Below are 221,245 nucleotides of genomic sequence, written 5' to 3'. Positions count from 1 at the left end.
GGCGTCGGTGACGGAGCTGCCGGCCGGGGCCGGCAGCGGTGACCTGAAGGGGCTTCCCGCGGGGGCCGTGCACGCCCGCAACGACTACGGGACGCGGGACTTCGGTGGCGCCGCGCCGCCGCCCGGGGACGGGCCGCACCGCTATGTGTTCACCGTGTACGCCGTCGACCAGGAGAAGTTGGGGCCGGACGCGGACGCCTCGCCCGCGGTGGTCGGCTTCAACCTACGGTTCCACACGCTCGGGCGGGCCCAGTTGATCGGCGAGTACGAGGTGCCGGCCGCCGGCTGACCCGCGGGCCGGCTCTCCGGCCCGCGGGAAATGCGTTGCGCCCCGGCGCTTCCGCCGCGCACAGTGGTACGCGTACCGCCGCCTCCACGAGGTGGCGGGCGGCTGGTACCGCAGTGGCGGAGCGCCGGGGCGCCGGTGTGTGTGCGCCCCTCCCCCCGTGGCCCCTGGGCCACGGGAGGCGTCCCGTCCGGACGTCCGTACGCTCAGGGGCGTCCGTGCGGCTGCCGTTCGCTCCGGGTTCCTTTACGGGGGTCGGAACCCGGAGCGCACTCTTCTTCCCGGTGTGCCGCGTGCGGCGGCGCGCCGGCTCCGCCCCCGTCGCGGAACACCTCTTCTTCATGCTCCCGCAACCCCCCATTTCCCTTGTGGCACACGGAAATTGCGTTGTCCGGGGAATACCTGCCCTTGCAGAGTGGAGCCACTTCGCCAGGGCGGCGATCAGGGTCCGGGAGGTGGACGGGATGCGCGAGACGCTGGTGCTGAATGCGAGCTTCGAGCCGCTGGCGACGGTGTCGCTGCGGCGTGCGGTGGTGCTGGTGATGCAGGACAAGGCGGTCGTCGAGCACGCCCACCCGGGGTTGCGGGTCCGGGCGGCCTCGGTGGACGTGCCGGTGCCGCAGGTGATCAGGCTCAGCAGATACGTACGGGTGCCGTTCCGAAGACGGGCGCCCTGGTCCCGGCGGGGTGTGCTGGCGCGTGACCAGCATCGTTGCGCGTACTGCGGGCGGCGGGCGACGACCGTGGACCACGTGGTGCCGCGGTCGCACGGCGGCGGGGACACCTGGCTGAATACCGTCGCCTCGTGCAGGGAGGACAACCACCGCAAGGCGGACCGGACGCCGGAGCAGGCGGGGATGCGGCTGCTGCGGAAGCCCTTCGAGCCGACGCCGGCGGATGCGCTGGTGGCGGCCCTGGGGGTGTCCGTACGGGACGAACTGCCGGACTGGCTGCGGGCGCTGCCGGCGTAGTGGCGCGGGCGGGCGGTGACCTTCGCTCGACTCACCGGTGCGGAACTCCCGCTATTTCGTGAGGAGTTGGACGATGGCCACCAGCCCCACCGTGACGATCACGGCGCGCAGCGCGGTGGGCGGCAGTCGGCGGCCGATCCTGGCGCCGAGCTGGCCGCCGAGCGCGGAGCCGACGGCGATGAGGAGCACCGCGGTCCAGTCGAAGCGGGCGACGAAGAGGAAGAAGACCGCGGCGACTGCGTTGACGAGAGCGGTGAGGACGTTCTTGAGGGCGTTGCTGCGCTGGAGGTCGTCGCTGAGTAGGACGCCCATCAGGGAGAGGTAGATGATGCCCTGGGCGGCGCCGAAGTAGCCGCCGTAGACGCTGGCCAGCAGCAGGCCGGTGAACAGGGCGGGGCCGCCGTCCCGGTGGGCGGTGGTGCCGTTGCGGGCGTGGCGGGCGCGGACCGCGGCGGCCAGTCGGGGCTGGGCGACGACGAGCACCAGCGCGAGCGCGATCAGGGCGGGGACCACCGCGTCGAAGGCGCTGGAGGGCAGGGCGAGCAGCAGGAGCGCGCCGCCCAGGCCCCCGATGACGGCGCCGGTCCCGAGGCGCAGCACCCGGCTGCGCTGACCTCGTAGTTCGCGCCGGTACCCGAGGGCGCCGCTGACCGAACCGGGCACCAGGCCAAGGGAGTTGGAGACGTTGGCGGTCACCGGCGGGAGGCCGACGGCGAGCAGGACGGGGAAAGTGATCAGGGTGCCGGAGCCGACGACGGTGTTGATGGTGCCGGCGCCCAGTCCGGCGGCGAAGACTGCGACTGCTTCCCAGGGGGACACGCACGGCTCCTCACGCGATCAGGGTTGCCTCCCCGCCACAGAAGGTCGGGGGGCAACCCTGATCATGCACGAGGGATGCGGCCGCGTCAGTCGATCGGGGGTGCCTGCCGCTCGGGGCTGGCGGGCCGGGGGATCGAGGCGCCGCCGCCAGCGGGGTTGAAGTTGCCGAGGGCGCCGCCGAGGCCCTTGAGCGCGTCGCCGATCTCGCTGGGGACGATCCAGAGCTTGTTGGCGTCGCCCTCGGCGATCTTCGGGAGCATCTGGAGGTACTGGTACGACAGCAGCTTCTGGTCCGGGTCGCCGGCGTGGATGGACTCGAAGACCACCCGGATCGCCTGGGCCTCGCCCTCGGCGCGCAGGGCCGCGGCCTTGGCCTCACCCTCGGCGCGGAGGATCGCGGACTGCTTCTGGCCCTCGGCGGTGAGGATCTCGGACTGCCGGACGCCCTCGGCCTGGAGGATCGCGGCGCGCTTGTCACGGTCGGCGCGCATCTGCTTCTCCATCGAGTCCTGGATGGAGGTGGGCGGCTCGATCGCCTTGAGCTCGACGCGGTTGACGCGGATGCCCCACTTGCCGGTGGCCTCGTCGAGGACACCGCGGAGCGCCGCGTTGATCTCCTCGCGGGAGGTCAGGGTCCGTTCGAGGTCCATGCCGCCGATGATGTTGCGGAGGGTGGTGACGGTGAGCTGCTCGATCGCCTGGATGTAGCTGGCGACTTCGTAGGTGGCGGCGCGGGCGTCGGTCACCTGGTAGTAGATGACGGTGTCGATGTTGACGACGAGGTTGTCCTGGGTGATCACCGGCTGCGGCGGGAACGGCACGACCTGCTCGCGGAGGTCGACGCGGTTGCGGACCGTGTCGATGAACGGGACGACGATGTTCAGGCCGGCGTTGAGCGTGCGGGTGTAGCGGCCGAAACGTTCGACGATGGCCGCACTGGCCTGGGGGATGACCTGGATCGTCTTGAGGAGTGCGATGAAGACGAGCACCACCAGGATGATCAGGACGATGATGATATCCAAAGCGGCTCCCGTTGCCCTTCGTTGCTGTCCCATCCGGCCGCGGCCGGCTTGTTGTTGATCAGTCTTCCAGAGGTGCGGGGCGTCGCGCACCGGGTTCGGTTCAGATGACGAGGGCGGTGGCGCCCTCGATGTCCACCACGTCCACCTGTTGTCCCGGTTCGTAGACCCGGTCGCCGTCGAGGGCGCGGGCCGACCAGATCTCGCCGGCGAGTTTGATGCGGCCGCCGGCCCCGCCGTCGACCCGCTCCAGGACCGTGGCGGTCCGGCCCTTCAGGGCCTCGATGCCGGAGGCGAGGTGCGGGCCCTGGCCCCGGTGGCGGTTGGCGATCGGTCGCACGACGGCGACCAGCGCGACGGACACCACGATGAACACCAGGAATTGCACGACGGTGCCGCCACCGAGCGCTGCGGTGACGGCACCGGCGACGGCACCGACCGCGAACATCCCGAATTCGGGCAGCGCGGTCACGACGAGCGGTATGCCCAGTCCCACGGCGGCGAACAGCCACCACACCCATGGATCCACGGGGTCATGGTAGATCGGTCGGGCGGCTCCCGGACAGGGCGCGATCGGTCAGCGGCCGGTCACCGTCGACCGTGCAACGGTCAATGGTGGCCGGCCACTTGGGATCGTGGGGTTACTTCAGGGGCAGGCCCTGGGCGGTCCAGCGGTCGGCGCCGTTGCGCTCGACGACGAGCGGGAGGCCGAAGCAGTGGGAGAGGTTGCTGGAGGTGAGCTCCAGGTCGAGCGGGCCGGCAGCCAGCACCTTGCCCTGATTGATCATCAGGACGTGGGTGAAGCCCGGCGGGATCTCCTCGACGTGGTGGGTGACCATGATCATCGAGGGCGCGTAGGGGTCGCGGGCGAGCCGGCCGAGGCGGCGCACCAGGTCCTCGCGGCCACCGAGGTCGAGGCCGGCGGCGGGCTCGTCCAGGAGGAGCAGCTCGGGGTCGGTCATCATCGCGCGGGCGATCAGGGTGCGCTTGCGCTCGCCCTCGGAGAGGGTGCCGAACTTCCGGTCGAGGTGGGCGTTCATCCCCAGTCGGTCGAGGAAGGCGCGGGCGCGCTGCTCGTCGATCTCGTCGTAGTCCTCGCGCCAGGTGGCGGTCATGCCGTAGGCGGCGGTGAGGACGGTCTGCAGGACCGTCTGACGGCGCGGCAGCTTGTCGGCGAGCGCGATGCCGGCGACGCCGATGCGCGGGCGCAGGTCGAAGACGTCGACGCGGCCCAACTGCTCGCCGAGGATCCGGGCGGTGCCGGTGCTCGGGAAGAGGTAACTGGAGGCGACGTTCAGCAGGGTGGTCTTGCCGGCTCCGTTGGGGCCGAGGATCACCCAGCGCTCCCCCTCCTTCACCGACCAGGAGACCTGGTCCACCAGAGCCCGTCCTTCGCGGACCACGGATACGTCCACCAGCTCCAGTACATCGCTCATGAGCGCACTGTCTCCCATTGCCATCTCGCGTCGTCGTGTGCGCCGGTAGGCGCAGCCCCCCTGCAAACCTACGCCACTCGTTGTCAGTGCCGTTCCCTAGGCTGGGGACCATGCTCGATGAACCTCGCTCGGGACGACTGGCGTCGTGGGGAAATGCCCTTTTGGCCGGACTAGTCTCACCTGATGACGCCGCGCACCAGATCGCGGACGACGACGCGGTGCACCGCGTCCTGGGCCTGCCCGGGGAGGACGCCCCGGTCGGCCTGACGCTGGCGCTGGGGCGGCTGCGGGCGCTGGGGGCGGTCGGTCTGCGGGTGGCGCTGCCGGTGCCGGGGCATCCACTGGGGCTGAGCGGCCCGCCGGAGTTCAACGCGCGGGCGCTGGAGGCCGGCGAGGCGGTGCTGGCGCACGGCGTCGCGCTGGGGCTCGTCCCGGAGGTGTACGAGGCGGGCCCGGAGGGCGCGGCCGGCCCCGATGTGCACGTCGAGGTGGTCTGGCACTGCCTGCCGGCCCGCGAGGCGCCGCCGGCCGACGTGCCGTCGCTGGGCGAGGCCGAGCGGGAGCTGGCGGAGGCGCTGCGGGAGGCGACGGAGGTGCTCGCGCGGCTCGACGTGGCCGGCTCCGGCCCGGTGGCGGACGCGGCGCTGGCGGCCTACCGGGCGCGGGCGGAGGCCGGCCGGCAGGTGCTGGCGCCGGGCTATCCGCCGCGCGCCGTACGGGTGTTGGAGCTGGCGCAGCGGGTCGGCGCGCTGATCGACATCGCCCGGGGAGCGGGCGGGGACGGGCGGGAGCACGGCGCGGCGGTCAGCTCGTCCCAGATCGCGGCCCGTGCCGAGGCGTTGCGCCCGGTGGAGCGCACGGCCCGGCGGGCGCAGGTGGCGGCGTACAACTCCGCGGTGGAGGAGCGGGAGCGGGGCCGGGGGTGAGCGGGAAGGTCCCGCCGGCCATGGCGCGGCCGGCGGGACCTTCGAGGAGAGTTCGAGGACCAACGTCCTCCGTCGGCCCGGGCGTTGGGGGCCGGGCCGGTGGCGTCAGCCGTTGGCGCCCAGGTTTCCGAAGGCGGGGTTCAGCACGCCGCCGACGTTCACGCTGTTGCCGGTGATGTTGACCGGCACGTGCACCGGGGCCTGAACGAGGTTGCCGGAGAGGACACCCGGGGAGTTCAGGGCCTTGCCGTCGGCCTGCGCGCCGTCCTGGGCGAACGCCGAACCGGCGGCGGCGCCGACGGCGAGACCGGTGGTGGCAAGGACAAGGGCGGCCTTTTTGACGGTGTTCATGGTGGCGTGTTCCTCACGTGGTGGCACAGGGCCGAAAACGACGGTGGATATGGAGGGCGGACCGGCCACACGGCCAGGGCTGGGCGGGGCCGGCCCGAAGTGACCTACGCGGGGCCGGAGTTCGGCCCGGCACGCGGGTCAGGTGGTCGGAGCGGCTGCTCCCACGGTCAGTTGTTGTGGCAGACGTTGCCGAAGGCCGGGTTGAGCAGGCCGACCACGGAGACGGTGTTGCCGCAGATGTTCGCGGGGACGTGGATCGGCGCCTGGACGGCGTTGCCCGCGGCGACGCCGGGCGACTGCACCGCGGCACCCTGGGCCTGCGGACCCTCGTGGGCCGAGGCGACACCCGCGCCCGCCAGCGCGAGACCGACCCCCGCGATCGTGACGGCCGCAACTCGCTTGATGTTCTTCACTTCTCTTGCTCCTCGTTGCCGATGCCGTGGCCAGCCGCCACGACTGCACTGGGAAACGGCCCGGCACGGAGCTGGGATACGCCAAACAGGCTACGTCTACACGACAGTATGAATCTCCGACTCATGGGGCGACGTTCGGCTAATAACTTTGATAGGGCCGCAACCCGCCCCGCCCACCTGGTGTTTCAGGCCCCGATGCCGTGCCGCACGGCCCACAGCGCGGCCTGGGTGCGGTCGGCGAGGTCCAACTTCATCAGGATGTTGGAGACATGGGTCTTGACGGTCTTCTCCGAGAGCACCAGCGTCCGGGCGATCTCGCGGTTGGAACGGCCGTCCGCGATCAGCCCCAGCACCTCCCGCTCCCGCTCGGTGAGCGAACCGCCGCGCCCCTGACCGCCGTTGTTGTCCTCCTGCGACAGCAGCGCGCCGGCCACCTCGGGCTGGAGCAGCACATGACCGGCGTGCACCGAGCGGATGGCTCCGGCCAGCGCGTCCGGGTCGATGTCCTTGTAGACGTAGCCGGACGCGCCCGCGCGCAGCGCCGGGACGACGGTGCGCTGCTCGGTGAAGCTGGTGACGACCAGCACCTTGGCCGGGTTGTCGAGCGCGCGGAGCTGGCGGAGCGCCTCGACGCCGTCCATGCCGGGCATCTTGATGTCCATGAGGACGACGTCCGGGCGCAGTTGCTCGGTGGCGGCGACGCCCTCGGCTCCGTCGGACGCCTCCCCCACCACCTCGATGTCGTCCTGGACCTCCAGGAACGTGCGCAGGCCGCGGCGGACGACCTGGTGGTCGTCGACGAGCAGCACGCGGATCGCGTGGCCCTCGCCGGTGGCCCGTTCGGTACCGCCCTGCGGGTGTTCAGCCACCGGGCACCTCCATCTCGACAGTGGTGCCCTTGCCGGGCTCCGATTCCACGGTGAGCGTGCCGCCGACGCCGCCGGCGCGGTCGTGCATCGACACCAGGCCCAGGTGCCGTCCGGCCCGGCGGACGACGCCGGTGTCGAAGCCCCGCCCGTCGTCGGCGACCCGCAGCAGGGCGCCCTGGCCGGACCGGGTGAGGCTCACCTCGACGTGCGCGGCGCCGGAGTGGCGCAGCGCGTTGTGCAGCGCCTCCTGGGCGACCCGGAGCAGCGCCTCCTCCTGGGCGGAGGGCAGCGCCCGCACGCCCTGGGCGGCGAAGCTGACCCGGGCGGTGTGCGCCCGGTCCAGGACCTGGACCTGGGAGCGGAGGGTGGCGACCAGCCCGTCCTCGTCCAGGGCCGCCGGGCGCAGCTCGACGACGGCGGCGCGGAGCTCGTCGGCGGCCTCCGCGGCCAGGGCGGCGACCTGGTGGAGCTCGTCCTTGGCGCGGGCCGGGTCACGGTCGACCAGGGCGGTCGCGGCCTGGGCGGTGAGCCGGAGCGAGAACAGCTTCTGGGAGACCGCGTCGTGCAGCTCGTGGGCGAGCCGGGCGCGCTCGCCGGCGATGGTCAGCTCGCGGCTGCGCTCGTAGAGGCGGGCGTTGGTGAGGGCGATGGCGGCGTGCTGGGCGAGTATCCCGAGCAGCCGCTCGTCCTCCTCGGTGAAGCCGCACCCGCCGGCGGGCTTGGGGCAGCGCTTGTTGGCCAGGAAGAGCGCGCCGAGGATCTCGTCGCCGTCGGCGACCGGGAGGCCGAGGAAGTCGGACATGTCCGGGTGGGCGGCGGGCCAGCCGCCGAAGCGGGGGTCCTCGCGGACGTCGGCGAGCCGCTCGGGGGTGGCGTTGTGCAGCATCGCGGCGAGGATGCCGTGTTGGCGGGGCAGCGGGCCGATGGCCTTCCACTGCTCGGCGCTGACGCCGTCCACGACGAACTGGGCGAAGCCTCCGTGGTCGTCCGGCACGCCGAGCGCGGCGTACTCGGCGTCCAGGAGTTCGCGGGCCGAGGCGACGATCGTCTTGAGGACGTCGCGCACCTCCAAATGCCTGCTCATGGCCAGGATCGCGGTGCTCACCGCGGGGATCCCGGCACCCGGTCCGGTGCTCATGGCTTCACCGTACCGGCGCGTCGATCACCCCGTATCGGTCCGCCGACGCTCCGCGCCTACGCCCGCTGACCTAGGCCGAACGCCCCCTGGAGCGCGGAGCCGATCGGCCTTGGCCAGGAACGTGACCGGAGCGCTCCGGTTTAGCTGGATATGCGCTATACGCGGCTCCTTATATAGAGGGCCCCATAAGAAGGGGTCTGGTGGCGAGGTGCTGAGAAGGGCTGTGTTCGCCTGTAAATCAGCCCTTGTCTCCTTATATAGGGACAGAGAGTGCGATGGGTGCGGGCCGGGAGCGCGGTGGCGCGGCGATCGAGCCGCGCACGCGGAGGGAATCGGCACGAATTCGGTGATCCGCGGCGCGAGCCGGCGGCCCGGACCCAGACTCGTGGGCATGTCCTCTTCATCACAGGCGCACAGCGCGCCGACACCCCCGACGAAGCGTTGGACGCCCACTCACGGCGAGCCCTACCGGTCGGTGCCGTACCGGCCGGAGCGGATGCCCGCGGACGAATCGCTGGCCCGCGCCGCCGAGCTGCGGGAGCGGATGGACCGGCGGCGGACGGTGCGGCAGTTCGCCGCCGACCCGGTGCCGGAGCAGGTGGTCCGGGACGCGATCGCCTGCGCCGCCACCGCGCCGTCCGGCGCGCACCAGCAGCCGTGGACGTTCGTCCTGGTCAAGGACGCCGAGGTGCGCCGCCGGATCCGGGCGGCGGCGGAGGCCGAGGAACAGCGCTCCTACGCGGGGCGGCTGGGCGAGGAGTGGCTGGCGGCGCTGCGGCCGCTGGGCACGGACGAGGTCAAGCCGCATCTGACCGACGCCCCGCAACTGATCGTGATCTTCCAGCAGCGGCACTGGCTGGGCCCGGACGGCACCAAGCACAAGCACTACTACGTGGACGAGTCGGTGGGCATCGCGGTCGGGATGCTGCTGTCGGCGCTGCACCTGTCCGGGCTGGCGGCGCTGGTGCACACCCCGAGCCCGATGCGGTTCCTCCAGGAGGTACTGGGCCGGCCGGCCAACGAGAAGGCGTTCGCGGTGATTCCCGTCGGCTACCCGGCCCCGGACTGCCGGGTGCCGGATTTGGTACGAAAGTCCCTTGACCAGGTCTTGGTCGAGGTCTGACCCGGGCCACCCCGCCCGCATCCCGCACACGACCTGTGCGATCGCAACTACTAAACGCGAGATAAACCTCTGCCCGCTGTGACCCCGCGCATAGGGCGCAGGTCACTTACGAACCTGGTTAGTGGATCGGGAAATCCGCCGTGAGCTGGGAATATTCCCGCTCGGACGCGATCTGGACCGGCCCGTTCCCACTAACCGGGATCGTACGTCACATCGTTGCTCGGCGAATTTTCGGCCGCTAAGAATGGCTCCCGTCGCTCGGCGCCGGATCGGAACTCGGCGTTCTGCCGCCGCTCTTGGCCCGTGCGATGTCCCCCATCGGAAGAGGTCGTCCGCCATGCCGAAGCACGCCAGTCTGAACCTGACCCGGGCCCACAAGCTCACCGCCGCCGGTGTCGCCGCGGCCGGTGCCGCCGCACTGGTCTTCACCGTCGTCCCGGGGGCCGACGCCAGCCAGGGCAAGGCCGAGGCGCCCTCCGCCAACCTGAACATCAAGCCGGTGGCCTTCAGCGCCGTCGACACCGCCGCCCGCGCCCAGCAGGCCACCATCGCCCAGCAGGCCGACGCCTCCGCCGCCCAGGGCAAGGCCGAGGCCGCGCTCGCCAAGCAGAAGGCCGAGCAAGCCGCCAAGGCCAAGGTCGAGCAGGAGCGCCAGGGCAAGGAGGCCGCGAGCCGCTCCGCCGTCCGCGAGGCCGTCCCGGCCGCCGCCCCGAAGCCGGCGAAGATATACCCGAACACCCTGGACGGCTGGATCCGCGAGTCGCTGGACATCATGGCGAGGCACAACATCCCGGGCAGCTACGACGGGATCTTCCGCAACCTGATGCGCGAGTCCTCCGGCAACCCCAACGCGATCAACCTCTGGGACTCCAACGCCCAGATGGGCATCCCGTCCAAGGGGCTGCTCCAGGTCATCGACCCGACGTTCCGCGAGTTCCACGTCCCCGGCACGTCCTGGAACATCTACGACCCGGTCGCCAACATCACCGCCGCCTGCAAGTACGCGGCCAACCGCTACGGCTCGATGGACAACGTCAACTCGGCCTACTGAGCCGGGCGTTCACCACGCACCGCACCGGCGCGCAACGGCACGTCAAGGGGCGGCACCCGAACTCGGGTGCCGCCCCTTGACGTTGGCGCGTGCCGGCGCTACTTGCGCATGACCTCCGGCTCGTGGCGGCGCAGCAGCCGCGCGACGACGAAGGCGAGCCCGACGCCCAGGGCGAGCAGGATGACCACGTCCATCACGTAGACGCCGGTCTGGTGCTTCCACAGCGGGTCGGGGTGGCCGACCTCCCAGGGCAGCAGCGTGTTCATGTCGGCGGTCGCGCCCATCGCGGAGACGCCCCAGCGTGAGGGCATCAGCCAGGAGAGCTGGGAGACGCCGACGGTGTTGAAGAGTTGGAAGAGCACGCCGGTGAAGACGACCTGGACGATGGCGAACATGACCAGCAGCGGCATGGTCTTCTCGGCGGTCTTGACCAGCGCGGAGATGATCAGGCCGACCATCATCGAGGTGAAGCCGAGGGCGATGATCGCGACGGTCATCTCGATCGCCGGCATCTTCGGCACGATCAGGCCCTGGGACGGCATGGTCCGCACGGAGAAGCCGATGGCCGCGAGGATCACGCCCTGGATGGCGGTGACCACACCGAGCACGATGACCTTGGACATCAGGTACGCCGACCGCGACAGGCCGGTGGCCCGTTCGCGCTCGTAGATGACCCGCTCCTTGATCAGTTCGCGGACCGAGTTGGCGGCGCCGGAGAAGCACATGCCGACCGCGAGGATCAGCATGATGGTGCTGGCATCGCGGTTGGGGCGCATGCCGAGCTGCTTCTCGGGGCCGTAGCCGAGGCCGTAGTCGCTGGGGATCAGCAGCGAGACCACGCCGAGGACGGCCGGCAGCAGCACCATCAGGGCGAGGAAGCCCCGGTCGGAGGCGAGCACGGAGACGTAGCGCCGCATCAGGGTCCACAGTTGGGAGCCCCAGCTCTGGGACTTCTGTATGCGGGCCGGCGGGGCCTGGACGCTGACCGCCTGCGGCGGGGCGGCGTCGAGGTCGGCGGCGTACATCTGGTAGTGCGGGGAGCCGCGCCAGCGGCCGGCCCAGTCGTAGTCGCGGTAGTTCTCGAACGCCGAGAAGACGTCGGCCCAGGATCCGTACTGGAAGAAGTTCAGCGCCTCCTGGGGCGGGCCGAAGTAGGCCACCGAACCGCCCGGAGCCATCACCAACAGCCGGTCGCACAGCGCGAGTTCGGCCACCGAGTGGGTGACGACCAGGACGGTGCGGCCGTCGTCGGCCAGGCCGCGCAGCAACTGCATGACGTCGCGGTCCATGCCCGGGTCGAGGCCGGAGGTCGGCTCGTCGAGGAAGATCAGCGACGGCTTGGTCAGCAGCTCCAGGGCGACCGAGACGCGCTTGCGCTGGCCGCCGGAGAGCGAGGTGACCTTCTTGTCCTTGTGGATGTCCAGCTTGAGCTCGCGCAGCACCTCGTCGATCCGGGCCTCGCGCTCGGACTCCGCGGTGTCGCCGGGGAAGCGCAGCTTGGCGGCGTAGCGCAGGGCCTTCTGGACGGTCAACTCCTTGTGGAGGATGTCGTCCTGCGGGACCAGGCCGATGCGCTGGCGCAGCTCGGCGAAGTGCGTGTAGAGGTTGCGGTGGTCGTAGAGGACCTCGCCCTCGTTGGCGGGGCGGTAGCCGGTCAGCGCCTTGAGCAGCGTCGACTTGCCGGAGCCGGACGGGCCGATGACGGCGACCAGGGACTTCTCGGGGACGCCGAAGGAGACGTCCTTGAGGATCTGCTTGCCGCCGTCGACGGTGACGGTGAGGTGGCGGGCCGAGAAGGAGACCTCACCGGTGTCGACGAACTCCTCCAGCCGGTCCCCGACCAGCCGGAAGGTGGAGTGGCCGACGCCGACGGTGTCGTTCGGGCCGATCAGCGCGGTGCCGGACTTGGGGACCGGCTGGCCGTTGACGTAGGTGCCGTTGTGGCTGCCGAGGTCGCGGATCTCGAACCGGCCCTCGGGCGTGGCCCGGAACTCCGCGTGGTGGCGGGAGACCTGGAGGTCGGAGACGACCAACTCGTTGTCGAGCGCACGACCGATCCGCATCACCCGGCCGGTGTCCAGGCGGTGGAAGGTGGTCGGGCTGCGGTCGCCGCCCTGGGCCTGCGGGGCCTGCTGCTGCGGCGCGGACGCCCCGGCGGACGCGGCCTGTTGGGGCGCGCCCTGCTGCGGCTGCTGGGCCTGCTGCGGCGGGACGTACGGCTGCTGGTGGCCCTGCGGCGGCGCCTGCCAGCCCTGTTGGGCGGGCGGCTGCTGCGCGGGCGGGACCGGCCAGCCCTGGTGCGGCGTGGTCGTCATGGCCTGCGTCTGGAGGGCGTCGTTCGACACCCCGGCGGCGGACAGGGTCAACCGGGGGCCGTCGGTGGCGTTGCCCAGGTGGACGGCGGCGCCCGGGCCGATCTCCAGTTGCTGGATGCGCTGGCCCCGAACGTAGGTGCCGTTGGTGCTGTCGTGGTCTTCGATCAGCCAGCTACGGCCGGACCATCGGAGGCTGGCGTGCCGCCAGGAGACCCTGGCGTCGTCGAGCACCATGTCGCCCTGCGGATCACGGCCCACGCTGTAGGACCTGGACGGGTCGAGCGTCCAGGTCCTTCCGTTCAATTCCAGTACGAGTTCAGGCACTCCATGCCCCATTACATAGTCCCCCGAGTGACGCCCTGTGCGGGAAGTCTAGGGATGGCGAAACATCGTGAGGAACTATTTCAGGCTCGGCCGGCGGACGGGAAACCGGGACGGGAGCGGGGGCGGAGCACTTCTGCCGGCATCCGGCGAACCCTCCCGGAGAGCCGGAATAGCCCGCTGGAGCCCACAATGCCGGGAATTCGGGGCATTCGATGCACCGGGGCGGCCCCGGACGGCTCCCCTGGCCGCGAAAACGCCATACCAAAAGGGGAGTTGGAGTGCCAGCGCGGTCCCTCGGACCGGTGCAACCGGGCGGGCGCGGACACGAGTCCATAACGATCGCCCCGGCCCCCGCGGACCGGGCGCCCGACCGCTTCGGTGGCGGGTCGGTGACCCTGTGACGCCGCGGGTCCGAACCCCGGACACCCGTACGGCCCCGGCCGGCCGCCGGATACCGTAAGGGCACCATGAGCGCATCGCAGACCCCGCCTGCCGCCGCCGGACCAGGCGAAGACGTACCGACACTCCTCGTCAAGATCTTCGGGAAGGACCGGCCCGGTATCACCGCGGGCCTCTTCGACACCCTGGCCGCCTACTCCGTCGACGTCGTGGACATCGAACAGGTGGTGACCCGAGGGCGCATCACCCTGTGCGTGCTGGTCACCGCCCCCTCCCCCGACCGGGGCGGCAGCGGCGCCTCCGAGGGCGACCTCCGGGCCACCGTCCACAGCTGGGCCGAGTCCCTGAACCTCCAGGCCGAGATCATCTCCGGCCGCGGCGACAACCGCCCGCGCGGCCTGGGCCGCTCCCACGTCACCGTGCTGGGCCACCCGCTCACCGCGGAGTCGACGGCCGCCATCGCCTCCGCCATAACGGCCACCGGGGGCAACATCGACCGCATCTTCCGACTCGCCAAGTACCCGGTGACGGCCGTCGAGTTCGCGGTCTCGGGCGCGGAGACCGAGGCGCTGCGCAGCGTGCTGGCGCCGGAGGCGGCGCAGTTGGGGGTGGACGTCGCGGTGGTCGCGGCCGGGCTCCAGCGGCGGGCGCAGCGGCTGGTGGTCATGGACGTCGACTCCACCCTCATCCAGGACGAGGTGATCGAGCTCTTCGCGGCGCACGCCGGGTGCGAGGCCGAGGTCGCCGAGGTGACCGCCGCCGCGATGCGCGGGGAGCTGGACTTCGAGCGGTCGCTGCACGCCCGGGTCGAGCTGCTGGGCGGGCTGGACGCGTCCGTGGTGGACCTCGTCCGCAAGGAGGTGCGGCTGACGCCGGGCGCGCGCACCCTGGTCCGCACGCTGAAGCGGCTCGGCTACCAAGTCGGCGTGGTCTCGGGCGGTTTCACCCAGGTCACCGACGCGCTCCAGGAGGAGCTGGGGCTGGACTTCGCCGCCGCCAACACCCTGGAGATCGTCGACGGCAAGCTGACCGGGCGGGTCGTCGGGGACATCGTGGACCGGGCCGGCAAGGCGCGGCTGCTGCGGCGGTTCGCGCACGAGGCCGGGGTGCCGCTGATGCAGACCGTCGCGATCGGCGACGGCGCCAACGACCTGGACATGCTCAACACGGCGGGGCTGGGCGTCGCCTTCAACGCCAAGCCGGTGGTCCGCGAGGCCGCGCACACCGCGGTGAACGTGCCGTTCCTGGACACCGTGCTCTATCTGTTGGGGATCACCCGCGAAGAGGTGGAGGCGGCGAACACCCACGCGGAGTGAGGGATCGGGCCCGGACCCGGCCCGGACGCGGAAGAGGCCCCGAGGCGCATCGTGCGCTTCGGGGCCGTTACGTCTCGACGCTCAACTGGGCCGCCGTGGGCCGCTGGTCGTGCGGGAACGGGGCCGTCGCGCCGGGCGGTGGGGGTCGGGCGGGACGTCGTCCCGGGGGCGCGGGGCGGCCTCAGGCGTGCGGCGACCAGAACGCGACCAGCCGGCCGATGCCGTGCTCGACCGCCTTCCAACTGCCGTTGAAGGTCAGTACCGCCATCGCCGACGTCGGGAAGCCGCTGCGGTTCATCCGGGCCAGCAGATCCCCCTCGGCCTCGCCGGCCAGCGCGTCGGCGAGGGCGTGCACCCCGGGGTTGTGCCCGACGACCAGCAGGTCGTCCACCTCGTCGGAGGTCTCGTTCAGGATCGCGATGAGCTCGCCGAGGGACGCCTCGTACAGCCGCTCGTCGTAGACGGTCTTGGGGCGGTGCGGAAGCTCGGAGACGACCAGCTTCCAGGTCTCTCGGGTGCGGGCGGCCGTCGAGCAGAGAGTCAGGGCGGGGGCGACTCCGGCGCCGGCCAGCCAGCGGCCGGCGACCGGGGCGTCCTTGCGGCCGCGTTCGGCGAGCGGACGCTCGTGGTCACTGTCGTTCGACCATTCGGCCTTGGCGTGTCGGAGCAGGACAATCCGGCGGGGTGTATCGACGCTCATGCGTCCCAGCTTCGCATGAAACCCGCCACCCGGCGCGGGGTGTTGGGGCGCTCCGCTCGGGCGGGTGATGTGCCCCGGGCGTCGTCGTCGGCACCCCGGAGGGAGCCCCGCTCACCCCCCGAGCCGCAGCACCCTGGCGACGAATTCCAGCAGCGGCCCGAGGGTCTGCGAGGCCCGCTCCGCGCCGGCCGCGCTCGCCGCACCGGGATTGGCGACGAGCAGCAGCAGGGCTATGAACGAGAGCACCGGCAGCGCCACTCCCCACCACGGCAGCGCCTTCCGCAGGCGGGTGCCCTGCGCTGCGGACGGACGGCTGAACGCGGTGGACATGGCAGGCTCCGGAAGGTCACTCAAGGGCTCGTGCGCCCGCGGGGCCGCGGGGCACCCACCGCCGTTCCGCGGTGTGACGGTGACGCTACGGACTCCCGGCGGCCGTTCCTATCCGGGAAGCCACCCATTCACCCCTGACACCGGCCCCCTAGGGGATGGGGGGACAACCCCACCCCGGGGACCGGGTCACCCCTCATCGCGCGGCGATGCTGGCGATGATGGCGACGACGGCGGTCACCCCGAGCATCAGGCCCAGGACTTGCAGCAGCTTCTTCTGGCTGCCCTGCGGATTCGGTTCGAGGACTGGCATGCGCCCAGTGTCGCACCCGCCCCCGGCACCGCTCCGCCCAGGGCTCGCGTCGGGGTGCGCGGGGCGCCGGAACGACGCCGCGGGCGGCGGCCGATGGCCATCCGCCCGCCCCCGTCAGCGGTCCTCAGCGCTCGTCCTCGATGCGGCGGTTGCGGCCCGCCAGCACGCCCACCGCGATCTGCGGCACCATCAGCCCGATCATCAGCGCGATCGGCAACCCCCAACCACCGCTGTGCTGGTAGAGCGTGCCGACCAGCAACGGCCCGGGGATGGAGATCAGATACCCCACGCTCTGCGCGAAGGCGGACAGCTTGACCACCCCGGCCGGGCTGGCGGAGCGCATCCCGATCATCGTCAGGGCCAGCGGGAAGGCGCAGTTGGAGATGCCCATCAGCAGGGCCCAGCCCCAGGCACCGGCGGCCGGCGCCAGCCACAGCCCCGTGTACCCGGCCAGTCCGCAGACGCCGAGGACGACCACCAGCGGCCCCTGGTGCCGCATCCGGGACGCCAGCCGCGGCAGGACGAAGGAGAGCGGGACGCCGACCGCCATGGTGACGGCCAGCAACACCCCCGCGGTGCCCGCCGAGACCCCGGCGTCGCGGAAGATCTGCGGCATCCACCCCATGGTGATGTAGGCGGCCGTCGCCTGGAGGCCGAAGAAGACGGCCAGCGCCCAGGCGGTCGGCGACGCGGTGATGCGTATGGGGGTTTCCGCAGCCGCCGGCGCGCCGCTTCCCGGTGTGGGCGCGGCGGCGGCCGGACGCCACCGGAGCACCACCAGCCACGGCAGCACCGCGAGCACGGCGAGCAGCGCCCACACCGTCAGGCCGGAGCGCCAACTACCGCCCAGCGCGGCCGTCATGGGGACGGTGAGCGCAGCGGCGAGCGAGGTCCCCAGGGCCAGTGCCATGGAGTAGACCCCGGTCATCGGGCCGACCCGGTCGGGGAACCAGGTCTTGATGATCACCGGCAGCAGGACGTTGCTGACCGCGATGCCGGCCAGGGCCAGCGCGCTGCCGGCCAGGAACCCGGGCGTACCGCCGGCATACGGGCGCGCCACGACGCCCACCGTGATCGCGACCATGCCGGCGCAGACCACCGCGCCCGGCCCCCACCGCCGGGCCAACCGGGGCGCGGCGAAGCCGAAGACGGCGAAGCACAGCGCCGGTACGGACGTCAGCAGGCCGGCGACCGTACCGCTCATGCCGAGCCCCTCGCGGACCTCCTTCAGCAGCGCACCGAGGCTGGTGATGGCCGGGCGGAGGTTGAGCGCGGCGAGCACCAGTCCGGCGACCACGATCCGCGGCAGCCAACGGGCGGCCGGCCCCGGCTCCGGCACGGGCTCGGGGGCGGCGCCCGTGGTGGGCCCTGCCCCGGACGGGGCGGGGGAGGTCGTGGGTCCGGCGGCCGGGCCGAGGATCGCGAGGTCGTCGTCTGACATAGCGGCCATCATAGAATCATGGGATGAATAGTTGTCCAGTCATTGTCGGTAGCCTCGGCTCACCTCCACGGCGCCGCGGACCCCGCCGGCCGGCCCGTGTCCGCGCCGCCGCCGTCCGCCCGGCCGACCGGCCCCAGCCCCCCGGAGCCCAGCCATGCCCCTGACCTCGCCCCGCCGGTCCGCGCTGGCGGACCAGGTGATCGCGCAACTGCGCGCCCAGATCACGTCCGGCGACTGGCCCGTGGGGTCCCGCATCCCGACCGAGCCGGAACTGGTCGAGCAGCTCGGGGTGGCCCGCAACACCGTCCGCGAGGCCGTCCGGGCACTGGCGCACAACGGCCTGCTCGACATCCGGCAGGGTTCGGGCACCTACGTCGTCGCGACCAGTGAGCTGGCCGGGGTGATGCACCGCAGGTTCGCCGACGCCGACCCCCGGCACGTCGCCGAACTGCGCTCCGCCCTGGAGACCGAGGCCGCCCGGCTCGCCGCGCACCGCCGCACCGAGCAGGACCTGCGCCAGCTCGACGCGCTGCTGGAACGCCGCGAGCGGGCCTGGGAGTCGGGCGCCGCCGCGGCGTTCGTGGAGGCCGACGCGACGCTGCACATGGCGGTGGTGGCGGCCTCCCACAACGACGTGCTGGCCGAGATCTACGCCGATCTCGGCGGTGTGCTGCGGGAGTTCCTGCGCGCCGACGTCGGCGAGGAGCTGCGCCCCGAGGCGCGGATGGACCACGCGCGACTGGTGGCGGCGATCCGCGCGGGCGACGGCGAGCGGGCCGCGGCCGAGGCGGGCGCCCACTCCTACGGGTGCCGACCCGGGGCGGGGCCCGTAGGGGCGGTCGAACACGTCCCGTAGGGGACATGAACGCCCCCTGCGGGGCCACAACGGGCCGCGGGTGAGCGGATGTTCCCGGTGCGGCGGAGCGACGTGCGTTCTCGGCCGGCAACGCGGGCGGGTGCTCCCGGCCGGGCGGAGCAGGCGGGCACGCCCGCCCGGGAAACGCAGACCGGCACCCGCCCGGAACCACGCCACCGCGGTGCCGAGCCACCACGCAGAGCCGCAACGCGCAGCCGCAACAGATGGCCGGAACGCACCACCGCAACGCGCAACTGCCCGCCCCGGGCGTACCGGGACGGGCAGTTGGGGAAGTGCGACGGGTGTCGCGGCGGGCGTCAGGCGCCCATCATGTGCACGCCGCCGTCGACGTGGATGATCTCGCCGGTGGTCTTCGGGAAGAAGTCCGACAGCAGGGCGACGATGCCGCGGCCCGCGGGCTCCGGGTCGGCCATGTCCCACTCCAGCGGGGAGCGGGTGTTCCACACGTCGGCCAGGTCCGAGAAGCCCGGGATGGACTTGGCGGCCATCGAGCCGATCGGGCCGGCCGAGATGAGGTTGCAGCGGATGTTCCGCTTGCCGAGGTCCCGCGCCATGTAGCGGTTGGTGGCCTCCAGGGCGGCCTTGGCCGGGCCCATCCAGTCGTACTGCGGCCAGGCGAACTGGGCGTCGAAGGTCAGGCCGACCACCGAGCCGCCCTCGTCCGGCATCAGCGGCAGGCAGGCCATGGTCAGCGACTTCAGGGAGAACGCCGAGACGTGCATGGCCGTGGCGACCGACTCGAAGGGCGTGTTGAGGAAGTTGCCGCCGAGCGCGTCCTGCGGGGCGAAGCCGATGGAGTGGACGATGCCGTCCAGGCCACCGAGCTCCTCGCGGACCACGCCCTCCAGGCGGTCCAGGTGCTCCTGGTTGGTCACGTCGAGCTCGACGACCTTGGCCGGCTTCGGCAGCTTCTTGGCGATGCGCTCGGTGAGCGTCGGCCGCGGGAAGGCGGTCAGGATGACCTCGGCGCCCTGCTCCTGCGCGACCTTGGCCGCGTGGAAGGCGATCGAGGACTCCATCAGCACGCCCGTGATCAGGATGCGCTTGCCGGCAAGGATTCCGCTGGTGTTCGTCATCGTGCTCAGTGCCCCATGCCCAATCCGCCGTCGACGGGAATGACGGCTCCGGTGATGTACGCGGCCTCGTCGGAGGCCAGGAAGCGGACGGAGGCGGCGACCTCCTCGGGCTGCGCGTAACGCGCCAGCGGCACCTGCTTCACGATGCTCTCCCGCTGCTCGTCGCTGAGCACCCGGGTCATGTCGGTGTCGACGAAACCGGGCGCGACGACGTTGACCGTGATGTTGCGGCTGCCCAGCTCACGCGCGAGCGAACGGGAGAAGCCGACCAGCGCGGCCTTGGAGGCGGCGTAGTTGGCCTGCCCCGCCGCGCCCATCAGGCCGACCACCGACGAGATCAGGACGATCCGCCCCTTGCGGGCCCGCAGCATCGCGCGGTTGGCGCGCTTGACCACCCGGAACGTGCCGGTCAGGTTGGTGTCGAGGACGGCGCTGAAGTCCTCCTCGGACATCCGCATCAGCAACTGGTCGCGGGTGATGCCGGCGTTGGCCACCAGCACCTCGACCGGACCCTGCTTCTCCTCGATCTCCTTGTACGCCTGCTCGACCTGCTCGGCGTCCGTGATGTCGCACTTCACGGCCAAAAAACCCGCCGGGGGCTCGCCCGAGCGGTAGGTGATGGCGACCTTGTCGCCTGCCTCGGCGAAGGCGCGGGCGATGGCCAAGCCGATGCCGCGATTGCCTCCGGTGACCAGAACCGAGCGGCTCAAGAGATCACCCTTTCCGTGTCCCGTTCGTCTTGCGTTCGGTACGAAACTATCGGTCAGGGGCCCCTTCCGGAGAATCGAGCCCGGACAGGGGCGCGCCCCGGTCACTGTCGGGTCTCCACAGAAGCAGGGGATGATGCTCCCGCCGAACTACGGGAGGATGCCGTGCCCGCCGCACCCCATGAACTCGATGAGACCTTCCGCGCGCTGCCGTTGCACGCGCTGGCCGATGCCGCCCTGGCGCGGGCCCGCGCGCTCGGCGCGGAGCACGCCGACTTTCGCCTGGAACGGGTCCGCAGCGCGCTGTGGCAGTTGCGCGACGCCCGAACGTCGGCCACCGCCGACACCACCGACCTCGGCTACGCGGTGCGGGTGGTGCACAACGGCGCCTGGGGCTTCGCCTCCGGCGTGGACCTGACCATGGACGCCGCGGCCCGGGTCGCCGGCCAGGCGGTGGCGATGGCGCGGCTGTCCGCCAAGGTGGCGCGGGCCGCGGGCGCCGGGGAGCGGGTGGAGCTGGCCGACGAGCCCGTCTACCGGGACCGCACCTGGGTGTCCTCGTACGAGGTCAGCCCCTTCGACGTCCCGGATGCCGAGAAGACCGGGCTGCTGGCCGAGTGGAGCGCCCGATTGCTGGCCGCCCCCGGGGTGGCGCACGTCGACGCGCACCTCCTGGCCGCCCAGGAGAACAAGTTCTACGCCGACACCGCCGGCACCAGCACCACCCAGCAGCGGATCCGGCTCCACCCGGAGCTGACCGCGGTCGCGGTGGACCCGGCCACCGGCGACTTCGAGTCGATGCGGACCCTCGCGCCACCGGTCGGCCGGGGCTGGGAGTACCTGACCGAAGGCCACGACTGGGACGGCGAACTCGCCGCGCTCCCGGAGCACTTGGCCGGCAAGCTGCGCGCGCCGAGCGTCGAGCCCGGCGCCTACGACCTGGTCATCGACCCGTCCAACCTCTGGTTGACGATCCACGAGTCGGTCGGGCACGCCACCGAACTGGACCGCGCGCTGGGCTACGAGGCGGCCTACGCCGGCACCTCGTTCGCCACCTTCGACCGGCTCGGCTCGCTGGTCTACGGCTCGCCGCTGATGAACGTGGCCGGCGACCGGATCACGGAGCACGGCCTGGCCACCGTCGGCTACGACGACGAGGGGGTGGCCGCCCAGTCCTGGGACCTGGTCACGGACGGGATCCTGACCGGCTACCAACTCGACCGCAGGACGGCGAAGTTGGCCGGGCTCGCGCGCTCCAACGGCTGTGCGTTCGCGGACTCCCCCGGCCATGTGCCGGTCCAGCGGATGGCCAACGTCTCGCTCCGTCCTGCGCTGGACGGCCCGTCGACGGAGGGGTTGATCTCCGGGGTGGAGCGCGGCATCTACCTCGTAGGCGACCGCTCGTGGTCCATCGACATGCAGCGCTACAACTTCCAGTTCACCCAGCAGCGGGCGTTCCTGATCCGCAACGGGCGCCTGGCCGGTCAACTGCGCGACGTCGCCTATCAGGCCACCACCACCGACTTCTGGGGGTCGTTGACCGCGCTCGGCGGCCCACAGACCTATGTCCTGGGCGGCGCCTTCAACTGCGGCAAGGCCCAGCCGGGCCAGATCGCGGCGGTCTCCCACGGCTGCCCGGCGGCGGTCTTCGAAGGCGTGCAGGTCCTCAACACCACGCAGGAGGCAGGGCGATGAGTCAGCGGGCCAGGCGCGGCAACCGGCCGCACGAGATCGTCGAACGGGCCCTGGCGCTGTCCCGCGCCGACGGCCTCGTGGTCCTCGTCGAGGAGCGCTCCGACGCCCATCTGCGCTGGGCGGGCAGCGCGCTCACCACCAACGGCACCACCCGCGGCCGGACGGTCACGGTGGTGGCGACGGTGGACGGCGCCCAGGGGACCGCGTCCGGGGTGGTCTCGCGGTCGGCGGTGACCGCGGGGGAGCTGGAGCCGCTGGTGCGGGCGGCGGAGGCGGCGGCCGCGGACGCCGGTCCGGCCGAGGACGCGGGGCCGCTGGTCACCGAGGGCCCGGCGGGCGCCGGCGCGGGCTTCGCCGACGCCCCCGCCGAGACCTCCCCGGGCGTCTTCGACGCGTTCGCCCCGGCCCTCGGGGAGTCCTTCCGGCAGGCCCGGGCGGGCGGCCGCGCCCTGTACGGCTTCGCCCAACACACCGTCGTCTCCTCGTACTTGGGCACCTCCACCGGGCTGCGGCTGCGGCACGACCAGCCCACCGGGACGCTGGAGCTCAACGCCCGGTCCGCGGACGGCACCCGCTCGGCCTGGGCCGGCCGGTCCACCCGGGACTTCACCGACACCGATCCGCGGCACCTGGACGCCGAGCTGGCCCGCCGGCTGGGCTGGGCGGAGCGCCGGATCGACCTGCCGGCCGGCCGCTACGACACCCTGCTGCCGCCCGCCGCCGTCGCGGACCTGCTGATCTACCAGCAGTGGTCGGCCACCGCCCGGGACACCGCCGAGGGCCGCACGGTCTTCTCCAGGGCGGGCGGCCCGGCGCGGACCCGGGTCGGTGAGCGGCTCAGCGACCTGTCGCTGACGCTGCGCAGCGACCCCGCGGCCCCCGGGCTTCAGTGCGCGCCGTTCGTGCTGACCCACGCCTCCGGCACCGACGCCTCGGTCTTCGACAACGGGCTGCCGCTGACCGCCACCGACTGGGTGCGCGGGGGCGTGCTGGACCGCCTGGTGGCCACCCGGCACGGCGCCGCGCTCACCGGCCTGCCGGTGGCGCCGGCGGTCGACAACCTCCTGTTGGAGGGCGGGAGTTCGGACTCCCTCGACGCGATGGTGGCCGCCGCCGGCCATGACGGGCCGACGCTGCTGCTCACCTGCCTGTGGTACATCCGCGAGGTCGATCCGGCGACGCTGCTGCTGACCGGGCTGACCCGGGACGGGGTCTATCTCGTCGAGGGCGGCGAGGTGGTCGGCGCGGTCAACAACTTCCGGTTCAACGAGTCGCCGGTGGACCTGCTGGGCCGGGCGGTGGCGGCGGGCCGGACCGAGCGGACGCTGTCGCGCGAGTGGGGGGACTCCTTCCCGCGGACCGCGATGCCACCGCTGCGGGTGCCGGACTTCAACATGAGCTCGGTCAGCCGGGGCGTGTGAGCGGGGCGCCGCACCGGCCCCCGGCTTGCGGGGGCGGGGCGGCGGCCCGGGCGGTCGGGCCGGCGGATATCCCGACGACCTCCGGGGACCGGCCTAATAGACTGTCGCCCTGTCCTCCCGTTTGGGAACCACGATTGATCAGGGACGCCATGACACGCCTCGGCGAATCCGTCGCCCGCGCCAGCACACTGCTCTCCACCGACCTCTCCTCGGACGACACCGTCCGGGAGCTGCTCCAGGAGACCGGTGAGCGGCGCTATCTGGACCTGACGGACCTGTCGCCGAAGGAGCAGGCCGAGCTGATCGCCTCCCGCACGGTCGAGGTGCTGCCGGGCGTCGCGAAGCTGGCCGAGCGGATCGAGGAGCGCCGGGCGGCGGGCAAGGGGCTGCACGTCAAGCTGGGCATCGACCCGACGGCCACCGATGTGCACCTCGGGCACGCGGTGCCGCTGATCATCCTCAGCCGCTTCCAGCGGCTAGGCCACGAGGTCACCCTGATCATCGGCGACTTCACTGCCAAGATCGGCGACCCGTCGGGCCGGACGGCCGAGCGGCCGCCGCTGACCGACGAGGACATCGCGCACAACCTCGCCACCTACCGCCAGCAGGTCCGCCCGTTCTTCGACTTCGAGAAGGTCAGCTTCCGGCAGAACAGCGAGTGGCTGGCGCCGTACACCTTCCCGGAGCTGCTGGGGCTGCTCGCGCAGGTGCCGGCCGCGCAGTTGCTCCAGCGCGAGGACTTCCGCAACCGGCTCGCGGCCGGTTCCGGGCTGACCATGACCGAGCTGCTCTACCCGGTCGCGCAGGGCCTGGACTCGGTGGCGCTCGCCTGTGACGTGGAGCTGGGCGGCTCCGACCAGCTCCTCAACCTCCAGATGGGGCGCAAGCTGATGGAGCTGCGCGGGCAGCGGCCGCAGCTCGTGGTGACCATGCCGCTGATCGAGGGCACGGACGGCACAGGCGCCAAGATGTCCAAGTCCAAGGGGAATTACGTCGGGTTGAGCGCGCCCGCCGACGACGTGTTCGGCAAGATCATGTCGGTGCCGGACCGGCTGATGGAGCCGTACCTCAAGGCGTGGACCGAGTGGACCGACGACGAGATCGCGCTCGTGCTGGGCCGGGTCGCGAAGCGGTCGGTGCACCCGATGGACCTCAAGAAGATCCTGGCGGGCGAGGTCGTGACGGCGCTGTACGGGCTGGACGCGGCGATGACCGCCCGGGCCGGCTTCGTGGCGCAGTTCTCCAAGAAGTCGTTCGCGGACGTGGAGTCGCTGCCGTCGGTGGACGCCGGTGAGCACGGTGCGCAGACCGTCGCGGCGGTGCTGACGACGGTGCTGGAGTTCACCCCGAGCGCCTCGGCGGCGCGGCGGCTGGCGAAGCAGAACGCGCTGCGGCTGGTGGTCGAGGGCGCGGACGGCCAGTCGACGGTGGTGCTGGCGGAGGCCGACGCGGTGCGGCCGCTGGCCGAGGTGCTGGCGGAGAAGGTGACCGACCCGGCGGGCGTCGCCTACCTCAAGGCCGGCCGCAAACTGGCCCAGATCACCGGCCGTTAGTCACCGGCCGCGCACGGCCGCCGGCGCGGGGTGTCCGCCCTACCGCATCTGTCGGACACCCCGTACGCCATCGGCACGACCCGGCCTCGTAGGGCGGAATGGGCCGGCGTACCGTGGGAACTGACCGGAATGCGGGGAGAATCCGGCAGGACCGAGCAGGTGGTGGAACGTGATGCGGAAGCAGAACGGCGGCGTCGAAACCTTCCGGATCACGGGGGCCCGGCAGGGGCTCACCGAGGACGTGCGGGGCCGTCAGCGACGGTATGTGATCTCGATGGCGGTGCGGACCGTGGCGGTGGTGCTCACCGCCGTGCTGTGGAACATCGAACGTCCGATTGCCATCGCAACGTTGGTGATCGGCATGGGGCTGCCGTACATCGCCGTCGTCATCGCCAACGCCGGCCGGGAGAACGTCCCTTCGCTGCCCTCCACGTTCGTCAAACCCGTGCGGAAGATGCTGGATTCGGGCGACACGGAATCCGTTGCGGAACGGCCGACGGCGGAGTCGACGCAGTCGCGCGGCGAGCGCGACTGAGGCTTTGCAGCGGACGGTCGCTCCGCAAAGCTCAAGAAAAGCTCAGATCAATCACGCGGTTCCGGTGCACCGGGCGCCATCCCCCGTGACATACTGCGTACGCGCTCCGCATCCCCCGTCGGAGCGACCGATCGACGCCGGGCGGCTCCCCCCGTGGCTGCCCGGCGTCGTCATGTCTGCACCAGGCGCCGGCGCGTGAGGGCCGCGCGGTGCGGGACGTAGGGTTGAGGCGTGAACTCCCCGAACGCTTCCGAGAATGTCACCATCTGTTCGGCCAAGGGCTGCCGCGCCGATGCGGTGTGGGTGGTGGCCTGGAACAACCCCAAGCTGCACACGCCGGACCGGCGCAAGACGTGGTTGGCGTGCGACGCGCACCGGGAGCATCTGTCGCAGTTCCTCGCCGTGCGCGGGTTCCTCAAGGACGTGGTGGCGCTGGCGGATTGGGAGCGGGAGCGGTCAGCCTCCGATGGCTGACATGGGGCGCTCGGGCTGAAGGAAGGTGGGGTCGTCGAGGCCGGAGCCGGCCTTCTTGCCCCACATGGCCAGCTTCCAGATCCGGGCTATCTCGGCGTCGGGGGCGCCGGAGCGCAGCGCGGCCCTCAGGTCCGTCTCCTCGGTGGCGAACAGACAGGTGCGGATCTGGCCGTCGGCGGTGAGCCGGGTGCGGTCGCAGGCGCGGCAGAACGGGCGGGTGACCGAGGCGATGACGCCGACGCGGTGCGGGCCGCCGTCGACGACCCAGCGCTCGGCGGGGGCGGAGCCGCGCTCGTCCTGGCCCTCGGCGGTGAGGGTGAAGCGGGTGCGCAGCGAGGCGAGGATGTCGCCGGCGGTGATCATGCCGTCACGCTTCCAGCCGTGCTGGGCGTCCAGCGGCATCTGCTCGATGAAGCGCAGCTCGTAGCCCTCCTCGATGGCCCAGGCCAGGAGGTCGGGGGCCTCGTCGTCGTTGAGGCCGGGCATCAGGACGGTGTTGACCTTGACGGGGGTGAGGCCGGCGGCGCGGGCGGCTTCCAGGCCCGCGAGGACGTCGGCGTGCCGCTTGCGGCGGGTGAGGGCGGTGAAGACGTCGGACCGGAGGGTGTCGAGGGAGACGTTGACGCGGTCCAGGCCGGCGGCGCGCAGGGCGGGGGCGGTGCGGGCCAGGCCGATGCCGTTGGTGGTCAGCGAGAGCTGGGGGCGGGGGGTGAGCGCGGCGGCGCGCTCGACGATGCCGACCAGGCCGGGGCGGAGCAGCGGCTCGCCGCCGGTGAAGCGGACCTCGGTGATGCCGAGGTCGCGGACGGCGATCTCGATCAGGCGGACGATCTCGTCGTCGGTCAGCAGATCGGGCTTGGCCAGCCAGGCAAGGCCCTCTTCGGGCATGCAGTAGGTGCAGCGCAGATTGCACCGGTCCGTGAGCGAAACCCGCAGGTCGGTGGCCACGCGGCCGTACGTGTCGATGAGCACTGGGCCCCCTCCCCGAGAGTGTGGATCGGTGCGTCGATCGATTGCGTCTTCGAGCCTACGCGATGGGTCCGACAGTGAGGAGGCGTGAGAAGCACGAGGTGGGCGGGGTGCGGTCGTAGAGAACTACGACGGCACCCCGCCCGGGGGCTGTAGAGACGACTCAGGCGGCCCGGGGGTGGCTCAATGGGCGCCGCTGCCGGTCAGGGAACGGACCTCCAGTTCGGCGTACTTGGCGGCGTCCGGCGCCTCCTTGGAGAGCAGGGAGCCGAGCCAGCCCAGGAGGAAGCCGAGCGGGATGGAGATCAGGCCCGGGTTCTCCAGGGGGAAGAGCGCGAAGTCGGCGCCGGGGAACATCGAGGTCTCCTTGCCGGAGACGACGGGCGAGAACAGCACGAGGAGGACGGAGGAGAGCAGGCCGCCGTAGACGGACCACAGGGCGCCCTGGGTGGTGAAGCGCTTCCAGAAGAGGCTGTAGAGGAGGGTGGGGAGGTTGGCGGAGGCGGCGACGGCGAAGGCGAGCGCCACCAGGCCGGCGACGTTCAGGCTGCGGGCGAAGACGCCGAGGACGATGGCGACCGCGCCGATGCCGACGGTGGCCCAACGGGCCGCGCGGACCTCCTCCTTCTCGGTGGCGGCCCCCTTGCGCAGGACGTTGACGTAGAGGTCGTGGGCGAAGGAGGAGGACGAGGCGAGGGTGAGGCCGGCGACCACCGCGAGGATGGTGGCGAAGGCGACCGCGGAGATCACGGCGAGCAGCACGGCGCCGCCGGTGGAGCCCGCGCCGCCGCCGATCTCCTGGGCGAGCAGCGGGGCCGCGGTGTTGCCCGCCTTGTTGGAGGCGATGAGGGTGCCGGGCTTGATCAGGGCCGCGGCGCCGAAGCCGAGCGCCAGCGTCATCAGGTAGAAGACGCCGATGATGCCGATCGCCCAATTCACCGATGTCCGGGCGGCCTTGGCGGTGGGCACGGTGTAGAAGCGGATGAGGATGTGCGGCAGGCCCGCGGTGCCCAGGACGAGGGCGAGGCCGAGGGAGATGAAGTCGATCTTCGAGGTGGCGGTGGCCCCGTATTTCAGGCCGGGCTCCAGGAAGGCGGCGCCCTTGCCGCTGTTCTCGGCGGCGGCGCCGAGCAGCGCGGAGGGGTTGAAGTGGAACTTCCAGGCCACCAGGAAGGTGATCAGCAGGGTGCCGGCGATCAGCAGGACGGCCTTGACCATCTGGACCCAGGTGGTGCCCTTCATGCCGCCGATGGTGACGTAGAGGATCATCACGATGCCGACCAGGACGACGACGAGGATCTTGCCGGCCTCGCTGGTGATGCCCAGGAGCAGGGTCACCAGGGCGCCGGCGCCGGCCATTTGGGCCAGCAGGTAGAAGATCGAGACGACGATGGTGGAGGTGCCGGCGGCGGTCCGTACCGGGCGTTGGCGCATCCGGTAGGCGAGCACGTCGCCCATGGTGAACCGGCCGGAGTTGCGCAGCGGTTCGGCGACCAGGAGGAGCGCGACGAGCCAGGCGACGAGGAAGCCGATGGAGTACAGGAAGCCGTCGTAGCCGAAGAGGGCGATGGCGCCGGCGATGCCCAGGAAGGACGCCGCGGACATGTAGTCGCCCGAGATGGCCAGGCCGTTCTGGAAGCCGCTGAACTGCCGCCCGCCGGCGTAGAAGTCCTCCGCCCCCTTGGTCTGCCGGCCGGCCCAGACGGTGATGCCGAGGGTGGCGGCGACGAAGACCGCGAAGAGGGTGACGATCAGGGTGCGGTGCTCGCCGGCGCCACCGGCGGCCAGGTGAGAGGTGAGGGTCATGCGCCGGCCTCCTGTACGCCGGTCGGGCCGGGGCCGTCCTCCGGAGCGGCGTCCTGCGGGGCGGCGGCCGGCGTGGTGGGGCCTTCCAGGTGGGCCTTGAGGGCCGCGGCCCGGGGGTCCAGGCGGGCGGCGGCGTGCCGGGAGTACCACCAGGCGATCAGGAAGGTGGTGGCGAACTGGGCGAGGCCGAGCACGAGGGCGACGTTGAGGTGGCCCGCGACCTTGGTGGCCATGAAGCCGCCGGCGTAGCTCGACAGCAGCACGTAGGCGAGGTACCAGAGGACGAAGGCGGCGGTGAGCGGGAAGGCGAACGAGCGGTGTGCGCGGCGGAGTTCGGCGAACTCCGGGCTCGACTGCACCTGTGGGTAGTCGGGCGGGTCGTGCGGCCCCCGGTCGGCGTGGGGTGCGGTGATCACTCAAGTCTCCTGACGCTCGATGAGCTGGTACGGGGCCGACAATAAGGCCCGAATAAGTGATGTAGATCACGCATCGTAGGGCCGGTGGGCGCGGCGCGACAGACGGTGGATGGTTGAATTCCCGAAGAAATCGGGGGAATGGGCGCACCGGCCGCCACCGCGCCGACGGCGCTTCGTTGGGCCGGTCATGACGCCCCCGCCGCCGCAGGACCCGCCGCCGTACGCCCCCCGCCGGCGCCCGTACGGCAGCGTCCGGCTGGCCGCGCCGATCGCCGCCGCCTCCTCGCGGCCGCGTCCGGGGGCGGACGCCCGGCGCTGGTACGGCCCGCGGATCCCGCTGCCGCCGCTGAGCATGGGCACGCTGCGCACCCGCGACGGCGCGGCCGGCGGCCCCCGCCCCCGTTCCCTGCCGCGGCCGCCGACAACTGACTAGGCGTCAATTCGCCGCCTCCGCGGGTTTGTTCCGCGTTCCATTGCCGCGCACCGGCGCGCGCCGCTAGCTTCGCCTGTCATGTATCCGCCCGTACGCGCCCCGCGTGCGGGCGGTCCGACGGATGAGGTGGAGTACCCATGGCACGACCCCTTGCACGTCCCCGGAACAGACGCCTGCGGGCCCTGGCCGTACCGCTCGGGCTGGCGCTGACCGCCTCCCTCGGCTTCCTGCCGAGCGCGGCCGGCGCGACGCCCCGGGCCAGCGGCCCGCTGCTGTCGTACGTGGTCAACACCGTCCCCGGCCACGCCACCGTCGCCAAGGTCGAGCGGGCGATAGGCCGGGCCGGCGGCACGGTGGTCACCGCCCACGAGCGGATCGGCGTGATCGTCGCGCATGCGGCCGATCCCCGGTTCGCCGCCGGCATCCGCGCGGTGCCGGGGGTGCAGTCGGCCGGCGCGACCCGCACCGCGCCGCTCAAGCAGTCCGGCACCGACGACGTCGGTAGGCCGCAGCGGATCACCAAGGCCCAACTCGCGGCGGCCGAGCGCACCGCGCGGGCCACCGGCGAGGAGCCGCTGGAGCCGCTCCAGTGGGACATCCGCGCGATCCGGGCCGACCGGGCGGCGAAGGTGAACCCCGGCAGCCGCAAGGTGACCGTCGCGGTCATCGACACCGGCGTGGACGACACCCACCCCGATCTCAGGCCGAACTTCTCGGCCCGGCAGTCCGCCAACTGCGTCGGCGGGGTGCCGGACACCTCCCCGGGCGCCTGGCGGCCCTACGACCCGGTCACCGGCGCCCACGGCACGCACGTGGCGGGCACCATCGCCGCGGCCCGGAACGGCGTGGGGGTGACCGGCGTCGCGCCCGGCGTGAAGGTCTCCGCCATCAAGGTCAGCGAGCCGGGGACCGGTCTGTTCTACGCGGAGAACGTGGTGTGCGCCTTCGTCTTCGCCGCCGACCACCACGTCCAGGTCACCAACAACAGCTATTACGTGGACCCGTGGATGTTCAACTGCAAGGACGACGCCGATCAGGCCGCCATCGTTGACGCGGTCGGCCGGGCCGCGAAGTACGCGCAGGACCGGGGCGTGGTCAACGTCGCGGCGGCGGGCAACGCCAACGCCGACCTCGCGGCCGACAAGCTCGCCGACACCGGCAGCCCCAACGACTCCACACCGGTCAACCGCACCGTCAACCCCACGCGGTGCTGGGACGTGCCGGCCCAACTCCCGGGGACGGTGACCGTCGCGGCGACCGGTTCGCACCGGCTCAAGTCCGGCTACTCCAACTACGGCCTCGGGCGGATCGACGTGGCGGCACCGGGCGGCGACACCCAGCAGGTGCCCGAACTGCCCGCCAAGAACGGCAATGTGCTGTCCACCATCCCCGGCGGCGACTGGGCCTTCTACGCCGGCACCTCGATGGCCTCCCCGCACGTCGCCGGCGTCGCGGCGCTCCTGAAGAGCACCCACCCGAAGGCGAGCCCGCAGGAGATCCAGTGGCTGCTCAAGCAGCAGGCCGACAACCCCGGGTGCCCGACGGGCGACACCACCTGCACCGGCACCCGGTACGTCAACAGCCACTTCGGCTACGGGATCGTCGATGCGCTGAACGCGGTGACGGAGTGAGCCCGTTGGACGCGGTGAACGCGGCGCGGTAGACGCGCGTCCTGGGTGGTGGCGGGCCCGGCCCGCCACCACCCGTTACCCCGCGCGCCCCAGGGCGGCGGCGAGCCGGTCCACCGGGGCGCGCGACTCCGCGGGCGCCGGGTCGGCCGGTCCGGCCGCCGCCGCCAACACCCCGACGGCCAGGGCGCATTGGGCGGCCGCGTAGGTGAGCATGACCCAGAACTGCGGGACGGGAAGCTGGGGCCAGTGGGCGAGGCCGCCGGCGAGCAGGGAATCGGAGAGCAGGAAGAGCAGCCCGCCGGCGGCGGCCCGGCGGCCCGCCCGGAGCGCGCCGAACGCCATCGCGGTCAGCAGCAGGCTGTAGCCGGCCACCGGGACCCGCAGATCGGCCGGCAGGTCCGGCCACAGCAGCACCGTGGTGGCGACCAGCGCGGCCGCGTACAGCCCGGCGACCGTGGCGCTGCGCGACCGGCGGGTGCTGACCGGCCCGCCGTGCCGGGCGAACAGCACCAGATAGCAGACGTGGCCGAGCGCGAACGAGCCCATGCCGACCAGGAACGCGGTGCCGCCGTCGAGTTGGAGCAGGGTGTCACCGCCGCAGCCGAACAGCAGCGCCCCGGCCAGCAGCGGCGGCCCGCCGCGGGTGAGGACGTGCGCGGCCAGCAGCGGCATCAGGGCCGGCTTGGTGAGGTGGACGAGGGTGTCCGCAAGTCCCGCGGGGCCGGCGCCACTTGGGGCGGCGGCGCGCACCACCAGGGCGACGAGGTGGCAGACGGCCAGGACGGCGAAGACGGCCAGCAGGACCCGGGCGGCGCGCGGCCGGGGCGCGAGAGGTCTCATGCGGCGGGCTCCCCCACCGCGGGCTGCGCCGCGCGCCCTGCCGCGCTCTCGGCCTCGGCCGCCGCCGCGGCGCGGACCCGGGCCGGCTGCCAGCCCGGCCCGCGGAACACCCGCCCGGCGCGCTCGCCCCAGCCGTCCGCGGCCCGGACGTCGCGGGCGATGGCGGCGTACTCGTGGGTGGCGACCCGCAGCGGGTTGAAGGTGTTGATGTCCTTGGTGAGCCCGTACACCGGCCGCTCGGTCTCGGGGACGAACGAGCCGAACATCCGGTCCCAGATGATCAGGATCCCGCCGAAGTTGCGGTCCAGATAGCCGCCTTGGGAGGCGTGGTGGACGCGGTGGTGCGAGGGCGTGTTGAAGACGAACTCGACCGGCCGGGGCAGGGTGCCGATCCGCTCGGTGTGCACCCAGAACTGGTAGACGAGGTTGGCGCCGGAGGTGAAGGCGATCACGGCGGGGTGCACGCCGCACGCGACCATCGGCACGTAGAACGGCCAGACCGTCCAGGTCGTCCACGGCTGCCGCAGCGCGGTGGTGAAGTTGAACCGCCGGCTGGAGTGGTGGACCACGTGGCAGGCCCACAGCACGCGGATGACGTGGTGGCCGCGGTGCGACCAGTAGTAGAAGAAGTCCTGCACCAGCAGCATCAGGAGCAGCGTCCACCACGTGACGGGGATGCGCAGCGGGGTCAACTCGTAGACGGCCGCGTAGATCGCCACGATCGGTATCTTCCACAGCGCGTCGAAGACCAGGCTGCCCAGCCCCATGGTGACGCTGGTGGCCGCGTCCTTCGCCTCGTACCCCTCGGCGTCGTCGTCGGGGTGCAGGCGGTAGCTCACCATCTCCACGACGGTGAGCACGACGAAGGCCGGTACGGACCACAACACGACATCGGGCAGGTGCGGCATGCCCCGCACCATAAGTGCGCCACCGGGCGTACCGCTAGAGGTAGTTACTCAGAAGTATGTAAGACCTGGCGTCAGCTTCCCGCCTGGGCGTACCGTCGGTAGCCCCAGAGGCGTCGGTCGTCCGCGGTCCCTCACTCCGCCTCGGTGCGCGCGCCCGGCGGCACCATCCAGAAACGGCCGCCCCGGATGCCGTCCACGACCCGCCCGGCAACCTCCGCGACCGCGGCGGGCGGCACCGGTGGCCCGGCCCCGTCACGCGCGTACGGTCCGGGGACGAGCACCGAGGCCCCTACGGGGGCGCCCGCGGCCGCCAGTTGGGCGCGCAGGGTCTCGGTCAGGGCCACCACCGCCACCCCGGTGGCGGCGGGCACGGAGGCGGCACCCGGGGGCACGCACCCGCCGTCCGCGGCGGCCGAGTTGACGACGTGGCCGGGCTCCCCGGACGCCACCATCCGGGGCAGGAAGCACCGGACGCCGTGCAGCACGCCCAGGACGTTCGCCTCGAACGACCGCCGCCAGTCGGCGGGATCGTGCGCGCACAGCGGCCCCGCGGCCCCGCACCCCGTCCCGGCGTTGTTGCACAGCACATGGACGGCGCCGAAGGTGTCGTAGGCGGCGCCGGCCAGCGCCTCGACCTCCGCCCGCTCGCCGACGTCCACGGTGCGCGCCAGCAGTTCGGCGCCGCCCGCGATCAGTTCGTCGGCGAGGGCGCGCAGCGGCTCCTCCTCGGTGTCGGCGAGGACGACCCGCAGGCCCTCCACCGCGAGCCGCCGGGCCAGGGCCCGGCCGAGGTCGCCCGTCGCACCGGTGACCACCGCGACCTGCCCGGCCCGCAGCTCCATCACGCGCCCCCGCCCCGTCGCCGGTCGCGGGCCGGTGGCGGGGCGCCGCCGCGCCGCCACCCGGCGGGACGCGGGCCCAACGGGGCGCCGGGGCAGTCCCGTTGGGCCCCCGCGGCGGCCCGGGCCGGGGCCGCCGGTGCGTCCGCGGCGGCCCCGGCCGCGGTGCGGGCTCCGCAGTGTGCGCCTGCCATGGCGTACCGCCCTTCGTCGTCCGTGTCATCGTGTGGTCGGAGTGGTCCGTGCGGCGCGGGTCGTGCGAGGCGTCCGTCACACCGTCGCACCGTGGCCGACGGGGGGTAAAGACCGTGCTCCCGGCCGGAGCTGGGCGCGCGGGGCGACGACGGCGGCCCCGCGCCGCCCCGTTGAGCCGCGCGCCGGCCCCGGCGGGCGCCACGTCCCGGCCCGCTGCGTCCCCCGGCGATGCGGTGGCTGTCGGTGGTGGCCCGTATCCTCAGTGACCATGCTCGAAGACCACAGCGCAGCCGCCCCCTCGATCGCGCCGAAGATCGGCCGGCAGCCGGGCCCGCAGACGCCGCCGGCCGACTGGCCGGCCGGGTATCCGCAGGGATACGCGGTGGTCGACGTGGAGACCACCGGTCTGGCCCGCGACGACCGGATCATCTCCGCCGCCGTGTACCAACTCGACGCCCAGGGCGAGTTCCAGGACTCCTGGTACACCCTCGTCAACCCGCAGCGCGACCCCGGGCCGGTCTGGATCCACGGCCTGACGAGCGCGGTGCTGGAGGGCGCTCCGCTCTTCCCGGAGATCGTGCCGGAGCTGTCGGCCCGGCTGGCGGACCGGGTGCTGGTCGCACACAACGCCATGTTCGACTGGTCGATGCTGGCCCGGGAGTACGCCCGGGCCGCGGCCGTCGCCCCGGTGCGCCAGCGGCTGTGCACCATCGCGCTCTCCAAGGAGCTGGGCCTGCCGCTGCCCAACCACAAGCTGGAATCCCTCGCCGCGCACTACGGCGTCATACAGGAACAGGCCCACCACGCCCTGGACGACGCCCGGGTGCTGGCCGAGACCTTCCGCCCCAGCCTGTGCCGGGCCGCGCGGGCGAACGTCCGGCTGCCGCTGCTGAGCTGCCAGCCGCTGACGGAGTGGTCCGACGCCCCCGCGCCCCGCGCGCACCCCACCGGCTCGTCCTACCGCCCCACCTCCTGGCGGCCGGCCCGCAAGCGCCCGGCCTGCCCGTATCCGAACCCGGGGCGCTACGAGCCCGGCGGCCGGCTGGTCCAGGGGATGCGGGTCGCCTTCTCCGGGGACACCTCCGTGGACCGCGAGCTGCTGGAGGACCGGGCGGTCGAGGCCGGGCTGCACGTGGCCACCAGCGTCTCCCGGCTGACCAGCCTGCTGGTGACCAACGACCCCGACGCCCGCACTTCCAAGGCGGTCAAGGCCGCGTCGTTCGGCACGCCCGTCCTCGACGAGGCGGCGTTCATGCAGCTCCTGCGGGACGTGCGGCCGGCGGCGCCCGCGTCCGGGTGAAGCCCGGTCAACACACCCGCCGGCGCCGCGCCCGCTCGTGCCCCCGCCCCCAGTCTGTGGCGCATGACACGTTGTGAGGTCTGCGGAAACGACTACGGAATGACGTTCGAGGTGCACGCCCAGGGTGCGGTGCACGTCTTCGACTGCTTCGCCTGCGCGATCCACCGCATGGCGCCGATCTGCGAGCACTGCCGGGTCCAGATCATCGGGCAGGGCGTGGAGGCGAACGGGCAGTGGTACTGCGGTGCGCACTGCGCCCGCTCGGCCGGGCAGGTGGGCATCGTCGACCGGGTCTGACGCCCGGCGCGAGCGCGGCGCACGGCGGTCCCCCGTCGGCCCCCGCCCGGCCCGCCGAGGGACCCCGCGGGCCGGGCGCCCAGGGTCGGGGGGTACCGTCGCAGCCGTGTACCGCTTCCTGTTGACCCGGCAGTGGGTGATCCTCACCCTCCTAGGGCTCGTCCTGATCCCCATCATGATCAAGCTGGGGTTCTGGCAGTTCCACCGCCATCAGCACAAGGTGGCGCAGAACGCGCAGATCGCGCACAACCTGGCCGCCACCCCGGTCCCGGTGACCGAGCTGGCCGCCGTCGGCCGCGACCTGCCGCACGGCGACATGTGGCGCCGGGTCACCGCCACCGGAACGTACGACACCGCGCACGAGGTCGTGGTCCGCCAGCGCACCGCCGCCGACGAACAGACCATCGGCTACTACGTGCTGACCCCGCTCGTCCTGCCCAACGGCGACGCCGTGGTCGTCAACCGCGGCTGGATCGCGCCCGGCAACGACCTCACCAAGTTCCCGGACGTGCCGGCCGCCCCCAAGGGCACGGTCACCCTCACCGGCCGGATGATGGTCGACGAGACCACCGCGGTCAGCGGGATCAAGGACACCAAGGGCCTGCCGCCCCGCCAGGTCATGCTGATCAACAGCAAGCAGCAGGCGAAGCGGGTGGGCCGCCCGATGCTCGGCGGCTACATCGAGCAGACCGCGCCCGAGACCAAGCACAACTCCCCCGAGTTGGTGCCCGAGCCGGACCACGACTCCATCGGCCCGCACATGGCGTACGCGGTCCAGTGGTGGCTGTTCGCGGCGGCGGTGCCGGTCGGCTGGGTCGTCCTGGTGCGCCGGGAGCGCCGGGACCGGGCGGCGGCCGCGGCCAAGGAGGCCGAGGAGTCCGGGGAGGCCGCGGCGGCGCCGGAGAAGGCCGACGACGCCGAACAGGCCGCTGCCGGCGAGCCGGTAGCCCGGACGGCCGCCACCTCCGAGTAACGCCCGCGCCCCGCGGGAAGGGCCGCGGAGTGCACCCACGCATCGAGGACTACGCACTCATCGGCGATCTCCACACCGCCGCGCTGGTCGGCCGGGACGGCTCCATCGACTGGCTGTGCCTGCCCCGCTTCGACTCCGCCGCCTGCTTCGCCGCCCTGATCGGCGGCAGGGACAACGGCCACTGGACGCTGGCCCCGCGGTCTTCGAAGGCCCGTGCCACCCGCAGTTACCGCGGGGACTCGCTGATCCTGGACACCGTCTGGGAGACGCCCGAGGGCAGCGTCAAGGTCACCGACTTCATGCCGCAGCGCGAGCGGATGCCCGACGTCGTCCGGGTCGTCACGGGACTGCGCGGCCGGGTCGAGATGCACGGGGTGCTGCGGCTGCGGTTCGACTACGGGCGGGTGGTGCCCTGGGTGCGCGCCTCCGAGGGCAGCCGGGTCGCGATCGCCGGCCCGGACTCGGTGTGGCTGCGCACGCCCACTGGTGGCGTCACCTACGGCAAGGACTTCAGCACCCGCTCGGAGTTCACCGTCGCGGCCGGCGAGCGCACCGCGTTCGTGCTGAGCTGGCACCCCTCGCACGAGCCCCGGCCCGACCAGATCGACCCGTTCGCGGCCCTCGCGGACACCACCGAGGACTGGCACACCTGGTCCGCGCGGTGCCGCTACCACGGCCGGTACCGCGCCGCGGTGATCCGCTCCCTGATCACCCTCAAGGCGCTCACCTACGCGCCCACCGGCGGGATCGTCGCGGCCCCCACCACCTCGCTGCCCGAGGAGCCGGGCGGGGTGCGCAACTGGGACTACCGCTACTGCTGGCTGCGCGACGCCACCCTGACCCTGAACTCCCTGCTCACCGCCGGCTATCTGGAGGAGGCCGACGCCTGGCGGGAGTGGCTGCTGCGCGCGGTGGCCGGCTCCCCCGACGACCTCCAGATCATGTACGGGCTGGCCGGCGAGCGGCGGCTGCCGGAGACCGAACTGCCCTGGCTCTCCGGGTACGAGGGTTCGCTGCCGGTGCGGATCGGCAACGCCGCCGTCGGGCAGCGCCAACTCGACGTCTACGGCGAGGTGATCGACTCGTTCCACGCCGCGCTCACGGCGGGGCTGCCGGTCAAGCCGCACGCCTGGAGCATCCAACGGGCGCTGGTGGAGTACCTGGAGTCCACCTGGCGCGATCCGGACGAGGGCATCTGGGAAATCCGCGGCCCCCGCCAGCACTTCGTGCACTCCAAGGTCATGGCCTGGGTCGCGGCCGACCGCGCGGTCAAGGTGCTGGCGGCGCACCCGAGACCGGGCGGGGACGTGAACCGCTGGCGGGCGATGCGCGACGAGGTGCACCGGGAGGTCTGCGCGCGCGGCTACGACACCGAGCGCGGCACCTTCACCCAGTCCTACGGCTCGACGGAACTGGACGCCGCGACGCTGCTGATCCCACGGGTCGGCTTCCTCCCCGGTAACGACCCCCGGGTGATCTCGACCGTCGACACCCTGCGCCGCGAGCTGACGCACGACGGCCTGATGCGCCGCTACAGCACCGGGGGCACCCCCGTGGACGGGCTCCCCGGCGACGAGGGCACGTTCCTGGTCTGCTCGTTCTGGCTGGCGGACGCGCTGCTGCTGACCGGGCGCCGGCAAGAGGCCCGGGCGCTGTTCGAGCGGCTGCTGACGCTGCGGAACGACGTGGGGCTGCTGGCCGAGGAGTACGACCCGGCCAGCGGGCGCCAACTGGGCAACTTCCCGCAGGCGTTCAGCCACATCGGCCTGGTGGGGACCGCCTTCGCGCTGCACGACGGGGCGGGGGCAGACTAGGGCCATGGATCTTGGACTCACCGACCGGACGTATCTCCTCACCGGCGCCACCCGGGGCCTGGGCCTCGCCACCGCCCGCGAACTGGTCGCCGACGGCGCCAACGTCGTGCTCACCGGACGCACCGAGGAAGCCGCCACCGAGGCCGCCGCCTCTCTGGGCGAGCGGGCCCTGGGGGTCGCCGCCGACAACGCCGACCCGGACGCGCCGGCCCGCCTGGTGGCGGCCGCCCGGGAGCGCTTCGGGCGGCTCGACGGCGTCCTCATCAGCGTGGGCGGCCCGCCGCCCGGCACCACCGACGACACCACCGACGAGCAGTGGCGGACGGCCTTCGAGACGGTCTTCCTCGGCGCGGTCCGGCTCGCCCGCACCGTCGCCGCGGAGCTGGGCGAGGGCGGCGTCATCGGCTTCGTGCTCTCCAGCTCGGTGCACGAGCCGATCGCCGGGCTCACCATCTCCAACGGCCTGCGCCCGGGCCTCGCCGGCTTCGCCAAGTCCCTCGCCGACGAGTTGGGTCCGCGCGGCATCCGCGTCGTCGGCGTCCTGCCCGGCCGGATCGCCACCGACCGGATGGCCCAGATCGACGCGGCCTCCGGCGACCCCGAGGGCTCCCGCACCCGCAACTGCGCCGCCATCCCGCTGCGCCGCTACGGCGACCCGGCGGAGTTCGGCCGCACCGCCGCCTTCCTGCTCTCCCCCGCCGCGTCCTACGTGACGGGCGTGATGGTCCCGGTGAACGGCGGGGCCCGCCGCGGCTTCTGAGACCCACCCGGTGGCGTTCGCGTCACCACGCCGCCGCCCCGGCCGACGCAACTGACGCCCGGCCGGGGCGAGTTCGCTCCACTTCCGCGGCAGACCCTCTCCGCTCGGCTCCCGCGAGAGTCCCTGCACCCGGCCCGTGCGACCCGCCGCCGCTGCCCAACTCCCGTGAGGCTGCCGGCCGTCGGCGCCTCCCGGCGGTCACCGGACGGCGCTACGCCCCGGGAGACCACGGCCGGTCCGCGAGGAGGCCCGCAGACCGACGAGGGCCGCACAGGCGGGCAGACGGGCAGACGGGCAGGAAACCGCACGCCCCGTGCACCCCACCCGCCCTAGCTGACCCGTTCCGCCCGGTGGCGGACCGCCCGCAGCCGGACCTCCGTCGGTAGCCGTTCCAGGCCGGCCGAGTCACGGGCGTGGGCCACCGCCCCTTCGGACAGCCGGAGCACCACGATCCCGGGGTCGGCGTGCGGGGCGAGGACCACCAGGGCGTGCGCCCGCGGCGCCATGCGACGGCCGGTCAGCACGACGGCCGCCCGGTCGACGCCGTCCACCGCCGCCGCCTCGGCCGCCAGCGCCGCCTCCAGGGCCCGCCCCCGCACCACCGCGCCCTCCCCGTCCCCGGTGTCGACCAGCAGCGAACCGAGCCGACGCCGCCGGAGTTGGGCCAACAGCCACCACAGCAGCAACAGCACCAACGCGACCAGCGCGGCGATGACCGACGGCCACCACCAGCCGCGGTCGGTGAACCGGGTGCGGTCACCCGCCGGGAGCGGGACCGCGTCCGGGCGGGCCCAGGGCCAGCCGGCGGGCAGCGCGAGGTGCCAACGCGCCGGCAGGTCCAGGCCGCCCAGCAGCGCCAGGGCGCCGCCGCCGAGCAGCAGCAGCCCGACCAGCCCGAGCAACACCCGGTTGACCGTGGCGTGAACGGTGCGCATCGCGCCCTCACCTCCTCCGGGGGCGCCGGACGTCGACGGACAGCCGTAGCCGGTGCGGCAGGCCGAGTTGCCGCAGTCCGTCGCCGAGCGCCGTGGTGAGGTCGCCGCGGACCTCGTCCAACTCCCTGAAGTGCACCACGGCCTGGGCCCGCGCCCGGTGGCGGCTGACGGTCATCCGCACGGACTGCACGCCGGAGACCTCCATGGCCCGGTCGCGCAGCACCAGCGCGGCGGCCGGCCGGTCGAGCCCGGCCCGGATGCCGGGGGTGGCCCGCCGCATCGGCAGCACCGCCCGCAGCCCCGGCGTGCCGGCCAGCGCGAGCAGCCAGATCCCGAGGACCACCGCGGCCGCCGCGCCCCCCAACACCCAGGGGTCGTCCAGGTGCCGGGTGGCCAGTTCGTGCGCCAGCCGCCGGCGCCAGGCCATCGCGGTGCGGCCGGCCCGCACCGCGGCCACGTCGTAGAGGAGCAAACCGGTGGCGCCCAGCAGGACCAGCGCGACCAGCGCCGCCGGCACCCGCCGGGCCGACCAGAAGCGCCCCGCGCGCCGATCGGCGTGGACCAGGCCGGGATCCACGACGCCCGGCCCGACCGCCAACCCGCCCTCGGGACGGCCCGGTTGACGGGCCCCGACCCCGCCCCGCCCCGCGCTCATCGCACCCGCTCCCGCCCCCGGTCCACCAACAGCGGCGAGTTCAACCGCTCCACCTGTACCGCCACCTCGGTGACGACCATCCCCGCCAACGCGCTTACCCGCTCGGTCACTTGACGACGCACCTGGCCGCACCGCGCGCCGATCGGGGTGGGATAGGCCAGCTCCACGGCGATCCGCAACCGGGCCTCGCCGAACGGCGGATGGACCTCGCGGCGGGCCACCGTCACCGTGGCGTGGGCGTCGGTGGGCGCACCGGGGGACGCCGCGCGCAGCGCCTCCCGGGCCGCCCGCGCCGCGATCTTGGCGACCACCCGGTCCGCGACCCTGGTCTCACCGCGCTCGCCGGCCGGCACGTCGGTGGCAGCGGCGGGCCCGGTCACCGTCGCCATCCGCCGCTCACCGCCGCCGGTCGTCGCGGTCGCCGGTCCGGGTGCGGAAGAACTCCCCGGCCTCCAGGTCCCCGTCGAGGAACCTGCCGGCCACGAACCCCACCACGCCCAGCGCCGCGACCAGGATGAACGCCCCGAACCCGCCGAAGTACCCGGCGAAGCCCAGCGCCATCCCGGCCACCAGGCCGATCACGGCCATGCTCATCGTGCGCTCCTTCGCTTGCCGCTCCGGCCGGCCCGGTCACTGGAGCCGCGGCTCCGCTTCCTCGTCCTCGTCGTCCTCGTCGGGCAACTTCACATCGCTCACCGCGATGTTGACCTCGACGACCTCCAGGCCGGTCATCCGCTCCACCGCGGAGATCACGTTCTCCCGGACGGCCAGGGCCACCTCCGCGATGGCGACCCCGTAGTCGACCACGATCTCCAGATCCAGCGCGGTCTGCACCTCGCCGACCTCGGCCTTCACCCCGCGCGTCGCGGTGGCCGCCCGTCCGCCGCCGGGCACCCGGTCGCGCACCGCGCCGAGCGTCCGGGCGAACCCGCTGCCCATCGCGTGGACGCCCACCACGTCGCGGGCCGCGAGCCCGGCGATCTTCTCCACGACGCCGTCGGCGATGGTGGTCCGCCCGCGGGTCGCGGGGGCGCCCCCGCCCCGCTTCACCGGCGGCTTCACCGCCTCCGCGCCCGACTCGTCCTCAGCCATCGCCCCCACCCCCTCTCCCCCTCACGCCAACCACCCCACCCATCCCACTCACCCGATCCACACCACTCACCCCATTCGCCCCATTTATCCCGCTCTTGGCGCTCCCCACAGTAGGGGCGGAGGACGGGGCGCGCCCCGGGGACGGGGCAGCGGAGTGCCCGGCCTGCCAGGGCGGACGGGCTGCGGCAGGCTGGGGAGGTGGCCCGGAACGGGCCCGGGAAAAGAGGTGAAGCGGTGGCCGCGAACGACCTGGCACGCGCGGTGCGGGCACAGCTCGGCCTCGGCCGGGTCCTCCCGCTCGGCGGCCCGGCGGACGGTGCCTGGATCTCCGAACGCGCCGCCCGCACCGCCCTGTTGCGCTCCCCCGGCACCCCGCCCGACATCCGCCTGGGCGCGCTACGGCTCACCCTGGACGCCCCGGACGACGCCCCCGCGCCGACCGTCCCGCCACCGCCCAGCGCCCTGCCACCGGGCCCGCTGCGCCTCACGGCGGACGTCACCGCGCCGCCGGACCGCCCTCTGCCCCCGCTCGCCGCCCGCCTGCGGACGGCGCTGCTGACCGCGGCGGAGCACGACCTCGGGCTCCGCCTGACCGCCGTGGACCTCCGGATCACCGACCTACTGGACGAGCCGGCCGCGGACGCACCACGGGACGAAGCCTCACCGGGCGCCACGGAAGCGGCAGTTCCGTGCGCCGGAGCAGAAACCGGGGCCCCGGACCGAGGCACGCCCCCCGGCCCGCAGGCCCCGACCGACCCGGACGACCTCGCCGCCCGGATCCTCGCCGTCCCCGGGGTGGCCCGGCTCGCCCCCGCCCTGGCCGGCCGCTCCCGCCCGGTGGCGCGCACCGACGACGGGACGCACGTACTCATCCAACTGGCGACCGCCGCCGGTCACCGCCCCCTGGACGTCGCGCGCGCCGTCCGCCGGGCGGTGACCGGCCCACCACCGGCACCGGAGACCGCGGCCGTGCTGATCACCGCGGTCCGGTACCGCTGACGTCGGCGGTCAGTCCCCCGCGCCGGCCAGGTCCCGCAGCCGGCGCGCCTGGGCGGCCCGCTCGGCGCGGCGCTGCTCCTCGTAGCTGCGGCCCGCGGCGCCGGCCAACAGGGCCTTGGTCTCGATGACGGCGTCCCGGGGCGCGGCGAGCAGCGCGGCGGCCAAGTCGGCCACCGCGCCGTCGAGTTCATCGCCGGGCACCACGACGTTGGCCAGGCCGATCCGGCCGGCCTCGTCGGCGTGCACGAAGCGCCCGGTGGCGCAGATCTCCAGCGCCCGGGCGTAGCCGACCAGCCCCACCAGGGGGTGGGTGCCGGTCAGGTCGGGAACCAGGCCGAGGCTGGTCTCGCGCATGGCGAACTGCGCGTCCTGGGCGGCGACCCGCAGGTCGCAGGCGAGGGCGAGTTGGAAGCCCGCGCCGATGGCGTGCCCCTGGACGGCGGCGATGGACACCAGGTCGGTCCGCCGCCACCAGGTGAACGCTTCCTGGTACTCGGCGATCGTGGCGTCCAACGCCTCGTCCGTATCGCGTGCCAGGTCCAGGAACGACGGCTCGCCGTCGAACCCTTCGGGCGTGAACGCCTGCCGGTCCAGCCCCGCGGAGAAGGACTTGCCCTCCCCGCGCAGGACCACGATCCGGACGCTCCCCGGCAGCAGCGAGCCCGCCTCGGCCAGCGCCCGCCACATGGCGGGGCTCTGTGCGTTGCGCTTTGCCGCGTTGGCGAGGGTCACCGTGGCGATCGCGTCGTCCACGGTGAGCCGCACACCGTGCTTGTCGAGCAGAGTCATGAGGGCGCCTCCGAGTCAGCCACCGCACCTGCGTGCGTAAGTGACTGAACGGTAACCTCCCGGCCGACTACTCGGACGGCCGGGGGCACCGCATGCACCCGGAGCCGCGGCCCTCAGACCGAGGCGGCCTTCTTGCCCCTCGTGGCTCCGCCGCGACCGCGCAGGACCACACCGGATTCGCTGAGCATCCGGTGCACGAATCCGTAGGAGCGGCCGGTTTCCTCGGCCAGCGCCCGGATGCTCGCTCCGGCGTCGTATTTCTTCTTCAGGTCTGCCGCGAGCTTTTCGCGCGCAGCGCCGGTTACCCGGCTGCCCTTCTTCAGAGTCTCGGCCACCCGTGCCTCCTCGTGGGAAGTGCGCTCTGGACTCTCATGATCACCCCTCCCCGGCTTCCTGGCCACCCATTCCGCAAGGTATGTGAGACATCCTTTGCCGTGCCGCGGGCGGCCGGCGCGGTCCGCGTTGCCGCCGCCGCGCACCCCGGAACTCGCGCGCACCCCAGGGTGCCCGAAAAGTGCCAGGTCAGGTGGTGTGCCGTAGAAAAGATGCCGGCCGGGCCCGCGGGGCCCGGCCGGATGTCGCAGGCTCGCCGGTGTACGAGCCGTTCTCACTCAGATGATGGATCACCCGTGGGCCGAATGATCCAGCGGGCGTGATCCAACCGGCGGCACCGGCACCTCGGAGATCAGGCCAGGGCGACCAGGTCCGCGTAGTCCTGGCCCCACAGGTCCTCGACGCCGTCCGGGAGCAGGATGATCCGCTCCGGGGTCAGCGCGTCCACGGCGCCCTCGTCGTGGGTCACCAGCACCACGGCGCCGGTGAAGGTGCGCAGCGCGCCGAGGATCTCCTCGCGGCTGGCCGGGTCGAGGTTGTTGGTGGGCTCGTCGAGGAGGAGGACGTTGGCGGAGGAGACGACCAGGGTGGCCAGGGCGAGGCGGGTCTTCTCGCCGCCGGAGAGCACCCCGGCGGGCTTGTCGACGTCGTCGCCGGAGAACAGGAAGGAGCCCAGCACCTTGCGGACCTCGACGAGGTCCATGTCGGGGGCGGCGGAGCGCATGTTCTCCAGGACCGTGCGGTCCGGGTCCAGGGTCTCGTGCTCCTGGGCGTAGTAGCCCAGCTTGAGGCCGTGGCCGGGGCGGACCTCGCCGGTGTCGGGCGTCTCGACGCCCGCCAGCAGCCGCAGCAGGGTGGTCTTGCCGGCGCCGTTGAGGCCCAGGATGACGACCCGGGAACCCTTGTCGATGGCGAGGTCGACGTCGGTGAAGATCTCCAGGGAACCGTAGGACTTGGAGAGGCCCTCGGCGGTCAGCGGGGTCTTGCCGCACGGCGCCGGGTCCGGGAAGCGCAGCTTGGCGACCTTGTCGGAGACCCGCACCGCCTCCAGGCCGGCCAGCAGCTTGTCGGCGCGCCGGGCCATGTTCTGCGCGGCGACGGTCTTGGTGGCCTTGGCCCGCATCTTGTCGGCCTGGGAGTTGAGCGCCGCGGCCTTCTTCTCGGCGTTGGCCCGCTCGCGCTTGCGGCGCTTCTCGTCGGCCTCGCGCTGCTGCTGGTAGAGCTTCCAGCCCATGTTGTAGACGTCGATCTGCGAGCGGTTGGCGTCCAGGTAGAAGACCTTGTTGACGACCGTCTCGACCAGGTCGACGTCGTGGGAGATGACGATGAAGCCGCCGCGGTAGCTCTTGAGGTAGTCGCGCAGCCACGCGATGGAGTCGGCGTCGAGGTGGTTGGTGGGCTCGTCGAGCAGCAGGACGTCGGAGTCCGAGAAGAGGATCCGGGCCAGCTCGACGCGGCGCCGCTGGCCGCCGGAGAGGGTGTGCAGGGGCTGGGCGAGGATCCGGTCGGGCAGGCCCAGGCTGGCGGCGATGGTGGCGGCCTCGGACTCGGCCGCGTAACCGCCCTTGGTGAGGAACTCGGTCTCCAGCCGCTCGTACTTCTTCATGGCCTTCTCGCGGGTGGCGCCCTTGCCGTTCGCCATCCGGTCCTCGTTCTCCCGCATCCGGCGCAGCACGGTGTCCAGGCCGCGGGCGGAGAGGATGCGGTCGCGGGCGAGGACGTCGAGGTCGCCGGTGCGCGGGTCCTGCGGGAGGTAGCCGACCTCGCCGGAGCGGGTGACCGAGCCGCTGGTCGGCATGCCCTCGCCGGCCAAGACCTTGGTGAGGGTGGTCTTGCCGGCTCCGTTGCGGCCGACCAGGCCGATGCGGTCGCCCTTGGCGATGCGGAAGGAGGCGGACTCGATGAGGATTCGGGCGCCGGCGCGCAGCTCAAGGCCGGAAGCGGTGATCACGGGAAAAACTCCAGGGCAGGAAGACGGCGGGTTGGACGGACGGTCCGAGAGCGGTCTACGCCGTCTAATGAACCCAGAGGAGAACTGCCATGCAGGCAGTCTAACGGGCCGGTGCAAGTCGATTCCCTGCGTTGTCAGACCCCGCCGTCAGACTGTGAGGCAGGACACAGGAGTTGGGGCGGCGCGGGGCCGTCCGACGACGCGAGAGGTGCGGTGATCGACATGGCGGGCACTTCGGGGATGTTCCCCACGCTGCTCTACCGGGACGCCCCGGGCGCCATCCGGCAGTTGACGGAGGCGTTCGGCTTCACCGTCGCCGCGCGGTACGACGGCGCGGACGGCACCGTGCTGCACGCCGAACTCGCCCACGGCGACGGGGTGGTGATGCTCGGTTCGAAGGGGCACGGCGGCCCGTTCGACGAGGCGATGGGCGACGCCGGACCGAGCGGCGTGTACGTCGTCGTCGACGATCCCGACGCGCACTGCGAGCGGGCCCGGCGGGCCGGGGTGGAGATCCTGGTGCCGCCGACGGACCAGGAGTACGGCTCCCGGGACTATCTGGCGCGCGACGCCGAGGGCACCGTCTGGAGCTTCGGCACCTACCGGCCGGGCGGGGCGGGGTCATGACCCGCCGGCGCCCGGCCGGGGTGCCCGGTCGGTTACGCGCCGCCGGTGTGGACCTGGAAGGCCGCCCGGCGCACGGCCTTGGCGAGCGCCGGGTCCGGGTGGGCGGCGGCCAGCGCCACCAGCACCTGGACGGTCCGGGGATGGCCGACCGCGCGGACCTCCTCCAGCAGCCGCGGCACCGAGCCCTGGACCGCCGAGTCCAGGTGCCGGACGAGGAGTTGGGTCTCGCCGTGGTCGGCGACGGCCGCCGCGGTGTCCACCCAGAGCCAGGTCGACTCCTCGCGGGTGAGGACGTCCGGCGCGGTCTCCGGGTCGCCGCCCTCGTGCTCGACGAGCCAGAGCAGGGCGTAGGGCCGCAGCGCCGGCTCCCCGGCGGCGGCGCGCACGGCCGGTTCGGCGGGCGCCCCGACGGCGCGCAGCGCCTCGAAGGCCAGCCCGCGCAGCAGCGCGTCCTCGCCGCGGGCGACGGCCAGCAGCTCCTCGACGGCGGCGCCGACGGAGCGGGCGGCGAGCCAGGCGCGGTACTCGGCGCGGGCCGGGCCCGGGGTCAGCCGGGCGCAGCCGCGCAGCATCGCCTCCGCGGACTGCTCGATGTGGCCGGCCGGGCTCTGCGCGGCGACGCAGATCTGCTCCAGCTTGACCCACACCGACCAGTTGCCCAGCGGCGTCAACTGCGCCTCCTGGCCGTGGTGTCGGCCCTCGCCGGCGCGCTCCCCGGCGCCCTCGGGTGCGCCCTCCGGCGGCACCAGCGCGCCGACCGCGAGCAGCGCGTCCAGCGCCCAGCGCAGCAGCTCGACGAGCGGCGCCCCCGCGGCGTCGCTCGTCGGTCCGCCGGCGTCGGCGCCTTCGGGGGCCGGGTCGGGCCCGTAGGGGACCTCGCAGCGTTCGGTGCGCAGTTCCTCGACGCGCTGGGTGAGCATGTCGAGCAGCACCGGCAGCCGCACCGGGCCGGCGGACAGGTGCAGCAGGGACAGCAGTTGCGGGACGGCCTCGACGACCTCGGCGACGGCCGTGAGGCCGGCGCCGGCCGGGGCGGGCAGCGCCAGCGACCAGGCGTCGAAGAGCGCCACCCAGCCGCGCAGGGCCGCGGTGTCGTCGCGGTCCCAGGCCCGCAGCCGCCAGCCGGGGCGGGCCAGTCCGTCGTGGAGCTCGATCAGCCCGGCGAGCCGGGCCCGGTCCCAGTCGGCGCGGACCTGGTGGGACGTCAGCGCCAGCGCCTCGGCGGCGGCGTCGACGGCGGCCTGTGGGAGCGCTCCGTCGGTGCCCGCGCGCAGGCTGCCCGCGCGGTCGGCCCAGTGCGCGAGGCGGGCCGCGCCGGCGAGCACGGCGCGGGCCTGGCGGGCCAGTTCCGCGGGCGGCGGGGTGCCCTCGGGGGGCCGGGGCGCCGGGCGGGTGACCCGGGTGCTCACCGCCCGGCGGGCGGCCGCAATCGGTTGTCGGGGGACGAGTCGGAGCCGGGAGTCGCGCGGTGTACGGGACGTCACAGGAGCAGTCTTGCCGCTGACGGCCCGAAAGCCCAATCGGAAGCCGACTTGCGGTCTTCCGGGCGGGCGCCACCCCGGCTTCCCCTCCCCGAGAGCGGCAGTTGTCCGCCCGTACACCTTCAGGCCCGGCGGAGCGTTCGGCGGGGCCCGCGGGGGCCCGTGCGCCGCGTCGGCCCGGCGTCGGCCGCGGTGCGCCGGTGTCTCACCGCAGCGGGTTCGTCACATCAGCGGGGTGAGGAAGCGGCGCAGGGTCTCCTCGTAGCGGTCCGGGGCGACGTTCCACATCGCGGCGTGCGGGGCGAGCGGCACGGGAGCGAGCGTGATCAGCTCCGGGCGGCGGGCGGCGAAGCTCCGGGAGGCGCCCCAGGGGGCGAGGGTGTCCTCGGGGCCGTGGAACAGCAGGACGGGCACGCCGAGTTCGTCGGGGTCGACGGCGTCGGCGGGGCGGTCGACGGGCAGCCCGGTGTGGCCCTCGGCGGCGCGCACGGCGAGCGGGAGCAGGATCCGCGGGATGCGCCGGGCGGCGGCCAGCGCGCGGACGGTGGCGTGCCGGTCGAGGATCGGGGAGTCCAGGACGAGGCCGGAGATCCGGTCCCGCAGCGCGGAGTTGACGGCGGCGCGCAGCGCCATGGTGGCGCCGGCGGACCAGCCGTACAGGACGACCGCGCGGGCGCCGTGTTGGACGGCGTAGCGGATCGCGGCGTCCAGGTCGCGCCATTCGGTGTCGCCGAGGTGGTGCAGTCCGTCGGCGGTGTGCGGGGCGCCCGGGTCGTTGCGGTAGGCGAGGTCGAGGACGGGGAAGTGGTGGCGGTGCAGGAACGGCAGTACCACCATGGGGTGTTCGCGGGTGGTGCCGAGGCCGTGGACGGTGAGGACCCAGGTGTCGCGGGCGCCGGGCACCAACCACGCGGGCAGTGTGCCCAGTTCGCCCGGGACGTCGACCTCCTCGTAGGTCAGGCCGAGGGCGTCGTGGGGGTTGCCGGCGTGCACCTGCGGGGTGAGCCGCATCCGGGCGCCGGGGCGCAACGTGCCGTGGGTGACGCGTACCAGGCGGCGGACGACGGCGTCGGCGGGGTGCGGGGTGCCGTGGACAACGGGGCCGACCACCGCGTGGCAGCCGGCGCCGGTCAGCCCGTAGGTGCCGGGTCTGAGGGAGGCCAGGCTGCGGGTGAGGACGAGGTGATCGCCGGCGGCGGAGTGGACGGTGAGCCGGGGGTCGCCGGGGAACGGGCGGCCGGGCGACGGTTTCAGGGCAACATCGCCGGCGTACCGCCCGGCGGCCACAGCGGCCGCCCCGGCACCGATCACGGTGGTGGCGGTCACCGCCACCACGGTTCCCAGTCGCACCACTCCAGTGTGCGCAGCGCCGCCGGAGCCGGCCACCGGGCGGTCGGGATCGGCGGCCGACCAGCGGCGTCGTGCCGTTGCGGGGCCTCGCGCGGGGTGTCGTGGCGGGTCAGGCGGGGGCGTCGCCGCGCTGGCCGTAGCCGCGCAGCCGCTCCCCCGCGGCGTCGAGCTGGTCGGCCGACAGCAGGCTGGGGGTGTGCCCGGGCACGGAGACCGCGGTGAGCCAGACCCGGCACATCCACTCCAGTTGGGCGGTGCGGTCCAGCGCCTCGGCGAGGGTGGCACCGTGGGCGAGGGTGCCGTGGTTCTGGAGGAGGGCGGCGCTGCGGTCGCGGAGCGCGGCGGCCATGTGGGCGGCGAGCTCGTCGCTGCCGTAGAGGGCGTAGGGGGCGACCCGGACGGGTCCGCCGAGGGCGGCCGTCATGTAGTGGATGGGCGGGAGTTCGGTGACGAGGGTGGAGACGGCGGTGGCGTGCGGGGCGTGGGTGTGCACGACCGCGGTGGCGGTGGTGTCGCGGTAGACGGCCAGGTGGAGCGGGAGTTCGCTGGTCGGGCGGAGCCTGCCGACGATCTGGCGGCCTTCGAGGTCGACCCCGGTGACGTCGCCGGGGCCGAGCCGGTCGTAGGGGACGCCGCTGGGCGTGACGAGGATCAGGTCCTTGACGCGGACCGAGACGTTGCCTGAGGTGCCGACGACGAGGCCGTCGGCGGCGGTCCGGCGGGCGGTGGCGACGAGCTCGCTCCAGGCGGCGGCGAGGTGGTCCGGGCGGTCCTTCATGGTGTCCTCCGGGGCGGCACTGCGGGACGTGCGGAAACGCGCGGAGGCAGTGCATCACACCGTACGAGCAGGCCGGGGCACGATAAGCCACCGCGTCAGGCGCTCGGTACCCGCCATATGGGGATACCCGCTCTCCTGGGAGGGATTGGCCGGGGATTGACCACCTTGCGTTGATCATCCCTTAGCGTCGAGTGAACTGCACCCCTCACATGTCATCACCCAGGGGGACCCATGACTTGTGACCGCTCCACCCCCCGGACCACGCTGGCGACCGCGATAGCCGTGGCGTCACTGGCCGGCACCGCACTCGCCGACCACCCCGCGTGGGCCGCCGCGGACGGCCGGCCGCTGGGGCACGACGTCTCCTCGTACCAGAAGCGCATCGACTGGCGGGCGGCCCGCGCGAAGGGCGCGCGGTTCGTCTACGTCAAGGCCACCGAGTCGGACGGCTACCGCAACCCCTCGTTCTCCGCGCAGTACAGCGGCTCCCGGGCGGCCGGACTCCTGCACGGCGCCTACCACTTCGCGGTGCCCAGCGCCTCGTCGGGCACCCGGCAGGCCCGCTTCTTCCTGCGCCACGGCGGCCACGGGAAACGGGACGGCTGGACGCTGCCGCCGGCCCTCGACATCGAGCACAACCCCTACGACGGCAAGCAGCCGTGCTTCGGGCTGAGCAGCGCGGCATTGGTGCGCTGGATACGGGCGTTCAGCGACGAGGTGCGGCGCGGCACCGGGCGACGGCCGGTGATCTACACCACCGCCCGCTGGTGGGACCGCTGCACGGGCCGCAGCCGGGCCTTCGGCGGTGACCATCCGCTGTGGCTGGCGGACTATTCGGGCGCGGCGCGGACGCCCGCCGGCTGGTCGTCCCCGAGCATCCTGCAGTACGCCGCACGCGGGCCGCTGCCGGGCGATCAGGACCGCTGGAACGGCACCCTGGCCCAACTCAAGAAATTTGCCGACAGGTGAGACGGAAGTGACGGCAGGGGCGCCTCCGCGTGAACACTGCGGGGGTGTCACCGCGGCGCCCGGCCGAGTTCACTTTCCGTTCACTCACCGTCCGTACGGTCCCGAGGACACTGACCATCGAACGGATTGCCTGGGTGAATGGAACACATCACGCTTCTCATCGGGATCGTGATCGTCACGGCCTTGGTGTTCGACTTTACGAACGGCTTCCACGACACGGCCAACGCAATGGCCACCACCATCTCCACCGGGGCCCTGCGACCCAAGATCGCGGTGGGGATGTCGGCGGTACTCAACCTCGTCGGCGCGTTCCTGTCGGTTGAGGTCGCCAAGACCATCTCCGGCGGCATCATCGACGAGAGCGCCGGCATCAGACCGGAAGTGATCTTCGCCGGCCTGGTCGGCGCCATCGTCTGGAACCTCGTCACCTGGCTCGCCGGCCTCCCCTCCAGCTCCTCGCACGCCCTCTTCGGTGGTCTGATCGGCGCGACCCTGGTGTCCGTCGGCACCGGCGGGGTGCACGGCGGGGCCGTCGTGATGAAGGTCCTGATCCCGGCGGTGGCCGCGCCGTTCGTCGCCGGGCTCGCCTCGATGGCGGCGACCCGGCTCACCTACCGGCTGGCCCGCGGCCGCGACGAGGCCGACACCGCCAAGGGCTACCGTGCCGGGCAGATCGCCTCGGCGGCCCTGGTCTCGCTGGCCCACGGCACCAACGACGCGCAGAAGACGATGGGCGTGATCACCCTCGCGCTGATCACCGGCGGGGTCGTCGCCCCGCACTCCGACCCGCCGATGTGGGTGATCGCCTCCGCCGGCCTGGCCATCGCGCTCGGCACCTACCTGGGCGGCTGGCGGATCATCCGCACCATGGGCAAGGGCATCACCGACATCCAGCCGCCGCAGGGCTTCGCCGCCCAGACCGGCGCCGCGGCCACCATCCTGGCCTCCTCCCACCTCGGCTTCGCGCTCTCCACCACCCAGGTCTGCTCCGGCGCCGTGATGGGCTCCGGGCTCGGTCGCAAGGGCGGCGTGGTGCGCTGGTCCACGGCCGGCCGGATGGTCGTGGCCTGGGGCCTGACCCTGCCGGCCGCCGGCCTGGTCTCCGCGGGGGCCGCGGTCCTCGCCGACCAGGGCACCTGGGGCATCACGACGGTGGCCGTCCTGGCGCTGGCGATCTGCGGCGGCATCTGGGCCGCCTCCCGACGCAAGCCGATCGACCACACCAACGTCAACGAGGGCCCGGCGGTGGAGCCGGCGGGCGTCGTCACCACCGCGCTCCAGACCGTCTCGCCGCCCCCGGCGGGCACGGTCGTCCCGGCGGCCGTCGAGGCGGACGCGGTCGCCGTGCCCGCCCAGCGGGACGCCGCCGCCCCCACCCAGCCCGCGACGGCCTCCTCCTGACGGCCGGCCGCTGCGACCGAACTGACCCAAGGAACCTAAGGACTTCGCAATGCACATCGACTGGGCAGCTCTCGGCCAGGTCTTCGGCGTCACGCTCGTGGTGACGGTGGGAATCGTGGGCCTGTTCACCGTCGGCATCGTGGGCACCTCCCGCAAGCCGGCCGCGCCCGGCGACGCGGCGGCCGCCACGGCACCGGGCGCGGGGGCGCGCGCCGGGGCGCTGGCGGCGTTCGCGCTCTGCGCGCTGGCGGTGGCGTACGGGATCTATCTGATCGTCGCCGCCTGACGGTTGGCCGGCCGCGGGCCGGCAGCAGTGGACGGGGCGCCCGGAGGGCGCGGCACCAGCCGCGGCCGCCGGGCGCCCCGTTGGCGTGCGATGCGGGCGACCACCGGGCTGTCGCGCCGCCGGTCGTCGCGAAGGCCCGTTCCGCAGGCCGGAGTTCGGGGCGGGCGGCGCGCGGGTGCGCGGGACGGGCGCGGTGGGATGGCGGGCGGGCGCCGGCGGCGGCCCTGTGGTCTTGGACACAGGGCGGGCGGTGGGGCTGCGTCGCAGGTCAAGGGCGAGTTGACGGGCGTGGCGGGGCGTGGTGGACTGCCGGGGCCAATCGGCGACAGCAGAGGAAGTCCGGTGCGAATCCGGCGCGGTCCCGCCACTGTCACCGGGGAGCGCTCCTCCAACGAGGGCCACGGCCCGTACGCCACGTACGGGCGGGAAGGCCGGGGGACGCGCCGATCCGGGAGCCAGGAGACTCTGGTCGCCGTCGCGTCGAGCCAGGGCGAGGACCCTGAGTGAGGACATACCACCATGCCCGGCTGCCCATCGAGAGCCTCATCGCCCGCTGCCGCAGGGCCCGTTCGGTGTCTGACGGCGGCCTGATCCGGTGCGCGGCGAACACGCGGCATACGCGTGCGGCGCGGCCCTCGGCTTCCTCGGTGATCTGATCGCGGCGGATCCGCGGCGCGGTCATCCGGTGGCCGCGTTCGGCCGGGCCGCGGGCGCCCTCGAACGTCGGCTGTGGCGCGACCACCGTGGTCACGGCGCGGCCCACGCCGTGGTGTGCGCGGGCGGCGCGGCCGCCGGCGCCGCGCTGTTGGAACGCGCCGTGCGCCACCACCCGGGCGCCCGGGCCGCGTTGACCGCGGCCGCGGTGTGGGCGGTGCTGGGCGGCACCTCGTTGGGCCGGGAGGCGCGCGCCGTGGGCGGCGCGCTGGACGTCGGCGATCTGGACGTGGCGCGGGAGCGGTTGCCGCATCTGTGCGGGCGCGACCCGCAGGCGTTGGACGGGCCGCAGCTGGCCCGTGCGGTGGTGGAGTCGGTCGCCGAGAACACCTCCGACGCGGTGGTGGGCGCCCTGGTGTGGGGCGCGCTGGGCGGGGTGCCCGGACTGGTGGCGTTCCGGGCGGTGAACACCCTGGACGCGATGGTGGGTCACAAGTCGCCGCGCTATTGGCGGTTCGGCTGGGCCGCGGCCCGGCTCGACGACGTCGCCGGCTGGCCCGGCTCCCGGCTGACCGCGGCGCTGACGGTCCTCGCCGGGCCGGACCGGCGCGGTGCGCTGCGGGCCTGGCGGGCGGACGGCGGGGCCCATCCGAGCCCCAACGCGGGCCCGGTGGAAGCCTCGTTCGCCGGTGCGCTGGGCATCCGGCTGGGCGGCACGCTGGCGTACGGCGGGCGGGTGGAGCACCGGCCGGTGCTCAACGGCGGGGCGCGGCCCCCGGAGGTCTCCGACGTGGAGCGGGCGGTGCGGCTCTCCCGGCGGGTGAGCGCGCTGGCGCTGGGCGTGACGGTGGCGGGACGGTTGGCGGCGGGTGCCGTGCGGCGCCGCCGGGTGAACGGGAACGGGAGGCTGTCCCGGTGAACGGGCGCGAGAAGACGGCCGGTGGGCTGCTGGTGGCCGGGACGACGTCCGACGCCGGCAAGAGCGTGGTGACGGCCGGCATCTGCCGCTGGTTGGCGCGGCGGGGCGTCAAGGTGGCGCCGTTCAAGGCGCAGAACATGTCGCTGAACTCGTTCGTGACCCGGGAGGGCGCGGAGATCGGCCGGGCGCAGGCGATGCAGGCGGCCGCGGCCCGGGTGGAGCCGACCGCGCTGATGAACCCGGTGCTGCTCAAGCCGGGCAGCGACCGCAGCAGCCAGGTGGTGCTGTTGGGGAAGCCGGTGGGCGAGTTGAGCGCGCGTGGCTACCACGACGGGCGGCAGGAGCAGTTGCTCGGGACCGTGACCGACTGCCTGGCAGAGCTGCGGCGCACCCATGACGCGGTGATCTGCGAGGGCGCTGGCAGCCCCGCCGAGATCAATCTGCGCCGCACCGACCTGGTCAACATGGGCCTGGCCCGGGCGGCGCGCATCCCGGTCGTGGTGGTCGGCGACATCGACCGCGGCGGGGTCTTCGCGTCGTTCTTCGGGACCACCGCGCTGCTGTCGGAGGAGGACCAGTCGCTGGTCGCCGGCTATCTCGTCAACAAGTTCCGCGGCGATGTGACGCTGTTGGAGCCGGGGTTGGAGATGCTGCGCGGCCTCACCGGGCGGGAGACCTACGGCGTGCTGCCGTTCGCCCACGGGCTCGGCATCGACGAGGAGGACGGCCTGCGCGTCTCGCTGCGCGGGGCCGTGCGGGAGTCGGTGGTGGCGCCGCCGGCGGGCGAGGACATCCTGCGGGTCGCGGTCTGCGCGGTGCCGCTGATGTCCAACTTCACCGACGTGGACGCGCTGGCCGCCGAACCGGGCGTGGTGGTGCGGTTCGTGGACCGGCCGGAGGAGCTCGTCGACGCGGACCTGGTGGTGCTGCCGGGGACCCGCGGCACGGTCCGGGCGCTGGCGTGGCTGCGCGAGCGCGGGCTGGCCGACGCGGTGGCCCGGCGGGCCGCCGAGGGCCGGCCGGTGCTGGGCGTCTGCGGCGGCTACCAGATGCTCGGCGAGCGCATCGAGGACGACGTCGAGTCGCGGGCCGGGGCGGTCGAGGGGCTGGGGCTGCTGCCGGTCCGGGTCCGCTTCGCGGTGGAGAAGACCCTCGCGCGGCCGTCCGGCGTGGCGCTGGGCGAGCCGGTGGAGGGCTACGAGATCCACCACGGCGTGGCCCAGGTCTCCGGCGGGGACGCGGCGTTCCTCTCCGACGGCCGGGGAAACGACCTGGACGGCTGCCGGGTGGGCGCCGTGTGGGGCACGCACTGGCACGGCTCCCTGGAGAGCGACGGTTTCCGGCGGGCGTTCCTGCGGGAGGTGGCGCGGGCGGCCGGCCGGCGCTTCGTGCCGGCGCCGGACACCCGCTTCGGCGCGCTGCGCGAGGAGCAGTTGGACCGGCTGGGCGACCTGATCGAGGAGCACGCGGACACCAAGGCGCTGCTGCGGCTGATCGAGGAAGGGGTGCCGGAGGGGCTGCCGTTCGTGCCTCCGGGGGCGCCATGAGCACGGGGCACGCGGGGCGGGAACGGCGGGGAACACTTCAGGAGCGCAGCCGGCGAGGCGGAGGACTTAAGGCATGACAACGACGCAGAACCCGACCCGGCAGTACCCGTTCACCGCCGTCGTCGGCATGGCCGACATGCGGCTGGGGCTCCTGCTGAACGCGATCTCGCCGGCCATCGGCGGGGTGTTGGTGCGGGGCGAGAAGGGCACCGCGAAGTCGACGATGGTGCGCGGACTGGCGGAGCTGATGCCGGCCGTGGACGTGGTCGCCGGCTGCCGGTTCTCCTGTGCGCCGGCCGCACCGGACCCGGGCTGTCCCGACGGGCCGCACGCCGCGGCCGTCGCCGACGCGCGGCCGACGCGGATGGTCGAGCTGCCGGTCGGCGCCTCCGAGGACCGCCTGGTCGGCGCGCTGGACATCGAGCGGGCGCTGTCGGAGGGCGTGAAGGCGTTCGAGCCGGGCCTGTTGGCGGACGCGCACCGCGGCGTGCTCTATGTCGACGAAGTCAACCTCTTGCATGACCACTTGGTGGACCTCCTCTTGGACGCCGCCGCCATGGGCGCCTCCTACGTGGAGCGGGAGGGCGTCTCCGTGCGGCACGCCGCGCGGTTCCTGCTCGTCGGGACGATGAACCCCGAAGAGGGCGAGCTGCGGCCGCAGTTGCTGGACCGGTTCGGGCTGACCGTGGAGGTCGCCGCGTCCCGGGACCCGGAGCAGCGGGTGGCGGTGGTCCGCCGCCGGCTGGCGTACGACGACGACCCGGAGGGCTTCGCGGCGCGCTGGGCGACCGAGGAGCGGGAGCTGCGCGAACGGATCGCGCGGGCCCGGGAGTTGCTGCCGTCGGTGGCGCTCGGCGACAAGGCGCTGCGGCAGATCGCGGCGACCTGCGCGGCGTTCGAGGTGGACGGGATGCGGGCGGACATCGTGATGGCCCGCACCGCGAGTGCGTTGGCGGCCTGGGCGGGGCGGACCGAGGTGCTGCCGGAGGACGTCCGGCAGGCGGCGCTGCTGGCGCTGCCGCACCGCCGGCGGCGCAATCCGTTCGACGCGCCCGGGCTCGACGAGGACAAGCTGGACGAGGTGTTGGAGGAGTCCGGCGGGACGGACGACGAGCCGGAGCCGGAGGGTCCGGACGACGGTCCGGAAGGCCCGGGCGGCGGACCCGAGGGCGGTCCCGACGGTGGTCCCGGTGGAGTGCCGCCGCAGGAGTCCCGGGAGCGGCCGGGCGACGCGCCGCAGCCCGACGTGCCGCGGCAGCAGGAGCCCGAGCGCCCGGCGCGGCCCGAGGAGTCCGAGCGGGAGCCGGCGGGCGAGCCCGCGGCCGGGCCGGGCCGGGAGCAGGCCGCGGTGGGCGCCGCCGAGCCGTTCCGCACCCGGCGGCTGGACGTGCCGGGGCTGGGCGAGGGCGCGGACGGCCGGCGGTCCCGGGCGCGGACCGCGCACGGCCGGACGGCCGGCGCCCGGCGTCCCCAAGGGACCCTGGGAAAACTGCACTTGGCGGCGACGGTGCAGGCCGCGGCGCCGCACCAGTGGGCGCGCGGCCGGCGCGGGCCCGGCCTGGTGGTGCGCCGGGACGACCTGCGGGAGGCGGTGCGCGAGGGGCGCGAGGGCAATCTCGTGCTGTTCGTGGTGGACGCGTCCGGGTCGATGGCGGCGCGGAAGCGGATGGGCGCGGTCAAGGGGGCGGTGCTGTCGCTGCTGCTCGACGCGTACCAGCGGCGGGACAAGATCGGGATGATCACCTTCCGGGGGTCCGGCGCCGAGTTGGCGCTGCCGCCGACGTCGTCGGTGGAGGCGGGCGCGGCCCGGCTGGAGCAGTTGCCGACGGGCGGTCGGACGCCGCTGTCGGAGGGGCTGTTGCGGGCCCATGAGGTGTTGCGGGTGGAGCGGATGCGGGATCCGTCCCGGCGGCCGCTGCTCGTGGTGGTGACCGACGGGCGGGCCACCGGTGCGTCAGGAGGGCCGGCGCGAGGGGGGTCCCCCCGGACGGAGTCCGGGGGAAGCCCGGCCAGGGGTGGCGGTCGGGCGACGGGCGGGCCCTTGGCTCGGGCCCACCGGGCAGCGGGGCTGTTGGCCGCCGAGGGGATCGCGTCGGTGGTGGTGGACTGCGAGGCGGGACCGGTACGGCTGGGGCTGGCCGGGGAGTTGGCCCGGGAGCTGGGCGGGACCGCCGTCACCCTCGACGAACTGCGCGCGGACAGCGTCTCCGCGCTCGTACGGACCGTGCAGGGCAGGCCCGTCCGCGGCGGCAGCGCCGGCGCGGACCGGGCACGACCGGATCGTCACAACAGGAAGGCCGCGTAATGCCGCAGGGACAGCCGTCCGTCGTACCGGAGGACGGGCTCACCACCCGCCAGCGCCGCAACCGCCCGCTGGTGCTGGTGCACACCGGTGAGGGCAAGGGCAAGTCGACCGCCGCGTTCGGGCTGGCGCTGCGCGCCTGGACCCAGGGCTGGCCGGTCGGGGTGTTCCAGTTCGTGAAGTCGGCGAAGTGGAAGGTCGGCGAGGAGCGGGCGCTGAAGGTGCTCGGCGACTCCGGGGAGGGCGGCACCGTCGCCTGGCACAAGATGGGTGAGGGCTGGTCCTGGGTGCAGCGCGACTCCCAGTTCAGCAACGAGGAGGCGGCCCGGGAGGGTTGGGAGCAGGTCAAGCGGGACCTGGCGGCCGAGACGTACCGGCTGCTGGTGCTGGACGAGTTCGCCTACCCGCTGAAGTGGGGCTGGGTGGACGTCGACGAGGTGGTGTCGGTGCTGCGCGACCGGCCCGGGACCCAGCACGTGGTGATCACCGGGCGGGGCGCGCCGCAGGCGCTGCTGGACGTCGCGGACCTGGTGACGGAGATGACGAAGGTGAAGCACCCGATGGACGCGGGCCAGAAGGGCCAGCGGGGCATCGAATGGTGAACGCGCGATGAGTGGTGGCATCCCCCGGTTGGTGATCGCGGCGCCGTCGTCCGGCGCCGGGAAGACCACGGTGGCGACCGGTCTGATGGCGGCGTTCGCCGAGGCCGGTCTCGCGGTGTCCCCGCACAAGGTGGGGCCCGACTACATCGATCCGGGCTATCACGCGCTGGCCACGGGTCGGCCCGGTCGCAATCTGGACGCCTACCTGTGCGGTCCGGAACGGATCGCGCCGCTGTTCCTGCACGGGGCGGCGGGCGCCGATCTGGCCCTGGTCGAGGGCGTGATGGGGCTCTTCGACGGGGCGTCCGGGAAGGGCGAGCTGTCCTCCACGGCGCAGGTGGCGAAGCTGCTGCGGGCGCCGGTGGTGCTGGTGGTGGACGCCTCCTCGCAGTCCCGGTCGGTGGCGGCGCTGGTGCACGGCTTCGCGTCGTGGGACCCGGAGGTCCGGCTGGCCGGGGTGATCCTCAACAAGGTCGGTTCGGACCGCCACGAGGAGCTGCTGCGGGACGCCATGGAGTCCTCCGGGGTGCCGGTGCTCGGGGCGCTGCGCCGCACCGAGCGGGCCGGTACGCCCTCCCGCCACCTGGGGTTGGTGCCGGTCGCGGAGCGGCGGGCCGAAGCGGTCGAGTCGGTGCGGGAGTTGGCCGCTCAGGTGCGCGCGGGCTGCGATCTCCAGGCGCTGCTGGCGCTGGCCCGGAGCGTGCCGGAGCTGCCGGACCGGCCGTGGGATCCGGCGGCGGCGCTGGCGGCGGCCGGCGGGGCCACCGGGTCCGGGCGTCCGGTGGTGGCGGTGGCGGGCGGTCCCGCGTTCACCTTCTCGTACGCCGAGCACGCGGAGCTGCTGACCGCGGCGGGGGCCGAGGTGGCGCCGTTCGACCCGCTGCGGGACGAGCAACTGCCGCCGGGCACCCGGGGTTTGGTGATCGGCGGCGGCTTCCCCGAGGTGTACGCGCCGGAGCTGTCGGCGAACGCGCCGCTGCGGGCGGCGGTGGCGGGGCTGGCGGCGTCGGGGGCACCGGTCTCGGCCGAGTGCGCCGGACTGCTGTACCTCTCCCGCACGTTGGACGGGCGGCCGATGTGCGGGGTGCTGCCGGCCGACGGCCGGATGACCGGGCGGCTCACGCTCGGCTACCGGGAGGCGGTGGCGCTGACCGACAACGCGCTGGCGGCGGCCGGGACCCGGTTGCGCGGCCACGAGTTCCACCGGACGGCGCTGGAGCCGGGCGCGGGCGCGTCCCCGGCGTGGGGGGTGACGCACCCCCGGCGCGGCGTGGAGGGCTACGCGACGGGCGGGGTGCACGCCTCGTACCTGCATGTGCACTGGGCGGCGGAACCGGCGCTGGCGGCAAGGCTGGTGGCGGGCGCGGCGCGGGCGGCGGTGCCGGCCGCGGGCGGTGCCCGGTGAGCGGCGCGGACACCCCCGGCCCGGAGGCCGGCGCGCCGGTCCTCGACCACCTCGTCTACGCCACCCCGGACCTGGACCGCACGGTGGCGGAGGTCGCCGAACTGACCGGCGTTCGCCCCGTGTTGGGCGGTGGCCACCCGGGACGGGGCACCCGTAACCACCTGCTGGGGCTGGGTTCCGGCGGGTATCTGGAGATCATCGGCCCGGACCCGGCGCAGCCGGAGCCCGCGCGGCCGCGGTGGTTCGGCATCGACGCGCTGGACGGACCGCGGCTGGTGACGTGGGCGGTGCGGGTCACCGGGATCGCCGGGCGGGTGGCGCGGGCCCGGGCGGCCGGCTACGACCCGGGCGACCCGGTGGCGATGTCCCGTCGGACGCCGGACGGCACCGAGCTGGCCTGGCGGTTGACCCCACCGGGGGCGGGCGGCGACCTCGCGCCGTTCCTGTTGGACTGGGGCGACACCCCGCACCCGGCCGGGGCCGGACTGCCGGCGGTGCCGCTGCTGTCACTGTCGGCAACGCATCCCGATCCGGTGGCGGTGCGGGCCGCGTGGGCGGCGCTGGGCGTCCGTTGGCCGGGCGCGCCGATCGTCGAGGGGCCGGTGCGGCTCACCGCCGTGGTGGCCGGGCGGCACGGACCGGTGGCGTTCGGCCGCGGGACCGCCGCGCGGTGACCGGTGCGCGCGGGGCCGGCCCCGTCGTCGTCGCGGGGGTGGGGGCGCGGCGCGGCGTGGCGGCGGCCGAGGTGGTGGAGCTGATCGGCGCGGCGCTGGCGGTGGCCGGGCGGCGGCCGGCGGCGCTGGCCGGGCTGGCGACGGTGACCGGCAAGGCGGCCGAGCCCGGACTGCTGGGCGCCGCGCGGCACTTCGGGGTGCCGTTGCGGTCGTTCCCGGCCGAGGCGCTGGCGGCGGTCGGGGTGCCGGCGCCGTCGGGCGTGGTGCGGGCCGCGGTCGGCACGCCGAGCGTCGCGGAGGCGGCGGCGCTGCTGGCGGCGGGGCCGGGGGCCGCGCTGGTGGTCGGCAAGCGGGTCTCGGCCGCGGCGACCTGTGCGCTGGCCGCGCCCGCGGACCCGGACAGTTGGGGCGCGGCGTCGGTTACCCCCGGTACGGCGGGCGCGGCCGACGCCCCCGCGGCGGCGGTCGATATCGTCGTCCCCTCCTCCGATCCGATCAGCGAACCCCTCGGCACCTAGGAGACGTTGTGACCTCCCGACCCGCACTGCTCATCGCCGGTCACGGCACCCGGCACGAGGGCGCGGCCGACGCGCTGCGTGCGCTGGTGCGACGGCTCGCCGAGCGCCATCCCGAACTGCCGGTCGCCGGCGGCTTCTTCGGCGCCCCGGCGTCGCCGCTGCCGCTGTCCGGCGCGGTCGACGAACTGGCCGCGCGGGGCGCCACCCGCCTGGTGGTGGTGCCGCTGCTGATGGCGCCCACCGGGGCGATGGCGGAGGGCCTGCCGGCCGCGGTGGCGCGGGCGGCCGCCGCCCACCCCGGGCTGCGCTACGCCTGCGGCCCGGAACTGGGTCCCGACCCGCGGCTGTTGGCGGCGCTGGAGCGGCGGCTGGACGAGGCGTTGGGCGACGGCGCGCGGCGGCCGCAGGACCGGTCCGGCACCACGGTGCTGCTGGTCGGGCGCGGCGCCGCCGATCCGTACGCCAACGCCGAAGTGGCCCGGGCCGCCCGGCTGTTGTGGGAGGGCCGGGGCTTCGCGGGTGTGGAGAGCGCGTTCGTCACGCTGGCGGCGCCGGACGTGCCGGCCGGGCTGGAGCGGTGCCGGGTGCTGGCCGCCTCGGGGCCGGGCGGGGGCGGGCCGGCCCGGACCGTCGTCCTGCCGTACTTCTTCTTCGCCGGCGACCTGCTGGAGCGGCTGCGGATGCAGACCGAGGGCTGGGCGGCGGCGCACCCGGGGGCCGAGGTGGTGTCCGCCGAACCGATCGGTGCGGCGCCGGAGTTGGCCGAGGTGGTCCTGGCGCGCTATCGGGCGACGGCGGCCGACGAGGCGGCGTTCGAGGACCGGGCGGCCCAGGACGTCCGGCCGTCGGCCGGGGCCACCGTGACGGCCGCGGTCGCCGGGGGTCGGGGATGACCGGCCCCGCGCTGTCCGCGCCCGAGGCCATCGCCGGACCCGGGGAGGTGGACCTGCGGCACCACGGCGACGCCGAGGTGCGCGGCGCGGACCTCACGGACCTGGCGGTCAACGTCCGCGCGGGCACTCCCCCGGCCTGGCTCAAGGCGCGGATCACCGCGTCGCTGGACGGGCTGGCCGCGTATCCGGACGGCCGGGCGGCGCGCCGGGCGGTCGCGGCCCGGCACGGGCTGCCGGTCGAGCGGGTGCTGCTGACGTCCGGGGCCGCGGAGGCGTTCGTGCTGCTGGCGCGGGCGGTCCGGGCGCGCCGACCGGTGGTGGTGCACCCGCAGTTCACCGAGCCGGAGGCGGCGCTGCGGGACGCCGGGCACGACGTCGGGCGGGTGCTGCTGACCGGGCGGGACGGCTTCCGGCTGGACCCGGCGGCGGTCCCGGACGACGCGGACCTGGTCGTGGTCGGCAACCCCACCAACCCCACGTCGGTGCTGCACCCGGCGGGCGGGCTGGCCTCGTTGGCGCGGCCCGGGCGGACGCTGGTGGTGGACGAGGCGTTCATGGACGCGGTGCCCGGGGAGCGGGAGTCGCTGGCCGGGCGGGTGGGCGAGCTGCCCGGGCTGGTGGTGCTGCGCAGCCTCACCAAGACCTGGGGGCTGGCGGGGCTGCGGGTCGGCTATGTGCTGGCGGACGCGGCCACCGTCGGGGAGTTGGCGCGGGCGCAGCCGCTGTGGCCGGTCTCCTCGCCGGCGCTGGCCGCCGCCGAGGCGTGCTGCGAGCCGGGCGCGCTGGCCGAGGCGGCCGCGGCGGCCGAGCGGATCGGCGCGGACCGGGCCCATCTGCTGGCCCGGCTGGGCCGGTTGCCGGGGGTGGAGGTGGCCGGGCCGGCGGCGGGGCCGTTCGTGCTGGTGCGGCTGCCCGGCGCGGCGGCGGTGCGGGCCGGGCTGCGGGCCCGCGGTTTCGCGGTCCGCCGCGGCGACACCTTCCCCGGACTGGGCCCGGACTGGCTCCGGTTGGCGGTCCGGGACCGGGCGACCACCGACCGGTTCGTGGACGTCCTGGCGGAGGTGCTCGGGGCGGCGCCGGTATAACGCGATCCCCTCGCCGGGGCGGTCGGCCGGGCCACGCCCCGGCGGCCCCGGCGAGGGGCGGGGTGCGCCGCGCGGGCCCACGCGGCACACCGGCCGTACTCGCGCAAGGCGCCCCCACGGCACCGTCGGCGGGTACGGGATCTGGCGGGGTTCCTCAGCCGCGCCCGCCCTGCCTGGCGTTCCGGCGGTGACGGGCGTAGCCGAGCGCCCCGGCGCCGCCGGCGACCAGCAGGGCGGCGCCGCCGGCGAGGTACGGGGTGGCGGAGCTGCTGCCGGTCTCGGCGAGGTGCTGCTCGCCGGCCGAACGAGCGCCGCCGGTACCGGAGTTCACCTGGGTGCCGCCGGTGCCGGGCTGGTGCGGGTGCGCGGGCTCCCCCGGTTTGCCGGGGGTGCCGTGCGGGGTGGTGCAGGTGGCTTGGGCGAGGGTGACCCGGCCGTGGACCTCCGCGACGTTGAGCTTCAACGGGTTGACGGAGACCTTCAGTTGCAGCGCGGTCGCGGCGGCGCTCGTCGAGGCGGTGCTCTTCTGCGAGAGGTCGAGCCGGACCTCGCCGACCCCCGGCACCCTGACCTCGGTGCCGCCGCCCGCGCGCAGCGTGACGTGCTTGCCCAACACCACGACGTCGCCCAACAGTTGGGCCTCGGCGCGCGGGCGCTGCCCGGCGGCACAGACGGCCCGGGCGGTGACCTGCTCGACCTCGACCAGCGGGGCGGCCGGGAGGCCGGGCAGGTGGACCCTGGCCCGGACGAGGTGGGCGTAGCCCTCGGCGGTCCGCCCGTCGGCGGTGGCGCGGGCGGTGGCGGCGTCGGCCCGCAGCAGGCTGACCGGGCGACCGCCGTCGATGCCGTCCAGGCGGACGGTGAGCGCGGTCTTGTCGGCCGAGGCCGGGGCGTGGACCTCGTTGAGCTCGGCCCGGACGGGGACGTCCAGGGTCTTGTCGAGCAGCCCGACGTCCAGGGCGGTGCGCAGCACCACGGCGCCCGAAGTGCCGTGGGTGCGGCCGTCGTTGTCGGCGGCGGACGCGGCCGGCGCGGCGGCGAGGGCGACGGCGGGACCGGCCGTCAGGACGGCGGCGACCAGGGTGGCGCCGATCCGTCTGGTAGCGCTGGCGGAACTGGTGGACACGTGTGTGGAACCCCCACAGGAGAGATGGCGCCGCCGGCCGCGCCAATGGGGGACATCGCGCGGGCCGACGGCCTCGTCCCGCACATCGTGTACGCACTGAGGGTGAACGGTCAGCCACGCGAGGTCAGTTCACCCCAAAGGGCGATTTCCGCTTCCCCATTCGATTCCCTTCCCTCCGCCGCCCCCGCCCCGGCGCCTCCTCCGGCACGGCAGGCAGCACGCGCCCCGGCCGCAACGGGCCACCGGCTGACGGCCGTTGGCTCAGCGCATCAGCACGCCACCGTTGACGTCATAGGTGGCCCCGGTGACGAAGGTCTGCTGCGAGGCCAGGAAGACGGCGACCCGGGCGACCTCCTCCGGGGTGGCGATCCGACCCATCGGCACCTGGGCGGTGAGGTCGGCGAGCGCCTCCGGGCCGATCGAGCGGACCATCGGGGTGTCGATCATGGCCGGGGCGACCGCGTTCACCGTGACGCCGTGCGGGGCGAGTTCGGCGGCGAAGACCCGGGTGAGCGCGATCAGCCCGGCCTTGCTGGTGCCGTAGGCGGCGCCCGTGGGCCGGGGCGTCTGGCCGGCGACCGAGGCCATGTTGACGATCCGTCCGTAGCCGCGGTCGCGCATGTCGGCGGCGACCGCGCGGGTCAGCAGGAAGACCGCGCGGAGGTTGACCGCGAAGACCTCGTCCCACTCCTCGGGGGTGATCTCCCACAGCGTCCGGGCGAGCGGTCGGGCGGCGTTGTTGATCAACACGTCGACGGGTCGCCAGGCGCGGACCCCGTCGTAGGCGGCGGCGATCGCGTCCGGGTCGCGCAGATCGACGCGGAAGGTGCGGATCCGCTCCCCGTCGGGGTCGATCTCCGCGGCGAGGGCGCGGTTCGCCTCGTCGTCGATGTCCAGGGCGGCGACCTGGGCGCCCTCGGCGTGGCAGGCGCGGACCAGGGCGGCGCCGAGGCCCTGGGCGCTGCCGGTGATCAGGGCGGTGCGGCCGGCAAGTCCGGTGTCGAGCACGGCGGTTCCCCTCAGACCGTTCCGAAGAACAGCGGACGGCCGACCCGGGCCTCGATGCGCAGGTAGCGGAAGAGCCGCCCGTCGCCGACCGGGGTGTCGCGGACGACGCCGCAGACCCGGGAGGCGGTGGCCAGGTCGGGGACGTCGGCCAGGATGTAGGAGGTCCAGGGCGCGGCGGTGGCGGCGCCGACCATCAACTGGTCGTCGTCCAGGGTGCCGAGGACCCGGACGCCGAAGCGCTCGCCGAGCCGGTCGAAGGCGGGCCCGAGGGCGGCGGCGACGGTGGCGCGCACGGCGTCGTCGGCGGCGAAGAAGTCCTGCGTCACGCCGATGCAGAAGAGCGTGCGCAGCGGGCCGTCGGCGGACGGGTCCGGGGCGGGAACGGGTGCCGGGTGGGCGGTGGTCATCGGCGGGCCTCGCGGGTGCGTCGGCACGGCGGTGCGCGGGCACCGGTGAGCGCCGACGCGGCACCGTCCGTGAATAATTAGAGGGTCGTCAACGCATTGACGATCACCGACCGTATCACTCGTTTAGAGAGTTCTCGAACAATGTCACGTACGGACCCGGCCGCCCCCGGCGCCGTGGACCCCAGCACCCTCTCCGCGCCGGCCGACCCCGATCAGCCGGAGACCGCGCGGATCCGCCTCGGGGACCTGCTCCAGGCGTTCAGCGACCCGCTGCGGCGGGGGATCGTGCACCGGCTGGCCACCCGGGGCGAGGCGGGCTGCGGGGACATCGAGCTGCCGGTCAGCCGGGCCACCGGCTCCTACCACTTCCGGATCCTGCGGACCGCGGGCTGGACCCACACCCGTCGGGTCGGCCGCGAGCGCTACATCTCGCTGCGCCGCGCCGACCTCGAAGCGCGCTTCCCCGGCCTGGTGGAGGCCCTGCTGCGGGCCGACGCGACGGAACGGGCCACGGCGGGCGCGCCGCCGGCGGACGCCTGACCGGCGCCCGTCAGCCGACGACCCGGCCGCGCAGCACCACCAGGCGCGGCGCCGTCAGCACCCGCACGTCGGCCCGCGGGTCGGCCTCGTAGACGACCAGGTCCGCGGGGGCACCCTCGGTGAGCCCCGGGCGGCCGAGCCACTCCCGGGCGCCCCAGGTCGTCGCGGAGAGCGCGGCCTCGACCGGCAGGCCGGCCTTCATCAGCTCCGCGACCTCGTCGGCGACCAGGCCGTGCGGCAGCGAGCCGCCGGCGTCGGTGCCGGCGTAGATCGGGACGCCGGCGTCGTAGGCGGCCCGCACGGTGTCGTAGCGGCGGGCGTGCAGTCGACGCATGTGGTCGGCCCAGCGGGGGAACTTCGCCGCGCCGCCGGCCGCGAGGTCCGGGAAGGTCGCGATGTTGACCAGCGTGGGGACGATGGCGACCTGGCGCTCGGCGAAGAGCGGGATGGTCTCCTCGGTCAGCCCGGTGGCGTGCTCGATGCAGTCGATGCCGGCCTCGACCAGCGGGGCGAGGGACTCCTCGGCGAAGCAGTGCGCGGTGACCCGGGCGCCGAGCCGGTGCGCCTCGGCGATGGCGGCGGTCACCTCGCCGGGCGGCCAGCAGGCGGCCAGGTCGCCCACCGAGCGGTCGATCCAGTCGCCGACCAGCTTGACCCAGCCGTCGCCGCGCCGGGCCTCCTGGGCGACGTAGGCGACCAGGTCGTCCGGCTCGATCTCGTGCGCGTAGTTGCGGATGTAGCGCCGGGTGCGGGCGATGTGCCGGCCGGCGCGGATGATCCGCGGCAGGTCCGCGCGGTCGTCGACCCAGCGGGTGTCCGAGGGCGAGCCGGCGTCCCGAATGAGGAGGGTGCCCGCGTCACGGTCGGTGAGCGCCTGCTTCTCGCTGGTCGCGTCGTCCACCGGCCCGTGCGCGTCCAGCCCGACGTGGCAGTGGGCGTCGACCAGGCCCGGCAGCACCCAGCCGGTCACCGTCCTGGCATCGCGTGCCAGGACGGGCCGCTCGAAAGTGACGCGGCCGTCCACCACCCACAGCTCGTCGCGGACGTCGTGCGGGCCGACGAGGACCCTCCCCTTGAGGTGCAGCACCGCACCCTCGTTCATGGACGTCATGCCCGCACTGTATGCGGGCGGCACAGGCGACGGCCACGGTGCGCCGAAGTCCCCGTGCGCAGGCCCCCGCGAACGCTTTTCGAAAACCCTCGCGGTATCCGACCGATCGCGTTAACGACGCTTGTGTCGCGCCCGGACACGGGCCCTGCGGCGCCTTCCCGAGCAGCTTTTCATGAACTGCCAGCGGAACCTTCCACCGGCAAATTCCCAATTCTCAAGAAGCACAGCTTCCCGTATTCGTATGCCCGCTTTCCCGCACCTCAAACGCCAAGATTTCGCTAGCGTCAAGTCTCATTATTCAGGCACTTCAGACGAGCGTTATTGAGCTGTGACCGACTACACACTGTGCCCGTTTCGCACCAAACGTCCATGACGAATCGTGACATCTTGCGGTCGAGTCGCGCGCTCGCGCGCTCCCGCGTGATAACACAGAATCGCTTCTCGCGTAACCCGGACCCGCGATGCAATTTGCTTTTCGCCTGGGTAAATTCAATTACATGACCGCCGCACAAGCAGCCCATGCAGGTGCCCGAAGCGAAATCAGAGAAATACCGGAGGGCTTCAAGCTCGACTCCCCCCGGGTGGAGGACGGATCCGCGATCTGGCGGATCGCCCGCGACTCGAAGGCGCTGGACCTGAACTCCTCCTACAGCTACCTCCTGTGGTGTCGCGACTTCGCCGCCACCTCCGTCGTCGCCCGCGACGCGGAGGGTGAGCCGGCCGCGTTCATCACCGGCTACCTGCGCCCTGACCGCCCCGACACCCTCGTCGTCTGGCAAGTAGCCGTCGACGCGGCGCATCGTGGACGCGGCCTGGCCGCCGCCCTGTTGGACGGGCTGACCGCCCGTGCCATCGATGACATGGGCGTTCGGCGCGTGGAGACGACCATCACGCCCGACAACGCGGCCTCCAACCGGCTGTTCGCGTCCTTCGCCGAACGGCACGCAGTGCCGGTCAGACGCGAGGCGCTCTTCGACGCGGCGCTCTTCCCCGACCAGGGTCATGAGCCGGAGGTCCTGCACCGCATCGGCCCGTTCGAGGTGCCGCCCGGCACCGGCCACTGAGCCAAGCCGCGCGCGGCGCCCCACCCCCCAGACTTCCCTCCTCCCGCACTCATCTCCCTGGAGCATGTTGTGACCATCACCCAGCCCGATCTGAGCGTCTTCGAGACCGTCGAGTCGGAGGTGCGCAGCTACTGCCGTGGCTGGCCCACCATCTTCGACCGCGCGCAGGGCAGCCACCTGACCGACGAGGACGGCCACACGTACCTGGACTTCTTCGCCGGCGCCGGCTCGCTCAACTACGGGCACAACAACCCGGTACTCAAACGCGCCCTGATCGACTACATCGAACGGGACGGCATCACCCACGGCCTGGACATGTCCACCACGGCCAAGCGGGCCTTCCTGGAGTCGTTCCAGAACATCATCCTGCGCCCGCGCGACCTGCCCTACAAGGTCATGTTCCCGGGCCCGACGGGCGCCAACTCCGTTGAGGCCGCGCTGAAGTTGGCCCGTAAGGTCAAGGGCCGGGAGTCGATCGTCTCCTTCACCAACGCCTTCCACGGCATGTCGCTGGGCGCGCTCGCGGTGACCGGCAACTCGATGAAGCGGGCCGGCGCCGGCATCCCGCTGGTGCACGGCACCCCGATGCCGTTCGACAACTACCTCGACGGTCAGGTCCCGGACTTCCTGTGGTTCGAGCGGCTGTTGGAGGACCAGGGCTCCGGCCTGAACAAGCCGGCGGCGGTCATCGTCGAGACCGTCCAGGGCGAGGGCGGCATCAACGTCGCCCGCGCCGACTGGCTGCGGGAGCTGGCCGCGCTGTGCGAGCGCCAGGACATGCTGCTGATCGTCGACGACATCCAGATGGGCTGCGGCCGCACCGGCGCCTTCTTCTCCTTCGAGGAGGCGGGCATCGTGCCGGACATCGTCACCGTGTCGAAGTCCATCAGCGGCTACGGGCTGCCGATGGCGCTGACCCTGTTCAAGCCGGAGCTGGACATCTGGGAGCCGGGCGAGCACAACGGCACCTTCCGCGGCAACAACCCGGCCTTCGTCACCGCCGCCGCCACCCTGGACACGTACTGGGCCGACGGCCAGATGGAGAAGCAGACCCTGGCCCGCGGCGAGCTCGTCGAGACGCACCTCAAAGCCCTCGTCGACGAGCACCCGGACGTCTTCGTCGAGTACCGCGGCCGTGGTCTGGTGTGGGGTCTGGAGACCGTCGACAAGGACCTCGCCAACAAGATCGCCCAGCGCGCCTTCGCGTTGGGTCTGCTGATCGAGACCTCCGGCCCGCAGAGCGAGGTCGTCAAACTGCTGCCGGCGCTGACGACCACCCCCGAGGAGCTGGACGAGGGGCTGCGGACCCTCGCCCGCGCGGTCCGCGACTGCGCCTGACGCCCCCGCGTCCGACGTCCTCACCGTTCCACAGAAAGGCACTCAAGACACCATGATCGTCCGCTCGTTCAAGGACATCGAAGGCACCGACCGCCACGTCAAGGCGAAGACCGGCACGTGGGAGAGCAAGCGCATCGTGCTGGCCAAGGAGCGGGTCGGCTTCTCGCTCCACGAGACGATCCTCTACGCCGGCACCGAGACCTCCATGTGGTACGCCAACCACATCGAGGCCGTGGTCTGCGTCGAGGGCGTAGCCGAGCTGACCAACGACGAGACCGGCGAGAAGCACCTCATCACGCCCGGCGTGATGTACCTGCTGAACGGGCACGAGAAGCACACCATGCGGATCAAGGAGGACTTCCGCTGCCTGTGCGTCTTCAACCCGCCGGTCACCGGCCGCGAGGACCACGACGAGAACGGCGTCTACCCGCTGCTCACCGAGCCCGAGCCCGAGGCCGGTTGAGGTAGGGGGTTCGAACCGCCGCGCGTCACCGCGAGCCGCCAGACATTTCCGTACGAGAGGAGAGGAAGGCACCACCATGACCACCGCACCCGAGCGCACCGCCGACCTGTACCCGACCCGTGGGACCTTGGAGGTCATCACCCCGCGGAAGGACCCGGTGGTGTGGTCGCAGCCCGGCGCGGAGGGACCCTTCGCCGCGTCCGAACTGAGCGACTTCGACCGGGACGGGTTCTTCGCCATCCCGGAGCTGCTCACCCCGGACGAGGTGGCGGTCTACCGGGCCGAGTTGGACCGGCTGGTGCACGACCCGGTGACCCGGGCCGATCCGCGCTCGATCGTCGAACCGACGTCGCAGGACGTCCGCTCGGTCTTCGAAGTGCACCGGATCAGCGAGGTGTTCGCGAAGCTGGTCGCCGATCCGCGCGTGGTCGGCCGGGCCCGGCAGATCCTCGGCTCGGACGTCTACGTCCACCAGTCGCGGATCAACGTCAAGCCCGGTTTCGGTGCCTCCGGCTTCTACTGGCACTCGGACTTCGAGACCTGGCACGCGGAGGACGGGCTGCCCAACATGCGCACGGTGTCGGTCTCGATCGCGCTGACCGAGAACCACGACACCAACGGCGGCCTGATGATCATGCCCGGGTCGCACCGCTCCTTCATCGGGTGTGAGGGTGCCACCCCGAAGGACAACTACAAGAAGTCGCTGCAGATGCAGGACGCCGGCACGCCGTCCGACGAGGCGCTGACGAAGCTGGCGGACGAGTACGGCATCCGCCTGTTCACCGGCAAGGCCGGCTCGGCGACCTGGTTCGACTGCAACGCCATGCACGGCTCCGGCGACAACATCACGCCGTACCCGCGCAGCAATGTCTTCCTCGTCTTCAACAGCGTGGAGAACGCCGCGGTGGAGCCGTTCGCGGCCCCGGTCCGGCGCCCGGAGTTCATCGGGGCGCGGGACTTCACGCCGGTGCGCTAGCGCCGGCGTGAAGTCGGCGCGTGCCGTCCTGCGGCCGCCGGGCCGCGCCCCTGGTGGTGTGGCCCGGCGGCCGCCGCGCGTTTTCCGTGCCGGACGGGCCGTGGCGGCGACCGCGGATCAGCCCCGCGGTTCCGTCCCGCGCTCCGCATGGCCGGCGGAAACACCGCGGCATCACCCGGAGTTCGCGCCCGCCCCTCCCCCGCACGCCGTCGCGCCTCACTCCGTCAGCAGCTCCAGCGCCCGCGCCACGTCGTCGGTCGAGTTGTAGAGGTGGAACGCGGCCCGCAGCAGCCCGCCGCGGACCGCGACCCGCACCCCGGCCCGGGCCAGCCGTGGTTCGGCGTCGGCCAGCCCCGGGGTAGAGACGATCGCCGACCCGGGCGCGGACTCGGGGACGTACCCGGCCGCCCTCAGGCCGGCGCGGTACTGCTCGGCCAGCGCGAGGTTGTGGGCGTGCACGGTCGGCACGCCGATCTCGGCGAGCAGCCCGAGGGAGTGCTCGGCGGCGACGTAGGAGTAGTGGGCGTGCGGCTCGTCGTAGCGGCGGGCGGTGGCCGCGAGCCGGTCGACCACCCCGTAGTTGGACTCCCCCGGGTCCTCCCCGGCGGCCCACCCCGCGTGCACCGGCACCGGCCAGCCCGGGCCGCCGATCTCCCCGCGCTCCCCGCCGAAGACCATGAACGTCGTCCCGCGCGGGCACAGCAGCCACTTGAACGCCCCGCACACCACGTAGTCGAAGTCGGCGAGCGGCAGCGGCAGCCAGCCCGCGGCCTGGGTGATGTCGAGGTAGGTCCGCGCCCCGTGCGCCCGGGCGGCCTGCCGCACCGCGGCCAGGTCGGCCAGCTTGCCGTCGAGGGCGTGCACCGCGCTCACCGCGACCAGCGCCGTCCCCGGCCGCACCGCGTCGGCCAGCGCCTCCCGCGGCACCCTCCGCACCATGCAGCCGGACCGCGCCGCCAACGGGTTCACCAGCGAGCTGAAGTCCCCCTCGGCGACCAGCACTTCGGCGCCCTCGGGCAGCGAGGCGGCGACGAACGCGGACTGCACCGCGACCGAACTCCCCAGCGCCACCCGCTCCTCGGGCACCCCCATCAGCCGCGCGAAGGCCGCGCGCGCCCGGGCCGCCGGCCCGAAGTAGTCGCGCCCCATCGTCCCGTGCGAGGCCGACTCGGTCAGCGCGGCGCGGATCGCGGCGGCGCTCCGAGCGGGCAGCAGCCCGCTGGACGCCGAGTTCAGATAGACCGTCCCGGGCGCGAACTCGCCCTCGCCCAGTGCCACATGTCGCTGCATGGGCCCCACTCTGCTCGGTGATCGGCCCGGCGTCCACGGGACATCCGGTTGCCGGGCCGCCCCTGGCCGGTTCGGGCTGGTTCAGTCCCGCGGGACCGCGCAGCCGCCGTCGCCGCAGGTGTCCGCGTCGTCAGCGGCCAGGACCTGGACGGCGCCGTCGGCGTGGGCGCGCTCCAGGGCCTGCCGGAAGACGTCGACGGGCTGGGCGCCGGAGACGCCGTAGCGTCGGTCGATCACGAAGAAGGGGACGCCGGTGGCACCGAGCTCGGCGGCGGCCCGCTCGTCGGCGCGGACGTCCTCGGCGTACGCCTCCGGGTCGGCCAGCACCCGCGCGACCTCCTCGGCCGGGAGCCCGGCCGCCTGGGCGAGGTCGGTCAGGACGGCCGGGTCGGCGAGGTGTCGGGCCTCGGCGAAGTTGGCGCGGTAGAGCGCGGTGAGCAGCGCGTCCTGGACGCCGTGCGCCTTGGCCAGGTGGAGCAGCCGGTGCAGGTCGAAGGTGTTGCCGTGGATCCGGTCGGACCGGTACCCGAGCCCCTCGCCGGCGGCCGCCTCGGCGACCCGGGCCTCCATCGCCTCCGCCTGCGCGCGGCTGACGCCATACTTCGTGGCGAGCATGTCGAGCACCGGGACGTCGGTGGCGGGCGGCGCGGCCGGGTCCAGCTCGAAGGAGCGGTGCACCACCTCGACGTCCGCCCGGTGGGCGAACGCCGCCAGGCCGGCCTGGAAGCGGGCCTTGCCGATGTAGCACCAGGGGCAGGCGATGTCCGACCAGATTTCGACGCGCATGGGTCTTGCTTGCTTTCCTCGGGAACGTCCCGACCGGGGCCGGCCGGGGATACGGACGGGTGCAACAGCGGGGCGGGCGGCGTTATTCCGGCCGGCCCGGGCGGCCGGCCCGGGGCGCGCCCGGTTCCGGCGGTACCGTCCCGATATGGGCATGCCATCACCCCACCACACCGACGGTTTCTGGGAGACGACCGGGGCCGCCAAGACCTTCACGCACCCGCTGGACGCGGGGCTGCTGGCCGAGTTCGTGCCGCACAGCGCGCGGGTGCTGGACTTCGGCTGCGGCTACGGGCGGCTGACCGCGGAGCTGGCCGGGCTGGGGTACCGGGCGGTGCGCGGGGTGGACCGGTCCGCGGCGCTGGTGGCGCGGGGGCGGCGGGAGCATCCGGAGCTGGCGCTGCTGCGCTGGGCCGGGTTGCCGCTGCCGTTCGGCGACCGCAGCTTCGACGCGGCGCTGCTGTTCGCGGTGCTGACCTGCGTGCCGGACGACGCCGGGCAGCGGGCCATCGTCGGGGAGCTGGCGCGGCTGGTGCGCCCGGGCGGGGTGCTGTACCTCAGCGACGTGCCGGTGCAGGACGACCCGTTCCACCGCGCGCAGTACCGGCGGTGCGCGCGGCGGTACGGGACCTACGGGGTCTTCGACACCGACGACGGCGGGGTGTTCCGGCACCACCCGCCGCGGTGGCTGCGGGAGTTGCTGCGGGCGGCGGGCTTCGCGGTGCTGCGGGAGCTGTGGGGCACCGCGCCGACGATGGACGGCCGGACCGCCGAGCGGGTGCAGATCATGGCCCGGCGGGAGCCCGGCGGGGCGGCGGGACCAGCGGCAGGGTGAGCGAGAGGTGGCTGGCGTCGGGGGCGGGGCGGCGGTCGGGGTCGGGGCGCCAGCCGAGGCGGGTGTAGAAGGCGCGGGCGCGGTGGTTGTGCCAGAGCACGTCGAGGGCGGCCCGGGAGAAGCCGGCGGCGCGCCAGGCGTGCAGGCAGGCGGCGTGCAGGGCGCGGCCCACGCCGGTGCCCCAGTGGGCCGGATCGACGTGCAGTTGGTGGAGGGTGACGGTGGCGGGGCCGGTGCGCCGGGGGTCCCGGCGCACCGCCGCGGTGTCGGGGACGTAGGAGGCGGCGCCGACCACGCGGTCGCGGCGGACCGCGCAGAGGGTCGGACTGTCCTCGCGGTGCAGCACGCGGGACCAGACCTCGCGCCAACGGGCGTGTTCGGCGGGGGCGTCGAACGGCGCGTCCGGCACCCGGCCGCGGACGTAGGCGGCGCGGGCGGCGGTGTGCAGGGCGGCGATCGGCTCCAGGTCGGCGGCGGTGGCGGGGCGGACCTGCGGGGTGACGGGGGTCATCGGTCGGTCCACGCCCCTGCCGCGCGGCCGCCGGGCCGGTCGGCGCCCGGATGCTCGGGCCGGTCGTCGACGCGGCGCGGCAGCCCCAGCGGGTTCTCCTCCAGCAGTTCGGGCGGGAGCAGGGCGGGCGGGGTGTCCTGGTAGGCGACCGGGCGCAGCCAGCGCTCGACGGCGGTGGCGCCGACGGAGGTGGCGGTGGAGGTGGTGGCCGGGTAGGGGCCACCGTGGTGCTGGGCGGGGGCGACCGCGACGCCGGTGGGCCAGCCGTTGACCACGACCCGGCCGGCGAGCGGGGTGACCGCGGCGAGCAGCCGGGCGCCGCGGCCCTCGGGGTCGGTGCCGGCGCTCTCCGCGTCGGCGAGTTGGAGGGTGGCGGAGAGGCTGCCGGGTATCCGGGCGAGCACCGCGCCGACTTGGTCCTCGCCGGCCGCGTCGGCGCAGCGGGCCACGACGGTGACCGGGCCGAAGCACTCCTCCAGGAGCAGGTCGTGCGGCCCGGCGGCGGTGAGCCGGTCGGCGGGGACGGTGAGCACGGCCGCGTCGACGGCGGGTCCGTCCCCCTCCGGGGCGGGCGCCAACGCCATCTGCACGCCGGGGAGTTGGGCGCGCTCGCGGACGCCGGCGAGGAAGGCGTCGCGCATCCGGCGGTCGAGCATCACGCCCGGCCCGGTGGCGCCGGCGGCGGCGGTGAGGGCCGCCAGCAGTCGGTCGCCGGCCGGGCCCGCGGGCAGCAGGACCAGCCCCGGCTTGACGCAGAACTGGCCGGTACCGAGCGTCATCGAGCCGGCCAGTCCGGTGCCGATCTCCTCGGCCCGCTCGGCGGCCGCGGCCCCGGTGACCACCACGGGGTTGAGACTGCCCAGTTCGCCGTGGAACGGGATGGGGCGCGGGCGGGCCGCGGCCGCGTCGTACAGGGCCCGGCCGCCGCGGACCGAGCCGGTGAAGCCGGCCGCGGCGAGAAGCGGATGGCGGACCAGGTCCAGGCCGGCCTGGAAGCCGTGCACCAGGCGCACGGTGTCCGCCGGCAGACCGGTGTCGGTGGCGGCCCGGCGCAGCAGCGCGGCGCACCGCTCGGAGGTGGCCGGGTGGTCCGGGTGCGCCTTGACCACGACCGGGCAGCCGGCCGCGAGGGCGCTGGCGGTGTCGCCGCCGGGGACGGAGAAGGCGAGCGGGAAGTTGCTGGCGGCGTAGACCGCGACCACGCCCAGCGGGATCTTGTAGCGGCGCAGGTCGGGGCGGGGCGGGGCGAGGTCCGGGGCCGGGTGGTCGATCCGGACGTCGAGGAAGGCGCCCTCGTCGACGAGGGCCGCGAAGCTGCGTAACTGGTAGGCGGTGCGGGCGAGTTCGCCGGTGAGGCGGGGCGTGCCGAGCGCGGTCTCGGCGTCGGCGGTGGCCACGACGCCGTCGGCGTCGGCCTCCAGGAGGGCGGCGGCGCGGCGCAGCAGGGCGGCCCGTCGGCCGCGGTCGGCGAGCGGGCCGCGGGCGGCGTGCGCGGCGCGGACCGCGACGTCCACCGCGTCGGCGGTGGCCTCCGCCCCAACCCGCTCCCGACGCTTCCCGGTTCGGGGGTCGACGCTCCAGACTGGTGCTGCCACCGGTGCTGCCTCAGCTGTCACCGTGCGTTCCTCCCGGGCGAGTTCGGGCCGCGCGAAACCTTGCCGCACACGGGACGGCGTTCTATATGCTGAACGATGTCCCAGATGATGAATCTCTGGGACTCTATGGCCGTCCGAACTGAGGGGTCAAGGGCGATGACAGTTGCCGAGAACGGAGGAGCACAGGTCAAGTCCGCGGTGCGCACGGTGGAGTTGCTGGAGTTCTTCGCGGGCCGCCCCGGCATGCACAGCCTCGCCTCCGTCCAAGAGGCCGTCGGCTACCCCAAGTCCAGCCTCTACATGCTGCTGCGCACCCTGGTCGACCTCGGCTGGGTGGAGACCGACGCCACCGGCACCCGCTACGGCATCGGCGTCCGCGCCCTGCTGGTCGGCACCTCGTACATCGACGGCGACGAGGTGGTGGCCGCCGCCCGCCCCACCCTGGACCGGCTCTCCGACGACACCACCGAGACCATCCACCTCGCCCGGCTCGACGGGGTCAACGTGGTCTACCTCGCCACCCGCCAGTCCCAGCACTACCTGCGCCCGTTCACCCGGGTCGGCCGCCGGCTGCCCGCGCACTCCACGTCGCTGGGCAAGGCGCTGCTGGCCACCCACACCGACGACCAGGTGCGGGCGATGCTGCCGCCCACCCTGCCCGCGCTGACCGAGCACACCCGCACCGACCGCGAACGACTCATCGAGGAGCTGCACGCCATCCGCGCACAGGGCTTCGCGGTGGACCGCGAGGAGAACACCCTCGGCCTGCGCTGCTTCGGCGTGGCGATCCCCTACCGCACCCCGGCCCGGGACGCGATCAGCTGCTCGGTGCCGGTGGCCCGGCTGACCCCCGCCCACGAACAGACCATCAAGGACGCGCTGTTCGACGCCCGGGACCGGCTGACGCTGGCCACCCGTCGGCTGTGAGCCGTCCCGGCGCCGCCGACGGCCACCAGGTGGACCCGCTCACCCGTTCACCGTAGGCCAGCAGGACCGACCGGCCCCCAAGGGCTTATCTCGTGGGAGGAGGCGCGGAACTCACCGACTTCCCCAGTGGCGCACCATGTGTCACGTCCGCGCTTCGCGGAGGTCGTTCCCATGCGTTCCACCCGACTGTTCACCGGCGCCGCGCTGTCCGCCGCCACGCTCGGCCTGGCCGCCACCGCCGCGTACGCCGGCGACTTCGGCACCATCGAGGTCTCCCCGGGCACGGCCGCGGCCGGCTCGGTGGTCTCCCTCTCCACCACGGGATGCGGGGCCAGCCGCTCGGCGAGCGTGGACGCCGCCGCCCTGGGGGGCGGCACGGTCACCTTCGCCCCGGGCACCGCCAAGAACTCCCTGGAAGGGAAGGTAACGGTCAAACCCGGTACCAAGCCCGGCACTTACGGGCTCGGCGGGAAGTGTGCCGACGGTATGCAGCTCACCGGCACCGTCAAGATCGGCGACGCGTCCGCCGACCCCAGCACGAACCCCAGCGGCCAGAGCAGCGGGATGGCGCACCCCAGCGGCAGCCCGAGCAAGCCCGCCAAGGAGAAGTCCGGCCCGAAGACGCCCGGCAAGGAGCACCCGCCGGCCGGGCATGCCACCATGCCGCCCAAGGGCAAGATGAAGACCGGTGAGGGCTCCACCAGCGAGGACGGCGTCAGCGCCACCGAGGTCGCGGCGGGCGCCGGCGTGGCGCTGGCGGCGGCCGCCGGCGCCGTCTGGCTGGTCCGCCGCCGGACCGGCGGCCGGTACTGACGCGAGGCCCCGCCCCCGGCCGGCCGTGCCCCCCAAGCGCCCCGCAGCGCCCGGTCCCCCGCCGCCGTCCCCCGGCGGCGGGCGGCCGGGTCGGCGCGGCCGGGCGGGCGCGGCCCACCCGCGCCGGGCGGCGCCGGCCGGCGGGCTGGCGGCCGTCGTCCTCGCACTCGCCTGCGGCGCCGGGCCTGGCTGATCGCCGACGGCAGCCGGGACACCGCGCCGCCCCAGCCGCCCGCCGCCCAGGGGTTCACCGGCCGGACGCCGGACGCCGCCCCGACCGCGCGCGCGGCCGCGCCGCCCCTCCCGGCGGCCGAGCCGCTGCGGGTGGCGGTCCCCTCGCTGCGCATCGACGCCCCGCTGACCCGCCTGGGGCTGGCCGCGGACGGCAGCCTCGCCCCGCCGCCGGAGGGCGAGAGCAACCTGGCGGGCTGGTACGCCGAGGGCACCCCGCCGGGCACCACCGGGACCGCGCTGATCGCCGGCCACGTCGACAACCGCGCCGGCCCCGCGGTCTTCTACCGCCTGGGCGCCCTGACGAAGGGCCACACCGTGCGGATCCTGCGCGCGGACGGCCGCACCGCCGTCTTCACCGTCGACGCGGTGGCGGTCTACGACGGCCGGCACTTCCCCGACGAGCGGGTCTACGGCGAGGCCCGCCGGCCCGAACTCCGGCTGATCACCTGCGGCGGCGGCTTCAGCCGGCGGCGGCAGGAGTACCTGGGGAACGTCGTGGTCTTCGCCCACCTGACGGGAAGTCAGGAGGCCGGGACGGAGTCCGCACCGCTGCCCTGGGCCCGGCCGCCGGCCGACCGGTTCAGCGCCCGCAGCGCACCGCGCACCGCCGCCAGGTCCGCCGCGCCGGCCAACCCCGCGTGGTAGAGCCGCAGTTCGTCGGCGCCGAGCGCGGCGGCGTGCGCGGCGTCGGCGGCGAGCGTGCCGGGGCTGCCGCCCATCCCGGCGACCACGCCGAGGTTGGCGGCCACCGTCGCGCCCGCGGGGCGCCGGGCGAACGGGCCCAGCGCCGCGGCCCGTTCGGCGGCGCCGCCGGTGCACGGCACCACCACCCCGTCCGCGGACGCCCAGACCACCGCCGGGTCCACCCCGGGGTTGGGCCCGCACCGGTGCGGGGCGGGGTCGGCGTGCAGCAGCACCCGGAAGCCGTCCGGCGCGGCGGCCCGCACGGCGCCCACCACCGCGCCCCGCAGCTCCGCCGCCGCCCGGTCCCGCCAGGACCGCACGGCACCCGCGAGGTCCCGGCCGAGCAACTCCTCGACGGCGGCCCACTCCCCCGCCCGGCCCTCGCCGTCCGGCGCCGCCGCGCCGTCCCACACCGGCGCCAGCGCCCGTCGCACCGCGGCCGCCACCTCGCCCCGTGCCAGGCCGAGTTCGGCGTATCCGCCCTCGCAGACCGGGCAGCAGCAGACCGACATCAGGTACTCAGCGGCGCCGCCCAGGCGGACGCCGGCCAGCTTGTCGTGGCCGTGCAGATGCGCCAGCCCGTACCACCCGCAGGACTCCAGCTCCGCACCGCGGGCGCCGGGCCGGGCGGCCGCCTCGGCGGCGAGGCGGACGAGGTAGTCGCGCACCTCGGGGCGGGCGATGCAGGGCGCCCACGGGTACCGGTCGCCGTGGGCGTTGCGGACGACGACGGCCGGATGGTCCGCTCCCACGCGGGAGTTGTGGGCCAGCACCACCCAACTGTGCACCTCCAGGCCGGCCGCGGCCAGGGCCCGCGCGGCGGTGCCGAAGGGGTCCGGGTCGGCGACCCAGTCCTGGGCGTAGGGGCGCAGGGCGCGGCCGGCCCAGCGGTCCGGGTCGGGCGGGTAGAGGACCGCGGAGTGCCGGGCGGTGACGATGCGGTGGCGGGGGTGGCGGGGGGTGAGGGCGCGGGTGGAGTGGTAGGCGGCGGCCAACGTGACCTGCTGGACGCCCAGTTCGGCGAGCCGGTCGGGGGCGTCGGGGTCGCCGACCACGTCCCAGGGGTAGAGGAAGGCGGCGGCCCGCATCAGGCGCCGCTCCCGGGCGCGGCCGCGACCAGCGCCAGCCCCCGGTCGAGGAGGCGGGCCAACTGCTCGACGTGCGCGGGCCCGGGGTCGGACAGCGGTGGCCGCACCCCGCCGACGGGCGGCCCGCCGCGCAGCCGCACGCCCGCCTTGACCAGCGAGACGGCGTATCCGCTGCCCTGGTTGCGGAGCTCCACCAGCGGCCGGTAGAAGCCGTCCAACAGCCGGGCGACGGTGGCGTCGTCGCCGTCGTCCAGCGCCCGGTGGAAGGCGAGCGCGATCTCGGGGGCGAAGGCGAAGACGGCGGAGGAGTAGAGGCGGACGCCCAGGCCGCGGTAGGCGGGGCCGGTGAGTTCGGCGGTGGGCAGGCCGTTGAAGTAGCGGAACGGCCGGTCCGGGGCGGCGGTGCGGACCGCGCTGATGATGCGCTGGAGCAGGTCCAGGTCGCCCAGGCCGTCCTTGAGGCCGATGATGCCGGGGGTTTGGGCCAGGGCGGCGACGGTGTCCGGGGCGAAGACGGCGTTGTCGCGCTGGTAGACGACGACCGGGAGCGGGGTGGCGGCGGCGAGCGCGGCGTAGTGGCGGAGCAGGCCGGCCTGGTCGGCCCGGACGAGGTAGGGCGGCATGGCCAGCAGCCCGTCGGCGCCGGCGGCGTGCGCCAGGCCCGCGAACTGGGCGGCGAGCGCGGTGCCGTAGCCGGTGCCGGCGAGCACCGGGACCCGGCCGGCGGCCTCGTCCACCGCGGCGGCGACGCAGGCGGCGTACTCGTCGGGGGCGAGCGCGTGGAACTCGCCGGTGCCGCAGCAGGCGAAGACGGCGCCCGCGCCGGCCGCGACGCCGGCGCGCACATGGGTCCGGAAGGCGTCCAGATCCAGCGCGCCGTCGGGGCCGAAGGCGGTCACGGGGAAGAACAGCAGCCCGCCGAGGCGGTCGGTGAGCGGGCGGCGACTGCCGGCGGCTGGGGGAGGGTGTGCGGTCACGGGGTCTCCCTGGCGTACGCGGGGGCGTGCTCATATACGTTCATGACCGATGTCCATATTTCTGAACGGCGTCACGGTATTGCAGCCGTCCCGGACGGGTCAAGGGTGCCCGCACCGCGCCAACACCCCGCCGCGCAAGCCGATTTGGGCGCGGCGTCAAGCGGCTTGACCGGCCAGGATCGACATCCCTAGCGTGTCCATCCATCTGAACCGCATCGTGCCCACGGCCCGCCGCCCAGCCGGAGGAGTACCGCCCATGACCGCACCCCGCACCGTCCTGCTCACCGGCGCCGCCGGCGGCGTCGGCACCCTGATGCGCGCGCTGCTGCCGCCCTACGGCCACCGGCTGCGGCTCTTCGACCAGCGTCCGATCGAGGGCGAACCGGACGCCGTCACCGCGGAGTTGGCGGACGCCGAGGCGCTGCGCGCGGCGGTCCGCGGGGTCGACGCGATCGTCCATCTCGCCGGCATCTCCCTGGAGTCGTCCTTCGAACGGATCCTGAGCGCCAACATCGAGGGCACCTACCGGCTCTACGAGGCGGCCCGCGAGGCGGGCGTGCGCCGGGTGGTCTTCGCCTCCTCCAACCACGCCGTCGGCTTCGCCCCGCGCCCGCCGGACGGCTCCGCCGCCCTCCCCGTCGACACCCCGCACCGCCCCGACACCTTCTACGGCCTGTCCAAGTGCTTCGGCGAGGACCTCGCCGCCCTCTACTGGGAACGGCACGGCATCGAGACCGTCTCGCTGCGCATCGGCTCCTGCTTCCCGAGGCCGACCACGGTGCGGATGCTCTCCATCTGGCTGAGCCCGGCGGACTGCGCCCGGTTGCTGCACGCCGCGCTCACCGCCGAGGGCGTCGGCCACACCGTCGCCTACGCCTCCTCCGCCAACACCCGCCTGTGGTGGGACCTGTCCACGGCCCGCGCCCTGGGCTACGACCCGCAGGACGACTCCGAGCCCTACGCCGCGGAGCTGCTCGCCGCCCAAGGGCCGCTCGACCCGGACAACCCCGAACACACCCATCTTGGCGGGGCGTTCTGCACCAATCCTCCCATCTGGCCGCATTAGCGGTCAGATCCGGGTGATTCACCGGGGCACGGAACCTCGCGCCCGTCCCGTCGCGTCCTTGGGGGCACACCGCCTGTCCGGCACCGGTTCGCCGCGTTCCGGCAGGCCAGCACGGAAACGCGGCAACGCGGGAACGAGGTAACACACCATGGGCATCGTCAGCTGGCTCGTACTGGGCCTGATCACCGGCCTGATCGCCAAGGTGCTGCTGCCGGGGCGGGACCCGGGCGGCCTGGTCGGCACCACCCTGATAGGCATCGCCGGCTCCTTCATCGGAGGCTGGCTCTCCACCCGCTTCCTGGACCGCCCGATCCCGCGGGACTTCTACGACCCGTCGATGTGGATCGCCGCGGTGGCCGGCTCCCTGGTCCTGCTGATCGCCTACCGTCTGCTCTTCGGCAGCTCCCGGCGCTGACCCGCCCGGCCACCCGCCGCCGGACGCGGACGGCGCCCCGCCGGAACTCGCGCACGCCCCCTGACCGTTAGGGCTGTCATGACCGCAATGACTCCTGGCTCGAACCTCCCGCTCAGCGCCGCGCGGGTGGCGGTGACCGTCACCGCCCCCGTGCGGCTGGACGTGTCGGGCCTGCTGCTCACCGCCGGCGGCACGGTGCGCTCCGACGACGACTTCGTCTTCTACAACCAGCCCACCGCGCCCGGGGTGAGCCACCGCGCGGCGGCCGACGGCGACACCATCACGGTGGACACCGCCGCGGTGCCACCGGACGTCGACAAGGTCGTGGTGACCGCGAGCCTGGACGCGCCCGGCACCACCTTCGCCGGCACCGAGCCGACCGGCACGCTCACCGAGGTGGACGGCGGCGCGGTGCTGGCCACCTTCACGCCGCCGCGGCTGGGCCCGGAGACCGCGCTGGTGGTCATGGAGCTCTACCGCCGCGGCGGCGGCTGGAAGGTCCGCGCGGTCGGCCAGGGCTACGCCGACGGACTCGCCGGCATCGCCACCGACTTCGGCGTGGACGTCTCCGAACCGGCCGCCCCGCCGGCCCCCGCGCCCCAGGCACCCGCCGCGCCCGCCGCACCGCCGGCTCCCCCCGCTCCCCCGGCCCCCGTCCCGCCGGGCCAGTGGGCCCCGCCCACCGGTCCCCCGGCGCCGCTCGCCCCGCCGCCGGCCGCCGGCCATCCCGCCGCGCCCGCGCCGCCCGCCACCGGCAAGATCAACCTCGACAAGGGCCGGGTCAGCCTGCGGAAGAACCAGACCGTCTCGCTGGTCAAGGGCGGCCGCCCGCTGCTCGGCTCGGTCCTGATGGGGCTGGGCTGGGAGCCGGCCCGGCGCGCCCGGAGCATCGACCTGGACGCCTCGGTCATCGCCTACGGCCCGGACCGCGGCAAGGTCGACAACTGCTACTTCGGCAAGCTGATGATCCTCGACGGCGCCGTCCAGCACTCCGGCGACAACCTCACCGGAGACGGCGCCGGCGACGACGAGGCGATCACCGTGCACCTCGGCGGCATCCCCCCGGAGGTCACCGGCCTGGTCTTCACCGTCAACTCCTTCTCCGGCCAGAAGTTCTCCGAGGTCGCCCAGGCGTACTGCCGGCTGACCGACGCCCAGACCGGCGAGGAGCTGGTCCGCTTCGACCTGACCGGCTCCGAACCGCACACCGGCGTGCTGATGGCCAAGCTGGTCCGGCAGTACTCCGGCGAGTGGGAGATGACCGCGCTCGGCTCGTTCGTCGACGCCCGCACCGTCCGCGGCATGGTCAAGCCCGGGGCCGCCGCGCTGTAGCCGCCGGCGGGTGCCGGGGCGGACCCGGCACCCGCCCGCTCAGCCCCGCCCCGCGAGGCCGACCACCCGCGCCAACCGCTCGTAGGACTCGCGCAGCGCCGCCCGGTCGTGGGTGCTGGTGGTCACCAACACCTCGTCCGCCGCGGTGCGCTCGACCAACGCCGCGAGCTCCCGGGCGACCTGCTCCTCCGTGCCGTGGACGTGCCCGAGCAGCGCGTCCTCGTAGAAGCCGCGCTCGCGCGCCGACATCCCGTCCCCGGACACCGCGCCCCCCACCGGCGCGAGCGGCGGGAACACCCCGTGCGTCCGGGAGTGCGCCAGCGCCCGCGCCTCCGGTATCAGCAGCCGCCGCGCCGCGTCCGGCGTCCCGGCCACCGCCACCGTCCCGGAGATCACCACGTACGGCCGCGGCCACAGCGTCGACGGGCGGAACGCCGCGCGGTACTCCTCGACCGCCGCCGACAGCTTCTCCCGGTCGCGGAAGTCGCCGATGACCAGGGCCAGCCCGGCCCGGGCCGCCACCCGCGCGCCGGCGCCGGTCGCCAACACGAACGCCGGCACCGTCAGCCCCTCGGCGGGCCGGGCGTGCACCTGCGGATGGGCGGTCTGGGTGCCGGTGAAGTACCCCAGCAGCTCGGCCAGCTGCCCCTCGAAGCCCTCGGCGGCGTCCTTCTGCGTGCCCAGCGCCCGCCGGATCCCGCCGGTGAAGCCGACCGACCGCCCCAGCCCCATGTCGATCCGCCCCGGGAAGAGCGACTCCAGCACCCCGAACTGCTCGGCGACCACCAGCGGGCGGTGGTTGGGCAGCATCACCCCGCCGGTGCCGACCCGGATCGTCGAGGTCGCCGAGGCCACCGCGGCGGCCAGCACGGTGGGTGCCGAGCCGGCGACCCCGGGGACGCCGTGGTGCTCGGCCACCCAGAACCGGTGGTACCCCAGCCGCTCGGCGTACCGGGCCAGCTCCACGGTGTCCCGCAACGCCGCGGCGGGTGGGTGTCCCTCCCTGGTGCGGGAGCGGTCCAGGATCGAGAATTGTGTCATCCGCATCGTCGAGCTCACCTCTCCTTCAACGCCCGCCCGCGCCCAAGATTCCGCCCGCACGCCCCCTCGGACCCTCCCCCCGCGGCTTCACGACGAGGAGCGTCAGATGACCCAGCAGCCGCCCCCGGCCGGCGGTACCGGCCGGCCCGCGCAACCGGACCACCCGGACGGCCCACCCGGACCGGAGCTCCCCGACCGGGTCGCCGCCACCTACGGCGAGAAGGACCTCAGCACCGTCCCCGCGTTCGCCGGCGGCTTCATCAACTTCGGCTACTGGGCCTGGTTGCCGGAGCCCACCGACCGGCCGCTGACCGAGGACGACCGGATCCGCAGCGAGCAGGACCTCTACCGACTGGTGCTGGACACCTGCGACCGGCCGCGCGGCCGCACCGCGCTGGAGGTCGGCTGCGGGCGCGGCCTGGGCTGCGCGCTGGCCCTGCGGGAGTTCGACTTCGGGTCGGTGATCGGCCTGGACGCCCACCCCGACCAGATCGCCCGCGCCCTGGAGGCCAACGCCGAGCTGCTCACCGAGAAGGCCGGCCCCCGCCGGCTGGAGTTCGTGCTCGGCCCGGCCCAGCGGATGCCGCTGCCGGACGCCTGCACCGACGTCGTCTACTCCGTCGAGGCCGCCCAGCACTTCCGTGACCTGGCCGGCTTCGCCCGGGAGGCGGTGCGGGTGCTGCGCCCGGCGGGGCACTTCGCGCTGGCCACGTTCCTCGCCCGGGTCCCGGACGCGGTGCGGGTGCTGCCCCAACTGCTGCCCCCGTACGCCAACGGGCTGGACATGACGCACCTGGTGGACGACGTGGCCGGGACGTTCACCGCGGCCGGGCTGCGGGACGTCGCGGTGACGCCGATCGGCGACGGGGTCTGGGAGTCCTACGACCGCTATATGGCCGAGCGGCCGGAGCTGCGCGACAAGTGGCCCCGGCAATACCTGACGGCCTATCAAACAGGCTTGCTGGACTACTACTTGATCACCGCGGCGGCCCCGGCCGACTGACCCCTGCCCGGCGCCCCGTCAGTCGGAGCGCCGCGACCGCGCCTTGAACGCGGCCTTGCGCGCCTCCTTGGCGGCCTTCTTGTCCGGGTGGAGCTGACCCATCGCCTCCAGCACCTCGGCGGTGGCCGGGTGGTCCACCCGCCAGACCTCCTCGAAGAACCCGCTGTGCTGTTCGGTCAACCCCCCTACGAGCTCCGTGAGTTCGGCGGCGGCCTCCTCGTCGGTGGCGCCCAGTTGGGCCGCGATGGTGTCCACCGTCAGCCAGAAGACCATGTCCTGGGACGGCTCGGGGATGCCGGGCAGCCCGCGCTCGGCGAGCCAGACCCTGGCCAGCCCGCCCAGGTGCCGGTCGTCGAGCACCTCGCGCAGCGCCGGCTCGGCCTCCGGGGAGACCAGGGAGAGGGCCTGCTGGGCGGCGAGCCGGCGCAGCGGGCCGCGCTCGTCGTCGCCGCGGGCGGCCACGAGCAGTTCGCGGGCCGCGTCCAGCGGGGTGCGGGCGGCGAGCCACTGCTCGGCCTCCACCTGGGCCAGCACCTCGGGGTAGTCCGGCAACGCCTCCAGCAGGACGTCGGCGCCCTTGTCGGCGAGGTCCCCGACGGCCGGGGCGTCCACGCCGGCGTCCAGCATCCGGGCGCGGACCGCCCAGACGCCGAGCGGGGTGAGCCGCACCAGGCCGTAGCGGGCGACGTCCTCGTCCTGGAGCGGCTCGGCCGCGGAGACCGTCTCGCCGTCCTCGTCCAGCTCCTCGATGAGCGCCTCGTCGACCGGCCGGTAGGCGACCAGCCCGATCGGCTCCAGCACCCGGAACTGGTCGTCCAGCCGCATCATCGCCGCGGAGACCTCTTCGAGGATCTCGTCGGTGGGCTCGTCCATGTCGTCCGGGACGATCATGGAGGCGGCCAGCGCGGGCAGCGGGACGTCCTGGTCGGGGGCCTCGCCCAGGGCGTTGAGGAGGTAGAGGTTGCCGAGGATGCCGTCCAGCAGCTCGGCCTCCTCCTCCGGGTTCCAGTCGATCGAGTCCAGGTCCAGGTCGCCGCCCTCGGCGAGCTGGTCGGCGAGGTCGGAGAGGTCCGGGGCGACGGCGTCGGCGAGCACGGTCTCCATGCCGCCGAGCCAGATGTCCAGGACGTCCTGGGGGCTGCCGGAGGTGAGCAGGGCCAGCTCCTCGCCGGGGGTGGCGGTGCCGACCGCGGCGTCGTCGGGGAGGTCGTCGGCGCCCGCCTCGTCCTCGTCCTCGTCGATCTCGACCAGTCCGGTGTCCACCGCCAACTGCCACGCCTCGGCGGTGTAGGCGGGCCCGTCCTCGTCGCCAGCCAGGCCCAGGTGCTCGGTGGCGGCCGCGAGCGACTTCTCCAGGAGCTCGCCGCCGACGCCGACCGGGACGCCGGATGCGGACCAGCGGGCCAGCTTGGCGGCCCGGACCAGCAGCGGGGAGCTCAGCGCGTCGCGGGCCAGCTCCGCTTCGGAAGTCAGCCGCACCGGCGGCATGGTGGGGCGGTCTGCGGACATCTGGCTCAGCTCCTCGGACGGACGTGTCGCTCGTGCGCCGCCCAAGCGTAGACGGAATTCTCCCCATCTCGGGCGGTTCACTTCTCCGTACGCTCCCGTCCACCGGGAGAACCTTGACAACTCCCTTGCGTACACAAGAGGTTGACGCGCGTAGCGAGCGCTGGTCCCGCTCCGCAGCACCTCTCCCGCCCCCTTCTCAGGGAGGCACGGATGCCATCTGGTCGCACGCTCCGCAGCCCCGCCGCCCTCGGCACGGCGGTCGTCGCGGCCCTCGCCGGCGGGCTGCCCGCCGCCGAGCGCTACAGCTACGTCTACCAGGGCAACTCCCAGGCGCTGGACCACCTGCCCACCAGCCGGGCGCTGCCCCGCACCGGCTACGACATCGTGCGCCGCAACGCCGAGTGCGCGGACCAGACCAACGACCACGACCCGCAGGTGCTGCGGATCAGGCCCTGAGCCGGCCCCCGAGCCGAGCCCTTCGCCTCACCCGGGGTGATCGCCCGGTCACTCCACTGGCCCACTCCCGAGCGCCGATCGCGCCCGGGGGTGCGGTACTGGGCTGGTAAGCACCCATTTTCGGCGAGACAAAGGGAGTCATGATGCCGAAGTCGCAGAACCGTAAGTCGGGCAAGCAGGACCGGGCCGCTGAGCGGCGCTCCGAGCAGCACCGGCCGCAGTCGGAGGAGTCCGCCGCCGAGCGCACCCAGGACCTGAAGCCGCGGTCGCGCAAGGCTGACTGACGCGGGTAGGGCAGGTCATGCCCAAGCGGCCGTCGCACCGTCCGGGTGCGGCGGCCGCTTCGTCGTGACGGGCGTCCGCGGAAAGCGCGGAACCACGCTCACCAGGAGGCCGGCACCGCCCGGCCCTCGGGCTCCGCCCCGTCCGCCACCGCCGGCCCGGCGTCCGCCCCGGTCGGCATCAGCTCCCGCACCAGCAGGGTGGCCCCGGCCACCGCCCCCGGCGTGAGCACCACCGCCGCGAGCGGGATCAGGAACAGCAGCACCAGCGGCGCCCCGAAGCCGACCGCCAGCCCCCACCGCCCGCGCAGCAGCGCAAGCCGGGCCCGGACCGGGACGTCCCGGCGCTGCATCGCCACCGTGGTCAGCTCGACGGTGAGGAAGAAGCCGGTGACGCAGGTGCCGACGACCGGGACCACGGTCTGCCCGACGACCGGCAGGAAGCCCAGCGCGAAGAACAGCACCCCGAAGGCGGCGGCCCGCAGCAGTACATGGGCCATGTCCCGCAGCGCGATGCCGAGTTCGCGCCACAGCGGGCGGTCCGGGCCGGGTGGGCAGCCGCCGGCGCTCTCCTCGACCCGCTCGGAGAGCGACTCGTAGAAGGGGTCGCCGATCAGCAGGGTGACGGCGGTGAACGTCAGCACCGACAGCGTCAGCCCGCCGGCCAGCAGCAGCGCCACGAACAGCCCGCGCAACAGCCCCTGCCAGGGGGAGCCCCAGCCGTCGGCGAACGGCGTCGCCCAGGCGGCGAGGTCGCCGGACTCCAGGGTCAGCGCGAACAGCGCCCCGGCGTAGAGCACCAGCGCGATCAGGGCCGGGATCAGCCCGAATCCCCACCACCGGCCGTGCCGGGCGGCCCAGCACACGCCCCGGCCCAGATACCGCACCCCCGCCACAAGATCACGCATATCGGCCACCCTACCGGCGCGGGGCGGGAGTTGACCGGTCCGCGAGGTAACGCCCGCGGCCGGCCCCGGACGCGCCGGCGCCCCGGGCCGGCGGGGTCGGTTCGCCGGCCCGGGGCGCCGAACGCGGGCGCGCCACCGGTCAGTTGTGGCTGTGCAGGATCTCGTTGAGACCGCCCCAGACCGCCTTGTTCGGGCGGGCCTCGACCGTGCCGGTGGTGGAGTTACGACGGAAGAGGATGTTGTCGGCGCCGGACAGCTCCAGTGCCTTGACGATCTGGCCGTCGGGCAGGGTGACCCGGGTGCCGGCGGTCACGTACAGGCCGGCCTCGACCACGCACTCGTCGCCGAGCGCGATGCCGATGCCGGACTCGGCGCCGAGCAGGCAGCGCTCGCCGATGGAGATGATCTGCTTGCCGCCGCCGGAGAGGGTGCCCATGGTGGAGGCGCCGCCGCCGATGTCGGAGCCGTCGCCGATCACCACGCCGGCGCTGATCCGGCCCTCGATCATGGAGGTGCCCAGGGTGCCGGCGTTGAAGTTGACGAAGCCCTCGTGCATGACGGTGGTGCCGGCGGCGAGGTGGGCGCCCAGTCGCACCCGGTCGGCGTCGGCGATCCGGACGCCGGCGGGCGCCACGTAGTCGGTCATCCGCGGGAACTTGTCGACGCTGGTGACCTGGAGGTGCAGGCCCTCGGCGCGGGCGTTGAGCCGGGCCGTCTCCAGTTGGTCGACCGGCACCGGGCCGAGCGAGGTCCAGGCGACGTTGGCCAGCAGGCCGAAGACGCCCTCCAGGCTCTGGCCGTGCGGCTTGACCAGGCGGTGGCTGAGCAGGTGCAGGCGCAGGTAGGCGTCGTGCGCGTCCAGCGGCTTGTCGTCGAGGGAGGCGATGACCGTGCGGACGGCCACGACCTCCACGTCGCGGACCGGGTCCGGGCCGATCGCCTTGAGGACGGCGGCACCCAGCAGCTCCGTGGCGCGGTCGTCGGCCAGCCGCTCGGTGCCGGCCGGGCCGGGCTCGGCGACGAGCGAGGGCGCGGGGAACCAGGTGTCGAGGACGGTGCCGTCGGCGGCGACGGTGGCGAGGCCGGCGGCGACGGCGCCGGTGGTGCGAGAGGAAGTTGCAGCATCGGTCATGTGGGAAACCTAACCGGAGCCCGCCCGCCGAGGCGAACCGGTCCCATGCGTCGGTCCCGGGGCGCCCGACCGCCCGCCCCCGGACGCCGGCCCGGCAGCCGCCACCGGCCCGCTCGCGGCGCCCATCACGCCCGCCAACCCCTCGCGCACGGTGGCGACTTGGAAGGGCTGGCCGGTGAGCAGGTGTTGGAGCAGCAGCCCGTCGGTGAAGGCCACCACCGCCCGGGCGGTGGCCGTGTCGCCGAGCCGCCGGCCGAGCAGCGCCACCATCTCGTCCAGGCACTCGGCGGCCATCGGCCGGACCGCCTCGTGGCGCAGCGCGGCCAGATACAGCTCGTACTCCAGCTCCACCCGCGCCCGGTCCCCGGCGAGGGTGTCGGCGACCAGCCGGGCCACCTCGTCGGCGAGCGGGACGGTCAGGTCGAGCCCCTCCACCCAGCGGGCGAAGTCCGCCAGCCACCAGCCGTTGGCCTGTCGCAACGCGGCGACCAGCAGGTCGTCGAGGGAGGCGAAGTGGTACGTGGTCGAGCCCAGCGGGACGTCCGCGGCGGCGGCCACCGCGCGGTGGCTGAGCCCCGCGATGCCGCGCTCGCCGACCACCTCGATGGCCGCGTCGATGATCCGCTGCCGCCGGTCCGGGTCATAGCGCCGGGCCATCAGTGCGCCCCTCCGAGGTTGAGCACCACGACCCCGGCGATGACCAGCAGCACCCCAAGGACCTTCACCGGGCTGGTGCTCTCGCCCAGGAGCACCATGCCGATCGCGGCGATGATCGCGGTGCCCACCCCGGCCCAGATCGCATAGGCGGTCCCCATGCTCATCGTCTTGAGCGTCTGGGCGAGCAGGGCGAAGGCGAGTACGTATCCGAGCGCGGTGCCGAGGGAGGGCCACAGCTTGCTGAAGCCCTCGCTGTACTTCATCGATGTGGTCGCGAGGATCTCGGAGAGGATCGCGCCGGCGAGCGTCACATAGGCCATGCGTACGAGCGTACACAACGTTGCGTACGGGCGTACACAATGACGAGGAGAGCGGCGCCCGCGATATGCGGAAACGGCCGTGCCCGCCGGGAGAACCGGCGGGCACGGCCGTGGCACCGAGAGCGGCGCGGGGCCGCTCGGGGTGTGTCAGACGTTGAAGCCGAGCGCGCGAAGCTGCTCGCGCCCGTCGTCGGTGATCTTGTCCGGGCCCCACGGCGGCATCCAGACCCAGTTGATCTTCAGCTCGTTGACGATCCCGTCCGTGGCGGACTTCGCCTGGTCCTCGATGACGTCGGTCAGCGGGCAGGCCGCCGAGGTCAGCGTCATGTCGATGGTGGCGATGTTGGCATCGTCGACGTGGATGCCGTAGATCAGCCCGAGGTTGACGACGTCGATGCCCAGCTCGGGGTCGACGACGTCGTACAGCGCCTCGCGGACCTCCTCCTCGGAGGCCGGCTTGGTGGTGGTCGGGGTGTCGGTCATGCGGTCTTCGCCTCCTGGGAAAGGGCCTTGGCCGTGGCGTCCTTCCAGGCCATCCAGCTCAGCAGGGCGCACTTCACGCGCGCCGGGTACTTCGAGACGCCGGCGAACGCGACCGCGTCCTCCAGCACCTCCTCCATGGCGTCGTCCGGCTCCACCTGGCCCTTGGACTGCATCAGCTCCAAGAAGGTCTCCTGGATCCGCTGCGCCTCGCCGAGCTCCTTGCCGACCAGGAGGTCGTTGAGCACCGACGCACTGGCCTGGCTGATCGAGCAGCCCTGCCCCTCGTAGGACACGTCCGCGATCGTGGTGCCGTCGTACTTGACGCGCAGCGTGATCTCGTCGCCGCACGTGGGGTTGACGTGGTGCACCTCGGCGTCGCCGTCCCGGAGCCCGCGCCCGTGGGGGTGCTTGTAGTGGTCCAGGATGACGTCCTGGTACATGGAATCCAGCTTCACGACTTAAGTCAGTCCTCGTCCTCGTCCGCTGTGTCTGGTCACCGCGGTACTCATCAACCGAAGAAGTTGCGGACGTGTTCCAGGCCCTCGACCAGGGCGTCGACCTCGGCCGGGGTGGAGTACAGGTAGAACGACGCCCGCGTGGTCGCGGGAATCCCGTAGCGCAGGCAGACCGGGCGCGCGCAGTGGTGGCCCACCCGGACGGCGATGCCCTGCTCGTCCAGCACCTGGCCGACGTCGTGCGGGTGGATGTCGCCGAGCGTGAAGGAGATCGTCGCCCCGCGGTCCTCGGCCGTGCTCGGGCCGATGATCCTCAGGTCGGGGACCTCCAGCAGCCGCTGGACGGCGTACTCGGTGATCACGTGCTCGTGGCGCGCGATGTTCTCCATGCCGATCGAGGAGAGGTAGTCCACCGCGGCGCCGAGGCCGACGGCCTGGGCGATCGGGGGCGTACCGGCCTCGAACTTGTGCGGCGCCGGGGCGTAGGTGGAGGAGTGCATCGAGACGGTCTCGATCATCTCGCCGCCACCGAGGAACGGCGGGAGGTCCTCCAGCAGTTCCTGGCGGCCCCACAGCACGCCGATGCCGGTCGGGCCGCACATCTTGTGGCCGGTGAAGGCCACGAAGTCGGCCTGCAGCGCCTGGACGTCCAGGACCATGTGCGGCGCGGCCTGCGAGGCGTCGACGACCACCAGCGCGCCGACTTCCTGGGCGCGCCGGACGATCGCCTCGACCGGGTTGACTGTGCCCAGGAGGTTGGACACCAGGGTGAAGGAGACGACCTTGGTGCGGTCGGTGATGACCTCGTTGATGTTGGTGAGGTCCAGCCGGCCGTCGTCGGTGAGGCCGAACCACTTCAGCTTCGCGCCGGTGCGCTGCGAGAGCAGCTGCCACGGGACGATGTTGGAGTGGTGCTCCATCTCCGTGATGACGATCTCGGTGTCGCGGTCCACGCGGTAGGGCTCGTCGGCCCAACCCAGCATGTTGGCAACGAGGTTGAGCGACTCCGAGGCGTTCTTGGTGAAGATCACCTCGTCGCGGCTCGGCGCGTTGACGAAGGCGGCGACCTTGTCGCGGGCGCCTTCGTACAGCGCCGTGGCCTCCTCGGCGAGCACATGCACGCCGCGGTGGACGTTGGCGTTGTGGCGTTCGTAGTAGGCGCTCAAGGCGTCGAGGACCTGGCGCGGCTTCTGGGACGTCGCCGCGTTGTCCAGGTACACGATCTTCTTGCCGTCGTGGACCAGGCGGTCCAGGAGGGGGAAGTCCTTGCGGATCGCCTCGGTGTCGAGGAGGCCCGGCAGCAGTGTCACGCGGTCGTACCACCCTTCACGTAAGCCTCGTAGCCCTCGGCCTCCAGCTTGTCCGCCAGCTCCGGGCCGCCGGACTCGGCGATCCGACCGTTGGCGAAGACGTGGACGTGGTCGGGCTTGATGTAGCGCAGGATGCGCGTGTAGTGGGTGATGAGCAGGGTGCCCACCTGGCCGGTCTCGCGGACGCGGTTGACGCCCTCGGAGACGACCCGCAGCGCGTCGACGTCGAGGCCGGAGTCGGTCTCGTCGAGGATCGCGATGGCCGGCTTCAGCAGCTCAAGCTGGAGGATCTCGTGGCGCTTCTTCTCACCGCCGGAGAAGCCCTCGTTGACGTTGCGCTCGGCGAACGCCGGGTCCATCTGGAGGCGCTCCATGGCCTCCTTGACCTCCTTGACCCAGGTGCGGAGCTTGGGGGCCTCGCCGCGGATCGCGGTGGCGGAGGTGCGCAGGAAGTTGGAGACCGAGACGCCGGGGACCTCGACCGGGTACTGCATGGCGAGGAAGACGCCGGCCCGGGCGCGCTCGTCGACGGACATCTCAAGGACGTCCTCGCCGTCGAGGGTGACGGTGCCGCCGGTGATCGTGTACTTGGGGTGACCCGCGAGGGAGTAGGCGAGCGTCGACTTGCCGGAGCCGTTGGGGCCCATGATGGCGTGCGTCTCGCCCTGCTTCACGGTCAGGTCGACGCCCTTCAGGATCTCGCGCGGGCCGTTCTCGGCCTCGACGGAGACGTGCAGGTCGTGGATCTCAAGCGTTGCCATGGGTGACTCAGGACTCCTGGGTGACGGAGACGAGCACGTCGTCCCCTTCGATCTTTACGGGGTATACGGGGACGGGGCGCGTCGCGGGAAGACCGGACGGCTTGCCGGTGCGCAGGTCGAAGCTGGAGCCGTGCAGCCAGCACTCGATCGAGCAGTCCTCGACCTCGCCCTCGGAGAGCGAGACGTTGGCGTGCGAGCAGATGTCGTTGATCGCGAACACCTCGCCCTCGGTGCGCACGAGCGAGACCGGCGTGCCGTCGATCTCCACCCGCTTCGGGGTGTCCTCGGCCAGCTCGCTCAGTGCGGCCACACGTACGTAACTCATGCCGCTGCCGCTTCCAACTCGGCCTCGACCTTGCTCATCAGGCGCTCCTCGACGTCCGGGAGGCCGATCTGCTGGACCAGCTCGGCGAAGAAGCCGCGCACGACCAGGCGACGGGCCTCGTCGGCCGGGATGCCGCGGGCCATCAGGTAGAAGAGCTGCTCGTCGTCGAACCGGCCGGTCGCCGAGGCGTGGCCGGCGCCGACGATCTCGCCGGTCTCGATCTCCAGGTTGGGCACCGAGTCCACCCGCGCGCCGTCGGTGAGGACGAGGTTGCGGTTGAGCTCGTAGGTGTCGGTGCCGGTGGCGGCCGCCTGGATCAGGACGTCGCCGATCCAGACCGCGTGCGCGTCCTGGCCCTGCAGCGCGCCCTTGTAGGTCACGTGGGAGCGGCAGTTGGGGGTGTCGTGGTCGACGAAGAGGCGGTGCTCCTGGTGCTGGCCGGCCTCGGTGAAGTACAGGCCGTAGAGCTCGGCCTCGCCGCCGGGGCCGGCGTAGTCGATCCGCGGGTGCAGGCGGACCAGGTCGCCGCCGAAGGTGACGACCACGGACTTGAAGCTGGCGTCCCGGCCGACCAGGGCGTTGTGCTGGCCGCAGTGGACGGCGTCGTCGTCCCAGTCCTGGACGGAGACCACGGTCAGCTTGGCGCCGTCGCCGAGGAGGTAGTCGACGTTGGCGGCGAGCACGCCGGAGCCGGTGTGGTCGATGACCACGACGGCCTCGGCGAACGCGCCCAGCTCGATGACCTGGTGGCCGAAGGCGGTGCCGCCCTCGCCGTGCACCTTGATCCGGATCGGCTCGCCGAGCACCGTCTCCTTGGCGACGGAGATCACCGACGCCTTCTCGAAGGAGCTGTACGCCTGGGCGGCGACCCGGTCCACCGGCTTGCCGGCCTTGCCGACCCGCGGGTCGGCGCGGTCGACGAGCTCGTGGGTGACGCCCTCGGGCGCGGTGATGTCCACCTTCAGGTCGGGGCCGCCGGCCTCGGCCGTGCCGTCGTGCAGGCCCTTGAGGCGGGCCAGCGGCGTGAACCGCCACTCCTCCTCGCGACCGTGCGGCACCGGGAAGTCCGCCACGTCGTAGGACGGCGGGGCACTCATCCGGGTGGCGACGGTGGACTCCGCGGCCACCGCGACGGAACCGGCGGTCGTGGACCCCAGCGGGATGTTCTGAGCCTCAGCCATGGCTGTCGTCTAGCTCGCTTTCTGCGTTCTTGAGAGTCAGTCGCTGCGTGCGGCCGCCGGTCAGCCGACCGCGCCTTCCATCTGCAGCTCGATCAGCCGGTTGAGCTCCAGCGCGTACTCCATCGGCAACTCGCGGGCGATCGGCTCGACGAAGCCGCGCACGATCATCGCCATCGCCTCGTCCTCGGACAGGCCGCGCGCCATCAGGTAGAAGAGCTGGTCCTCGCTGACCTTGGAGACCGTCGCCTCGTGGCCCATGGACACGTCGTCCTCGCGGACGTCCACGTAGGGGTAGGTGTCGGAGCGGGAGATGGTGTCCACCAGCAGTGCGTCGCACAGCACGTTGGACTTGGAGCCCGCGGCGCCCTCGCCGATCTCGACCAGACCGCGGTAGGAGGTCCGACCGCCGCCCCGCGCCACCGACTTGGAGACGATGTTGGAGGAGGTGTTCGGCGCCATGTGGACCATCTTGGAGCCGGCGTCCTGGTGCTGGCCCTCGCCGGCGAAGGCGATGGAGAGGGTCTCGCCCTTGGCGTGCTCGCCCATGAGGTAGACCGCGGGGTACTTCATGGTGACCTTGGAGCCGAGGTTGCCGTCGACCCACTCCATGGTCGCGCCCTCGTAGGCCACGGCCCGCTTGGTGACCAGGTTGTAGACGTTGTTCGACCAGTTCTGGATGGTCGTGTAGCGGCAGCGGCCGCCCTTCTTGACGATGATCTCGACGACCGCGGAGTGCAGCGAGTCCGACTTGTAGATCGGCGCGGTGCAACCCTCGACGTAGTGGACGTAGGCGTCCTCGTCGACGATGATCAGCGTCCGCTCGAACTGGCCCATGTTCTCGGTGTTGATCCGGAAGTAGGCCTGGAGCGGGATGTCCACCTGGACGCCCTTGGGCACGTAGATGAACGAACCGCCGGACCAGACCGCGGTGTTCAACGACGCGAACTTGTTGTCACCGACGGGGATGACCGTGCCGAAGTACTCCTGGAAGAGCTCCGGGTGCTCCTTGAGCGCGGTGTCGGTGTCCAGGAAGATGACGCCCTGCTTCTCCAGGTCCTCGCGGATCTGGTGGTACACCACCTCGGACTCGTACTGCGCGGCGACACCGGCGACCAGGCGCTGCTTCTCCGCCTCGGGGATGCCCAGCTTGTCGTAGGTGTTCTTGATGTCCTCGGGCAGGTCCTCCCAGGAGGCGGCCTGCTGCTCGGTGGAGCGGACGAAGTACTTGATGTTGTCGAAGTCGATGCCCGACAGGTCGGAGCCCCAGGTCGGCATGGGCTTCTTGTCGAACAGCTTCAGCCCCTTGAGCCGCAGCTTGAGCATCCACTCCGGCTCGTTCTTCTTCCCCGAGATGTCGCGGACGACGTCCTCGGAAAGACCGCGCTTCGCCGAAGCGCCGGCCGCGTCGGAGTCGGCCCAGCCGTATTCGTACTTGCCCAGTCCCTCAAGCTCAGGGTGAGCAGTCTCCGTGGGGAGCGTCATGCGGGGTTCCTCCCGGCCGTGCTTGCAGATGCTGTGGTGGTCTGTGTGGTGCGCTCACCGCTGCGGTGAGCCGCCTTGCCGGCGCCGGCCTTCGGGACGAAGGTCGTGCACACCCCGTCGCCGTGGGCGATGGTGGCGAGGCGCTGTACGTGGGTCCCGAGCAAACGGGAGAAGACCTCGGTCTCCGCCTCGCAGAACTGCGGGTACTGCTCGGCGACGTGGACGACCGGGCAGTGGTGCTGGCAGAGCTGTTCACCGAACTGGGGATTGGGCGCACTGCGCGCCGTAGCAGCGTACCCGTCGGCGGTCAATGCCTTCGCGAGGGCCCGGGTGCGGGCCTCGGGCTCGGCGCTCTCGACCGCCTCGCGGTACCCCTCGGCCTGGGCGGCCAGCCGCGCGCGGGCGAACGCGGCGACCGCCGCCTCGCCCTTGGCGCCGCCGCCCGCGCTCTGCGCGATCCAGCGCAGCGCATCGGCGGCGAGGTCGTCGTAGGACTGGTCGAAGGCGTCCCGGCCGCAGTCGGTCAGGGCGAACGCCCTGGCCGGGCGGCCACGGCCGCGAGCACCGTAGACCCGCTTCTCGCGGGGCTCCACGACACCCTCGGCGGCCAGTGCGTCCAGATGACGGCGGACGGCGGCCTGGGTCAGCTCCAGGCGGAGGGCCAGCTCGGCCGCGGTGGACGGACCGTGGTCGAGGATGGAGCGGGCGACGCGGTTGCGCGTGCCGCGCTGCTCGTCGTGCGCGGGCGCGGACGGAACCGGGCCGGCGCCCTGCCGGGCGGCTGGCCTCTTCCGGTCCTCGCTCGCGTTTTTCACAACGCCATTGTTGCGTAATTCGTCAAACCGATTCAAGCCTGTACGGCGTCACCGACCGGTGGCCTCCATCACTAAGGGTTACCTAATTCCGGGGGTGCCCGTCACGCTCCGGAACCAACGCCCGTCCCGCCTGCGGAAAGCCGTCGAACCGGGCCTCGGCCCCCGCTCCCGGTGCCCCGCCCCGCTCCGTAGACTGCCCGGCATGCCCAGCACCTCCCCCGGGGGCGACGCCCGCCCCTCCGGCCGCGAACCCGCCGTCGAGGTCGTCGGCCTGGTCAAGCGGTACGGGACGAAGACCGCCGTGAACGGGCTCGACCTCACCGTCGCGCGCGGCACCGTGACCGCCGTCCTCGGCCCCAACGGCGCCGGCAAGACCACCACGATCGAGACCTGCGAAGGCTACCGCCGGCCGGACGCCGGCACGGTCCGCGTCCTCGGGCTGGATCCGGTCGCCGACGCCGCCGCGCTGCGCCCCAGGATCGGCGTGATGCTCCAGTCCGGCGGCGTCTACGCCAGCGCCCGCGCCGAGGAGATGCTGCGGCACACCGCCACCCTGCACGCCCACCCGCTCGATGTGCGGCTGCTCATCGACCGGCTGGGGCTGGGCAGTTGCGGGCGCACGCCCTACCGACGGCTCTCCGGCGGTCAGCAGCAGCGCCTGGCGCTGGCCATGGCCGTGGTCGGCCGCCCCGAGCTGGTCTTCCTCGACGAGCCGACCGCCGGCCTCGACCCGCAGGCCCGCCGCGCCACCTGGGACCTCGTCCGGGAACTGCGCGCGGACGGCGTCGGCGTGGTGCTGACCACCCACTTCATGGACGAGGCCGAGCAGCTCGCCGACGACGTCGCGATCGTCGACGGCGGCCGGGTCGTCACCCAGGGCAGCCCGGAGGAGCTGTGCAAGGGCGGCGCGGAGAACAGCCTGCGCTTCAGCGGCCGTCCCGGTCTGGACGTCGCCTCGCTCCTCAAGGCGCTGCCCGCCGAGTGCGTCGCCGCCGAACTGACCGCCGGCACCTACCGCGTCCAGGGCCGGATCGATCCACAGTTGCTGGCCACCGTGGCCTCGTGGTGTGCCCAGAACGGGGTGATGCCCGACGCGATAGCCGTCGAGCGGCACACCCTGGAGGACGTCTTCTTGGAACTGACCGGCAAGGAGCTGCGCGCATGACCGCCGTCGAGACCGGTGCCGGCGCCGCGACCGGCACGTTCGCCCCGCGCCCGGGGGCGGCCCCGCTGCCCCGGATGATCCGCGCGCAGGCCACGCTGGAGACCACGATGCTGCTGCGCAACGGCGAGCAGCTCCTGCTGACGGTCATCATCCCGACGCTGCTGCTGGTGCTGTTCTCCGCCGTCCGCATCATCGACACCGGCGCCGGGAAGTCGGTGGACTTCCTCGCCCCGGGCGTCCTCGGACTCGCCGTGCTCTCCACGGCGTTCACCGGACAGGCCATCGCCACCGGCTTCGAGCGGCGCTACGGCGTGCTCAAGCGGCTGGCCGCCTCGCCGCTGCCGCGCTGGGGGCTGATGACCGCGAAGACCTGCGCGGTGCTGGTCACCGAGGTCCTCCAGGTCGCGCTGCTGACCGGGGTCGCCCTCGCGCTGGGCTGGTCCCCACAGGGCAACCCGCTCTCCGTGGCCCTGCTGCTCCTGCTGGGCACCGCCGCCTTCTCCGGCCTGGGGCTGCTGATGGCCGGCACCCTCAAGGCCGAGGCCACGCTCGCCGCCGCCAACCTCGTCTTCCTACTGCTGCTCGTCGGCGGCGGGGTGATCGTCCCGCTCACGAAGTTCCCCGAAGCGGCCCAGCAGGTGCTCCAGTTCCTGCCGATCTCCGCGCTCTCGGACGGCCTGCGGGAGGTCCTCCAGCACGGCGCCGGGCTGCCCTGGGGCGACGTCGGAATCCTGGCGGTCTGGGCGGTCGTCGGCCTGGGCGCCGCGGCGAAGTTCTTCCGCTGGGAGTGACCGCGGGTCAACGCCGGACATCGGCCGCGGACCGGACCTCGTGCGGCTTCCCTCGGGGCCAGCCCCGAACCCCCAGCCGGAAACACGAACCGGGACCCTCGTGAAAACGCGCACAAGCCGCCGCCTACGATGACTCCCGTGCCGAACACGCTGAATCCCTTTGAGCTGATCGCCCGCCGCTGGCAGCCCTCCGCGCGCTTCGTCGAGCGGGCGGCGCTCGCCACCGTCGTGATGGCGGTGGTCATCGTCGTCACCGGCGGCGCGGTCCGGCTGACCGAGTCCGGCCTGGGCTGCTCGACGTGGCCCCAGTGCACCCCGGACAGCCTCACCCCGACCGCCGAGATGGGCATCCACGGCCTCATCGAGTTCGGCAACCGTCTGCTGACCTACGTGCTGTGCGCGTTCATCGGGCTGTTCATCGTGGCGGCCCGGGCCCGCGCGCCGCGCCGCCGCTCGCTCACCCGCCTCGGCTGGGCGCAGTTCTGGATCGTGATGGGCAACGCGGTCTGGGGCGGCATCGTCGTGCTGACCGGCCTCAACCCGTACCTGGTCGCCGCGCACTTCCTGCTCACCACCGCCCTGCTGACGGTCGCCGTGCTGAGCTGGCGGCGCGCCAAGGAGGGCGACGAGGAGCCGCGCGACACGGTCGCCCGACCGGTCCGGCAGTTGGCCTGGCTGCTGACGGCGGCCACCGCCGCGCTCACCCTCATCGGCACGGTCGTCACCGGCTCGGGACCGCACGCGGGCGATGCGCACAAGGTCCACCGCATCCCGCTGGACTGGCAGGAGATCACCCAACTCCACGTCGACTTCGTCTACATCGTGGTCGGGCTGAGCGTGGCCCTGTGGTTCGCGCTGCGCGCGGTCAAGGCCCCGGTCGCCCCGCGCCGGGCGGTGCTGGCGCTCTTCGGCTGCCTCGCCTCCCAGGGCGTCATCGGCTACGTCCAGTACTTCATGGGCCTGCCGGAGATCGTCGTCGGCCTCCACATGATGGGCTCGACCCTGGTGTGGATCGCCGTGCTGTGCATCGCCCTGTCGCTGCGCGACCGCGGCCCGCTCCAGGTGGGGAACCCCGCCGTGCCGGCCGCCGACGAGACCCCCGAGGCGCCCGACGCTCAGGTGGTCGCCGCCAGCCGGTAGACCCGGCGCGCCGTCCCGGAACCGACCAGTTCGGTGATCCGCCGCCCGTCCGCGGCGCCGCACAGCCCCTCGGCGGTCCACTCCCCCACGACGCGTTCCATGGCCCGGGCGAAGAGCCGGGCGGCGATGACGTAGAGCTCGGGCAGCCCGCGGGCGCCCGAGGAGAACAGCAGCTTGCCGAACGGCGCCCGGCCCAGGGCCTCTTCGGGGTGCGGGCCGGTGTCCGCGTAGACGTGGGCGTGCACGGCGGCGAGTTGCGCGGCCCGCCCGTGGTGCGGGGGCCCGGGCAGCAGGACGAGGTCGGAGCCGAGGCCGGCGGTGGCCCGCAGGAAGCCGGCGAGCGGCCGCGGATCGGGGCAGTGGAGCTGCACCGGCAGCCCGGTCGCCACCGCGCTCCACAGTAAGTGCCGGACGAGCGCGGGCTCGGCGAGCGGCTCCCCGGGGCGCCGGCCGCGCAGCCAACGGTCCGCGGCGCGTCGCACCTCGGCGGCTTCCGGGGCCCGCCCCTCGCAGTAGGTGGCGCCGGAGGCGAAGGCGGTGGCGTGCTGGCCGGCCGCGTACAGCGCCTCGGCGGTGTAGCCGAGGAACGCGTCGACGCTGCCGGAGGTGTCGGCGACCTGCTCGGCGAGCGGTTCGAGCCGGACGACCTCGTGGGCGTGGGCCTCGGCGGCGGCCGCGAGTTCGGTGGCCGAGGTCAGTCCGCCGGGACTGCCGGCCGCCACCAGGAACGTGCCGATGCCGGCGCCGCGCAACAGCATCCGCCCCGCGCGGAAGGCGCCCAGCTCACGCCGGCGGGCCAGATAGCGCACCGGCGGGCAGTGCGGCTCCAGGCCGAGCAGCGGGGGACACCAGCGGCGTATCGCGAGGCCGGCGCGGGTGTCGAAGAACGTGGTGCCCGCAGGCGCCGCCGGGCCCTGCGCGCCGACCGCGTCGGCCAGATGTGCCTCGAAGGAGCCGAGTCCCAGTTCGCCGTGGACGGCACCGTGGCTGAACTGGTCGATGAGCGGGGGGAGTCTGTCCATCCGCCGCTCCTCGCCGTCAGCCCGCCGTGCGTCGCCGGTGCACCGCGCCCGGTGAGCTTAACGGGCGAGCGGGTGGTGAGGTAGCGGGCCGGGCGCCCCGGCGCACGGCCAACGGGGCGCCCGGCCCGGGGAGTTTCAGGGGTTGGACGGCCCGCCGAGCTGGATGCCGGCCATCCGGGACCACTCGTAGCGCCCGGTGCGGACCTTCGCGGCCAACTCGCCGTCGAAGTCGTCCTGGAGGGAGAGACCGGCCTGCTCGGCGGCCTTCTGGGCCGCGGGGTAGCTGTCGGCGACCAGATTGCCCCACCCACCGTTGGCGCCGACCAGAGCGATCCGGGTGCGGCCGCGGCCGATGTGGGCGAGCTGGCCCTCGGCGCTGCCGCCGTGCGCGCTCGCGAAGGCACGGATCTGCTTGGCGAGTCGGGCCGCCTGCTTCTCGGCCCGCCTCTCCGCCGGGGTCGCGGTGGCCGGGCCGCCCGCCGCCTGCTCGTCCGCCTGCTGGGTGTCTGCCATGGTCAGCATGCTACCGACCGGTACGGCCTTTGGGGAGGTGATCCCCCACACCCCTCAGGCCGGCCGGCCCGGCGGGGGAATCAGCGCAGGAACGGGTCCACCGCGACGGCCACGAACAGCAGCGACACATAGGTGATGGACCAGTGGAAGAGCCGCATCTCCTTGAGCTTGGGCCCGGTGATGCCGGCCTTGGCGCGGGATTGGAGGGCGTGCGCCTCGCGCAGCCAGAAGGCGCCGCAGGCGACCGCGACCGCGGTGTAGAACCAGCCGGTGTAGCCCAGCGGCTGGAGCAGCAGCGAGACCGCGACCATCACCCAGCTGTAGGCGACGATCTGCCGGGCCACGACCTTGTTGCCCGCGACGGCCGGCAGCATCGGCACGCCGACCCGCTTGTAGTCGTCGGTGACCTTCATCGACAGCGGCCAGTAATGCGGCGGCGTCCAGAAGAAGATGACGAGGAAGAGGACCAGCGAGGCCCAGGAGACGGAGTTGGTCACCGAGGACCAGCCGATGAAGACGGGCATGCAGCCCGCGATGCCGCCCCAGACGATGTTCTGCGACGTGCGCCGCTTGAGGATCATCGTGTAGACGACGACGTAGAAGAAGATCGCCCCGAGCGACAGCATCGCCGACAGCGGGTTGACGAGGTACCAGAACAGGGCGGTGGAGCCGACCGTGAGGACGGACGCGAAGACCAGGCACTCGCGCGGCGAGACCATGCCCGTCACCAGCGGACGCTGGGAGGTGCGGTCCATCAACGCGTCGATGTCGCGGTCGAGGTACATGTTGTACGCCGCGGCGCCGCCGGCGGAGAGGTAACCGCCGACGCAGGTGGCCAGCACCAGCCACAGGTCCGGCACCCCGCCGGCCGCCAGGAACATCACCGGCACCGTCGTCATCAACAGCAGTTCGATGACTCGTGGCTTGGTCAGCGCGATGAACGCCTTGACCCGGGCCCCGAACGGCCGGTTACCGGGACTCCCGGGGACCTGAGAGAGCCCCCCCGCAGGACGGGTTTCGACGGCCGTCACGCACACCCCTGGAAGTAACATCAGCGGCCGCAGCCGCGGAAGATGAGGCCAGCAAGCTCCGCCGGCGGTGAACACCCGGTAAAGGCTTGCGCTTACCACGCCACTTTAGACGTTGGCCATACGGCGGCTCTCGCGGGGGTGGGGTCGTGTTGGGCGCCCGGTCGCGGACGCGCGTCCGGGACGCCCCGGACGCACCCCGCGCCGGATCGCCCGGGACTCTCCCGCCGTTGACCCGGCGTTCGGGAGGCGGACGCGCCGGGCGCCCGGCAGTCTGGTCGTATGGCGCAGCCCGACGCCGGGAATGCCCGGAGCGCCGAACTGGTTGCCCCAAGCGACAAAAAACCCCGTGAGCGACACCGCCCGCCGACTGAGCGCCCAACGCCCCGACTGAGCACCGCCTGAGCGCCGAAATCTCCGACTGAGCGTCGAAAAGGCGGGCGCATTCACGGGGGTAGGCTCGACACCGCCTGGGCGGATATGCCGTCCGCGTTCGACATGTGGAGAGGAGCCCTGACTCAGGGTGAGCACCAAGCCGACCACCACAGATTTCGAGTGGACCGAACTGGACCAGCGGGCTGTGGATACCGTCCGAGTCCTGGCCATGGATTCCGTGCAGAAGGTCGGTAACGGCCATCCGGGTACGGCCATGAGCCTGGCGCCCGCCGCCTACGTCCTGTTCCAGAAGCTGATGCGGCACGACCCCGCCGACGCGGACTGGACCGGTCGCGACCGGTTCGTGCTCTCCGCCGGCCACTCCAGCCTGACGCTCTACATCCAGCTCTTCCTCGCCGGCTACGGCCTGGAGTTGGACGACCTCAAGAGCTTCCGCACGTGGGGCTCGAAGACCCCGGGTCACCCGGAGTACGGCCACACCACCGGCGTGGAGACCACCACCGGCCCGCTGGGCCAGGGCGTCGCCAACGCCGTGGGCATGGCGATGGCCGCCCGTTACGAGCGCGGTCTGTTCGACCCCGAGGCGGCCCCGGGCACCTCCCCGTTCGACCACACCATCTACGTCATCGCCGGCGACGGTTGCCTCCAGGAGGGCATCGCGGCCGAGGCGTCCTCGATGGCGGGGCACCAGAAGCTGGGCAACCTCGTCCTGCTGTGGGACGACAACCACATCTCCATCGAGGGCGACACCGAGACCGCGGTCTCCGAGGACACCCTCAAGCGCTACGAGGCGTACGGCTGGCACGTCCAGCGCGTCGAGCAGCTCCCAGGCGGCGACCTGGACCCGGCCGGTCTGGCGAAGGCGTTGGAGGCCGCCAAGGCGGAGACCGAGCGGCCGTCGTTCATCGCGGCCCGCTCGATCATCGCCTGGCCGGCCCCCAACGCCCAGAACACCGAGGCCGCGCACGGCTCGGCGCTGGGCGACGAGGAGGTCGCGGCCACCAAGCGCGTGCTGGGCTTCGACCCGGAGCAGTCCTTCGAGGTCGCCGCCGAGGTCCTGTCCCACACCCGCGGGGCGCTGGACCGCGGCCGTGAGGCCAAGGCCGAGTGGGAGAAGGCGTTCGCCGCCTGGCGCACCGCCAGCCCCGAGCGCGCCGCGGAGTTCGACCGGATCGCCGCGGGCGAGCTGCCGGCGGGCTGGGAGGACCACCTCCCGGCGTTCGAGACCGGCAAGGCGGTGGCCACCCGTGCCGCCTCCGGCAAGGTGCTCCAGGCACTGGGCGCGGTCGTCCCCGAGCTGTGGGGCGGCTCCGCCGACCTCGCCGGGTCGAACAACACCACCATCGACAAGACCTCGTCGTTCCTGCCGAAGGGCAACCCGCTGCCGGGCGCCGACCCGTACGGCCGGACCGTCCACTTCGGCATCCGCGAGCACTCCATGGCCGCGGAGATGAACGGCATCGCGCTGCACGGCAACACCCGCATCTACGGCGGCACCTTCCTGGTGTTCTCCGACTACATGCGCAACGCCGTCCGGCTGTCCGCCCTGATGCACCTGCCGGTGACGTACGTGTGGACGCACGACTCCGTCGGCCTGGGCGAGGACGGCCCGACCCACCAGCCGGTCGAGCACCTGGCCTCGCTGCGCGCCATCCCGGGCCTGAACGTCGTGCGCCCGGCCGACGCCAACGAGACCGCGCTCGCCTGGCGCGAGATCATGCGCCGCTGGACGAAGGAGTTCGGCGTGGGTGCCCCGCACGGTCTGGCGCTGACCCGTCAGGGCGTGCCGACCTACGAGGCCAACGAGGCCACCGCCAAGGGCGGTTACGTCCGCTTCGAGGCCGAGGGCGGCGAGCCGCAGGTGGTGCTGATCGCCACCGGTTCCGAGTTGCAGCTCGCCGTTGCGGCCCGCGAGCAGCTCCAGGCCGAGGGCGTTCCGACCCGCGTGGTCTCGATGCCGTCCGTGGAGTGGTTCGAGGAGCAGGACCAGGCGTACAAGGACAGCGTGCTGCCGCCGTCGGTCAAGGCCCGGGTCGCCGTGGAGGCCGGCATCGGGCTGACCTGGCACCGCTACGTCGGGGACGCCGGCCGGATCATCTCGCTGGAGCACTTCGGCGCCTCGGCCGACGGCAAGTTCCTCTTCCGCGAGTACGGCTTCACCCCCGAAGCGGTGGCCGCCGCCGCCCGGGAATCGCTGACCGCCGCCGCGCGCTGACGCCCGCCATACGACACGTAGGAGATGCAAAACCCATGACAGACGCACTCAAGCGCCTTTCCGACGAAGGCGTGGCGATCTGGCTGGACGACCTGTCGCGCAAGCGCATCACGTCCGGCAACCTGGCCGAGCTGATCGACCAGCAGCACGTCGTCGGCGTCACCACCAACCCGTCGATCTTCCAGAAGGCGATCTCCTCGGGCGACGGCTACCAGCAGCAGGTCGCCGACCTCGCCGCCCGCAAGGTCACCGTCGGCGAAGCCATCCGCATGATCACCACGGCGGACGTCCGGGACGCCGCCGACGTGCTGCGCCCGGTCTTCGACGCCACCGGTGGCCAGGACGGCCGGGTCTCCATCGAGGTGGACCCGCGGCTGGCGCACCACACCGTGGCGACCATCGCCGAGGCCAAGCAGCTCGCGTGGCTGGTGGACCGCCCGAACACGCTGATCAAGATCCCGGCCACCAAGGCGGGCCTGCCGGCCATCACCGAGGTGATCGGCCTGGGCATCAGCGTCAACGTCACGCTGATCTTCTCGCTGGAGCGCTACCGCGAGGTGATGGACGCCTACCTCGCCGGTCTGGAGAAGGCCAAGGCCGCGGGCCTGGACCTGTCCGAGATCCGCTCGGTGGCCTCGTTCTTCGTGTCCCGCGTGGACACCGAGATCGACAAGCGCCTGGAGAAGCTGGGCACCGACGAGGCCAAGGCCCTCAAGGGCAAGGCCGCGCTCGCCAACGCCCGCCTCGCGTACCAGGCGTACGAGGAGGTCTTCTCCTCCGACCGCTGGACGGCCCTCGACAAGGCGGGCGCCAACAAGCAGCGTCCGCTGTGGGCCTCGACCGGCGTCAAGGACCCCGCGTTCAAGGACACCCTGTACGTGGACGAACTGGTCGCCCCGGGCACGGTCAACACCATGCCGGAGGCCACCCTGGAGGCCACCGCCGACCACGGCGAGATCACCGGCGACACGGTGCGCGGCACCTACGCCGCCGCCCAGGCCGACCTCGACGCGATCGCCGCGCTCGGCATCTCGTACGACGACGTCGTCCAGCTCCTGGAGGACGAGGGCGTCGAGAAGTTCGAGGCGGCCTGGAACGACCTGCTCAAGTCGACCGAGGCGGAGCTCAAGCGCCTCGCTCCCTCGGAGGGCTGATCCCCTTGACCGTTCATGGAGCGAATCCGCTCCGTGACGCCGCGGACCGACGGCTCCCGCGCATCGCGGGGCCGTCGGGCCTGGTCATTTTCGGCGTCACGGGCGATTTGTCGCGCAAAAAGCTGATGCCCGCGGTCTACGACCTGGCCAACCGCGGCCTGCTCCCCCCGGGCTTCTCGCTGATCGGGTTCGCCCGTCGCGAGTGGCAGAACGAGGACTTCGCGCAGGAGGTGTACGAGGCCGTCAAGGAGCACGCCCGTACGCCGTTCCGCGAGGAGGTCTGGCAGCAGCTCGTCCAGGGCTGCCGCTTCGTCCACGGCGACTTCGACGACGACGAGGCGTTCGAGACCCTCAAGGACACCATCGAGGAGCTCGACAAGGCCCAGGGCACCGGCGGCAACTTCGCGTTCTACCTCTCCGTGCCGCCGAAGTTCTTCCCCAAGGTCGTCCAGCAGCTCAAGAAGCACGGCCTGGCCGAGCAGAGTGAGGGCTCCTGGCGCCGCGCGGTCATCGAGAAGCCGTTCGGCCACGACCTGGCCAGCGCCCAGGAGCTCAACCGGATCGTCCACGAGGTCTTCCCGCCCAACGAGGTCTTCCGGATCGACCACTACCTGGGCAAGGAGACGGTCCAGAACATCCTGGCGCTGCGGTTCGCCAACACCATGTTCGAGCCGCTGTGGAACCGTTCCTTCGTCGACCACGTGCAGATCACGATGGCCGAGGACATCGGCATCGGCGGCCGGGCCGGCTACTACGACGGCATCGGCGCGGCCCGCGACGTCATCCAGAACCACCTCCTCCAACTGCTCGCGCTGACCGCCATGGAGGAGCCCGCCTCCTTCGACGCGGACGCGCTGGTGGCGGAGAAGTCCAAGGTGCTGGGCGCCGTCCGACTCCCCAAGGACCTGGCCAAGGAGACCGTGCGCGGCCAGTACGCGGAGGGTTGGCAGGGCGGCGAGAAGGTCGTCGGCTACCTCCAGGAAGACGGCATCGACCCCAAGTCGAAGACCGACACCTATGCCGCGATCAAGCTGGGGATCGACAACCGCCGTTGGGCGGGCGTCCCGTTCTACCTGCGGACCGGCAAGCGCCTGGGCCGCCGGGTGACCGAGATCGCGGTGGTCTTCCAGCGCGCCCCGCACTCCCCCTTCGACCACACCGCCACCGAGGAGCTCGGGCAGAACGCCCTGGTCATCCGCGTCCAGCCGGACGAGGGCGTGACCGTGCGGTTCGGCTCCAAGGTCCCGGGCACCTCCATGGAGGTGCGGGACGTGTCGATGGACTTCGCCTACGGCGAGTCCTTCACGGAGTCCAGCCCGGAGGCGTACGAGCGGCTGATCCTCGACGTGCTGCTCGGCGACGCCAACCTCTTCCCGCGGGTGGAGGAGGTCGAGCTGTCCTGGAAGATCCTCGACCCGATCGAGGAGTTCTGGGACAAGCACGGCAAGCCCGCGCAGTACCCGGCGGGCACCTGGGGCCCCGTGGAGGCGGACGAAATGCTCGCACGAGACGGACGGAGCTGGCGTCGGCCATGAAGATCGATCTGACGGAAACCACGGCCAGCGAGATCAACAAGGCGCTGGTCCAGGGGCGCCGCGCGGTCGGCACCCCGGCCATCGGCATGGTGCTCACCCTCGTCATCGTCACCGACGAGGAGAACGCCTACGACGCCCTGAAGGCGGCCAACGACGCCTCCCGCGAGCACCCCTCGCGGACCCTGGTCGTCATCAAGCGGGTCAGCCGGTCGCCGCGCGACCGCGCCAAGGCCCGCCTGGACGCCGAGGTGCGGGTGGGCACCGACGCCGGCACCGGCGAGACGGTGCTCCTGCGGCTGTACGGCGAGGCGATCGACCACGCCCAGTCCGTGGTGCTGCCGCTGCTGCTGCCGGACGCCCCGGTCGTGGTCTGGTGGGCCGTCAACGCCCCGATGGACCCGGCCAAGGACCCGCTCGGCGCGCTGGCTCAGCGCCGCGTCACCGACGCCTACGCCGCCGAGCAGCCCATCGCGGAGCTGACCGGCCGCGCCGACTCCTACACCCCCGGCGACACCGACCTGTCCTGGACCCGGATCACGCCCTGGCGCTCGATGCTGGCGGCGGCGCTCGACCAGGCACCGTGCACGGTCACCTCGGCCGTGGTCGAGGGCGAGGGGTTCAACCCCAGTTGCGAGCTGCTCGGCATGTGGCTCGCCAGCCGGTTGGACGTGCCGGTCACCCGCGCCGACTCCGAGGGGCCCGGGCTCACCGAGGTGCGCCTGGAGACCACCGCCGGAACGATCGCCCTGGGCCGCCCGGACGCCTCGTTGGCCACCCTCTCCATGCCCGGCCAGCCGGACCGCGCGGTGGCGCTCAAGCGGCGGGAGACCTCCGAGCTGCTCGCCGAGGAGCTGCGCCGGCTCGACCCGGACGACATCTACGCCGCCGCGCTGAAGTACGGCGTGGCGCGGCTCCAGATGCCGGGCAGCGGGTCGGCCGCGGACGCCAAGCCCGCGCCGGCGACCGGCGAGGACAAGGCTCCGGCGCAGGACGCCCCCGCCAAGCCCGCGGCGAAGAAGGCCGCAGCGAAGAAGGCGGGCGCCAAGTGAGCGCACCCCAGGTCGTCGTCCACCGCGACAAGGAGCTGATGGCGAAGGCCGCCGCGGCCCGACTGATCACCAAGATCGTCGACGCCCAGGCGGCCCGCGGCTCGGCCTCCGTGGTGCTGACCGGCGGGCGCAACGGCAACGGGCTGCTCGCGGCCCTGGCCGAGGCGCCCGCCCGGGACGCGGTCGACTGGTCGCGGCTGGACCTGTGGTGGGGCGACGAGCGGTTCCTGCCGGACGGCGACCCGGAGCGCAACTACACCCAGGCCCGCGAGGTGCTGCTGGACAGCGTCCCGCTCGACCCGGCCCGGGTGCACCCGATGGCGCCCTCGGACGGCCCGTACGGCCGGGACGCGGACGCCGCGGCCGAGGCGTACGCGGCCGAACTGGCCGCCGCCGCGGGCCCGGAGCACTATCAGTCGGCGGCTGGCGCCGCGGGCGCCCCGGTGCCGTCCTTCGACGTGCTGCTGCTGGGCGTCGGTCCGGACACCCATGTCGCCTCGCTCTTCCCGGAGCTGCCGGCCGTCCACGAGCGGGAGCGGACGGTGGTCGGGGTGCACGGCGCCCCCAAGCCGCCGCCCACCCGGATCTCGCTGACCCTGCCCGCGATCCGCGCGGCCCGACAGGTCTGGCTGCTGGCGGCCGGTGAGGACAAGGCCAACGCCGCGGCCATCGCGCTGTCCGGCGCCGGCGAGGTGCAGGCCCCGGCGGCCGGTGCGCGCGGTCGCAGCCGGACGCTGTGGCTGCTGGACGAGGCGGCCGCGGCCCAACTGCCGCGTGGCCTCTACCCCCCGGCGTCCTCCTAGGACCCGCGCACACGTTGATGGCCCCACCCCCGCTGCGGGGGTGGGGCCATCAACGTTCCGGATCAACGCCCGCGCAGCTCGCGGTACTTGGCGACCAGGCCGGCCGTGGAGGCGTCCAGGCCCGGCACCTCGGCGCCGTCGGTGAGCGCCGGCTCGACGCGCTTGGCCAGCACCTTGCCCAGCTCCACGCCCCACTGGTCGAAGGAGTTGATGTTCCACACCGCGCCCTGGACGAACACCTTGTGCTCGTAGAGCGCGATCAACTGGCCCAGCACCGACGGGCTGAGCTCCGACGCCAGGATCGTGGTGGTGGGGTGGTTGCCGCGGAACGTCCGGTGCGGTACCAGCTCCTCGGCGACGCCCTCGGCCCGCACCTCGTCCGCCGTCTTGCCGAACGCCAGCGCCTGGCCCTGGGCGAAGAGGTTGGCCATCAACAGGTCGTGCTGGGGGACCAGACGGGGCTGGAGGTCCTCGACCGGCCGGGCGAAGCCGAGCAGATCGGCCGGGATCATCTTGGTGCCCTGGTGGAGCAACTGGTAGTAGGCGTGCTGGCCGTTGGTACCCGGGGTGCCCCAGACGACCGGGCCGGTCTGCCAGTTGACGGGGTGGCCCTGGCGGTCGACGGACTTGCCGTTGGACTCCATGTCCAACTGCTGGAGGTAGGCCGTGAACTTGGAGAGGTAGTGGCTGTAGGGCAGCACGGCGTGCGACTGGGCGTCCCAGAAGTTGCCGTACCAGATGCCCAACAGGCCCAGCAGGAGCGGGGCGTTCTCCTCCGGCGGGGCGGTGCGGAAGTGCTCGTCGACGAGGTGGAAGCCGGCCAGCATCTCGCGGAACCGCTCCGGGCCGATCGCGACCATCAGCGACAGCCCGATCGCCGAGTCGTAGGAGTAGCGGCCGCCGACCCAGTCCCAGAACTCGAACATGTTGTCCGTGTCGATGCCGAACTCGGCGACCTTCTCGGCGTTGGTCGACAGTGCCACGAAGTGCTTGGCGACCGCTCCCCCGCTCTCGGCGCCGAGGCCGGCCAGCAGCCAGTCGCGGGCGGAGGTGGCGTTGGTGATCGTCTCGATGGTGGTGAAGGTCTTCGAGGCGATGATGAACAGCGTCTCGGCCGGGTCCAGATCGCGGACCGCCTCGTGCAGGTCGGCGCCGTCCACGTTGGAGACGAAGCGGAACTGCATGTCCCGGTGGGTGTAGGCGCGCAGCGCCTCGTACGCCATCGCGGGGCCCAGGTCGGAGCCGCCGATGCCGATGTTGACGACCGTCTTGATGCGGCGGCCGGTGTGACCCTTCCAGTCGCCGGAGCGGACCCGCTCGGCGAAGGTGGCCATCTTCGTCAGGACGTGGTGCACCGCGGGGACGACGTTCTCCCCGTCGGAGGTGATGACGGCCGAACCGGGCGCGCGCAGCGCGGTGTGCAGCACCGAGCGGTGCTCGGTGAGGTTGATCTTCTCGCCGCGGAACATCGCGTCCCGCAGCTCGGTCACGCCGCACGCCGCGGCCAGTTCACGGAGCAGGCGCAGCGTCTCGTCGGTGACCAGGTGCTTGGAGTAGTCCAGGTGCAGATCGCCGACCTGGAGCGTGAGGCGCCCGGCGCGACCGGGATCCTTGGCGAACAGCTCGCGCAGGTGCACCTCCTGGAGCTGCTCGCGGTGCTTGCTCAACGCGGTCCACTCAGGCAACTGGTCGAGCCTGCCGCGGCCTTCTGCGTTCATTCGGACATCAGCCTTCTTCGTCTCGTAGCGGCCCCGCCGTCCTCCAACTTAATTGATCAGGGCACGGTATGAGGTATCTGTCCGCTGTGGGACGAAGCGCTGTCGCCACCCCGAACAACCGGTATCAACACCACCGCGCCGAGCCCCAGCAACGCGGCAGCCAGCAGCGCCGGGGAGTTGGGCCCGGCGGCCACCGCGACCGCACCGCCCAGCAGCGCGCCCAGCGGGACACCGGCGATCGAGACCGTGCGGAACGCGGAACTGATCCGGCCCAGCATCGCCATCGGGGCGCGCTGCTGCACCACCGTGGCCTCGACGACGTTCCACACCGTGCCGGCGAAGCCGAACAGGCCGAGCGCCAGGGCCGCGGGCCACAGCGCGCGCACCGTGCCGAACGCCACCAACGCCGCGGCCTGCGCGACGCCCGCCCACAGCAGGGTGCCCAACTGCCCGCCCACCGCGGCGATGACCCGGCCGGCCAGCAGCCCGCCGAGCACCGTCCCGGCGCCGTACCCCGTCGTCACCCCGACATAGCCGACGTCCCCGGCGCCGAGCCAGTCCTTGACCAGCACGACCAGCTCTGCGATCAGCGCGCCGATGCCGACGTTGCCCAGTGCCACCGAGCCACAGACCACCCGCAGCACCCGGTCCCGCCACAACGCCCGTATGCCCGCGGCGACTTCCCGGCGCAGGGTCCGCCCGGAGGCGGCCGGCGGCCGGGGCGGCGCGCCGATGCGGAGCGAGGCCACCAGCGCCGCGGCGACCAGATACGTCGCCGCGTCGGCCGCGAACGGCAGCGCGGCGCCCGCCGCGAGGAGCACCGGCGCCACCGGCCCGCCGACGAACCGGCCGATGACCTCCTGGCCGGTCATCAGGCGGGCGTTGGCCGTCGGCAGCGCCCTGCGGGGCACCACCGCCGGCAGCAGGGCGGTGGCGGCGTTGTCGAAAAGCGTCTGGAGGGTGGTGAGCGCGAAGGCCAGCGCCAGCACCAGCGCGATGCTCGCGGCGCCGGCCGCCACGGCCACCGCGAAGCCGGCCATCAGCAGCCCGCGCGCCAGATCGACCGCCCACATCGCCCGCCGCGCCTCGACCCGGTCGGCGATCGCGCCGCCGAGCAGCCCGAACAGCAGCCACGGCGCGAAGCCGCAGGCCGTGACCAGCGCGATCAGCAGCGGATCGGGCGTGAGCGCACGGGCGAGCAGCGGCAGCGCCATGCCGCGCAGCGCGTCCCCGAAGCGGGAGACCACCGCGGCGCTCCACAGCCGCCCGAACCCGCCGCGCCAGTCCGGCGCCCCAACTCCCCCCGCACCGCCGTCCGTCCGCGCCATGACCGCCCCCGTACCGCGCGTCCCCCGGGACCCCCGAGCGGGATCCGTCCCTGCTCGCAACCGTACGGTCGACCACTGACAACGGGCCTACGGCAACCTCCCCATCCCTCCCCTCAGATCCCGTCCTCCCGTTCGCCCCCCCGGAGCGCGAACGGCCGGGAACGCGAACGGCCCGGCGGGAGGGGCGATTCCCTCCGGCCGGGCCGGTCGTGGTGCGCTGCGTGCGGTGCGGTGTGCTGCGGTTCCGTCAGATCTCGCCGCGGAGCTTGGCGAGCGCCTCGGCCAGGATCGCCTCGCCGTCGGCGTCGCTGCGGCGCTCCCGGACGTAGGCGAGGTGCGTCTTGTACGGCTCGGTGCGCGGCGGGTCCGGCGGGCTGTCCCGATCCTTGCCGGCCGGGAAACCACAGCGGGGGCAGTCCCAGGTGTCCGGCACCTGGGCGTCGCCGGCGAAGCTGGGCTGCGTCTCGTGCCCATTGGAGCACCAGAAGGAGATGCGGATGCGCGGCGCGGACTCGCCGCGCTCGGCCTCCCCCATCGGCCCCGCCCCGACCCGACTTCCTCGGATCGCGTTGCCACTTGCCACGGTCGTAACTCCCTGCGTCATGGTGCCGCGTGCCTCTCGCAGCAGCTGCGCTGCGGGCGCCCCAGTCTACGTAAGGCCCAACGCGCGTCCAGTGACACGAGTTACCCGTCCCAGGACGCTGCCTTTCATGATAGGCCGCGTCTCCGACGGGATGTCAGCTACCGAGCTTCATCAGGATGCCGAGCACGACGATGCACGCGAACCAGAGCAGACCGATCACGATGGTGATGCGGTCGAGGTTGCGCTCGGCGACGGAGGAGCCGCCGACCGTGGACTGCATGCCGCCACCGAACATGTCGGACAGGCCGCCGCCCTTCCCCTTGTGCATGAGCACCAGCATCATCAGCAGCAAGCTGAAGATGATGAGGGCGATCGAGAACCCGATGACCACGGCTGGACCAACTCTCTGAGGACTGTCGGACGGAACAAGCCGGCCGGACGGGGCCGGACGGCACGGGGCCGGGCGGTGCGCACGACACCGGGCCCGGCCCCGACAGGGTACGACGGGCCGGGCCCGTCGTCATAGCTGCTACTGATCGCGGAAGCGGACGATCTTGACGAATTCGTCCGCGTCCAGGGCCGCGCCGCCCACCAGGGCGCCGTCGACGTCCGGCTGCGCCATGATCGCGGCGACGTTGCCGGACTTGACCGAGCCGCCGTACTGGATGCGGACCTTGTCGGCCAGCTCCTGGCTGTAGAGCTCGGCGAGGCGGCCGCGGATGGCCGCGCAGACCTCCTGCGCGTCCTCGGGGGTCGCGACCTCGCCGGTGCCGATGGCCCACACCGGCTCGTAGGCGATCACGATCGTCTCGGCCTGCTCGGCCGGGACGTCCTTGAGGCCGCCGTCGACCTGGGCGAGGGTGTGCGCGACCTGGTTGCCGGCCTTGCGGACGTCCAGGCCCTCGCCGACGCAGAGGATCGGGGTCAGGCCGTGCTGGAACGCGGCCTTGACCTTGGCGTTGCAGACCTCCTCGTCCTCACCGTGGTACTGGCGGCGCTCGCTGTGGCCGACGGCCACGTAGGCGCACTTCAGCTTGGAGAGCATGGCGCCGGAGATCTCGCCGGTGTAGGCGCCGGAGCCGTGCGCCGAGAGGTCCTGGGCACCGTACTTGATCTTGAGCTTGTCGCCGTCGACGAGGGTCTGCACCGAGCGCAGGTCGGTGAAGGGCGGCAGGACCGCGACCTCCACCTGGTCGAAGTCCTTGTCGTTCAGGGCGAAGGCGAGCTTCTGGACGTGGGCGATGGCCTCAAGGTGGTTGAGGTTCATCTTCCAGTTGCCCGCCATCAGCGGGGTGCGGTCACTCACGGTTGTTCAGTCCTCCAGAGCGGCGAGGCCGGGGAGCGTCTTGCCTTCGAGGTATTCGAGGCTGGCGCCGCCGCCGGTCGAGATGTGGCCGAACTTCGACTCGTCGAAGCCCAGGTTGCGGACGGCCGCGGCGGAGTCGCCGCCGCCGACGACGGTGAAGCCCGTGCTGTCGAGCAGGGCCTGCGCGATGGCGGTGGTGCCACCGGCGTAGTCGGGGTGCTCGGCGACGCCGACCGGTCCGTTCCAGAAGACGGTCTCGGCGTCGACGATCTTGGAGGCGAACAGCTCACGGGACTTGGGGCCGATGTCCAGCCCCTCCTTGTCGGAGGGGATCTTGTCGGCGTCGACCGTCTCGAAGTTGGCCGGGGCCTTCGTCTTGAGGTCGGGGAAGTCCGCGGAGACCAGCACGTCCACGGGCAGCACGAGCTCGACGCCGTTCTTCGCGGCGCGCTCCATGTACTCGGTGACGGTCGAGATCTGATCCTCCTGGAGGAGGGAGATGCCGACCTCGTAGCCCTTGGCCTTGAGGAAGGTGTACGCCATACCGCCGCCGATCAGCAGCCGGTCGGCCTTGCCGAGCAGCTCGTCGATGACGGCGAGCTTGTCCGAAACCTTCGCACCGCCGAGGACGACCGTGTAGGGGCGCTTGACGTCCTCGGTGAGCTTCTTCAGCACGCCGACCTCGGTGGCGATCAGGTCGCCGGCGGCGTGCGGCAGCCGCTTGGGCAGGTCGTAGACCGAGGCGTGCTTGCGGTGCACGGCGCCGAAGCCGTCGCCGACGTAGAGGTCGGCGAGCTCGGCGAGCTGGTCGGCGAAGGCGCCGCGCTCGGCGTCGTCCTTGCTGGTCTCGCCGGCGTTGAAGCGGAGGTTCTCCAGGACGGCCACCTGACCGTCGGCCAGTTGCGCGGTCACGGAACGGGCGGACTCGCCGACCGTGTCGGTGGCGAACGCCACGTCCTGGCCGAGGAGTTCACCGAGCCGCCGGGCCGCGGGGGCCAGCGAGAAGGCGGGGTCCGGGGCGCCCTTGGGACGGCCCAGGTGGGAGGCGACGATCACCTTGGCGCCGGCCGCGGCGAGCTTGGCGATGGTCGGCTGGACGGCGCGGATCCGGCCGTCGTCGGTGATGGTGGTGCCGTCCAGCGGGACGTTGAGATCGGCGCGGACGAAGACCCGCTTGCCGGCGACGCCGTCCTGGATCAGGTCGTCGATCGTCTTCATGTGAAGTGACTCCGTTGTAGTCCGTCATGGGACGGGGCCCGTAGGTCGCGTTGCCGCGCCCTACGAGCCCCGTCCGCACATTCCGGTGCCTTAGGTGACGTCAGGCGGAGATCAGAGCTGGCCGCCGACGAAGACGGTGAGGTCCACCAGACGGTTGGAGTAGCCCCACTCGTTGTCGTACCAGCCGACGATCTTGACCTGCTTGCCCTGGGTCATCGTAAGGGAGGAGTCAAAGGTGCAGGAGGCCGGCCAGTTGACGATGTCCGAGGAGACGATCGGGTCCTCGGTGTACTCCAGGATGCCCTTGAGCTGCCCCTCGGCGGCCTTCTGGAAGGCGGCGTTGATCTCGTCCTTGCTGACCTCGCGGTCGAGCTCCAGCACCAGGTCGGTGACCGAACCGGTGGGGACCGGCACGCGCATGGCGATGCCGTCCAGCTTGCCCTTGAGCTGCGGGAGGACCAGGGCGGTGGCCTTGGCGGCACCGGTGGAGGTCGGGATGATGTTCTCCGCGGCGGCGCGGGCGCGGCGCAGGTCCTTGTGCGGGAAGTCCAGGATGCGCTGGTCGTTGGTGTACGCGTGGACCGTGGTCATCATGCCCTTGACGATGCCGAAGTTCTCGTCGAGAACCTTGGCCATCGGCGCCACACAGTTGGTGGTGCAGGAGGCGTTGGAGATGACGTGGTGGTTGGCCGCGTCGTACTTGTCCTGGTTGACGCCCATCACGATCGTGATGTCCTCGTCCTTGGCGGGCGCGGAAATCAGGACCTTCTTGGCGCCGGCGGCGAGGTGCTTGGCGGCGTCCTCGCGCTTGGTGAAGATGCCGGTCGACTCGATGACGACGTCGGCACCGAGCTCGCCCCAGGGGAGCTTCGCCGGGTCGCGCTCGGCCATCGTCTTGAAGGTCTGGTCGCCGACCGTGATGGTGTCGTCGGTGTGGCTGACGTCCTGCTTCAGGCGACCCAGGATGGTGTCGTACTTCAGCAGGTGAACCAGGGTGGCGTTGTCGGTCAGGTCGTTGACACCGACGATCTCGATGTCCGCGCCCTGCTCCAGGAGCGCGCGGAAGTAGTTGCGACCAATGCGGCCGAATCCGTTGATGCCTACGCGGATCGTCACGAACCGATCTCCTCGTTGGTACGCCGGTTTTGATAACCGGCGAGCTGTATGGGCTGTCCCCGACCGCCTACGACCCTACCCCCTGGAAGAGACGTACGTGACATTGACATCGGCCGCGAAAGATGCTCAAGTGAGCGCCTTCGAGCCCCTCTGACGCCTACGGGTTCGGCACCCCCATGAGCTGCGAACGCACGGCGCCCCCGGCACCCGATACGGGTGCCGGGGGCGCGCGTGGTTCGGGCCCGGCGGAGGTCAGCTCACCATGCCGTCGGCGAGCTCCTCGGTGAGGTTGGACTCGGTGCCCGGGATGCCCAGGTCCTGGGCGCGCTTGTCGGCCATCGCCAGCAGCCGGCGGATCCGGCCGGCGACCGCGTCCTTCGTCAGCGGCGGATCGGCCAGCGCGCCGAGCTCCTCCAGGGACGCCTGCTTGTGCTCCATGCGCAGCCGGCCGGCCGCCGCGAGGTGCTCGGGGACCTCCTCGCCGAGGATCTCCAGGGCGCGCTGGACCCGGGCGCCGGCGGCGACCGCGGCCCGCGCCGAGCGGCGGAGGTTGGCGTCGTCGAAGTTGGCGAGGCGGTTGGCGGTGGCCCGCACCTCGCGCCGCATCCGTCGCTCCTCCCACGCCAGCACCGACTCGTGGGCACCCAGCCGCGTCAGCAGCGCGCCGATCGCATCACCGTCACGGACGACGACGCGGTCGACGCTGCGCACCTCGCGGGCCTTGGCGCCGATGCCGAGCCGGCGGGCCGCGCCGACCAGGGCGAGCGCGGCCTCGGGGCCGGGGCAGGTGACCTCCAGGGAGGACGAGCGGCCGGGCTCGGTCAGCGAGCCGTGGGCGAGGAAGGCGCCGCGCCAGGCGGCCTCGGCGTCGCAGGTCGCGCCGGAGACCACCTGCGGGGGCAGGCCGCGGATGGGCCGGCCGCGGCCGTCCACCAGGCCGGTCTGCCGGGCCAGTTGGTCGCCGCCGGCCACCACGCGGACCACGTAGCGACTGCCGCGCCGCAGCCCGCCGGGGGCCATCACCACCAGGTCCGAGGAGTGCCCGAAGATCTCCAGGATGTCCTTGCGGAGCCGGCGGGCGGCGATGCCCGTGTCGAGCTCCGCCTCGATCACGATGCGGCCGCTGACCAGGTGCAGACCACCCGCGAACCGCAGGATCGACGAGACCTCGGACTTCCGGCAGCAGGTCCGGGTGACGGGGAGCCGGGAGATCTCATCCTTCACCGCAGCCGTCATCGCCATGGGCCGATCCTTCCATGCATCCGAAAAATACGGTCGTACGCGGCTGCCAGCAGTTCCGGATCGTGCCGGTCGGGGGCTCCGCCGGCACCGGACCGGGCGTCGTCTCCGCGTGCAGCGACCGCGGCCAGCTCGACCTCGCTTCCCACCAGTTGCTTGGCGGCAACCGTCAGGCCGTCGATATCGGGCACCGCGGCCTCATCTGCCAGCACCACGTCGAAGGCGAGTTTAGGGGCGTGTCGGGCCAAAACCTCCAAATGACGCTGCGGGGAGAAGCCCTCGGTTTCGCCCGGCTGGGGCGCGAGGTTGAGCGAGAGGACCTTGCGGGCCTGGGTCTCCTCCAGGGCCACGCGCAGCTCGGGCACGAGCAGATGCGGGATGACCGAGGAGAACCACGAACCGGGGCCCAACACCACCCAGTCGGCGTCCCGGACCGCGGCGACCGCCTCCGGGACGGCCGGCGGCTCCTCCGGAACGACGTGCACGGACTGCACCTCGCCGCGGGTGAGCGCGACCGTGGCCTGGCCGCGGACCGTGCTGATCTCGTCCGGGTGATCCTGGTCCAGACCCTTGACCTGAGCCTGGAGTTCGAGCGGCACCGCCGACATCGGCAGCACCCGGCCGTGCGCGCCGAGCAGCCTGCCGACCAGGTCCAGCGCCTGGACGTGGTCGCCGAGTTGCTCCCACAGGGCGACGATCAGCAGATTGCCGACAGCGTGGTCGTGCAGCTCGCCCTCACTGGTGAAGCGGTGCTGGATCACCCGGGCCCAGGTCTGGCCCCAGTCGTCGTCACCGCACAGCGCGGCCAGCGCCTTGCGCAGGTCTCCGGGGGGCAGCACGCCGAGCTCGTCGCGCAGCCGGCCGCTGGAGCCGCCGTCGTCGGCGACGGTGACCACGGCCGTCACGTCCCGGGTGATCCGGCGCAGGGCGGCGAGCGAGGCGGACAGGCCCATGCCGCCGCCGAGGGCCACCACCTTGGGGGTGGCGCCCTTGGTCGCGCGGCCGCTGGGGACGAAGCGGCGGACCCGGCGCAGCCGCGGCGTACGGGAGGTCACTCGCGCCCCATGTCCCGGTGCACGACGACCGTTTCGACGCCCTCGGAGCTCAGCCGGCGGGCCAGCTTCTCGGACATCGCGACGCTGCGGTGCTTACCGCCGGTGCAGCCGACGGCGATGGTCACATAGCGCTTGCCCTCGCGGCGGTAGCCGGCCGCGACCAGGCGGAGCAGCTCGGTGTAGCCGTCCAGGAATTCCTTGGAACCGGGCTGGTTGAAGACGTAGTTGGAGACCTCGTCGTTCAGGCCGGTGAAGGGGCGCAGCTCGGGGACCCAGTGCGGGTTGGGGATGAAGCGGCAGTCGATGACCATGTCGGCGTCGACCGGGAGGCCGTACTTGAAGCCGAAGGACATGACCGTGGCGCGCAGCTCGGGGACCTCCTCGCCGGCGAACTGGGCGTCCAACTTGGCGCGCAGCTCATGGACGTTGAGGCTGGAGGTGTCGATGACCAGGTCGGCGTCGCCGCGCAGTTCGCGCAGCAGGTCGCGCTCGGCGGCGATGCCGTCGACGATCCGGCCGTCGCCCTGGAGGGGGTGCGGGCGGCGGACCGACTCGAAGCGGCGCACCAGGGCCTCGTCGGAGGACTCCAGGAAGACGATGCGGCGCTTGACGTTCTGCGCGTCGAGGGTGGCCAGGGACTCCTTGAGGTTGGCGAAGAAGCGGCGGCCTCGGACGTCGACGACCACGGCGATCTTGGCGACATTGCCCTGGGAGCGGGCGCCGAGCTCCACCATGGGCGGGATCAGCTCGGGCGGGATGTTGTCGACGACGAACCAGCCGAGGTCCTCCAGGCACTTCGCCGCCGTGCTGCGGCCGGCGCCGGACATGCCGGAGATGATCACCAGCTCGGGGATCGCGGCGCTCTCGCCCTGGTCGGCTTCGCGCATCGTGCCCGTACTCACCTGTGCACCGTCTCTCTCGGATTCCTGCGTCTCGTGCGGTCTGCTGCTCATCGGTCCTGCCCCCGTTCTGCTGACAACGCGGCCGGCGGGGCCCCGTCATCCTCAATGATCTCTCCTGTGGCGGTGTTCACCGCGGGGGCCGACGGGGCCGCGCCGGCCAGCGCCGCGGCGAGGGTCTCGGCGGTCTTCCGGCCCACGCCCGGGACCTGGCAGATCTCCTCCACCGTGGCGGCCCGCAGCTTCTTCAGCGAGCCGAAGTGCTTGAGGAGCGCCTGGCGGCGGGTCTCGCCGAGCCCGGGGACGGCGTCCAGCGGGGATGCCTTCAGCCGCTTGCCGCGCTTGCTGCGCTGATAGGTGATGGCGAAACGATGCGCCTCGTCGCGGACCCGCTGGAGGAGGTAGAGCCCCTCGCTGCTGCGCGGCAGCACCACCGGGTCGTCCTCGCCGGGCAGCCAGACCTCCTCCAGCCGCTTGGCCAGCCCGCAGACCGCCACGTCGTCGATGCCCAGCTCGTCCATGGCCCGGCGGGCGGCGGCCACCTGGGGGGCGCCGCCGTCGACGACCACCAGTTGGGGCGGATAGGCGAACCGCTTGGGGCGGCCGTCCTCGTCGGTGAGGCGGTCGGGAGAGCCGTCGGCCGAGTCGTCGGTCGGGGTGTCGCTGGGGGCCTCGGTCGGCTCCAGGGAGGAGAGCCCGCTCGGCTCGCCCTCGGGCTGGCGCTCCTCGGCGGTCGGCTCCTCGCCCCACTCCCCCGACTTCTGCTTCTCCTGGAGGTAGCGCCGGAAGCGGCGGCCGATGACCTCGTGCATGGAGCGGACGTCGTCCTGCCCCGCGAAGCCCTTGATCTGGAAGCGCCGGTACTCGCTCTTGCGGGCGAGGCCGTCCTCGAAGACCACCATCGAGGCGACGACGTCCTCGCCCTGGAGGTGCGAGATGTCGAAGCACTCGATGCGCAGCGGGACCGTGTCCAGGTCGAGGGCCTGGGCGATCTCCTCCAGGGCGCGGGAGCGGGTGGTCAGGTCGGAGGCGCGCTTGGTCTTGTGCAGGGCGAGGGCCTGTTGGGCGTTGCGCGCGACGGTGGCCATCAGGTCCCTCTTGTCGCCGCGCTGCGGGATGCGCAACGAGACCTGGGAGCCGCGGCGGTGGGTGAGCCACTGGGCCACCGGCTCGACGGGGTCGGGCAGCGCCGGGACCAACACCTCCTTGGGGACCGCGTCGCCCCGCTCCTCGCCGTAGAGCTGCTGGAGGGCGTGCTCGATCAGATCGCCGGTGGTGACCGCCTCGACCTTGTCGGTGACCCAGCCGCGTTGGCCGCGCACCCGGCCGCCGCGGACGTGGAAGATCTGGACGGCGGCCTCCAGTTCGTCCTCGGCGACGGCGATGAGGTCGGCGTCGGTGGCGTCGGCGAGGACCACCGCGCTCTTCTCCATCGCCCGCTTGAGCGCGCCTATGTCGTCCCGCAGCCGGGCGGCGCGCTCGTACTCCATCTCCTCGGCGGCCTCCTGCATCTGACGCTCCAACCGACGGAGGTGGGCGCCGGTGCGGCCGGCCATGAAGTCGCAGAATTCCTCGGCGAGTTCGCGGTGGTCCTCGGGGGAGATCCGGCCGACGCAGGGGGCCGAGCACTTGCCGATGTAGCCGAGCAGGCAGGGGCGGCCGATCTGGGCGGAGCGCTTGAAGACGCCGGCCGAGCAGGTGCGCACGGGGAAGACGCGGAGCAGCAGGTCGACGGTCTCGCGGATGGCCCAGGCGTGGGCGTACGGGCCGAAGTAGCGCACGCCCTTCTTCTTGGCGCCGCGCATCACCTGGACGCGGGGGAACTCCTCGCCCAGGGTCACCGCGAGGTACGGATAGCTCTTGTCGTCGCGGTACTTGACGTTGAACCGCGGGTCGAACTCCTTGATCCAACTGTATTCGAGCTGGAGCGCCTCGACCTCGGTGGAGACGACCGTCCACTCCACGGAGGCGGCGGTGGTGACCATCGTGCGCGTGCGCGGGTGGAGACCGGCCAGGTCCTGGAAGTAGTTGGCCAGGCGCTGGCGCAGGCTCTTGGCCTTGCCGACGTAGATGACCCGGCCGTGCTCGTCGCGGAATTTATAGACCCCCGGCGAGTCGGGGATCTGTCCCGGCTTGGGTCGGTAGCTGCTGGGGTCTGCCATGCCCACCACCCTACTGACCGCCGCTGACAATCAGGGGCGAGGCGGTGGAGCCCGCCCCGGCCGCGCCCGGTGACGGGACGGCGGGACGGGCTCCGGTGGTGCGGTGGGACGGGGTCGGTCAGCGACTGCGGCGCCGGCGCACCGCCACCGTGGCCGACAGGCCGAGCGCCAACAGCGCGGCGCCGCCGGCCACCGACGAGGCGGCGGTCACCGGGAAGGCGTCGGAGGTCGCGGCGTCCGCGGCGACCGGGTGCGGTGCGCGGCCGGGGTCGGCGGCGGGCGGTGCGCCGGCCGGGCCGAAGCCGCCGGCCTCACCGCGCTTGTCGTACGCGGAGCCGGGGAGCTTGTCGCCGTACGCCTTGGCCACCCGCTTCTGGTAGGCGGCGACGGTGGTGCCGTGCGGGCCCACGGCCTTGCGGGCCGCGTCGTCCAGGGGCTCGACGCGGTCGCCCCGCTGGACGTACCAGGCGTCGATCTGCGGCTCGTGGAAAACCGTTCCGCCGCCCTGTGCGGCGCCGGCCGCGACGTAGCGGGTCTCGTCGTCGCCGGTGGCGATGTTGACGACCTTCCAGGAGGCGCCCCGGTGGGCGGTCCACACGGACGCCGTGCGGCCGTCCGCGGCGACCGCCTTGGTGGCCATGAACTCCAGCCGGGCGACTGGGGTGTCGGCCTTCCCGCGGACGAAGTCGGGCGAGAGCTCGTAGACCGGGACGGTGGCGCCCTCGACGTGCGGGGCGGTGTTGGCGGCCGCGACGGCGGCCGCCCCCTTCTTGCCCGGGGCGGCGGCGAAGAAGCGGGCCAGGGTGTCCAGGGTCGCCGGGGCGGCGGCCGCGCCGCGGGCGGCGGACACGCTGGCCCCGGCGGGCGCCGGCGGCGCGGGGGCGGCGGCCAGCGCGACGTGCGGGGCCAGGCCGAGCAGGGCGGCGGCGAGGGTGCCCGTGGCGGCGGCGCGGGCGACGGTGCGCTTCGTCATGGCCTCAGGCTCCTATCCGGTAGAGGGAGTGGGTCCAGGAGAAGGAGCTGCCGTTCACGTAGTTGTCGAAGTCGCCCCAGTTGTAGCGGTTGTTGGTGGCCCAGGGGTCGCCCCAGTACACCCAGTTGCGAGAGGTGTCGTAGCCGTAGAGGACGTGCATGTGGCCGCCGCCGGACGCCCATTGGATGCGGGTCTCGATGGGACGCTTGGCGTTGATCTCGTTCTGCACGGTGGAGTAGCGGAGCCAACCCGTCACATACGAGCCAGGATTGATCCCCATCCAGTCAAACGCGTTCTGCACATTTCCCAGCGTGGCCTGGTTGTTGGGGCAGGTGGAGTTCTGCTGGCGGTTGAACGCGGCGTTGCAGAACTGGTTCTGGCTGTACTTGCGGCCGTAGAAGGCGGCGATGGTGTTGCCGGAGCCGGCCCAGCACCAATTGGTCTTCTCCTGGGCCTGCATGGTGATGTTCAGGCGGTTGGCGCCCAGTGGGGCGGCGGTGGCGGCGCTCGGCAGGCCGGTGAGGGCCACGGCGGCCAGCGCCGCGGCCGACAGCCATCTGCGGCGCCGGTGCCGGGTGAACAGAGAGTGAAGCATGGCGTTCCTCCCGTGAGGGGTGAGAGATGAGAGGAGCGCATCCGGATGCTGCTGTGGAGCATCGGGTGTTGTCGCAGGCAGGTCAACACGCTTCAATGCGAGGTGACATGGGGGTGTGGACGGGCGGGCCCGAATGTGAACGACTGGTGCCCGGCGTCCTGCAGTGAACGAGCAGGGAGAGCGCGCGCCGTGCATCCCGGTTGTGAACATTCACCGCGCGCGCCGGAGGATTGAGGCAATGGCACAGAACACTCCCCAAACCGCACAGCACCCTCCCGTACCGGCCGAGTTGGCCCAATTGCTGCGGACCGGACCGTTCCATCTCGCCCTGCGCAGCGCGCTCACCGCGCGCGGCCTGGCGCTCACCCGCGTCCAGCACAAGCTGGCCCAGCGCGGCATCACCATCGGTGTCACCAGCCTGAGTTACTGGCAGCAGGGCGCCCGACGGCCGCAGCGCCCCGAGTCGCTGCGCGCGGTCCGCGCCCTGGAGGACGTCCTCGGGCTGCCCGACCGGTCGCTGCACCGGCTCCTGGTGCCCGACGGCGGCACCCGCCCGGAGAGCGAGCGACCGCCGGCCCGCTCGTACCGCTCCCTGGTGGCGCCGGCCGACTGCCTCCAGCAGCTCTTCGCCGAGTTGGAGACGCCGGCGGACGGCGGGGTGCACACCGTCGGCCACCACGAGCGGGTGCGGATCGGGCCCCGGCGCGAGCTGAGCGAACGGGAGTCCCTCCAGGTGGTGCGCGCCCACCGGGACGGCGTGGACCGCTATGTCGCCATCCACCGGGGCGACCCCGGCTGCGATCCCTCCCGGGTACGGGTGCGGACCGCGGAGAACTGCCGATTGGGACGGGTGCGCGGGGACGCCGAGAACGGCGTGGTCGTCGCCGAGCTGCTCTTCGACACCCGGCTGCGGGCCGGCGACACCCACGTCTTCGGCTACGCCTTCGAGGACAGCAGCGGCGGCCCGAGCTCCGAGTACGTGCGCGGCTTCAGCTTCGCCGGCGGCCAGTACGTGCTCCAGGTGCGGTTCGACGAGGCGGCGCTGCCGGTGCGTTGCCGGCGCTTCACCCAGGTCTCGGCCGGCGCCCCGCGCAGCGGCCGCCAGGAGCTGACGCTGAGCGGCCGGCACCACGCGGTGCACATGGTGGAGCAAGGGGTGCGACCGGGAATCCTGGGGATCACCTGGGACTGGGGGTGAACGGGACGGCGACGCGGTCGGCGCACCGACGGGCGGGCGCCGGGCCCGTCAACCCGCGATCAGCTTGCCGCCCTTGACCTTGATCGGGACCGTCTCCAAGGGGACGCTCGCCGGGCCCTTGACGACCTTGCCGGTGGCCACCTGGAAGTGGCTGCCGTGCAGCGGGCAGACGGCCTGCCCGTTCTCGATCTTGTTCAGGACCCCGCCCATGTGCGTGCAGACGCTGCTGAAGCACGTGAACTCGCCCTGGGTGGGCTGGGAGACCAGCAGCCGCTGCGCGGCGTAGAGCTTGGCGCCGCCGACCGGTACGTCCGTGGCCGGGCCGAGCTCGACCGGCGCGTCCGAGGACGGCTTGGCTACCGAGCCCTGCGCCCCCGAGGCGCAGGCGGCGGCGCCGAAGCAGGTGAGGCCCGCGAGCGCGGCCCCGCGCAACATGGTCCGGCGGTCCGGGGACGCGCTCATGAGGCAACTCCTGATCAGTGGACGGCGTCGACCTCCGACGATACCGGGGCGGTCCGGGCCGCCGAGCGGCGGTCCGCACCACCCCGCAGCAGCTCCGCCTCGATCTCCTCCAGGCTGCGGCCCTTGGTCTCCGGCAACAGCCGCTGGACGAAGAGGTACGCCAGCAGCGTCGTCCCGGCGAAGAACAGGAAGTTGATCCCGGCGCCCCAGGCGTGCAGCAGGGACGGGAAGAGCAGCGCCACGACCATGTTGAAGAGCCAATTGAACAGCACGCACAGGCTGACCGCGGCGGCCCGGATCCGCATCGGGAACAGCTCCGGCAGCATCACCCACTGCACCGGCCCCCAGGAGACGGCGAACGAGGCGATGTAGAGCGCGATCCCGAGCAGGGTGAGGGTGGACAGCAGCGCGCCGTAGCCGAGCCCGGAGAGGTTGGTGACGGCCAGCACCACCATCGCCGCGCACATCCCCAGCGCCCCGGCCCGCAGCAGCGGCTTGCGGCCCCTGCGGTCGATCAACCGCATCGCCGGCAGCGTCATCACCATGTTGAGCAGGCCGATCCCGACGTTGGCGAGGATCGCCCCGTTGGCGCCGAAGCCGATGTCGGTGAGCAGGGTCGGCGCGTAGTAGATGATCGTGTTGATGCCGACGAAGTTCTGGAAGAACACCAGCAGCATCCCGACCACGAACACCGGCCGAAGCCGCGGCGACAGCAGCCCTCGCAGGGTCAGCGCCTCGCCGGTCGCCCGCTCTGCGCGCTCGGTCCGCTCGATCTCGGCCAGCTCCTCGCCCGCCGCCGCGGCGTCCCCGCGCAGCCGGGTCAGCACCGTACGGGCCTGCGCGGTGCGCCCCTTGCCCACCAGCCAACGCGGGCTCTCCGGCTGGGTGATGATGCCCAGCGCCAGCACCGCGGCGGGCACCACGCCCAGGCCGATCATCCAGCGCCAGGCCCCGGAGTCGGCGAACGCGTAGTCGGTGAGGTAGGCGACGAAGATGCCGACGGTCACCAGGAGTTGCATCAGGGACGTCAGCCCGCCGCGCAGGTGCTTGGGCGCGAGCTCGGTGAGGTAGAGCGGGACGACGACGGAGGCGATGCCGACGCCCACACCGATGACGAAGCGGAACGCGATCAGCGCGCCGGCCCCCGTGGCGAAGGCCGCGCCGAGGGTGCCGAGGATGAAGACCCCGGAGGCGGCCAGGATCAGCCGGCGGCGCCCCCAGGAGTCGGAGAGCCGCCCGGACAGGCCGGCGCCGACCATCGCTCCTACGAGGAGGCCGGAGACGACCAGCCCCTCCAGGAGCGGGGTGAGCGCGATGTCGCGCTTGATGAAGAGCATGGCGCCGGAGATGACCCCGGTGTCGTAGCCCCACAGGATGCCGCCGAGGGCGCCGAAGACCCAGATCGCTGCGTTCTTGAGGGATGCGGGCACGGGGCTCAGCCCTTCTGCGGGGCGAGGTGGATCTTGCGGCCGGTGCCGGCCCGGAAGCGGGCCACCGCCACGTCGAAGTCGCCCAGGCCGAAGACGTCGGAGACCAGCGGGTCCAGGTCCAGCCCGGCGGCCAGCAGGTCGATGGCGGGCTGGAAGCTGTTGTGCACCGCCATCGAGCCGATGATGTCGATCTCCTGGCTGTAGACGCGGTACGGCGAGAACGACGCCGCGCGGGCCGGGTCCGCGACCCCGAACTGGAGGAAGGTGCCGCCGCGGCGCACCCGGCCCAAACCGTCCTCGATGGCCGCGACCGCTCCGGTCGCGTCGACCACCACCTCGAATCCGGGCACTCGGTCGAGGGCGTCGGCGCCCGTCACCGCCGCGTCCACGCCGAAGGAGCGGGCGAACGCCAGCCGTTCCTCGTTGAGGTCCACGACCGAGACCGAGGCGGCCCCCGCGGTCCGCACCAGCGCGGCCATCATCAGGCCCATGGTGCCCGCCCCGTAGATCAGGTAGTGCTCGCCGGGGCGGCGGGGCAGCCGGTTGAGGCCGTGCACCGCACAGGACAGCGGCTCGACGAGCCCGGCGGCGGCCTCCGAGAGGTGCGCCGGCACCACGTAGGCGCAGCGGGCCGGGACGGCGACGAGTTCGGCGAAGCCGCCGGCCCGGGTGACGCCGATCGCGGTGTAGTCCTCGCAGAGGTTGCCGCGGCCTATTCGGCAGTAATGGCAGGCGCCGCACGGCATGTTGGGGTCGACCGCGACCCGCTCGCCGACCTTCCGGTCCCGCACCGCGGTGCCCACCGCAACGATCTCGCCGGTCAACTCGTGCCCGGGGACGAGGGGGTAGCGGGCCACCGGCAGCTCGCCGTCGAGGAGGTGCAGGTCGGTGCCGCACAGCCCGCAGGAGGTCACGCGCACGACCACCTCGTCGGACTCCGGGCGGGGGTCGGGCAGTTCGGTGACAGCGGTGGTGCCCCTGGGGCCCGGTGCGGTGACCACGAGAGCGCGCATCGGCGCCTCCTCACGACGTCGTGCGGGTTCGATGGCCGGGACACTACAGAAAAACCGCCAGGACGTAAACGCTTACGCAAGCGTTTACGTTTGGTCTTCAACGGACGTACTGTGATGGACTGCGGCGGACGGTCGGGTGCCGGGACCGCCCGCCCGGGAAGCCGGGGCACGGTGCGCCGGGGCGTCGGGAGGAAAGAGCCGGATGACGACGATGGTGGATGTGGCACGGCGCGCGGGCGTCTCGGTCGCCACGGTCTCGCACGTGGTGAACGGCACCCGCCCCGTGCGCCCGGACACCCGGGCCGCGGTGCTGGCCGCCATCGAGGAGCTCGGCTACACCCACAACACCCTCGCCCGCTCGCTGGTCACCTCCCGCACCCGCTCCATCGGCCTGGCGGTCTCGGCGATCAGCAACCCGTACTTCACCGAGATCCTCCAGGGCGTCGAGGCCGGTGCCCTGGAGGCCGGGTACAGCCTGCTGATCGCCGATCCGCACGACGATCCGCGCCACGAGCGCAAGGTGGTCCAACTGCTGCACGAGCGGCGGGTGGACGGCATGATCGTCGCCCCGTCCGCCGAACCCGCCGAGATGGTCGACTACGTGACCAAGCGTCGGGTGCCGACGGTCTTCCTCGACCGGCTGGTCGGCGACGACTTCGACCAGGTGTGCGCGGAGAGCACCGACCCGGTGCGCCAACTCGTCGGCCATCTGGCCGACTTGGGGCACACCCGGATCGGCCTGGTGGCGGGGCTGCCCGGGCTCAGCACCACCACCGAGCGGGTCCAGGGCTACCGCGCGGGGCTGCGCGAGCGCGGGCTGCCGTTCGCGCCCGAGCTCCTGGCCGGCGGCAACTCCGAGGCGGAGGGCGCCCAGGACGCCACTCGGCACCTGCTCGCCGCGCCGGAGCCGCCCACCGCGATCATCACCGCCAACAACGCGATGACCATCGGCGCGCTGCAGGCACTGCGCGCCCTGGGCCGCGAGGTCCCCCGGGACATCGCGCTGGCCTGCTTCGACGACTTCTCCTGGGCGGACCTGTTCACCCCGCGGCTGACCGCGATCGCCCAGCCCAGCCGGGAGTTGGGCGCGGCGGCGGTGCGCCTGTTGCTGGAGCGGCTTCAGGCGCCGGACCGGCCGCCCCGCACCGTCCGGCTGCCCTGCACCTTCGTGCACCGCACCTCGTGCGGCTGCCCCGCCTCCGGCTGACGGCCCGAACCGGCCCCGCCCCGGGGCCCGTACGCCCTCCCCCGCCACGTCCCGGCCGGCCCCGGCCGCCCGTAGGAAAGGATCCGCATCCGTGATCGTCGTCGCCGGCGAGGCGCTGATCGACCTCGTCCCCAGTCAACAGCCCTCCCCCGACGGCCCGTTGCCGGCGCTGCTGCCGCGGCGCGGCGGCGGGCCGTACAACACCGCGGTGGCACTGGGGCGGTTGGGCTCGCCGGCCGCGTTCTGCTCCCGGGTCTCGACCGACGCCTTCGGCGCGGCGCTGCTGCGCGGGCTGCGGGACGGCGGGGTGGACACCTCGCTGGTGCAGCGCGGCCCGGAGCCGACCACGCTGGCGATGGCGGACATCAGCCCGGACGGCTCGGCCGGTTACGGCTTCTACGTGGAGGGCACCGCCGACCGGCTGTTCACCCTGCCCCCGGCGCTGCCGGACGCGGTGCGCGCGCTCTCCCTGGGCACCTGCTCGCTGGTGCTTCAGCCGGGCGCCGGCGCCTACGAGGCGCTGCTGCGGCGGGAGGCCCGGCGCGGGGTGTTCACCGCGCTCGACCCCAACATCCGCCCGGGGCTGATCCTCGATCCGGACGCCTACCGGGCGCGGTTCCGCTCCTGGCTGCCGGATCTGGCGTTGCTGAAGCTCTCCGAGGAGGACGCGCTGTGGCTGACCGGGGCGCCGGCCGCGGCGGGCGTCGACCGGGCGGCGGTGCTCGCGGCGGCCCGGGAGTGGCTGGCGGCGGGGCCGGCGGCGATCGTGCTCACCCACGGCGGCGACGGGCTGACGGTGCTGACCCGGGGCGGCGGCGAGGTGTCGGTGCCCGGTGAGCGGGTCGCCGTGGTCGACACCATCGGCGCGGGCGACACCGTCAACGCGGCGCTGCTGCACCGGCTGGACGCCCATGACGCGCTGTCGTATCCGGCGGTCGCGGCGCTGACCGGCGAGGAGTGGGCGGACATCCTCCGCTTCGCCGCCCGGGCGGCCGCGATCACCTGCTCCCGCGCGGGCGCGGAGCCGCCGTTCGCCGCCGAACTGGCGGCCTGAGGGCGGCGGTTGCACCGGCGGGGGCGGGGCTCCGGGAGGGAGCCCCGCCCCGCTGTGGGTGCGACGGTGTGCCGGACGCCCTTGTCAGGAGGCCCGACGGGCCCGCGTCGTCGCCTTCTTGGCCGGGGCCTTCTTGACGGCGGTCTTCTTGGCGGCGGAGGTGGCCGCGGTCTTCTTGGCCGCCGTCTTCGCGGTGGCCTTCTTCGCCGCGGTCTTCTTCACCGTGCCGTTCTTCGCCGTCGAGGCGGTCACGGTCGGCGTCCCGGCGGACGCGGCGGCCACGGCCTTCTTCGTGGCCTTCTTGGCGGCGGCCTTCCGGGCGGCCGGCGCCTTGGTCGCGCCGCCCACCAGGCCGGCGTCGCTGACCCGGTCGCCGAGGATGTCCCGCAGGAACTTGCCGGTGTGGCTGGCCGGGATCGCCGCCACCTGCTCCGGGGTGCCCTCGGCGACGACCATGCCGCCGCCGCTGCCGCCCTCGGGACCCATGTCGATGACCCAGTCCGCGGTCTTGATCACATCGAGGTTGTGCTCGATGACGATCACCGTGTTGCCCTTGTCGACCAGGCCGGAGAGCACCTTGATCAGCTTGCTGATGTCCTCGAAGTGCAGGCCCGTGGTGGGCTCGTCGAGGACGTAGACGGTGCTGCCGGTGGAGCGCTTCTGGAGCTCGCTGGCCAGCTTGACGCGCTGCGCCTCACCGCCGGAGAGGGTGGGCGCGGACTGGCCGAGCCGGACGTAGCCGAGGCCGACCTCGTTGAGCGTCTTGAGGTGGCGGGCGATGGTGGGCACCGCCTCGAAGAAGCTCAGCGCCTCCTCGATCGGCATGTCCAGCACCTCGGCGATGGACTTGCCCTTGTAGTGCACCTCCAGCGTCTCGCGGTTGTACCGCGCGCCGTGGCAGACCTCGCACGGGACGTAGACGTCCGGCAGGAAGTTCATCTCGATCTTGATGGTGCCGTCGCCGGAGCAGTTCTCGCAGCGGCCGCCCTTGACGTTGAAGGAGAAGCGACCGGGCAGATAGCCGCGGACCTTGGCCTCCATCGTCTCCGCGAAGAGCTTGCGGACGTGGTCGAAGACGCCGGTGTAGGTGGCCGGGTTGGACCGCGGGGTGCGGCCGATCGGCGACTGGTCGACGTGCACCACCTTGTCGACGAGGTCGTCGCCGGCGACCCGGGTGTGCCGGCCGGGGACCGACTTGGCACCGTTCAACTCGCGGGCGAGGTGGGTGTAGAGGATGTCGTTGACCAGCGTCGACTTGCCGGAGCCGGAGACGCCGGTGACGGCCGAGAGCACGCCGAGCGGGAAGGAGACGTCGATGTCGCGGAGGTTGTTCTCCTTCGCGCCGTGCACCGTCAACTGGCGGGACGGGTCGGCGGGGCGGCGCACGTCCGGCGTGGCGATGGCCTTCTTGCCGGCGAGGTACTGGCCGGTGAGGGAGTCCTTGTTGGCCAGCAACTGCTTCATCGGGCCGCTGTGCACGACCTTGCCGCCGTGCTCGCCGGCGCCGGGGCCGATGTCGACGACCCAGTCGGCGACCTTGATGGTGTCCTCGTCGTGCTCCACCACGATCAGGGTGTTGCCCATGTCGCGCAGCCGCACCAGGGTCTCGATCAGGCGGTGGTTGTCGCGCTGGTGCAGGCCGATCGACGGCTCGTCGAGGACGTAGAGCACGCCGACCAGGCCGGAGCCGATCTGGGTGGCCAGGCGGATGCGCTGGGCCTCGCCGCCGGAGAGGGTGCCGGCCGCGCGGTTCAGCGAGAGGTAGTCCAGGCCGACGTCGACCAGGAACTTCAGCCGCTCGTTGACCTCCTTCAGGACCCGCTCGGCGATGGTCTTCTCGCGGGCGTTGAGCGTCATGGTGCGCAGGAAGTCGGCGCAGTCGCTGATCGACATCGCCGCGACCTCGGCGATCGACTTCTCCTGGACCGTGACCGCGAGCACGATCGGCTTGAGCCGGGTGCCCTCACAGGTCGGGCAGGGCACCTCGCGCATATAGCCCTCGAAGCGCTCCCGGCTGCTGTCGCTCTCCGCCTCGCTGTGCCGCCGCTTGACGAACGGCACCGCGCCCTCGAAGGCGGTGGTGTAGGCCCGTTGACGGCCGTAGCGGTTGCGGTAGCGGACCTCGATCTGGGTCTTGTGGCCGTGCAGCAGGGCCTTCTTGGCGCGCTGCGGCAGGCCGGCCCAGGGGATGTCCGTGCGGAAGCCCAGGGCGTCGGCGAGCGCGCCGACCAGCCGGCCGAAGTAGTCCTTGGTGTGGCCGCCGGACCAGGGGTGGATGGCGCCCTCGTCGAGGGAGCGCTCCTCGTCCGGGATGATCAGCTCGGGGTCGACCTCCATGCGGGTGCCGATGCCGGTGCAGTCCGGGCAGGCGCCGAAGGGGGAGTTGAAGGAGAAGGAGCGGGGCTCCAACTCCTCGAAGGAGAGGTCGTCGTAGGCGCAGTAGAGGTGCTCGGAGTACATCCGCTCGCGCTGCGGGTCGTCCGGCTCCAGGTCGACGAAGTCGAGGATGACCATGCCGCCGGAGAGGCCGAGGGCGGTCTCCACGGAGTCGGTCAGCCGGCGCTTGGCGCTCTCCTTGACCGTGAGGCGGTCGATGACCACCTCGATGGTGTGCTTCTCCTGCTTCTTCAGCTTCGGCGGGTCGGAGAGCTGGATGGTCTCGCCGTCGACCCGGGCGCGGCTGTAGCCCTTGGTCTGGAGGTCGGAGAAGAGGTCGACGAACTCGCCCTTGCGCTCGCGCACCAGCGGCGAGAGCACCTGGAAGCGGCTGCCCTCGGGGAGCTCCAGGACCTTGTCGACGATGGCCTGCGGCGACTGGCGGGCGATCGGCCGACCGCACTCGGGGCAGTGCGGCTTGCCGATCCGGGCGAAGAGCAGTCGGAGGTAGTCGTAGACCTCGGTGATCGTGCCGACCGTCGAGCGCGGGTTGCGCGAGGTCGACTTCTGGTCGATCGAGACCGCGGGGGACAGGCCCTCGATGAAGTCCACATCGGGCTTGTCCATCTGCCCGAGGAACTGTCGGGCGTAGGAGGAGAGCGACTCGACGTAGCGCCGCTGCCCCTCGGCGAAGATCGTGTCGAAGGCGAGCGAGGACTTGCCCGACCCGGAGAGCCCCGTGAAGACGATGAGGGAGTCGCGGGGGAGGTCGAGCGAGACATTGCGGAGGTTGTGCTCGCGAGCGCCACGAACGATGAGACGGTCGGCCACGCCGGTCGGCACCTTTCTTGGAGAGTGGGGCGGGAGCCACGGGGCTGCGCCCGCCGCGCGGTGAGCGAGCAGAGGCGGCGGAGCGGAGCGGGACCCCCGCCCAAGGGTATGGGGGTCGCCGCGGCAGCGTCGTTGGGATGCCACACACGAGCCTATAGCACGTGCATTCGATTTACTGGCCTCGCAAGCCCCCTTCACCCAAACGTGTCACGGCCCCACAACCTTCCCGAAGCGTTGACCAGCCCTTACGCCGTTCGGCGCGCGGGACGACTCCGACCGACCTGCCCCCGACCTCCGTCCGGCAGCGCCCGCTCCAGTACGTCGAACGTGTGCCGGATCACTGCCTCGTGGTCAACGGCGACCGCGTCCGCGGGGTCACCCGCCAGCTGTCGGGCGGCGGCATCGACGAAGACCGTCCGCCACCCCGCGACGATCAGCGCCGCGGCCAGCCGGGCGTCCCGGTCGGGCCGCGCGGGGTCGCCGCCGGCCGCCTCGGCGAGCGCGCCGGCCAGCGCCCCCTCGACCTCCTCGACCGCCTCGCGGGCGCGGGCCCGCAGCGCGGGCGAGTCGAGCACGGTGCGCCAGAAGTACTGGAACCCCTCCTTCGGCCCGCCCAGCGGATGCCCCTGCGCGAACAGCTCCAGCGCCAGCCGGCGCAGCGCGGCGAGCGGCGTCTCGTCCGCGCCGCGCTCCCGCACCCCGCGCACGGCCAGCTCGACGGCCTCGGGGATCCGGTCGAGGAAGAGGTCCTCCTTGCGCGGGAAGTAGTTGAAGACCGTCATCGTGGAGACCTCGGCGGCGCGGGCCACCTCGGCCACGGTGACGTCGTCGAAGCCGCGCGTGAGGAAGAGCTCCGTCGCGACCGCGGAGATCCGCTGCCGGGTGAGCCGCTTCTTGCGCTCGCGCAGCGGTAGTTGGGCGTCCCCCTCGGCGCCCGCACTCCCCCGCACCGACTCCCCCGCCACCTTCTTTCCGGCCACCTTCTCCCCTTCCGCACTCCCTCAGCAGGGCATCAGCCTCTCCCGACAGGAGGGCAACCAAAAAATTGTACCCAAAACAAATTTTTAGTCACTACACTCCACGCCATGACACATGACGCGGACGTAGTGGTGGCGGGGGGCGGCCCGGTGGGGCTGCTGCTCGCCTGCGAACTGGCCCTGGCGGACGTCTCGGTGATCGTCCTGGAGCGGCTGACCGAGGTGGACACCACGATCAAGGCGGGGTCCCTCAACACCCCCAGCGTGGAGGCCCTCTACCGGCGCGGGCTGCTGCCCCAGTTGGCGGCGGCGCAGCGCACCGCCCTGGCGGGCCTCGGCGCGTTCGTCCGGCAACGGCAGGCCGCCGGCGCCTCGTTGACGAAGCCGGTGCCGAAGTTCGCCGGGCACTTCGCGGGCATCATGCTCCGCGGCGAGTTGCTCGACGAGTCGGACCCGGACTTCGGCACCAGCGGCCCGGCCGGCGAGGTCGGCCTGGTCCCCCAGGAGGCGCTGGAGCGGATACTCGCCGCCCGCGCCGCCGAACTGGGCGTCGCCGTGCGCCGCGGGGTGACCCTCACCGGCTTCGACACCGACGACGACGCGGCGGCCGTCCGCGTCCACACCTCCCAAGGCCCGCTGCGTGCCGGCTGGTTGGTGGGCTGCGACGGCGGCCGCAGCACGGTCCGCCGGCTCGCCGGCATCCCGTTCCCCGGGACGGAGCCGTCGATCACCGGCCACCAGGCCATCGTGGAGCTGACCGGCGCCGACGCCCTGGGGGCCGGCTGGAACTGGACCGCCACCGGGACGTACGCCCACGGGCCGATGCCCGGCCGAATCCTCACCGTGGAGTTCGACGGGGCGCCGGCGGACCGCGAAGCCGCCATCAGTGCCGAGGAGTTGCAGGGCGCGCTGCGCCGGGTCTCCGGCGTCCCGGACGTGACGGTCACCAAGGTGCGCTCGGCGACCCGGTTCACCGACAACGCCCGGCAGGCGGCCGAGTACCGCCGCGGCCGGGTGCTGCTGGCCGGCGACGCGGCCCATGTGCACGCCCCGTTCGGCGGCCAGGGGCTCAACCTGGGCCTCGGGGACGCGATGAACCTCGGCTGGAAGCTGGCGGCCACGGTGCACGGCCGGGCCCCGGAGGGGCTGTTGGGCAGCTACGCCGTCGAACGGCGGCCGCTCGGCGCGTGGGTGCTGGAGTGGACCCGGGCCCAAGTGGCACTGATGCGGCCCGGATCGCACAGCGACGCGCTGCGCCGGGTGGTCGCCGAACTGGCCGGGACGTCCGACGCCACCACCTACTTCGCCAAGAAGATCTCCGGCGTCTGGCAGCGCTACGACCTGCCCGGCACGCACGAGCTGACCGGCCGCAGCGCCCCCGACCTGGAGCTGTCCGACGGGCACCGGCTGGCGGACCATCTGCACGCCGGCACGGGCCTGTTGCTCGACCTCGCCGACGATCCCGGGCTGCGCGGGCGGGCGGCCGGCCTCGGCGACCGGGTGCGGGTCCTGACGGCGCGCTGCCCGGAACGGCCCGCCCTGGCCGGCCTCCTGGTGCGACCGGACGGCTACACCGCCTGGGCGTCCGATGTCGCCGGCCCCTACGGGGAGTTGGACGCGGCGCTGGCCCGGTGGTTCGGGGCGCCCACCGCGGTCCCGGTGGGCTGACGCGCCCCGGGGCGCGGACCGGGCGGACGCCGGGACAGGAATCCCGCGTTCCGTCCGCCCCCTCCGCGCCCGCGCGCACCACCCGTGCCACCGGCACCACCCCTTATCCGGCCGGAAGCTCTCCGTCCGCCTCCCGGATCCGGCCGCCCGGCGCTAGCGTCGGGACATGACCATCGCTCCTGATTTCCCCCGCGACACGGCCGCCGTCCACGACTCCACCGAGCGCCTCCTGATCTCCCTGGGGAAGCTCGACGACGCCGCGGTCGGCGAGCCGTCACTGCTCCCCGGCTGGACCCGCGGCCACGTCCTGGCCCATCTGGCCCGTAACGCCGACGCCCTGGTCAATCTCCTGACGTGGGCCCGGACGGGTGTCCGCACGCCGATGTACGCGAGCGCTCAGGCCCGCAACGGCGACATCGAGCGGGGCGCCGACCGCCCGTTGGCGGTGCACCTCGCGGACCTGGCGGAGAGCTCGGCCCGCTTCGCGGCGGCGGCGCGGGACCTGCCCGAGGACCGTCGGGCCTACGAGGTCGAGATGCGCAACGGCGTCGTCGAACGGGCCGACCGGCTGCCGCTGCGCCGGCTGACCGAGGTCGAGTTGCACCACGTCGACCTGGGCGTCGGCTACACCATCGAGCACCTGCCGGCCGCCTTCGTGGACAGCGAGCTGGACTTCCTCGCCGGGATCAAGTTCGCCCGCCACCCGGACCTGCCGGCCCTGGAGTTGCACGCCGACGAGGGCCGGCGCTGGCGCACCGGGCGCGCGGACTCCGTCGACGGCACGCCCACCGCGCCGGTGGTGGTGCGCGGCCCGGCGCGGGATCTGGTCGGCTGGCTGACCGGGCGCTCCGACGGCGGCCGGCTGGAGACCCACGGCGGTCCGCTGCCGCTGATCCCGCCGCTCTAGAGTTGGTGTCATGACCTACAGCGGAGCAGTGAAGGTCGGCGGACCGGCCGACGTGCACGAGCTGACCGACCTGATGATCTCGAAGGTCGCGGTCGGTCCCACCAACAACAACGCCTATGTGCTGCGCTGTCGTGCCACCGACGAACAGCTTCTGATCGACGCGGCCGCCGAGCCGCACACGCTGCTCACCCTGGTCGGCGACAGCGGCCTCGCGTCCGTGGTCACCACGCACCAGCACGGCGACCACTGGGGCGCGCTGCGCGAGGTCGTCGACGCGACCGGCGCACGGACGTACGCGGGGCGGTACGACGCCGAGGGCATCCCCGTCCCCACCGACGTCCTGGTCGACGACGGCGACGTCCTCACCGTGGGGCGGGTCCGGCTGACCGCGCGCCATCTGGTCGGGCACACCCCGGGCAGCATCGCGCTGGTCTACGACGACCCGCACGGCCACCCGCACGTCTTCACCGGGGACTGCCTCTTCCCCGGCGGGGTGGGCAACACCTGGGGCAGCGCGGAGCGGTTCGCCAGCCTGCTGGACGGCGTGCAGCGCAAGCTCTTCGACGAGTTGCCGGACGAGACCTGGGTCTATCCGGGCCACGGCGCCGACACCACGCTCGGCGACGAGCGGCCGCACCTCGCCGAGTGGCGGGAGCGCGGCTGGTAGGCGCCGGTCGAACGACGCCGGGCCCGGTGGGTGCAGCCGCACCCACCGGGCCCGCTTCGTGTGCGCCCCGCCGCCCGCTAGCCGCGGGGATGCGCCCCCGCCTCGTCGGGCTCCTCGGCCGCCGCCAGCCGCCGCGAGGCGCGCAGGCTGGTCAGCGTGGTGACGACCAGCACCGCGCAGATCACGCCCAACGAGACCGGGATGCTGATCTCCGGCACGGCCACCCCGGACTCGTGCAGGGCGTGCAGCACCAGCTTCACGCCGATGAAGCCGAGGATCACCGACAGGCCGTAGGAGAGGTGGACCAGCTTCTTGAGCAGTCCGCCGATCAGGAAGTAGAGCTGCCGCAGCCCCATCAGGGCGAAGGCGTTGGCGGTGAAGACGATGTACGGGTCCTGGGTGAGGCCGAAGATCGCCGGGATCGAGTCCAGGGCGAACAGCACGTCGGTGGTGCCGATCGCCAGCATGACGATCAGCATCGGCGTCATCAGCCGCCGGCCGTTCTCGACGACGAACAGCTTCGTGCCGTGGTACCGGTCGGTGGACGGGAAGCGGCGCTCGACCGCCTTCAGGAAGCGGTTCTCCTCGAACTCCTCGTCCTCCGCCCCGGAGCGCGCCTCCTGGATGAGCTTCCACGCCGTCCAGATGAGGAACGCGCCGAAGAGGTAGAAGACCCAGGAGAAGTTGGCGATGATCGCGGCGCCCGCGCCGATGAAGCCGGCCCGCAGCACCAGCGCGATCAGCACCCCGACCATCAGCACCCGCTGTTGGTAGATGGCCGGGACCGCGAACTTGCCCATGATCAGGACGAAGACGAAGAGGTTGTCGACGCTCAGCGACTTCTCGGTGATGAAGCCCGCGAAGAACTCGCCCGCCGGCGCGCCGCCGGCGAAGAGCAGCAGCCCGAGCCCGAACAGCACGGCGAGCCCCATCCAGACGCCGGTCCAGATGCCGGCCTCTTTGAGGGACACCTCATGGGGCTTGCGGCCGCCGATGAAGAAATCAACGGCAATCAGGGCGATCAGACCGAGGATGGTCAGCACCCACAGACCAAGGGAAACGTCCACTGCTCCTCCGGCAGACTCGTACGGCACTCACAGCGTCGTCGCTGCCGGAGGGACTTTCCGCACCCTCCACACCAGGAAGAGTAAAGGAAGTTCATCAAAAGGCAAAGAGATAGGCAAATATGCAGGTAGGGGCGATGCTGGGGCGGCTGACACGCCGCGTTCCCGCCGCGGTCGCACGTCTGCCCCGCTCCTCGGCACACGGGCCGACGGGCGGGGCAGAGAGGCTTAACGGGCCGGAGCCGGCCGCTACTTCAGGCCGGCCTCCTTCATCTGCCGCAGCTCCTTCTTCAGCTCGCCGACCTCGTCGCGCAGCCGGGCGGCGACCTCGAACTGGAGCTCCGCGGCGGCCGCCCGCATCCGCTCCGTCAGCTCCTCGATCGTCTCGGCGAGCTCGGCCGCGGGGCGGTCCGTGGGAACCTCGGCGCCCTTGCCGCCCTTGCCCTTGGCCGCCTTGCCGGCCTTCCCTCCGAGCGCCGGGACCGGCGCCTTGACCTTGCCGTCCTTGTCGCCGCCGGACTTGCGGTAGCCGCTGCCCAACAACTCCTGGGTGTCGATCTCCTCGCGGGCCAGGGTGGCGACGATGTCACCGATCTTCTTGCGGAGCGGCTGGGGATCGATGCCGTTCTCCTTGTTGTACGCGAGCTGCTTCTCCCGGCGGCGGTTGGTCTCCTCGATGGCCTTCTCCATCGCCGCGGTGATCTTGTCGGCGTACATGTGCACCTGGCCGGAGACGTTACGGGCCGCCCGGCCGATGGTCTGGATCAGCGAGGTGCCGGAGCGCAGGAAGCCCTCCTTGTCCGCGTCCAGGATCGCCACCAGGGAGACCTCCGGCAGGTCCAGGCCCTCCCGGAGGAGGTTGATGCCGACCAGCACGTCGAACTCGCCGGCCCGCAGCTCGCGCAGCAGCTCCACGCGCCGCAGGGTGTCCACGTCGCTGTGCAGATAGCGGACCTGGATGCCGAGCTCCAGGAAGTAGTCGGTGAGGTCCTCGGCCATCTTCTTGGTGAGCGTGGTGACCAGGACGCGCTCGTCCTTCTCGGTGCGCTTGCGGATCTCGTGCACCAGGTCGTCGATCTGCCCGTCGGTGGGCTTGACCACCACCTCCGGATCGACCAGACCGGTCGGCCGGATGATCTGCTCCACGAAGCCGTCGCCGCGGGACAGCTCGTAGGGGCCGGGCGTCGCGGAGAGGTAGACGGTCTGGCCGACCCGCCCCAGGAACTCCTCCCACTTCAGCGGGCGGTTGTCCAGCGCGGACGGGAGCCGGAAGCCGTGGTCGACGAGGGTGCGCTTGCGGGAGGCGTCGCCCTCGTACATGGCGCCGATCTGCGGGACGGTGACGTGCGACTCGTCGATGACCAGCAGGAAGTCCTCGGGGAAGTAGTCGAGGAGGGTGTTGGGCGCCGAGCCCGGCTCGCGGCCGTCGAAGTGCATCGAGTAGTTCTCGATGCCCGAGCAGGAGCCGATCTGCCGCATCATCTCGATGTCGTAGGTGGTGCGCATGCGCAGCCGCTGGGCCTCCAGCAGCTTGCCCTGCTTCTCCAGCGTGGCCAGCCGGTCCGCCAGCTCGGCCTCGATCCCGGCGACCGCCTTCTCCAACCGCTCGGGGCCGGCGATGTAGTGGCTGGCGGGGAAGACGTAGAGCTGCTGGTCGTCGCTGATCACCTCGCCGGTGAGCGGGTGCAGGGTGGACAGCGCCTCGATCTCGTCGCCGAACATCTCGATCCGGACGGCCAGCTCCTCGTAGACCGGGAAGATCTCGATGGTGTCGCCGCGGACCCGGAAGGTGCCCCGGGTGAACGCCACGTCGTTGCGGGCGTACTGGATGTCCACGAAGCGGCGCAGCAGCTGGTCCCGGTCGATCTCGTCGCCGACCTTGAGGGACACCATGCGGTCGACGTACTCCTGGGGCGTGCCCAGGCCGTAGATGCAGGAGACCGAGGCGACCACGATGACGTCCCGCCGGGTGAGGAGGGAGTTCGTCGCGGAGTGGCGCAGCCGCTCCACCTCCTCGTTGATGGAGGAGTCCTTCTCGATGTACGTATCGGACTGCGGGACGTACGCCTCGGGTTGGTAGTAGTCGTAGTAGGAGACGAAGTACTCGACGGCGTTGTTGGGCAGCAGCTCGCGGAACTCGTTGGCGAGCTGGGCCGCGAGGGTCTTGTTGGGCGCCATCACCAGCGTCGGGCGCTGGAGCTTCTCGATCATCCACGCGGTGGTCGCCGACTTGCCGGTACCGGTCGCGCCCAGCAGGACGACGTCCTTCTCACCGCCGCGGATGCGCCGGTCGAGCTCGGCGATGGCCGTCGGCTGATCGCCGCTGGGCTGGTAGGAGCTGACGACCTCGAAGGGCGCCACCGTGCGTTCGATCTTTGAAACGGGCCGCATGGGATCCACCGTACGACCCGCCACTGACAATCGGGGCCGGATCGGATCTGACCTGCGGTTTTCACGGGTGCTCTGAGGGGCGGGGCGAGCGGTCGCGGCCGCGGCGGGTCCGCGGCTCGGCGCGGCGATCCACGACCTGGAGCCGGGCGGAGTCGGGTGCGGGGCGGTCCGGACGACGGCCCGCCCCGGACGCGGCCGGCAAAATCGGCCAACCATGCGAGGGGTGACCGACCGTCGGCCGAGATGCGCGGACGCCGCGGCTCCGGCAAGTTGGACGACGTCGGGACGTACGTCTGCTGCACGGCCATTCCGGGCACCCTGCAACTACGACGCTCGGCACGGAACACCGGCCTCTTGTCGTTCAGCGCCCGGCCACCGCACGTCCGCCCCCTCCTCCGGCCCGGCTGCGATTCTCCGACCGTCCCTCCCGTTCACCTCACTTCACGTCAGCTCACTTCCACGACGTCACGAGGAGTCCGTATGCGTATCCGCCCCGTCGCAGCCCTCGCCGGCGCGCTCATGGGTCTGTCCGCGCTCGTCCTCCCCACCGCCGCGGCCCGGGCCGCGGCCAACGGGCACCCCCCTGTAGTGGTCGGCCACCGCGGCGCGGCGGCGTACGCGCCCGAGAACACCCTCGCCTCGATCGACGCGGCGCACCGGCGCGGGATCACCTGGGTCGAGAACGACGTCCAGCGCACCAAGGACGGGGAGCTGGTCGTCCTGCACGACACCTCGCTGGCGCGCACCACCAACGCCAAGAAGGTCTTCCCCAACCGCTCCCCGTGGAACGTCGGCGACTTCACGCTCCGGGAGGTCAAGAAGCTGGACGCGGGCAGTTGGTACGGGGCGAGGTTCAAGGGGGTGCGGGTGCCCACCCTGGAGGAGTACCTGGACGAGGTCGAGCACAACGGGCAGCGGCTGCTGATGGAGCTGAAGAACCCGGAGCTCTACCCCGGGATCGAACGGCAGGCCCTGCGGGAGTTGCGGGCCGAGGGCTGGCTGAACGGCTCGCACCTCAAGCGCCGGCTGATCGTCCAGAGCTTCAACGCCGACGCGATCAGGAAGGTGCACCGGATGAACCCGGCCATCAAGACGGGCTTCCTGGGCAGCCCCTCGGTGGCCGACCTGCCCAAGTACGCGGCCTACTGCGACCAGATCAATCCGCCGCACACGGCCGTCACCCCGCACTACGTGACCGCCGTGCACCACCTGAAGGGCCCGCACCACCGGCGGTTGGAGCTCTACATCTGGACCGTCGACGACGCCAAGTCGGCGGTGCGCGCCGCGGGCCAGGGCGTCGACGGGGTGATCAGCAACAAGCCCGACGTGGCGCGCAAGGCGCTGCACAGCGCCGGCTACTGACCGCTGCGGCGCAGCGGGGAGGAGGTCCGGCGGCGGTCGCCGGACCTCCTCCCCGCCGCGTTGTCGGTGGGCGGCCCTAGGCTGGGGAGCGTGACGGACGCAGAGCACGTTCCCGGGCCGGCGACGACGCCGGCCGCAGCACCCGACACCGCCCAGAAGAAGGCGTACCCGGCCCGCCGCGACTGGGGCTGGACGCGCATCGACAGCCCGATCGGCCCGCTGCTGCTGGCGGCGACCCGGGAGGGCCTGGTGCAGGTCGCCTTCCACGCCGACGAGCGGGTCACGCGCCGCGCGCTCGGCCGGCTGGAGACCGTCTTCGGCGGGCCCCCGCTCCCGGAGATACCGCATCTGGCGACGGCCGCCGCCGAGCTGCGCCGTTATTTCTCCGGCGAGCTGCGGAGTTTCGCGGTCCCCCTGGACTGGTCGCTGTCCGGTGGTTTCAACGCCCGGGTGCTGCACGCCCTGGACGACGGCGTCCCCTACGGCACCGTGGTCGGCTATCAGGACCTCGCCGACCGGGTCGGTGAGCCGGGCGCGGCCCGCGCGGTGGGCGCGGCGATGGGCTCCAATCCGCTCCCCGTGGTCGTCCCCTGCCACCGGGTGGTGGCCAGCGACGGCGGCATCGGGGGCTTCGGCGGCGGCCTGGAGGCGAAACGACTGCTGCTGGCCCTGGAGGGTGTGCTGCCCGCGCCCCTGTTCTGAGCGGCGCCGTTCGCGCCCCGCCCGTTCCTCCTCCGCGCCGCCGGGGTCCGTCCCGGCGGCCGGCACCGTCCACGAAGGGCCCGCATGTCCCGTCAGATCGCCCTGCTCCGCGGCATCAACGTCGGGGGCCACAACGCCTTCCCCAAGGCGCGTCAGTTGGAGCTGGCCCGCTCCCTGGGGTTCCAGGAGGTCTCCGTCCTGTTGCAGACGGGCAATCTCGTCTTCGCGGATCCGGGGACCCCGCCGGAGCGGACCGCCCGGCGGATCGAGGAGGGCATCCTGGCCGAACTGGGCCTGACGGTGCCGGTGGTGGTGCGGACCCGGGACGAACTGGCCGCCGTGGTCACCCGGAACCCGTTCCCGTCGGCCGTGCCGGAGCCCAAGACCCTGCACGTGACGTTCCTGTCCGAGGTGCCCGCCGACACGGCCCGGTTGGACACACTCGATCAGGCCGCCTTCGCGCCGGACCGGTTCCAACTGCGGGGCCGTGAGCTGTACTTGTGGTGCCCGCAGGGCATCGGGCGCTCCAAGCTGGCCGATGCGGTGGGGCGCGCCCGGCTCGGAGTGACGGCCACCGCCCGCAACTGGAACACCGTCACCAAGCTGCTCGCGCTGGCCGCCGCCTGACGGCCCGGCGGGCGCCCCGGGACGGCCCCGACGCCCGGGGCGGTTCGGGGCGTCAGCGCCAACCGTGGAGCTCCCGCAGCCGGTTGGCGACGAGGTTGAAGCGGCCCCGGTCAAGCGCGCACGCCTCCCGGCGCATCCCGTCCGGGTGGATGCGCAGCACCCGGTCCACGGCGACCCAGGAGTCGCGCCCCTCGCGGTCCCAGGGGCCCGCGCCGATCGCCACCCAGTCCCGGTCCTCGTCGTGGTGCTTGCTCGACAGTTGCACAGCCAGCACCGTCCCGGCCTTCTCCCGCGCCACGACCAGCACCGGCCGGTCCTTGCCGCGCCCGTCGTGCTCCTCGAAGGGGACCCAGGTCCAGACGATCTCGCCGGGGTCCGGTTCGCCGTCCGGGTCGGGCGCGTAGGTCATCGTCACGGCGCCGACGGCGCGCGGCGGGACCTCCGCGGTCGCGGTGGGGCCCTGGCTGCCGGGCAGGGGCTGGTGCGGGTCTGCTGAGGGGAACGAAGTGGTCATCCCCGCACGCTACCGGCCGCGGTGAACTCGCTGGTCAGCGGCCCGTGTTCGGCCGCCCGCGGTCGATTGTCAGTGGTCGGCCGTACGGTTTTTCACAGCGGGGGGACGGTCGACGGGACCGCCCGGAAGGGAGCACCATGTCCGAGACCACGACGTATCTGGAGCTGTCCCAAGAGGGCGGCGGGGCCCACAAGTTCTACGAGGTCCGCGTGCAGGACACCGTCGTCGCGGTGCGCTACGGGCGGATCGGATCGGCGGGGCAGCGGCAGACCTCGACGTTCCCCACGCGGGAGAAGGCGCAGGCCGCGGCGGCCAGGAAGATCGGCGAGAAGGTGCGCAAGGGCTATGCCCCGGCCATCCCCGGGCAGCGCACGGCCCGGCCGGTGACGCGGCGCCAGACGGCCTCGGCGCCGTCGACGGCACGGGCGGTGGCACCGGTGCTGTGGCGCTTCCGCACGGACGCCGCGGCGTTCGGGATCCACATCGCCGCGGACCGCTGCTGGATGGGCAACCAGAACGGCGAGGTCTTCACCCTCGGCCACGACGGCGAGGTGCTCGCCCGCTATCAGCTCCCGGACGGCGTCAAGTGCCTGGTGGCGGACGACTTCTGGATCTACGCGGGCTGCGACGACGGCACCGTCTACGACCTCTCCTCCAAGCTCCCGTTCGCCGCCTACGCCATCTCCCCGGACACCGACATCTTCTGGCTGGACATCCACGAGGGCGTCCTCAACGTCGCCGACCGCAATGGCACGTTGACCGTGATCGACCACGAGGACGAGTACCAGTGGTCGCGCCGCAGCAGCGGCACACACGCCTGGATGGTGCGCCGCGACGACCGGGCCGTCTACCACGGTCACCACGACGGCGTCACCGCCTACGCCACCGACGGCGGCGGCGAGTTGTGGCACACCCCGACCCGGGGCGGGGTGCTGTTCGGCTGGCAGGAGGACGACGCGGTCTACGCCGGGACCGACCGACGGGTGGTCCAACGGCTGGCGAAGGACAGCGGGGAGTTGGAGGCCACCTACGCGTGCGACACGGCCGTCTACTCCTGTGCCACGGCGCCGGGCGGCCGCTATGTCTTCGCCGGGGACTCGGCGTCCTCGGTGTACTGCTTCGCGACCGACGGCACCCGGCTGTGGAAGCTGAGCACCGGCGGTGGATCGGCGCTGTCGATGCAGTACCTCGACGAGAAGCTCTATCTGGTCACCACCGACGGCTCCCTGGTGTGCGTGGACGCCAGTGACGCCGCGATCGCCGCCGCCCGCGCGGGCACGGTCCCGGTCGCCCGGGACGTGAAGTCGGCCGCCGCGCTGCCCACCTACACCCCGGCCGCCACGGTCCGCACGGTGGCGGGCGACGCGGCCTCGGGGGTCTTGGTGGAGTGTGTGCAGGAAGCCGACCGACTGCGGGTCCACGTGGTCTCCGCCGGCTACGAACCGTCGTGGAACGTCCAGTTCCCGCGCCACATACGACAGGCCGGGGCCCGGTACGTCGTCGAGGAGCTGGCCCCCGCCTCGGGCGGTTTCTACCGCGTCCGGGGCGAGATCCGGCGGTTGGTCTGAGGGCGGCGCGGACCCTGCGCGCGCGGTGCCGGGCGGGCGGCGCTCAGCCGGCCGGCCCGCTCCAGGCCGGTCGGCGGGGATCGTCGGCCCGTACGACCACGTCCGCCGCCTCCTCGGGCCGGGTCTCGGCCTCGTAGCGGGCGAACGCCGGCAGCGTCCAGCGCTGGTCCTCCGGGGTGCGGCGGGCGAGGGCGGCCGGCGACAGCTTCAGGTGCACGGAGAGGTCGAAGGGAAACCAATGTCCGAGCAGCAACGGGCCGTGCAGCAACAGCACGCCGCCGGACGGCAGTTCCACGTAGGGGCTGCGCGTCGCCCGGTCCGCCACCGGGTCCCACAGGTCCGGGAGCACCCGGCCGGTGCCGCCCGGCTCCAGCGGTTGGAACACCTCGCGCCACAGGGCCCGCCGGTCGAACCACTCGTCGTGGAAGGCGTCCGGGTCCTCGCGGCCGTACTCCAGCCGCAGCGAGGCGGGGCGCAGAAAGCCGTGGGCGTCGGCCGCGTGCACCGCCCGCCCCCGCAGCCGCAGCGCCTCGGCGAGCCGCCCGGCGAGGTCGCCGGGGGCGGCTGCGGGCGCTCCGTCCACCGCCACCCGCAGCCAGGGGCTCCCGTCGTGCGCCGTCAGCGCGTCGACGCGCGCGGCGAGCGCGTCGGTGAGCCGTTCCCAGGTGATCGCTTCGAGCCGCACCCGGCCATTGTGCCCCGCCGGCCGGCTCCGGACGCCGGGGGTCAGCGGGAGGACGTTCCGCCGGGCTGGACGTTGAGGCTGCCCCCGTCGGAGACGAGCCCGACCTGGATCACCGACCCGTGCGAGCCGCCGTTGATGGTGTTGTGGATGTCCCGCACGGTGCTCCGGCGCTCCTGGGGCGCCACCTCGTCGAGCAGCGCCCGCAGTTCGGCGGCCGCCTCCGGGTCCTCGGCCAGCAGTCGCCGCAGCCGGGCCTTCCAGACCACGGCCACCCCCTGCGCCACCTCCTCGTCGCCGTCCTCCCGGGCCGCGATGACGTCGGTGCGCGCCCGTTCCAGCTCGCGCTCGACCGCCTCCTCCTCGCCGTCGCCACGACGGCGGGCGAGCAGGGCGGCCGTCCGCCGGCGGACGGCGGCCCAGCCCTCGGTCGCCATCTGCTGCACCAGCGTCGTCGCCCCCGCGGTGGCCAGCGCGATCAATTCCTGTTCCATCGGACCCCCTTGTACGTCGTGCACGCGTGCGTCGCGCGCGTGGTGCCACGGTAGAGAGCCGGGCCACCTGATGAACAGCCGCACGGCCGGGCGCCGCGGCGGGAGTTCAGACGTCCAGCGCCGGGCGGGCCGCTCCGTGGCGGCTGAGTACGGCCGCGGCCTCCTTCGTCGCCTCGATGATCTCCTCGGGCACCTGCGGCATCACGGTCTTCTGCTTGAGCAGCAGCACCGCGCCCATGATGGCGCCGTCCCACATGATCGGCGCGGCGCAGGAGTTCCAGCCGGCCATGCACTCCTCGAAGCCGAGCGCGTAGCCGAGGTCGCGGACCTCCGCCAGGGAGGTCAACAGCGCGTCGTTGTCCCGGTAGACACCGGGGCCGGCCTGCTCGGGGACGGGCTCGGCCAGCACGCGCTGCTGGAGGACGTCGGGCAGGTAGGCGAGGATGGTGCGCCCGGAGGCGCCGGTGCGCAGGGAGCGGGTCACGGACAGCACATCGCGCGGTGTCATGCCGAGTTCGGCCAGATCGGAGTCGCCGACGGCCATGTCGACGCACTGCCGCTGCGCGCCGGAGAACGGCGCCACCATGTAGAGGAACACCAGCCCGTCGCCGGTGGCGTCGCGCAGACCGGCGAGGACCGTCTGGGCGCCGTCGAGGCGGTGGTCCAGGGCGGTGAAGGCGAGGTGGGCGGCCGAGGTCCGCAGCCGGTAGAGGCCGCGGTCCACCCGCTCGAAGATGCGCTGGTAGACGCCGGATTGCAGGATGCGGTAGACGACGGAGTCGTCCAGGCCGGTGAACTCAGCGATCTCACCGGGCCCGTGGGCGGACCCGCCGAGTTCGGCGAAGGCCGTCTGGACGAGGAAGACCCGCTCGGCGTGGCCGGATCCGGACGTCCGGCCGCCGGTGGCGGTCGCGCCCCTGGCTGCCGGGCCGGTGGGCTGCGCGGCCTTTGGAGCCGTGGACTGCGACGCTGCGGTGCGATGGCCCATCGTGTGCTCTCTCCTCTGGCGATGATCCGCGCCCGAAGGCGCACGGCGTGTGCGGTGCGGGGTGCCCCGCCCTCGGAGCCCCCTGCGTCAACGGGTGACGTCGAGGGCGAGTTTCCCGGTCGGGGTGCGGGCGGCGAGGTCGTGGTGCGCCTGCGCCGCCTCCCCGAGCGCGTAGGTGGCGCCGATCAGCGTCCTGAGGGAGCCGTCGGCGACGGCGTCGAACAGCGCCCGCATGGACGTCGGCAGCGCCGTCCGGTCCGCGTAGAGCTGGGGCAGCCAGAAGCCGGAGACGGTGATCGAGCGCTCCATCAGCTCCCGGGTGGACACGCTCGCCAGCTCCCCGCCGGCGAAGCCGTAGACGGCGAGCCGGCCGCGCGGCGCGACGGCGGCCAGGGTCCGGGCGAAGGTGGCACCGCCGGTCATCTCCAGCGCGGTCTCGACGGGACCGCCGGCCGCCTCCAGGATGCACTCCGTGAGGTCCTCGGCAGTGGAGTCGACGACCGCGTGCGCGCCCAGGTCCAGGGCGAGTTGGCGCTTGGCCGGGGAGCCGGCGAGGGCGACGACCTTCGCGCCGGCCCGCGCCGCGAGCTGCACGGCCAGCGTGCCGACCCCGCCCGCCGCGGCCGGCACGACGACGGTCTCACCCGCTGCCAGGCGCAGCGCGGTGAACAGCAGGTGCCAGGCGCTGTTGCCCTGGAGGGCCAGCGCGACCGCCTGCTCGTCGCTGACGGCGTCCGGCACGTCCCAGGTGACGCGGCGGTGCAGCAGCGCCCGTTCCGCGTAGCCGCCGCCGCGGGTGAGGCCGACGACCCGGCGTCCGCCGTCGACGGTGCCCACGACCTCGTTGCCGGGCGTGTAGGGCAGTTCGACGGGGGCGAGGTAGGTGTCCCCGCGGACGTGCACGTCCGCGTAGTTGACGCCGGCCAGGGCCACCTCGACGCATGCGTGCCCGGCACGGGGCTCCGGTTCGGGGACGTCCTCCATCCGGAGCACGTCCGGGCCGCCGAACTCTCGCATCACGATCGCGCGCACGTCTCTCCCTCGGGTCCTCCGGTGCGGTGCCCGCACAGGGTAGGCACGGCGCCGGCCGACCCGCCGCCCCCCGATCATTTCGCGCCAACCCTCCGGCCAATCAGGAGGCAGCCACCTCTTTCGGCCCCCGGTTTCCCGGTGCTTTTCTCGTCTCGCGAGAAAACTCCCGGCCGTTTTCCACCCATTGCTCCGTTTTGTAGCGGGTCTACCCAGTGGTACACGCCGGATGGCTCCTACATATCCCTCACTCGTCTTCGGCTACCGGAAGTGATCGCCGCCGCCTACGATCCGGACGTGTGTCCGCCGTTGCCCAGAAGTGACGGCCGCGTTTCCAGGGGCCGGGCACGGCGTGCGAGGCTGCGGTGTCGGCCCGTCCTACCCGGTGCGCCGGGCGGGGAGTGGCGGAGGACGTGGCTCGGGCTGCGGCAGGGCGGACACGGCCTGAGGGGGATTCATGATGGGGAAATCGGGGGGCGGCAGGCCGGCGTTCGCGCCGGCCTGCCGCGACATCCAGCGCGCTCTGCCGCTGCCTCCTGCTCCCCTGCGCATGTTGCGAACCGCGTCCGCCTCCCTGCCGTCGCTGACGGCGCGGGTCACCGCCGCCACCGACGCCGTCATCGCCGCCGCGCGCCGCCGGTCCCGGCCGTACGCCGCTCCGCCCTTTCTGGACGCGGCCCGGCCCAGCCGGGGACCCGCGCGCCACCGCCGAGAAAGGGACCGCCCATGAACGCGTCGAGCAGTACGAGCAGCGCAGGGCTTGAGTTCACGCACCCATATCTCGCCGTGGTGCTCGGCGGCGGCTTCACGGGCATGCTCGCCGCCGCGGCGCTGTCCGCGTACGCCGATGTGATCGTGGTGGAGCGGGAGCGGCTGCCGCGAACTCCCGTGCTGCCCACGGACCTTCCGCAGCCCCGCCACACCCATCTCCTGGCAGCCGACGGCGCCCGGGTCGTGGAGGGCCTGCTGCCCGGCGCGATCGACAGATGGCTGGCCGAGGGCGCCCACCGGCTCCCCGCACCGACGGAACCGGCCGGTCCGCTGCTGCCCGGTCGGCCGGCCCGCCGGACCCGTACGCGGGAGGTGTTCGCCTGCTCCCGCGATCTGCTCGACCGCGGCGTCCGCGATCAGGTGCCGGTGCTCACCGGGGTGTCGATCCTCGACAGCACGGAGGCGGAGCGGCTGACCGGCACCGCCGAACACGTCACCGGGGTGTGGGTCAAGGACACCATCGGTGGTGAAACGTACCGCTTGGACGCCGACTTGGTGGTCGACGCCACCGGCCGCTCCTCCACCACCCCGGACCGGCTGGCGGCGCTCGGCCTGCCCGCCGCCCCCGAGGACGTCCGGGACTCCGGCATCGTCTGCGCCACCCGGATCTTCCGCGCCCCGCCCGGGCAGGAGAACTGTCCGGTGCTCACGGCCCGTTCGGGCGGCGACGGGAGCGCCGACGCCCACCCGGCCGCCCGGACGGCGACCCTGGTCCCGATCGAGGACGGGCGCTGGCTGGTCACCCTCACGGGCAGCGGCGCCGATCGGCCGTCCCAACGGGCCGACGCCTTCGTGCCGTTCGCCCGCCGGATCCACGCGGCCATCGGGGACCTCATCGCCGACGCCGAGCCGCTGAGCGAGGTGCGGGTGACCCGCGACACCACGAGCCGTCGCCACCGCTACGAGCAACTGTCCTGCTGGCCCAGCGGGTTCGTGGCGCTCGGCGGCGCGGTTGCCTCGATCAATCCGGACTACGGCCAGGGGCTGTCCCTCGCCGCCCACGGCGCCACCGCGCTCCGCAACGCGCTGCGGCGGTACGGCCTGGACGATCCCGCGCTGGCCCGCAGGGTGCAGCGCACCGTCGGCGACCTGGTCGAGGCGCCCTGGGCGCTGGCCACCGGCGCGGAGCCCCCGCGGTCGCCGCACCCGAACGCGGCGTCGCTCGCCGCCCGCCTCGTGCGCGGCGCCGTGCCCGGGGCACACCTCCCGGCCGCCGCCCTGCCGCCGGTCTGTCGCGCCTACGTCGATGTGATCACGCCCACGGTGCACGCGGCCCGTCCGCCGCAGGCGTTCGCCCCGCGACCGACGTCCACCACACCGGCGCCCACGGTGCGACCGCCCGGCGTCGACACCCCGGAACCGCCGTCTCCCCTGTCGTCCCTGTTCAGCGCCTCGGCCGCCGCCGCACTCACCGCGGCGCCGCCCCCGGTGGTACCGGGTAGCCCCGGTAACGCCGCCGGTTCGGGCACCGGTACCGAGCAGACCCCCCGCCGACTCCCCCGCCCCCTCGGCTTCGGGCCCGGCTCGTTGCGGTTACGGCGGTTCAACAGCGGCCGAAGGAAACCCGGCGGCTCCTGAGGCGCGCCCCTGAACTACGGTGGACGACAGGGACACGTCCGATCACAGGTGGAACGACCGCCGGCAGTCGAACCACCAGGGGGGTTGCGGAGAACGGTGAGGCGCGCTAAGACCACTATGGCGACGAACCGCGAACCGCGAACCGCGAACCGCGAACCGCGAACCGCGAACCGCGAACCGCGAACCGCGAACCGCGAACCGCGAACCGCGAACCGCGAACCGCGAACCGCGAACGAGGCCGGGCCTGCCGGTGGTTGTGCGCCCGCGGTGGCCGACACCACGCACGGACTGCTGCCGCCGCTCCGGGTCCCCGTGGGCGAGGACCCCGAGCGCTGGCAGACGTTCCCCGGCGAGAAGCTGGTCGTCGCCGTCGCCCGCACCGTCACCTCGACCGTCCGGGTCCTCGACGTCCTCCGCCCGGTGCTGCGCGACGACCCGCGGGTCCACCTGGTCTTCGCCTTCGACCCCACCTCGGCCTTCAACGACGGGGTGCCCGCGCTGCTCCGCTCGGTCGGCGTCCGGGTGCTGCCCTGGCACCAGTTCGCCGAGGCCGACCCGCATCTGATCGTCACGGCGACCGAGAACGCCGACCTCGCCTCCGCTGGCCACACCTGCCCGGTGCTGGTGCTGCCACACGGCGTCGGCTTCCACAAGGTCGTTCCTGACTCCCGCAGCGACCGCGACCGGCTGGCCGGCGTCGTCCCGGACGCGCTGCTGCGCAGCGGCCGCGCCCGGCTCGCGATATCCCACCCGGACCAGGCGGCCCAACTCGCCGCCGCGCACCCGGCCACCGCGGGCCGCACGCTGCTCGTCGGCGACCCCTGCTACGACGCGCTACTGGACGGACGGGACCTCCGCGCCGACTACCGCCGGGCCCTCGGCGTCCGCGACGGGCAGCGGCTGATCATGCTCAGCTCGACCTGGCGCGACCACTCGCTCCTGGGCCACCACCCCGCCCTACCGGCCCGCCTGCTCGCCGAACTCCCCCTGGACGACCACGCGGTCGCCCTGGTCACCCACCCCAACATCACCTCCGCCCACGGCAGTTACACCCTCCGCTCGCACCTCGACTCCGCACACGACGCCGGACTGCTGACCATCCCGCCGACCGCCGGCTGGCAGGCCACCCTGCTCGCCGCCGACCTGCTGATCGGCGACCACGGATCGGTCACCTTCTACGGTGCGGCACTCGGCACGCCCCTGCTGCTCGGCGCGTTCAGCGACGACGAGGCCGTCCCCGGGACTCCCATGGCCGAGTTGGGCCGGATCGCCCCGCGCCTACACCCCGACGCCCCGCTGCGGCCTCAGCTCGAACGGGCGCTGGGACGAGGGCAGTCGGCCGGCGACGACACCGCGGAGCGGCTGTGCAAGATCGGCGAGAGCGCCTTCGCCGTGCCGGGGCGCGCCCTGGAACTCCTGCGCACCGCCGTGTACGACCTGCTGCGCCTCCCCGAACCGGACGACTCACCGCCACCCCGCCGCGCCCCGGCGCCACCCGCCTTGCGGCACCACCCGGAGCCCACCACCGCCTGCCACGTCCACACCTCGGTCACCGAGGAACCCGGCGGCCCCCGCATATCCGTCGAACGCTTTCCCGCCACGGTCGCCTCGTCCTCATCATCCTCACCCTCCTTGCCCTCCACGTCCTCGTCGTCCTGCTCGCTCATGTCGTCCGTGACGGGGCACGACTCCCCTGACGGCCCGTTCCGGCATCTGTCCTGTGCCGACGACGAGGAGGACCGGCGGTGGCCGGAGAGCGCGTCCGTGCTGGTCCGGCGTACCCCGGCCAAGACCACCGTGAGCGCCGACCGGTGGATCGACGACACCCTCGCCCGCTACCCCGGCTGTCTGCTCGCCACCGCCACGGTCGCCGGCCACGGCTGCCGAGCCGGGCTGCGCGACGGCCGGACGGTGGAAGTGAACGCCACCGGCCTGCTGGACGACGCCGCCGTCCTGGCCGCCGTCGTCTACGCCTGCCTGCGCACCCGGCGCCCCCTGGAGGGCTTCGCCACGCTCGCCCTGGGCAGCCGCACCGAGGACATCGAGCTCCGCCCCGCCCGACGTGTAGGCCAGCCGCGGCCACCCGCCTGAACTCCCCCCGGTCCGGACCGGGGCCTCCGGCTCTCGGCCCGGAGCAGCGACGCCAGGAGGCCAGCCCCCGAATCCCCGAGAGGCAAGGTCTCGGCTCCAACCACTGCCCGACAACGGTCCGTGCCCCGACAGGAGTTGACCGGCCGGTCTCCGCCCTCGGCTTGCGCTAGGCGTCCCCCGTGCCCTCGCCGTCGGCCTCCTCCCCACCGTCGGGCCGCTCCGTGGCACTGCCGGCGTCGGTTGCCGCACCGGGCGCGGCATCCGTCAACCTGCCGCGCAGTTCCACGGCGCGCGGGCCGCCGCCGGCCTCGTATATCTCCAGGGCCCGTGTGAGGCATCGTCGCCATTGCTCGCGGTCGCCACGCTCCTCGGCCAGTTCGGCGAGCGTCTCGCACACCTCGGCCTCGTAGTGGACGGCCCCGCGCTCGCGGAGCATGGCCGCGGCCTCCTCCAGGGCCGCCACGGCCTGGGTCGCCCGCCCCAGGTCGCGGTGCATACCGCCGAGGGCGGCCAGCGCGCGGGCGCCCATCCGCCGGTCGTCGAGGGCCAGAAACGCGTCATAGGCGTCCTGGAGGGCGGCCTGCGCCTCGTCGGTACGACCGACGGCGTGCAGGGCGCTGCCCATGAAGAAGCGGCCGATGGCGATGCCACGTTCGTCGCCCGCGGCGCGGTAGTAGACCATCGCCTCCTCATAGACGGTCACGGCGCGGGCGGGATCGCAACGGTCCCAGTAGCGGCCGTAGAACTCGCGGACGGAGGCGCGCAACAGGGTGTGGCCGGACTCGTCGGCCCGGGCGACGGCGGTCTCCAACTCTGCGCGAGCGCGCCGCAGTTCGTCGCGGTCCATCAGGGGGCGGGACAGCAGTGCGCGCAGCCGGGCCTCGGCGGCCGGATTGCCGTCGGCCTCGGCGTGGCGGGCACCCAGGTCGCCGCTGCGCACCCAGTCGTTGAGGTATCTGCGGTTGAGGAACAGCGCGGTCAGCGCCTCGGCGAGCTCCCAGGCGCGGCGGTGCCATCCGTGGTCAGCCGCGATCTGCTGGGCGGACAGCAACTCACCGCGCCAGGCGTCCAACCAGTGCAGCGCCTCCTGCCGGCCGGGGAAGGCGGTGGCGCGGTCCGCCTCGCTCAGCCGGTCGGTGTACTCGCCGATGCGCATCCGGCGGCCCATGACGGCGAGATCGGCCTGGGCGGCGCGGGTGAGCAGATGGTCCACGACCCGAGCCACGGCCGCGGTGCGCTCGGGCTCGTCATCCTCCAGAGCGGCCTGTTCACGGGCGTGCAGCCGCACCAGGTCGTGGAACTCGTAGCGCCCGTCGGCGGCCACGGTGACCAGGCTCGCGGTCTCCAGGACGTCGAGCTGCTCGGCGGCGCGCTCGGGCGTCGTCCCGGCTGCCGCGGCGGCCGAGGCGGCGTCCCAGCGGCGGCCGGGGTGCAGGCCCAGCAGCCGGTAGAGCCGGGCGACCGGCCCGGGCAGTCCTGCGTAGGCCACTGCGAAAACGGCGGACACCGTGCGCTCCCCTCCCCGACGCAGGGCATCCAACCGGCGCCGGTCGTCGGCCAATTCATCGGCCAGCGCGGCGACCGACAAACCTGGATGCATCACCAACCGCGCCGCGGCGACCTGAAGGGCCACCGGCAGCCCGCCACAACTCGCCACGATCCGCTCGGCCGCACCCTCGTCGTCCGCGGCGATACGCTCCGCCCCGCACAGCCGGCGCAGCAGTTGCCTGCCGTGCTCCGGCGACAGCGGTTCCAGCGGCATCAAGCGGGCGCCCTCGGCCAGCAACTCCCCCAGCTTCGACTGGCTGGTGGCGAGGACGACGCTGCCGGGGGCGCTCGGGAGCAACGCCCGCACTTGCGCCGGCTCGGTCACGTCATCGAGCACCATCAGTACGCGCTCGTCCGCGGTCAGGGTGCGCAGCATGCTGGTCAACTCGCCCAGGGAGTCGGGGAGATAGCGGTCCTCGACGCCGAGCGCCCGCAGGCAGCGGCTCACCCCGGCCGACACGTCGCCGCCCGCCTGCGCCCGCAGCTCGGCGAAGTCGACATAGAACTCCCCGCCGGGGAACCGGCCCCGCTCCTCCTGCGCCCATCTCCGTACGGTCGCGCTCTTGCCGACGCCCGGCAGGCCGCTGAGCACCGCCATGCCGCCGCCGTCGCCGACCCAGCCGTCGATCTCCGCCAGCACCGGCTCGCGATCCACGAACTGCCGGGAGCCGGCCGGCACCTGTCGCGGCACCGGCCGCTCCGGTCGGTGCATCTCGATCCGCACGCCGCCCTCGATCACCCCGGCCTGGATCACCGGCCCGTGCGCCATCCCGCTGAACTCGTTCCGGACGCGCCCGGCGTCCGCCGCGTTGTCCCCCATGTCGCACTCCCCCTCGCTCGACTCCGTACGCAGAAAACGCTACTTGACGCCACTGACAACGCCGCCCGGCGGCCGACCGACGTGCCACGCACCCCCTACCAAGCGGCCGCAACCGGTCAAGCAGCGGTGAAGTTCGGTCCGGGCGACGGCGGGAAGGGCACGGCACGGACCGCCCCACAACGGAAAGGGAAAGCGGACCAGGGGGCAGAAACCGAGGAACAGGAAGCGACATGTCGACTTGAGTGGGGGGCGGGGCTGAGCTTGGGAACGTCAAGTGGGGTCCGTCGGTACCGATTTCGATGCGCGGACAGGTCGAGACGGCGCCCGGCCTGCTGCCGCGGATCGGCATCTGCTCTGGGTGGACGGGCATCGCCAGGGTGGCCCGCGGCAATTTTCTGTCACGTAGGGGTGGCACCGAGCACGAGCAGGCCGGGCAACCGGACGGGAGTCGTTCCGCCCCGTCCGTACGACGCGGAGCGGAACACCTGGTCAACGAGTCAACAAGGTCAACCGGTCAGTTGCGGCCGCTCGTTGCGGTCTCCCGTGGCTCGGCCGGGTGCCCCAGGAGGCGTTGGGCGAGGGCCAGCGAAGCGTGCGGATCCCGGGTGGGGCCGGGGGTCGCGGTGCGGTGGCTGGGCGGCCGTTCGACGGCGGCGGTGCCGGTGCCGGACTCCAGGGCGGGGGCGTATCCCGCGGCGCGCAACGCGTCCAGGGTGGCGGCCGGCGGGCGGCCGCTGACCAGGACCGTGGGGGCGATCGCACGCAACCCCAGCCCGCGCAGCGCGTGACGGGCGGCGAGTTCGGCGATCAGGGCCTCGTCGTCGGAGCGGATGCAGCAGCCGGCCGGCACGACCCGCATCCGGCCGTGGGCGCGGGCGGTGTCCTGGATGAGGTAGCCGAGGGGTTGTGGCAGGGCGTCGCCGGCCGAGGCGGCGGTGAGCGCGTCCCGGAGGGAGTCAGCGGTGTGGCCGGCATCCAGGGCGCGGTGGATCGATCCGGGGGTAAAGCGCCAGGTCACGGCGTGTCCCTCGGACTCCCGGTCGGCGGTGGAGGCGAGGAGTCCGGCGAGCGCGGGGGCGGGGCGGCCGGGCACGACGGCGGTCAAATCGGCCTGGAAGTGGGCCCGTTCGACCGGCGGCGGGAGCAGGTCGCGGAGCGGTTCGTCGAGGTCCGTCGGGTCGGCGAGCAGGGCCCGGCCGAGGGGCGTGAGGGTGCCGTGGGCGGTGAGCCCGAGGTAGGCGGCTTCGTGGAGGGTGTGGGCGGCGCGCTCGTCGACCATCGGCTGCTCGGTGACGGCGAGCGGACGGTGCCATTCCGCGGTGCGGAGGAGGCGTCGCAGGGGCGCGAGGGCCGCCTCGTCCTCGGGCGCATCGGACAGCGGCAGCGGCGGGGGCAGCGGTCCGGCGCCCGAGGGGACGTCGGCCAGGGCGGCGAGCAGGGCGAACCGGAGGGCGGGGGCGTGCCGGTCGTGCCCGCGGACCAGGGCGGTGGGGGTCTCTCCGAACGGGGTGTGGGTGGGGATGTCCCACAGGGCGTACCAGGCGGCCAGTACGGGAGCGAGACGGGCGCCGGGCGCCTTGGCGAGCCAGTCGTCGTAGGAGTGGGTGGGCAGTGCGGTGATGCCCGACGGGCTGCGGGTCAGCGCGATCAGGCCGGCGGCCAGGGCGAGATCGAGCAGGAGCCGGGTGTGCGGCTCCGTGGCCCCGGCCGCCCTCGCCAGGCGCTTCACCTCGCGGAAGGTGAGCCCGCCCGACTTGCGGAGGGTGGCGGGTTCGCCGGCCAGGGAGGCGAGCAGCCGCTCCATGGTGGTGGCCAACTGCGCGGCGGCGGCCTGGGATTCGTCGTGGGGCGAGGTCCGCGGGGCGGGCACGGTGGGGGCGCTGGAGGGTGCGGCGCTCTCGGGGGTGGGGGCCTGCGGCGCGAACGGGCCGAGGTCGTGGGCGGCGAGGAGCTGGGGCACGCGCGGCGGCACGACGACGGCGCCGTCCTCGGCGGGCGCGGCGAGCCCGTCGTCGAAGAGCGCGTCCAGGGCGGATTCGGCGACGGCCCGGGCCGGCCCGGGGGCGGTGACGCCGAGCGCGGCGTAGACGTCCTCGGGCGGGACGGCCTCGCTGGCCAGCTCCGGGAAGGACAGTCGGTGGGCCATCAGCGACTGGTAGTCGGCGCCGGCGGTGGGGGCGGCGGGCGCGGCGGCGTGCCGTGCGGCCCGCTGCTGGCTGATGCGGGCAGTGGCGGCGAGCACCTGGAGCCGCGGGCGGTCGAGGTGCAGCACCACCTGGTGGAGGGTCTCGTAGGACCACAACGCGCCGGCCAGGCCCCGGAGTTCGGTGGGTGCGGGCCGGCGGGCGAGCGGCTCGGCGTGCCGGGTGAGCAGTGCGGCGAGCCGTTCGGGGGTGCGCTGTGCCAGGGAGCGGGTGAGTGCGTCGAGTCCTTCCACGGCCTTGAGGTTAGTCATCGTGTCACCAGGGTGGTCAGGGCGCCCACGGGGTCCGGGTCCGCGGGGCCGGTGGGCCACCAGTCCTCGGCGCCGGGCTCGGATTCGTACGGGTACCAGCGGTGGTCGTGGCCGAAGCGGAGTTGGAGCCCGCGGGCGGCGTCGGTGAGGCGGTTGTGATGCGGGCGCAGGGCCGGCAACCCCGCGGCCAGGAGGGCGCTGCGGGCCCGGTCGAAGTCGCCGGCCGGCGGGTTCCAGGTGTTCTCCAGGAGGACGAGCCCCTCGTGGCCCCCCTGACGCCAGGCGGCGACGGACCGGGCGATGTCCGTGGGGGTGCGGCCGCTCGCCGCCGCGAGGTCGCGGTACAGCGCGCGGGTGGTCGTGGTCAGACCGGCAGTGGGGTGGGCGGTGGCGGCCAGGCGGATGGCGTCCTCCCACGGCGGGAGCGCCGGGAAGGGACCGGCCGCTGCGGGCTCCCCCGGGGATTCGGGGTCCGTGAGGCAGGCATGGGCGCGGGCCGCGGCGTCGGTGGCGAGGAGTTCGAGCGTGGCGGCGTCGAACGGGAGCCCGTCGGCGTCCGGGAGGGCCAACGGCCGGCCGGGCCGCGGCGGTACCGCGGCCGGTGGTGGGAGTGGCGGTCTGGGGCGGTCGGCGAGGGCCTCCCGGGCGAGCACGCCCTGAGCCGGGAGAGCCGGAGCCCAAGCGGCTCCGCCGCCCCCATCGGCGCCCACCCGGGCCGGCTCCTCCTCCGGTGTCACGGCACGCTCCACGGCGGCAGATCCGGACGCCCGCGCTCCGTCAGGGCCGAACGCCGGGCGGGACGTAGAAGGGGTGGGAGCGGCCACAGCCGAACTCACCGCAGATACGACGGCGGTCGCGGGCCCGTCGCCCCCGGGCACCACCCGGGCCAGACCAGCGGCCCGCCCCCGACTCTCCCGTGCGCCGTGGCCGGCGCTGCGACGTCCGAGCTCGTCGAGCAACTCCCGCTCACCGCGGCCCCGGATCAGCAGCAGGATGAAGGGATCGGCGTCCAACAGCCGGGCCACCTGGAAGCAGAGCGCGGCGGCGTGCTTGCAGGGCCGGCCGGTGTCCGGGCAGGAGCACCGGGGCACCAAGTCGCCCGGCCCCGGCAGGAGTCCCGGTTCGGCCTCGGCCAGTGCGCGGGGCAGTTCCTTGGCCAGCAGCGCAGTGAGCTGGTCTGGGTGGGCGGCGACACCGTCCAACAGGGCGTCCCACTCCTGGTCGGTGAGCGTCTTGACGCGCACCTCGGCACTGTACGGGCGGGGTCGGCTGCCCCGTACGGTGGCGATCATCCGGCCCGGGGTGATGTTGATCGTGTCGACGTGACCGGCGCGAGCGTAGGCCCGGCCACGGGTCAACCGGGCGCCGTCCAGTGCGCTGCGCTCCAGCGCCGTCAGCCAGGCACCGCCCCACCAGGACGCGGCGGCGGTCCCGTCCGGGCCGTCGAGGACCGGCAGCGGCGGGAAGGTGCGCGAACGGTCGGCGCGGGCCAGTCGGTCCGCCGCCGCGGCGCGCCCCGTGACGGGCCGCCGCCGGTGCCCGGGGTTCATCCGGTCCTCCTCAGGGAGACGAGGTCGGCGAGTTCGGCGTCGGTCAGCTCGGTGAACGCGCCCTCGCTACCGGAGAGCACCGCGTCGGCGAGGGCCCTTTTGGCGGTGAGGAGTTGGGCGATGTTGTCCTCCACGGTGCCCTCGGTGATCAGCCGGTGGACCTGGACGGGCTGGGTCTGGCCGATGCGGTAGGCGCGGTCGGTGGCCTGCTCCTCCACCGCCGGATTCCACCAGCGGTCGTAGTGGACGACGTGCCCGGCCCGGGTGAGGTTCAGGCCGGTGCCCGCCGCCTTCAGGGACAGCAGGAAGACCGGCGCCCGACCCGACTGGAAGCGGTCCACCATCCGCTCCCGTTCGGCCACCGGGGTCCCGCCGTGCAGGAGTTGACTGTGGACGCCTCTCCCCGCAAGGTGGCGCTCCAGCAGCCGTGCCATGGCGACGTACTGGGTGAAGACCAGGGTGGCGCCGCCCTCCGCGAGGATGGTGTCCAGGAGCTCGTCGAGGAGTTCGAGTTTCCCGGAGCGCGCGGCCAGGCCCGGGGCGTTCTCCTTGAGGTACTGCGCGGGGTGGTTGCAGATCTGCTTCAGGTCGGTGAGCAGCTTCATCACCAGGCCGCGCCGCGCCATCCCCTCGGCGCCCTCGATCCGGGCGAGGGTCTCGCGCACCACCGCCTGGTACAGCGCGGCCTGTTCGCGCCCCAGCGGGACCGGATGGTCGGTCTCCGTCTTGGGCGGGAGTTCGGGCGCGATACCGGGATCGGACTTCTTGCGGCGCAGGATGAACGGCCGGACCAGTCTGGCCAGTCGCTCCGCCGCCCGCGGATCCTCTCCGCCCTCGACCTCGCGGGCGTGCAGGGCGCGGAACGTCTTGAGCGGCCCGAGGAGCCCGGGGGTGGTCCAATCCAGCAGCGCCCACAGCTCGGAGAGGTTGTTCTCCACGGGCGTGCCGGTGAGGGCGAGCCGCGCCGGGGCCTTGATGCCGCGCAGCGCCCTGGCCGTCGAGGAGCGCGGATTCTTCACGTGCTGCGCCTCGTCGGCGACGACCCAGGCCCAGGTGCGGCCGGCCAGTTCGGTGGCGCTGCTGCGCATCGTCCCGTAGGTCGTCAGCACGAAGCCGCCGTCCATGCCGTCGAGGCTGCGGCCGGCGCCGTGGAAGCGGCGTACGGGCGTGCCGGGTGCGAAGCGTTCGATCTCGCGCTGCCAGTTGCCGAGCAGGGACGCGGGGCAGACGACGAGGACGGGGGCGGTGGGCCGCCGGTGGAGGTGGAGCGCGATGACGGTGATGGTCTTGCCCAGCCCCATGTCGTCTGCCAGGCAGCCGCCCAGTCCGGTGGAGACCATGGTGTCGAGCCAGGCCACGCCGCGCAGTTGGTAGTCGCGCAGGGTCGCCCGCAGTCCCGCGGGCTGGGCTAGCGGGCGCGCCGTGGTGGTGAGCCGGCCGCGCAGGGCGGCGAGGGCGCCCAGGGGCACCACCTCGACCCGTTCGCCGTCCACCTCCGCGGTGCCGTCGAGCGTGGCGGCGAGGGCCCGGGCCGGGTCCAGATAGCCCAGTTCGCGCTTGCGTGCCTTGCGGACCAACCCGGGGTCGACGAGGACCCACTGGTCGCGCAGTCGCACCATGGGGCGGTGCGCCTCGGCGAGGGCATCCATCTCCGCGTCGCTGAGCGGCACCCCGTCCATGGCCAACTGCCAGCGGAACTGTGCCAGTTCACCGGCGTCGAAGAAGCCGAAGCCGTCCGCCGCCGAACCGGGAGCGGGCCGCAGCACCGCCATCGCGGTCAGACCGCGGGTCAGCTCCTTGGGCCAGTGGACGGCCATCCCGGCGGCGTCGAGGCGCGGCGCGAACTCCCCCAGGAGGGCGTACAACTCGTCCTCGGCGAGCGGGAGTACATCAGGAACGGGGCGCTCCAGGAGGCGGCCGAGTGGGGGCCAGACGCGGGTCGCGCGGCGCAGCGCGAGCAGCGCGTCGGCACGGGACCGGGCGCCGAAGTGGTCCGGTGCTCCGCCCTCCCAGAGCTGGCGGGCATCGACCACCAGGGTCGGGTCGGTGAGGCTGTGGACCTGTAGGACGGCCGCCGCCGCGCGCCGTTCCTCCATGCCACCGCCCGGAGTTGCCGCCCCATCCCCGTTCGCTTCCTCGCCGTGCGCACCGTCCGCCGCGGGCGCATCCCCTCCCTCGGTGTCGAAGAGCTGGTGCGGGGCGAGGTCGAGACGGAGCGAGAGCCGGACGCCGGCGTCGGCCCCGGCGGCGACCTCAGCGGCCCACTCCTGGGCGGCCGGGAGGTACTGCGGTGCCGTCGCGGCGAACGGGGCGCCCGCCACCAACTCGGCGGCCGGGGTACGCGGCAGGGTGTCGACGACGGCATCCACGAACTGCCGTACCAGGGCTACCGGATCGGGCAACTGGAGCGGTCGGGCACCCGGGATCGGTACCGCGTACGCCTCCGGGGGCATGGCGGCGGCGATGGCTCGGAGGTGTGCGATGTCGTCCGCGTCGAGCGGGCCGGCGCGCCAGGCATCGGCGTCCTCGTCGGTCAGACCGGGCAGCAGTCTGCCGCGAGCGGTGAGGTGCAGCGCGTGCAGGGTGGCCGCGCCCCAGCAGGCGGCTGCCGGATGGGCGCTGGAGGCGTGCCGGGCCCGGGCCAGCACTGGCACGGCGTCGGGCAGGGGCAGCAGACGCGCGGGCACCGTCCGGCTCCGCGCACCGTTGCCATGGCGCCGCGCGACGGTCAGCCGCGTGACACCACCCGACACCGGCTCCCGGCCGCCGCCCCCCTCCACGTCGGCGCCGGGAAGCGGGCCGCCGTCCGGTCGCCAGAAGGCGACCATCCCGGCCCGCGGCGTACGGGCCGGCAGAAAGATCGCGGCGCACTCCACCAGGGCCGCGGCCAGATCGCCGACTCCACCTTCGCCCGCGCGGGGCGCTCCGACGGCAGGGGCGATCGAGGGCCGGGACGCCTCTCCCGGCGCCTCCTGCCACCTCGCCATGCCATCCCCTGCCGTCGGGTCGTTCCGCGCCGCCAACGGCGCTTCCCGGGCCCATCGCGCCCGGACTCCTTCTGCTACGCCCCCGACCTGCGAGTCTACGGTCGTCTTCACGTCGTCTCCCCCGTCGTCCTCCGGCAGCCGCGGCATCCCCCACCGGTCACGGCGTGGCCTTCACGCCGTGCCTTTCCGCCACGTCCGACACCGCAGCTCTGCGTGACATCTGCACGTCGTCTGCGTGATGTCGAGGAAAGCAGACCCCACTGACAATCGGCGGCCCCTCGCCCCGCGCACCGTACGCGCGGAGCACCGCACCTCATGTGAAGCCGTCCGACCGCACACGCCCTGACCAGCACAGAGAGCCGATACCCACGCACCACGAGCCGGACAGAAAGCCGCCCACGCCGAAGTTATCCACAGGCTGGACGCGGGCCGCCCGCTCCCGCGCCAAGTCGATTACATTCAGTGACGCAATCACTCACCGCGACGCACAGAAACTCACCGTCGCACAGCAACACCGCCGCGCGACGGCACAGCGGCAACTCACCACACCACACGGCGATCCACGACCATCGAGGAGTCCTCATGCACACCCCCACCCCCGAGCAGGCCGCCGCAGCCGAAGCCTTCCCCACCGGCGCCCACCTCGTCATCCAGGCCGGCGCCGGCACCGGAAAGACGACGACGCTGGCGATGCTGGCCCACACCGCCCGACGCCAACGCCGCACCGGCCGCTACATCGCCTTCAACCGCGCCGTCGCACGCCACGCAGCCAGCACCTTCCCCTCCGAGGTGTCCTGCAGAACCGCACACGCCCTCGCGTACACCGCCGTCGGCCGGCACTACCAAGCGCGCCTGAACGCCCCACGCCAAGCGGGCTGGCGCACAGGCGCCGCCCTCGGAATCGAGGACGGCCTGTCCTTACGCATCGGCCCGCGCAAGGTCAACAACAAAGCCCTGTCCTACACGGTGCTCCGCACCGTCACCCGCTTCTGCCAGTCCGCCGACAAGGAGCTCGCACACCATCACGTCCCACCACTGCGCGGCGCCGAGTCCGAGCCGCTGCACACCCAACTCGCCACCCTGGTCCTGCCGTTCGCCCGCAAGGCATGGACCGATCTGCAGGACCCGGACCAGGGCGTGGTCCGCTTCGAGCACGACCACTACCTCAAGATGTGGGCATTGAGCGACCCCCTCATCCCCGCCGACTTCCTCCTCCTCGACGAGGCACAGGACACCAACCCGGTCGTCGAGCAGGTCCTCACCACACAGCGGGACCACGCGCAGCTCGTGCTGGTCGGAGACTCCGCACAGGCCATCTACGGCTGGCGCGGCGCCCGCGACGTGATGACCGGCTTCGACGGCACCCACCTCAGCCTCTCCCGCTCCTTCCGCTTCGGCCCGGCCCTGGCGAACGAGGCCAACCGGTGGCTGACGATCGTCGGCACGCCCCTCCGGCTCACCGGGTCCCCCTGTCTGAAGTCCGAGCTGTGCCGCGTCCCGGTCCCCGAGGCGATCCTGTGCCGGACGAACGTGGGCGCCATGGTCGAGGTGATACGGCAGTTGGAGGCGAACCGCCGGGTCGCACTCGCCGGTGGCGGGGAGTCACTGACCGCGCTGGCCCGCGCCGCGCACGACCTGGCATCGGGCCGGCGCACAGCACACCCCGAGCTGATGCTCTTCGAGACCTGGTCCGAACTCCGCGAGTACGCGGAATTCGATCCGGCCGGACGCGACCTGTTACCCCTGGTGGAGCTGATCGACGAACACGGCTCGGACGCGGTACTGCGCGCCCTGGACCGGCTCTCGCCCGAGGAGTCCGCCGAGGTGACGGTGTCCACCGCCCACCGCGCCAAGGGCCGCGAGTGGTCGAGCGTGCGCATCGCGGACGACTTCACCGGCCCCGATGATCTCGACGAGCGCGACGAGGACGGCACACCCCTGCCGGGCCCGATCGACCTCGACGAGGCCCGCCTGGCCTATGTCGCGGTGACCCGCGCCCGGTCGCAGCTCGACATCGGCGGGCTGTCGTGGATCAACACCCACCCGGCCGGCGATCCCCGCCCTCAGCCCGAAGGCGGCAACCGCCGCACGAACCCAAATGCGTAATGGCCGGCCCCCACCCCGGCCCCGCACTCCGGCAGCACCGCGCCGGGACCCAACGCCGAAAGGATCAGGAACCAAAGCCCATCACCACCGAGGGCCGAGCCCCAGCCCCAATCTCCAAAACCCACCCATTCCCACAGCGCGCCACCCGGCCGGTACAGGACGGAACACCCCGCACGAGAACGCGAGACCCAGACCCCGAGACCCCGAGACCCCGAGACCCCGAGAACGCGACGACGCGACGACGCGACGAATCCAGGAGACGAGCACACCGAACCGAGGGCAAGCCTCTGGGGAGGGCAGGAGCCAAGAACCCGGAGGAGCCGGGAGATGCGCACAGGCAACGACGATCACGCAGAAAGGAGAAACCCGACACGTGACGGACGAATCGAGCAGGAGGATGCTGGAGGTAGGAGATGAGTGTGATGCGCTCGGGAGATGAGCCGCTACACGCGCGCAGCCCGCTGAGGATGCGATTGGGGCTGGCCCTGTGGGGGCTGCTGTGGGCCATCGCCGGCGCCGTGGCCTTCGTGATGGCCGGCCGGCCGCAGTGGGCGGCGGCCTGCGCCGCACTGGCCGCGCTGGCCGCCACCGACCTGGCCTTGGTGATCCGGCACATCCATCAGGGACCGCACTACCAGCCCGGCAGGGACATACCGCCCTATGCACCGGACCACGGCCGCAGCGAGATACGTGACACCACCGGTCGGCGACGCGACTCCAGACCGTAACCACGGGTCCTGATGCCAGGCCGTAGCAGCAGATCGCGAATGCAGCCGTTGCCGGCCGACAGGCCAGGTGGCACACCGGCGACAGCTACGAGGCGCTGGAGGTGGGCCCACCTACGGGGCGCCGTCCTCCGGTCCAGTCGCACGGCCACCGTTGCCGCGGTCCGGGGCGAAGCGGGCGGCTTCGATGAATTCCCGGCGCGGTTCGAGTGCCGCTGCCAGACGGAAGTGCCGCAACGCCTCGTCGGGGCGGCTGGCACGCTCCAGGGTGCGACCCAGTGCGAAGTGAGCGAAGGCATTGTCCGGTTCGCGTTCCAACACGATCTGGAACTCCAGCTCCGCGGGGCGGAGTTGGGCGGAGAGGAAGAAGGCACGGGCACGCAGCAGCCGCGCGGCGGTGTTCTCCGGGTGTGCGCTGATCACTGAATCCAACAGCCGGATCGCGCCGCGCGGGTCACGGGCGTCCAGCAGTTGCTCCGCGGCACGGTAGTCGATGACGTGTGTCTCGGGGCTGCGCTCGGGCACGGGCCGACTCCTTCCGGTGTCGTCGGGGCAGGCCGTAACCGGCCTACTCCGTACGGCGATGTGCGGTGCACAACCGCTCAGTGTGGTGCAACCGCCCTGTGCGGTGCGGCAACGAGGTCGTCAACACCCGGATGCGTTGCCGCATTCCCGACCCGGCGGTCGCTCCCTACCGGAGCCCGGGACCCGTCGACGGCGGCACCCGTCGACGCCGAGGGCCGCGGCCAGCGGGGTCCGTTGGAACGGGACTCGTTGGCAACGGGCCTCGTGGATGGCGGTGTCCCACACCAACGCCAGCACCTCACACCGACGCCGACCCGACCCCGACGCCGATGTGCCCACCGCCCCGCTAGAGGCTGATGTGGTACGCCTTGCGCAACGTCTCGTGCACGGTCCATCGCGTCCGGTCGCCCTCGCGCAGGACGCAGGCGTCCCCCGGTCCCACCTCCAGGACCGGGCCGCCCTCGACCTCGATGGTGGCGCGTCCGCTGACAACCACGAACAGCTCGTTCGCCTCGGTGTCCGTCACCACGCCCGGGGTGATCTGCCAGATGCCGCGGATCTGGCAGCCGTCCGGGGACTCCCAGAGCACCTTGCCGGTCACCACCGGATCGCCGGAAACGACCTGTTCGGGATCGAGGGGCTCCGGTTCCAGTTCGGCGTCGGCAAGGCCGGGGACGTTGACGACGAACGACGCGGGAGCGACGTCACCGGAGCCAGCGGCCAAGCCGGAGGCCCCGGTGGTGGAACCGGGGCCCGGGACAGGGGACTTGGGGTCAAGATCGGTGGTTGTCATGGCGGTGAGGCTACCGCCCGGGCTCAGGCCCCGCGCAGCCGCTCCCACACCGCGCGGACCTGGGGTTCCAACGCCTCCAGCGGGCCGTCGTTGTCAATCACCAGGTCGGCGATGGCGAGCCGTTCCTCGCGGGTGGCCTGTGCCGCCATCCGCTGCGTGGCCTCGCCCCCCGCCATCCCGCGCAGCCGCACCAGCCGGTCCAGTTGGGTCTGCGGCGTCGCGTCGACGACCACCACCAGGTCGTAGAGCGGCGCCAGGCCGTTCTCCGTCAGGAGCGGCACATCGTGGATCACCACGGCGTCCGGCCCCGCCGCCGCTTCGAGTTCGGCCGACCGCGCGCCCACCAAGGGGTGCACGATCGCGTTGAGCGCCTTGAGCTTCTCCTGGTCGGCGAAGACCAGCGCGCCCAGCTTCGGCCGGTCCAGGGTGCCGTCCGGCGCGAGGACATCCGCCCCGAACTCCTCGACCACCGCGGCGAGTCCGGGCGTCCCGGGCTCGACGACCTCGCGGGCGATCTTGTCCGCGTCCACGATCACCGCGCCGTACGACGCCAGCAACCGCGAGACCTCACTCTTGCCGGCACCGATCCCGCCGGTCAGCCCCACCTTCACCATGGCCCCACGCTATACGCCCCGCCCCGCGACAGGACGCCCGGGCGACGGCATCCCGCACCCCACCGGTCCTCAACGCCCGGCAACCGCACCAACGAAGGGACGTCCGCACCAGCCGCCCACCAGCCACCACCCGCCACTCACCGGGCAGAGCTCTCACGCACGTGATGCCAACCCGTCATAGAGCCCCCACCAGCCGGAGCAGCCCCACACGGCTCAACTCCGCCACGCACAAGCGAAGTCGAGCCGACGATCCATGAGGTCCTGCCCCGCTACGCACTCAGCCGCTGGCCGCTGACCCGCTGGTCAACCTCAGAGCGCACCTCCGCCGCCCTCCGCCTCACGCTCCGCCAGGAAGCGCTCGAATTCCCGGCCGATCTCGTCGGCCGACGGGAGTTCAAGCGGTTCGGCGACGAGGTTGCCCCGGGATTCCGCCCCGGCCACCGCGTCGTACTGGTGCTCAAGGCCGCTCACCAGGGCGATCAACTCCTCATCGCCCTCGGAGATCTGCCGTTCGATCTCCTCCTGCGTCCGCAGCGCCTCCGTGCGCAGCGCATGCGCGGCGTTCGGCAGCACCAGGCCGGTGGCGGCGGTGACCGCCTCCAAGGCAGTGAGCGCGGCGTCCGGGTACGCGGACCGGGCGATGTAGTGCGGCACGTGCGCCGCGACGCCCAGCACGTCGTGCCCCGCCTCGGCGAGCCGGAACTCGACCAGGGCCTCGGCGCTACCAGGCACCTGGGCCTCGTCGAAGAAGCTACCGTGCCCCGGAATCAGGTCCGTGCGGTTGCCGTGCGGGGTGAGGCCCACGGGGCGGGTGTGCGGGACGCCCATCGGGATGCCGTGGAAGTTGACCGCCAGCCGGACGCCGAGCCGCTCCACCATCTGCCGAACCGCCGCGGCGAACCGCTCCCACTCCACGTCCGGTTCGGGCCCGGACAGCAGCAGGAAGGGTGCCCCGGTGGCGTCCTCGACCAGGTGGAGTTCGATGCTCGGGGCCTCGTAAGCGGTCCAGCGGTGGCGTTCGAAGGTGAGCAGCGGGCGGCGCGCTCGGTAGTCCACCAGTCGGTCGTGGTCGAAACGGGCCACCACGCGGTGCGACAGGCCGTCGAGCAACCGCTCCACGATCTGGTCACCGGTCTCACCGGCGTCGATGTAGCCGTCGAAGTGGTAGAGCAGCACCAGGCCGGCGGAGTCCCTGGCCGTGAACGCCTCGACCGCCGCGAGCCCACTCGGCTCCCATTCGTACAAACCCTGGGGATCCAACACAGTGACCGCTCCTCCTCGTGTCCGTAAGCAAGAACGTCTCGGAAGGGCCCCGGCATTCCCGCCCCAACACCCCCTGCGCATCAATGAACCGCGTCGCCTCCCGGGCAAGGTCCACATCTGGCACGGAAGTTGAACGCCCACCGCCCCCCTCATCGCCCCCGCCGGCACCACCATGACCATGCACACAAGGACGACAAGACCGGCAACCAGCCCCCCTCACTCAGCAGGCCACCACTCACCACCCGGGCCGGAGCCACGGCACCGCACGGTCTCGCCCCCTCCCGGCCCGGTCCCAGCACGCTCAGCAATTCTCAGCAAGACCCACACACACACGACGAAGGCCCGCCCCCCGAAGGGAGCGGGCCTTGCGTCTTCAGCTACCTCAACCGGCTAGCGCTGACGGTGGAACCGTTCAGCTCTGGCCGCCGGCCAGCTTCTCGCGGAGCGCGGCGAGGGCCTCGTCCGACGCCAGGGCGCCGGAGTTGTCCGCCGACTCCGAGGAGTACGAGCCACCGGAGACGTTGCCGCCGCCGCCCTGGCCGCTGGCCGCCGGAGCCGCAGCGCCCTCGGCCGCAGCCTGCTCGTCGGCCTCGCGGGACTTGATGACCTGGGCCTGGTGCTGCTCGAAGCGCTGCTGCGCCTCGGCGTACTGGTTCTCCCAGGCCTCGCGCTGCGTCTCGTAGCCCTCAAGCCAGTCGTTGGTCTCGGGGTCGAAGCCCTCGGGGTAGATGTAGTTGCCCTGGTCGTCGTAGGACGCGGCCATGCCGTACAGGGTCGGGTCGAACTCGACCGCCGACGGGTCGGCGCCGAAGGACTCGTTGGCCTGCTTCAGCGAGAGGCTGATGCGGCGGCGCTCCAGGTCGATGTCGATGACCTTGACGAAGATCTCGTCGTTGACCTGGACGACCTGCTCCGGGATCTCCACGTGGCGCTCGGCCAGCTCGGAGATGTGGACCAGACCCTCGATGCCCTCGTCGACGCGGACGAACGCACCGAACGGCACCAGCTTCGTGACCTTGCCGGGCACGACCTGGCCGATCTGGTGGGTGCGGGCGAACTGCTGCCACGGGTCTTCCTGGGTCGCCTTGAGCGACAGGGAGACGCGCTCGCGGTCCATGTCGACGTCCAGGACCTCGACCGTGACCTCCTGGCCGACCTCGACGACCTCGGAGGGGTGGTCGATGTGCTTCCAGGACAGCTCGGAGACGTGGACGAGACCGTCGACGCCGCCCAGGTCCACGAAGGCACCGAAGTTGACGATGGAGGAGACGACGCCGGAGCGCACCTGGCCCTTCTGGAGGGTGGTGAGGAAGGTCTGACGGACCTCGCTCTGGGTCTGCTCCAGCCAGGCGCGGCGGGACAGGACCACGTTGTTGCGGTTCTTGTCCAGCTCGATGATCTTGGCCTCAAGCTCCTTGCCCACGTAGGGCTGGAGGTCGCGGACACGACGCATCTCGACCAGGGAGGCCGGAAGGAAGCCGCGGAGGCCGATGTCGAGGATGAGACCACCCTTGACGACCTCGATGACGGTACCGGTGACGATCCCGTCCTCTTCCTTGATCTTCTCGATGGTGCCCCAGGCACGCTCGTACTGGGCGCGCTTCTTCGAGAGGATCAGGCGGCCTTCCTTGTCCTCCTTCTGGAGAACAAGCGCCTCGATCTCGTCGCCGACCGCAACGACCTCGTTGGGGTCGACGTCGTGCTTGATCGAGAGCTCACGGCTCGGGATGACGCCTTCGGTCTTGTAACCGATGTCGAGCAGGACCTCGTCCCGGTCGACCTTCACGATGACGCCGTCGACGATGTCGCCGTCGTTGAAGTACTTGATCGTCTCGTCGATCGCGGCGAGGAATGCTTCCTCGTTACCGATGTCGTTGACCGCAACCTGCGGGGTGGTGGCGGTGGTCTCGGTGCTGCTCGTCATGTGGGAAAGGGCTCCGGTACGGACATTGAAGTCGTAGGTACTGCTACGCCGAGAGCCCGTATCGCCTCTGCATCAGACCGGACAGCGTCTAAGGCGCATCCTCCGGAGGCCCCGCAAACCGGAGCTACCCGAAACGCCTCAAAACCGAGGGGACATTCATACAGATGCGAGCGCGGCCTACTCCGTCCGAGGCACGCAGGCCCGCAGCGCAACTTGTAGCATACGGGGGCAGCCGGACAGGGTCAATGCGCGAAAGGCGCACACCCGGGGCAGAACGCTCCATACCCGGCACACGCGATGTTCCGCGAGGTCGTAGGGCCTCGCAGTCCCCCGCTGCGACAAGCAGTGCGAAGACTACGACGACGGGCGCGATGAACCAAGACCACGAGCCGGAGGCGACCCGACGTGACGCCTCGGACACCGAGAGCAGCCGGGCCAACCGCGGCTGGTGGGACCGCAATGCGGACGACTACCAGCAGGAGCACGGCTCCTTTCTCGGGGACGACCGGTTCGTCTGGGGTCCGGAGGGGCTCGACGAGGCGGACGCCGCGCTGCTGGGGCCGGCCGCGGAGCTGAAGGGGCGGCGTGTCCTGGAGATCGGGGCCGGTGCGGCCCAGTGCTCCCGTTGGCTGGCGGCCCAGGGGGCGCTGCCGGTGGCGCTGGACCTCTCCCACCGGCAGCTCCAGCACGCGCTGCGGATCAACGACGACGCCGGCGACGCGGTCGGGTTGGTGGAGGCGGACGCGGGCGCGCTGCCGTTCCGTGACGACAGTTTCGACCTGGCCTGTTCCGCCTACGGGGCGCTGCCGTTCGTCGCCGATCCGGTACGGGTGCTGCGCGAGGTCCGGCGGGTGCTGCGGCCTGGCGGGCGGTTCGTCTTCTCGGTGACGCACCCGATCCGCTGGGCGTTCCCCGACGAGCCGGGGCCGGAGGGCCTGTCGGTGGCGGCCTCCTACTTCGACCGCACGCCGTACGTCGAGCAGGACGAGAACGGGCGCGCGGTGTATGTGGAGCACCACCGGACGGTGGGCGACCGGGTGCGGGACGTGGTGGCGGCCGGTTTCCGGCTGGTGGATCTCGTCGAACCGGAATGGCCGGAATGGAACGCCCAGGAGTGGGGCGGCTGGTCGCCGCTGCGGGGGCATCTGATCCCGGGGACGGCGATCTTCGTGTGCGAGGTGGACGGGGCGTAGCGCTCCGGGAGTCGATCGCTCCGGGGCGGGCGGCCGGCGCGTGGTGTCCGGGCGGCAGACTGGAGCGGTGAGCCTCACCCCTTCCCCGGCCGCCGGTGCCGCCCTCGCCGAACTGCCCGTCCGCAGCGCGCTGCCCGCGCTGCGGAGTGCCCTGGACACCGCCGGCGCCGCGGTGCTGTGCGCGCCGCCGGGCACCGGCAAGACGACCCTGGTGCCGCTGGAGCTCGCCGGGCTGGTCGGCGCGGGGCCGCGGCGGCGGGTGTTGGTCGCCGAGCCGCGGCGGATCGCGGCCCGGGCGGCGGCCCGGCGAATGGCTTGGCTGCTGGGCGAGCGGGTGGGCGACAGCGTCGGCTTCACGGTGCGCGGGGAGCGGCGGGCCGGGCCCCGTACCGCGGTGGAGGTGGTGACCACCGGGGTGCTGTTGCAGCGGTTGCAGCGCGATCCGGAGCTGGCCGGGGTGGACGTCGTGGTGCTGGACGAGTGCCACGAGCGGCACCTGGACGCGGATACCTGCGCGGCCTTCCTGTTGGACGTACGGGCGGCGCTGCGGCCGGAGTTGCAACTGCTGGCGGCCTCGGCGACGACGGACGCGGAGGGCTGGGCGCGGCTGTTGGGCGGCGCCGACGAGCCGGCTCCGGTGGTGACGGCGGAGGGGGTCTCGCACCCCGTGGAGACCGTGTGGGCGCCGCCGGAGCGGCCGGTCGCGCCGGCGCACGGGATGCGGGTGGACCCGGCACTGCTGGCGCACGTCGCCGCCGTGGTGCGCCGGGCCCTTGGTGAACGGGACGGCGACGTGCTGTGCTTCCTGCCCGGGGTCGGGGAAATCGCCCGGGTCGCGGGGCAGTTGGACGGCGTGGACGCCGAGGTGTTGCAGGTGCACGGGCGGGCACCGGCCGAGGTGCAGGACGCGGTGCTGGCCGGCGGGGACGGCCGGCAGCGGGTGGTGCTGGCGACGGCGGTGGCGGAGTCCAGCCTGACCGTGCCGGGGGTGCGGGTCGTGGTGGACGGCGGGCTGGCGCGGGTGCCGCGGATGGACCATGCGCGCGGGCTGAGCGCGCTGACGACCGTGCGGGCCTCGCGGGCGGCGGCGCGGCAGCGGGCCGGGCGGGCCGGCCGGCAGGGGCCCGGGGTGGCCTACCGCTGCTGGGCGGAAGGGGAGGACGGGCGACTGCCGCGCTTCCCCGACCCGGAGATCAGGGTCGCGGATCTGACCGCGTTCGCCCTGCAGGCGGCCTGTTGGGGCGATCCGTCCGCGAGCGGGCTGGCGCTGCTCGACGCCCCACCGGCCGGTGCGCTGGCCGCGGCCCGCGAGGTGCTGACGGCGATCGGCGCGGTGGACGAGGCCGGGCGGGCCACCGAGCGGGGCGTACGGATGGCGCGGCTCGGGCTTCATCCGCGGCTGGCCCGCGCCCTGTTGGACGGTGCGCCGGAGGTCGGGGCGCGGCGCGCCGCGGAGGTGGTGGCGCTGTTGAGCGAGGAGCCCCCGCGGTCCTACGGGGACGATCTTGCGGCGGCGTGGCGCACCGCGCGGCGGGGCGGCGACGCGTACGCCGGGCGGTGGCGGCAGGAGGCGCGGCGGCTCGCGGCGGCGGCCGGGGAGCCGAAGCGGGAGCCCGCCGAACGGCCGGCGGCCGGTGCGGTGTCGGAGGACGCGGTGGCCGGGCTGATCGCGGCGCTGGCCTTCCCGGAGCGGGTGGCCAGGGCGCGCGGCGCCGGCAGCTATCTGATGGCGTCCGGGACCGGCGCCGAGCTGGCCGGGGCGGCCTTCGGGGGCCGGGCCGGCGACGGGTCGCGGCTGCGGGACGCGGCCTGGCTGGCGGTCGCGGTGGCGGACCGGCCCCTCGCGGCGGCGTCCGCCCGGATCCGGCTCGCGGCCGTGATCGACGAGGCGACCGCCCGCGCCGCGGCCGGGGCGCTGTACTCCTCCGGGGAGGAGGTGCGCTGGGCGGACGGGGAGGTGGTGGCCCGGCGGGTGAGCCGGCTGGGCGCGATCGAGCTGACGGCCCGGCCGCTGTCCGCGCCGGATCCCGGGCTGCTGCGGGACGCGGTCGTCGACGGGCTGCGGCGGGAGGGGCTCGGAGTGCTGCGGTGGACGCCGGGGGCGGCCACGGTGCGGGAGCGGATGGCCTTTCTGCACCGGGAGTTGGGGGCGCCGTGGCCGGAGGTGTCGGACGCGGCACTGCTGGAGCGCGTCGAGGACTGGCTGGGGCCGGAGTTGGGGCGGGCCCGGCGGCGGGCCGATCTGGCGCGGATCGACGCGGGGCAGGCGCTGACCCGGCTGCTGCCGTGGGCGACCGGCGAGGCGGTGCGCTTCGAGGAGCTGGCACCGGAGCGGATCGAGGTGCCCAGTGGCTCCCGGGTGCGCGTGGACTACGGCGGCGAGCAGCCCGTACTGGCCGTGAAACTGCAGGAGTTGTTCGGGCTGCGGGAGTCGCCGCGGGTGGCGGGCGGGCGGGTGCCGGTGCTGGTGCACCTGCTGTCGCCGGCGGGGCGACCGGCCGCGGTCACCGCGGATCTGGCCTCCTTCTGGCGGGACGGCTACCGGGCCGTGCGGGCGGAGCTGCGCGGCCGCTACCCCAAGCACCCCTGGCCGGAGGACCCTTCGACGGCCGAGCCGACCCGGCACACCACGGCGCGGCTGCGGCGGGGGTGAGACCCCGCCCGGCGGAGCGGGCCCGCCGCGGGGCGCACGGGCCCGTGGGCGGGCTCCCTCCGGGACGGCGGGGCGCGTCAACTCCCGTGCGGAGAAGGCCGTGCGGAGGCTCGTCGGTCGGATCGTCAGTCGACTCGTCGGCGTCATGGGGAAGTTCGTCAGCGTCATGTCTCCACGTTACGGACCGCCACTGACAACGCCCCCGCCCGACGCCGCCGGGCCCGTGCGGGGCCGCCGCGCGCGGGCTTCGAGGAGCAGGCTGGCGGCGAGAAGGGCGGCGCCCAGGGCCAGGAAGCCCCAGGGCAGATAGCCGGTGAGCAGCAGGACGAGGGTGCGCTGCGCGGAGACCAGGGCGACGGTGGAGTCGACGTAGTCGGCGCGCATCTTCACATGGCCGGCGAAGGCGGTGACCTTGCCGCCGCCGGGCAGGAGCTGGCCGCCGCGCAGCTCCTCCTTGTGGATCTCCTCGCCGTTGACGGGGGCGCCGGTGACCGGGTCGACCCAGAACATCCGCGTGGTGGAGTACCAGCGGGTGGTGCCCATCTTCTCGACGGCCTGGGGGGTGATGCCCTTGACCGGCATCTTCTTGGGCAGCGGGACCCTGGTCCAGGGGATGGTCTGCTCGAAGTAGTAGACCTCCAGGCCGTGGAAGGTGCGGGTCCCCTTGTAGTGGATGGGGGCGGAGGTGCGGGTCTGCGGGTCGAAGTAGGCGTAGTCGCGCTTCTCGGTGAGGAACGGCCACTTGTACTCGATGCCCGAGCGGCGCACGGGGTCGCCGTCGACCATCTCGCCCGCGGCGTGCACGGGTTCCTGGGAGTGGGCGTCGAAGACGTAGCGCTCGGGGATCTCGGAGACCATCTTGCCGTCGGGGCCGGCCACATAGGACAGCGCGTCCCAGACGACGACATCGCGGCCGACGGCCCGTTCGACGCGGTGGGCCTCGTCGACGTTGCCCTTGAGGGTCTGCACGATGGTGACCTTGGGGACCTGCCGGGCCTTCATGGTGCCGTAGTCGAGGAGGGTGGCGGGCCTGGCCTCCAGGACCATGGCCTGGTACTGGCTGGGCGGGATCTTGGCGAGGCGGGGGAAGGCGTACCACCGCATCAGGGGGGAGAGGGCGGTGAAGAAGGCGGCGAGCCCGAGCAGGACGAGGCTCGCGGTGCGGCGCATCCCCCTCTGCGGCCGCGACGGGTGCGTCCCGGTACGGGGCGGAGTTCGGCGCATGGCGGTGGCGACGCTCCCTTCAGGGGCGTGCGGGCACGGTGGTCAGCAGCGGCTTGGGGGAGGTGTGGCCTTCGGGGGCACCGATCGCGGTGATCGTGAAGACCAGGGCGAGCGCGGCGGCCAGGCCGATCGCGGCTGCTGTCAGGGCGCGCATGGCCGTCCTCCCGGAGAACTGGACTGATGCAGCGTCAGGGCGGGGGCACGGTAGCAACGGGCGGCGAAGATGAGAACACGTTGCACCGCCGCCCTGCCCGGGCGTACGGGCGGGACGGCGGTGGCGGTACGGGCGGGGCCCGGCGGTCAGGGGGCGGCGGGCGCCGTCACGGTGAGGGTGACGGTCAACGCGGCGCCGTCGGCGGTGGTCAACTGGAGCCGGAAGGTGCCCGGGTGGCCGTCGGTGTAGATCTTCGGGAGGGTGAGCAGGCCGTCGGCGTCGGTGGTGAGGCCGGTGAGGGTGCGGACCGGCTTGTCCTGGGCGGCGCCGGTGGCCTTGGGGTCCTTGAAGTAGGGGCCGCGGTCGTTCTCGACGGGCTTCTTGGGGTCGTCGGTGACCATGGTGGCGGTGACCGCGACGCCGGGCGCGGCCTTGCCCCGGTAGGTCGCCGTGAGTTGGACCGCGTCGTCGGCGTAGGCGCCGCCGGCCGCCACCGTCAGCGGCCGGTCGGAGGTGCGGGCGAGCGCGTCGGCCTTCGGGGCGGGCTTGGCCGTGACGGTGCCCTTGGCGTCGACGGGCGGCACCGTGCGGCCGACTGCGGTGGCGCGGACGGTGAACGCGCCCGGGGCGTCGCCGGCGTGCAGCGTCGGGGCGGTGGCCAGGCCGTCCTTGCCGGTTTTGACGGTGACCTCGGTGGCGCCGCCGGGGAAGCGGGTCCCGGTGGTGCCGGTGAGGGTGAAGCGGATCGCGGCGCCGCCCACCGGCTTGCCGTGGGCGTCCTTGGCGCGGACCCGCACGGGAGTGGTGAAGTCGGTGCCGGCGGTGGCCGTGAGGTCCTTGCCGCCCTGGTCGCCGGCCGGTTCGAGGGCGGTGAGCGGGGCGGGCTTGGCGGGCGGCGGCTTCGGGGTGGGCGTGGGGGTCGGGGTGGGCTTCGGGGACGGCGTGGGGGCCGGGGCGCCGCCGTCGTGCGAGGGCCCGGAGCTGTCGCCGTTGCCGGACGAACCACCGGGCAGCGACGGGGTGTTGGGCTTCTGCCGGCCGGCCGGTCCGCCGGACTTCCCCGGGTGCGTGCCCTTGGCGTCGCCACCGTGGCTCGCCTTCCCGGTCCCGTCACCGGTGGCGGTGGTACCGCCGCCGCGCCGTACGGGGAGCGCGCCCTTGCCGTCCGGTACCTCGAACGTGCCCTTCCGGTAGAACGCGTACCAGGACAGCACCGTCCGCAGGTATGCGGTGGAGTCGTTGTAGCCGAGGACGGCCCGGTCCAGGTCGGTCTGGTCGGACAGGTCGCGGCCGTCGGCGCAGAGGTAACGGCCGGCGGCGAGGGTGGCGTCGTAGACGTTGTTGGGGTCCTTGATGCCGTCGCCGTTGCCGTCGGCGCCCCAGTTCGCCCAGGTCGAGGGGATGAACTGCATCGGGCCGACGGCCCGGTCGTGGACGGGGTCGCCGTCGTAGCGGCCGCCGTCGGTGTCGGGTATCAGGGCGAAGCCGTTGCCGTCGAGCACCGGGCCGAGGATCGGCCGGAGGGTGGTGCCCTCGGCGTCCACCGCGCCGCCGCGGGCGTGGCCGGACTCCACCTCGCCGATCCCGGCGAGCAGTTGCCAGGGCAGGTGGCAGCCCGGTTGGGAGACGCCCAGTTGGGCCTCGGCCTTCTTGTAGGCGGCCAGCACGGTGGCCGGAATGCCCGCCTGGGAGGAGCCGTGCACGCCACGCTCGGGACCGTCGTGGTGGCCGGAACCGTTCGGTGGGACGGGGCTGTTGAGCGGCGGCAGATCGGTGTAGTAGGGCGAGCCGCCGTCGATGGGAGTGTTGGCGGGCGGCACCGGGGGGCGCACCGCGTGGGCCGTCGGGCGGTCCGCGGCACCGGGCGCCTGCGAGGCGGTCAGCGCGGCCAGCGCCGCCGCTGCCACGGCCGTGGAGGCCACTCCTCTTTGGAGTCGCCGCCGGAATGTGGCTGCCATACCTGGTGTCCCCTCCGTCGACCAACCGCGTGCGTACCTGTTGCCGGTGCCCGGCTTCCCACGCGCGTCGTCGTACCGCGCTCCCCGTACCTCAACTCCGGCGAGACTACGACAACTCGGGCCGCACAGCCACCACCCCCACGGCCACATAATGATCCGAATCGATCAAGGAGGGAAAGATGCCGTTCACACTGAGCCATGCCGCTGCCGTGCTCCCGCTCATCCGCCGCACCGGCACCGCCCGCGGGCCCCTGATCGCCTCCGCGCTGGTCGCCGGCTCGTTCGCCCCGGACGTGACGTACTACGCGGACACCGTGATCCCGGGCGGCATGGCCTTCGGGACGGTCACCCACTCGCTGCCCGGCGTGCTGACCGTGGACGCGCTGCTCACCGCGGTCCTAGTCGCCGGCTGGCGGTGGGTGCGCGAGCCGCTGCTGGCGCTGCTGCCGCCGGCCGGGCGGGAACGGGTCGGGGCTCTCGCCCGCGGTCGGCCCCGGCGAGAGCGCACCACCCGCGAACGGGCCGCGCTGGCGGGCTGGTTCTACGCCTCGGCGGTGCTCGGCGCGGTGACCCACGTGGTCTGGGACGCCTTCACCCACCCCGGGCGCTGGGGCAGCCATCTGCTTCCCGTACTCAACACGGTGCTGGGCGACCGGCCGTTGGCCATGTACCTCCAGTACGCCACCTCCGCGCTGGCACTGCTGGCACTCGGAGGGTTCCTCCACGCCGCACTACGGAAGGGCCCCGCGGCCGGGACCGCCAGCACCGAGGCCACCGCTCCCGAACTGCCCATCCGGGCGCGGCTGTTGCTCGCCGCCCCGATCGCCCTGGGCGTGCTGCTCGGCGCCGGCTACCGCACGCTGCGGGCCCACGCCGTCTACGGGGCCGGCGTGGGATGGTTCGACTATCTGCCGGACCTGCTCTTCGGGGCGGGCGCCGGGCTCGTACCCGGGCTGCTGGTCAGCGCGGCGGGGACCCGGCTCCTGGGCCGCCACCGGACGTGGCACACTCCGGCCGCGGCGGACGTCCACGCCGAGACCGGAACAGCCTGAGCGGCCCGGGTGCGCACGGAGCCGACCCCGCGCGCCCCCGGGCCAGCCGTCAGTGCGCCGCCGACTCCCAGTCCGTGCCGTGACCGACCGAGACGTCCAGCGGGGCGCGGAGCTCGACGGCCGCGGCCATCTCCTTGCGGACCAGCTCCTCGACCCGGGCGCACTCGCCCGGAGCCACCTCGACCACGATTTCGTCGTGGACCTGGAGCAGCATCCGCGAGGACAGCTCCGCCGCCCGCAGCGCCGCATCGACCCGCAGCATCGCGATCTTGACGATGTCCGCGGCGGTGCCCTGGATCGGGGCGTTCAGCGCCATCCGCTCGGCCATCTCGCGGCGCTGGCGGTTGTCGCTGTTGAGGTCGGGCAGATAGCGGCGGCGCCCCAGGATCGTCTCGGTGTACCCGGTCGCCCGGGCCTCCTCCACGACGCGCTGGAGGTAGTCCCGCACCCCGCCGAACCGCTCGAAGAAGGTGTCCATCAACTTGCGGGCCTCGTCCGGCTGGATGCCCAACTGCTGGGAGAGCCCGAACGCCGACAGCCCGTAGGCCAGCCCGTACGACATCGCCTTGATCTTGCGGCGCATCTCCGGGTCGACCTCGTCTTTGGCGACCGAGAAGACCTGCGAGGCGACCGTGGTGTGCAGGTCCTCACCGGAGGTGAACGCCTCGATCAGGCCCTCGTCCTCGGAGAGATGGGCCATCACCCGCAGCTCGATCTGGCTGTAGTCGGCCGTCAGCAGCGTCTCAAAGCCCTCGCCGACGACGAAGCCGCGGCGGATCGCCCGGCCCTCGTCCGTCCGCACCGGGATGTTCTGCAGATTGGGGTCGGTGGACGACAACCGGCCCGTGGCGGCCACGGTCTGGTTGAAGGTGGTGTGGATCCGGCCGTCCGTGGCGATCGCCTTGATCAGGCCCTCGACCGTGGTCCGCAGCTTGGCCTGCTCCCGGTGGCGCAGCATGATCACCGGGAGCTCGTTGTCGGTCCCCGACGCCAGCCACGCCAGCGCATCGGCATCGGTGGTGTAACCGGTCTTGGTCTTCTTGGTCTTGGGCAGGCCCAACTCCCCGAACAGCACCTCCTGGAGCTGCTTGGGCGAGCCGAGGTTGAACTCATGACCGGCCGCGGCGTGCGCCTCCTTCACCGCCTGCTGCACGGCGCCGGCGAACTGCTGCTCCATCCGCTCCAGCCAGCCCCGGTCGGCGGCGATCCCGGCCCGCTCCATACGGGCCAGCAACTCGCTGGTCGGCAGCTCCACCTCGCGCAACAGATCGGCCGCGCCGACCTCCGCCAGCTTCGTCCCGAACGCCGTCCCCAGATCGAGGACCGTGCGGGCCTGCGCCATCAGCGCCTCCGCCTCGGCCTGCTCGTCCACGCCGAACGCCAACTGGCCGTCCCCGGCCGCCGCCGGCGCCAGATCACGGCCCAGGTACTCGATCGACAGGGCGTCCAGCGCGAAGGAACGGCGACCGGGCTTGACCAGATAGGCGGCGAGCGCGGTGTCCATGGCCACGCCCTCGATGCGCCAGCCGTGCTCGCCGAAGACCCGCATCAGGCCCTTGGCGTTGTGCATCACCTTGGGCCGCTCGGCGTCCGCGCTCCAGGCGGCGAACGCCCGCTCGTCCGTCTCGTCCAACTGCGCCGGATCGAACCACGCGGCCGGACCGTGCCCGGTGGCCAACGCCACCTCGGCGACGCTGCCGCTGCCCAACGACCACACGTCGACGGTGGCCACGCCCAACGGACCCGCGCCGTGCTCGGCCAGCCACGGGGCGAGCTCGCCGGTGCCCAGCACCGCGCCGTCCACCTCGACGCCGGCCGCCGGCTCGGCCTCCTGTGCGCTCTCGACGGAACCCGGGTCCACCGCCAACAGGCGGTCCCGCAGGCCCTGGTTGCGGATCTCCAGGGCGTTCAGGAAGACCTTCAGCGCCTCGCGGTCGTAGGGCTCGCGGGTCAGCTCGGCGGGGCCGCAGGACAGCTCCACGTCCCGGACCATCTCGGTCAGCCGGCGGTTCAGCTTCACCGACTCCAGATGATCGCGGAGGTTCTGCCCCGCCTTGCCCTTGACCTCGTCGACGCGCTCGACCAACTCCGCGAACGAACCGAACTGGTTGATCCACTTCGTGGCCGTCTTCTCACCGACGCCGGGGATGCCGGGGAGGTTGTCCGACGGGTCGCCGCGCAGGGCCGCGAAGTCCGGGTACTGGGCAGGGGTCAGGCCGTACTTCTCGGCGACCTTCTCCGGGGTGAAGCGGGTCAGCTCCGAGACGCCCTTGGTCGGGTAGAGCACCGTGACGTCCTCGGAGACCAACTGGAAGGAGTCCCGGTCGCCGGTGACGATCGCGACCTCGAAGCCCAGGGCCGTGGCCTGTGTGGCAAGAGTGGCGATCACGTCGTCCGCCTCGAAGCCGTCCACCGCGAAGCGCTTGACGTGCATCGCGTCCAGCAGCTCGCCGATCAGCTCGACCTGGCCCTTGAACTCGTCGGGGGTCTTGGAGCGGTTCGCCTTGTACTCCGGGAACTCCTCCGAGCGCCACGTCTTGCGGGAGACGTCGAACGCCACCGCGAAGTGCGTGGGGGCCTCGTCACGCAGGGTGTTCGCGAGCATCGACGCGAAGCCGTAGATCGCATTGGTCGGTTGTCCGGTCGCGGTGGTGAAATTCTCCACGGGCAGGGCGAAGAACGCCCGGTATGCCATGGAATGCCCGTCCATCAGGAGCAGGCGCGGACGGCCACCCGCCGCCGCCTCGGTGCCGGTCGCTTCGCTCATCTTCACTGCCTTTCCTGCCACGCCCCCGATCCTGCCACGGCCCACTGACAATCCCCGCCGCGGCGGCAACGCACCGACCGCCGCCCCCCACCCACCGGCGCGCGCTGCCTTACTCCCCGCACCCCCGCCATGACAGGATCGACACCGCACCACTCACCTGTGCACGGCAACGACCCGCCGCGCCCGGCGATCCCGTCCGGCACACAACCCCAGGGAGAGCGCCATGGCAGGCAAGCCGCCCACATCGGACCCCGTCCAGGACGCGCCCGAGGTCGGCGCGCCCCAGCACTCCGCCGTCGGCATCCCCGCCATCACCAACGCGCTCAAGATCTCCCAACAACAGATGGGCGTCCGCCGCACCGCCCTCACCCTCCTCCGCGTCAACCAGAAGAACGGCTTCGACTGCCCCGGCTGCGCCTGGCCCGAGGACGACAAACGGCACGCCGCCGAATTCTGCGAGAACGGCGCCAAGGCCGTCGCCGAGGAAGCCACCCTCCGCCGCGTCACCCCCGACTTCTTCGCCGCCCACCCCGTCAGCGACCTCGCCACCCGCAGCGGCTACTGGCTCGGCCAACAAGGCCGCCTCACCCACCCCATGTACCTCCCCGAAGGCGCCGACCACTACCAACCCCTCACCTGGGACCGCGCCTTCGACCTCATCGCCGAGGAACTCACCGCCCTCGACACCCCCGACGAGGCCGTCTTCTACACCTCCGGCCGCACCAGCAACGAAGCCGCCTTCCTCTACCAGCTCTTCGCCCGCGAATTCGGCACCAACAACCTCCCCGACTGCTCCAACATGTGCCACGAGTCCTCCGGCTCCGCACTCACCGCCACCCTGGGCGTCGGCAAGGGCAGCGTCCTCCTGGAAGACCTCTACAAGGCCGACCTGATCATCGTCGCCGGCCAGAACCCCGGCACCAACCACCCCCGGATGCTCAGCGCCCTGGAGAAGGCCAAGGCCGGCGGCGCAAAGATCATCTCGATCAACCCGCTCCCCGAAGCCGGCCTCGAACGCTTCAAGAACCCCCAGACCCCCCGCGGCCTCGCCGGCGGCGGCACCGCCCTCACCGACCTCTTCCTCCAAGTCCGCCTCGGCGGCGACCAGGCCCTCTTCCGCGCCCTCAACCACCGCCTCCTGGCCACCGAAGGCGCCCTCGACACGGACTTCATCCGCGAACACACCCACGGCTTCGACGAGTTCGCCGCCCTCGCCAACACCACCGTCGACGCCGAGACCCTGCGCGCCACCGGACTCACCCAGGACGAGATCGACCGCGCCCTCGCCATGGTCCTCGCCTCCCGGCGCACCATCGTCTGCTGGGCCATGGGCCTGACCCAACACAAACACTCCGTCCCCACCATCGCCGAGGTCGTCAACTTCCTCCTGCTGCGCGGCAACATCGGCCGCCCCGGAGCGGGCGTCTGCCCCGTACGCGGCCACAGCAACGTCCAGGGCGACCGCACCATGGGCATCTTCGAACGCCCCGCACCCGCCTTCCTCGACGCCCTGGAAAAGGAATTCGGCTTCGCCCCGCCCCGCGACCACGGCTACGACGTCGTCCGCGCCATCCGCGCCCTACGGGACGGCCACGCCAAGGTCTTCTTCGCCATGGGCGGCAACTTCGTCTCCGCCACCCCCGACACCGACGTCACCGAAGCCGCCGTCCGCCGCGCCCGCCTCACCGTGCACGTCTCCACCAAACTCAACCGCTCCCACGCGGTCACCGGCGCCCGCGCCCTGATCCTGCCCACCCTCGGCCGCACCGAACGGGACCGCCAAGTCCGCCCGGACGGGACGAGCGCCGACCAGTTCGTCACCGTCGAGGACTCCATGGGCATGGTCCACGCCTCCCGCGGCCGCCTCGAACCCGCCGGCCCCCACCTGCTGTCCGAACCGGCCATCGTCGCCCGCCTCGCCCGCCGCGTCCTCGGCCCCCAAAGCCCCACCCCCTGGGAAGAGTTCGAGAGGAACTACGCCACCATCCGGGACCGCATCGCCCGCGTCATCCCCGGCTTCGAGGACTTCAACGCCAAGGTCGCCCGCCCCGGAGGCTTCACCCTCCCGCACGCCCCCCGGGACAGCCGCAGCTTCCCCACCGCCACCGGCAAGGCCAACTTCACCGCCGCCCCCGTGGAATACCCCACCGCCCCCGAAGGCCGGCTCCTCCTCCAGACCCTGCGCTCCCACGACCAGTACAACACCACCATCTACGGCCTCGACGACCGCTACCGCGGCATCAAGAACGGCCGCCGCGTCGTCCTCGTCCACCCCGACGACGCGGCCGAACTCGGCTTCGCCGACGGCGAATACGCCGACCTCGTCAGCGAATGGACCGACGGCAGCGAACGCCGCGCCCCCGGCTTCCGCGTGGTCCACTACCCCACCGCCCGCGGCTGCGCGGCCGCCTACTACCCCGAGACCAACGTCCTGATCCCGCTGGACCACACCGCCGACACCAGCAACACCCCCGCCGCCAAGTCCGTCGTCGTCCGCCTGGAGCCCGCACAGCAGGGCTGACGGGCGGGCCAGCGGGCTCCCTTGGCCAGCGGTCGCGACGGGGCGACCGCCGGCCGACGACGGCCACCCCGCGGCGGGCGCCCGCACAGCCGCCTGATAGGAACAGGCGCAGATCGGCCACGATCAAGACCGCTGTCAAGGCCACGTGCCACAGGCGCCGTCAAGGGCGAGCGAAACGGAGCAGTCCATGGGAGAGCAGAGCACGACCACCTTCCCGCAGGAGATCCTCGACCAGTGGGCCGGCATCGGGGTCGACCTGCCCGCCCTCTTCTCCGCCGGCCACCTCGGCGAGCGGATGAGCGTCCGGGTCACCCACGCCGCCCCGGAACGGGTCGTCGGCACCATGCCCGTCGAGGGCAACACCCAGCCCTACGGGCTGCTGCACGGCGGCGCCTCCGCCGTCCTGGCCGAAACCCTCGGCTCCGTCGGCGCGATGCTGCACGGCGGCCCCACCAAGGCGGCCGTCGGCGTCGACCTCAACTGCACCCACCACCGCGGCGTCCGCTCCGGACTCGTCACCGGCACCGCCACCCCCGTACACCGCGGCCGGTCCACCACCACCTACGAGATCGTCATCACCGACGAGCAGGACAAGCGGGTCTGCACCGCTCGCCTGACCTGCCTGCTGCGCGACGCCGACCCCGCCATGTACCGCGCCTGACCACCCCGCGCACCACGACGCCGGTGGCGCCCCCACGGGCACCACCGGCGTTCAACGGGCCGCGCAGGGACGCCCAACGCCCCTGCCGGCCCCGGGACCACGGGCCGGACCTGCTGCCTACTGGTCCTTGCCCTGGTCCTTCTTCTGCTGGCGCTCCGCCGCGTCCTCGATGACCGCCTCGGCCACCTGATGCATCGACAGCCGGCGGTCCATCGACGTCTTCTGGATCCATCGGAAGGCGGCCGGCTCCGCCAGCCCGTACTGGGTCTGCAGGATGCTCTTCGCCCGGTCCACCAGCTTCCGGGTCTCCAGCCGCTGGGTGAGGTCGACGACCTCCTTCTCCAACGCCTTCAGCTCGGTGAACCGGCTCACCGCCATCTCGATCGCCGGCACCACGTCGCTCTTGCTGAACGGCTTGACCAGATAGGCCATCGCGCCCGCGTCGCGGGCCCGCTCCACCAGTTCGCGCTGCGAGAACGCGGTCAGCATCAGGACCGGGGCGATGCTCTCCTCGGCGATCTTCTCGGCCGCCGAGATGCCGTCCAGGATCGGCATCTTCACGTCCAGGATCACCAGGTCGGGACGGTGCTCGCGGGCCAGTTCCACGGCTTTCTGGCCGTCTCCGGCTTCACCGACGACGGTGTAGCCCTCCTCCTCCAGCATCTCCTTGAGGTCGAGGCGGATCAGCGCCTCGTCCTCGGCGATCACGACGCGCGTGGTCAACGGCGGGACGTGCGACTGGTCGCCATCGGCAACGGGCTGCTGGGGCTCGGCGGCACTCAAGGGGACTCCTCGTTCCAGGCAGGTGGTGCCATTGCAGCCTACCTAGGGGCGACCAGCCTTACTCACACGGTATGGTGTCTCATGCCGCCGGCCGGGTTGGTGGAATGGCATACACGGATGTCTCAAACACATCTGCCCGAAAGGGCTTGCGGGTTCGAATCCCGCACCCGGCACTCACGGATCAACTGGAATTTCACGTTCTCGTGAAATTCCCCGCGGATCGCCCCGCGCACGCGCATCATCACGCACAGTGACAGTATGCGATCTCACGACACCGAAGTACGACAGCAGGCGATCGTCCGGCTCCGCGCGGGCGCGAAGAACGCCGACGTGGCCCGGGCTCTCAACCTCCCGCTCGGCACCGTCAGCTACTGGCGGCACAGGGACCGCGCCCAGCGCGGCGAGTGCCCGGGGCGGCACCAACCGCAGTGCCCCCGCTGCGACGGCTGCGCACTCGACCCTGCGGCGTACTCCTACCTCCTGGCCCTCTACCTTGGCGACGGCCACATCATCCAGTGCTCAGCGCACCGGGTACCGAGCCTGATGATCACCTGCGACGACAACTGGCCCGGCCTCATGGACGACTGCGAGGCGGCGATGCGGACCGTCTTCCCCGACAACTCGGTGTGCCGCGTGAGCCGGACCGGCTGCCACAACGTGAAGGTCTACTCGAAGCACTTGTGGTGCATGTTCCCCCAGCACGGCCCCGGCAAGAAGCACGAGCGCCGGATCGAACTGGAGCCGTGGCAGCGGCGGATCGTGGACGCGCATCCCTGGGAGTTCATCCGCGGCCTCGTGCACTCCGACGGCTGTCGGATCACCAACTGGACGGTGCGCACGGTCGGCGGGGAGCGCAAACGCTACGAGTACCCCCGGTACTTCTTCACGAACAAGTCCGCGGACATCCGCGGGCTTTACGCGGCGGCGTTGGACCGGGTCGGCGTCGAGTGGAGGGTGACCCGGCGGGGCAGCGAGCCGTACCACGTCTCCGTCGCCCAACGCGCCTCCGTGGCGCTCATGGACCAACACATCGGGCCGAAGCACTGACGCGGACGGCAGTCAGTTCCTCGGCCCAGCGGGTTCGGGTGCGGGTGGAGCTACTGGTGCGTGTCGGCCTCGCCGATGCGGTGGACGCGGACGAGGTTGGTGGAGCCGGGGACCCCGGGCGGGGAGCCGGCGGTGATGATGACGAGGTCGCCCTTCTGGCAGCGGCCGATCTTCAGGAGTTGTTCGTCGACCTGGGCGACCATCTCGTCGGTGGAGTTGACGGTGGGGCCGAGGAAGGTCTCCACGCCCCAGGTGAGGTTGAGTTGGGAGCGGGTGGCGGGGTCGGGGGTGAAGGCGAGGAGGGGGATGGGCGAGCGGTAGCGGGAGAGACGGCGGACGGTGTCGCCGGACTGGGTGAAGGCGACGAGGAACTTGGCGCCGAGGAAGTCGCCCATCTCGGCGGCGGCGCGGGCGACGGCGCCGCCCTGGGTGCGGGGCTTGCTGCGTTCGGTAAGCGGCGGGAGTCCCTTGGCGAGGATGTCCTCCTCGGCGGCCTCGACGATGCGGCTCATGGTGCGGACCGTCTCGGTGGGGTATTTGCCGACGCTGGTCTCGCCGGAGAGCATCACGGCGTCGGTGCCGTCGATGACGGCGTTGGCGACGTCGCTGGCCTCGGCCCTGGTGGGGCGGGAGTTGTCGATCATCGAGTCGAGCATCTGGGTGGCGACGATGACCGGCTTGGCGTTGCGCTTGGCGAGTTTGACGGCGCGCTTCTGGACGATCGGGACGGTCTCCAGGGGCATTTCGACGCCGAGGTCGCCGCGGGCGACCATGATGCCGTCGAAGGCGGCGACGATGTCGTCGATGTGCTCGACGGCCTGGGGCTTCTCGACCTTGGCAATGACGGGCAGGAAGCGGTTCTCCTCGCGCATGATGCGGTGGACGTCGTGGATGTCGCGGCCGCTGCGGACGAAGGAGAGGGCGATGACGTCGGCGCCGTAGCGCAGGGCCCAGCGGAGGTCGTCCTGGTCCTTCCCGGAGAGGGCGGGGACGGAGACGGCGACGCCGGGGAGGTTGAGGCCCTTGTGGTCGGAGACCATGCCGCCCTCGATGACCTTGGTGTGGACGCGGGGCCCTTCGACGGCGGTGACTTCGAGGGTGACCTTGCCGTCGTCGACGAGGATGCGTTCGCCGGGGGTGACGTCGGCGGCGAGGCCGGGGTAGGTGGTGCCGCAGATCCGCCGGTCGCCCTCGACGCCGCCCTCGACGGTGATGGTGAACGCGTCGTCGCGTTCGAGAAGTACGGGGCCTTCGTGGAAGCGGCCCAGGCGGATCTTCGGGCCTTGAAGGTCGGCCAGGATGCCGACGCTGCGGTGGGACTCTTCGGAGGCTTTGCGGACCCGGTCGAAGCGCGCTTCGTGGTCGGCGTAGGTGCCGTGGCTGAGATTGAAGCGGGCGATGTCCATGCCGGCGTCGACGAGGGCTTTGATCTGCTCGTACGAGTCGGTGGCGGGTCCCAGTGTGCAGACGATCTTTGCTCGGCGCATGTTTCGAGCCTATGACCTACCCGACGGTAGGGAACTGTGGCGACATGACTGCTCAACGACCGCTCGGTGAAGGGCTGTTGACAAGTAATGGAATGCGCGCGAGGCCGCTCCGATGAGCGGACCGGCGGCCTCGCGCGGGGCGTCAGAGCACCGGACGGGTCATGGTGAAGCGGGCGTTGACGCCGGCGCGGACGGTCTGCCGGCGGGGTTCGAGGTCGAGGGCGGGGGCGGCTTCGAAAGAGGCGCTGCGGGCGGCCCCGCCGGCCGCGAAGCCGTAGCCCTGTTGGTGGGGTTGGCCGTCCGCGCCGAGGTCGGCGATTTCGAGGACGGCGTCGAGGCGGGCGCCGAGGGCCTCGGCGTATTCGCGGGCGCGCTGGACGGCCTCCTGGACGGCCCGGGTGCGGGCGGTGCGGTGGGCGGGCGAGTCGGGGCGCAGGTCCCACCAGGGGCCGTCGACGCGGGTGAGTTCGAGGTCGGCGAGGCGGGTGGTGAGCTCGCCGAGGGCGGTGAAGTCGTTGAGGGTGGCGGTGAGGGTGACGTGTCCTTGGTAGGCGCGGACGCGTTCGTGGCGGCCCTTTTCGGTGAGTTGGGGGGTGAGGGTGAAGCTGCCGGTCTCCAGGTGTTCGACGGCGGGGCCGTAGCTCTTGACGAGGGTGAGGGCGTGTTCGTTGCGGCGGGTGAGGTCGGTGAGGGCGGTTTTGCGGTCGGTGCCGCGGGCGTTGACGGTGATGGTGATGCGGGCGATTTCGGGGTCGACTTCGAGGTGGGCCTCGCCGCGGACGGCGAGGCGCGGGGCGTCGGGGGTCCCGTAGGGCAGTGCGGCGGGGGGCGTGGGGTCGGTCATGGGTGGTGGGTGCCCTTCTGCGGTGGCGGGTGTGGTGTGAGGTCCTTGGGGTTGCAGGGTGGCACAGGGGCGGGATGGGGGTTGGTCATCGGATCGCAACCTGTGGGGGGTGTTGCGCGAGGGGTGGCTGCGTCAGAATCTACGCGCGTTGCCCGGGTCGGACGCCCGGGTCGTGCCGCGCCGTCGGAGCATGTGCCGTGTCTTTGTAGGGGAGTTGGGATGGGGTTCGACCGGAGGAAGTTCCTGGGTGGTTCCGTGGTGGCGGGGGCGGGGGTGGTGCTCGGGGGGCCGGGAGCGCCCACCGCGTCGGCGGCACCGGCCGGGCCGGGCGGCGCCGAACGGCGCCGGGACCGCTACGCGTTCACCGTCATGGGGACGACGGACCTGCACGGGAACGTCTTCAACTGGGACTACGCCACCGATGCGGAGTTCGACGATCCGGACCACAACGACGTGGGGTTGGCGAAGATCTCGACGCTGGTGGACGACGTCCGCCGGGCGCGGGGGCGGCAGAACACCCTGCTGATCGACGCCGGCGACACCATCCAGGGCACGCAACTGGCCTACTACTACGCGAAGGTGGACCCGATCACCGGTCCGCGGGGGCCGGTCCACCCGATGGCGCGGGCGATGAACGCCATCGGCTATGACGCGGCGGCGCTGGGGAACCACGAGTTCAACTACGGGATCCCGGTGTTGCGGAAGTTCGAGGAGAGCTGCCGCTTCCCGCTGTTGGGCGCCAACGCGCTGGACGCGCGGACGCTGCGGCCGGCGTTCCGTCCGTACGTGATCAAGCGGCTGCGCACGCCGCGGGGGCGGGACGTGCGGGTGGCGGTGCTGGGGCTGACCAACCCCGGGATCGCACTGTGGGACAAGGCCCATGTGCAGGGGAAGTTGACCTTCCCGGGCCTTCCCGAGCAGGCCGCGAAGTGGGTGCCGCGGCTGCGGTCGATGGGCGCCGACGTGGTGATCGTGGCGGCGCACTCGGGGGCCAGCGGCACCTCGTCGTACGGGGACCAACTGCCGTACGTGGAGAACGCGGCGGCGCTGGTGGCGGAGCGGGTGCCGGGGATCGACGCGATCCTGGTGGGGCACGCGCATGTGGAGATCCCGGAGCGGCGGGTGGTGAACGAGGCGACGGGCCGCGAGGTGGTGCTGTCGGAGCCGCTGAAGTGGGGGCAGCGGCTGACGCTGTTCGACGTGGCGGTGGAGTGGCGCCGGGGCCGCTGGGAGGTCGACTCGGTGGGGGCGCGGGTGCTCAACTCCAACACGGCGCGGGAGGATCCGCGGATCACGACGCTGCTGCGGGCCGAGCACCGCAAGGTGGTGGCGTACGTGAACCAGGTGATCGGGAAGTCGAAGGCGGAGATGTCGGCGCAGCAGGCGCCGGTGAAGGACACCCCGATCCTGGACTTCATCGCGTATGTGCAGGCGGAGGCGGTGCGCAAGGCGCTGGCGGGGTCGGCGCACGCGGCGTTGCCGGTGCTGTCGCAGGCGTCGTGCTTCTCGCGGACGGCGAAGGTGCCGGCGGGGGACGTGTCGATCCGGTCGATGGCGGCGCTCTATCCGTTCGACAACACCCTTCAGGCACGGGTGTTGACGGGGAAGCAGTTGCGGGAATACCTGGAGTTCTCGGCGCGCTATTACGTGCGGACGGCGCCGGGCGGTCCGGTGGATCCGGCGCGGATCACCAATGCGGACAACACGCCGGATTACAACTACGACGCGGTGAGCGGGGTGGCGTATGAGATCGATATCGCCAAGCCGGTGGGGCAGCGGATCGGGCAGCTGACGTTCGACGGGAAGCCGGTGGCGGACGCGGCGCGGTTCGTGCTGGCGGTGAACAACTACCGGGCGAGCGGCGGGGGTGGCTTCCCGCATGTGGCGTCTGCGGAGCAGGTGTGGCAGACGTCGGAGGAGATCCGGAATCTGATCATCGCGTGGGTGAAGGCGAGCGGGGTGATCGATCCGGCGGTGTTCGCGAGGGTGGGGTGGCGGTTGACGCGGGACGGGGTGCCGGTGTTCTAGCCGCGGGTCCGTGCCGTGTGTTGCGCGGGCCGCCCCTCTCCCCCGCTGCCGTTCGGGCGGGGTGGGAGGGGCGGTGGCGTTCAGTGGCGGGGGACGAGGGTGGAGCCCTGGCGGGGGACGGTGCCCGAGCGGCGGGGTTGGGGCTGGCTGAGGCCGAAGGTGGTGAACGCGGTGCGGCCCGGGAGGGTGTAAGGGCTGTTGCCGGTCAGGGAGTTGAGGATGGTGGCGCTTCGCCAGGCGGCGAGTCCGAGGTCGGGGGCGCCGGCGCCGTGGGTGTGACGTTCGGCGTTTTGGACGTAGACGGAGCCGGTGATGGCGGGGTCGAGGACGAGGCGGTGGTGCTCGTCGATGCGGGGGCGTTCGGAGGCGTCGCGGCGGAGGTAGGGGTCGAGGGCGGCGAGGAGGGTGTCGAGGCGGCGCTCGCGGTAGCCGGTGGCGAGGACGACGGCGTCGGTGGTGAGGCGGGAGCGGCTGCCCTGTTGGGCGTGTTCGAGGTGGAGTTCGACCTTGGTGGTGCCGACCCGGCCGGCGGTGCGGACCTGGACGCCGGGGGTGAGGACGGCGTTGGGCCAGCCGCCGTCGAGGGTGCGGCGGTAGAGCTCGTCGTGGATGGCGGCGAGGGTGTCGTGGTCGATGCCCTTGTAGAGCTGCCATTGGGCGGGGAGGAGCTCGTCGCGGGCGCGTTCGGAGAGGCCGTGGAAGTAGCGGGTGTAGTCGGGGGTGAACTGTTCCAGGCCGAGCTTGCTGTATTCCATGGGCGCGAAGGCCGGGGTGCGGGCGAGCCAGTGGAGGTGCTCGCGGCCTTCGGGGCGGGCGCGGAGTTGGTCGAGGAAGATCTCGGCGCCCGATTGGCCGGCACCGATGACGGTGAGGTGCTCGGCGGCCAGGAGCCGTTCGCGGTGGTCGAGGTAGTCGGCGGAGTGGATGACGGGGACGGTGGGGGCGTCGGCGAGGGGGCGGAGCGGGATGGGGATGTGGGGGGCGGTGCCGATGCCGAGGACGAGGTTGCGGGCGTGGGTGCGGCCGAGGGCCTCGGCCTCGCCGTCGGCGTCGAGTTGGGTGAAGTCGACCTCGAAGAGGTGGCGTTCGTGGTTCCAGCGGACGGCGTCGATGTGGTGGCCGAAGTGGAGGGCGGGGAGGTTCTCGCTGACCCAGCGGCAGTAGGCGTCGTATTCGGCGCGGTGGATGTGGAAGCGCTCGGCGAAGTAGAAGGGGAAGAGGCGTTCGCGGGTCTTGAGGTAGTTGAGGAAGGTCCAGGGGCTGGCGGGGTCGGCGAGGGTGACGAGGTCGGCGAGGAAGGGGACTTGGAGGGTGGTGCCGTCGATGAGGAGGCCGGGGTGCCAGTGGAAGGCGGGGTGCTGGTCGTAGAAGGCGGTGCGGAGCTGGGTGAGGGGGTGGGCGAGGGCGGCGAGGGAGAGGTTGAAGGGGCCGATGCCGATGCCGGCGAGGTCGAGGGGCTCGTCGGGGCCGGGGGCGTCGGCGGTGGTGTCGGGGTCGTTGTGCGGTGGGGTGTTCATCGCGGGGTGTGGCCTTCCACGAGTTTGAGGAGGTGGGTGAGGTCTCCGGGTTGGGTGTGGGGGTTGAGGAGGGTGGCTTTGAGCCAGAGGCCGGTGGGGGTGGTGGCGCGGCCGAGGACGGCGTGGCCTTCGGCGAGGAGGGTGCGGCGGATGGTCGCGAGGGTGGTGTCGTCGGCACCGATGGGGCGGAAGAGGACGGTGGTGAGGGTGGGGCGGGAGTGGAGTTCGTAGCCGGGGTGGGCGTCGATGAGGTCGGCGAGGGTCTGGGCGGCGGCGAGGGTGCGGTCGACGAGGTCGCCGAGGCCCTGGCGGCCGAGGGCCTTGAGGGTGACGGCGATCTTGAGGATGTCGGGGCGGCGGGTGGTGCGCAGCGAGCGGCCGAGGAGGTCGGGGACGCCGGCTTCGGTGTCGTCGTCGGCGTTGAGGTAGTCGGCCTGGTGGGCGAGGGGGGTCAGGGTCGCGGGGGTGGGGACGGCGAGGAGGCCGGCGGCGACCGGTTGCCAGCCGAGTTTGTGCAGGTCGAGGGTGACGGTGTGGGCGCGGGCGAGGCCGATGAGGGCAGTGTGGTGGGTGGAGCTGAAGAGGAGGGGGCCGCCGTAGGAGGCGTCGATGTGGAGCCGGGCACCGTGTTGGTCGGCGAGGTCGGCGAGGGCCGGGAGGGGGTCGAGGGCGCCGGCGTCGGTGGTGCCGGCGGTGGCGACGAGGAGAACCTGACCGGCGCGGCCGCTGTGTCCGGTGAGTTCGGCGAGGCAGGTGTGGACGGTGGCGGGGTCGAGGGTGCCGTGGGGGGTGGGGAGGGTGAGGGGTTCGGGGAGGCCGAGGAGCCAGGCGGCGCGGTGGACGCTGTGGTGGGCGTTGGCACCGCAGACGATGCGCAGGGGGCCGGTGGCGCCCGGGGGGCGGGGGGCCTCGCGGGCGAGCAGGACGGCGAGTTGGTTGGACTCGGTACCGCCGGTGGTGACCAGGGCGTCGGGTGCGGTGGCCGCGGGGTAGACGAGGGCGGCGAGGGCGCGGGCGGTGTGCGCTTCGAGTTCAGAGGCGGCGGGGGCCTGGTCCCAGGAGTCCATCGAGGGGTTGAGGGCGCTGGCGGCGAGGTCGGCGGCGGTGGCCAACGCCAGCGGGGGGCAGTGCAGATGGGCGGCGCAGTGCGGGTCGGCGGGGTCGGCGGCGCCGACGGCGAGGGTGTGCACGAGGGTGCGGAGGGCGGTGTGCGGGTCGGTGCCCTCGTCGGGGAGGAGGGGGAGGCAGGTGTCGCGCACGGCGCGGGCGACGGCGTCGGGGCCGCCGGGCGGGAGGGGGCCGGAGCGGTCCTGGGCGCCGGTGGTGAGGGCGTCGAGGACGGTGTCAAGGAGGGGGCGGAGCGCGCGGGGGCCGTCGGTGCCGCCTGCGAGGGCGGTGCCGGCAGGGGCGACTGACATCAAGTGGGCTCTTCTTCAACGGGAGTTGACTGCGCAGGGGTCCGGTCTTAGGCCGCCCTAAGTTACTGGCCCGGTACGGCGGGTATCCACCCGTTGCGCCACTACCACCCGTTCGTGGGACGACTGTCCCGCAGGTGTTCGGTTGCCTGCGGTCTTGCGCCCCGTCGAGGGGTGGGTGTCGGGGAGGTGACGCGGACGCGACGCGGGTGCCGTCGGCGGCCTGCGACCACCCGACGACACCCGCGTCGGTCCACTCCTCGCGCGCTACTCCGCCGCGTTGGCGGCGGCCTCCCGGACCCGCAACGCCCGCCGCAGATCGTCGAGTTGGTCGTCGAGGGCGCGCCGCAGGGCGGGCGTCGGGTCGCCGCCGGCCAGGCAGCGTTCGCCGAGGCGGAGGGTGGCCTCCTCGACGCATGCGGCGGGGAACGCGTACCGGCCGGCGGCCTTGGCGAGGGCCGGCCCGCGGCGGGCGGCGAGGGCGGGGACCTCGGCGAAGTAGCGGGCGACGTAGGGGCGGAGCAGGTCCTGCTGCTCGGGGGCCCAGAAGCCGGTGGCGGTGGCGGTGAAGAGGTAGTTGGAGAGTTCGGCGTCGGCGTCGGCGGTGAACAGGGCGTCCCAGGCGGCCTGTTTGGCGGCCGGGTCGGGCAGCGCGGCGCGGCAGCGGGCGGCGCCCTCGCTGCCGGTGGCGCTGGGGTCGCGGGCGAGTTCGGCGTCGATGGCCTCGGGGGTGGTGGCGCCGAGGGCGGCGAGCCGGCCGAGGATGCGCCAGCGCAGTTCGTGGTCGAGGGCGGGGCCGCCGGGGACGCTGCCGTCGTCGAGCCAGCCCTGGATGGCCTCGGGGGTGGTGGCGCTGTCGATGAGGACGCGGACGGCGGTCAGCCGCAGGCCGGCCTCGGTGCCCTCGCCGGGGTCCTCGGTGCGGCGCAGGATCGCGCGGCTGAGGGCGGTGAGGGTGGTCAGGGCGGTGTGCCGGGCCTCCGGTGGGAGGTAGCGGTCGGCGATCTGGGTGCGGGCGAAGGCGAGCACGCCCTGGACGACGGCGAGGTCGCTCTCGTGCGGGAGGTGGTCGCGGGCCACGTCCAGGTAGGCGGTGGGCGCCAGTTCGCCGTCGCGGACCAGGTCGCGGGCGGCGTTCCAGACGACCGCGCGGGTCAGCGGGTCGGGTAGGCCGGACAGGGCGCGGGCGACCGCCTGCCAGGAGGCGGGGTCGAAACGGACCTTGGCGTAGCTGAGGTCGCCGTCGTTGAGGACGACGAGGGCGGGGGCGGCCTGGGCGAAGGTGCGCCGGGCGGGGTCGCCGTCCGCCGGGACGTCGATGTCGAAGCGGTCGCGCGGGGTCAGGCGGCCGGTGTGGGCCGGGTCCGGGTCGTAGGCGCCGACCGTGATGCGGTGCGGGCGGCTGCCGTTGTGGGCGAGGTCCAGGTGCCAGGCGCCGTCGTCCTCGACGAGGGTGGGGGTGAGGGTGTCGACGCCGGTGGTGCGCAGCCAGCGCTCGGCCCAGGCGTGGACGTCGCGGTCGGTGGCGCGGGCCAGGGAGTCGAGGAAGTCGGCGAGGGTGGCGTTGCCGAAGCGGTGCCGGGCGAAGTGGTCGTTGATGCCGGCGAGGAAGTCCTTCTCCCCCATCCAGGCGACGAGTTGGCGCAGGGCGGAGGCGCCCTTCGCGTAGGAGATGCCGTCGAAGTTGAGGAGGGCGGAGGCGGTGTCGGGGACGTCGTCGGGGGCGGGGGCGACCGGGTGGGTGGAGGGGCGCTGGTCGGCGTCGTAGCCCCAGCCCTTGCGGGCGACGGCGAAGTCGGTCCAGGTGCCGGTGAAGCGGGTGGCCTCGGAGAGGACCTGGTAGCCCATGTACTCGGCGAACGACTCGTTGAGCCAGATGTCGTCCCACCACCGGAGGGTGACCAGGTCGCCGAACCACATGTGGGCCATCTCGTGGGCGATGACCATGCCGCGGGTCTGGCGTTCGGTGTCGGTGACGGCGGAGCGGAAGACGAACTCGTCGCGGAAGGTGACCAGTCCGGGGTTCTCCATCGCGCCGGCGTTGAACTCCGGGACGAACGCCTGGTCGTAGGAGTCGAAGGGGTACGGCTCGGTGAAGATCTGGTGGTAGCGGTCGAAGCAGCGGCGGGTGAGGGCGAAGAGCTCCTCGGTGTCGGCGTCGAGGTGGGGCGCGAGGGAGCGGCGGCAGTGCAGGCCGAAGGGGAGGCCGGCGTGTTCGGTGCGGACGGAGTGCCAGGGGCCGGCGGCGACGGCGACGAGGTAGGTGCTGATGCGGGGGGTGGCGGCGGCGCGCCAGGTGCCGTCGGGGAGTTGCTCGGTGCGGCCGTTGGCGAGCACGGTCCAGGTGGGCGGGGCGGTGACGGTCAGCTCGAAGACGGCCTTGAGGTCGGGCTGGTCGAACGCGCCGAAGACGCGCTGGACGTCGTCCATGAACAACTGCGTGTAGACGTAACTCTCGCCGTCGGCGGGGTCGGTGAAGCGGTGCATGCCCTCACCGGTGCGGGAGTAGCGCATGGTGGCGTCGAGGCGCAGCTCGTGCGGGCCGGCGGCCAGGCCGGTGAGGGGCAGTCGGTTGCCGTCCAGGGCCGCGGGGTCCAGGGGGTGGCCGTCGAGGGTGGCGGCGTGGAGGGCGGCGGGCTTGATCTCGACGAAGGTGTCGCCCGGCTCGCGGGCGGTGAAGTGGAGGGCGGTGCGGGAGGCGAACTCCTCGTCGCCGCAAGTGAGATCGAGCGCGACCTCGTACCGGTGGACGTCGAGCAACTGGGCGCGGGCTTCGGCTTCGGGACGTTGCAGCATGGGGCGAGCTTGCCATGTCGGGCTTCCCGCGTTGGGGGTGTGGTGGGCACGAAGCCGGGCGGACGGCGGCGCGGGCGGCCACGGACCGGCCGGGGCCGGCGGAGTGCGCGAGGAGGGGTCACCCGTCGACGTGGGGTGGAAACGACGGGTCGGGGATGTGGGTGGACCAGCCGCCGGGGACGGAGCGGATCTGGCGGTCGCGGAAGCGGGCCGGGGCGAGGCCGACGCGGCGGGTGAAGAGGCGGCTGAAGTAGGCGGGGTCGTCGTAGCCGACGCGGCGGGCGACGGCCGCGACGGGGAGTTCGGTGGCGACGAGGAGTTCCTTGGCGCGGCCCAGGCGGATGCCGAGGAGGTAGTCCTTGGGGCTGCAACCGGCCCCGCGGCGCACCGCGGCCCGGAGTGCGGCGGGGGTCAGGCCGCGCCGGGCGGCGTGCTCGGCGATCGAGAGCGGGAGGAACGCGTCGCGGGCCAGGGCGGCCAGCACCGGTTCGCCGTCGGCGCCGGTGTCGGCGCGGGCGCGGCGCAGTGCGACGAGGAGTTCGTGGACCGCGGCGGCGGTCTCGACCTCCAGGAGGGGGTTGCCGCGGCGGGCGGCGCGGGCGATGCGGCCGATCGCGGCGCGGGCCGGCCCGGCGTCGGTGAGCGGGACGAGGGGGTGGTGCGGCTCGATGTAGCCGAGTTCGGTGTAGGTGTCGGCGGCGGGGCCGGTGAAGTCGACGAAGCCCTCGTCCCAGCCGGTGTCGGGGTCGGCGCCGTAGTGGTGCTCGACGCCGGGGATGAGCCAGAGCAGGGCGGGGGCGGTGACGGTGCGGCGGTGCCCGTCGGGGGTGGTGAACCAGCCGCGGCCGGCGCACAGGACGACGGCGACGTGGTGGTCGAGGGTGCGCGGGCCGACCGGCGGCAGGGTGCCGTGTTGCAGGCCGACGCCCAGGCAGACCAGGCCGAGCCGGTGGTGGAGCGGGCTCGGGGTGAAGTAGCGCATCCAGGTGCGGTACATGCCGGCCGGTCCTCCCCTCGCCGTGCGCCGCCACCGCGTCGGGGGCGGCGCCCCGCTGACGCCCCGAGCGCGCGCCTTCGCACGCGCGAAGCGCCCGGCGGCGATCCGTCCAATGGGCATCGATCTTTGTCCATGGACCGGCCGGCCGCCAGAGGGCGAGCGTTGTGGGGAGGCGATCGGGAGCGACGAGGCGGGAGGCGCGGGGTGCGGTTTGCCGTTGGGGAGCGGGAGTTCGAGGTGGACGGGCGGCCGGTGCGGCTGTTGTCGGGGGCGTTGCACTACTTCCGGGTGCACGAGGCGCAGTGGGGGCACCGGTTGGCGATGGTGCGGGCGATGGGGCTGAACTGCGTGGAGACGTACGTGCCGTGGAACTGGCACGAGCCGCGGCCGGGTGAGCTGCGGGACGTCGGGGCGCTGGGGCGGTTCCTGGACGCGGTGGCGGCGGCGGGGTTGTGGGCGATCGTGCGGCCGGGGCCGTACATCTGCGCGGAGTGGGAGAACGGGGGGTTGCCGTGGTGGTTGACGGGGGCGTTGGGGCGGCGGGTGCGGACCCGGGAGCCGGCGTTCCTGCGGGCGGTGGACGGGTGGTGGGAGGCGGTGCTGCCGCAGGTGGTGGCGCGGCAGTGCGGCCGGGGCGGTCCGGTGGTGCTGGTGCAGGTGGAGAACGAGTACGGGTCGTACGGGTCGGATGCGGAGTATCTGCGGCATCTGGCGTGGAAGTTGCGGGAGTTGGGGGTGTCGGTGCCGCTGTGCACGTCGGACGGGGCGGAGGACCACATGCTGACCGGCGGGGGCGTGCCGGGGGTGCTGGCGACGGTGAACTTCGGGTCGGGGGCGCGGGAGGCGTTCGCGGCGTTGCGGCGGCATCGGGCGCGGGGGCCGTTGATGTGCATGGAGTTCTGGTGCGGGTGGTTCGCGCACTGGGGTGCGGCGGCGGAGCCGCGGGGGGCGGCGGAGGTGGCGGCGCAGTTGCGGGAGGTGTTGGCGTGCGGGGCGTCGGTGAATGTCTACATGGCGCACGGGGGGACGAGTTTCGGGGGGTGGGCGGGGGCGAACCGGGCGGGTGAGGTGCAGGACGGGGCGTTGTTGCCGACGGTGACGTCGTATGACTACGGGGCGCCGGTGGACGAGCGGGGGCGGCCGACGGAGTTGTTCTGGCGGATGCGGGAGGTGTTGGCGGAGTACGCGGTGGGGCCGTTGCCGGAAGTGCCGGAGGCGCAGCCGGTGTTGGCGGGGGTGGTGGAGGTGGAGTTGTCGGGGTGGCTGGGGATGGACGCGGTGCTGGCGGGGTTGGGGGGTCCGGAGGTGTGCGCGGGGGCGCCGCCGACGTTCGAGGAGTTGGGGGTGGAGCGGGGGTTGGTGCGGTATCGGGTGGCGGTGCCGGGGCCGCGGGAGGCGTATCCGTTGCGGGTGGTGGGGCTGCGGGATCGGGCGGTGACGGTGGTGGACGGGGTGCGGGGGCCGGTGTTGGTGGAGGGGAATGAGGGGGAAGGGGAGGTCGCGGTGTTGGGGAGGGTGGCGGGGCCCGCGGAGGTGGAGTTGTGGGTGGAGTCGTTGGGGCGGGTCAACTACGGGCCGCGGCTGGGTGAGGCGAAGGGGATCACGGGCGGGGTGCTGCACGAGCGGCAGTATCTGCACGGGGTGCGGGCGCGGGGGCTGCGGTGGGACGCGTTGGAGGGGGCGGCGGGCGCGGCGGCGGTGGCCGGGTTGGGGTTCGGTGGGCCGCGGCCGGGGGCGCGGGGGTTGCACCGGGGCACGGTGACGGTGCCGCCGGGCGGGGTGGGGGACGCGGTGGTGGAACTGCCCGGGTGGGCGCGGGGGTTGGTGTGGATCGGGGGCTTTCCGGTGGGGCGGTATTGGTCGGTGGGGCCGCAGCGGGGGTTGTTCGTGCCGGGTCCGGTGTTGCGGGAGGGGGCGAACGAGGTGCTGGTGCTGGAGTTGGAGGGGCCGGACGGGGCCGAGGGGGCGTCGGGGACGGCAGGGGCGCCGCGGTTGGTGCCGTGAGGGTTCGGTGCCGCGGGCCCACGGGCCGGATGCCTGAGCGCGCGGCCGGGGCCCCGGACACCGGGCCCTCTGCCGCCTCACACACCCGGCCCCCGCCCTGCCTCACCCCTCGGCCACCCGAAAGGCATCGAGGGCGAACTCGGCCGTCCCGTCCCCGCCCGTCTTGCGCAGCCCGACCCAGACCTCGCCCTCCTCCGGCGCGGTGAACTCGTAGCTGAGGGTGGCGGGTTGGGTGGCGACCGGTAGGGGGTGCCGGCTGAGCTCACGGGCGTCGGGCGCGTCGACGGCGGTGATCCAGGCGTACTGGTCGGCCTTCTCGTTCTCGTAGCGGAGGGTGACGCGGTAGCGGCGGCCGGGGGCGAAGCGGACGGTGTGCGGGACGGTGCGGTAGACGAGGCCGGTGTTCTCGCCGCGGGACTTCAGGGACTGGGTGCCGTCGATGACGTCGTCGATCGCCTTGTCGTTCCAGCCGCGTTGGGTGTACGGGGCGTGGCGCTGGGCGATGTGGGTGCGGGGGTCGGTGGAGCCGCCGGCGTCGCCCTTGACGAAGGGGCCCCAGCCCTGGGGGACGGCCTCGAAGTCCTCGTGGACGAGGGTGCCGGGCGCGGTGGCGGGGCGTGGGGCGGGGACGATGCGGACGGCGTCGAAGCGGATGCGGGGGCGGCCGGGGGCGGCGGTGAGGGCGAGGGTGGCGGGGCCGCCGCCGTCGGGGACGGTGAAGCGGGTGGTCAGGCGCTGGAAGCGGGTGCCGGTCTTGCGGTCGGCGGCAACGTAGTTGGGGGCGGTGGAGGTCTCGGTCCAGTTGGTGGCGGTGACGCCGTCGGGGGTGCGGATCTCCAGGGCGGCGCGGCGCCGCTCCCCCGCCGTGGCACCGACCTCGACCTGGACGGAGGCGGCGTAGTCGCCGGGGGCGAGGCGGGCCAGGCGTTGGGCGACGGTGGCGGCGGGGCCGGGGCCGATGACGAGTTCGTAGTCGCCGCGGTCGTTGCGTTGGACGGTGGCGGGGCCGGTGGTCTGCCAGGCGGTGAGGTCGCCGGCGTGGAAGCCGGGGTCGGTCAGCGGGGTGCCCTCGCCCCAGTGGGGGTCGGGCGGGGCGGGGGCTTTCGTGCGGTAGAGGACGTAGGCGGTGTCGGGGCGGGCGGTGAGGGTGATCCGGCCGCCGGTGACGGGGACGGGCCGGTGGTCGGTGCGGCCCTGGTCACAGAGGCGGTAGGCGTGGACGGTCCGGGTGCCGGTCCAGCCGCGGGGCAGTTGCCAACTGGTCTGCCCGCCATGGGGGTTGTAGTGGTAGAGCTTGGCGGGGTCGGTGGCGCTGCGGGGTTCCCAGGGCAGCAGGTAGCTGCCGCCGTCGTAGACGAGGCGGCCGTCGGTGGTGATGCGCCGGGTGCCGTCGGTGTCGGTGACGGTGGTGCGGGTGGGGCCCTCGAAGGTGATCTCGTGGGCGCTCCAGGTGCGGATGGGGTACGCCTGGAGGTATTTGGCGGGCAGGGCGTCGTTCCAGACGATGGCGTGGAAGGCGTTCCAGTCGTTCTTGCCGGTCCAGCCCTCGAAGTTGCCCATCCGGGGGGCGCCGAGGAGGGTGGGCCACTTGTCGGCGAAGACGTCCTTCTGGTGGTTGCGGAGGAAGCGGATGAGCTGGGAGTTGATGCCGCGGGAGGTGTCGGGGCCGTAGTCGGTCTCGTTGGCCCAGTGGGACCAGAGGGCGGAGCGTTCCAGGCCGTGGCCCCATTCGGTGGCGACCCGCCAGCCCTGGTCGCGCAGGTGGCGTTGGAGGCGGTCGGAGTTCCAGCCGGATTCGCGGAAGACGTCGAGGTAGACGGTGTTCAGGGCGGGGTCGGTCTCCCGGCGGAGCTGGGCGAAGCGGGCGGCGATGTCGCCGGAGACCAGGTCGCGGCGGGCGTCGATGCGGTAGGACTGGTCGAGCCAGTCCCATTGCTTGTCGTGCTTGTTGACCAGCCGTTCGGAGAAGGCGTGCGCGACGGGGTAGGACTCGGTGGCGTTGACGTGGACGGCGAAGTCGCTGTGCCACTTCTTCCCGGCGCGCAGCAGGGTGTTGAGGTCGGCGAGGCCGCCGGCGCGCTCGTTGTAGTTGCCGCCGTAGTCGGGGTGGGCGGAGTCGTGGCCCTCTGATTGGTAGCCCTTGAGGAGGGTGAACTGGCGCAGGCCGTCGGTGGCCAGGGCGATCCGTTTGACGTTGTCGAGGGTGGCGAGGAACGGGTTGGTGGCCTGGCTGGCGAAGTTGAAGGGGATGTGCGGGACGACGCGCAGGTGCTGGGTGTCGGCGCCGAGCGGGTTGACCATGATGTCGCGCAGGGCGAGGGCGGCGTCCTGCCAGTCGGTGCGGCCGTCGCCGTTGCGGTCGCGGGTGAGGATGACGGTGGCGTACGGGAGGGGTTCGGTGGCGTCGGCGGGTTGGCCGGCGGCGCGGTGGGTCCATTGGCCGGGGGCGAGTTGGGCCGTCAGGTGGCCGTCGACGCGCAGGGTCTGGTGCCAGAGGCGGCCGTTCTCCCAGGCGGTGGGGGTGGTGGGGGTGTCGTAGACGGTGTTGGTCTCGATGGCGGCGGCGAGTTGGTCGGTGGCGACGACGGCGTAGGCGCAGCCGGTGGGGGCGGCCTCGACGGGGGTGTGGGCGGTGAGAGAGACGAGGGTGTCGCCGCTGGTGGCCTTGTCGAGTTGGAGGCGGGCGGCGAGGAGGTGGGCGCCGGGCTGGTCGCTGCGGACGCTGAGCAGGGCGAGGCCGGGTATCTGGAGGGTGCCGACGGGGAGTTTGGAGGTTTCGGTGAGGTCCGTCAGGCGCCAGGTGACCTGCCAGTCGTGGACGGCGATCTCGACGGTGAGGGTGGTGCCGCCGTCGAGGGCGAGGGTGTAGGTGGCGCGGTCGGTGCGGGCGCGCTGGGTGACGCGGGGGGTGTGCGGGCGGCCGTCGATGAGGAGTTGGGTGACGGGGGTTTCCTGGCCGTGCAGGACGGCGCCGGTGGCGCGGTCGGTGTAGGAGACGATGCGGGGGAAGGCGGGGTCGACGCGGACCTCCAGGGCGGTGGAGCGCAGGACCGTCGGGGCGGTGCGGGGTGCGGCGGTCGCGGTGCGGGTGCCGAGGGGGAGGGCGGTGGCGACGCCGGCGAGTGCGGTGGCGGTGACGAGTTGTCTGCGGCTGGGTCCGGGCTGTGCTCTCACGCGCGTCCTCCTCGGTGGCGGTGCGGCCTTGTCGGCGGACAGCGTGCGGGCCGGGCGGGGTGCGGGCCCATGGACTGAGGGGTACCGGGTGTTGGACAGATGCGACCGGCGGGGGCGGCTCAGCGGTCGGTGCGGCCGGCCGGCGGGAGGAGGGCGGTGACCTGCCAGCCGCCTTCGGGGGCGGGGCCGGCGGTGAGGGTGCCGCCGAGGGCGTCGGCGCGTTCGGTGAGGCCGGCCAGGCCGAAGCCGCCGCCGCGGGACTGCTGTTCGGTCGGGCGGGCGGGGGTGCCGCCGTCGTTGGCGATGCGCAGTTCGGTGCCGCGGGGGGTGGCGTGCACGGTGATGCGGACGGCGGTGGCGTCGGGGGCGTGCTTGCGGACGTTGGTGAGGGATTCGCGGACGATGCGGTGGACGGCGGCGGCGACTTCGGGCGGCAGGGTGCGGTCGAGGCCGGGTTCGAGGTCGAGGGTGACCGGGGGGCCGGTGCGGGTGAAGGCGTCGGCGAGGGTGCGGACCTCGGCGAGTCCGGCGACGGGGGTGGTGCGGGCCTCGCCCTCGCGCAGCACCCGGACCAGGCGGCGCATGGCGCCGAGGGCCTCGTCGCCGGCGGTCTCGATCCGGGCGAACGCGTCGCCGGCGCGCGCCCCGTCGAGGGCGGTGAAGCGGGCGGCGCGGGCCGATACGACGATGCCGGTGACGTGGTGGGCGATGACGTCGTGCAGTTCCCTGGCCAACTCCAGGCGTTCGGCGTCCCGTACGGCGGCCAGGTCGCGCAGCCGTGCGGCGTCCTGCCAGCGCAGGATCATCGAGTAGGCGGTGACGACGACGGTGAGGACGCCGTAGACGACGGTGAAGACGCCCATCCGGATGTCCCGCATGGGGGCGAGGACGCAGGACAGGCCGAGCAGCGGGCCGAGGACGGCGGCGGTGCGGGCGGGGGCGCGCTGCACCACCGCGGTGAGCAGCACGAGCAGGGCGATGCCCTCACCCAGGCCCCAGACGCGCAGGGCGTGCTGGCCGGCGATGAGGACGGCGGAGGCGGCGAGGGAGACCGCGACGGCGATGCCGGCGCGGCGGGTCAGCGGGATGCGGCGGGAGGGGACGGCGCACAGGCAGACCACGACGGCGGCGGCGACGACGATGGCGTGCGGGTGGGTGGGCTGTCGGGCCAGGGCGACGGTTTCGAAGCCGACGAGGAAGAGCAGGACGGCGGCGAGGGCGACCTTGGCGGCGGTGGCCTTGTGGGGGTGGGCGCGGGCCCACCCGGTCAGTGGGCTCATTCCTCGGTGGCCAGCCCGGTCTCCCAGGCCCAGGCGGCGATCTCGACGCGGTTGCGGGCGGCGAGTTTGGCCTGGACGTTGGCGAGGTGGGTCTTGACGGTGGAGAGCGAGACGTGCAGGGCGTCGGCGATCTCGGCGTTGGTGCGGCCGGTGGCCAGGGAGCGGACGACCTGTTCCTCGCGGTCGGTGAGGGGTTCGGCGGGCTGTCGGGCGGGGGCGCGGCCGGTGGTGGGGGTGCGTTGGCTCAGCAGGCGCAGGGTGATGGCGGGTGAGACCAGGGCGTCGCCGGCGGCCGCGGCGCGGACGCCCTCGACGAGCAGGGCGGGGCTGGCGTCTTTGAGGAGGAAGCCGCAGGCGCCGTTGTGGAGGGCGGCGTGCACGTACTCGTCGAGGTCGAAGGTGGTGACGATGACGATCTTGGGGCGGCCGTGGAGTTCGGGCTGTTCGGCGGCGCGTTCGGCGAGCCGGCGGGTGACCTCCAGGCCGTCGGGTCCGGGCATCCGGATGTCGAGCAGCAGCACGTCGGGGCGGAGGCGTTCGGCGGCCTCCAGGGCGGCGTCGCCGTCGGTGACGTCGGCGAGGACCTCGATGTCGGGCTGGCTCTCCAGGATCATCCGGAAGCCCGTCCGGACCATCTCCTGGTCGTCGGCGATGACCACGCTGATCGGCATGGCTCCATCGGACCGGTGGCGGTGGCGGCCCGCAAGCCGCGGCGGCGGATGGTGGTACGGGCAGGGGCCCGTGGGGGGTGGCCGGGCCCCTGCGCCGGTGGTGCGGGGTCAGCCGAGTTGGGCGACGGCCTTGGCGATGTCGGCGGCGAAGGTGCTCACCTCGGTGTAGACGCCGGGCTTGCCGGGCCGGGCGCAGCCCTCGCCCCAGGAGACGATGCCGACCTGGATCCACTGGCCGGCGTCGTCCTTGCGGAACATCGGGCCGCCGGAGTCGCCCTGGCAGGTGTCGGTGCCGCCGGTGTCCAGCTTGCCGGCGCATATCTCCTCGCCGGGCGTGAGGGAGTCGCCGTACGCCTGCTGGCAGGCGGCGTCGTCGATGAAGGGGACGGCGGCCTTGAGGAGGTAGCGCTGTTGGTCGCCGCCTTCCTTGTCGGCGCCCCAGCCGGCGATGGTGAAGTCGCCCTTGTTGTAGGTGCCCTTGTCGGCGGTCTTGAGGGTGGGCTGCTCGATCGGCTTGGCCAGCTTGATGAGGGCCCAGTCCTTGCCCTTGCCGTTGTAGCCGGGGGCCTGGAGGACCTGGGTGGAGTTGGCCTTGACGCCGGCGGGGTCCTGGAGGTCGACGGCGCCGCCGGTGGCGGTGATGGAGGTGTCGGGGCCGCTGCCGTCGACGCAGTGCGCGGCGGTGAGCACGATGTCCTTGGCGTACAGGGCGCCGCCGCAGCCCATCGACAGCCGCACCATGAACGGGAATTCGCCCTGGTCGGCGCGGGTGCCGCCGACGACGTGGGAGTGGGCGGAGCCGCCGGGGGTGGGGGCGGGGGCGGCGTGCGCGGCGGCGGGCTGGAGGCTGACGGCGGCCAGGGCGATCGCGCCGGCGGCGGTGGCTCTCTTGAGGTGCTTGGGGTGGGTGCGCAACGTGCTTCCTTCCGTGGGGGGTGGAGAAACGAAGCGTCATGACAGGCTCATGCCAAACCCGACACCGGGCACGGCCCCGCAAAATCCGTGTGAACGACGGCAGCACTCGGCAAAACATCCGGGCGCCTTGGCAATGAACCCGTAAAGCGCCCTGTGATTATGTGGAGCGGGGGAACAGGGTGACAAGGGTCAACATCCGGCCAACTCCCGCACCCCGCGCGCCCGGTGGGCCCCGGTGCCGCCGCACCGGCGCGGGTCGTAGAGTGAGCGGATGACCACCGGCGGCAGCGGGATCGCGCACGGCTTCCCCCATCTCGACACGGTCCGCGCGGCCCTCACCGCGCTCTTCCGCCGGCTGTCCCACGACACCGTGAGCACCTTTCCCACCAGCGTGCTCCCCGTCGACGTGGCCTTCGACGACGCCGAGGACATCCACCTGGGCGCCCAGCGGGTGGCCCGCGCCATGGTCCACCACCTGCATCTGCCGGACGCCAGGATCGTGCTCACGTTCCGCGAGATGGAGCACGCCGCGACCGTCGAACTGACCGCGGGCCCCGAGTACTTCATCGAGCTCAACGACCGCTTCCGCCGGCACCGCAAGGACATCGGCGCCGCCCTGGCCCACGAGGTGACCCACGTCTGGCTGCACCGGTTGGACCTGTCCTTCCCCGGCACCCGCGACAACGAGATCCTCACCGACACCGCCGCCACCTACCTCGGCGCCGGCTGGCTGCTGCTCGACGCCTACCGCGAACACGGCCCGTTCTCCCAGAAGTTGGGCTACCTCACGCCCGAGGAGTTCGGCTACGTGCTGGCCAAGCGCGCCGACTTCTTCGACGAGGACCCCTCGCCGTGGTTCACCAGCCCGCAGGCGTACGACGCGTACACCGCGGGGCGGGCCCGGTCCCGGCAGGACGCCCACCGGCCGCCGCTGGCCGGCGCCGGCCTCGCCGCCCGGCTCCGCTACGCCAAGGACCGCCGCGCGGCCCAGGCCCGCCCCCGCACCACCGGGCCGACCGCCGGCCCGGGCGGGGGCTACGCCTTCGAGTCCGCGGGCCCCGGCACGACGCTGCGGGTCTCGTTCCCCTGCCCGGCCTGCTGCCAACGCATCCGCGTCCCGGTGCGCGGCCGCCTCCAGGCCCGCTGCGGCCTGTGCAAGACCCTGCTGGACTGCGACACCTGACGCCGCGCCAGGCAAGTGCGACGGTTCAGATCCAGCCCTCCAGCCCGGCCAGGAACCCCGCCAGGTCATCCCGGTGGATGGTGTGCCCGGCGCCGACCACGGTCCGGACCGTGAAGCCCCGGCTGACCAACTCCTTCGCCGCCTCCTCGGTGAACAGGAACCCCTCCCCCGCGATCTGCACCAGCGACGGCACCACCGGCCGCGCCGGCGTCCGGTCCCGCAGATGGCCGCCGGACAGGGCCAGCGCCGTCCCGGTGTCCCAGTCGGCGAGGGTGGCCAGTTCGACGTCGACGTCGGCGTCGTCCCAGCCCGGGTTGAAGGCCCGCACCCGCGCCCGGTCGGCGGTCTTGAACGTCACGAACACCGCCGGGTCGACCGCCTGCCCCACGCCCGCCAGCGACCACGCCGGGTCGCAGTAGACCGCCCGTCGCGGCCGCAGCCGCTCGGCGGCCAGGGCCAGCGCCAGCCCGCCCAACGAGTGCCCGACGGCGACCTCGACGCCGGTCGGCAGGGTGTCCACCAGGTCGTCGGCGAAGAGTTCGGGGCCGTAGTCGCCGCGCGGGCTGCGGCCGTGACCGCGCAGGTCGACGCCGATGACGCGGTAACCCCGGTCGGCGAGGGCCGGGCCGACCCGGTGCCAGGTGCGGTGGTCGGACATGATCCCGTGGATCAGCACCGCGATCCGGTCGCCGGCGCCCCACTCGTGGGTGTGCAACTGCATGCCGTGCCTCTCTCCCGCTCGTCTCCCGCCCGCTCCGGGGCCCGCTGACGGCCCGAAGGGGCCGTGACGGCCGAAATTACACGTGCCGGTGGTGGGCAGGGCGTAAACGGCACGGCGCCGGCCGCGCCCCGTCGCCCGACGCAGCCGCCGACCGCCCGCGGAGCCGACTGACTCCCGCGGTCAACGTCCGCCGCACCGCCGCGACTTCACCGCCAGTCCGCCTCCGGTGTGGCCGCCGACAGGAGCGCGCGGGCGCCGGTGCGGACCGGCACGCCGTGCGGGACGCAGACCGTATCGACGTCGTCCAGGGCCGTCAGCCGCCGGAACGAGGCCAGGGCCCGCGCGCGATCGACGTTGAAGGGGCCGAACAGGACCCGGGAGCCGGTGGGGTCGGTGGCGATGGTGTCGCCGGGGAACAGCAGCCGGCTCTGCGGGAGATGGAGGGCGATGGCGCCCTCGGTGTGGCCGGGGACGTGCAGCACCCGGACCGGCTCGGGCCAGTCGTCGAGGGTGTCGCCCTCGTGGAGCGGGGTGTCCACCCCGACGTGGCGCAGCGGCGGCATCGCGCCGGCCGCGAGTTGGGCCATGACGCCCTCGTGCACGACCTGTTCACCGGGGATGAGGTCGAGCGGCGGCTCGGGGCGGGCGCCGCTGATGACGGGGGCGTCGAGGGCACCGGCCAGGACGCGGGCGCCGGTGGCGGCGACCAGGTCGGCGGCGGAGCCCATGTGGTCGAGGTGGTGATGGGTGAGCACGATCTGCCGGAGCGCGGCGGGGCCGCCGCCGAGCCGGTCCAGCGCGTCGAGGATCGCGGGGGCCGAGCCCGGTATGCCGGTGTCGATCGCGGCGAAGCCGCCGTCGGTCAGGGCGACGAGGTACACATGGCCTACCAGGAACGGGAGTTGCCAGATGTGCGGGGTGATCCGGGTGAGCGCGTCCATGATCGGACGCTAACCGCCCTCGGCCGGGCGCGGTTCGGTTTGCGCCCTGGGCGGATTGAGCGCACGGCCAAAAGCGGCGGGGCTCGGCGGTGCGGTCCGGGCCATCGGGGCGGAACCCGTCGTGCCCCTGACGCGTCCCATCCGCGACCGACCCCGAGGAGGCACGTCATGCAGCACACCGCACATCGCTCCCGCACCCGAGCCACCGCCCTGGTCGGCTGCCTCGCCGCGACCGGCGCCCTGGCGCTCGCCGGCTGCGGCAAGGCCACCCAGACGGTGCACAGTTCGCCGCCGCAGCAGCGCGCGGACGCCTTCGCCCAGCGGGCCGCGCAGGTCGTGCGGGACTGGCCGAAGGTCGCGCCGGTCCCGGGCCGGCAGGAGGCGCTGCTGCCGCTGGCCGGCGCCGACCGCCCCGCGACCGCGGACGCCCGGGCGCTCACGGTGACCGTCGGCCACAGCGCCTGCGACGCCCACTACGGCGCCCGCGTCCTGGAGTCCAAGGACCTGGTGGTGGTCTCCGGTTGGGGCAGGAAGAAGAACCCCAAGGCCATGTGCACCGACCAGTTGGCCACCCACAAGACGACGGTGCGGTTGAACGGCCCGTTGGCGGACCGCAAGGTGGTGGACGCGGCCACCGGCAAGCAGTTGCTGAAGGGTTGAGCCGAGCGGCCCGGGGCCGCGACCCGGGCGGCGGGCGGTCGCGGGGTTCGCCACGGAGCGCCCTCGAAGCCCTAGGCTCCCGTCCATGAGCCCTTCCATCGCCACCACCACCCGCGTCGACCTGCCCGAACTGCTGGAGTTCGTCCGCCCCCGGCACCACGCGATCCTGCTCACCCGCCGCTCCGACGGCACCCCGCAGGGCTCGCCGCTGACCTGCGGGGTGGACGACTCCGGTCGGCTGGTGATGTCGACGTACCCGGAGCGGGCCAAGGTCCGCAACGTGCGCCGGGTCGCGTCGGTCAGCGTGCTGGTGCTGTCCGACGAGTGGACCGGACCGTGGGTGCAGGTCGACGGCGAGGCCGAGGTGATCGACACCCCGGACTCCATCGAGCCGCTGGTCGAGTACTACCGCAACATCGCCGGGGAGCACCCGGATTGGGACGAGTACCGCGCCGCGATGCGCAAGCAGGGCAAGTCCCTGATCCGGGTGGTCCCGCGGCGCTGGGGCCCGATCGCGACCGGCGGGTTCCCGGCCCGGCTGGTGGCCGGCGACGGCGCCTGACCCGACGCCGGCCGGGCGTCAACGGGTGGGGTGGGCACCGCCGTTGACGTTCAACACCTGGCCGGTGACGTGCCGGGCGGCCGGGGACGCCAGGAAGGCGACCGCGCCGGCGAGGACTGACGGCCGGGGCCCGGCCGGCGGGCCGCCCCCTCACGTCCGCTCGCGCATCGGCGCCACCGCCGGGGTGGGCGTGAGCACCTCGGCGGGCAGCCCCAGTTGGCTCCGGAAGCCGGCCCGGCCGGCCTCGGTGACCGCGAGGATCCGACTGGCCGGGGCCTTGATGATCCAGCGCCGCTCCACCGCGTGCCGGTAGAGGGCGGCGCCGACCGCGCCGGAGAGGTGCTGCCGGCGCGAGGTCCAGTCCAGGCAGGTGCGCACGTGCGCCCGATGGGTCGGCGAGTGGCCGGCCTCCGGGATGCCCAGGTCGGCCAGCCATGCGGTGCCCGCGGCGGTCAGCTCCAGCCCGTACTGCCGCGCCAGCAGGCCGCGTTCGGTCATCGCCTCGGCGATGGCCACGCCCAGCGCGCCGGCGATGTGGTCGTAGCAGGTGCGGGCGTGGTGCAGGGCCCGGCGGTGGTTGGCCTCGGCCAGCGAGCGGATCCGGACCTGGCGGTAGGGGGCGAGGCCGGCGAGGTTCTCCAGCGTCTCGGCGGTGTCCGGCCCGGCCAGCCGGACGTAGCGCCGGCGCCCCTGCCGCTCCTCGGCCAACAGGCCGCCGGTCACCAGGAGGTTGAGGTGCTCGGTCGCGGTCGACGGGGCCACCCCGGCGTACTCGGCCAGCTCACCGGCGGTCCAGGTGCCGCCGTCGAGCAGGGCGATGCAGATGGCGGCGCGGGTGCGGTCCGCGAGCAGTGCGGCCAGGGCGGCCAGATCGGGGGTTTCGGCGGTGTTTACGTGATCGGCGTCCCATCGAATCATGTGCAGAGCGTAATCACATATAACACTTCGGTGAGAGCCGAATCGTCCGGCTTCTATCCTCGGGAACATGAAATCCGCGCTGGAGAAGAGCAGTTCGGTGGTGCCGGCGCTGCTGTCCACGGAGAACGACGACGGAACGTTCGTGCTGGTGGCACTGCAGATCCGGTGGGAACTCGGCCCGGTGGTGAGCGTCTGGCTACCCGCCCGCGGCCGCACCGCACAGAATCTCGCGCTACGCCCGGACGTGGTCTTCAACCTGCCGCCCGAGGGGGCCGCCGAGGAGGGGGCCCGCATCGGCCCCGAGGCGGAGGAGCCCTGGACCGAGCCGTCCGAACTGGTCCGGCCGCCCCGACTGACGCACTGCCCCGTGCAGTTGGAGGCCCGCCGGGTCGGCGAGCGGACGCTCACCGACGGCGCCTGGACGCAGATCGAGGCGCAGGTGCTGCGGGTGCACGCGGACCCGCGCCGGGTGCTGCCGCTGGGCGACGGCTCCCTCGACATGTCGGGCTGGAGCGCGCCAGTGCACGACTTCCGGCCACCGGTCACTCCCCCGCCGCAGGCCGTCCCCGTCCCCGCCCGCGAACTGGCCCGGCAGTTGGGCCGTCGCTTCCCCGCCCAACGGGACGGCTAGGAGCCCGAGGGACCGTCAAGCGCCCAACGGGACTGCTGGGCGCCCGACATGACAGCGCGGCGCCTGCCCTCCGGTCGGGGTGGAGGGGCAGGCGTCGCTGTTACGGGGGCCGGGCGTTCACCCGGCCCCCGTGCCTCCGTACGACGCTGTACGGGACATCCGGTGACGGACGCTCACACCGTCAGGGCGCGGTCCGTCGGCTTGATCGGGGCCGGCAGGGCGCTGGCTCCGGTGAGGAAGCGGTCCACGCCGCGGGCGGCGGAGCGGCCCTCGGCGATGGCCCACACGATCAACGACTGGCCGCGACCGGCGTCGCCGGCGACGAAGACGCCGGGGACGTTGGTGGCGAAGTCGGCGTCCCGGGCGACGTTGCCGCGCTCGTCCAGCTCCAGGCCGAACTGCTCGACCAGGCCGTTCTCCCGGTCAGTGCCGGTGAAGCCCATGGCCAGGGTGACCAGTTGGGCCGGGATGCGGCGCTCGGTCCCCGGCTTCTGGGCGAGCTTGCCGTCCTTGAACTCCACCTCGATCAGGTGCAGCCACTGGACGTTGCCGTCCTCGTCGCCCTCGAAGTGGGTGGTGGAGACGGAGTAGACCCGCTCGCCGCCCTCCTCGTGCGCGGAGGTGACCTTGTAGAGCATCGGGAAGGTCGGCCAGGGCTGGCCCGCGCTGCGCTCCTCGCCCGGCTTCGGCATGATCTCCAACTGGGTCACCGAGGCGGCGCCCTGGCGGTGCGCGGTGCCCACGCAGTCCGCGCCGGTGTCGCCGCCGCCGATGACGATCACGTGCTTGCCCTCGGCGGTGATCGGCGCGACCGTCAGGTCGCCCTCCTGGACCTTGTTGGCCAGCGGCAGGTACTCCATCGCGAAGTGCACGCCGTTCAGCTCGCGGCCGGGCACCGGCAGGTCGCGGGAGGTGGTGGCGCCGGCCGCGATGACCACCGCGTCGTACCGCTTGCGCAGCTTCGCCGCGTCGATGTCGCGGCCGATCTCCACCTCGGTGCGGAACTTGGTGCCCTCCGCGCGCATCTGCTCGATGCGGCGGTTGATGTGCCGCTTCTCCATCTTGAACTCGGGGATGCCGTAGCGGAGGAGGCCGCCGATCCGGTCCGCGCGCTCGTAGACGGCGACGGTGTGGCCGGCCCGGGTCAGCTGCTGGGCGGCGGCCAGACCGGCCGGTCCGGAGCCGATGACCGCGACGGTCTTGCCGGAGAGGCGCTCCGGCGGCTGCGGGGTGACGTCGCCGGCGTCCCACGCCTTGTCGATGATGGAGACCTCGACGTTCTTGATGGTGACCGGCTGCTGGTTGATGCCCAGCACGCAGGCCGCCTCGCAGGGCGCGGGGCACAACCGCCCGGTGAACTCCGGGAAGTTGTTGGTGGCGTGCAGCCGCTCGCTGGCCGCCGTCCAGTCCTCGCGGTAGGCGTAGTCGTTCCACTCGGGGATGAGGTTCCCCAGCGGACAGCCGTTGTGGCAGAAGGGGATGCCGCAGTCCATGCAGCGCGACGCCTGCTTGGTGATGATCGGCAGCAGGGAGCCGGGCTGGTAGACCTCGTTCCAGTCCTTGACGCGCTCCTCGACGGGCCGGGTCCTGGCGACCTCGCGCCCGTGGTTCAGGAAGCCCTTGGGGTCAGCCATGGGTCGCCGCCTCCATCATCTTCTCGTGGGTCTCGGACTCGGAGAGCCCGGCCCGCTCGGCGGCCTCCTTGGCGACGAGCACTGCCTGGTACGTGGACGGGATGACCTTGGAGAAGCGCACCGCGGCTTCCTCCCAGTCGGCGAGGAGCTTGGCGGCCACCGTGGAGCCGGTCTCCTCCTGGTGGCGGCGCACCACGTCGTGCAGCCACTGCTTGTCGTTGTCGTCCAACGGGCGGACGGCATCGGCCAGTTCCTTGTTGACGTTGGCCGGGTCGAGGTCGATGACGTAGGCGAAGCCGCCGGACATGCCGGCCGCGAAGTTGCGCCCGGTCTCGCCCAGGACGACGGCGCTGCCGCCGGTCATGTACTCGCAGCCGTGGTCGCCGACGCCCTCGGAGACCACCGTGGCACCGGAGTTGCGGACGCAGAACCGCTCACCGACCCGGCCGCGCAGGAACAGCTCGCCGCCGGTGGCGCCGTAGGCGAGGGTGTTGCCGGCGATGGTGGAGAACTCGGCGAGGTGGTCCGCGCCGCGGTCCGGGCGGACCACGATCCGGCCGCCGGACAGGCCCTTGCCGACGTAGTCGTTGGCGTCGCCCTCCAGGCGGAGGGTGATGCCGCGGGGCAGGAACGCGCCGAACGACTGGCCGGCGGAGCCGGTGAAGGTGAGGTCGATGGTGTCGTCGGGCAGGCCGGCGCCGCCGAACTTCTTGGTGACCTCGTGGCCGAGCATGGTGCCGACGGTCCGGTTGATGTTGCGGATCGGGACCTGGGCGCGGACCGGCTGGGCGGCCTCGGCGGTGTCCGCGGCCAGCGCGTCGGCGGCCAGCTTGATCAGCTCGTTGTCCAGCGCCTTCGCCAGGCCGTGGTCCTGCTCGGTGATCCGGTGCCGGACCGCGCCGTCGGACAGCTCGGGGACGTGCAGCAGCGGGGCGAGGTCCAGGCCCTGGGCCTTCCAGTGGGTGACCGCCCGGGCGACGTTGAGGACCTCGGCGTGGCCGACGGCCTCGTCCAGGGTCCTGAAGCCCAGCTCGGCGAGGAGCTCGCGGACCTCCTCGGCGATGAACTGGAAGAAGTTGACGATGAACTCGGCCTTGCCGTTGAACCGTTCGCGCAGCACCGGGTTCTGGGTGGCGATGCCGACCGGGCAGGTGTCCAGGTGGCAGACGCGCATCATGACGCAGCCGGAGACCACCAGCGGGGCGGTGGCGAACCCGAACTCCTCGGCGCCCAGCAGCGCGGCGATGACCACGTCGCGGCCGGTCTTGAGCTGGCCGTCGGTCTGCACCACGATCCGGTCGCGCAGGCCGTTGAGCAGCAGCGTCTGCTGGGTCTCGGCCAGGCCCAACTCCCAGGGGCCGCCGGCGTGCTTGAGGGAGGTGAGCGGCGAGGCGCCGGTGCCGCCGTCGTGGCCGGAGATGAGGACCACGTCCGCGTGCGCCTTGGAGACACCCGCGGCGACCGTGCCGACGCCGACCTCGGAGACCAGCTTCACGTGGATGCGGGCGCCCGGGTTGGCGTTCTTCAGGTCGTGGATGAGCTGGGCGAGGTCCTCGATGGAGTAGATGTCGTGGTGCGGCGGCGGGGAGATGAGCCCCACGCCCGGCGTCGAATGCCGGGTCTTCGCCACCCACGGGTAGACCTTGTGGCCGGGCAGTTGGCCGCCCTCGCCGGGCTTGGCGCCCTGGGCCATCTTGATCTGGATGTCGTCGGCGTTGACCAGGTACTCGGAGGTGACGCCGAACCGGCCGGAGGCGACCTGCTTGATGCTGGAGCGGCGCGCCGGGTCGTAGAGGCGCTCCGGGTCCTCGCCGCCCTCGCCGGTGTTGGACTTGGCACCGAGCTGGTTCATGGCCAGGGCGAGGGTCTCGTGGGCCTCGCGGGAGATCGAGCCGTAGGACATCGCGCCGGTGGAGAACCGTTTGACGATCTCGGAGACCGGCTCGACCTCGTCCAGCGGGATCGACGGACGGTCGGAGGCGAAGGAGAACAGGCCGCGCAGCGTCATCAGCCGCTCCGCCTGCTCGTTCACCCGCTCCGTGTACTTCTTGAAGATGTCGTAGCGGCGGGCCCGGGTCGCGTGCTGGAGCCGGAAGACGGTCTCCGGGTCGAACAGGTGCGGCTCGCCCTCGCGGCGCCACTGGTACTCGCCGCCGATCTCCAGCGCGCGGTGGGTGGCGGTGATGCCGGTGGCCGGGTACGCCTTGGCGTGCCGCGCCGCGACCTCCTGGGCGATGACGTCCAGGCCGGCGCCGCCGATCTTGGTGGCGGTGCCGTGGAAGTACTTGGCGACGAACTCCTCGTCCAGGCCGACGGCTTCGAAGACCTGCGCGCCCCGGTAGGAGGCGACGGTGGAGATGCCCATCTTGGACATCACCTTGAGCACGCCCTTGCCGAGCGCCTTGATGAGGTTCCGGATGGCGGCGTCGGCGTCCGAGCCGGGGACGTCCTGGATGAACGTGCCGGCCCGGACCAGGTCCTCGACGGACTCCATCGCCAGGTACGGGTTGACCGCGGCGGCGCCGTAGCCGATGAGCAGCGCGACGTGGTGCACCTCGCGGACGTCGCCGGCCTCGACCAACAGCCCCACCTGGGTGCGGGTCTTGGTGGCGATGAGGTGGTGGTGGACCGCGGCGGTCAGCAGCAGCGACGGGATCGGCGCGTGCTCGGCGTCGGAGTGCCGGTCGGAGAGCACGATCAGCCGGGCGCCGTCGGCGATGGCGGCGTCGGCCTCGGCGCAGATCTCCTCGATCCGGTCGGCCAGCGACTGGCCGCCGCCGGAGACCCGGTAGAGGCCGGAGAGGGTCACGGCCTTCATGCCGGGCATGTCGCCGTCGGCGTTGATGTGGACCAGCTTGGCCAGCTCGTCGTTGTCGATGACCGGGAACGGCAGGGACACGCTGCGACAGGAGGCCGCGGTGGGGCTCAGGAGGTTGCCCTGCGGGCCGAGGGAGGAGATCAGGGAGGTGACCAGCTCCTCCCGGATGGCGTCCAGCGGCGGGTTGGTGACCTGCGCGAAGAGCTGGGTGAAGTAGTCGAAGAGCAGCCGGGGGCGCTCGGAGAGCGCGGCGATCGGCGAGTCGGTGCCCATCGAACCGATCGGCTCCGCACCGGACTTGGCCATCGGCGCGAGGATGACCCGCAGCTCCTCCTCGGTGTAGCCGAAGGTCTGCTGGCGGCGGGTGACCGAGGCGTGGGTGTGCACGATGTGCTCGCGCTCGGGCAGGTCGGCCAGGTCGATCAGGCCGGCGTCCAACCACTCCTGGTAGGGGTGCTCGGCGGCCAGTTGGGCCTTGATCTCGTCGTCCTCGATGATGCGGTGCTCGGCGGTGTCGACGAGGAACATCCGGCCCGGCTGGAGGCGGCCCTTGCGGACGACCTTGGACGGGTCGATGTCCAGGACGCCGACCTCGGAGGAGAGCACGACCAGGCCGTCGTCGGTGACCCAGTAGCGGCCAGGGCGCAGGCCGTTGCGGTCCAGGACCGCGCCGACCTGGGTGCCGTCGGTGAAGGTGACGCAGGCCGGGCCGTCCCAGGGCTCCATCATCGTGGAGTGGTACTGGTAGAACGCCCGCCGGGCCGGGTCCATGGCGGCGGCGTTCTCCCACGCCTCGGGGACCATCATCAGCACCGCGTGCGGCAGCGGTCGCCCGCCGAGGTGCAGCAGCTCCAGGACCTCGTCGAAGGAGGCGGAGTCGGAGGCGTCCGGCGTGCAGATCGGGAACAGCCGCTCCAGGTCCTCGCTGCCGAACAGCTTGGAGGCGAGCTGCGACTCGCGGGCCCGCATCCAGTTGCGGTTGCCCTTGACGGTGTTGATCTCGCCGTTGTGCGCGACGAAGCGGTACGGGTGGGCGAGCGGCCAGCTCGGGAAGGTGTTGGTGGAGAACCGGGAGTGGACCAGGGCGATGGCGGTGGCGAACCGGCGGTCGGACAGGTCCGGGAAGAAGGGCTCAAGCTGGCCGGTGGTGAGCATGCCCTTGTAGACCAGGGTGCGGGCGGACAGCGAGGGGAAGTAGACCCCGGCCTCCCGCTCGGCGCGCTTGCGCAGCGCGAACGCCTTGCGGTCCAGCGCCAGCCCGGTGCTCTTGCGGTCCGTGCCGCCGTGCTTGTCCGAAACGAAGAGCTGGGAGAAGGCCGGCATGGTGGCGCGGGCGCCGTTGCCGAGGAGCTGCGGGGCGACCGGGACGACCCGCCAGCCGAGGACCTCAAGGCCCTCCTCCACGGCGAGCGTCTCGATCTGTGAGACGGCTTCGGCCGCCGCGTGGGCGTCGGACGGCAGGAAGGCCAGGCCCACGGCGTAGCCGCCGGCCTCGGGGAGCTCGAAGGTGACGTTCTCGCGCAGGAACGCGTCCGGGATCTGGAGCAGGATGCCGGCGCCGTCGCCCGAATCGGGCTCGGAGCCGGTGGCGCCGCGGTGCTCCAGATTCGTCAGCACGGTCAGGGCCCGTTCGACCAGGTCATGGCTGGCCTCGCCGGTGAGGGTGGCCACGAAGCCGACGCCGCAGGCGTCGTGCTCGTTCCGGGGGTCGTACATCCCCTGCTGGGCGGGGCGGCCCTCCATGGGCGACCAGGCGGCGGCGCTGCTGGTGGTCGCGGAGTGCGTGGACGCGTTGCGCATCGGCGCTCCCAACGTCGTCGTGGCATTGGCGGTGCCGAGGGACGACGTTGGCCCTCCGCTGAAATTTCGTGCAGGTTACAGGATGGCCCGCTTCCCAAAAAGCGGAAGACGCCTTCCAACATACGGACACCGCATCAGCGGTGAGGCGAATCTAAGGGGAATGCGGACGGACACGGGCCGCCCTGAAGCGGTGGCGTTCGGCGAGCGACGTTGCCCGCGACGCCAGGGCCTTATGCCCGGTCGTCAACGAGCCGAAACCGCTGGGTAACGCGGCCATCATGCGGTCACCCGTATGAGACGTCAACCCACTACCGTCCCGAACACCGACCCCAGGCCGTACGTCACGGCCGCCGCGGCACCGCCCAGCGCGAGCTGACGCAGCCCGCTGAACCACCAGGAACGGGCCGTCACACGCGCCACGACGGCGCCGCAGGCGAAGAGTCCGAGCAGCGCCAGCAGCAGCGAGGGCCAGAGCGCGCTGGCGCCCAGCAGGAAGGGAAGAACAGGGAGGAGCGCGCCCAGCGCAAAGGATCCGAAGGACGAGACGGCGGCGACGGTGGGGGAAGGAAGGTCCGAGGGATCGATGCCCAACTCCTCGCGGGCGTGGATCTCCAGCGCCTGCTCGGGGTCACGGGAGAGCTGCTCGGCGACCTGCCGGGCGAGCTCCGGCTCCACCCCGCGGGACTCGTAGAGCGCGGCCAGCTCCGCCTGCTCGTCCTTCGGGTGCTTGCGCAACTCGGCCCGCTCGATGTCCAGCTCCGCGACGACCAGTTCACGCTGCGAAGCCACCGAGGTGTACTCCCCCGCGGCCATCGAGAACGCGCCGGCCGCCAGCCCCGCGAGCCCGGTGATCACGATCGTCTGCTGCGACACCGCGCCGCCGGCCACGCCCGTCATCAGCGCGAGGTTGGACACCAGGCCGTCCATCGCGCCGAAGACGGCGGGGCGGAGCCAGCCGCCGTTGACGTCGCGGTGGGTGTGGTTGTCGCGGTGCGCCACATGCGTCGCGGCACCGACATCCATGATCTCCATGACCGACATATCAGGACCTGCTCCCTGCTCTGCGAGGTGTGGGCCAATGGCGGCGCTTCCCCCTTCAACACCTCGAAGCTATGCGCGAATTGCCCTCCTCCGCTAGCAAGGAAGGCCGAACTTACCCCGCTGACCTGCGGTTTTATCGAGGCGAGAAGTCCGTGATCCGGGTCACAAAGGGTCACCTGACTCCCCCGCGCCCGCCCGCGGGAGTCGATCCGGGTGACCCTGCCGGCCCCGGGAGGAGAGCCGGGCCGCCGCGGGGGACGGATACCGGATCCGGGCGGCCGCACCCCGCCCGGCCCACCCCGGAGGGACTTCACCGAGAGGACACCACCACAGATGACCGACGCCACCGCCACCACCCGACCGGACCCCGAACCCCCGGATCCCACCCGGCCCCCGATCCCCCACGGCGCCGCCGCACCTCCCGAGGTCGCGCCCCTGGAGGACCGGGCGGCCGGCGCGCTCGTCGGGGCCGCGGTCGGCGACGCGCTCGGCGGGCCGGTCCAGGGCCTGACGCCGGAGCAGATCGTGGCCCGGCACGGCGGCCGGGTCGAGGGCATCGTCGGCCCCGTCCACCAGGACTGGCGCACCGCCCGCCACCGCACCCCGCACCACAAGGGCCAGGGGCACCTCACCGACGACACCCTGATGACCCACGCCCTGGTCCGCGTCTACGAGACCGTCCGCGACCACCTCGACGCCTACGCCGTCGCCGACCGCCTCGTCCCGGACCTGATCGGCACCCCCCGCTGGCTCCCCGAACTGGAGGCGGAGGCACCGCCGTTGCAGCGGATCTTCCTCGCCGAGAAGTGGATCGTGGCGCGGCTGCACTACGGCCACGCCGACCCGCGCGAGGCCGGCGTCGGAAACACCGTCAACTGCGGTGCGGCGGCGTACATGACACCGGTCGGCGTGGTCAACGCCGGCCATCCGGACCGGGCTTACGCCGAGGCGCTGGACATCGCCGGCGCCCACCAGTCCTCCTACGGGCGGGAGGCGGCCGGGGTGTTCGCCGCCGCGGTGGCCGCCGCGTTCCTCCCGGACGCCACCCCGACCTCGGTCGTCGGGCATGCGCTGCGGCTGGCGAAGGACGGCACCCGGGCGGCGATCGAGGCGGTCCGTGACGCCGCCGCGCCGGGCACCGACCACGCGTCGGCGCTGGCACCGTTGCGGGCCGCGGTCGCGCCCTTCGACACCGTCGGCCCCGACTACCGCGAACCGTCGCTGGGCG

At 73.1% G+C, this 221,245-nt stretch carries 196 protein-coding genes, 1 tRNA gene, 2 pseudogenes and 1 riboswitch (2 of these 200 cut by a window edge); of the genes and pseudogenes, 84 read left to right on the top strand and 115 right to left on the bottom strand.

Annotation, left to right across the window (positions count from 1 at the left end):
* Both PV796_RS29195 and PV796_RS29190 read left to right on the top strand, forming a co-directional pair.
* Positions 1–289, top strand: partial view of a YbhB/YbcL family Raf kinase inhibitor-like protein gene (locus tag PV796_RS29195; protein WP_274916437.1) — the 3' portion only. It extends 251 nt beyond the left edge of the window; only the last 289 of its 540 coding nucleotides appear in the window; the start codon falls outside the window, past its left edge; it ends in the stop codon at positions 287–289.
* Positions 290–750: 461 nt separating this feature from the next.
* A complete protein-coding gene (locus PV796_RS29190; protein WP_274916436.1) occupies positions 751–1,257 on the top strand; it encodes an HNH endonuclease in 507 nt (168 codons plus the stop codon).
* A 51-nt stretch (positions 1,258–1,308) separates the two neighbouring features.
* On the opposite strand, the gene PV796_RS29185 is transcribed toward PV796_RS29190, so the two are convergent.
* The 4 genes from PV796_RS29185 to PV796_RS29170 form a co-directional block, all read right to left on the bottom strand.
* Positions 1,309–2,076, bottom strand: a complete 768-nt coding sequence (locus tag PV796_RS29185) for a sulfite exporter TauE/SafE family protein (protein WP_274916435.1) — start codon at positions 2,074–2,076, stop codon at positions 1,309–1,311.
* 86 nt (positions 2,077–2,162) lie between these two features.
* Entirely contained in the window at positions 2,163–3,131 is a 969-nt protein-coding gene (locus PV796_RS29180; protein ID WP_274919291.1) for an SPFH domain-containing protein, read from the bottom strand.
* Between the two features lie 67 nt (positions 3,132–3,198).
* A complete protein-coding gene (locus PV796_RS29175) occupies positions 3,199–3,612 on the bottom strand; it encodes an NfeD family protein (protein WP_274919290.1) in 414 nt (137 codons plus the stop codon).
* 124 nt (positions 3,613–3,736) lie between these two features.
* Complete coding sequence (locus tag PV796_RS29170; RefSeq protein WP_274919289.1) at positions 3,737–4,549, bottom strand: ABC transporter ATP-binding protein; 813 nt, start codon at positions 4,547–4,549, stop codon at positions 3,737–3,739.
* Between the two features lie 92 nt (positions 4,550–4,641).
* On the opposite strand from PV796_RS29170, the gene PV796_RS29165 reads away from it, so the two are divergent.
* Positions 4,642–5,457 (top strand): hypothetical protein, encoded by an 816-nt coding sequence (locus tag PV796_RS29165; RefSeq protein WP_274916434.1) that lies wholly within the window; start codon positions 4,642–4,644, stop codon positions 5,455–5,457.
* 105 nt (positions 5,458–5,562) lie between these two features.
* Here PV796_RS29165 and PV796_RS29160 read toward each other — a convergent pair whose 3' ends face one another.
* From PV796_RS29160 to PV796_RS29145, 4 genes are all read right to left on the bottom strand, one after another.
* Positions 5,563–5,808 carry a chaplin gene (locus PV796_RS29160; protein WP_274916432.1) on the bottom strand — a complete coding sequence of 82 codons (246 nt, stop codon included), beginning with the start codon at positions 5,806–5,808 and terminating at the stop codon, positions 5,563–5,565.
* Between the two features lie 167 nt (positions 5,809–5,975).
* Positions 5,976–6,221 carry a chaplin gene (locus PV796_RS29155; protein ID WP_274916431.1) on the bottom strand — a complete coding sequence of 82 codons (246 nt, stop codon included), beginning with the start codon at positions 6,219–6,221 and terminating at the stop codon, positions 5,976–5,978.
* 185 nt (positions 6,222–6,406) lie between these two features.
* Positions 6,407–7,090, bottom strand: a complete 684-nt coding sequence (locus PV796_RS29150; protein ID WP_274916429.1) for a response regulator — start codon at positions 7,088–7,090, stop codon at positions 6,407–6,409.
* A complete protein-coding gene (locus tag PV796_RS29145; protein ID WP_274916428.1) occupies positions 7,083–8,228 on the bottom strand; it encodes a GAF domain-containing sensor histidine kinase in 1,146 nt (381 codons plus the stop codon). Before PV796_RS29145 ends, PV796_RS29150 begins: the two co-directional genes overlap by 8 nt.
* Before the next feature lie 391 nt (positions 8,229–8,619).
* Between PV796_RS29145 and PV796_RS29140 the strand changes: the two genes are divergently transcribed.
* Together PV796_RS29140 and PV796_RS29135 are read left to right on the top strand one after the other, a co-directional pair.
* Positions 8,620–9,351 carry a nitroreductase family protein gene (locus tag PV796_RS29140; RefSeq protein WP_274916427.1) on the top strand — a complete coding sequence of 244 codons (732 nt, stop codon included), beginning with the start codon at positions 8,620–8,622 and terminating at the stop codon, positions 9,349–9,351.
* A gap of 337 nt (positions 9,352–9,688) precedes the next feature.
* Positions 9,689–10,402, top strand: a complete 714-nt coding sequence (locus tag PV796_RS29135) for a transglycosylase SLT domain-containing protein (RefSeq protein WP_274916425.1) — start codon at positions 9,689–9,691, stop codon at positions 10,400–10,402.
* 98 nt (positions 10,403–10,500) lie between these two features.
* Here the strand turns inward: PV796_RS29135 and PV796_RS29130 are convergent, their stop codons facing one another.
* Complete coding sequence (locus tag PV796_RS29130; RefSeq protein WP_274916424.1) at positions 10,501–13,053, bottom strand: ABC transporter ATP-binding protein/permease; 2,553 nt, start codon at positions 13,051–13,053, stop codon at positions 10,501–10,503.
* 455 nt (positions 13,054–13,508) lie between these two features.
* Here PV796_RS29130 and serB point away from each other — a divergent pair, with 455 nt between their 5' ends.
* The gene (serB, locus tag PV796_RS29125) at positions 13,509–14,756 is read left to right on the top strand and encodes a phosphoserine phosphatase SerB (protein WP_274916423.1); all 1,248 of its coding nucleotides are present in this window, start codon (positions 13,509–13,511) and stop codon (positions 14,754–14,756) included.
* 181 nt (positions 14,757–14,937) lie between these two features.
* On the opposite strand, the gene PV796_RS29120 is transcribed toward serB, so the two are convergent.
* The 4 genes from PV796_RS29120 to PV796_RS29105 form a co-directional block, all read right to left on the bottom strand.
* Positions 14,938–15,456 (bottom strand): SixA phosphatase family protein, encoded by a 519-nt coding sequence (locus PV796_RS29120; protein WP_274916422.1) that lies wholly within the window; start codon positions 15,454–15,456, stop codon positions 14,938–14,940.
* 111 nt (positions 15,457–15,567) lie between these two features.
* Complete coding sequence (locus PV796_RS29115) at positions 15,568–15,786, bottom strand: hypothetical protein (protein WP_274916419.1); 219 nt, start codon at positions 15,784–15,786, stop codon at positions 15,568–15,570.
* Between the two features lie 193 nt (positions 15,787–15,979).
* Positions 15,980–16,096 (bottom strand): SGM_5486 family transporter-associated protein, encoded by a 117-nt coding sequence (locus PV796_RS29110; RefSeq protein ID WP_274916418.1) that lies wholly within the window; start codon positions 16,094–16,096, stop codon positions 15,980–15,982.
* 124 nt (positions 16,097–16,220) lie between these two features.
* Positions 16,221–17,537 carry a CynX/NimT family MFS transporter gene (locus PV796_RS29105; protein ID WP_274916416.1) on the bottom strand — a complete coding sequence of 439 codons (1,317 nt, stop codon included), beginning with the start codon at positions 17,535–17,537 and terminating at the stop codon, positions 16,221–16,223.
* A 154-nt stretch (positions 17,538–17,691) separates the two neighbouring features.
* Here PV796_RS29105 and PV796_RS29100 point away from each other — a divergent pair, with 154 nt between their 5' ends.
* Positions 17,692–18,393, top strand: a complete 702-nt coding sequence (locus tag PV796_RS29100; protein ID WP_274916415.1) for a FadR/GntR family transcriptional regulator — start codon at positions 17,692–17,694, stop codon at positions 18,391–18,393.
* Positions 18,394–18,710: 317 nt separating this feature from the next.
* On the opposite strand, the gene fabI is transcribed toward PV796_RS29100, so the two are convergent.
* Both fabI and fabG read right to left on the bottom strand, forming a co-directional pair.
* Positions 18,711–19,490, bottom strand: a complete 780-nt coding sequence (gene fabI, locus PV796_RS29095) for an enoyl-ACP reductase FabI (protein ID WP_274916413.1) — start codon at positions 19,488–19,490, stop codon at positions 18,711–18,713.
* 5 nt (positions 19,491–19,495) lie between these two features.
* Complete coding sequence (fabG, locus tag PV796_RS29090) at positions 19,496–20,200, bottom strand: 3-oxoacyl-[acyl-carrier-protein] reductase (protein ID WP_274916411.1); 705 nt, start codon at positions 20,198–20,200, stop codon at positions 19,496–19,498.
* Positions 20,201–20,362: 162 nt separating this feature from the next.
* Here fabG and PV796_RS29085 point away from each other — a divergent pair, with 162 nt between their 5' ends.
* The 5 genes from PV796_RS29085 to PV796_RS29065 all read left to right on the top strand — a co-directional run bounded on the left by PV796_RS29085 (position 20,363) and on the right by PV796_RS29065 (position 25,875).
* Entirely contained in the window at positions 20,363–21,892 is a 1,530-nt protein-coding gene (locus tag PV796_RS29085) for a TldD/PmbA family protein (RefSeq protein ID WP_274916410.1), read from the top strand.
* Positions 21,889–23,313 (top strand): metallopeptidase TldD-related protein, encoded by a 1,425-nt coding sequence (locus PV796_RS29080; RefSeq protein WP_274916409.1) that lies wholly within the window; start codon positions 21,889–21,891, stop codon positions 23,311–23,313. The genes PV796_RS29085 and PV796_RS29080 overlap by 4 nt, the downstream gene beginning before the upstream one ends.
* 149 nt (positions 23,314–23,462) lie before the next feature.
* On the top strand, positions 23,463–24,866 hold the full coding sequence (gene tyrS / locus PV796_RS29075) for a tyrosine--tRNA ligase (RefSeq protein ID WP_274916407.1): 1,404 nt from the start codon (positions 23,463–23,465) through the stop codon (positions 24,864–24,866).
* A 172-nt stretch (positions 24,867–25,038) separates the two neighbouring features.
* Positions 25,039–25,401 (top strand): DUF3099 domain-containing protein, encoded by a 363-nt coding sequence (locus PV796_RS29070; RefSeq protein WP_274916406.1) that lies wholly within the window; start codon positions 25,039–25,041, stop codon positions 25,399–25,401.
* 231 nt (positions 25,402–25,632) lie between these two features.
* Positions 25,633–25,875: a hypothetical protein gene (locus PV796_RS29065; RefSeq protein WP_274916405.1), complete on the top strand. Its 243-nt coding sequence runs from the start codon at positions 25,633–25,635 to the stop codon at positions 25,873–25,875.
* Here the strand turns inward: PV796_RS29065 and moaA are convergent.
* From moaA to PV796_RS29050, 3 genes are all read right to left on the bottom strand, one after another.
* Positions 25,858–26,847, bottom strand: coding sequence for a GTP 3',8-cyclase MoaA (gene moaA / locus PV796_RS29060; RefSeq protein WP_274916404.1), 990 nt, complete (start codon positions 26,845–26,847; stop codon positions 25,858–25,860). The genes PV796_RS29065 and moaA overlap by 18 nt on opposite strands.
* 180 nt (positions 26,848–27,027) lie before the next feature.
* Complete coding sequence (locus tag PV796_RS29055; protein ID WP_274916403.1) at positions 27,028–28,650, bottom strand: solute symporter family protein; 1,623 nt, start codon at positions 28,648–28,650, stop codon at positions 27,028–27,030.
* On the bottom strand, positions 28,647–29,066 hold the full coding sequence (locus PV796_RS29050) for a DUF485 domain-containing protein (RefSeq protein WP_446750635.1): 420 nt from the start codon (positions 29,064–29,066) through the stop codon (positions 28,647–28,649). Before PV796_RS29050 ends, PV796_RS29055 begins: the two co-directional genes overlap by 4 nt.
* A gap of 187 nt (positions 29,067–29,253) precedes the next feature.
* On the opposite strand from PV796_RS29050, the gene PV796_RS29045 reads away from it, so the two are divergent.
* Together PV796_RS29045 and PV796_RS29040 are read left to right on the top strand one after the other, a co-directional pair.
* Positions 29,254–29,499 carry a hypothetical protein gene (locus PV796_RS29045; RefSeq protein ID WP_274916401.1) on the top strand — a complete coding sequence of 82 codons (246 nt, stop codon included), beginning with the start codon at positions 29,254–29,256 and terminating at the stop codon, positions 29,497–29,499.
* Positions 29,500–29,636: 137 nt separating this feature from the next.
* Positions 29,637–31,130: a S8 family serine peptidase gene (locus PV796_RS29040; RefSeq protein ID WP_274916400.1), complete on the top strand. Its 1,494-nt coding sequence runs from the start codon at positions 29,637–29,639 to the stop codon at positions 31,128–31,130.
* Positions 31,131–31,205: 75 nt separating this feature from the next.
* Here PV796_RS29040 and PV796_RS29035 read toward each other — a convergent pair whose 3' ends face one another.
* From PV796_RS29035 to PV796_RS29025, 3 genes are all read right to left on the bottom strand, one after another.
* Positions 31,206–31,970, bottom strand: a complete 765-nt coding sequence (locus PV796_RS29035) for a lysoplasmalogenase (protein ID WP_274916398.1) — start codon at positions 31,968–31,970, stop codon at positions 31,206–31,208.
* Positions 31,967–32,878 (bottom strand): sterol desaturase family protein, encoded by a 912-nt coding sequence (locus tag PV796_RS29030; protein ID WP_274916396.1) that lies wholly within the window; start codon positions 32,876–32,878, stop codon positions 31,967–31,969. Before PV796_RS29030 ends, PV796_RS29035 begins: the two co-directional genes overlap by 4 nt.
* A 131-nt stretch (positions 32,879–33,009) precedes the next feature.
* Positions 33,010–33,720, bottom strand: a complete 711-nt coding sequence (locus PV796_RS29025; RefSeq protein WP_274919287.1) for an SDR family NAD(P)-dependent oxidoreductase — start codon at positions 33,718–33,720, stop codon at positions 33,010–33,012.
* Positions 33,721–34,180: 460 nt separating this feature from the next.
* Here PV796_RS29025 and PV796_RS29020 point away from each other — a divergent pair, with 460 nt between their 5' ends.
* From PV796_RS29020 to PV796_RS29000, 5 genes are all read left to right on the top strand, one after another.
* Positions 34,181–35,212 (top strand): DEDDh family exonuclease, encoded by a 1,032-nt coding sequence (locus PV796_RS29020; protein ID WP_274916395.1) that lies wholly within the window; start codon positions 34,181–34,183, stop codon positions 35,210–35,212.
* A 63-nt stretch (positions 35,213–35,275) separates the two neighbouring features.
* The gene (locus tag PV796_RS29015) at positions 35,276–35,509 is read left to right on the top strand and encodes a hypothetical protein (protein WP_274916394.1); all 234 of its coding nucleotides are present in this window, start codon (positions 35,276–35,278) and stop codon (positions 35,507–35,509) included.
* 106 nt (positions 35,510–35,615) lie between these two features.
* Positions 35,616–36,482, top strand: coding sequence for an SURF1 family cytochrome oxidase biogenesis protein (locus tag PV796_RS29010; protein ID WP_274916392.1), 867 nt, complete (start codon positions 35,616–35,618; stop codon positions 36,480–36,482).
* Between the two features lie 29 nt (positions 36,483–36,511).
* Complete coding sequence (locus PV796_RS29005; RefSeq protein WP_274916390.1) at positions 36,512–38,296, top strand: glycoside hydrolase family 15 protein; 1,785 nt, start codon at positions 36,512–36,514, stop codon at positions 38,294–38,296.
* A 4-nt stretch (positions 38,297–38,300) separates the two neighbouring features.
* Positions 38,301–39,056, top strand: coding sequence for an SDR family oxidoreductase (locus PV796_RS29000; RefSeq protein ID WP_274916389.1), 756 nt, complete (start codon positions 38,301–38,303; stop codon positions 39,054–39,056).
* Between the two features lie 329 nt (positions 39,057–39,385).
* Here PV796_RS29000 and amaP read toward each other — a convergent pair whose 3' ends face one another.
* The 5 genes from amaP to PV796_RS28975 are packed head-to-tail and all read right to left on the bottom strand — an operon-like array spanning position 39,386 to position 41,738.
* Positions 39,386–39,991 (bottom strand): alkaline shock response membrane anchor protein AmaP, encoded by a 606-nt coding sequence (gene amaP / locus PV796_RS28995; RefSeq protein ID WP_274916388.1) that lies wholly within the window; start codon positions 39,989–39,991, stop codon positions 39,386–39,388.
* Positions 39,992–39,998: 7 nt separating this feature from the next.
* Entirely contained in the window at positions 39,999–40,646 is a 648-nt protein-coding gene (locus PV796_RS28990) for a DUF6286 domain-containing protein (protein ID WP_274916387.1), read from the bottom strand.
* Positions 40,643–41,035: a hypothetical protein gene (locus PV796_RS28985; RefSeq protein ID WP_274916385.1), complete on the bottom strand. Its 393-nt coding sequence runs from the start codon at positions 41,033–41,035 to the stop codon at positions 40,643–40,645. Before PV796_RS28985 ends, PV796_RS28990 begins: the two co-directional genes overlap by 4 nt.
* 7 nt (positions 41,036–41,042) lie before the next feature.
* Positions 41,043–41,240, bottom strand: coding sequence for a hypothetical protein (locus tag PV796_RS28980; protein ID WP_274916384.1), 198 nt, complete (start codon positions 41,238–41,240; stop codon positions 41,043–41,045).
* 36 nt (positions 41,241–41,276) lie between these two features.
* Positions 41,277–41,738, bottom strand: coding sequence for an Asp23/Gls24 family envelope stress response protein (locus PV796_RS28975; RefSeq protein ID WP_274916382.1), 462 nt, complete (start codon positions 41,736–41,738; stop codon positions 41,277–41,279).
* A gap of 234 nt (positions 41,739–41,972) precedes the next feature.
* Here PV796_RS28975 and PV796_RS28970 point away from each other — a divergent pair, with 234 nt between their 5' ends.
* Complete coding sequence (locus PV796_RS28970; RefSeq protein ID WP_274916381.1) at positions 41,973–42,737, top strand: hypothetical protein; 765 nt, start codon at positions 41,973–41,975, stop codon at positions 42,735–42,737.
* Positions 42,738–42,746: 9 nt separating this feature from the next.
* Here PV796_RS28970 and PV796_RS28965 read toward each other — a convergent pair whose 3' ends face one another.
* The 3 genes from PV796_RS28965 to PV796_RS28955 form a co-directional block, all read right to left on the bottom strand.
* Positions 42,747–43,526 carry an enoyl-CoA hydratase/isomerase family protein gene (locus PV796_RS28965; RefSeq protein ID WP_274916380.1) on the bottom strand — a complete coding sequence of 260 codons (780 nt, stop codon included), beginning with the start codon at positions 43,524–43,526 and terminating at the stop codon, positions 42,747–42,749.
* A 113-nt stretch (positions 43,527–43,639) separates the two neighbouring features.
* On the bottom strand, positions 43,640–43,861 hold the full coding sequence (locus PV796_RS28960) for a helix-turn-helix domain-containing protein (protein ID WP_043263790.1): 222 nt from the start codon (positions 43,859–43,861) through the stop codon (positions 43,640–43,642).
* A gap of 350 nt (positions 43,862–44,211) precedes the next feature.
* The gene (locus PV796_RS28955) at positions 44,212–45,810 is read right to left on the bottom strand and encodes an ABC-F family ATP-binding cassette domain-containing protein (RefSeq protein WP_274916378.1); all 1,599 of its coding nucleotides are present in this window, start codon (positions 45,808–45,810) and stop codon (positions 44,212–44,214) included.
* A gap of 222 nt (positions 45,811–46,032) precedes the next feature.
* Between PV796_RS28955 and PV796_RS28950 the strand changes: the two genes are divergently transcribed.
* Entirely contained in the window at positions 46,033–46,437 is a 405-nt protein-coding gene (locus tag PV796_RS28950; RefSeq protein WP_274916377.1) for a VOC family protein, read from the top strand.
* Positions 46,438–46,469: 32 nt separating this feature from the next.
* Here the strand turns inward: PV796_RS28950 and PV796_RS28945 are convergent, their stop codons facing one another.
* From PV796_RS28945 to PV796_RS28935, 3 genes are all read right to left on the bottom strand, one after another.
* A complete protein-coding gene (locus tag PV796_RS28945) occupies positions 46,470–47,921 on the bottom strand; it encodes a hypothetical protein (RefSeq protein WP_274916376.1) in 1,452 nt (483 codons plus the stop codon).
* A 219-nt stretch (positions 47,922–48,140) separates the two neighbouring features.
* On the bottom strand, positions 48,141–49,268 hold the full coding sequence (locus PV796_RS28940; RefSeq protein WP_274916374.1) for an alpha/beta hydrolase: 1,128 nt from the start codon (positions 49,266–49,268) through the stop codon (positions 48,141–48,143).
* Positions 49,269–49,377: 109 nt separating this feature from the next.
* Positions 49,378–50,046, bottom strand: coding sequence for a class II aldolase/adducin family protein (locus tag PV796_RS28935; RefSeq protein WP_274916373.1), 669 nt, complete (start codon positions 50,044–50,046; stop codon positions 49,378–49,380).
* Positions 50,047–50,277: 231 nt separating this feature from the next.
* Here PV796_RS28935 and PV796_RS28930 point away from each other — a divergent pair, with 231 nt between their 5' ends.
* The 12 genes from PV796_RS28930 to cobC all read left to right on the top strand — a co-directional run bounded on the left by PV796_RS28930 (position 50,278) and on the right by cobC (position 63,301).
* Positions 50,278–51,015: a GH25 family lysozyme gene (locus tag PV796_RS28930; protein ID WP_274916371.1), complete on the top strand. Its 738-nt coding sequence runs from the start codon at positions 50,278–50,280 to the stop codon at positions 51,013–51,015.
* A gap of 138 nt (positions 51,016–51,153) precedes the next feature.
* Positions 51,154–52,416, top strand: a complete 1,263-nt coding sequence (locus tag PV796_RS28925; protein WP_274916369.1) for an inorganic phosphate transporter — start codon at positions 51,154–51,156, stop codon at positions 52,414–52,416.
* Positions 52,417–52,465: 49 nt separating this feature from the next.
* Positions 52,466–52,702, top strand: coding sequence for a hypothetical protein (locus PV796_RS28920; RefSeq protein ID WP_274916367.1), 237 nt, complete (start codon positions 52,466–52,468; stop codon positions 52,700–52,702).
* A gap of 332 nt (positions 52,703–53,034) precedes the next feature.
* Positions 53,035–53,167: riboswitch (cobalamin riboswitch) on the top strand.
* A gap of 130 nt (positions 53,168–53,297) precedes the next feature.
* On the top strand, positions 53,298–54,275 hold the full coding sequence (locus PV796_RS28915; RefSeq protein WP_274916366.1) for a cobalamin biosynthesis protein: 978 nt from the start codon (positions 53,298–53,300) through the stop codon (positions 54,273–54,275).
* Complete coding sequence (locus PV796_RS28910) at positions 54,272–55,822, top strand: cobyric acid synthase (protein ID WP_274916364.1); 1,551 nt, start codon at positions 54,272–54,274, stop codon at positions 55,820–55,822. Before PV796_RS28915 ends, PV796_RS28910 begins: the two co-directional genes overlap by 4 nt.
* A gap of 73 nt (positions 55,823–55,895) precedes the next feature.
* The gene (locus PV796_RS28905; RefSeq protein ID WP_274916362.1) at positions 55,896–58,127 is read left to right on the top strand and encodes a putative cobaltochelatase; all 2,232 of its coding nucleotides are present in this window, start codon (positions 55,896–55,898) and stop codon (positions 58,125–58,127) included.
* A complete protein-coding gene (gene cobO / locus PV796_RS28900; protein WP_274916361.1) occupies positions 58,127–58,726 on the top strand; it encodes a cob(I)yrinic acid a,c-diamide adenosyltransferase in 600 nt (199 codons plus the stop codon). Before PV796_RS28905 ends, cobO begins: the two co-directional genes overlap by 1 nt.
* A 7-nt stretch (positions 58,727–58,733) precedes the next feature.
* Positions 58,734–60,131 (top strand): cobyrinate a,c-diamide synthase, encoded by a 1,398-nt coding sequence (locus tag PV796_RS28895; protein ID WP_274916359.1) that lies wholly within the window; start codon positions 58,734–58,736, stop codon positions 60,129–60,131.
* Positions 60,128–60,805: a VOC family protein gene (locus tag PV796_RS28890; RefSeq protein ID WP_274916357.1), complete on the top strand. Its 678-nt coding sequence runs from the start codon at positions 60,128–60,130 to the stop codon at positions 60,803–60,805. Before PV796_RS28895 ends, PV796_RS28890 begins: the two co-directional genes overlap by 4 nt.
* A complete protein-coding gene (locus tag PV796_RS28885) occupies positions 60,802–61,323 on the top strand; it encodes a cobalamin biosynthesis protein (protein WP_274916356.1) in 522 nt (173 codons plus the stop codon). The genes PV796_RS28890 and PV796_RS28885 overlap by 4 nt, the downstream gene beginning before the upstream one ends.
* An 8-nt stretch (positions 61,324–61,331) precedes the next feature.
* Entirely contained in the window at positions 61,332–62,216 is an 885-nt protein-coding gene (locus PV796_RS28880) for a sirohydrochlorin chelatase (protein WP_274916355.1), read from the top strand.
* Positions 62,213–63,301 carry an Rv2231c family pyridoxal phosphate-dependent protein CobC gene (gene cobC / locus PV796_RS28875; protein ID WP_274916353.1) on the top strand — a complete coding sequence of 363 codons (1,089 nt, stop codon included), beginning with the start codon at positions 62,213–62,215 and terminating at the stop codon, positions 63,299–63,301. The genes PV796_RS28880 and cobC overlap by 4 nt, the downstream gene beginning before the upstream one ends.
* A 154-nt stretch (positions 63,302–63,455) precedes the next feature.
* Here the strand turns inward: cobC and PV796_RS28870 are convergent, their stop codons facing one another.
* The 3 genes from PV796_RS28870 to PV796_RS28860 all read right to left on the bottom strand — a co-directional run bounded on the left by PV796_RS28870 (position 63,456) and on the right by PV796_RS28860 (position 65,842).
* A complete protein-coding gene (locus PV796_RS28870) occupies positions 63,456–64,427 on the bottom strand; it encodes an SCO1860 family LAETG-anchored protein (protein WP_274916352.1) in 972 nt (323 codons plus the stop codon).
* Positions 64,428–64,688: 261 nt separating this feature from the next.
* The gene (locus PV796_RS28865) at positions 64,689–65,435 is read right to left on the bottom strand and encodes an SDR family NAD(P)-dependent oxidoreductase (protein WP_274916349.1); all 747 of its coding nucleotides are present in this window, start codon (positions 65,433–65,435) and stop codon (positions 64,689–64,691) included.
* An 11-nt stretch (positions 65,436–65,446) separates the two neighbouring features.
* A complete protein-coding gene (locus tag PV796_RS28860) occupies positions 65,447–65,842 on the bottom strand; it encodes a hypothetical protein (protein ID WP_274916347.1) in 396 nt (131 codons plus the stop codon).
* 141 nt (positions 65,843–65,983) lie between these two features.
* Here PV796_RS28860 and PV796_RS28855 point away from each other — a divergent pair, with 141 nt between their 5' ends.
* Complete coding sequence (locus PV796_RS28855) at positions 65,984–66,382, top strand: ArsR/SmtB family transcription factor (protein ID WP_274916345.1); 399 nt, start codon at positions 65,984–65,986, stop codon at positions 66,380–66,382.
* Positions 66,383–66,392: 10 nt separating this feature from the next.
* Here the strand turns inward: PV796_RS28855 and PV796_RS28850 are convergent, their stop codons facing one another.
* Positions 66,393–67,484: an amidohydrolase family protein gene (locus PV796_RS28850; protein WP_274919286.1), complete on the bottom strand. Its 1,092-nt coding sequence runs from the start codon at positions 67,482–67,484 to the stop codon at positions 66,393–66,395.
* Between the two features lie 506 nt (positions 67,485–67,990).
* Between PV796_RS28850 and ectA the strand changes: the two genes are divergently transcribed.
* The 4 genes from ectA (at position 67,991) to thpD (ending at position 71,334) form a co-directional block, all read left to right on the top strand.
* Complete coding sequence (gene ectA / locus PV796_RS28845; protein WP_274916343.1) at positions 67,991–68,557, top strand: diaminobutyrate acetyltransferase; 567 nt, start codon at positions 67,991–67,993, stop codon at positions 68,555–68,557.
* Between the two features lie 69 nt (positions 68,558–68,626).
* Positions 68,627–69,895, top strand: coding sequence for a diaminobutyrate--2-oxoglutarate transaminase (gene ectB / locus PV796_RS28840; RefSeq protein ID WP_274916342.1), 1,269 nt, complete (start codon positions 68,627–68,629; stop codon positions 69,893–69,895).
* A gap of 52 nt (positions 69,896–69,947) precedes the next feature.
* Positions 69,948–70,358 carry an ectoine synthase gene (locus PV796_RS28835; RefSeq protein WP_274916341.1) on the top strand — a complete coding sequence of 137 codons (411 nt, stop codon included), beginning with the start codon at positions 69,948–69,950 and terminating at the stop codon, positions 70,356–70,358.
* Between the two features lie 76 nt (positions 70,359–70,434).
* Complete coding sequence (thpD, locus tag PV796_RS28830) at positions 70,435–71,334, top strand: ectoine hydroxylase (protein WP_274916340.1); 900 nt, start codon at positions 70,435–70,437, stop codon at positions 71,332–71,334.
* Between the two features lie 216 nt (positions 71,335–71,550).
* Here the strand turns inward: thpD and PV796_RS28825 are convergent, their stop codons facing one another.
* Together PV796_RS28825 and PV796_RS28820 are read right to left on the bottom strand one after the other, a co-directional pair.
* Complete coding sequence (locus tag PV796_RS28825) at positions 71,551–72,624, bottom strand: aminotransferase class V-fold PLP-dependent enzyme (RefSeq protein WP_274916339.1); 1,074 nt, start codon at positions 72,622–72,624, stop codon at positions 71,551–71,553.
* Between the two features lie 81 nt (positions 72,625–72,705).
* The gene (locus PV796_RS28820; RefSeq protein WP_274916338.1) at positions 72,706–73,410 is read right to left on the bottom strand and encodes a DsbA family oxidoreductase; all 705 of its coding nucleotides are present in this window, start codon (positions 73,408–73,410) and stop codon (positions 72,706–72,708) included.
* Between the two features lie 145 nt (positions 73,411–73,555).
* On the opposite strand from PV796_RS28820, the gene PV796_RS28815 reads away from it, so the two are divergent.
* Positions 73,556–74,242, top strand: a complete 687-nt coding sequence (locus tag PV796_RS28815; protein ID WP_274916337.1) for a class I SAM-dependent methyltransferase — start codon at positions 73,556–73,558, stop codon at positions 74,240–74,242.
* On the opposite strand, the gene PV796_RS28810 is transcribed toward PV796_RS28815, so the two are convergent.
* Together PV796_RS28810 and PV796_RS28805 are read right to left on the bottom strand one after the other, a co-directional pair.
* Positions 74,193–74,753, bottom strand: coding sequence for a GNAT family N-acetyltransferase (locus tag PV796_RS28810; protein WP_274916336.1), 561 nt, complete (start codon positions 74,751–74,753; stop codon positions 74,193–74,195). The two genes, PV796_RS28815 and PV796_RS28810, sit on opposite strands and share 50 nt — an antisense overlap.
* The gene (locus PV796_RS28805; protein WP_274916335.1) at positions 74,750–76,348 is read right to left on the bottom strand and encodes an aldehyde dehydrogenase family protein; all 1,599 of its coding nucleotides are present in this window, start codon (positions 76,346–76,348) and stop codon (positions 74,750–74,752) included. The genes PV796_RS28810 and PV796_RS28805 overlap by 4 nt, the downstream gene beginning before the upstream one ends.
* A gap of 156 nt (positions 76,349–76,504) precedes the next feature.
* On the opposite strand from PV796_RS28805, the gene PV796_RS28800 reads away from it, so the two are divergent.
* The 3 genes and pseudogenes from PV796_RS28800 to PV796_RS42080 all read left to right on the top strand — a co-directional run.
* On the top strand, positions 76,505–77,275 hold the full coding sequence (locus PV796_RS28800) for an IclR family transcriptional regulator (protein ID WP_274916333.1): 771 nt from the start codon (positions 76,505–76,507) through the stop codon (positions 77,273–77,275).
* A 171-nt stretch (positions 77,276–77,446) separates the two neighbouring features.
* A complete protein-coding gene (locus tag PV796_RS28795; protein WP_274916331.1) occupies positions 77,447–78,088 on the top strand; it encodes a hypothetical protein in 642 nt (213 codons plus the stop codon).
* 324 nt (positions 78,089–78,412) lie between these two features.
* Positions 78,413–78,778 (top strand): annotated as a pseudogene (locus tag PV796_RS42080) (class F sortase); the annotation flags it as partial.
* A gap of 65 nt (positions 78,779–78,843) precedes the next feature.
* Here PV796_RS42080 and PV796_RS28785 read toward each other — a convergent pair.
* Both PV796_RS28785 and PV796_RS28780 read right to left on the bottom strand, forming a co-directional pair.
* Positions 78,844–80,094, bottom strand: coding sequence for a hypothetical protein (locus PV796_RS28785; protein ID WP_274916330.1), 1,251 nt, complete (start codon positions 80,092–80,094; stop codon positions 78,844–78,846).
* Entirely contained in the window at positions 80,094–81,071 is a 978-nt protein-coding gene (locus PV796_RS28780; protein ID WP_274916329.1) for a 5-dehydro-4-deoxyglucarate dehydratase, read from the bottom strand. The genes PV796_RS28785 and PV796_RS28780 overlap by 1 nt, the downstream gene beginning before the upstream one ends.
* Before the next feature lie 256 nt (positions 81,072–81,327).
* On the opposite strand from PV796_RS28780, the gene PV796_RS28775 reads away from it, so the two are divergent.
* From PV796_RS28775 to PV796_RS28765, 3 genes are all read left to right on the top strand, one after another.
* Positions 81,328–82,137, top strand: a complete 810-nt coding sequence (locus tag PV796_RS28775; protein WP_274916328.1) for an NAD-dependent epimerase/dehydratase family protein — start codon at positions 81,328–81,330, stop codon at positions 82,135–82,137.
* A gap of 148 nt (positions 82,138–82,285) precedes the next feature.
* Complete coding sequence (locus PV796_RS28770) at positions 82,286–82,552, top strand: GlsB/YeaQ/YmgE family stress response membrane protein (RefSeq protein ID WP_274916327.1); 267 nt, start codon at positions 82,286–82,288, stop codon at positions 82,550–82,552.
* An 87-nt stretch (positions 82,553–82,639) separates the two neighbouring features.
* A complete protein-coding gene (locus tag PV796_RS28765) occupies positions 82,640–83,884 on the top strand; it encodes a TerD family protein (RefSeq protein WP_274919285.1) in 1,245 nt (414 codons plus the stop codon).
* A 39-nt stretch (positions 83,885–83,923) separates the two neighbouring features.
* Here PV796_RS28765 and PV796_RS28760 read toward each other — a convergent pair whose 3' ends face one another.
* Entirely contained in the window at positions 83,924–84,931 is a 1,008-nt protein-coding gene (locus PV796_RS28760; protein WP_446750702.1) for an MsnO8 family LLM class oxidoreductase, read from the bottom strand.
* Positions 84,932–85,031: 100 nt separating this feature from the next.
* Between PV796_RS28760 and PV796_RS28755 the strand changes: the two genes are divergently transcribed.
* Positions 85,032–85,928: a class I SAM-dependent methyltransferase gene (locus tag PV796_RS28755; RefSeq protein ID WP_274916325.1), complete on the top strand. Its 897-nt coding sequence runs from the start codon at positions 85,032–85,034 to the stop codon at positions 85,926–85,928.
* 18 nt (positions 85,929–85,946) lie between these two features.
* On the opposite strand, the gene PV796_RS28750 is transcribed toward PV796_RS28755, so the two are convergent.
* Positions 85,947–87,437, bottom strand: a complete 1,491-nt coding sequence (locus tag PV796_RS28750; RefSeq protein WP_274916323.1) for a hypothetical protein — start codon at positions 87,435–87,437, stop codon at positions 85,947–85,949.
* A 210-nt stretch (positions 87,438–87,647) separates the two neighbouring features.
* Here PV796_RS28750 and PV796_RS28745 point away from each other — a divergent pair, with 210 nt between their 5' ends.
* Together PV796_RS28745 and PV796_RS28740 are read left to right on the top strand one after the other, a co-directional pair.
* On the top strand, positions 87,648–87,893 hold the full coding sequence (locus tag PV796_RS28745) for a hypothetical protein (protein WP_274919410.1): 246 nt from the start codon (positions 87,648–87,650) through the stop codon (positions 87,891–87,893).
* A gap of 143 nt (positions 87,894–88,036) precedes the next feature.
* Positions 88,037–88,177, top strand: coding sequence for a hypothetical protein (locus PV796_RS28740; protein ID WP_199836196.1), 141 nt, complete (start codon positions 88,037–88,039; stop codon positions 88,175–88,177).
* A gap of 98 nt (positions 88,178–88,275) precedes the next feature.
* Here PV796_RS28740 and PV796_RS28735 read toward each other — a convergent pair whose 3' ends face one another.
* The 12 genes from PV796_RS28735 to PV796_RS28680 all read right to left on the bottom strand — a co-directional run bounded on the left by PV796_RS28735 (position 88,276) and on the right by PV796_RS28680 (position 98,003).
* Positions 88,276–89,082 carry an EI24 domain-containing protein gene (locus PV796_RS28735; protein ID WP_274916322.1) on the bottom strand — a complete coding sequence of 269 codons (807 nt, stop codon included), beginning with the start codon at positions 89,080–89,082 and terminating at the stop codon, positions 88,276–88,278.
* A gap of 139 nt (positions 89,083–89,221) precedes the next feature.
* Positions 89,222–90,214 (bottom strand): 2,3,4,5-tetrahydropyridine-2,6-dicarboxylate N-succinyltransferase, encoded by a 993-nt coding sequence (gene dapD, locus PV796_RS28730; protein ID WP_274916321.1) that lies wholly within the window; start codon positions 90,212–90,214, stop codon positions 89,222–89,224.
* Between the two features lie 9 nt (positions 90,215–90,223).
* A complete protein-coding gene (locus PV796_RS28725) occupies positions 90,224–90,871 on the bottom strand; it encodes a TetR/AcrR family transcriptional regulator (protein ID WP_274916320.1) in 648 nt (215 codons plus the stop codon).
* Positions 90,871–91,191, bottom strand: a complete 321-nt coding sequence (locus tag PV796_RS28720) for a DMT family transporter (protein ID WP_274916318.1) — start codon at positions 91,189–91,191, stop codon at positions 90,871–90,873. The genes PV796_RS28725 and PV796_RS28720 overlap by 1 nt, the downstream gene beginning before the upstream one ends.
* A 147-nt stretch (positions 91,192–91,338) precedes the next feature.
* Complete coding sequence (locus PV796_RS28715) at positions 91,339–91,674, bottom strand: metal-sulfur cluster assembly factor (RefSeq protein ID WP_086718002.1); 336 nt, start codon at positions 91,672–91,674, stop codon at positions 91,339–91,341.
* Positions 91,671–92,129, bottom strand: a complete 459-nt coding sequence (gene sufU, locus PV796_RS28710; RefSeq protein ID WP_274916316.1) for a Fe-S cluster assembly sulfur transfer protein SufU — start codon at positions 92,127–92,129, stop codon at positions 91,671–91,673. The genes PV796_RS28715 and sufU overlap by 4 nt, the downstream gene beginning before the upstream one ends.
* 53 nt (positions 92,130–92,182) lie before the next feature.
* Complete coding sequence (locus tag PV796_RS28705) at positions 92,183–93,439, bottom strand: cysteine desulfurase (protein WP_274916315.1); 1,257 nt, start codon at positions 93,437–93,439, stop codon at positions 92,183–92,185.
* Positions 93,436–94,200 carry a Fe-S cluster assembly ATPase SufC gene (gene sufC, locus PV796_RS28700; RefSeq protein ID WP_274916314.1) on the bottom strand — a complete coding sequence of 255 codons (765 nt, stop codon included), beginning with the start codon at positions 94,198–94,200 and terminating at the stop codon, positions 93,436–93,438. The genes PV796_RS28705 and sufC overlap by 4 nt, the downstream gene beginning before the upstream one ends.
* A gap of 7 nt (positions 94,201–94,207) precedes the next feature.
* A complete protein-coding gene (locus PV796_RS28695; protein WP_066973495.1) occupies positions 94,208–94,525 on the bottom strand; it encodes a non-heme iron oxygenase ferredoxin subunit in 318 nt (105 codons plus the stop codon).
* Positions 94,522–95,706 (bottom strand): Fe-S cluster assembly protein SufD, encoded by a 1,185-nt coding sequence (sufD, locus tag PV796_RS28690; RefSeq protein ID WP_274916312.1) that lies wholly within the window; start codon positions 95,704–95,706, stop codon positions 94,522–94,524. The genes PV796_RS28695 and sufD overlap by 4 nt, the downstream gene beginning before the upstream one ends.
* 60 nt (positions 95,707–95,766) lie before the next feature.
* Positions 95,767–97,188, bottom strand: coding sequence for a Fe-S cluster assembly protein SufB (gene sufB / locus PV796_RS28685; protein ID WP_274916311.1), 1,422 nt, complete (start codon positions 97,186–97,188; stop codon positions 95,767–95,769).
* Positions 97,185–98,003, bottom strand: coding sequence for a helix-turn-helix transcriptional regulator (locus tag PV796_RS28680; protein ID WP_274916310.1), 819 nt, complete (start codon positions 98,001–98,003; stop codon positions 97,185–97,187). Before PV796_RS28680 ends, sufB begins: the two co-directional genes overlap by 4 nt.
* A gap of 202 nt (positions 98,004–98,205) precedes the next feature.
* Between PV796_RS28680 and PV796_RS28675 the strand changes: the two genes are divergently transcribed.
* The 3 genes from PV796_RS28675 to PV796_RS28665 all read left to right on the top strand — a co-directional run bounded on the left by PV796_RS28675 (position 98,206) and on the right by PV796_RS28665 (position 101,099).
* Entirely contained in the window at positions 98,206–99,168 is a 963-nt protein-coding gene (locus tag PV796_RS28675) for an ABC transporter ATP-binding protein (protein WP_274916309.1), read from the top strand.
* Positions 99,165–99,959 carry an ABC transporter permease gene (locus PV796_RS28670; RefSeq protein ID WP_274916308.1) on the top strand — a complete coding sequence of 265 codons (795 nt, stop codon included), beginning with the start codon at positions 99,165–99,167 and terminating at the stop codon, positions 99,957–99,959. The genes PV796_RS28675 and PV796_RS28670 overlap by 4 nt, the downstream gene beginning before the upstream one ends.
* Positions 99,960–100,097: 138 nt before the next feature.
* Positions 100,098–101,099, top strand: a complete 1,002-nt coding sequence (locus PV796_RS28665) for a COX15/CtaA family protein (RefSeq protein WP_274916307.1) — start codon at positions 100,098–100,100, stop codon at positions 101,097–101,099.
* Here PV796_RS28665 and PV796_RS28660 read toward each other — a convergent pair.
* The 3 genes from PV796_RS28660 to PV796_RS28650 all read right to left on the bottom strand — a co-directional run bounded on the left by PV796_RS28660 (position 101,075) and on the right by PV796_RS28650 (position 103,665).
* A complete protein-coding gene (locus PV796_RS28660) occupies positions 101,075–102,121 on the bottom strand; it encodes an amidohydrolase (protein ID WP_274916306.1) in 1,047 nt (348 codons plus the stop codon). The genes PV796_RS28665 and PV796_RS28660 overlap by 25 nt on opposite strands.
* 135 nt (positions 102,122–102,256) lie before the next feature.
* Positions 102,257–102,643 carry a hypothetical protein gene (locus PV796_RS28655; RefSeq protein WP_274916305.1) on the bottom strand — a complete coding sequence of 129 codons (387 nt, stop codon included), beginning with the start codon at positions 102,641–102,643 and terminating at the stop codon, positions 102,257–102,259.
* Between the two features lie 71 nt (positions 102,644–102,714).
* Entirely contained in the window at positions 102,715–103,665 is a 951-nt protein-coding gene (locus PV796_RS28650; protein ID WP_274916304.1) for a heme o synthase, read from the bottom strand.
* Between the two features lie 520 nt (positions 103,666–104,185).
* On the opposite strand from PV796_RS28650, the gene tkt reads away from it, so the two are divergent.
* From tkt to pgl, 5 genes are read left to right on the top strand one after another with little or no spacing between them, the layout of a single operon-like run.
* On the top strand, positions 104,186–106,273 hold the full coding sequence (gene tkt, locus PV796_RS28645) for a transketolase (protein WP_274916303.1): 2,088 nt from the start codon (positions 104,186–104,188) through the stop codon (positions 106,271–106,273).
* A gap of 35 nt (positions 106,274–106,308) precedes the next feature.
* Positions 106,309–107,427: a transaldolase gene (tal, locus tag PV796_RS28640; RefSeq protein ID WP_274916302.1), complete on the top strand. Its 1,119-nt coding sequence runs from the start codon at positions 106,309–106,311 to the stop codon at positions 107,425–107,427.
* Between the two features lie 5 nt (positions 107,428–107,432).
* The gene (gene zwf / locus PV796_RS28635; RefSeq protein ID WP_274916301.1) at positions 107,433–108,962 is read left to right on the top strand and encodes a glucose-6-phosphate dehydrogenase; all 1,530 of its coding nucleotides are present in this window, start codon (positions 107,433–107,435) and stop codon (positions 108,960–108,962) included.
* Entirely contained in the window at positions 108,959–110,011 is a 1,053-nt protein-coding gene (gene opcA / locus PV796_RS28630) for a glucose-6-phosphate dehydrogenase assembly protein OpcA (protein ID WP_274916300.1), read from the top strand. The genes zwf and opcA overlap by 4 nt, the downstream gene beginning before the upstream one ends.
* Positions 110,008–110,814 carry a 6-phosphogluconolactonase gene (gene pgl, locus PV796_RS28625; protein WP_274916299.1) on the top strand — a complete coding sequence of 269 codons (807 nt, stop codon included), beginning with the start codon at positions 110,008–110,010 and terminating at the stop codon, positions 110,812–110,814. Before opcA ends, pgl begins: the two co-directional genes overlap by 4 nt.
* A gap of 62 nt (positions 110,815–110,876) precedes the next feature.
* Here the strand turns inward: pgl and pgi are convergent, their stop codons facing one another.
* The 13 genes from pgi to PV796_RS28560 form a co-directional block, all read right to left on the bottom strand.
* The gene (gene pgi / locus PV796_RS28620; RefSeq protein WP_274916298.1) at positions 110,877–112,532 is read right to left on the bottom strand and encodes a glucose-6-phosphate isomerase; all 1,656 of its coding nucleotides are present in this window, start codon (positions 112,530–112,532) and stop codon (positions 110,877–110,879) included.
* A 56-nt stretch (positions 112,533–112,588) separates the two neighbouring features.
* Complete coding sequence (locus PV796_RS28615) at positions 112,589–113,860, bottom strand: MFS transporter (RefSeq protein WP_274916297.1); 1,272 nt, start codon at positions 113,858–113,860, stop codon at positions 112,589–112,591.
* Between the two features lie 247 nt (positions 113,861–114,107).
* The gene (locus tag PV796_RS28610) at positions 114,108–114,443 is read right to left on the bottom strand and encodes an RNA polymerase-binding protein RbpA (RefSeq protein ID WP_016578660.1); all 336 of its coding nucleotides are present in this window, start codon (positions 114,441–114,443) and stop codon (positions 114,108–114,110) included.
* A gap of 154 nt (positions 114,444–114,597) precedes the next feature.
* Positions 114,598–114,834, bottom strand: coding sequence for a preprotein translocase subunit SecG (gene secG, locus PV796_RS28605; RefSeq protein WP_274916296.1), 237 nt, complete (start codon positions 114,832–114,834; stop codon positions 114,598–114,600).
* A 138-nt stretch (positions 114,835–114,972) separates the two neighbouring features.
* Entirely contained in the window at positions 114,973–115,749 is a 777-nt protein-coding gene (gene tpiA, locus PV796_RS28600) for a triose-phosphate isomerase (protein ID WP_274916295.1), read from the bottom strand.
* Positions 115,750–115,755: 6 nt separating this feature from the next.
* Positions 115,756–116,967 (bottom strand): phosphoglycerate kinase, encoded by a 1,212-nt coding sequence (locus tag PV796_RS28595; protein ID WP_274916294.1) that lies wholly within the window; start codon positions 116,965–116,967, stop codon positions 115,756–115,758.
* Between the two features lie 111 nt (positions 116,968–117,078).
* The gene (gap, locus tag PV796_RS28590) at positions 117,079–118,083 is read right to left on the bottom strand and encodes a type I glyceraldehyde-3-phosphate dehydrogenase (protein ID WP_274916292.1); all 1,005 of its coding nucleotides are present in this window, start codon (positions 118,081–118,083) and stop codon (positions 117,079–117,081) included.
* Positions 118,084–118,335: 252 nt separating this feature from the next.
* A complete protein-coding gene (gene whiA / locus PV796_RS28585) occupies positions 118,336–119,325 on the bottom strand; it encodes a DNA-binding protein WhiA (RefSeq protein WP_018536829.1) in 990 nt (329 codons plus the stop codon).
* Positions 119,316–120,377 carry a gluconeogenesis factor YvcK family protein gene (locus tag PV796_RS28580; RefSeq protein WP_274916284.1) on the bottom strand — a complete coding sequence of 354 codons (1,062 nt, stop codon included), beginning with the start codon at positions 120,375–120,377 and terminating at the stop codon, positions 119,316–119,318. The genes whiA and PV796_RS28580 overlap by 10 nt, the downstream gene beginning before the upstream one ends.
* Entirely contained in the window at positions 120,374–121,264 is an 891-nt protein-coding gene (gene rapZ, locus PV796_RS28575; protein WP_376567054.1) for an RNase adapter RapZ, read from the bottom strand. The genes PV796_RS28580 and rapZ overlap by 4 nt, the downstream gene beginning before the upstream one ends.
* Positions 121,265–121,326: 62 nt before the next feature.
* Positions 121,327–123,438 carry an excinuclease ABC subunit UvrC gene (gene uvrC / locus PV796_RS28570; RefSeq protein ID WP_274916281.1) on the bottom strand — a complete coding sequence of 704 codons (2,112 nt, stop codon included), beginning with the start codon at positions 123,436–123,438 and terminating at the stop codon, positions 121,327–121,329.
* Between the two features lie 118 nt (positions 123,439–123,556).
* Positions 123,557–124,411 (bottom strand): hypothetical protein, encoded by an 855-nt coding sequence (locus tag PV796_RS28565; protein ID WP_274916280.1) that lies wholly within the window; start codon positions 124,409–124,411, stop codon positions 123,557–123,559.
* A gap of 4 nt (positions 124,412–124,415) precedes the next feature.
* Positions 124,416–125,006, bottom strand: a complete 591-nt coding sequence (locus PV796_RS28560) for a papain-like cysteine protease family protein (protein WP_274916279.1) — start codon at positions 125,004–125,006, stop codon at positions 124,416–124,418.
* A gap of 238 nt (positions 125,007–125,244) precedes the next feature.
* Between PV796_RS28560 and PV796_RS28555 the strand changes: the two genes are divergently transcribed.
* The gene (locus PV796_RS28555) at positions 125,245–126,204 is read left to right on the top strand and encodes a hypothetical protein (RefSeq protein WP_274916278.1); all 960 of its coding nucleotides are present in this window, start codon (positions 125,245–125,247) and stop codon (positions 126,202–126,204) included.
* A 48-nt stretch (positions 126,205–126,252) separates the two neighbouring features.
* Here the strand turns inward: PV796_RS28555 and PV796_RS28550 are convergent, their stop codons facing one another.
* The 3 genes from PV796_RS28550 to PV796_RS28540 are packed head-to-tail and all read right to left on the bottom strand — an operon-like array spanning position 126,253 to position 129,109.
* On the bottom strand, positions 126,253–126,666 hold the full coding sequence (locus PV796_RS28550) for a Rieske (2Fe-2S) protein (protein WP_274916277.1): 414 nt from the start codon (positions 126,664–126,666) through the stop codon (positions 126,253–126,255).
* 14 nt (positions 126,667–126,680) lie between these two features.
* A complete protein-coding gene (locus PV796_RS28545) occupies positions 126,681–128,096 on the bottom strand; it encodes a sugar porter family MFS transporter (RefSeq protein ID WP_274916276.1) in 1,416 nt (471 codons plus the stop codon).
* A gap of 5 nt (positions 128,097–128,101) precedes the next feature.
* Entirely contained in the window at positions 128,102–129,109 is a 1,008-nt protein-coding gene (locus tag PV796_RS28540) for a zinc-dependent alcohol dehydrogenase family protein (protein ID WP_274916275.1), read from the bottom strand.
* Positions 129,110–129,311: 202 nt separating this feature from the next.
* Between PV796_RS28540 and PV796_RS28535 the strand changes: the two genes are divergently transcribed.
* Both PV796_RS28535 and PV796_RS28530 read left to right on the top strand, forming a co-directional pair.
* A complete protein-coding gene (locus PV796_RS28535; protein ID WP_274916274.1) occupies positions 129,312–130,316 on the top strand; it encodes a LacI family DNA-binding transcriptional regulator in 1,005 nt (334 codons plus the stop codon).
* A gap of 91 nt (positions 130,317–130,407) precedes the next feature.
* Positions 130,408–131,370 carry a carbohydrate kinase family protein gene (locus tag PV796_RS28530; RefSeq protein ID WP_274916273.1) on the top strand — a complete coding sequence of 321 codons (963 nt, stop codon included), beginning with the start codon at positions 130,408–130,410 and terminating at the stop codon, positions 131,368–131,370.
* 84 nt (positions 131,371–131,454) lie between these two features.
* Here PV796_RS28530 and uvrA read toward each other — a convergent pair whose 3' ends face one another.
* A complete protein-coding gene (gene uvrA / locus PV796_RS28525) occupies positions 131,455–134,577 on the bottom strand; it encodes an excinuclease ABC subunit UvrA (RefSeq protein ID WP_274916271.1) in 3,123 nt (1,040 codons plus the stop codon).
* A 245-nt stretch (positions 134,578–134,822) separates the two neighbouring features.
* Positions 134,823–135,557 carry a TetR/AcrR family transcriptional regulator gene (locus tag PV796_RS28520; protein WP_446750634.1) on the bottom strand — a complete coding sequence of 245 codons (735 nt, stop codon included), beginning with the start codon at positions 135,555–135,557 and terminating at the stop codon, positions 134,823–134,825.
* Positions 135,558–135,662: 105 nt separating this feature from the next.
* On the opposite strand from PV796_RS28520, the gene PV796_RS28515 reads away from it, so the two are divergent.
* The 3 genes from PV796_RS28515 (at position 135,663) to PV796_RS28505 (ending at position 138,796) form a co-directional block, all read left to right on the top strand.
* Positions 135,663–137,222: an FAD-dependent monooxygenase gene (locus PV796_RS28515; protein WP_274916270.1), complete on the top strand. Its 1,560-nt coding sequence runs from the start codon at positions 135,663–135,665 to the stop codon at positions 137,220–137,222.
* A 166-nt stretch (positions 137,223–137,388) separates the two neighbouring features.
* Complete coding sequence (locus tag PV796_RS28510; protein ID WP_274916269.1) at positions 137,389–138,129, top strand: maleylpyruvate isomerase family mycothiol-dependent enzyme; 741 nt, start codon at positions 137,389–137,391, stop codon at positions 138,127–138,129.
* Between the two features lie 10 nt (positions 138,130–138,139).
* The gene (locus PV796_RS28505) at positions 138,140–138,796 is read left to right on the top strand and encodes an MBL fold metallo-hydrolase (RefSeq protein WP_274916268.1); all 657 of its coding nucleotides are present in this window, start codon (positions 138,140–138,142) and stop codon (positions 138,794–138,796) included.
* A gap of 77 nt (positions 138,797–138,873) precedes the next feature.
* On the opposite strand, the gene PV796_RS28500 is transcribed toward PV796_RS28505, so the two are convergent.
* Complete coding sequence (locus PV796_RS28500; protein WP_274916267.1) at positions 138,874–139,863, bottom strand: TerC family protein; 990 nt, start codon at positions 139,861–139,863, stop codon at positions 138,874–138,876.
* 246 nt (positions 139,864–140,109) lie between these two features.
* Positions 140,110–142,251, bottom strand: a complete 2,142-nt coding sequence (gene uvrB, locus PV796_RS28495; RefSeq protein ID WP_274916266.1) for an excinuclease ABC subunit UvrB — start codon at positions 142,249–142,251, stop codon at positions 140,110–140,112.
* A gap of 480 nt (positions 142,252–142,731) precedes the next feature.
* Here uvrB and PV796_RS28490 point away from each other — a divergent pair, with 480 nt between their 5' ends.
* From PV796_RS28490 to PV796_RS28480, 3 genes are all read left to right on the top strand, one after another.
* A complete protein-coding gene (locus PV796_RS28490; protein ID WP_274916265.1) occupies positions 142,732–143,613 on the top strand; it encodes a glycerophosphodiester phosphodiesterase in 882 nt (293 codons plus the stop codon).
* Between the two features lie 90 nt (positions 143,614–143,703).
* Entirely contained in the window at positions 143,704–144,315 is a 612-nt protein-coding gene (locus PV796_RS28485; protein ID WP_274916264.1) for a methylated-DNA--[protein]-cysteine S-methyltransferase, read from the top strand.
* Positions 144,316–144,399: 84 nt separating this feature from the next.
* Positions 144,400–144,942, top strand: a complete 543-nt coding sequence (locus PV796_RS28480) for a DUF1697 domain-containing protein (protein ID WP_274916263.1) — start codon at positions 144,400–144,402, stop codon at positions 144,940–144,942.
* A 52-nt stretch (positions 144,943–144,994) separates the two neighbouring features.
* Here the strand turns inward: PV796_RS28480 and PV796_RS28475 are convergent, their stop codons facing one another.
* The gene (locus tag PV796_RS28475) at positions 144,995–145,456 is read right to left on the bottom strand and encodes a type II toxin-antitoxin system PemK/MazF family toxin (RefSeq protein WP_274916262.1); all 462 of its coding nucleotides are present in this window, start codon (positions 145,454–145,456) and stop codon (positions 144,995–144,997) included.
* A 137-nt stretch (positions 145,457–145,593) separates the two neighbouring features.
* Here PV796_RS28475 and PV796_RS28470 point away from each other — a divergent pair, with 137 nt between their 5' ends.
* Positions 145,594–147,024 carry a WGR domain-containing protein gene (locus PV796_RS28470; RefSeq protein ID WP_274916261.1) on the top strand — a complete coding sequence of 477 codons (1,431 nt, stop codon included), beginning with the start codon at positions 145,594–145,596 and terminating at the stop codon, positions 147,022–147,024.
* A gap of 43 nt (positions 147,025–147,067) precedes the next feature.
* On the opposite strand, the gene PV796_RS28465 is transcribed toward PV796_RS28470, so the two are convergent.
* From PV796_RS28465 to PV796_RS28450, 4 genes are all read right to left on the bottom strand, one after another.
* A complete protein-coding gene (locus PV796_RS28465) occupies positions 147,068–147,709 on the bottom strand; it encodes a uridine kinase (RefSeq protein ID WP_274916259.1) in 642 nt (213 codons plus the stop codon).
* A 41-nt stretch (positions 147,710–147,750) separates the two neighbouring features.
* A complete protein-coding gene (locus tag PV796_RS28460; protein WP_274916257.1) occupies positions 147,751–148,200 on the bottom strand; it encodes a hypothetical protein in 450 nt (149 codons plus the stop codon).
* 106 nt (positions 148,201–148,306) lie between these two features.
* Positions 148,307–149,188, bottom strand: a complete 882-nt coding sequence (locus PV796_RS28455; RefSeq protein ID WP_274916255.1) for an IclR family transcriptional regulator domain-containing protein — start codon at positions 149,186–149,188, stop codon at positions 148,307–148,309.
* 87 nt (positions 149,189–149,275) lie between these two features.
* Positions 149,276–150,220 (bottom strand): quinone oxidoreductase family protein, encoded by a 945-nt coding sequence (locus PV796_RS28450; RefSeq protein ID WP_274916253.1) that lies wholly within the window; start codon positions 150,218–150,220, stop codon positions 149,276–149,278.
* A gap of 723 nt (positions 150,221–150,943) precedes the next feature.
* Between PV796_RS28450 and PV796_RS28445 the strand changes: the two genes are divergently transcribed.
* Positions 150,944–152,566 carry an NAD(P)/FAD-dependent oxidoreductase gene (locus PV796_RS28445; protein WP_274916251.1) on the top strand — a complete coding sequence of 541 codons (1,623 nt, stop codon included), beginning with the start codon at positions 150,944–150,946 and terminating at the stop codon, positions 152,564–152,566.
* 267 nt (positions 152,567–152,833) lie between these two features.
* A complete protein-coding gene (locus tag PV796_RS28440; protein ID WP_274916249.1) occupies positions 152,834–154,657 on the top strand; it encodes a CDP-glycerol glycerophosphotransferase family protein in 1,824 nt (607 codons plus the stop codon).
* Positions 154,658–154,823: 166 nt separating this feature from the next.
* Here the strand turns inward: PV796_RS28440 and PV796_RS28435 are convergent, their stop codons facing one another.
* The 4 genes from PV796_RS28435 to PV796_RS28420 all read right to left on the bottom strand — a co-directional run bounded on the left by PV796_RS28435 (position 154,824) and on the right by PV796_RS28420 (position 164,017).
* Complete coding sequence (locus PV796_RS28435) at positions 154,824–157,025, bottom strand: NB-ARC domain-containing protein (RefSeq protein WP_274916247.1); 2,202 nt, start codon at positions 157,023–157,025, stop codon at positions 154,824–154,826.
* A gap of 514 nt (positions 157,026–157,539) precedes the next feature.
* A complete protein-coding gene (locus PV796_RS28430; RefSeq protein ID WP_274916244.1) occupies positions 157,540–159,480 on the bottom strand; it encodes a helicase-associated domain-containing protein in 1,941 nt (646 codons plus the stop codon).
* On the bottom strand, positions 159,477–161,030 hold the full coding sequence (locus PV796_RS28425; protein ID WP_274916242.1) for an SWIM zinc finger family protein: 1,554 nt from the start codon (positions 161,028–161,030) through the stop codon (positions 159,477–159,479). Before PV796_RS28425 ends, PV796_RS28430 begins: the two co-directional genes overlap by 4 nt.
* A complete protein-coding gene (locus PV796_RS28420) occupies positions 161,027–164,017 on the bottom strand; it encodes a DEAD/DEAH box helicase (protein ID WP_446750633.1) in 2,991 nt (996 codons plus the stop codon). The genes PV796_RS28425 and PV796_RS28420 overlap by 4 nt, the downstream gene beginning before the upstream one ends.
* 582 nt (positions 164,018–164,599) lie before the next feature.
* Between PV796_RS28420 and PV796_RS28415 the strand changes: the two genes are divergently transcribed.
* The gene (locus PV796_RS28415; protein WP_274916240.1) at positions 164,600–166,123 is read left to right on the top strand and encodes a UvrD-helicase domain-containing protein; all 1,524 of its coding nucleotides are present in this window, start codon (positions 164,600–164,602) and stop codon (positions 166,121–166,123) included.
* Between the two features lie 413 nt (positions 166,124–166,536).
* Entirely contained in the window at positions 166,537–166,851 is a 315-nt protein-coding gene (locus PV796_RS28410) for a DUF6343 family protein (protein WP_274916239.1), read from the top strand.
* A 111-nt stretch (positions 166,852–166,962) separates the two neighbouring features.
* Here PV796_RS28410 and PV796_RS28405 read toward each other — a convergent pair whose 3' ends face one another.
* From PV796_RS28405 to rpsA, 5 genes are all read right to left on the bottom strand, one after another.
* On the bottom strand, positions 166,963–167,373 hold the full coding sequence (locus PV796_RS28405) for a tetratricopeptide repeat protein (protein ID WP_274916237.1): 411 nt from the start codon (positions 167,371–167,373) through the stop codon (positions 166,963–166,965).
* A 346-nt stretch (positions 167,374–167,719) separates the two neighbouring features.
* Entirely contained in the window at positions 167,720–168,166 is a 447-nt protein-coding gene (locus PV796_RS28400) for a cupin domain-containing protein (protein WP_274916236.1), read from the bottom strand.
* Between the two features lie 23 nt (positions 168,167–168,189).
* The gene (gene coaE, locus PV796_RS28395) at positions 168,190–168,780 is read right to left on the bottom strand and encodes a dephospho-CoA kinase (RefSeq protein ID WP_274916235.1); all 591 of its coding nucleotides are present in this window, start codon (positions 168,778–168,780) and stop codon (positions 168,190–168,192) included.
* 309 nt (positions 168,781–169,089) lie between these two features.
* Entirely contained in the window at positions 169,090–170,043 is a 954-nt protein-coding gene (locus tag PV796_RS28390; RefSeq protein WP_274916234.1) for a proteasome assembly chaperone family protein, read from the bottom strand.
* A 412-nt stretch (positions 170,044–170,455) separates the two neighbouring features.
* Positions 170,456–171,967 (bottom strand): 30S ribosomal protein S1, encoded by a 1,512-nt coding sequence (gene rpsA, locus PV796_RS28385; protein ID WP_274916233.1) that lies wholly within the window; start codon positions 171,965–171,967, stop codon positions 170,456–170,458.
* 371 nt (positions 171,968–172,338) lie between these two features.
* On the opposite strand from rpsA, the gene PV796_RS28380 reads away from it, so the two are divergent.
* Positions 172,339–173,160, top strand: coding sequence for a class I SAM-dependent methyltransferase (locus PV796_RS28380; protein WP_274916232.1), 822 nt, complete (start codon positions 172,339–172,341; stop codon positions 173,158–173,160).
* Between the two features lie 67 nt (positions 173,161–173,227).
* Entirely contained in the window at positions 173,228–175,813 is a 2,586-nt protein-coding gene (gene hrpB, locus PV796_RS28375; protein WP_274916231.1) for an ATP-dependent helicase HrpB, read from the top strand.
* Between the two features lie 177 nt (positions 175,814–175,990).
* Here the strand turns inward: hrpB and PV796_RS28370 are convergent, their stop codons facing one another.
* The 3 genes from PV796_RS28370 to PV796_RS28360 form a co-directional block, all read right to left on the bottom strand.
* Positions 175,991–176,983 (bottom strand): DUF3068 domain-containing protein, encoded by a 993-nt coding sequence (locus PV796_RS28370; protein ID WP_274916230.1) that lies wholly within the window; start codon positions 176,981–176,983, stop codon positions 175,991–175,993.
* A gap of 73 nt (positions 176,984–177,056) precedes the next feature.
* On the bottom strand, positions 177,057–177,191 hold the full coding sequence (locus tag PV796_RS28365; protein ID WP_274916229.1) for an SPW_0924 family protein: 135 nt from the start codon (positions 177,189–177,191) through the stop codon (positions 177,057–177,059).
* Positions 177,192–177,337: 146 nt separating this feature from the next.
* A complete protein-coding gene (locus PV796_RS28360) occupies positions 177,338–179,149 on the bottom strand; it encodes a lytic transglycosylase domain-containing protein (protein ID WP_274916228.1) in 1,812 nt (603 codons plus the stop codon).
* Between the two features lie 179 nt (positions 179,150–179,328).
* Here PV796_RS28360 and PV796_RS28355 point away from each other — a divergent pair, with 179 nt between their 5' ends.
* Positions 179,329–180,201, top strand: a complete 873-nt coding sequence (locus PV796_RS28355; protein WP_274916227.1) for a DUF4184 family protein — start codon at positions 179,329–179,331, stop codon at positions 180,199–180,201.
* A 49-nt stretch (positions 180,202–180,250) separates the two neighbouring features.
* Here PV796_RS28355 and polA read toward each other — a convergent pair whose 3' ends face one another.
* Entirely contained in the window at positions 180,251–182,968 is a 2,718-nt protein-coding gene (polA, locus tag PV796_RS28350; protein ID WP_274916226.1) for a DNA polymerase I, read from the bottom strand.
* A gap of 223 nt (positions 182,969–183,191) precedes the next feature.
* Here polA and PV796_RS28345 point away from each other — a divergent pair, with 223 nt between their 5' ends.
* Positions 183,192–185,489, top strand: coding sequence for an FdhF/YdeP family oxidoreductase (locus PV796_RS28345; protein ID WP_274916225.1), 2,298 nt, complete (start codon positions 183,192–183,194; stop codon positions 185,487–185,489).
* A 187-nt stretch (positions 185,490–185,676) separates the two neighbouring features.
* On the top strand, positions 185,677–186,150 hold the full coding sequence (locus PV796_RS28340) for a PaaI family thioesterase (protein ID WP_274916224.1): 474 nt from the start codon (positions 185,677–185,679) through the stop codon (positions 186,148–186,150).
* A 117-nt stretch (positions 186,151–186,267) separates the two neighbouring features.
* On the opposite strand, the gene PV796_RS28335 is transcribed toward PV796_RS28340, so the two are convergent.
* Positions 186,268–186,933, bottom strand: a complete 666-nt coding sequence (locus PV796_RS28335; RefSeq protein WP_274916223.1) for an ANTAR domain-containing response regulator — start codon at positions 186,931–186,933, stop codon at positions 186,268–186,270.
* 90 nt (positions 186,934–187,023) lie between these two features.
* Between PV796_RS28335 and PV796_RS28330 the strand changes: the two genes are divergently transcribed.
* A tRNA-Leu gene (locus PV796_RS28330) sits at positions 187,024–187,106 on the top strand.
* 85 nt (positions 187,107–187,191) lie between these two features.
* Entirely contained in the window at positions 187,192–187,980 is a 789-nt protein-coding gene (locus PV796_RS28325) for a helix-turn-helix domain-containing protein (protein WP_274916222.1), read from the top strand.
* Positions 187,981–188,030: 50 nt separating this feature from the next.
* Here the strand turns inward: PV796_RS28325 and pyk are convergent, their stop codons facing one another.
* Positions 188,031–189,467: a pyruvate kinase gene (gene pyk / locus PV796_RS28320; protein WP_274916221.1), complete on the bottom strand. Its 1,437-nt coding sequence runs from the start codon at positions 189,465–189,467 to the stop codon at positions 188,031–188,033.
* Positions 189,468–189,609: 142 nt separating this feature from the next.
* On the bottom strand, positions 189,610–190,311 hold the full coding sequence (locus PV796_RS28315; protein ID WP_274916220.1) for an SIMPL domain-containing protein: 702 nt from the start codon (positions 190,309–190,311) through the stop codon (positions 189,610–189,612).
* Positions 190,312–190,530: 219 nt separating this feature from the next.
* Between PV796_RS28315 and PV796_RS28310 the strand changes: the two genes are divergently transcribed.
* Entirely contained in the window at positions 190,531–192,339 is a 1,809-nt protein-coding gene (locus PV796_RS28310; protein ID WP_274916219.1) for a bifunctional metallophosphatase/5'-nucleotidase, read from the top strand.
* 80 nt (positions 192,340–192,419) lie between these two features.
* Here PV796_RS28310 and PV796_RS28305 read toward each other — a convergent pair whose 3' ends face one another.
* From PV796_RS28305 to PV796_RS28290, 4 genes are all read right to left on the bottom strand, one after another.
* Entirely contained in the window at positions 192,420–193,856 is a 1,437-nt protein-coding gene (locus PV796_RS28305; RefSeq protein ID WP_274916218.1) for a lysine N(6)-hydroxylase/L-ornithine N(5)-oxygenase family protein, read from the bottom strand.
* Positions 193,853–195,274: a pyridoxal phosphate-dependent decarboxylase family protein gene (locus tag PV796_RS28300; RefSeq protein WP_274916217.1), complete on the bottom strand. Its 1,422-nt coding sequence runs from the start codon at positions 195,272–195,274 to the stop codon at positions 193,853–193,855. Before PV796_RS28300 ends, PV796_RS28305 begins: the two co-directional genes overlap by 4 nt.
* A gap of 264 nt (positions 195,275–195,538) precedes the next feature.
* Positions 195,539–198,067, bottom strand: coding sequence for an aminopeptidase N (pepN, locus tag PV796_RS28295; protein WP_274916216.1), 2,529 nt, complete (start codon positions 198,065–198,067; stop codon positions 195,539–195,541).
* Between the two features lie 118 nt (positions 198,068–198,185).
* Positions 198,186–199,064, bottom strand: coding sequence for a helix-turn-helix domain-containing protein (locus tag PV796_RS28290; RefSeq protein ID WP_274916215.1), 879 nt, complete (start codon positions 199,062–199,064; stop codon positions 198,186–198,188).
* Between the two features lie 204 nt (positions 199,065–199,268).
* Between PV796_RS28290 and PV796_RS28285 the strand changes: the two genes are divergently transcribed.
* Complete coding sequence (locus PV796_RS28285; RefSeq protein WP_274916214.1) at positions 199,269–201,068, top strand: glycoside hydrolase family 35 protein; 1,800 nt, start codon at positions 199,269–199,271, stop codon at positions 201,066–201,068.
* A gap of 102 nt (positions 201,069–201,170) precedes the next feature.
* Here PV796_RS28285 and PV796_RS28280 read toward each other — a convergent pair whose 3' ends face one another.
* The 4 genes from PV796_RS28280 to PV796_RS28265 all read right to left on the bottom strand — a co-directional run bounded on the left by PV796_RS28280 (position 201,171) and on the right by PV796_RS28265 (position 207,108).
* Positions 201,171–204,242, bottom strand: coding sequence for an endo-alpha-N-acetylgalactosaminidase family protein (locus PV796_RS28280; protein WP_274916213.1), 3,072 nt, complete (start codon positions 204,240–204,242; stop codon positions 201,171–201,173).
* Between the two features lie 119 nt (positions 204,243–204,361).
* Positions 204,362–205,513 (bottom strand): sensor histidine kinase, encoded by a 1,152-nt coding sequence (locus tag PV796_RS28275; protein WP_274919282.1) that lies wholly within the window; start codon positions 205,511–205,513, stop codon positions 204,362–204,364.
* Positions 205,514–205,518: 5 nt separating this feature from the next.
* The gene (locus tag PV796_RS28270; protein ID WP_274916212.1) at positions 205,519–206,193 is read right to left on the bottom strand and encodes a response regulator; all 675 of its coding nucleotides are present in this window, start codon (positions 206,191–206,193) and stop codon (positions 205,519–205,521) included.
* 108 nt (positions 206,194–206,301) lie between these two features.
* Positions 206,302–207,108 (bottom strand): S1 family peptidase, encoded by an 807-nt coding sequence (locus PV796_RS28265; protein ID WP_274916211.1) that lies wholly within the window; start codon positions 207,106–207,108, stop codon positions 206,302–206,304.
* Positions 207,109–207,379: 271 nt separating this feature from the next.
* Here PV796_RS28265 and PV796_RS28260 point away from each other — a divergent pair, with 271 nt between their 5' ends.
* Positions 207,380–208,291: a hypothetical protein gene (locus PV796_RS28260; protein ID WP_274916210.1), complete on the top strand. Its 912-nt coding sequence runs from the start codon at positions 207,380–207,382 to the stop codon at positions 208,289–208,291.
* A 25-nt stretch (positions 208,292–208,316) separates the two neighbouring features.
* Here the strand turns inward: PV796_RS28260 and PV796_RS28255 are convergent, their stop codons facing one another.
* Positions 208,317–209,012, bottom strand: coding sequence for an alpha/beta hydrolase (locus tag PV796_RS28255; protein WP_274916209.1), 696 nt, complete (start codon positions 209,010–209,012; stop codon positions 208,317–208,319).
* 206 nt (positions 209,013–209,218) lie between these two features.
* Positions 209,219–209,953, bottom strand: a complete 735-nt coding sequence (locus tag PV796_RS28250; protein WP_274916208.1) for an MBL fold metallo-hydrolase — start codon at positions 209,951–209,953, stop codon at positions 209,219–209,221.
* Positions 209,954–210,121: 168 nt separating this feature from the next.
* Here PV796_RS28250 and PV796_RS28245 point away from each other — a divergent pair, with 168 nt between their 5' ends.
* Both PV796_RS28245 and PV796_RS28240 read left to right on the top strand, forming a co-directional pair.
* Positions 210,122–210,613 (top strand): hypothetical protein, encoded by a 492-nt coding sequence (locus tag PV796_RS28245; protein ID WP_274916207.1) that lies wholly within the window; start codon positions 210,122–210,124, stop codon positions 210,611–210,613.
* 85 nt (positions 210,614–210,698) lie between these two features.
* Positions 210,699–211,175: a PPOX class F420-dependent oxidoreductase gene (locus PV796_RS28240; protein ID WP_274916206.1), complete on the top strand. Its 477-nt coding sequence runs from the start codon at positions 210,699–210,701 to the stop codon at positions 211,173–211,175.
* Positions 211,176–211,193: 18 nt separating this feature from the next.
* Here the strand turns inward: PV796_RS28240 and PV796_RS28235 are convergent.
* Positions 211,194–211,298 (bottom strand): annotated as a pseudogene (locus PV796_RS28235) (SDR family oxidoreductase); the annotation flags it as partial.
* A gap of 27 nt (positions 211,299–211,325) precedes the next feature.
* Positions 211,326–212,093 (bottom strand): ArsR/SmtB family transcription factor, encoded by a 768-nt coding sequence (locus tag PV796_RS28230; RefSeq protein ID WP_274916205.1) that lies wholly within the window; start codon positions 212,091–212,093, stop codon positions 211,326–211,328.
* Positions 212,094–212,160: 67 nt separating this feature from the next.
* Here PV796_RS28230 and PV796_RS28225 point away from each other — a divergent pair, with 67 nt between their 5' ends.
* Positions 212,161–212,724, top strand: coding sequence for a hypothetical protein (locus PV796_RS28225; protein ID WP_274916204.1), 564 nt, complete (start codon positions 212,161–212,163; stop codon positions 212,722–212,724).
* A gap of 173 nt (positions 212,725–212,897) precedes the next feature.
* Here PV796_RS28225 and PV796_RS28220 read toward each other — a convergent pair whose 3' ends face one another.
* The 3 genes from PV796_RS28220 to PV796_RS28210 form a co-directional block, all read right to left on the bottom strand.
* A complete protein-coding gene (locus PV796_RS28220) occupies positions 212,898–214,358 on the bottom strand; it encodes a glutamate synthase subunit beta (RefSeq protein WP_274916203.1) in 1,461 nt (486 codons plus the stop codon).
* Complete coding sequence (gene gltB / locus PV796_RS28215) at positions 214,351–218,976, bottom strand: glutamate synthase large subunit (RefSeq protein ID WP_274916202.1); 4,626 nt, start codon at positions 218,974–218,976, stop codon at positions 214,351–214,353. The genes PV796_RS28220 and gltB overlap by 8 nt, the downstream gene beginning before the upstream one ends.
* A 300-nt stretch (positions 218,977–219,276) precedes the next feature.
* Positions 219,277–220,008: a VIT1/CCC1 transporter family protein gene (locus PV796_RS28210; RefSeq protein ID WP_274919281.1), complete on the bottom strand. Its 732-nt coding sequence runs from the start codon at positions 220,006–220,008 to the stop codon at positions 219,277–219,279.
* Positions 220,009–220,350: 342 nt separating this feature from the next.
* On the opposite strand from PV796_RS28210, the gene PV796_RS28205 reads away from it, so the two are divergent.
* Positions 220,351–221,245: the 5' portion of an ADP-ribosylglycohydrolase family protein gene (locus tag PV796_RS28205; RefSeq protein WP_274916201.1), read on the top strand. It continues 365 nt past the right edge of the window; the window shows 895 of its 1,260 coding nt (coding positions 1–895); the start codon lies at positions 220,351–220,353; its stop codon lies beyond the right edge, outside the window.

It is taken from the genome of Streptomyces sp. WZ-12 (assembly GCF_028898845.1).
In the GTDB taxonomy this organism is placed as follows: domain Bacteria; phylum Actinomycetota; class Actinomycetes; order Streptomycetales; family Streptomycetaceae; genus Streptomyces.
Note: the sequence above shows the minus strand (reverse complement) of the source record. Positions and strands in the feature narration are given on the sequence as shown.

Bases quoted from the DNA above. Each gene is read 5' to 3' on its own strand.
- PV796_RS29190 (WP_274916436.1), top strand. From the start codon at position 751: ATGCGCGAGACGCTGGTGCTGAATGCGAGCTTCGAGCCGCTGGCGACG.
- PV796_RS29180 (WP_274919291.1), bottom strand. From the start codon at position 3,131: ATGGGACAGCAACGAAGGGCAACGGGAGCCGCTTTGGATATCATCATC.
- PV796_RS29170 (WP_274919289.1), bottom strand. From the start codon at position 4,549: ATGGGAGACAGTGCGCTCATGAGCGATGTACTGGAGCTGGTGGACGTA.
- PV796_RS29165 (WP_274916434.1), top strand. From the start codon at position 4,642: ATGCTCGATGAACCTCGCTCGGGACGACTGGCGTCGTGGGGAAATGCC.
- PV796_RS29160 (WP_274916432.1), bottom strand. From the start codon at position 5,808: ATGAACACCGTCAAAAAGGCCGCCCTTGTCCTTGCCACCACCGGTCTC.
- PV796_RS29145 (WP_274916428.1), bottom strand. From the start codon at position 8,228: ATGAGCACCGGACCGGGTGCCGGGATCCCCGCGGTGAGCACCGCGATC.
- PV796_RS29140 (WP_274916427.1), top strand. From the start codon at position 8,620: ATGTCCTCTTCATCACAGGCGCACAGCGCGCCGACACCCCCGACGAAG.
- PV796_RS29135 (WP_274916425.1), top strand. From the start codon at position 9,689: ATGCCGAAGCACGCCAGTCTGAACCTGACCCGGGCCCACAAGCTCACC.
- PV796_RS29130 (WP_274916424.1), bottom strand. From the start codon at position 13,053: ATGGGGCATGGAGTGCCTGAACTCGTACTGGAATTGAACGGAAGGACC.
- serB (WP_274916423.1), top strand. From the start codon at position 13,509: ATGAGCGCATCGCAGACCCCGCCTGCCGCCGCCGGACCAGGCGAAGAC.
- PV796_RS29120 (WP_274916422.1), bottom strand. From the start codon at position 15,456: ATGAGCGTCGATACACCCCGCCGGATTGTCCTGCTCCGACACGCCAAG.
- PV796_RS29115 (WP_274916419.1), bottom strand. From the start codon at position 15,786: ATGTCCACCGCGTTCAGCCGTCCGTCCGCAGCGCAGGGCACCCGCCTG.
- PV796_RS29110 (WP_274916418.1), bottom strand. From the start codon at position 16,096: ATGCCAGTCCTCGAACCGAATCCGCAGGGCAGCCAGAAGAAGCTGCTG.
- PV796_RS29105 (WP_274916416.1), bottom strand. From the start codon at position 17,537: ATGTCAGACGACGACCTCGCGATCCTCGGCCCGGCCGCCGGACCCACG.
- PV796_RS29100 (WP_274916415.1), top strand. From the start codon at position 17,692: ATGCCCCTGACCTCGCCCCGCCGGTCCGCGCTGGCGGACCAGGTGATC.
- fabI (WP_274916413.1), bottom strand. From the start codon at position 19,490: ATGACGAACACCAGCGGAATCCTTGCCGGCAAGCGCATCCTGATCACG.
- PV796_RS29080 (WP_274916409.1), top strand. From the start codon at position 21,889: ATGAGTCAGCGGGCCAGGCGCGGCAACCGGCCGCACGAGATCGTCGAA.
- tyrS (WP_274916407.1), top strand. From the start codon at position 23,463: ATGACACGCCTCGGCGAATCCGTCGCCCGCGCCAGCACACTGCTCTCC.
- PV796_RS29070 (WP_274916406.1), top strand. From the start codon at position 25,039: ATGCGGAAGCAGAACGGCGGCGTCGAAACCTTCCGGATCACGGGGGCC.
- PV796_RS29055 (WP_274916403.1), bottom strand. From the start codon at position 28,650: ATGACCCTCACCTCTCACCTGGCCGCCGGTGGCGCCGGCGAGCACCGC.
- PV796_RS29045 (WP_274916401.1), top strand. From the start codon at position 29,254: ATGACGCCCCCGCCGCCGCAGGACCCGCCGCCGTACGCCCCCCGCCGG.
- PV796_RS29040 (WP_274916400.1), top strand. From the start codon at position 29,637: ATGGCACGACCCCTTGCACGTCCCCGGAACAGACGCCTGCGGGCCCTG.
- PV796_RS29035 (WP_274916398.1), bottom strand. From the start codon at position 31,970: ATGAGACCTCTCGCGCCCCGGCCGCGCGCCGCCCGGGTCCTGCTGGCC.
- PV796_RS29030 (WP_274916396.1), bottom strand. From the start codon at position 32,878: ATGCCGCACCTGCCCGATGTCGTGTTGTGGTCCGTACCGGCCTTCGTC.
- PV796_RS29025 (WP_274919287.1), bottom strand. From the start codon at position 33,720: ATGGAGCTGCGGGCCGGGCAGGTCGCGGTGGTCACCGGTGCGACGGGC.
- PV796_RS29020 (WP_274916395.1), top strand. From the start codon at position 34,181: ATGCTCGAAGACCACAGCGCAGCCGCCCCCTCGATCGCGCCGAAGATC.
- PV796_RS29015 (WP_274916394.1), top strand. From the start codon at position 35,276: ATGACACGTTGTGAGGTCTGCGGAAACGACTACGGAATGACGTTCGAG.
- PV796_RS29000 (WP_274916389.1), top strand. From the start codon at position 38,301: ATGGATCTTGGACTCACCGACCGGACGTATCTCCTCACCGGCGCCACC.
- amaP (WP_274916388.1), bottom strand. From the start codon at position 39,991: ATGCGCACCGTTCACGCCACGGTCAACCGGGTGTTGCTCGGGCTGGTC.
- PV796_RS28990 (WP_274916387.1), bottom strand. From the start codon at position 40,646: ATGAGCGCGGGGCGGGGCGGGGTCGGGGCCCGTCAACCGGGCCGTCCC.
- PV796_RS28985 (WP_274916385.1), bottom strand. From the start codon at position 41,035: ATGGCGACGGTGACCGGGCCCGCCGCTGCCACCGACGTGCCGGCCGGC.
- PV796_RS28980 (WP_274916384.1), bottom strand. From the start codon at position 41,240: ATGAGCATGGCCGTGATCGGCCTGGTGGCCGGGATGGCGCTGGGCTTC.
- PV796_RS28975 (WP_274916382.1), bottom strand. From the start codon at position 41,738: ATGGCTGAGGACGAGTCGGGCGCGGAGGCGGTGAAGCCGCCGGTGAAG.
- PV796_RS28965 (WP_274916380.1), bottom strand. From the start codon at position 43,526: ATGACTCTGCTCGACAAGCACGGTGTGCGGCTCACCGTGGACGACGCG.
- PV796_RS28950 (WP_274916377.1), top strand. From the start codon at position 46,033: ATGGCGGGCACTTCGGGGATGTTCCCCACGCTGCTCTACCGGGACGCC.
- PV796_RS28935 (WP_274916373.1), bottom strand. From the start codon at position 50,046: ATGAAGGACCGCCCGGACCACCTCGCCGCCGCCTGGAGCGAGCTCGTC.
- PV796_RS28930 (WP_274916371.1), top strand. From the start codon at position 50,278: ATGACTTGTGACCGCTCCACCCCCCGGACCACGCTGGCGACCGCGATA.
- PV796_RS28925 (WP_274916369.1), top strand. From the start codon at position 51,154: ATGGAACACATCACGCTTCTCATCGGGATCGTGATCGTCACGGCCTTG.
- PV796_RS28920 (WP_274916367.1), top strand. From the start codon at position 52,466: ATGCACATCGACTGGGCAGCTCTCGGCCAGGTCTTCGGCGTCACGCTC.
- PV796_RS28905 (WP_274916362.1), top strand. From the start codon at position 55,896: ATGACAACGACGCAGAACCCGACCCGGCAGTACCCGTTCACCGCCGTC.
- cobO (WP_274916361.1), top strand. From the start codon at position 58,127: ATGCCGCAGGGACAGCCGTCCGTCGTACCGGAGGACGGGCTCACCACC.
- PV796_RS28895 (WP_274916359.1), top strand. From the start codon at position 58,734: ATGAGTGGTGGCATCCCCCGGTTGGTGATCGCGGCGCCGTCGTCCGGC.
- cobC (WP_274916353.1), top strand. From the start codon at position 62,213: ATGACCGGCCCCGCGCTGTCCGCGCCCGAGGCCATCGCCGGACCCGGG.
- PV796_RS28860 (WP_274916347.1), bottom strand. From the start codon at position 65,842: ATGACCACCGCCCACCCGGCACCCGTTCCCGCCCCGGACCCGTCCGCC.
- PV796_RS28855 (WP_274916345.1), top strand. From the start codon at position 65,984: ATGTCACGTACGGACCCGGCCGCCCCCGGCGCCGTGGACCCCAGCACC.
- PV796_RS28850 (WP_274919286.1), bottom strand. From the start codon at position 67,484: ATGAACGAGGGTGCGGTGCTGCACCTCAAGGGGAGGGTCCTCGTCGGC.
- ectA (WP_274916343.1), top strand. From the start codon at position 67,991: ATGACCGCCGCACAAGCAGCCCATGCAGGTGCCCGAAGCGAAATCAGA.
- PV796_RS28835 (WP_274916341.1), top strand. From the start codon at position 69,948: ATGATCGTCCGCTCGTTCAAGGACATCGAAGGCACCGACCGCCACGTC.
- thpD (WP_274916340.1), top strand. From the start codon at position 70,435: ATGACCACCGCACCCGAGCGCACCGCCGACCTGTACCCGACCCGTGGG.
- PV796_RS28825 (WP_274916339.1), bottom strand. From the start codon at position 72,624: ATGCAGCGACATGTGGCACTGGGCGAGGGCGAGTTCGCGCCCGGGACG.
- PV796_RS28820 (WP_274916338.1), bottom strand. From the start codon at position 73,410: ATGCGCGTCGAAATCTGGTCGGACATCGCCTGCCCCTGGTGCTACATC.
- PV796_RS28815 (WP_274916337.1), top strand. From the start codon at position 73,556: ATGGGCATGCCATCACCCCACCACACCGACGGTTTCTGGGAGACGACC.
- PV796_RS28810 (WP_274916336.1), bottom strand. From the start codon at position 74,753: ATGACCCCCGTCACCCCGCAGGTCCGCCCCGCCACCGCCGCCGACCTG.
- PV796_RS28800 (WP_274916333.1), top strand. From the start codon at position 76,505: ATGACAGTTGCCGAGAACGGAGGAGCACAGGTCAAGTCCGCGGTGCGC.
- PV796_RS28795 (WP_274916331.1), top strand. From the start codon at position 77,447: ATGCGTTCCACCCGACTGTTCACCGGCGCCGCGCTGTCCGCCGCCACG.
- PV796_RS28785 (WP_274916330.1), bottom strand. From the start codon at position 80,094: ATGCGGGCCGCCGCCTTCCTCTACCCCTGGGACGTGGTCGGCGACCCC.
- PV796_RS28775 (WP_274916328.1), top strand. From the start codon at position 81,328: ATGACCGCACCCCGCACCGTCCTGCTCACCGGCGCCGCCGGCGGCGTC.
- PV796_RS28770 (WP_274916327.1), top strand. From the start codon at position 82,286: ATGGGCATCGTCAGCTGGCTCGTACTGGGCCTGATCACCGGCCTGATC.
- PV796_RS28765 (WP_274919285.1), top strand. From the start codon at position 82,640: ATGACTCCTGGCTCGAACCTCCCGCTCAGCGCCGCGCGGGTGGCGGTG.
- PV796_RS28760 (WP_446750702.1), bottom strand. From the start codon at position 84,931: ATGCGGATGACACAATTCTCGATCCTGGACCGCTCCCGCACCAGGGAG.
- PV796_RS28755 (WP_274916325.1), top strand. From the start codon at position 85,032: ATGACCCAGCAGCCGCCCCCGGCCGGCGGTACCGGCCGGCCCGCGCAA.
- PV796_RS28750 (WP_274916323.1), bottom strand. From the start codon at position 87,437: ATGTCCGCAGACCGCCCCACCATGCCGCCGGTGCGGCTGACTTCCGAA.
- PV796_RS28745 (WP_274919410.1), top strand. From the start codon at position 87,648: ATGCCATCTGGTCGCACGCTCCGCAGCCCCGCCGCCCTCGGCACGGCG.
- PV796_RS28740 (WP_199836196.1), top strand. From the start codon at position 88,037: ATGCCGAAGTCGCAGAACCGTAAGTCGGGCAAGCAGGACCGGGCCGCT.
- PV796_RS28735 (WP_274916322.1), bottom strand. From the start codon at position 89,082: ATGCGTGATCTTGTGGCGGGGGTGCGGTATCTGGGCCGGGGCGTGTGC.
- dapD (WP_274916321.1), bottom strand. From the start codon at position 90,214: ATGACCGATGCTGCAACTTCCTCTCGCACCACCGGCGCCGTCGCCGCC.
- PV796_RS28725 (WP_274916320.1), bottom strand. From the start codon at position 90,871: ATGGCCCGGCGCTATGACCCGGACCGGCGGCAGCGGATCATCGACGCG.
- PV796_RS28720 (WP_274916318.1), bottom strand. From the start codon at position 91,191: ATGGCCTATGTGACGCTCGCCGGCGCGATCCTCTCCGAGATCCTCGCG.
- PV796_RS28715 (WP_086718002.1), bottom strand. From the start codon at position 91,674: ATGACCGACACCCCGACCACCACCAAGCCGGCCTCCGAGGAGGAGGTC.
- sufC (WP_274916314.1), bottom strand. From the start codon at position 94,200: ATGGCAACGCTTGAGATCCACGACCTGCACGTCTCCGTCGAGGCCGAG.
- PV796_RS28695 (WP_066973495.1), bottom strand. From the start codon at position 94,525: ATGAGTTACGTACGTGTGGCCGCACTGAGCGAGCTGGCCGAGGACACC.
- sufD (WP_274916312.1), bottom strand. From the start codon at position 95,706: ATGGCTGAGGCTCAGAACATCCCGCTGGGGTCCACGACCGCCGGTTCC.
- sufB (WP_274916311.1), bottom strand. From the start codon at position 97,188: ATGACGCTCCCCACGGAGACTGCTCACCCTGAGCTTGAGGGACTGGGC.
- PV796_RS28675 (WP_274916309.1), top strand. From the start codon at position 98,206: ATGCCCAGCACCTCCCCCGGGGGCGACGCCCGCCCCTCCGGCCGCGAA.
- PV796_RS28670 (WP_274916308.1), top strand. From the start codon at position 99,165: ATGACCGCCGTCGAGACCGGTGCCGGCGCCGCGACCGGCACGTTCGCC.
- PV796_RS28660 (WP_274916306.1), bottom strand. From the start codon at position 102,121: ATGGACAGACTCCCCCCGCTCATCGACCAGTTCAGCCACGGTGCCGTC.
- PV796_RS28655 (WP_274916305.1), bottom strand. From the start codon at position 102,643: ATGCTGACCATGGCAGACACCCAGCAGGCGGACGAGCAGGCGGCGGGC.
- tal (WP_274916302.1), top strand. From the start codon at position 106,309: ATGACAGACGCACTCAAGCGCCTTTCCGACGAAGGCGTGGCGATCTGG.
- opcA (WP_274916300.1), top strand. From the start codon at position 108,959: ATGAAGATCGATCTGACGGAAACCACGGCCAGCGAGATCAACAAGGCG.
- pgi (WP_274916298.1), bottom strand. From the start codon at position 112,532: ATGAACGCAGAAGGCCGCGGCAGGCTCGACCAGTTGCCTGAGTGGACC.
- PV796_RS28615 (WP_274916297.1), bottom strand. From the start codon at position 113,860: ATGGCGCGGACGGACGGCGGTGCGGGGGGAGTTGGGGCGCCGGACTGG.
- PV796_RS28595 (WP_274916294.1), bottom strand. From the start codon at position 116,967: ATGAAGACGATCGACGACCTGATCCAGGACGGCGTCGCCGGCAAGCGG.
- whiA (WP_018536829.1), bottom strand. From the start codon at position 119,325: ATGGCGATGACGGCTGCGGTGAAGGATGAGATCTCCCGGCTCCCCGTC.
- rapZ (WP_376567054.1), bottom strand. From the start codon at position 121,264: ATGCGCGAAGCCGACCAGGGCGAGAGCGCCGCGATCCCCGAGCTGGTG.
- uvrC (WP_274916281.1), bottom strand. From the start codon at position 123,438: ATGGCAGACCCCAGCAGCTACCGACCCAAGCCGGGACAGATCCCCGAC.
- PV796_RS28565 (WP_274916280.1), bottom strand. From the start codon at position 124,411: ATGACGAAGCGCACCGTCGCCCGCGCCGCCGCCACGGGCACCCTCGCC.
- PV796_RS28560 (WP_274916279.1), bottom strand. From the start codon at position 125,006: ATGCTTCACTCTCTGTTCACCCGGCACCGGCGCCGCAGATGGCTGTCG.
- PV796_RS28555 (WP_274916278.1), top strand. From the start codon at position 125,245: ATGGCACAGAACACTCCCCAAACCGCACAGCACCCTCCCGTACCGGCC.
- PV796_RS28550 (WP_274916277.1), bottom strand. From the start codon at position 126,666: ATGAGCGCGTCCCCGGACCGCCGGACCATGTTGCGCGGGGCCGCGCTC.
- PV796_RS28540 (WP_274916275.1), bottom strand. From the start codon at position 129,109: ATGCGCGCTCTCGTGGTCACCGCACCGGGCCCCAGGGGCACCACCGCT.
- PV796_RS28535 (WP_274916274.1), top strand. From the start codon at position 129,312: ATGACGACGATGGTGGATGTGGCACGGCGCGCGGGCGTCTCGGTCGCC.
- PV796_RS28515 (WP_274916270.1), top strand. From the start codon at position 135,663: ATGACACATGACGCGGACGTAGTGGTGGCGGGGGGCGGCCCGGTGGGG.
- PV796_RS28510 (WP_274916269.1), top strand. From the start codon at position 137,389: ATGACCATCGCTCCTGATTTCCCCCGCGACACGGCCGCCGTCCACGAC.
- PV796_RS28505 (WP_274916268.1), top strand. From the start codon at position 138,140: ATGACCTACAGCGGAGCAGTGAAGGTCGGCGGACCGGCCGACGTGCAC.
- uvrB (WP_274916266.1), bottom strand. From the start codon at position 142,251: ATGCGGCCCGTTTCAAAGATCGAACGCACGGTGGCGCCCTTCGAGGTC.
- PV796_RS28490 (WP_274916265.1), top strand. From the start codon at position 142,732: ATGCGTATCCGCCCCGTCGCAGCCCTCGCCGGCGCGCTCATGGGTCTG.
- PV796_RS28480 (WP_274916263.1), top strand. From the start codon at position 144,400: ATGTCCCGTCAGATCGCCCTGCTCCGCGGCATCAACGTCGGGGGCCAC.
- PV796_RS28475 (WP_274916262.1), bottom strand. From the start codon at position 145,456: ATGACCACTTCGTTCCCCTCAGCAGACCCGCACCAGCCCCTGCCCGGC.
- PV796_RS28470 (WP_274916261.1), top strand. From the start codon at position 145,594: ATGTCCGAGACCACGACGTATCTGGAGCTGTCCCAAGAGGGCGGCGGG.
- PV796_RS28460 (WP_274916257.1), bottom strand. From the start codon at position 148,200: ATGGAACAGGAATTGATCGCGCTGGCCACCGCGGGGGCGACGACGCTG.
- PV796_RS28455 (WP_274916255.1), bottom strand. From the start codon at position 149,188: ATGGGCCATCGCACCGCAGCGTCGCAGTCCACGGCTCCAAAGGCCGCG.
- PV796_RS28445 (WP_274916251.1), top strand. From the start codon at position 150,944: ATGAACGCGTCGAGCAGTACGAGCAGCGCAGGGCTTGAGTTCACGCAC.
- PV796_RS28435 (WP_274916247.1), bottom strand. From the start codon at position 157,025: ATGGGGGACAACGCGGCGGACGCCGGGCGCGTCCGGAACGAGTTCAGC.
- PV796_RS28430 (WP_274916244.1), bottom strand. From the start codon at position 159,480: ATGACTAACCTCAAGGCCGTGGAAGGACTCGACGCACTCACCCGCTCC.
- PV796_RS28425 (WP_274916242.1), bottom strand. From the start codon at position 161,030: ATGAACCCCGGGCACCGGCGGCGGCCCGTCACGGGGCGCGCCGCGGCG.
- PV796_RS28420 (WP_446750633.1), bottom strand. From the start codon at position 164,017: ATGGCGAGGTGGCAGGAGGCGCCGGGAGAGGCGTCCCGGCCCTCGATC.
- PV796_RS28415 (WP_274916240.1), top strand. From the start codon at position 164,600: ATGCACACCCCCACCCCCGAGCAGGCCGCCGCAGCCGAAGCCTTCCCC.
- PV796_RS28410 (WP_274916239.1), top strand. From the start codon at position 166,537: ATGAGTGTGATGCGCTCGGGAGATGAGCCGCTACACGCGCGCAGCCCG.
- PV796_RS28400 (WP_274916236.1), bottom strand. From the start codon at position 168,166: ATGACAACCACCGATCTTGACCCCAAGTCCCCTGTCCCGGGCCCCGGT.
- coaE (WP_274916235.1), bottom strand. From the start codon at position 168,780: ATGGTGAAGGTGGGGCTGACCGGCGGGATCGGTGCCGGCAAGAGTGAG.
- rpsA (WP_274916233.1), bottom strand. From the start codon at position 171,967: ATGACGAGCAGCACCGAGACCACCGCCACCACCCCGCAGGTTGCGGTC.
- PV796_RS28380 (WP_274916232.1), top strand. From the start codon at position 172,339: ATGAACCAAGACCACGAGCCGGAGGCGACCCGACGTGACGCCTCGGAC.
- PV796_RS28370 (WP_274916230.1), bottom strand. From the start codon at position 176,983: ATGCGCCGCACCGCGAGCCTCGTCCTGCTCGGGCTCGCCGCCTTCTTC.
- PV796_RS28365 (WP_274916229.1), bottom strand. From the start codon at position 177,191: ATGCGCGCCCTGACAGCAGCCGCGATCGGCCTGGCCGCCGCGCTCGCC.
- PV796_RS28360 (WP_274916228.1), bottom strand. From the start codon at position 179,149: ATGGCAGCCACATTCCGGCGGCGACTCCAAAGAGGAGTGGCCTCCACG.
- PV796_RS28355 (WP_274916227.1), top strand. From the start codon at position 179,329: ATGCCGTTCACACTGAGCCATGCCGCTGCCGTGCTCCCGCTCATCCGC.
- polA (WP_274916226.1), bottom strand. From the start codon at position 182,968: ATGAGCGAAGCGACCGGCACCGAGGCGGCGGCGGGTGGCCGTCCGCGC.
- PV796_RS28345 (WP_274916225.1), top strand. From the start codon at position 183,192: ATGGCAGGCAAGCCGCCCACATCGGACCCCGTCCAGGACGCGCCCGAG.
- PV796_RS28340 (WP_274916224.1), top strand. From the start codon at position 185,677: ATGGGAGAGCAGAGCACGACCACCTTCCCGCAGGAGATCCTCGACCAG.
- PV796_RS28325 (WP_274916222.1), top strand. From the start codon at position 187,192: ATGCGATCTCACGACACCGAAGTACGACAGCAGGCGATCGTCCGGCTC.
- pyk (WP_274916221.1), bottom strand. From the start codon at position 189,467: ATGCGCCGAGCAAAGATCGTCTGCACACTGGGACCCGCCACCGACTCG.
- PV796_RS28315 (WP_274916220.1), bottom strand. From the start codon at position 190,311: ATGACCGACCCCACGCCCCCCGCCGCACTGCCCTACGGGACCCCCGAC.
- PV796_RS28310 (WP_274916219.1), top strand. From the start codon at position 190,531: ATGGGGTTCGACCGGAGGAAGTTCCTGGGTGGTTCCGTGGTGGCGGGG.
- PV796_RS28305 (WP_274916218.1), bottom strand. From the start codon at position 193,856: ATGAACACCCCACCGCACAACGACCCCGACACCACCGCCGACGCCCCC.
- PV796_RS28300 (WP_274916217.1), bottom strand. From the start codon at position 195,274: ATGTCAGTCGCCCCTGCCGGCACCGCCCTCGCAGGCGGCACCGACGGC.
- pepN (WP_274916216.1), bottom strand. From the start codon at position 198,067: ATGCTGCAACGTCCCGAAGCCGAAGCCCGCGCCCAGTTGCTCGACGTC.
- PV796_RS28290 (WP_274916215.1), bottom strand. From the start codon at position 199,064: ATGTACCGCACCTGGATGCGCTACTTCACCCCGAGCCCGCTCCACCAC.
- PV796_RS28270 (WP_274916212.1), bottom strand. From the start codon at position 206,193: ATGCCGATCAGCGTGGTCATCGCCGACGACCAGGAGATGGTCCGGACG.
- PV796_RS28260 (WP_274916210.1), top strand. From the start codon at position 207,380: ATGACCACCGGCGGCAGCGGGATCGCGCACGGCTTCCCCCATCTCGAC.
- PV796_RS28255 (WP_274916209.1), bottom strand. From the start codon at position 209,012: ATGCAGTTGCACACCCACGAGTGGGGCGCCGGCGACCGGATCGCGGTG.
- PV796_RS28250 (WP_274916208.1), bottom strand. From the start codon at position 209,953: ATGGACGCGCTCACCCGGATCACCCCGCACATCTGGCAACTCCCGTTC.
- PV796_RS28245 (WP_274916207.1), top strand. From the start codon at position 210,122: ATGCAGCACACCGCACATCGCTCCCGCACCCGAGCCACCGCCCTGGTC.
- PV796_RS28240 (WP_274916206.1), top strand. From the start codon at position 210,699: ATGAGCCCTTCCATCGCCACCACCACCCGCGTCGACCTGCCCGAACTG.
- PV796_RS28230 (WP_274916205.1), bottom strand. From the start codon at position 212,093: ATGATTCGATGGGACGCCGATCACGTAAACACCGCCGAAACCCCCGAT.
- PV796_RS28225 (WP_274916204.1), top strand. From the start codon at position 212,161: ATGAAATCCGCGCTGGAGAAGAGCAGTTCGGTGGTGCCGGCGCTGCTG.
- PV796_RS28220 (WP_274916203.1), bottom strand. From the start codon at position 214,358: ATGGCTGACCCCAAGGGCTTCCTGAACCACGGGCGCGAGGTCGCCAGG.
- gltB (WP_274916202.1), bottom strand. From the start codon at position 218,976: ATGCGCAACGCGTCCACGCACTCCGCGACCACCAGCAGCGCCGCCGCC.
- PV796_RS28210 (WP_274919281.1), bottom strand. From the start codon at position 220,008: ATGGAGATCATGGATGTCGGTGCCGCGACGCATGTGGCGCACCGCGAC.